Raw genomic sequence first — 224652 nt, forward strand, 5'->3', positions numbered from 1 at the left:
GGCCACCTCCTTCACCCAGGCGTCGAGCTCGGTGTGCGTGGTGCCCCGGTGGGCGGTGCTGTCCATGACTGTGTCGTCCCTTCTGGCGCCGGTGCCAGGTCGTCGTGGGGGTTCCCGGCAAACCTACTGGTTGTAGGAGTGGTCCATGGCGCTCCCCGGTGTTGCCTTGCTCACGTCCGGACGTGTGGGCCCTCGCTGGATTTCTCCACCGGGCTGGGGCTCCGGTATTGTGAGGCGCTGTTGCCACGCGGCAACACTGCGCCCGTAGCTCAACGGATAGAGCATCTGACTACGGATCAGAAGGTTAGGGGTTCGAATCCCTTCGGGCGCGCGCTGTGTTGAGACAGTCAGAGAACGCCCCCGGGTCTCCCCGGGGGCGTTCTCGGTTGACGGGCTCTCCTGGCCTCAGTCGGTGACCCAGACGGAGAAGTAGTACCCCACCCCGCCGGGGTGCTCCCAGCATCCACCGATGCGGATGCGTGGCTCGTCCGCGTTCTCCGCCGCCTCCGCGTCACGGACGCTCTGGCAGGTCGCCGCGGTGTCGAAGGGGCCCCTGTCCCACACCTTCGTGTCGGCGACGGCAGTCGTGGTGCTGGCGGCGAACAGCGCGCCAGCGAGAACAGTTCCGGTTGCAGCCTTTCGAATCTTGGACATGTCTCCTGGGTAACAGGTTCTGGGATGGCTTGCAAGACAAGCGCGTAGCCCAGCAGGGCTACTCGGCGAGCAGGAGGGACAACCCACGCCGGCAGGCGTCTGCGTCAAACGTCGTGCTCCGGCGCACCGTCAGCGTGTGCTGGACGAGCCCGTCCAGGAACGCCGCGACGAGGGGGGCCCGGGCGGCTCCGTCGTCGACCCCGCACTGCACCAGCGCCTCGCGGAGGGCCTCCAGCAGCCGCTGGTGGCCTCCGGCCAGATGGTCGGGCAGTTCCTGGGCCAGGGACAGCCGCGCCAGGGTCGCGTCCGCGTCTGCGCACAAGGCGGCGGCGAACGAGGTCAGACGATCGAGCAGTTCTTCGACGGATGCCGGCGAATCCGGCCAGCGCGCCACGTCGCGCTCCTCGAGCCGGGAAGCGACGCCGGCCACCAGCGCGGCCCGGGTGCGGAAGTGGTTGGACGTGGTGCCCTGTGGGGCGCCGGCGGCCGCATCGACCGCGCGGTGAGTCAACCCCCTGGCCCCCGCCCGGGCGACCACCGTGATGGCGGCGTCCAGCAGCGTGTCCCGGCGGTTCGGCATACGGTCCACGGTATCACTACAAAAGTAGTACTCTGGCCGTATGCAGGACCTCACCATCGTCGGCGGCGGGATCGCCGGGCTTGCCCTGGCTTCCGTCCTCGACCCCGACAGGTGGCGGGTGACCCTCGTGGAGGAGCGTCCCGACCGCACCGAGGCCGGGCACGTCCCTGGGAATGTTCCCCGACACCATGCGCGCGCTCGACACGATCGGTATCGGGGCTTCGGTCCGCGCGGGGGCCCCGCACCTGACGACCGGGCAGGTCCGCAACGCCAGGGGTGAGGTCATCGCCGGGCTGGGCGGCGCACGGGTGTGGCTGGTGCCTCGCCCGAGCCTCGTGGGTCTGCTGGACGCGGCGGTCCCGGACTCCGTATGTCGAGTCACCCGTAAGGTGACCTCGCTCGCCGACCTGGGTGGTCACCCGGCCGTGGTCGTCGGCGCGGACGGTGTGCACAGTGCACTGCGTCGCTCTGTCTGGGGTAGCGCGACCGCGGCCCGCAGGACCTCGTATGTCGTGGTGCGGGGTGTGATCGACGGGGAGACGGACCGGTTGGTCGAGCACTGGGGCCCGGGCCGGATGTTCGGCGCGACCCCGCACAGCCCGGGCAGGCTCAACTGGTTCGCTGCGTTCGGGGCCGGCGATGAGGTGCTCGTCGACGGGGTGGGCGGTGCGCTGGAGGCGGCGCGGGAGCGCTACGCCCGGTTCCCCGCGGAGGTGCGTGCCGTGCTCGCGGCAGCTTCACCGGAGGACTCCCTGGCGCAGCGGTTGTGGACGGCGCCCCCGTTGGGCCGCTACGTGCGGGGGCGGGTGGTGTTGATCGGGGACGCCGCACACGCGATGACGCCGAACCTGGGCCGCGGGGCCTGCACCTCGATCGAGGACGCCGTGACCCTGGGCGCGGCGCTGAACCGGCTGCCAGTGCGGCAGGCGCTCGCGCGCTACCAGCGGCGCCGGTGGGCGCCGACCCAGGTCACCAGGCTGGGCGCCTCGGCGGTGATGGGTCTGGCCACGCTGGACCGCCGCGGGAGTGGCCTGCGGGATGTCGCGCTGCGGCCCGTCCGGCCGCGGGCGACCCGGGGGTCGGTAGTCTCGCGGGGGTGAGCGAGACTCCCGCGGTCCTGGCCTTCGACACCTTCGGCACGGTCGTCGACTGGTTCACCGGGATCAGCACCGCTGTGGCGCCGGTCCTGCCCGACGTCGACGCCGGCGAGTTCGCAATGGCGTGGCGGGCGCGGTACGCCCCGGCCCTGGCTCGCGTCGAGGACGGAACCGAGCCGTGGACCGGCCTGGACGTGCTGCACCGCCGCAACCTGGTCGTCGAGCTCGAGGAGCGCGACCTGCACCTCGACGAGGACTCGATCGACGAGTTGACCATGGCCTGGCACCGGTTGCCGGCCTGGCCGGACGCGCCGGCTGCGCTGGCCCGGCTCAAGGAACGTTTCATCATCGCCCCGCTGAGCAACGGCTCGGTGGCGCTGCTCACGCATCTGGCCAAGCACGCGGGCCTGCCCTGGGACCTGATCGGGGGCAGTGACCTGTGGCAGCACTACAAGCCTGCCCCGGAGACCTACCTCGGGCTGGCCAGGATGCTGGAGGTCGAGCCCGGTGACGTGATGATGGTCGCCGCCCACTTCCACGACCTCGACGCCGCCAGGGCGCTGGGCCTGCGGACCGCCTTCATCGAACGGCCGCGGGAGAACGGCCCCTACGGTGCCGACACCACCCCACGCGATGAGCACCCGCTGCACTGCCGGGACCTCGACGACCTGGCCGACCGGCTGCTCGCCCCCTCATAGGATGAGGGGCATGGAGCCGCTCTCGCAGGACCAGACCGCCCGGGTCGTCGCCCTCGCGATGGACCTGGCCCGCCAGGGAGAGACGGCAGGTGTGCTGGAGTTCCTCGACCACGGCCTGCCGATCGACGCCCAGGACCCCGAGGGCAACACCGCCCTGATGCTGGCCGCCTACCACGGGCACGCCGCCACGGTGCGGGCCCTCGTCGAGCGGGGGGCCGACGTCGACCTGCGCAACGCGCGGGACCAGTCGCCGATCGCCGGTGCCCTCTTCAAGGGTGAGCAGGACGTGGTCGGTGTGCTGCGCGCGGCCGGCGCCGACCTGGACGCCGGCACCCCCAGTGCCCGGGCCGCCGCCGAGATGTTCGGCCGCACCGACCTGCTGGACTGACGCGGGCAGGCAGGGCCGACACACGGCATACGAGAAGTGCCCGGGCGACCACTGGTCACCCGGGCACTGCTGCGTGCGGAGGTCAGGCCGCGTCGTTCTCCGAGTTGGCGTCGGTGTCATCCAGCGTGCCGGCCTTGAGGGCCTCGATCGCGGCGCGGACACCCTCGCCGTAGGCCGGGTCGGCCTGCGTGCAGTTGCTGGATGTGCGCGCTCGACAGTGGCCTCCGAGGCACCGTCGATGGCTCGCGCCGTGTTGGCGAACAGCCGCTGCTGCTCCTCCGGGGTCATCAGCCGGAACAGGTCGCCGGGCTGCTCGAAGTAGTTGTCGTCCAGTCCTCGCGGAAGTTGAAGCGGTCCGCGCGTCGCCCTGCAGCGCCTGGCTCGGCTCGGCGTACTCCGGCTGGCCCTGGAAGCGCCCGTAGGCATTCGGGGTGTAGCCGGGCACGCTGCCCTGGTTGCCGTCCACCCGGCCCTGGCCGTCGCGGTGGTAGGTGTTGACGAAGCGGGCGCCGTGCGGGTAGTTCACCGGGATCTGGTGGTGGTTGACACCCAGGCGGTAGCGGGCCGCGTCACCGTAGGAGAACAGCCGGCCCTGCAGCATGCGGTCGGGGGAGAAGCCGATGCCCGGCACCACGTTGGCCGGGGTGAACGCGGCCTGCTCGACGTCGGCGAAGTAGTTCTCCGGGTTGCGGTTGAGCTCGAACTCGCCCACCTCGATCAGCGGGTAGTCCTTCTTGGACCAGACCTTGGTGAGGTCGAACGGGTGGAACCGGTAGCCCTCGGCCTCCGCCTCGGGCATCACCTGGACGTAGAAGCGTCCACTTCGGGTAGTCGCCGCGCTCGATGGCCTCGTAGAGGTCGCGCTGGGCTGGACTCGCGGTCCTCGGCGACGAGCGCGGCGGCCTCGGCGTCGGTGAGGTTCTTGATGCCCTGCTGGGTGCGGAAGTGGAACTTCACCCAGAAACGCTCGTTGTCGGCGTTGATCGAAGCGAGTAGGTGTGCGAGCCGAACCCGTGCATGTGCCGGTAGCCGTCCGGGATGCCGCGGTCGGACATCACGATGGTCACCTGGTGCAGCGCCTCGGGCAGGTTGGTCCAGAAGTCCCAGTTGTTCTCGGCCGACGCGCAGGTTGGTCCGCGGGTCGCGCTTCACCGCGCGGTTCAGGTCGGGGAACTTGTGCGGGTCGCGGAGGAAGAACACCGGGGTGTTGTTGCCGACCATGTCCCAGTTGCCCTCCTCGGTGTAGAACCGGAGGGCGAAGCCGCGGATGTCACGCTCGGCGTCGGCGGCGCCGCGCTCGCCGGCGACGGTGGAGAACCGGGCGAACATGTCGGTCTGCTTGCCGACCTCGGAGAAGATCGCGGCCTTGGTGTAGCTGCGTGATGTCCTGGGTGACGGTGAAGGTGCCGAAGGCGCCGGAGCCCTTGGCGTGCATCCGGCGCTCCGGGATGACCTCGCGGTCGAAGTGCGCGAGCTTCTCCAGGAACCACACGTCCTGCAGCAGCATCGGGCCGCGGGGCCCGGCGGTCATGGCGTTGTCGTTCTCGGCCACCGGGGCGCCGGCGGCGGTGGTCAGCGGCTGCTGGTTGTCCTGGAAGGTCATCATCTCTCCTGTCGTTGGCGACTGTCGGACTCGTGGGAAATCTGGGGGGACGCCGGCCTCCCGGGCCAGGCAGTCGGGGCAGGTGCCCCAGTAGATGACCTCGGCGCGCTCGATCGCGTAGCCGTGGTCGTCCGAGGCCTCCAGGCAGGGTGCGGCGCCCGTCGCGCAGGCGACGTCCGTCGACCTCGCCGCACTCCCGGCACACCAGGTGGTGGTGGTTGTCGCCGCGGAACAGCTCGTAGCGGGCCGGGGAACCCTCCGGCTCGAAGCGGCGCAGGATCCGGGCGTCGGTCAGCGCGTGCAGCACGCCGTAGACCGCCTGCGTGGACACGGTGCCGAGACGCTCGTGGACGGCCGCGCGGATCGTCTCGGCGGTCGCGTGCGGGTGGGCCTGCAACTCCGCGAGCACGGCCAGGCGCGGCGCCGTGACCCGCAGGTCGGCGGCGCGCAGCAGTGCTTCGTGCGGCGTGGCCATGCATCTCATCCTAGGTCGTTGTTTGGAATTACTCAAATCAGGTATGCAGTCAAGCGGGTGCCGCGGTGGTGTCGCCGTGGGTGAGGGCCCCGGGGCCGGGAACGTGACCGTGGACACACCGCACGGGAGGTATCAGGATGAACTCGTCGGCATCCTCAAGGTGTCAGGGCAGGAAGGCAGAGGTGGCACGCATGGGCAACGCGACTCCGCAGGACGCCGTCCCGGGTGCGGACGTGCCGGAGCTGGGACTGGTCGACCGCGCCGCGCTGGCGTTCACGGCATACAAGGACGGGGACCGGGCCCAGATGGGCGTGCTCGTCGACCTGCTGACCCCCCTGCTCTGGCACACCGCCAGGGGGCAGGGGCTGACGGGCCCGGCGGCCGAGGACGTCGTGCAGACGGCGTGGCTGCGCCTGGTCGAGCACGCCGCCCGGATCGAGAGCCCCCGCGCGGTGGTGGCCTGGCTGTTGACCACGGTGCGGCGGGAGTCCTGGCGCACCGGCAAGGCGTCCGGGCGCGAGGACGGTGACCTGGAGGCGGTGCCCGAGCCGCTCAGCGAGGAGCCGACCCCCGAGACGGCGACGCTGCTCAGCCAGCAGGAGCGGGTGCTGTGGCGCAACCTCGCCCGGCTCGGCGACCGCTGCCAGCACCTGCTGCGGGTGATCGCCTTCGCCGACCGCCCCGACTACGCCACGATCGCCGAGACCCTCGGCATGCCGGTCGGGTCGATCGGCCCCACCCGGGGCCGGTGCCTGCGCAACCTGCGCCGCTTCCTCACCGACGACCCCGAGTGGGATGGAGTGCTGACATGAGTGCCACCGACGACGAGTTCGCGGCCGCGGTGCTGCCCCGGATCAGGGCGACGTGGTCCCGGCTGGACCCCGTGCCCGCCGGGCTGACCGACGACATCAAGTTCGCGCTGACAGTGCGACTGCTCGAGGCCGAGGTGGCCGAGATCACCCAGGCCCCCGCCCTGGCCGCGCGCGGTGACACCGCCGAGCGCAGCCGGAGCATGACGTTCACCGGCAGCGTGGTCAGCCTCATGGTCAGCGTCACGGAGGAGGGCGACACCCTGCGGCTGGACTGTTGGGTCACCGGGGGCCCGGCCGAGGTCGAGGTGCGGCGGGGCGAGGAGGTCGTGCTCTCCCAGGAGTCCGACGACGTCGGTAGGCTGGTCTTCGACCAGGTGCCCCGGGGGCCCGTGCACTTCGTGGTGTGGCCCGGCGCCGACCACGGGGCACGCCCCCTGATCACGCCGGCCGTCGACCTGTGAGGTGACCCGCGAGCAACCTCGGGCCCACGCGCGCTCTCCTCGACGAGGGGATCGCCGAGAACACTGCCGGGAGGCCCACCCGGGCAGCCCGGGCGCTGCGCCGCGTCCTCCGCGCGGTCGGTGACGGGTCGGCCTCGCCCGAGCATGCCCGCCTGCTGGCGCGCGCAGCGATGGGCCTGGCCACGGCCGAGTTCGAGCGCGGCGGGCTGGACGTCGCCCTCCAGTGGCTCACCCGCGCGGAGCAGGCGGCCCGGGAGCTGGCCGACGGCGACCTGCGCACCCTGTGCCTGTCCCAGCGCGCCACCCTGCTGGGACGCAGCGGCCACATCGCCCAGGCCCGCGAGGCCATGGAGCAGGCACTGGCGGGGCTCGACACCCTCGAACGCCGGGACCAGAGCGTGCTGCTGCTCAACTCCGGGGTGATCCTGCTGATGGCCGGCGAGCTGGCGGAGGCCTGGGAGCGGTTCGACCGCAGCGCCGCCATCGCCGGGTCCGGGGACCACCCCCGGGAGGCGTTCATGAGTCGCTTCAACCAGGGCTACGTCGCCTACCTGCGGGGCGACCTGCCCCAGGCGCTGGGCGCCCTGCGCGAGGCCCAGAGCCTCGGCGTGGACGTCTCGGCCGCCGCCACGCTCCTGGACCGGGCCCGGGTGCTCCTGGAGGCCGGCCTGCTGCCCGAGGCCCACGAGGCGCTGGAGGAGGCGGCGGCGCTGGCGACCGGGGAGCCGCAGCGGCAGATCCTCGGCGAGATCGAGGTGGAGCTGGCCCGCACCTGCGTGCTGCTCGGCCGGTTCGTGGAGGGCCGCACCTGGGCCCAGCGGGCCCGCCGCCGGTTCAGCCGGCGGGCAGCGCCGGTGTGGGCGGCCCGGGCGGAGCTGATCCAGGGGCAGGCCAACCTGCTGGCGGGGCAGCGCACCCGTGCGGCCTGGCGCACCGCGGAGACCGTCAGCAGCCGGCTGGCCGGGGCCGACTGGACCCTCGACGCCGAGCACCGGTTGATCGCGGCGGACGCGGCCTGGCGGTGCGGGGAGGTGGACCGGGTGCGGGACCACCTGGCCGCCGTGGAGCGGATCCGGCTGCGGCTGCCGCTGCGGGCCCAGCTGCAGGCGGCCCACCTCAAGGCCCAGGTGGCCCGTGGCGACGGTCACCCGGCCCGGGCCCGGCGGATCCTCGACGACGCCGCCCGGCTCCTGGTCCGCGAGCAGGCCGGCAGCGCCAGCATCGACCTGCGGGCAGCGACCTCCATGTACACCGCGCCGCTGGCCCGGTTGCACCTGGACCTGGTCCCCGACCAGCCGAGGGCACTCTTCGAGTGCACCGAGCGGTGGCGCGCCTCCAGCCAGCGGCTGCAACCCGTCCGGCCACCGGCGGACCGGGTCCAGGCGGAGCTGCTCACCGCGCTGCGGGAGGTGCGGATGCAGCTGCGCACCGAGGACCTCGGCGCCGCCCGTGAGGAGCTGCTCCACCGGGAGTTCCAGCTGAGCCGGGAGGTCCGTGCCCAGTCGTGGGAGCACCGCGGCAGCGGCGCCGGCGCGGTCGCGGTCTCCTACTCGCGCGACGCGGGAGCGGCTGGCCGAGGCGGACGCGGACCTGCTCTCCCTGTTCGTCCGTGACGAACGGTTCTACGGCATCGTGCTGGGCAGGCCCCGGTCCCGCCTGGTCGAGCTGGGACCCGCCGAGACCGTGATCGACCTGGCCAAGCGGGTCCGGGCCGACCTGGAGGTCGCGGGCCGGTTCGAGCTGGGGGCCTTCCAGGCGGCGGTGTGGGACTCGCTGCAACGGTCCATCGCGACCCTCGATGAGTTGCTGATCGCGCCGTCCCGCTGCGGCGACCGACGGCTCGTGATCGTGCCGCACCGCCACCTCACGGCCCTGCCCTGGGCCATGGCGCCGTCGTTGCGGGGGACCCCGCTCGTGGTCGCGCCGTCGGCGACGGACTGGACCGCCCGCTCCGGCACGCCGCAGTCCAACGGGCACGCGCGGCCCGTGGTGCACGCCTTCGCCGGGCCCGGGCTCTCCCATGCCGACGCCGAGGCCAGGCAGGTCGCCGGCGCGTGGGCCGCGGGCAGCTTCGTCGACTCGGCGGAGAGCACGACCGGGGGGCTGCGGGACGCGCTGGCCGGCTCCGACCTGGTGCATGTCTCCGCGCACGGGAGGCACAACCCCCGCAACCCGATGTTCGCCTCCATCCAGGTGAGTGACGGGCCGCTGTTCGTCTACGACTTGGAGCACACCGGGGTGCGGGCCAAGCACGTGGTGCTGAGCGCCTGCGAGGTGGGGCAGTCGGCGGTCCAGCCGGGCGAGGAGCAGCTGGGGCTGGCCGCGGGCCTGCTGCGGCTCGGGGCGCGCAGCGTGCTCGCCGGGGTCGCGCCCGTGCCCGACCACGCGACGGCGGACTTCATGGCGGCCTACCACCGCAGGCTGGTCTCCGGCGAGCCCGCCGACGAGGCGCTGGCGGCGGTCACGGCGGCCGAGGGCGGGACTGGGCGGGGTGTTCTCCCTCTTCGGTGCGAGCTGGCAGAGCCGGCCCTGACTTCGGCCCTGGCGCTTGGGTCAGGCCCCTGTGCCCCGACCAGACCCTGGCTGGTGCCCGGGTCAGACCTTGTCGGCCTGCTGGGTCGCCGGGTCCCACTTGGTGATGCCGTCGGCCTGCCAGCCGCGGTCCTTCACCGTCTCCCGGGCCTCCCGCTTCCAGGGGCCGGTGAGGCGGTCGACATAGAGGTAGCCGTCCAGGTGGTCGGTCTCGTGCTGCAGGCACCGGGCCAGGTAGCCGTCCCCCTCCACCACGACCTCGTTGCCGTCCAGGTCGGTGCCGGTGACCCGCGCACGCGGGTGCCGGGCCAGCGGGAAGTACTCCCCGGGCACCGACAGGCAGCCCTCGCCGTCCTCGTCCTCGTTCAGCGGGCTGGGGGTGCCCAGGCGCTGCAGCACCGGGTTGATGACGACGCCGCGAGCGCGCTCGCCACCCTCGGTCGGGCAGTCGTAGACGAAGATGCGCAGCCGGACCCCGACCTGGTTGGCCGCCAGGCCGACCCCCTCGGCGGCCTCCATGGTGTCGTACATGTCGGCCACGAGGGTGCGGATCTCGTCGGTGACCTCCCGCACCTTCTTGGTCGGCTGGTGCAGGGCCTTGTGGCCGAGGACGGTGATGGGCCGGACTGCCACGGGGAGCTCCTAGGTGCGGGGGCTGAGGGTGCGCACGGCGGGACGCGCGGCACGATACTAGGTGACCTCCCGGCATACCCGGGAGCCCGGCTCCGCCCCGCTCAGCCGCGCGGCCGGGTCACCCGCGGGATGGGCCCCGTGATGTCCGGGTCCGCCGCGACGTCCCCGTCGGTCTCCCAGGCATCCGCCTCGACGTCGTCCCACACCGGCCGCCCGGCGTCGTCGGAGACCTCGGGCACCGCCTGCGACCGCTCGCGGCGCCGCGAGCGGCGGGGCTGGCTCCACGTGCTGATCGGCTCGTACCCGGTGGCGATGGGTTGGTATGCCGAGACCTCCTCCCGGGAGACCTCCCAGCCGCGGTCGGTCGGCTCCGGGAGGGCCTGCGCCCCGGGGGACGCTGCTGCGGGGGCCTCCTCCGTGGGGGGCCGGGGGGAGTCTGTCTCGTCGTGGTGCCGCTCGGGACGCACCCGCGGGGGCGCCGGGTGGAGGTCCTCGTCCGGGTCGTGGCCGCCGGTGCCAAAGAGGGTGTCGCACAGCTTGCGGTAGGTCTCGTCCGGGTCGACCACCCAATTGATCTCGCGCATCGCCTGGTCCTGACCCGCGGACTCCAGCAGGAACTGGCCGTAGCCCAGCACCCGGCTGATCGGCGACCGGGCATAGTTCATGTCCGTGACCTTGCGGATCGGCATCATGGCCACCCGGTGGGTGATCAGGCCGTAGGTCATCAGCAGCCGCTTGTCGGTCGCGACGAACCACTCGTTGCGCCACTCCAGGGCCTTCCACAGCATCCGCGCGACGAGGGCGAACCAGACCCACCACAGGGCAAGGGCGATCGGGCCGATCGCCGCCTCGGCCCGCGCCCCGACGAACGCGACGACGAGGAAGCCGAGCAGGACGGTGCCCACGGGCTCGATCATGCGGGCCCAGTGGTGCCGGTTGGCCACGACGATCCGCTCGTCCGCCAGGACGTAGCGCTCGAGGATCCGGCTGTTGATCCGGCTGCCCGCGGCCACGGCGGCCTAGTTGATCAGTGCCGAGAAGAACCGCCCGATGTTGCGGAAGCCCTGGGCGATGATGTCCCAGACGGCCTGCAGGATGTCCGCGGCCCGCTCTGGGCTGGTGATGACGGCGTAGACCAGGAACCCGAAGACGAGCCAGATCAGGATCACCTTGATCTTGCTGGGCATCGGCACTCCTTCGGCTGGTGGGTATGACGGTGGGCACAGGAGTCCACACTGCCGTTCAGTCTGGCAGCCGGGCCCTCCGTTGCCGGGAAGGCACGCCGAGTGCGGGCCACCCGGGGGACCGCGGGAGGACCAGGTCCGTTAGGGCCGGAGCAGGCCGGAGCGGTCCAACCGGTCGAGTGCCTCGTCGATCTCCTCGGTGCCGCCGGCGAAGCTGAGCCGGACCATCCGGCCGCCGTGGACGGTGTCGAAGTCCACGCCGGGGGTCAGCGCCACGCCCGTCTCCGCGAGGACCTGCGAGCACCAGCCCAGCGAGTCCTCGGTCAGGTGGCCGACGTCGCACCAGGCATAGAACGCGCCGTCCGGCGGGGCGAAGGACCCCAGCCCCACCTCCGGGAGGCGACGCAGCAGCAGGTCCCGGTTCACGGCATACCGGCGCACGTGCCCGTCCAGCTCCTCCCTGGCCTCGGCGGAGAAGGCGGCGACGGCGGCGTGTTGGGAGATCGCGGGAGGACAGATCGACAGGTTCTGCGTGAGCACCTCCATGGGCCGGCGCAGCGGTGCCGGCACCAAGGCCCACCCGAGTCGCCAACCTGTCATCGAGAAGTACTTGCTGACCGATCCCATCACCACCCCGGAGCGGGAGGTCTGCCAGGCGCTGGCGGCCGGCCGGCCGTAGCCGATGCCGTGGTAGATCTCGTCGCTGATCAGCAGGCAGCCCACCTCGTCGCACCAACGTGCGATGGCGGCCAGCTCGGCGGGGTCGATGATGGTGCCGGTGGGGTTCGACGGGCTGGCGACGACCAGCCCGCGCGGCGGCTCGGGCAGCGCCTCCAGCATCGCCACCGTCGGCTGGTAGCGGGCGTCCGGCCCGCAGTCCAGCTCCAGCACCCGGCAGCCCAGTGCGGCGAGGGTATTGCGGTAGGCGGGGTAGCCGGGTCGCGTCATAGCGACCGTGTCACCGACGTCGAACGCGGCCAGGAACAGGGTGGAGAACGCCCCGGAGGACCCCGTGAACACCACGACGTCGTCGGCCGTGACGTCGATGTCGTACCAGTCTCGGTGGTGCGCCGCGATCGCCTCGCGCAACGCCAGGATGCCGGTCGCTTCGGTGTATCCGAGCACCTCCCGGGTCAGCACCTCACCGGCCGCCCGCAGCACCGCGGCTGGCGCAGGCGTCGAGGGCTGACCGGCGCACAGGAAGATGGCGTCCCCGTGGGTGCGGGCACGTTCGGACGCGGCCCGCAGCACCTCCATCACGTGGAACGGCTCCACCCCGCTGCGGGCGGAGGGGCCGACCACGCTCACACCACCCCGTACAGCCGGTCCCCGGCGTCCCCCAGACCGGGCACGATGTAGCCGTGCTCGTTGAGCCGCTCGTCGATCGCCCCGGTCACCAGGGTCACCGGCGGGTCGATGTCGGCGACGTCCTGCTCCACCCGCTCGATCCCCTCCGGCGCGCTGAGCAGGGTGATCGCGGTGATGTCATCGGCGCCCAGCTCGACCAGGTAGTGGATCGCCGCGGCCAGGGTCCCGCCCGTGGCCAGCATCGGGTCGAGCAGGTAGCACTGCCGCTTGTCCAGGTCGTCCGGCAGCCGGTTGGCGTAGGTGTGCGCCTCCAGGGTCTCCTCGTTGCGCACCATGCCGAGGAACCCGACCTCGGCGGTCGGCAGCATCCGCATCATCCCGTCCAGCATCCCCAGCCCGGCACGCAGGATGGGCACCACCAACGGCTTGGGGGAGGACAGGTGGATGCCGGTGGTCGGTGCCACGGGGGTCTCGATGTCGAACGGGGTGACCCGGACGTCGCGGGTCGCCTCGTAGGCCAGCAGGGTCACCAGCTCGTCGGTCAGCCGACGGAAGGTCGGGGTGTCGGTCCGCTTGTCCCGCAAGTAGGTGAGCTTGTGGTTGATGAGCGGGTGGTCGGCAACATGCACGCGCATACTGCGAAACTTACCCGGTGAGCGATCCGAGCACACCCGGCCGGGAGCCCGGGACCCTCCCCGCGTGGTCCGCGCAGGGGTATGCGGACTGGATGGGGGCCGCCCTCGACGTCGCCGGGGAGGCGGGGTCCGGTGGTGACGTGCCGATCGGCGCCGTCGTCGTCGATGACTCCGGCCGCGTCCTGGGCCGCGGCCACAACGTCCGCGAGGCCGAGCACGACCCGACCGGCCACGCCGAGGTCGTCGCGCTGCGGGAGGCCGGCTCCGCGCGGGGCAGTTGGCGACTGGACGGCGCCAGCCTCGTCGTCACCCTCGAGCCGTGCGCGATGTGCGCCGGGGCGGCCGTGCTCGCCCGGGTCGACCGGATCGTCTACGGGGCGGCCGACCCCAAGGCCGGGGCCTGCGGCTCGGTGTGGGACCTGCCCCGGGACCGCCAGTCGCTGCACCGCCCCGAGGTGGTCGCCGGCGTGCGGGAGCAGGAGTGTGCCGCACTCCTGCTGGATTTCTTCGGCCCCCACCGCCTCGGGTAGCCTGCTGGGCGGTGGCGTGTCCGAGCGGCCTAAGGAGCACGCCTCGAAAGCGTGTGAGGGCGCAAGTCCTCCGTGGGTTCAAATCCCACCGCCACCGCCATGCGTCAAGGCCCTGAAACCCCAGGTCATCTGGGGTTTCAGGGCCTCTTGCGTCCCCGTTCCCGTGGCCTGCGGGCTCCCTCACCGCCAGCACCATTCCCCTGCGGCGGCTCACCTGCGACGATGGGAGCCCTACTCTCGCGAGACGGGAGGTCAACGGTGAGGTTGTGGGGACGAACGGCCGCCTGCGGCCTTCTCACGATCTCGGCCGCTGCCTGCGGAGGCGTGTCTGACGAGCTGGGTCAGCCCCCTGACAGTTCCCCCGCAGCCGCTCAGCCGGATCGCTCCACTGTGCCCGATCACCAGGCTCGGGGCGACCTGATGTGTGGATCGAGCGGATCGGGCGATGTGAATCCCGAGGATTTCCGCGGGACGGACCAGTTGTCCTCGACCCCAGAGGAGGCGGCGGGTCACTCTCTGGAGGCCAGGAGGGACTTCTATGAGAATGACCCGGAGGGGATCGCGCAGGTGGAAGCCGGGGAGCGGTGGATGACGAGCGTCGAGGAAGGCGCGCCACTCACCGCCGAGGAGTTGCAAGCCGGCGCAGGGGCCGAGCTCCAGGCGGCTGCAGCGTTGCGAGGTGCGCAAGCCCTCTCGCAGGCTCTGGAACGGGGGACGGTCGTCGTTGACGAACGTGAGGATGGCTCCCTGGTCCTCGCTACTCCGGATGAGTCGACCACCTTCGCCTCCCTGACCCTGGCCTTCGTGCCAGGCGACGACGGTGGATACATGGGCGTGGCGTTCGGCTATGAGCTGCCTGGCCTCGAGTGTGACCGCGGTCCCGCCTAGCAGCGCACCCGGGACCCTTGCCGACAGCGGCCCCTAGGTCGCGCTCACAGGAACGATCAGGGGTGCCTCAGGGGGCGATCAGGGGACTCACCGAGTGCCCCGGCACGACCCGCGGTGCCACACTCGAGTCAGCAGGGATCGCGCGAGTGCGGCTCACCGGAGCCGTCGGCGATGCCGGCAGGAGGAGCGGATCGTGACCCAGCACGAAGCAGACCAGACACCAGGCCCCGGGGGACCCGACGGGGGCGACAACAAGACGTGGTACGAGGAGTTCACGGTGACCGGCGGGCAGGCGCTGGACAAAGTCAAGGAACTCGTCGCCGAGGGGAACGTGCGGCGCCTGTTCATCAAGAACAGCGAGGGCAAGGTGCTGTTGGAGGTCCCGCTGACCGCGGGTGTCGCCGTCACGGCGGTCACCGCCGTGTTCGCCCCCGTCCTCGTGGCCGTGGGGGCGGTCGCCGCGGTGCTCACGCAGGTGACGATCGGCGTCGAGCGCCAGCGCCCCCGCCTCGATGACGGCGACGCCGGCGCAGGGTCAGCGGAGGACGGGACCGGCGCCGGGGACTGACCTCACTCGGTGACCGCGGGCGTGACCGGCGGATCGGCGGACCAGGGGAAGACGATCCAGTCGTCGGTGTGCCGCCACACGTAGTCGGGCGCCACGACGCTGGGCGGACTTGGCGTAGAGCACCGCGCTGCGGGTCTCGGCGCCGTGGGACTTCAGCAGGTCCAGGACCAGGGCGAGCGTGCGGCCGGAGTCGGCGACGTCGTCGACCACCAGCAGACGCTTGCCGCTGAGGGACTCGGTGTCCAGCATCGGGGCCAGCAGCACCGGGTCAGGCAGCGTCTCGTGCACGTCGGTGTAGAACTCGACGTTGATCGCGTCGGTGAGCTTGACCCCCAGGGCGTAGGACAGACCCCCGCCCGGCACCAGTCCGCCCCGGGCGACCGCGATCAGGATCTCGGGCTCGAAGCCGGAGTCGGCGATCTGCTGCGCGAGCTCGCGGCAGGCCGTCCCCGAATCGCTCCCAGGTGAGTACTTCCTTGTCGGTGAGCTCGGAGGAGTCCGCGTGGTAGGCCATCACCCGGCGAGCCTACCGGCCCCTCCCCGGCCCGTCCTCAGAAGGAGGCCAGGTTCGCCCGGAGGGCGCCCGCATACTCCGTGCGCAGGATGCCGCGGCGACGCAGCACCGGCACGAGCTCGTCCAGCGTCCGGTGCACGGTGACCGGGTGGAGGTCGCCCCACAGCAGGATCCCGTCGTTGTCCGCGGTCTCTCCCAGCTCCTCGATGACGTCGGCGAACTCCTCGGCGGTGCCGACGAAACCGCTGCGGTCCGCGAGCCTGCCCAGGCGGGCCTGCGCGGCGAGCAGGGTGCGCAGCGGGGTCGACTCCACGTCGTGCGTCCCGACCAGGCGCCGGATGCTGCCGTGGGACACGTGGTCGCCGAACACGGCCGGGTCCAGGGGCCGGTCCAGGTCGAGCACGGTCAGGTCGGTCTCCAGGTCGCTGGACTGCCGCTCGGCGATACGGAGTAGGTCCGCCTCCCCGGGGTGGGCAGAGGCGGCCACCAGCCGGTCGGCCTCCTCCGCGCTCGCGGTGAGCACCGGCTGGACCGCGAAGAGCACCTTGACCGAGGACGGGGAGCGGCCCCGCTCACGGGCGGCGGCGTGGATCTTGGCCCGGTAGGCCCGGATGCTCTCGGGGTCCAGCGGGGCGAGCGCGAGCTGCACCTCGGAGTTGGCCCCCGCGAAGGCCAGTCCCCGACCGGAGCCGCCGGGGGAGACGACGACCGGCTCGCCGTCGGTGAAGGGGACGGCGTTCAGCGGTCCGTCGAAGGAGAAGTGCTCCCCGCGGTGCCGCACGGGACGCAACCGGTCCCCGTCGGCATACCGTCCCCGCGCCGGGTCGTCGACCAGGGCACCGTCGTCCCAACTGCGCCACAGCTCCCGGATCCCGTCCAGCCACTCCTCCGCGCGGTCGTATGCCGCGTCGTGCCCCAGCGGGGCCGCATCGCCGAAGTGCCGGGCGCTGCCGGTGTCGGTGACCACGTTCAGACCGAGCCGGTGACCGCTGAGGTGCTGCAGGGTGGCGAACTGGCGGGCGGCGGGGTAGGGCAGGTAGGCGGCCGGGTTGACGGTGGGCACCACGCCCAGGTGCTGGGTCGCCTGGAACAGGTAGGGCGCCAGCAGCAACGGGTCCAGCTTGGGCCCCCCGAATGCCTGCCGCACCCGCAGGTCCAGGGTCTCGGGCGACCCCAGCGATGGGGAGTCCTCGATGATGAGCAGGTCGAATCCCGCCTGCTCCAGCTCCCGGGCGGACTGCTGGTAGAGCTCCGGTCGGGTCCACCGGTAGTTCCAGTCCAGGTAGGGGTGGCCCCAGCCGTGCGGCCCGAAGCCACGGGCCAGGAACCAGCCGAAGTGCTGCAACCGGCTCATGGCGCTTCCCCCACCGCGCCCGCCGCCGCCAGACCGCGGGCCAAGTCGCGGATCAGGTCCGCCGGGTCCTCGATGCCCACGGACAGCCGCAGCGTCCCCGGGAGGATGCCGGAGGCGACCTGTTCCTCGACGGTCCGCAGCACGTGGCTCGTGCTGGCCGGGTGCAACACGAGGGTGCGGACGTCACCCAGGTGGGTCATGTGGGTGACCAGCTCCAGCGACTCGATGAAGCGCCGGGCCGCCTCCTCCCCACCGTCCAGGGTGAAGGCGAAGACGGACCCCTGCCCGTCCGGCAGGTACCGCTGGGCCAGCGGGTGCCATGGGCTGGAGGGCAGCCCGGAGTAGTCGACGGAGGCCACCCCGGGCTGGGCCTCCAGCCAGGTGGCGACCTCCAGGGCGACGGCGCTGTGCCGGGCGACCCGCAACGACAGCGTCTCGACCCCCTGGGCGATGAGGAAGGCGTGCAGCGGCGAGGGGGTCGGGCCTAGTCGGGGCGCGACCGACTCGCGCAGGTAGGTGATTCGCGCCAGACCGCCCCACCGCTCGGTCAGGCTCGGCCCGCCGGTGCGCGGGGCGGCGACCAGGTGGGGGAACAGGTCACCGGACCGCGCGGGGTCGAAGGCCCCGTTGTCGACGATGACCCCGCCCAGCACCGAGCCGTGGCCGGCCAGGAACTTGCTGGCGGAGTGCACCACCAGGTCGGCGCCGTGCTCGAGGGGACGCAGCAGGTATGGCGTGGCGAGGGTGTTGTCGACGACGAGCGGGAGGCCGTGGGCGTGGGCGATGTCGGCCACGGCGGCGATGTCGGCCAGGTCGTTGCGCGGGTTGGGGATGGACTCCAGGAAGAGGGCGCGGGTCTCCGGTCGGATCGCCCGCTCCCACTGGCCGAGGTCACCGGCGTCGGCCACGAAGTCCGTCTCGATCCCCAACCGCGACAGGTTGTCCAGGAAGAGGCCGCGGGTCCCCTCGTAGAGACTCGCGGCGGACAGCACCCGCTGGCCGGCGGACGCCAGCCCGAGCAGGGCGACCGTGACTGCGGCCTGCCCACTGGCCACCAACAACCCCTGCGCCCCGCCCTCGAGCGCCGCGATCTTGCGCTCGGCCGCGTCGCTGCTCGGATTGCCGGTGCGGGTGTAGCCGTACCCCTCGCCGGCCCCGAAGTGGGCGGCGGCCTCGTCGAAGTCCGCGAACCGGAAGCCCGCCGTCAGGTAGATCGGTGTCGCCCGGGGGGTCAGCGGCACCGCTGGCCTCCGGGGTCCCGGCGTGGACCTGCCGGGTCGTGAACCCCGGGACTGGCGGTGTCTCGTCGGGCGGCACTGCACTGGTCATGACGGCACATTACTGGTCGCCATGGAGCCCCTTATGGATTGGGGGAGCTCCTCGCACCGTCAGGACTGGGCCCTCCAGCGCCGCGCCAGGTGCGCTCAGGCCTGGCGGGAGAGCATCTCCAGCAGCTCGTCACGCACGTTCTGCGGCCGCGTCCGGAGCTCCTCGCGGAGCTGCTGCTCCTGGCGGCGCTCCCGCCAGGTCGGGCGGGTGCTCGCTCCAGAGGTCGTGGGGCGGAGACGGGGCAGGGTGAGACGGGGTCCCATGGGTTCTTCCTCGGTGCGGTGGTGCGGGCGGGCTGGACACACAAATGCGCCGGTCACCGGCTCCGGTGCTCGACGCACTCATGTCAACGCCCCGACCGCGGCGAACCTTCCGGAATGTCACGCACCTCACACCCGGCCGGGTGCGCCGCCCCGGGCCGGAGAGACCCGGGGCGGCAGCCTCCTCACTGCGCGTAGTTGAGGGCCTCCAGGTCAGTGAGCACGGTGTCGGCGACCACGCCGGGGCCGCCCAGCACGACCAGCTGCGGTGCGGCGAGCCGGACCAGCTCGGTCGCGGTGACGGGCGGGACGGTCTCGGGACGGACCAGCAGCATCGGCTCACCCAGCGACGCGGCGCGGGCCGCTCCGGCGAGGGCGTCCGGGAAGTTCTGGCCGGTGGCCAGCAGCACCGACTCCGCGTCGGGGTAGCGCTGCGCGATCACGGCGGCCGTGCCGTAGCGGTCGTCGCCGAAGACGCGCTCGACCTCGCCGAACTCTCCCAGCGCGGTGACCACGTCGTCCTCGATCGCCCCGGGGCCACCGAGCACGGTGATCCGCTCCGGCGCGAGGGAGTCCAGGGCGGTCGCGGTCGCCGCGGGCAGTCCGTCGGGCCGGACCAGGAGCACCGGGGCGTCCACGAAGCCGGCGTAGGACGCTCCCGTCAGGGCGTCGGCGTACTCCTCCCCGGTCGCGACGAAGACCTCGGTGACCTCGCCGAACTCGGCGGCGACGGCGGCGGCGGTGCCGTACCGGTTGCTGCCCTCCAGCCGCTCGACGTCACCGGCGGTGAACTCGCCGAGGGCGGTGACCACGTCGTCGGAGACGGCGGACTTGCCGCCCAGCACGGCGATCGAGCCCGGCTCCAATCGGGTCAGCTCCTCGGCGGTGGCCACCGGGATCCGGTCGGGGCGCACCAGCAGCACCGGCACGTCCTGGCTCCCGGCCAGGGCGGACCCGGCGAGCGCATCGGCATACTCCTCCCCGGTCGCCACGTAGACGACCGGCGCGCCCGGCGCGGTCCCGGCCGACAACTCGGCCGCGGTCGCGTACCGGTTGAGGCCGTAGATCCGGTCCACGGAGTCCGGCCCGAGGATGAGCTCGACCTGGTCCTCCCCGCCCTCGCCGACCGACAGGTAGCTCTCGCCGGTGAAGACGAGCATCCCCTGGACCGTGGCCCGCAGGTCCGAGCTGTCCCCGTCCAGGACGTTGGGAAGGCCGCCGTCGGGCAGCTGCTGGCCGGCCATCCAGGTGACCGACAGCTCGATGTCGTCGCCGACAGACCCCAGCGCCGGGGCGACCAGGCCCGTCGTGTTCACCGGGGAGAAGTTCTCCCAATAGCCCTCGTCGGTCCGGGCCTCGCGCAGGTAGTTGCGGACCTGCACCGCGGACTCGGTCACCCCGTCCTGCTCGACCACGGCGGCCAGGGCGCTCAGCCCCAGCCCGCTGGCGTCGTTGTCCGGCACGAAGGTGTCACCGGCGAAGTAGCCCAGGGCTCCGGTCTCGGCGTCCTGGTAGGTGAACATGTGGGTCACCGCCGCGGCGGGCACTTCCGCGCCCGCGCGGTCCAGGCCGAGGATGCACAGGGCCTGGCCGAAGGCATAGCCCCAGCTGCCGCAGGTGCCGTCGTCGGCGATGGAGTCCTCCACCGCCGCGACCAGGTCGACGCCGCCGAAGTCGGTGGCGTCCCGCCCGGTGGCGGCGGCGACGAGGGCGACCTTGCCGGCTGCCGGGCCGCCGGCGCCGGCATAGTCCTCGGCCTGGGTCTCCAGCCAGTCGGTGAGCGCCTCGACCTCGGCGTCGTAGCCGTCGACGGCCAGCAGGGCGAGGATGCCGTCGGCGGTGGCGCCGGGGTCGCCCAGGTTGTCGTCGGTGATCTGGGAGACGACGTAGTCGGCGGCGGCGACGGCCGCCTCCTCGTCGGCGCCGGGCGCCGGGGAGGCATGCGCGACGGGCAGGGGTGCCAGGAGCAGGCAGGCCGCGGTGGCGAGCCCGAGCAGGCGGGGGGTGCGGGACATCGGGGGGACCTTTCGGAGGGTGGCTCGCGACACTCACCCTCGGCGGGGAAGGGGGAAGCCCCGCGTCCGGCTCGTCCCGCAGACCACGGCGGTTCAACACGAGCCCAAGGGCCGGCAGGCATTCCGGCTCCACGCGGGGCGTGTCACGGTTGCGGGTCAGCGCCGGATTCGCACCGGCTTCCCCTACCTGTCCTTCGGTAGCCGCACTCTAGCGCTACCGGTCGCCCGGTGCGCCGTCCGGCTGGAACGTGGGGCGGGCGCCGAACGAGGCACGCCGCGCGGCGCGTCGGAAGGTCGCCAGGAGGGCCGGGCCGAGCAGCACGATCGCCACGGCGTTGGTGATCGCCCGACCGGTGTCCCACCCGGCGGTGGAGGTGAGCAGGGTGAAGACCAGGAACCGGTGCAGGTTCTCCAGGACGGGGGCGCCGGGCACGTAGGAGATGGACCCGTCGTAGTAGTCCAGGCTGGCCCCGGCGATGAACGGCCAGAACCACATGTTCATCAGCATCCCGAAGCCGTAGGCGACGACGACCCCGTAGCCCACGAGCATCGCGATCTCCGCCTTGCCCCGGCACCCGCTGCGGCAGCAGCCCGGCGCCCAGCCCGATCCAGGCGAGCACAGAGCATCTGGAACGGCAGCCACGGCCCGACCCCCGCGGTGAGCAGCGCCGAGGCGAACAGCGAGGTGCACCCCAGCACGAACCCGAAGCCGGGGCCGAAGACCCGTCCGGCGAGCACGAGGACGAAGAACACCATCTCGATGCCGGCCGTGCCGGCCCCGAGGGGGCGCAGCGCGGCGTTGACCGCCGACAGCACCCCCAGCATGGCCAGCGCCTTGGAGTCCATCCCGCCCTCGCCGATCTGGGCGAGGACCACCAGGACCAGGACCGGGAGCACCGCCATGAAGATGAACGGGGCGTCCGTCCCGTGCTGCATCGGGGACGGCTCGACGGTGGTGAACAGCGGCCACAGGAACATCGCCAGCCCGGCGACCGAGGCCAGGGCCAGGACGACCGCCGAGCGGGGACCGAGCCGGACGGCCCGGGGCGCTCGGCCGACGCGCGGCGTCCGCCCGCGGTGTCACGACCCAGTCCCCCTGCGACGCCCAGCGCCGCGTCGACGTCGCCGACGGTGAGCCAGGGGTGGCCCAGCACCTTGGCCACCTGCGGCGCGAAGATCGGGGAGGCGGCGATGACGTCGGCGGCGGGCCCGTCGGCGACCACCTCACCCTCGGCCAGCACCACGACGCGGTCGGCGACGGTGGCCACGAACTCGACGTCGTGGGTGGCCACCACGACCGCGGTGCCCTCGGCCACCAGCGCGGCGAGGATCTCGGCCAGCTGCGCCTTCGCCCCGTAGTCCAGGCCGCGGGTCGGCTCGTCGAGCAGCATCACGCCCGGGGACGCGGTGAGCTGCACCGCCAGCACCAGCGAGAGCCGTTGGCCCTCGGACAGGTCGCGCGGGTGGCGGGCGCCGTCGATGTCCGGCGCGATCCGGTCGAGCAACTGCCGGCAGGTGCCCGGGGCGGAGCCGGACTCCTCGTCGGCGGCCCGGCACTCCGCGTCGACCGTCTCCAGGTAGAGCAGGTCCGCCGCGCTCTGCGGGACCAGCCCGACCAGCTGCCGGGCGTCCCTGGCGGACAGCTTGGCGGTGTCCTGGCCCTGCACCGACACCGTCCCCGAGTGCCGGCGTCCCGACCCCTGGACCGCCCAGAGCAGGGAGGACTTGCCCGACCCGTTGCGGCCCATCAGGGCGGTCACCTCCCCGGGGCGCACGGCCAGGTCGACCCCCCGGACGGCGACGACGTCGCCGTACCGGACGACCACCTGGTGGGCGGTCAGCGCCGGCGGTGCCTCCGCGTCGGGGGCGTGTCGGGAGGGCTGCGGCAGCCTCTCCTCGGGCACGGCCGCCAACTGCTCGCGCAGCGCCGGGGCACGGCGGCGGGCGTCCCGCACCGACAGCGGCAACGGGTCCCACCCGGCCAGTCGCCCGAGCTGGACCACCGGGGGAGCGACCGGTGCGGTGCGCAACTGGTCCTCGCGGGGGACCGTCGCTCACCCCGCCCCCACGCCGGCCCTCCGGCGGGGTCACGACCAGGAGACGATCGGCATACTGCACCACCCGTTCCATCCGGTGCTCGGCCATCAGCACGGTGACCCCCAGGTCGTGCACCAGGCGGGTGATCGCCGACAGAGCCTCCTCCGCGGCCGTGGGGTCCAGCGCCGAGGTCGGCTCGTCCAGCACCAGCACGCGGGGATTCATGGTGAGCACCGAGCCGATGGCCACCCGCTGCTGCTGACCCCCGGAGAGGGTGCGCAGCGGGCGCCGCCGCAGCTCGGCGATCCCGAGCAGGTCGAGGGTCTCCTCGACGCGCTTGCGCATCACGTCCGGTGCGATCGCGAGCTGCTCCATGCCGTAGGCGAGCTCCTCCTCGACGGTGTCGGTGACGAAGCCGGCCAGCGGGTCCTGCCCGACCATGCCCACCAGGTGGGCGAACTCGCGCGGCGGGTGGTCCCGGGTGTCCACGCCGTCGACGGTGACCCGGCCGGACAGGTGCCCGCCGGTGAAGTGCGGCACCAGGCCGTTGACGGCGCGCAGCAGGGTGGACTTGCCGGCGCCGGTGCGCCCGACGACCAGGGCCAGCTCGCCCTCGGGGATCCGCAGGTCGACGCCCTCCAGCACCGGGCCGTCCGCCCCGTCGTAGCTGATCGTGACGTCCTCGAACCGGATCATGCGGGAGCCTCCTCGTGGTCGTCGGCTGGGCGCGGGGCGGAGTCGGATCCGGTATGCCGATCGGTGGCCTCGCGCAGCTCGTCCAGGGTGAGCGGTGCCGGCGGGGTGGCAAAGGCGGGGACCGCTCCCACCAGCGCGGCCAGCACCAGGGCCCCGGACACCTGCGGCCATTGCAGCGGGCTGAGGCTGGGGTTGATGTTGCCGGGGTCGACCTGGAGCGAGAGGTAGACCGCGACACCCGTGGCGAGCCCGCTGCCCCCGGCCACGAACTCGGCCAGGCCCCATCGGTCGGGGCGGTAGCGGGAGCGTTGCACCCGTCGGCCGGTGATCACGAAGCCCACGGCGGCCAGGGCCACGCCGAGTGCCAGCATCGGCATGCCCAGGTAGCGCGGCGCGGTCCCGTCGAGCACGCCGTAGACCCCGACGCAGACCCCGATGAGTCCCACGATGGTGCAGCCACCCGAGAGCAGCCGGGCCGGGGCGGGGACGTGCGCGGAGCGGCCGTAGCCGCGGGAGTCCATGGCGGCGGCCAGCAGCAGCGACCGGTCCAGCGCGTCCTCCAGGACCGGGATGATGATGCCCTTGAGGGCGTGCATGCCCTTGCCGGCCCCGCCACGCAGCTTGCGGGCGCGCCGGACCCGCAGCACGGACTCGGCCAGTTGGGGGAAGACGGACAGGGCGACGACGACGGCCGTGCCGACCTCGTAGAGCGCGCTGGGCACCGACTTGAGCAGCCGCTTGGGGTTGGCCAGGGCGTTGGCGGCGCCGATGCACACGATCATGGTGGCGAGCCGCAGGCCGTCGTAGAAGCCGCCCAGCACCGACTCGGCAGTGACCGGGTCCGAGCAGCCGGATCCCGGCGGCCCAGGCCGGCAGCGGGATCTCCGGCAGGGTGAACAGGACGGTGAGGCCCTCGCCGCCCCCGAAGATGATCCGGAAGAGCACCCGCATCACCACGACGAACGCGGCGACCAGGCAGTAGAGCCGGAACGCCAGCGCCCACGGGGCATCGCCGCGCCGGGCGATGACGACGGTGCTGGCGACGGCGATGATCAGGCCGAGCAGCAGCGGGTTGGTGGTGCGGCTCGCCGCGGTCGCCAGGCCCAGGGCCCACACCCACCACGCGAACGGGTGGAGGGCCCGGGGCAGCCAGTAGACGTGCCAGCGGTCGACCACGGTGGTTGACACTAGGCGGTGCGCCCCGAGCGGCGCCGCGCGGCCGTCGCGGCGAGGGTGAGCAGGACCAGGGCGGCCAGGACGGTCCACCACACCCCGGACGGTATGCCGAGCCAGCCATCCGTGCCGCCCGCGTCGGCCTCCCGGTCGGCGGCCAGATGCTCCCCACCGCTCCAGGGGACCTCCCCGGTGGCGTCGGCGGCGGCGTCGGGTGTGGGCGCGCCCGCCCTCTCCCCGTCCGCGTCATCCGCTGTGTCCTCGTCCCCGTCCCGTGCCTGACGGGGTAGCGGGGCGGGCGCGGCAGCCTCATCCCCGCTGTCGCCCGTCGCGGCCCCGGCGCTCCTGTCGCCGGAGCCGGCGTCGCTCCTGCCGGAGTCACCGTCTGACCCGGCACCAGCACCACTGTCGCCGGACCCGGAGCTGTCCTCATCACCGCCCGCACCGCTTCCTGAGCCGCCGCCCCCCGCACCGTCCCCGGGGCCCCCGCCGGTGGGAGCGGGAGACCCGGTGCCTGGTCCGGTGGTCGGCGCCGGCTGGCCGGGGCCGGTCCCGTCGTCCTCCCGCACCGGGCTGAAGCGGGGCGCCGGGTTGGAGTCCGCCGTCGCGTTGAGCGAGAACGACCACCCCTCGAACCCGCCCGGGATCGGGCTACGGTTCTTCACCCCCCACTGGGAGTACTCCCAGCTCCCGCCGTTCGCGGCGTGCCAGTAGGACCAGTAGGCCGTGGCAGGAGGGGTGTCGATGCAGGCCTCGGTGTAGTTCTCGTCGCCGCGCACCGGCAGCGTCTCCCCGGCGGCCGGGGTGGCCTCGATCCGGCAGATGAAGGAGTCGCCCCAGCGGCGCACCCCCTCCACCTGGAACCCTGCGCCCCGCAGCGCGTCCAGCCCGGTCCCCTCCGCGGAGGGGGAGCACCGGACGATGACCTCCCGGGAGCCGACCTGCTGGAAGTCGACCACGACGGTCACGCCGGTGTCGTCCGGACAGGGGCCGGGGGTGCCGCGCGACGGGTCGATGGCCAGGGCGGGTGAGGGCCCGACACCGGGCAGGATGCTCGTGGGCACCCCGACGGACGTCAGGGCGAGCAGCAACACCGCAGCCAGGCCGGACGCTGCGAAGCGGCGCCCGGTGGCGAAGAAGGCGGCCGTCACGGGGTCACCTCGTCCGTGGTGCCCGGGCCGGTCCGGCCGCTCCGCGCGGTGGTGCTGAAGCGCCCCAGCGCGAAGGCGGCAGCGGCGACGAGCAGCCCACCCACGGCCAGCAGCCAGCCGGACGGGCCGGCTGTCGCGGGCCCACCGGCGGCGGGGGCGGCGGCTGTGGTCGGTGCGGTCGTGGCCGAGGTGTCGTCGGCGGTGCCCGCCGGTGCCAGGGTCAGTGCCTGGGTGAGCACCCCGCCTGGCGCGGTGAGGTAGGAGGACCCGGCCAGCGCGGGCAGCGCCGCGACAGTGGCGTCCCGGTCCGGGTCCCCTCCCGGTGCGCTGGGCAGGGCGCCGTCCTCGTCCTGTTGGGCCTCCAGCCAGGCCGTGCTGGCCCCGCTGTCTATCCCGACGGCGGTGAGTCCGGATGCACCCCACCCGGTGGCCGCGACCACGGGCAGGTCGTCGGCGGCGAAGTCGCCCTCCTCGGCGCGGGACTGCTCCAGCCCCTCCGCCGCGGCCGAGAGGACGTCCTCGTCGGGCGCGGCGGAAGCGTTGAGTGCCTGGACCACCAGGCCCGTGGCGGATCCGGACCCCTCGGCGCACGACCCGGGTCCGGGCTCGGCCGGGAACAGCCCGTCCTCGCACTGCAGGGCGGCCAGCGACTCAGCCCCCGAGACGGCCGCCTCCTGCTCCCCGGCAGCGGTCAGGGCGAGGACCGCCAGGGCCTGGCTGCGGGTGTCGGACTGGTCCCCGAGGTCGGTGGTGTCCGCGAACCAGCCGGTGTCGTCCTGCTGGTCCACCAGCTCCTCGACCAGATCGTCGGCGGGCTGTCCGGAGAGCTCACCGAGGAGCACCAGTTCGGCCATCGGTGCGACGTAGCGGGCCTGCGCGTCGTCGTAGGGCTGCCCGTGGGCGTAGGCGGCGACCTCGTCCGGCTCGAGCAGGAACTGGGTGACCCCGGAGAGGTCCTCGACCGGGACGCCGGCAGCCTGGAGGGCCAGCCAGGCCCGGGCCGTCGCCCCGTGGTCGACGTAGGTGGTCCCGTCGACCTCGGTGCGCAGGTGGGTGCCGTCGACGAGTTGTGCACCCAGGTAGCCCACGGCGGCCTCGACCGCCGCGCTGCCGGGCGGGCTGACCCTCAGTCCGCTGGAGGGGTGGGCCGTCGAGGAGGCCGTGTCGCCGCCGTCCAGGGCATCCGCCGGCGCCGGCACGCCGGTGGACCCGCGCGGGACCGGGGCCCGGTCGGTCGCAGACTGCTCGGGCGAGGCGCTCCCGGAGCCCGGGGCGTCACCGTCCCGGTCGTCCGGTGGGGTCGTGGCACCCGGACCCGTCGGCGCCGGTGAGCCCGTCCCCGGGCTGGTCGCCGCGGGCGGCGTCGGGGTGGGGGTTGGGGTGGGCGTCGGCGAGGGGCTCGGCGTAGGGGTCGGAGTCGGGGTCGGAGTCGGCGGGTTGGGCAGCAGGGGGTCGTTCCCGATCTGCCCGAACGGGACGGGGGAGAGGGCAAGCACCGCCTGCGGCGTCGCCCGGCGCCACTGGTCCCGGGCCGTCCCGATCCCGGAGTCGGCCGCGATGTCCCAGGCGGCCTGGTCGTAGGCGATCGCCCCGATCTCACCGTCCAGGGCCGTCCCGGCGGCACTGTCCGGATCCAGGTGCAGGGAGGCGACGTAGTCCCGGGCCCGCTCCGCGGCCTGCGTGCGGCCCCCCGCGGCCAGTGTCTGCGCGGCGAGTCCGGTGGAGTTGGTGTTGGAGCCGCTGGTCGAGACGCCACCGCCGAACGAGCCGTCCGCCCGCTGGGCGCTGACCAGCCAGTCCAGCCCGGCGTCGATGTCGTCCTGCAGGCCTGCCACCCCGGAGTCGCGGGCGGCCATCATCGCCTGCACTCCCATGGCCGTGCCGTCCACGTCGGGTGCGGACATCCCCGCGGCCTTGCCGCCGTCGCAGGTCAGGTCGGGGTTGCTCTCCGCGTCGTTGCTGTACATCCGGAAGTAGCCCTCGGAGCACTGGTGCTTGTCCAGGAACTCCACCGCCGAGCCCGGGAGGCCGCCGGACCGGGCCAGCCCCAGCACCGCCAGGGACTGGGCGAAGACGTTGCTGTCGTCCCGGTTGGGGGAGGAGATGATCCGGTCCTTGATCCGGCCGTGCTCCGGGTCGCCCGGGTCGTCCACGATCAGCTCCAGCGTCTCCCCGTGCAGATCCCGGCCGCCGAAGGAGTGCACGTCGGCGCCCCCCACCACGGCGGCCAGGAGCGTCTTGGCGGTCGGCCCGGCGATCCGGGTCTGCGGGTCGGGATACCAGGCTGGCCCGGCATAGTCGGCCACGTGCGCCGCCAGCTGTGCGGTGAGCTCCGCTGCGGCGTCCTGGCCGTGCCCGGTCGCGTGCAGCGCGAACAGCACGTCGGCGCTCAGGCCCCAGTCGGCGGTGCCGCCGGGGCCCGGGACTGCCCCCGTGCCGGGGTCGACCTCCCCGATCAGCCAGCCGGCGGTCTGGGCCGACCGTTCCTCATCGGTGCTGTGCGGGGTCGCATCTGCCGCGGCCCGATCCAGCACGCCGGTGCCGGTCGGCGCCGACGCGACACCACCGGTGAGGAGGAGGGCCAAGCCCAGCCCCACGGCATACCTGCGCCGGCTCCCGCTCAGGGTCACGGCGCCACCGCATACTGCGCCAACTGGTCCAGCACCGTCTTGCTGACCGTCCCCTCACCGCCGAGGACGATGATGGCCTGGGGCCGGAGACGCGAGAGCTCGGTCATGGTGGGGGCGGGCAGGGTGTCCTTGCGGGTGAGCAGCACCGGTCCCTCCGTCCGGCCCGCGAGGGCGGAGCCGGCGAGGGCATCCGGGAAGTTGTCGCCCGTGGCGACGTACGCGACGTCGACACCGGGGCCGAACCCGGTCCGGGAGACCTCGGCGGCCGTCGCGTAGCGGTTGGCCCCCTCCACCCGGGTGACCGAGTCGGCATACCCGCTCAGCGTGGTGAGCACCGGCGTGCCGATGACCGTCTCGCCGCCGATGACCACGATCTCCTGCAGGTCCAGGCGCTCCAGGGCCTCGACGGTCTCGCTCGGCACTCGGTCCTGTCGGGTGAGCAGCACGGGGACGCCCTGCGCGCCGGCTCGCGCTGCTGCGGACAGGGCGTCGGGGAAGTTGTCGCCGGTGGCGATGTAGACCCGGTCCACGGACGCCACCGGGAACTGGCGGGAGACCTGCTCGGCCGTGCCGTAGCGGTTCAGCCCCCGCAGGCGGGTCACCGTCCCGGACGTGTAGCCCTTGAGCTCGGTCAGGACGGGGTCGGCGACGACACCCTCGCCGCCCAGCACCACGATGCGCTGCGGTGCGAGCTGCTCCAGGGCAGCCGCGGTGGCAGCCGGCACCCGGTCCGGCTCGGTCAGCAGGACCGGCACGTCGCCCCGCCCGGCCAGCGCCGACCCGGCGAGCGCGTCCGGGAAGCCCTGCCCGGTCGCGACGTAGGCGACGGCCACCCCCTTCTGGTACTTGCCGGCGACCTCCGCGGCCGTCGCGTAGCGGTTGCTGCCGGCCAGCCGGTAGGCGGGCGGGCGCGTGGCGTCCAGGCTGGGCGGCGGGTTCGTCGTGGGGGTGCGGTTCAGGGAGAAGGACCACCCCTCGAAGCCCCCGGGGATGGCGTCGCGGTTCTCCAGGCCCAGGGCGCTGTAGGTCCAGTCCGCCCCGTTGGGGGCGTGCCAGTAGGACCAGTAGGCGTTGGCGGGCGGGGTGTCACCGCAGTCCTCGCGGTAGGTCGGGTCGCCGTTCCGGGCGATCGGCTCGTCGGCGGCGGGGCGGCCGTCGAGGCGGCAGGCGAAGGCGGTGCCCCAACGCTCGGTGCCGGTCAGATCGATCCCGGCGGCGGCCAGCGCCTCCAGGCCGGTGCCGGAGAAGTCCGTCCCGGCGGAGGGTCCCGGCGCGCACCGGATCAGGTCCTGCCCGTCGTGCGTCTTCCACGGACCCAGCTCCTGGAAGTCGACGATGACGGTGACCCCGTGGTCGTCCAGGCAGTAGCCGGCGTACCCCAGGTCGGACAGTTGCTGCGGCGGTGCCTGCGGAGCGGCCTCGTCGGGGGCGGCGGTGCTGCCCGGGGCCGTCGGGACGACGGTGGCGGCGAGCAGGCCGAGTGCGGCGATCGTGGCGCGGCGGACGGACTTCATGGCGGGTAGACCTCGTTCCCCTGTGTCGGCCGAGGTCCCGGTCGCCGGGGGTCGCTGCCCGCCGGTCTCCTCCCGCGTGCCTCGACGGGTGTGGTGGAGCTGGCCACTCCCGGGCATTCGGGCTCGTCGACGGCCTGAGGCCGCCGACCTACCGTTGCGGGTCAGCGCCGGACTTCGACCGGCTTCCCCCGTGGGTGGCGTGGTCCGGTCAGTCTAGCCGAGCGCTCAGGAAGTGCCGGACCGCTCGGCGGCGGCCGCGATGTCGGCGAGGTCGGTCTCCAGGGCCTTGCGAGTGGCCTTCAGCCCCAGGGTGCCGAAGGCCTTCCAGAGCAGCTTGTGCACACCCGTCGGCTCCGGACCGTGCGCGCCGAACTCCATGGTCAGCTCGGTGGCCCCGTCGACGGGTGTCAGGGTGAAGACCGTGCGGTAGTCGGTGCCGCCGGAGGAGGCGGCCACCTCGGTGCGCCGGTGCGGGTCGCTGTCGACGACCCACATCTCCTCGGTCGCCTTGCGACCCATCACGGTGCGGGTCTCCCGCCACCGGGTCCCCACGGCATACGGACCGTCGGTCAGCACGTCCAGCGACACCACGTTGCTGAGCACGTCGGGGGCGTGCGCGAGGTCGGTGAGCACCTGCCAGACCCGGTCCGGCGCGGCCTCGATCCGGCGGCTCACCGTCATCTCGTGACCGACGCCCCCGGTGGGCTCCGGATCGGTCATCGGTCCTCCTCCGTGGAGGCCGGATCGGACTCCTCGCCCTCCTCGCCCTCGACCTCGGGCAGCTCGGCGAAGTCGGGCCCGAGCACCAGGTCGATGGTGTCGCTCTCCCGCTCGTCCTCGAGCAGCTCGGCGTCGGGGACCAGCTCGTGGAGCGCCTCGGCCGCCTCCGCCCCGGCCGGACCGAACCGGATGTGCGCGGCTCCCTCGACGGTCGACTGCTCGGGGTCGTTGGCGTAGCCCTGGACGTCGTAGCCGCGCGCCGTCAGCGCGTCCGCCGTCTGACTGGCCAAACCGGACCGCTGCGTGGCGTTGTAGACGTTGACCTTGATCTCCTCCGGCGGCAGGGCCGTGGCGGGGGCCGTCGCGGTCACCTGGTCGCGGTCCTCGTCCGACCCGTCGTCGGAGGACAACCACCCCTGGTAGTAGGCGGCGGCGTAGGCGAACACGGCGAGCAGCAGGATGAGCAGGCCGGTGAGCACCAGGGCGGTCCGGCGTCGGCGTCGGCGGGCCGCGGTGGACATCCCGGCGGTCCGTACGTACCCCATCCGGCCTCTCCTTCCTTTGGCGCCCGTGTGGCTGCTGCCGGGGCGTTGCTCCCGGCGGGCACCGACACGTCCTGCTACGGCACGGTACCCAGGGCGGTTCAGTCAATCACCAGGACACGCCCGTGCACGAACGGCCGTTGTGCCAGGGCCGCCCGGAGTGCCCGGTGCAGGCCGTCCTCCAGGTACAGCTCGCCGCGGTACTGCACGATGTGGCAGAAGATGTCGCCGTAGAAGGTGGAGTCCGGGGACAGCAACAACTGGAGGTCGAGGGTGGACTTGGTGGTGGTCAGCTCGTCCAGTCGGATCATCCGGGGCGGCAGATGGGACCAGTCCCGAGGGTCCTCCAGACCGTGCGGGGGGTAGGGGCGATCGTCCCCCACGGCCTTGAAGATCATCCGGCCAGTGTAGGGAGTCACTAGAGTCTGGCCTGTGAGCGACGACGCGACGAGCCCCCAGATCGAGGCCATCACGGCCGGATACGCCTTCGACGGTCCGTCCATCACCCTCGGCGCGGCGCTGGACGACACCGGGACAGCGGTCCCGGAGGCCACGGTCCGGCTCCCGCTCGGGTCGATGAACCGGCACGGCCTGGTGGCCGGCGCCACCGGGACCGGGAAGACAGTGACCCTGCAGGTGATCGCCGAGCAGCTGTCGGCCCAGGGGGTGCCGGTGTTCCTGGCCGACATCAAGGGCGACCTGTCCGGCCTGGCGACCGCCGGCAGTGGGAACGAGAAGATCTCCTCCCGGATGGAGTCGATGGGGCAGGACTGGGAGGGCACGGCATACCCCGTGGAGTTCCTCAGCCTCGGCGGTCACGGGACCGGCGTGCCGGTCCGGGCCACGGTCAGCGGGTTCGGGCCGCTGCTGCTGGCCAAGGTGCTCGGTCTCAACGCGACCCAGGAGTCCAGCCTCGGCCTGGTGTTCCACTACGCCGACAAGAACGGGCTGGCACTGCTCGACCTCAAGGACCTGCAGGCCGTGATCAAGCACCTGCTCTCCGACGAGGGCAAGGCGGACCTGAAGGACCTGGGCGGGCTGTCGTCCTCCACCGCCGGCGTCATCCTGCGCCAGCTGATCGCCTTCGCCGACCAGGGGGCCGAGGACTTCTTCGGGGAGCCGGAGTTCGACACCGACGACCTCATCCGGGTCCGCGACGACGGCACCGGGGTGATCACCTGCCTGGAGCTGCCGGGGGTGCGGGACAAGCCGGTCGTCTTCTCCACCTTCCTGATGTGGCTGCTGGCCGAGCTGTTCCAGGACCTACCGGAGGTCGGCGACCCGGAGAAGCCGAAGCTGGTCTTCTTCTTCGACGAGGCGCACCTGCTGTTTAACGACGCGTCCAAGGCGTTCCTGGCCTCGGTCGAGCAGGCCGTGCGCCTCATCAGGTCCAAGGGCGTCGGGGTGTTCTTCGTGACGCAGACCCCGAAGGACGTGCCGGACGGCATCCTCGGTCAGCTGGGCAACCGGGTGCAGCACGCCCTGCGGGCCTTCACGCCCGACGACGCCAAGGCACTGCGGGCCACCGTGCGCACCTTCCCGAACAGCGAGTACGACCTTGAGGAGGTGCTGACCCAGCTGGGCACCGGCGAGGCAGTGATCACCGTGCTCTCCGAGAAGGGGGCCCCGACGCCGGTGGCACGGACGCTGCTGCGGGCGCCGCAGGGCCAGATCGGGCCCTCGGACGAGGCGTTGGTCCAGCAGGTGGTCGCCGGCTCGTCGCTGGCGCCCAAGTATGCCGAGGCGCTGGACCGCGAATCGGCCTACGAGATGCTGACGGCCCGGCTGGAGGCCGGTGCCGCGGGAGCCGGGGCCCCGGAGGTGTCGGCCGACGCCGACCTGGAGCGGGAGCTGGAGCAGGCCGGCAAGGACGGGTCGTGGGACGGCGAGGGTGCAGGCCCCGCCGCCCCACCGCGCAAGCCGGAGCCGCAGCAGGAGTCGGTGCTGGAGCGGGTGGTGGAGTCCTCGGCGTTCCGCTCCATGTTGCGCTCGGCGGGGACCGTCATCGGCCGCGAGGTGACCCGGAGCATCTTTGGGACGGCCAAGCGCCGCCGCTGACGGGCGGGAGCCCGGGAAGCACACGAGCCCCCGGACCGGCTAGGTCCGGGGGCTCGGCGATGTCCTGCGACATCCGCTGGCGGAGGATGGGGGATTTGAACCCCCGAGGGTTTTATCCCAACACGATTTCCAATCGTGCGCACTAGGCCGCTATGCGAATCCTCCGCCGGAGAGGTTACCTGACTCGCGGCCCGGAACGTGAACCGGCGGCCTCCAGCGACCTGGGCACACCCCGGTCAACGGTGGTGTCGCTAGGAGGTCCGGAGCGAGCGGGCGACGGTGGAGGGGAGCCGGGAGGTCCCGGTCAGCCGTAGGCCCACGCCGTGGACTGGTTGCCCGATGCGGGGACCGCCGGCGTCGGCGATCTTGCGGCGCAGCCTGCTCAGGTGGGGCGCGATGTCGGCGGAGTGGGTGCGCAGGCCGATCTGCTGGGCCAGCTCGCCGCGGGTCTGGATGTGCAGCGGCTTGGACATCAGCGCCGCCAGCAGGTCGAACTCGGTGCGGGTCAGTGCCAGGGGGCTCCCGGCCACCCAGGCTGCGCGGTCGTCCAGGTCGACCACGATGGAGTCGTACTGTGAGTCGGCGGGTCGCCGGCCCCGGGATGCCCGGGGAGTGCCCCGCCCGGGCCGGAGCAGGCGCAGCGTCGCCACGGCGAGTGTCGGTTGGGTGCGCCCCGAGTAGGCGAGCAGGTCCCGCGGGGTCGTGACCTCCGCGACCTCGATGCCGCTGTCATGGAGGGTGTGGCGGACCGTTTGTCCGACCATCCCGTCGTCGGCCAGGAGGGCAATCAGGGGCATCCTGCGCTCCGTTCCGAGGGGATTGGCCCGATCGTTATGAAACGTAAATCGAAACGCAAACAACTCGCAAGTACTTATGGGAATGGTAAGCATCGAGTCATGGGCCTCATCTACGAGTGACAAGTAGTACGCAAGCGGGGGAGCCGGGCTCACGCCCCGGATATGCCCATCCAACGAAGGATTCGCTGTGTCTGCTCTGCCTGCTGGTCGCGGCCCTGCCCGCGACCGGGTCCACCGGTCCCGCACCTCTGTCGCCGTCCTGGCGACCATGGCCCTGCTGCTGTCCCTGTTCGGCACCGCCGGCGCGGTCGCCGACGAGGAGGCGCCCGCCGAGGAGGTGCTCGGCAGCGCCACGCTGCTCAGCGTCGACGCGCCGGTGCCGCCGTCGCAGGCGCCACCTTCGAGCTGACCGACGCGGCCACCGGTGCCTCCCGCGCCGTCACCGACGGCAGCGACGAGGACGGCGACCCGGCCGACGGCACCGTGCTGGTGCACGACCTCGCCGTCGGGTCCTATGTCGCGACCCTGGCCGAGGCACCCGAGGGATACCAGGTTCCCGAGGCCCCGCAGACGGTCGTGGTCACGGGCACCCAGGCCGACGCCATGCTGGAGACCACCTTCGTGGCGCTGCCCCTGGCCAACGCCCCGCCCGCCGACGAGGCGGAGCAGGACGAGGCGGTCCAGGACGAGGGTGAGCAGGACCGAGAGGGGCGGCAGGAGGAGCCCGCGACGGAGGTCGTGGACGAGGCCGTCGAGGGCGAGGCGGCCAGCGAGGGTGCTCGTGAGGACGAGCAGGCGGCCACCGAGGAGGAGGCGGCAGGGGACGAGGAGTCCGAGGTCGACGGTGAGCAGGAGTCGGAGTCCGCGGACGCAGGCTTCGCCGTGCAGGCCATCCCCGCCGGGAAACCCGGGCACCAACCAGGCCAAGCTGATCGTGCGCAAGGGTGGGGACCGGGTCGGCGACAGCACCACCGTGACCGGACTGACCGGGGCCACGTTCCAGTTCTACAGCGTGGGCGGTGCGAACACCCTGAACGGGGGGACCCTTGTCGGCTCGTGCACGACGGAGGCCGGCGACAACGGCTAGTGCGGCGTCATCGTCGAACTGTCGACCGGCAACAACTACTTCTACGTCGCCGAGACCTCCGCACCGGCCGGCTGGACCGCCCCGACCTGGGGCTCCGGCTCCGACCACGTGCGCTACAACACCGGCGCCATCACCCGAGACGGTACGGTCACGAGCCGCACCGTGACCCTCCCCACGGGAAACAACGACAACTCCAACCGCACCTTCCCGGACGTGCGGGACAACCCGCCCATCGTGGAGAAGTGCGGCCTGGACATCGCGCTGGTCTTCGACCTGTCCTACTCGGTCAGCGGCAACGCCACCTACTTCCCGCAATACAAGGCCGCGGGCAAGGGCTTCGTCAGCGCACTGGAGGGCACTCCCTCACAGATCGCGCTCTACACCTTCGCCACCGACGCCCCGGCGAACGGCACGGCCAACAGCACCATGCCGTTGACCTCGGTCGCCGGCGGCGGCGGCGCCCAGGCGCTGCGCAACAAGATCGACGGGTACACCGCCCCCACCGGCAACCGCTACTACACCAACTGGGACCGCGGCCTGTCGCAGATCCCGTTGGAGACCTACGACGCGGTCATCTTCCTCACCGACGGTGACCCCACCGTGGCACGGAATCAGAACACCGGTGGCGCGAACTCCAGCCTCTTCCACGTCGAGGAGGCGGTCCACTCCGCCAACCGGGTCAAGGCCGACACCCACCTCATCGTGGTCGGCATCGGCGGCTCGGTCAGCACGACGGCCGGCCAGAAGCGGCTGAGCATGGTCTCCTCCGACTACCACACGGCCGGCTTCGACGAGGTCGGTGCGCTGCTCCGCGAGATCGCGCTCGAGCCCTGCCTGGGCAGCCTGACCGTCGTCAAGCAGGTCCGCGGTCTCGACGGCCAGCTGAGCGCCGGCGCCAACTGGACCTTCTCGACGCCGACGGACGAGGTGACCCCGGAGCAGGGGCAGACCGACCAGAACGGCGCCCTCAACTTCGAGGTCGAGGGCTACACCGACACGATCGTGTCCCGGGACGTGGCCGTCACCGAGACGCAGCAGACCGGATACCTCCTGGAGCAGCAGAACGGCCGCAACGCCACCTGCACCAACACCGCGACGGGCCAGCCGGTGACACCGGTGAACGACGGTGACCTCGGCCGACGGTGTTCGACTACACGATCACCGTGGACGCACCGGAGTCAGGCTGCGCGACGGTCGACAACACGGCGACCATCGTGGAGACCGGGCAGGACGACTCCGCCAGCGTCGAGGTCTGTGCGGAGGAGCCGCCCGTCGACCCGGTGGACCCGGTCGACCCGGTGGACCCGGTCGACCCGGTGGACCCGGTCGACCCGGTGGACCCGGTCGACCCGGTGGACCCGGTGAAGCCGGTGGACCCGGTGAAGCCGGAGATCCCGACGGGTGCGCCGGAGACCGGTGGCCCCAACGGCGGGCTGATCGCGGCCGGTGTCGCGCTGGTGACCCTGGCGCTGCTGCTGGCCGGGGCCTACGGGCTGCGCCGCCGCAGCAACGGGAGCCTCAGCGGGAGCTGAGGCCGGGCTCCGATCACGGACGGTGGGGGTGACCCGCGGAACAGACCGCGGCTCACCCCCACCCCCGTGACAGAGGCAGGGAGACACAGTGAACATCCGAACGGTCGTCGTCGCGGTGCTGGTGCTCGCGCTGCTCGGCGCCGGCGGCCTGCTGATCCGGCAGGGCCTGGCCGAGCAGCCTCCCGAGGCGACGCCGACCCCCGAGGCCGAGTTCGAGATCAGTGACGAGGAGGCCAGGGAGCTCGCCCTGACGCCAGAGTCGGCCGTGGATGAGCCCATCGAGTTCCCCGACGAGGACCTCGGTCCGTTCGTGCGGACCGATCCCGTCCCGGTGCCGGACCGCGGGGTCGTCGCCGGGTCGGGTGGACAGTGGGCCAACCGGCTGCAGATCCCGATGATCAGGGTCGACGCGGGGATCGTGGACCAGGGCGTCACCCCACAGAACACGATGTCCCTGCCCGAGGACCTGTCCCGGGTGGGGCGGTTGGACACCACCCGACCGCTGACGGCGGGGGAGGGCGTCACCCTCCTCGCGGGACACGTCACCTGGCAGGGCGACCACGGGGCGTTGTACTACCTGGGCTCGGTCCGCCCGGGGGCCACCGTGGACACCTGGGACGCAGACGGCCAGCGCACGACCTGGGCCGTGACCTCGGTGCGGCTCTACAACAAGCAGGCCCTGCCGGACAGCCTCTTCGAGGCGGACGGGCAACGACGTTTGGTCATCGTGACCTGCGGCGGCCCGATCATCCAGCTGCCCGACGGGCGGTGGACGCACGAGGACAACATCGTGGTGACGGCCGTCCCGGTCGATGTCGGCGTATCGGCCGCGGTCCCTTAGACTGAGGGCAGACCCCCCGCGTGGTGGTACCTCACTGAACTCCCCCAGGGCAGGAATGCAGCAAGGGCAGGTGAGCTCTTCCAGGTACGCGGGGGGTCCTTCACGTTCGTGACCGGACCGTGACCCCACGGTCGGAACCACACGGCATACGGTCACCGTCGCACCTTCATGAACAAGCGAATCATGGCAGCGTTGCTGGCAGTGGGGCTCGGAGCCACGGCCTGCTCAGGGGACTCCGAGCGACCGGTGGACAGGGACACCGGATCGGTTGACGCGGACAGCCCGCGGGACTTGTACGAGGACTACGACGCCGACAGCGGGGAAGGTGCCGTCGCCCCCTCCGGGGCGGGTGCCGCCGACGCGGCGCAGGAAGTGTCGGAGCCCTACCCCGTGCCGCCGGGACCCGAGCCCGGCCCGTTCGACGACAACACGTTCGACGACGTCGGGGACGCGCCGTGGGTGGAGGTCGCGGAGGCCAGGGAATCCACCTTCGGACTGGACGTCGACACCGGCTCCTACTCCGTGGCGCAGGCCTACCTCGAGCGGGGAGCACGGCCGGATCCGGACTCCATCCGGGTCGAGGAGTGGGTCAACGCCTTCGGCTACGGCGACGCGGCCCCCACCGACGGACCCCTCGGCCTCACCGTCGAGAGCGGCGCGGCACCGCGCGCCGACGACGGGACCGCCCTGGTGCGGGTTGGGGTCAGCACCCGGGAGCTCAGCGACGAGGAACGTCCGCCGGCCAACATCACCTTCGTCATCGACACCTCCGGCTCGATGGACATGCAGGACCGGCTCGGCCTGGTCAAGGCCTCCCTGGGTCTGCTGGTGGAGAACCTGCGGGAGGACGACACGATCTCCATCGTCATCTACGGCGACTCCGCCGAGCCGGTGCTGCAGCCGACCCCGGTGTCGGAGGCCGACACGATCCTGGAGGCGATCGAGCGGCTGCGCCCGGGCGGCAGCACCAACATGGAGGCCGGCCTGCGGATGGGATACGAGCAGGCACGGGAAGGCCTGCGTGAGGACGGGCTCAACGTCGTCGTGCTGGCCTCCGACGGCGTCGCCAACGTCGGGCTCACCGACCCGGAGGGCCTGACCGAGGAGATCACCCGGGCCAGCGACGAGGGGATCCACCTGGTCACCGTGGGCTACGGGATGGGCAACTACAACGACACGCTGATGGAGCAGCTGGCCAACCGGGGTGACGGGTTCTACAGCTACATCGACACCTTCGAGGAGGCCGAGCGCCTCTTCGTGGAGGAGCTGACCCCGACGTTGACCGTGGTCGCGGCCGACAGCAAGGCGCAGGTCGTCTTCGACGCGGACCAGGTGGCGCGCTACCGGCTGCTCGGCTACCAGAACCGTGCCCTGGAGACCGAGGACTTCCTGGACGACACGGTGGACGCCGGTGAGCTGGGCGCCGGGCACCAGGTGAGCGCGCTGTATGAGGTGGTGCCGGTGACCGAGGTCGATCCCGGCACCGCACTGGGCACCGTGAGCCTGCGCTGGCGGGCCCCGGACAGCGGGGTGAACGAGCAGCTGGACGCACAGATCCTGTGGCCGGAGGACGGTGCCGCGCAGGCCAGCGACTCGTTGCTGCTGGCCGGTGTCGTCGCCGAGACCGCCGAGCTGCTCAAGGGCAACTCGGTCGTCACCGACCGGGGGCTGACGCTGGAGGACCTCGAGGAGCAGGCGCAGCAGTTGGCCGAGCGTGACGTCGCGGGCGCGCAGGAGATCCTGCAGGTGATCCAGCGGGCGCAGGCGCTCCCGCTGGTCACGGAGGAGGACGGGCACGGCTGGGAGGACTGAGCACGGGCCGTCGGACGTCGTCCCCGGGATGGTCAGGAACCTCCCGGGGACGATCCTTGCCCATCCAGCACCTGCCGCAGCCCCGGGACGAACGGCGCACCCGAGCCCAGGAAGCTGGTGACGGTCTCCTCGGGGAGGGATTCATGGTGGGCGAGGACCGTGGTGAGCGCGGTCATCCAGCTCTGCACGTCGAAGCCGTCGACCTGGCCGCGGCCCACCACCAGCGACACCACCTGGTCGAGGTAGTCCGGATCGACCAGGGTGTCCAGGTCGGGGGCGATGCTCGCCGACGTGGCGGCCAGGGCCTCCAGCAGGGAGTGCGCCGACTCGCCGGAACGGTCCGCCCAGTCGCCGGCCGCGGCCACCACGCCGGAGGGGCCGGCGGTGTGTAGCACCCGCACCAGCGCGGCCCGGGACTGCGCCGAGCAGTGCCAGAGCGGCTCGGGTGCCAGCCCGGGGCCCACGATGCCGCTCAGCACGGGGCCGAGACCGGCCAGCTGTGCCTCCACCGGGCAGACGTCACGGACCGCTTCGACGGTCAGGAACGAGGTCATCGCCTCCGCGACGATGCGGCGCAGGGAGTCCTGCCCGTCGGGGTTGGACGCAGCCCCCAGGCCGGCCGCCAGCACCCGGAACGGCTCACGTCCCCAGGCCACACCGAAGCCCATCGCGAGGGCGTGGGCAGCCTCCGCGAGGTCGGAGACCTGCTGGGCGCGGCCCACGGCCCGGGAGGCCGCGGCCGCGATCGCGGCGGGATGGGTCAGCGAGGAGACCGCGCGGACGTGCAGCACGGGGAAGGAGATCCCGAGCCAGGTGTCGACGTCGGCGGACCAGAGCTGGGCCGCCCGTGCGAGCACGAGGGGAGTCCTCGGACCGAAACGTTGCTCGTGCGACCAGTCCGGGGCGGCCGGGAGCTCCCACCCGGCGGGGGCCGGCACGGAGTCGTCCAGGGTCGCCACGAGGTCCCGGAGTTGGTCGGTGGCCTCCTGTTCCTGGGAGGCCGTCATCGGACCCGCGGGGCGCACGGGCGGCCGCTCGAGGGACCACCGCACCGGGAGCACCGGGACCTCACCGGCCTGGTGCGCCTCCAGCGCCTCCGCCGGCTCGGCGGGGTCGATCCGGAAGGTGACGGTCGCCATCCCCGCGTCGTAGGTCTGCTGCCAGGTGGTCCCCACGGCGAGGTCGCCGGCGAGCAGTCGCTGGCCGAGCCGGTTCAGGATCGCGGCGGTGTCCTGCAGGCTGAACTTCCAGTCCGCGCCCGGGTCCTCGCCCGAGGTGGGTCGGCCCCACAGGTGCAGCTCGGGGTGGCCCAGTGCGGCCAGCCCCACCGTGTAGCCGAAGTCGGCCCCCTGGCCGTGCGGGTCGAACACCCCGACCACCTGCCACGGCGGTGAGTGCTGCTCGGTCGGTGTTGCCTCTGTCGTCATCATGACCCCCTTGTCGATGTGTCCCGATCGGGACGTTCCCGACGCTATCGCCGGGCACCGACAGAGCGGGCTGACATCGACCTCAGGGCTGCAGCAGCACCTTGATCGCGCGGCGCTCGTCCATCGCGGTGTAGGCGTCAGGCACCTGGTCCAGTGGGAGCGTCAGGTCGAAGACGCGGCCCGGGTCGATGCCCCCGGCGAGCACCCCGTCCCGCAACTGCTCCAGGTAGGCCCGGACGGGCGCCACGCCACCGGCCAGGCCGATGTTGCGGCGGAACATCGTCGCGATGGGCGGCTCGGCACCGTGCGGCACGCCCACGAACCCGACCGTCGACCCGGGGCGGGCGCAGCCGAAGGCCTGCTCCATCGCCGGCCCGGTGCCCACGCACTCCAGGACCGCGTCGGCCCCGGTGCCCCCGGTCAGCTCCAGGACCGCGGCGATGCCTTCCTCACCGCGCTCGGCGACGATGTCGGTCGCCCCGAACTCCCGGGCCAGCGCCTGGCGGCTCTCGTGCCGGGACATCGCGACCACCCGCTCGGCCCCCATCCGGGAGGCGGCGAGCACGCCGCACAGGCCGACTGCGCCGTCGCCGACGACCACGACCGTGTGGCCCGGCTGGACCCCGGCCTTCACCGCCGCGTGCCAGCCGGTGCCCATCACGTCGGAGCACGCCAGCAGCGAGGCAACCATCTCCTCGTCGGGCACCTCGGGCGTGGCCACCAGGGTGCCGTCGGCCAGCGGGACCCGCACGTACTCGCCCTGCCCGCCGTCGACCGGGTGACCGTCCTGGTCCGGCCCACCCCAGCCGCCGCCGTGGGCGCACGCGGACTGCATACCGGCCCGGCAGTGCACGCAGGTGTTGTCGGAGTAGAGGAAGGGGGCGATCACGAACTGCCCCGGGCGCAGCGAGGTGACCTCGCCGCCGACCTCCTCCACGATGCCCACGAACTCGTGGCCGATCCGCCGCGGCCGCCGCACCGGGCTCTCTCCCCGGTAGGGCCACAGGTCGGACCCGCAGACGCAGCTGGCGGTCACCCGGACGAGGGCGTCGGTCGGGGTGAGGACCGTCGGGTCCGGGACCTGCTCGAGGCGGATGTCGCCGGGGGCGTGGATCAGTGTGGCTCGCATGCCCCCATTGTGCCGGGCAGTGGTGTCCGTCAGGGGCCCGGCGGTGGCAGGATGGGCCCACGCACCGCAGAGAGGACCGACATGACCTTCCACGTGGGCTCCGAGGTGGGCCGGCTTCGCCAGGTGATCGTGCACCGTCCGGGCCTGGAGATGCACCGGCTGACCCCGGAGAACAAGGAGCGGTACCTCTACGACGAGATCCTCTGGGTGGAACGGGCGCAGGAGGAGCACGACGAGTTCGTCGAGGTGCTGGAGGGCCGGGGGGTGACGGTCCACCACTTCGACCGCCTCCTGGAGGATGTCCTGGCGATCCCCGAGGCACGGGCCCGGGTGCTGGAGCAGTCGCTGGACGAGCGGCACGTCGGGCCCCTGGCCGCCGAGCAGCTGCGCGCCATGTTCGACGGGATGGACGACCACGAACTGGCTGCCCACCTGATCGGCGGCATCACCAAGGCGGAGGTGCTGGAGCGGATCCCGGCGCCCAACTCCGTGGTCATCGACCAGCTGGCCGACCACGACTCGCTGCTCGCGCCACTGCCGAACCACCTGTTCACGCGGGACACCTCGGCCTGGCTGTACTCCGGGGTGGCGGTGAACTCCATGCACAAGAAGGCCCGTCGCCGGGAGACGGTGCACTACGAGGCCATCTACCGCCACCACCCCATGTTCGCCGGAAAGGACTTCTCCTGGTGGGCCGAGGGAACCGAGGACGGGCCAGCCACCGCCGAGGGCGGCGACATCCTGGTGCCGGGCAACGGGACCGTCCTGGTCGGGATGAGCGAGCGCACCACCTCCCAGGGGGTGGAGCGATTGGCGCGGAGGCTGCTCGGCAGCGGTCAGGCCGAACGCGTGGTCGCCCTCGACATGCCCAAGGCGCGTGCGTTGATGCACCTGGACACCGTGATGACGATGGTCGACACCGGGACGTTCACCCGCTACCTGGGGCTGCCGGACCTGCCGTCGTGGACCATCACCGCTGCCGACGCCGGTGCCGACGGGGGGGAGGCAGGGCCGGAGCTGCGGATCACGGCCCACCCGGCTGAGCAGATGGAGCAGGTCATCGCCGACGCCATCGGGGTGGACTCGCTGACCATCCTGGCTGCCGACCAGGACCCGCGGGGCGCGGCCCGGGAGCAGTGGGACGACGGCTGCAACCTGCTCGCGATCGAGCCCAACGTGGTGATCGCCTACCAGCGCAACACCCTCACCAACAACTACCTGCGCGACCAGGGCCTGGAGGTGCTGGAGATCTCCGGCAGCGAGCTGGGCAGGGGCCGCGGAGGCCCGCGGTGCATGTCCTGCCCGATCGAGCGCGACCCGCTCGGCGCCTGACCTGCCGTGCCACCCCGTCGTCGGGTGCCCGTGCCCTCCGGGGAACAGGCACTGACCGTATGGCGACAGTCGGCCGGGCAGACCCCTCGCCCTGACCTGGCGACGGCCGTGCGCTACCTGCTGGAGGAGTTGTCCGTGCGCTCGCCCGGCCGGTCGGTCGAGGTGCGGGTGCCGCCGTTCGGCGCCGTCCAGTGCATCGAGGGCCCCCGGCACACCCGCGGCACCCCCTCCAACGTGGTGGAGACCGACCCGCAGACCTGGCTCGACCTCGCGACCGGCGCCACCACCTGGGCCGACGCGGTGGCGGCCGGGGCGGTCCGGGCCAGTGGCGGCCGGGCCGACCTCTCGGCATACCTCCCGCTCACCGACTGACGTCCCGCGCCGGTTCAGCGACTGACGTCGTAGTCCCCGCTCACTGACCGGCGTCGTCGCGGGCGAGGGGGAAGATGTCGAGGTAGAGGCGCACCCGCCGCTCGTCGTCCTGCAGCCGACCCTCCCGACCCTCGGCCTCCCTGCGGGCCCTGGCAGCCTCGGTGTGCTCATGGATGAGGGTCATCAGTGCCTCGGTCAGGGCGGCGGTCTCGGCGAGGTTCAGCGTGGCGGTCGCTTTGTTGTCGGTGGACGACCTCACCCAGGCGGGGTCCTCGGACTCCGAGCGCAGGTACCACGCCCTCAGTGCGTCGGCGCGCTGCTGCACCTGGGCGCGCAACATCGTCTCGACCGCCGGCCTGGTCGCGGAGTCCTTGGCCAACTCCGTGCCCTCCATGCTGAAGCCCACGGCCGCCCACCACCGCTCGCGCCCGCTGCCCCGGCCCACGTCCTCGGCCACGAAGCCGTGCCGCTGGAGCTGGCGCAGGTGGTAGCTGGTCTGTCCGGTGCTCTCGCCGGTGTGCCGGGCCAGCATCGTGGCCGTCGCCGACCCGTGGTCGCTCAGGTAGTCATACATCGCCATGCGCAACGGGTGGGCGAAGGCCTTCATCGCCGTCGCGTCGATGCGGCGCGCCAGGTAGGCGGGGAGCTCCTCCGACGCGTCGTGGGAGGAGGGGTTGCGGTCCGACATATGCAGAGGTACCTTTGCAGAGATAGTTTTGCAGATGTTTTTCTGGATCTAGCCTAGCGGGAGCCACGCGATGACCACGAGCAGCACGCCGGACACGACGGTGCCGACGCCCGCGAACCCCGGGAGACCCGACCGGCTCGGCCGGCCCTTCGGCATCCACCTCGGCGGCGTGGCGCTGGCCAACCTGGCCGACGGCATCGTGCTGGGCGGGGTGCCGCTCATCGCGGTCACCCTCACCCGGTCGCCGGGCGAGATCTCGCTGCTCCAGGTCGCCTTCTGGCTGCCCTGGCTGCTGCTCGGCCTGGTGGCCGGGGTCGTGGTCGACCGGACCGACCGGCGACACGTCCAACTGGCTGGCGCGCTGGTGCGGCTGCTGCTGCTCGCCGGCCTGACCCTGCTGGCGGTGACCGACCGGCTCACCCTGCCGCTGCTCGTCGTCGCGGTGGGCCTGTATGGCGTCACCCAGGTGTTCGTGGACCTCGCCGGCTCCTCGATCGTGCCCTCGCTGGCACCGCGCTCGCGGTTGTCCGCCGCCAACGGCCGGGTGATGGGCATGGAGCAGGTGTGCACCACTTTCGTCGGAGCGCCGGTCGGCGGGTTCCTCCTGGTGCTCGGCAGCGGCTGGGTCTTCGGCGTGCCGGTCGCGCTGGGACTGGCGTTCCTGCTGCTCATCGGCCTGGGGCTGCGGGGGGACTACCGGGCCGATCGGTCCGGGGAGCCCGCGGGCACCAGGCTCCAGGAAGTGGTGGAGGGGATGCGCTTCCAGCTGCGGCACCCGGTGCTGCGACCACTGCTGATCACCAGCTCGCTGATGAACTTCGCCAACACCGGCTACTTCGCGGTGTTCGTGCTGTGGATGGTGGGCCCCGGGTCGCGGGTGGGGCTGGAGCCCCAGCAGTACCCGCTCGTGCTGGCGGTCCTCGCCGTGGGCGCGGTCACCGGATCGGTGGTCGCGGAGCGCCTGGTGCGGCTCGTGCCGGAGGTGCCGCTCCTGCTCGGCTGCTGGGCGCTCAACTCCTTGCTCCTGCTGGTCCCGGTGCTGTGGCCCTCGTCCGTCGCGATCGCCGCCGCCTTCTTCGTGATCGGCCTGACCAACATGACCGGCAACGTCATCGGGCGCACCATGCGCCAGCGGCTGGTGCCCGCGGCCAAGCTGGGCCGGGTCGGCGGGGCCGGGGGGATGGTCAATTACGGCCTGATGCCGCTCGGGGCCCTGCTCGGGGGACTGGTGGGCGAGGTGTGGGGGCTGCCGACGGTGTTCGTCGGGACCGTCGTGGTGTGCCTGGTCGGAGTCGGTTACGTCGCGACGCAGGTCAGCACCGCCCTGGTGCGCGAGCACGAGATCGATCCTGTGGCCCCGGTCAGCTGAGGACCCACCGCCCGGGGAACCTCCCAGGGTGCGGGGGTACCGTGGGAGGGTGAGCGAGCAGCAGGAGCGGGCGATCGGCATACCTGCCGACGAGGTGCCGCGCAGCGCCGTCCCCCGCGGAGCCCGGATCGAGCACCAGCACCGCCGGCGCCCCAGGCTCCTGCCGTTCCTGGGCACGGGGGCGCTGCTCGGGTCGTTCCTGGGGCTGCTGCTGGTCGTCTTCGGCCCGGAGGTCGACGACGTGGGCATCGCCCGCGAGACCATCCTGATCGGCACCGTGGGCGCACTGCTGGGCGGGTTGCTCGGGGCTATCGTCTACCTCCTCGTGGAACGGTTCACGACCCGCTGACCCGCTGTGGGAGAATCGCCGCGTGGCACGCGGTGACGGACGGCTCTCCCACGACCTGCTCCCCGGCGAGAAGGGGCCGCAGGACGCCTGTGGCGTCTTCGGGGTCTGGGCCCCGGGGGAGGAGGTCGCCAAGCTGGCCTACTTCGGCCTCTACGCGCTGCAGCACCGCGGCCAGGAGGCCGCGGGGATCGCGGCCAGCGACGGGCACTCGCTGCTCGTCTACAAGGACGTCGGGCTGGTGTCCCAGGTCTTCGACGAGTCCAGCCTCGCCTCGCTGCGCGGGCACCTGGCCGTCGGCCACTGCCGCTACTCCACCACGGGCCGCAACTCCTGGGAGAACGCCCAGCCCACGCTCGGCGGCACCTCCCACGGCACCGTGGCGCTGGCGCACAACGGCAACCTGACCAACTCCGCCGAGCTGCGCGACGAGCTGGCCCGGGCTCACGGCGGTGACCTGCGGATGGCCTCGGGGGAGGTGCGCCGCGGCAACACCACGGACACCGCGCTCATCACCGGGCTGTTGTCGGCCGAGGAGGACCTGTCGCTGGAGGCCGCGGCCCTCAAGGTGCTGCCGACCCTGCGGGGCGCGTTCTCCCTGGTCTTCTGCGACGAGCAGACGCTGTATGCCGCGCGTGACCCGCAGGGGGTGCGCCCCCTCGTGCTGGGCCGGCTGGAGCGGGGGTGGGTGGTCGCCTCCGAGACGGCGGCGCTGGACATCGTCGGCGCCAGCATGGTGCGCGAGATCGAGCCGGGTGAGCTGGTGGCGATCGACGAGGACGGGCTGCGGACCCAGCCGTTCGCCGAGCCGGCCCGCAAGGGCTGCGTCTTCGAGTACGTCTACCTGGCCCGACCGGACACCACCCTCAATGGCCGGGAGGTCTACGCCTCCCGGGTCGAGATGGGGCGGCAACTGGCCCGCGAGCACCCGGTCGAGGCCGACATGGTGATGCCGACCCCGGAGTCCGGCACGCCCGCCGCCATCGGCTACGCCGAGGAATCCGGCATCCCCTACGGCCAGGGCCTGGTGAAGAACGCCTACGTGGGACGCACCTTCATCGCCCCCAGCCAGACGATCCGCCAGCTCGGGATCCGGCTCAAGCTCAATCCCCTGCGCGACATCATCAAGGGCAAGCGCCTGGTCGTGGTCGACGACTCGATCGTGCGCGGCAACACCCAGCGGGCCCTGGTCCGGATGTTGCGCGAGGCCGGCGCCGCGGAGGTGCACGTCCGGATTTCCTCCCCGCCGGTGCGCTGGCCCTGCTTCTACGGCATCGACTTCGCCAGCCGCGCCGAGCTCATCGCGACCGGGCTGGACGTCGCCGACATCACCACTTCGATCGGGGCCGACAGCCTGGGCTACATCAGCGAGGAGGGCATGGTCGCCGCGACCGAGCAGCCGCGCGACTCGCTGTGCACCGCCTGCTTCTCCGGGGTCTACCCGATTGAGCTGCCCGCCGAGGACAAACTGGGCAAGGACGTCCTCGAACTCGAGTTCTCCGCGGGCACGTGACCCCCCATTTTCGTAGCGGGTTTGCCGACCCTTCAGCCATTTTCGTAGCGTTTTTGCCCGCGGAGGAGACCGGATGACGGACCAGCCGATCACGTATGCCGGGGCGGGGGTGGACGTCGCGGCCGGCGACCGGGCCGTCGACCTGATGAAGTCCGCGGTGTCGCGGGCCCAGCGCCCCGAGGTCCTCGGTGGGCTCGGCGGCTTCGCCGGCCTGTTTGACGCCTCCGCGCTCACCGACATGCGCCGACCGGTCCTGGCCACCAGCACCGACGGGGTGGGCACCAAGCTGGCGATCGCCCGCGCCCTCGACGTCCACGACACGGTCGGCATCGACCTGGTCGGGATGGTCGTCGACGACATCGTCGTGTGCGGGGCCGAGCCACTGTTCATGACCGACTACATCGCCTGCGGGAAGGTGGTGCCGGAGCGCATCGCCGCCGTCGTCAAAGGCATCGCGCGCGGGTGCGAGCTGGCGGGCGTGGCCCTGGTCGGTGGGGAGACGGCGGAGCACCCGGGCCTGATGGACCCCGACGAGTACGACATCGCCGGCGCGGCCACGGGCGTCGTGGAGCACGACCGGATCCTGGGGCCGGAGCGGGTGCGGGACGGCGACGTGGTCCTGGCCCTGCCCTCCTCCGGGCTGCACTCCAACGGCTACTCCCTGGTGCGCCGGGTCGTCGCGGCCTCCGGCTGGGACTGGGAGCGGCACGTGCCCGAGCTCGGTCGGACCCTCGGCGAGGAACTCCTGGAGCCGACCCGCATCTACACCCGCCTCCTGCTCGAACTGATCGGGCCGGACGTTGCCGACGAGCGGGTGCACGCCCTCTCGCACGTGACGGGAGGCGGTCTTGCCGCCAACCTCGCCCGCGTGCTGCCGGAGGGCCTGACCGCCACCGTCGACCGCTCCACCTGGACCCCGCCCCCCGTGTTCTCCCTGATCGGCGCCCTCGGGTCGGTGCCGAGGGAGGACCTGGAGGGCACCCTGAACATGGGGGTCGGCTTCGTCGCGGTCGTGCCGGCGCACGAGGCGGAGCCCGCCCTGGCCGTATGCCGTGCCGCCCACCTCCCCGGGTGGGTGCTCGGCGAGGTCAGGGCCGAGGACGCTGCGGAGGGCCCGGGTGTCGTCCGCGGCGCCAAGGGCGTGACGGGCGGCAGCGTGCGGATGGTCGGGGAGCACCCGGCCAGCTGACGCTCCTCGACGTCAGTCCTCCGGGTCGGCGACCGGCCCGAAGAGCAGCAGGAACCGGGTGCCGCCCTCGGGGCGGAACGGCCCGGTGAACGTGGTGTTGGGGCGGTCCCCGTTCAACTCACCGGTGACCCGCGGGGCCGCGTCGTTGGAGTGGCCCTGGAGGATGGTCTGCCGGGGCTCCGCGGTGACGACGCGGTAGCCCAGCTCGATCGACTCGAACGGCACTCGCTCGACGACCACCCTGCTGCCGTTGTGGGAGGTCGTCTCCAGATCGCCGGACTGGAACATCACGGTGACCTCGGCGTCCACCTCGCCCCGGGTGCACCCGGCCCGCAGATAGGCGTTCCACGGCAGGTCCGGCTCGATCGGCTCCGAGCAGACCCAGGTGTCGATGGTGATCGTCTCGATCGGCACCTTCGTGCGGGAGTCGTAGTAGGACCAGGCGAAGATCAGGCCCGCGAGGAGGAGCAACGTCGTCCAGGCCGGGGGCATCCACTTCGGTCGCCAGCGACCGGGCTGTGCCGGGCGGTACTCCCGCTCGGCCTGCTGGCCCGTCGTCCCGAGGTCCGTCATCTGCCCTCTCCCACTCCTTCGTGGCGCACCCCACGCCATACCTGTCTGCGTTGCTACGCGGTGACCAGCATAGCCCTGGAGTTGCTCCCTCAGCCCTCGACCGCGGCGCCGGTCTGGACCGCCCACAGGTCGGCGTAGCTGCCGCCGCGAGCGACCAGCTCGTCGTGGGTGCCGGCCTCGATCACCCGGCCGGCGTCCAGCACCCAGATCCGGTCGGCGTGCCGCACCGTGGAGAGCCGGTGCGCCACCAGGACGGTCGTCCGACCCACGGTGACCTCCGCCAGGGAGCGCTGGATCGCGGCCTCGGTCTCGTTGTCCACCGCCGAGGTGGCCTCGTCCAGGATCAACACGGCCGGGTCGCGCAGGATGGCGCGGGCGAGGGCGAGCCGTTGGCGCTGGCCGCCGGACAGGGTGACGCCGCGCTCGCCGACGTGGGTGTCGTAGCCCTCGGGCATCCCGGTGATGAACTCGTCGGCGGCGGCCTGCTGGGCCGCCTTGACGATCTCATCGCGGGAGGCACCGGGGGCGCCGTAGGCGATGTTGTCCGCGACGGACCCCTCGAAGAGGAACACGTCCTGCGCCACGTAGCCGATCCGGCCCCTCAGCGTCTCCCACTCCAGCTCCCGCAGGTCGACACCGTCCAGCCGGACCGACCCCTCCCGCGGGTCGGCGAAGCGCAGCAGCATCCGGAGCACCGTGGACTTGCCGGCACCGGTGGCGCCGACGATGGCGTGCACCTCACCCGCCGGGATGTGCAGGTCGAGGTCGCGCAGCACGTCGGGGCCCTCGCCGTAGCCGGCGCGCACCCCGGACAGGTCCAGCTCCCCCCGCACCACGGGCAGGGAGGTCTCACCGGGCACGGTGAGGGGCCGCTCGTCCAGCAGGTGCAGGATGCGGCGCACCGAGGCCATCGCGCGCTGGTACAGGTCCAGCACCTCCCCGATGGAGGTCAGCGGCCACAGCAGGCGCTGGGTCATGAAGACCAGCACGGAGTAGAGCCCCACCTCGAGCCGACCGTCGAGGGCATAGAAGCCGCCGAGCAGCAGCGTGGTGGTGAAGCCGGTGAGGATCGCCATCCGGATCAGCGGCACGAAGGCCGAGGAGGCCCGGATGGCGTCGGCGTTGGCCTGCCGGTAGTCATCGGAGGCCGCGCGGACCCGCTCCAGCTCGCGCTCCTCGGCGGTGAAGGTCTTGATCGTGGACATCCCGCCCAGGTTGGCGCCGACCAGCCCGGAGATGGTGGCCACGGCCGCGCGGACCCGGGCGTACCGGTGCTGCAGCCGCCGCTGGAACCACATCGAGCCGAGCACGATGACCGGGATCGGCAGGAACGCCAGCACGGTCAGGGTCACCGAGGTGAAGGCGAACACGGCGCCGACCAGGAGGATGTTCAACGCCACCTGGTAGAGCTTGTCGACCCCGGAGTCCAGGAAGCGTTCGAGCTGGTTGATGTCGTCGTTCAGGATGGCCAGGGTCGTGCCGGTGGGGCGTGACTCGTGCCAGGCCATGTCCAGTCCCTGGACGTGGCCGTAGGTCTCCAGCCGCAGGTCGTGCTCGACCTGCTGGGCCAGGTTGCGCCAGGCCAGGGAGCCCAGGTAGTCGGACGTGGACTCCAGGATCCACACGACGGCGTTGATCACCGCGAGCCAGATCAACTGCTCGTGACGGCTCTCCACCCCGAGCAGTCCGGCGACGAAGGAGTCCGCGCCGCGGACGACCACGTCGATGGCGGCACCGATGAGCAGCTCGGGCACCACGTCCATGATCTTGCGGATCGTGGACAGCAGAAACGCCAGGACCACGCGGCGGCGGTACTGGCGATATCTACCCCACAGCTGGAGCAGTGGGTGCCCGGGGACCTGCTCGGTGCTCCCGGTGGTCAACGCTGGTTCGGAGCCCAGGCGTCGTAGTCGTCGCCCTCGTCCGAGTCCTCGACGTCGGCGGCGTCATCGGCACCGCCGTGTCCGTTCGTCTCTGAACGCAACTCTCGTTCGAGTGCTGTCAGGTCGGTGTCCGGAGAGTAGTACTTCAGTCTCCGGGCGACCTTGGTCTGCTTGGCTTTGGCCCGGCCGCGCCCCATGGCGTGACCCCCTCGTGCGTCTGCCGGGGCGACATCGCATCCAGGTCGGCACAGATGTGCCGATCCAGACCGCGCAGTCGGCCCGGGAATCGTGTGTTCTCGTACCCCCACGGTACATCAGGCGGGCCCCGAAAGTGCAGCCAGTCCCGACGCTCCGTGCTCACGGCTCGCGGCAGGCCGCCTCAGAATCAGCGGGCGTTGCGCACGACCCGGGCGACGACACCGGCCAGCAGGACGAGGGCCAACACGATGACCACCCAGGTCCAGACCGGCATACCGCTCTCCTCCGCCGGGTCCCCCGTGCCCGGTGCGGTGGCGTCCTGGCCTGCGTCATCAGAGGTCGGGGCCACCGTGTCGTCCCCGGCGTCCTCGGTCGTCGCCGCGGCGTCGTCCTCACCGGGAGAGGGCGCGGGGGCCGTCGCACCGGCGGAGTCGTCCCCGGTCTCCTCCTCGGTCTCCTCGACGGTGAAGCCGAACTCCCCGGAGATCGGGTGCCCGTCCGAGGACGTGACACGCCACACCACCTGGTAGTCGCCGGCGGGCAGGTCCGCCGCGAGGGGCTGGGTGACCTCGACGCCCTCGACCGCCGGTTCACCCTCGGAGACCGTCCCGTCCGGGCCGGTCACCTCGACGGCGGCTCCGACCGGGGCGATCTCCCCGCTATAGGTCAGCGTCACCTCCGTCGGGGGCGGGCCGCTGTCGCCGTCTCCGGGTGAGGAGTCGGTCAGGGTGTCGTGCGCCAGGCCGGGGAGGGCACTCAGCAGCACGAGCAGGACGGCCACCAGGAGCGACAGCGCCCCCAACCGCATCGGCCGGACAGCGGGAGCAGAGATGGTCACCACCCCACTGTAGGCAGGCCACCCGTAGGCTGCTGCGGTGCCCCTCACCCGCTACCCGACCGTCGCCGCGCCGGTGGTGGCCTCCATCGAGGATCGCCGGTCGGTCTTCGAGTGCTGGCTGCGCCGAGTCGGCGACGAGGCCGCCGCCCGGGAGGTCGTCGAGGAGGCCCGCCGGACGCACTGGGACGCCCGGCACCACTGCTCGGCCTTCCTGATCGGCCCGGCCGGTGAGGTGGCCCGCTCCAGCGACGACGGTGAGCCCTCCGGGACGGCGGGTATGCCGATGCTCGAGGTGCTCCGGCACAGTGGCCTGGGTGACGTGGTCGCGGTGGTCACCCGCTGGTTCGGCGGCACCCTGCTGGGGACCGGTGGGCTGGTGCGGGCCTACTCCGAGGCGGTGCGCGTGGCGGTGGCCGAGGCCGACACCCTGGAGCGGGAGCTGCGCAGGATCGCGCTCCTGGGGGTCGATCACGCCGAGGCAGGGCGTCTGGAGCACGACCTCCGGGCCCAGGGGGTGGTGGTGCGCGATGTCCGGTATGCCGCACGCGTCACCCTCGAGCTCGCGGTGTCGGTGGGTCGGGAGGACGAGTTGGACGAGGTGGTGGCCCGCCACACCGCTGGGCAGGGCGCCGTGCGGTGGGGTGACACCGGCTGGGTCGACCTGACCGGCCCGTAGCGACCCCGACCGACGGGCGGCTCAGAACCCGGTGTCGGTGGGGTGCCAGTAGTAGGTGCGGTACTTCTTCACGTAGTTGGCCATGGCGACCAGGCGGTAGCCCTCCCGCCACAGCGAGTCCCGGTACTTCAGTGGGTGGAAGACACCCTTCTGCACGACCCGCTGGAACAACTCCAGCTCCTTGCCGGAGAGGTAGCGCTTCAGCAACCTGGTCGGCAGGACCGAGTAGAGGATCTCGTTGCGCACCACGACCTGCTCGTGCGGGGCGTTCTCGATGAGGTCGGTGGTGATGAACTCGGCCACGTTGGCGCCCGCCGCGGTGACGTAGTAGTTGTTGCGCCCGATCCGCGGGTTGACCTCGAAGAACTTCATCACCCCGTCGCGCGGGTCCAGCTTGACGTCGAAGTTGGCGAACCCGCGGTAGCCCACGTGCTTCAGCAGCCGCTGGGCGTGCTCCATCAGCTCCGGGAACGGGGTGGTCACCATCGCCGCAGGGTTGCCCAGGGCCAGCGGCGTGTGCTCCTGCAGCAACACCTGGGCGGTCGCCAGCAGGGTCGCCTCGCCGGACTGGTCGATGTAGGCGGTGATGGAGTGCATCGCGGTGTCATCACCGGGGATGAGCTCCTGGACGACGAACCGGTCGCGGAACCCGGCGTCGCGGACCCGCCCGAAGATGGTCCGGAGCTCCTCCGGGCTGTCCACCTTGTAGATCTTCTTCTTGCCCTCGAAGGTGAGCCCCTCGTAGGCGGCCCCGATCGCGGGCTTGGCCACCACCGGGTAGGTCAGGTCCACCTCCTGCGGCTGCCACCCGGCGTCGTCCGCGTCGGAGAAGTCCTGCACCAGGGTGCGGGGGGTGGGGATGTCGAGCTCCTCGCACACCCGGGCGAACTCGATCTTGTCGGCGATGGTGTCGAGCACCTCCCCGTCGACCGCGGACACGACATACCACTGGCGCAGCCAGTCGGCCTGCTCGCTGAACATCCGGCTGAAGGTGTCGGCGTTGCTGAGCAGCAGCGTGGTGCGGCCCTTCGCCTTCTGCTCTGTGCCGAACCGCTCCAGGGCGGCCAGGTTCTCGGCGCGGCCGCTCGCCTCACCCAGGTCGATGACGTCCAGGATCTTGGAGTTGCGGATCGCGCCACCCACCACCCGGCTGATCACGGTGCTCCGGATCCCGTAGCGCTCGTGGAAGGCGCGGGCGAGGCCATACACCCCGATGTCGGTGCCGAGCAGGACGACGTCGAAGTCGGGGTCGGCGGACGGCAGGCTCATGGTGCTCCTGGGGGTGGGGGGAGGTGCGTTCTCAACGCAGCAGCCTACCGACCCCGGGCGCCTATCATGTGCTCATGATGCACGCGGGGGGTCTCAGAGGCAGGACGTTCCCTCTGGTCGCGACCCTCGTGGCGGGACTGCTGGCGGCGTCCGGGTGCACGGCCGCGGCCCCGCCGACGGTGACGCCGGCCCGACCCGCCGCCACCGCACCGGCCGGTCAGGAATCGGTCGCGGGGTCCCTGACCGGGCCCGCGCCGACCCCGCTGATCCCGGCCGGGGAACGGATCACTGACGCCGAGCTGCGTGACTTCGGGACCCGCCTGACCGCGGCCCTCACCTCCGGGGACGTGGAGCACTGGCTGTCCTACTTCGAGCTCGACGAGGAGGGGACGCAGCAGCAGCGCGGCTGGTTCGCAGCGGTGCAGGCGGTCCCGATGGACCTGCGGGAGATGCACCCGACCTACCGGTACGACGGGGAGGATGGCGAGGCGGGGGAGTCCGGGGCCGGGGTGACGGTGGAGTTCGGCTTCCGGCACCAGGTCAGCGGGGCGGACCCCGTGCCGTCGGTGCAGTTCTACGAGGTCGTGCTGCGCCCCTCCGAGCGGGACGGCGGGCTGCGGATCACCGGGGTCGACGGCGTGAGCGACTACGAGGACTACCCACAACTGTGGGACGTATCCCCGGTCACGGTGGTCGAGAGCCAGCACGTCGTGGCGCTGACAGAGCCGGACCACGCCGACCTGGTGCGCGAGCTGCTCCCCGCCCTCGAGACGGCTGCCGCGACCACGCTGGAGGCCGTGCCCGTCGAGGGAGTCGGCCGGATGGTGGTCACCGTGGTGTCCCCCGAGCGCCTCGCCACGCTCTACGGTGAGTCCGAGCCCGACGAGTTCGCCGGGTTCGCGATCCCGGTCGGCGGGGCCCCGGAGGTGGGGGAGTACCAGGGGCTGGCGGACCTGGAGACCACAGAGCACGTGACGGTGCGGCTCGTGCTGGACGTGGAGTACACCGCGGATGAGCTGGACCGCTTCGGGGAGGACGTCGCGGGGGGCTCCCCACTCCTGCGGCACGAAGGGCTGCACCTGGCCATGATCCTGCGGCACCTGGACGGCTCGGCCCCGATGTGGGTCTCGGAGGGGATGGCGGGCTGGTTCGAGGTCGCGGCCGCGCAGGAGGCGGCCGAGGACCTGCACTGGTGGTACGGCGTCCTGCTCCGGGATGGCGGGCTGCCGACGGCGCTGCCCCCGTCGCTCTGGATGACCTTCCAGGGGGAGGGGCCGGAGGACGTGGACCGCAACTATGCCGAGTCGGCCATGGTGTTCCGGTATGTCGAAGAGGTCTACGGCTACGACGCCACCCTCGCGCTGGGGAACCAGTGGCATGCGATCGGGATGTGGGAGAGCGAGGAGGAACTGGTCGACGCGGCGCTGCAGGAGCACCTCGGGGTGGGCAGGGAGCAGTTCGTGACCGACTGGGTCGGTTGGGTGGCTGAGCAGTACCCCGACGCGGGGTCGGGGGACTGACCCGGTGCGGTAGCGGACCCACGAGGGATCGGAGCCTGGAGCGGCCCAACTGGTCGTGCCCTACTGGTCGTGCCCTACTGGTCGTCGGGTCCCGGGGCGGGGTCGGGTGTGGTCGACGCCTCCGGAGCGGGCTCGGTTGCCGGCTCGGTGGCCGGAGGTGCCGGCTCTGCCCGTCCGCCCTGACGTCCGGGTGCGGCACCGCCGCGGCGGGAGGTGCGGGTCGACTCGGCGGCCTCCCGGCTGGCGCCGGCCGCCTCCTCGCGGGCCCGGCGCAGCGCCTCGCCGGGGTCCTCCAGGTCGACCGAGCCCAACCCGTCGCCCGAGCTCTCGGCGCCCTGCTGCATCGACCCGGCCGCGGCGTCGAGGTGCTCGTGGCCCGGGCTGCCGGGGGCGCCGAGGGCAGAGCCGATGCCCTGCAGCGCCTGCGTCAGCTCGGTGGGCACGACCCACAGGGTGTTGGACTCGCCCTGGGCGATCTGGGGCAGCATCTGCAGGTACTGGTAGGCCAGCAGCTTGCTGTCCGGGTTGCCCTTGTGGATGGCGTCGAAGACCTGCAGGATCGCGCGCGCCTCACCCTGGGCCTCCAGGATCGCCGACTGCGCGGCACCCTCGGCGCGCAGGATCGCGGCCTGCTTCTCACCCTCGGCCGTGAGGATCTGGGACTGCTTGACACCCTCGGCGTTCAGGATGGTGGCGCGGCGGTCGCGCTCGGCCCGCATCTGCTTCTCCATCGAGTCCTGCACGCTGGCCGGCGGGTCGATGGCCTTGAGCTCCACCCGGTTGACGCGGATCCCCCAGCGGCCCGTGGCGTCGTCGAGCACGCCGCGCAGCTGGCCGTTGATCTGGTCGCGGCTCGTGAGCGTCTGCTCCAGGTCCAGGGAGCCCACCACGTTGCGCAGCGTCGTCACGGTCAGTTGCTCGACGCCCTGGATGTAGTTGGCGATCTCGTAGGTCGCCGCCTTGGGGTCCGTGGGCTGGAAGTAGATCACCGTGTCGATGCTGACCACCAGGTTGTCGCTGGTGATCACGGGCTGCGGCGGGAAGGAGACGACCTGCTCGCGCAGGTCCACGTTGGCGCGGACCCGGTCCATGAACGGGATCAGGAACGCCAGGCCCGGGTCGAGCGTGCGGTGGTAGCGGCCGAGGCGCTCCACGATCAGTGCGGTGGCCTGTGGGACGATCTTGACGGCACGGGCGATGGCCGTGGCGATGAAGATCACCAGCAGTATGAGCACCGCATAGGTGGCGATGTCTGTCGGGCTGGGCATGCTGGTGACCTCCTGGTGTGGTGGGACTAGGGCGAGGGGTCCGCGGGGATCTCGTCGACGACCGCGGTGGCCCCCTCGATGCGCACGACGGTGACCCTGGCCCCACTGGGGAAGGAGGCGGTGCCGACGCTGCGGGCGCTCCACTCCTCACCGGCCAGTTTGACCAGCCCCGTGGCGTCGGTGACCTCGTGCAGCACGATCGCGGTGCGGCCGACGTGCGCAGCGGTGTTGGTGCGCTGCCCCTCGGTCGCGGGCTTGAGCTTGCGCAGGGCGAGGGGGCGCAGCAGGGCGAGGAGCAGCAGCGCGGTGATGACGAAGACGAAGACCTGGCCGGCGAATCCGAGACCGAAGTAGGCGGCGACGGCCGAGGCCACCGCTGCGAGCGCCAGCATGCTGAAGACGAGGTCCAGCGAGGCGATCTCGATCAGTCCGAGGGCCAGGGCCGCCCCGACCCACCAGAGCCACTGGGTCTCGCGCAACCACTCCATCGTGCACCTCCGCCCTTTGCCCCATCGTAGGGGAAGGTGCTCGCGACCCCTATCAGAGGCCGGTCCCGCTGAACTGCAGCTCGTGTGGGGCGACCGCGGGGCGTGCCCGGCCCAGGCGTCCCCCGTCGGCAGGCGCCTGCTCGGGGGGCGCGCCGTCCCGCGTCGCGGACTGTGCCGGTGCCGAGGCACCGATTGGTCGGTCCGCGAGGGCGTCGGCGATGATCGCGAAGACCTGCTCGGTCTCGACCAGGAACCCGTCGTGCCCGTAGGGCGAGGCGATGGTGACCAGGCCCCGACAACTGGGCGCGGTGGCGATGACGGCGCCGTCCTCGGGGGTGAACAGCCGGTCGCTGTCGACCACGGCCACGGTCAGGTCGGCGGTGATGCGGCGCAGGGCGGCCGTGACCCCGCCGCGGTCCCGGCCGATGTCGTGGCCGTTCATCACCTCGGTCAGCACCAGGTAGGTGTTGGCGTCGAAGCGGCGGACCAGCTTGCGCCCGTGGTGCTCCAGGTAGGACTGCACGGCATACCGCCCGCCGTGCGACGGATCCTCGCCCTGCTGGGGGGAGGCCCCGAACCGTTCGCCCAGCTCACCCGCGCTGCGGTATGTGGCGTGGGCGATCTGGCGGGCCACCTCCAGACCGGCGCGCGGACCGGGCCCTGGGTAGTAGTCGCCGCCGACGTAGCCGGGGTCGGACCGGATCGCGTACAGCTGCGGCGTGGCCCACGCGATCTGGTCGGCCGTGGCGGCAGCGGATGTCGCGATCGGCAGGCAGCGGCGCACCCGCCCGGGGAACGTGACCGCCCACTCCAGCGCCCGCATACCGCCCATCGACCCACCGATCACGGCGGCAAAGGATCGGATCCCGAGCCGGTCGGCCAGGGCCGCCTCGGCGCGCACCTGGTCCCGGACGGTCAGCCGGGGGAAGAGCGAACCCCACGGCCGACCGTCCTGTCCCGGGGAGGAGGGCCCGGTGCTGCCTCGGCAGCCGCCGAGGACGTTCGGTGCGATCACGAAGTAGCGGTCGGTGTCGAGGGGGCGACCCGGCCCGATGAGGCCGGGCCACCACCCCGCGGTCGGGCTGTCCGGTCCGGTCTCACCCTCGACGTGGGAGTCCCCGGTGAGTGCGTGCAGCACCAGCACCGCGTTGTCGCCCGCCTCGTTCAGACGTCCCCACGACTCGTACGCGAGGCGGGCGCCCGGCAGTATCTGCCCGGACTCCAGGGTGAGGTCACCGACGACGCGGGAGCGTCGTCCGGATCCGGCGGACAGCCCGACCGGCATCAGGCCCCCTTGGCCGCCACGAAGCCGACCTCAAGGTCGGCCAGGATGTCGTCGACGTGCTCGATCCCGACGGCCAGCCGCACCAGTCCCGGGGTGACCCCGGCTGCGCGCTGGGCCTCCTCGGTGAGCTGGCGGTGGGTGGTCGAGGCGGGGTGGATCACCAGCGACCGGACATCGCCGATGTTGGCGACGTTGGAGTGCAGCTCCAGGGCGGAGACGAAGCGCTTGCCGGCCTCCAGTCCCCCCTCGATCTCGAAGGCGAGGACCGCGCCGGCGCCGCCGGGGAGGTACTTCTGGGCCAGCTCGTAGGACGGGTGGCCCGGCAGCCCGGCGTAGGACACTGACTGCACCTGCTCGTGGTCCAGCAGCCAGTTGGCCACCTGCTTGGCGTTGGCGACGTGCCGCTCGACGCGCAGCGACAGGGTCTCCAGGCCCTGGGCGATGAGGAAGGCGTTGAACGGCGAGATCGCCGGGCCGATGTCACGCAGCAGCTGTACGCGGGCCTTCAGGATGTAGGCCAGGTTGGCCCCGAGCGGGCTGCCCACGCCGAGGTCCCGGGCAAAGACCAGCCCGTGGTAGCTCTCGTCGGGGGTGTTGAATCCGGGGAACCGCTCCGGGTACTGCGCGTAGTCGAAGTTGCCGCTGTCGACGATCACGCCGCCGATGGACGTGCCGTGGCCGCCGAGGTACTTGGTGGCGGAGTGGACGACGATGTCGGCGCCATGCTCGATCGGGCGGTGCAGGAACGGGGTCGGGATGGTGTTGTCCACGATGAGCGGGACACCGACCTCGTGGGCGACCGTCGAGACGGCGACGGTGTCGAGCACCTCGCTGCTCGGGTTGGCCAGGGACTCCGCGTAGAAGGCCTTGGTGTTGTCCTGGGCTGCGGCACGCCACGACTCGGGGTCGGTCGGGTCCTCGACGAAGGTGACCTCGATGCCCAGCTTGGGCAGCGTGTGGGCGAACAGGTTCTGGGTGCCGCCGTAGAGGCTGGGCGAGGCGACCAGGTGGTCGCCGGCGGAGGCCACGTTGAGGATGGCCAGGGTGCTGGCGGCCTGCCCGGAGGCGAGCAGCAGGGCGCCGACCCCGCCCTCGAGGTCGGCAATCCGGTTCTCCACCACCTCGGAGGTCGGGTTGCCGATGCGCGTGTAGACCGGACCGAGGTCCTCGAGGTTGAAGCGGGCGGCGGCGACGTCGGCGTCGTCGAAGACGAACGAGGTCGTCTGGTAGATGGGCAGGGCCCGCGCGCCGGTGACGGCATCGGGGGTCTGCCCGGCGTGGATCTGGCGGGTGGCGAAGGACCAACTCATGGTGGGGATCTCCTGTATGTCGTGGGGAGGGTTCTGCGGGTGTGGTGCGGATGTCGCGCGAGGGCCCTGCGGGCAGGACCCCGGCGCAGGTGGGCTTCACGGGGGACGCGCGCGCCCGCCTACGGCAGGCGGCAGTGTCCGGGTGTCAGTGGCGACACATTCGACAGGTCACAGCGGCGCTCCTTCTACGGCGTCTGCTGGGCCTCTCGGGTGAGTGGCCCGCGCTTGCGGGAACGTCGTGTGACGTCCCGCCAGGTCATCACCCGGGGCACCCCACCGCGAGTGGAGGGTTGCCGCCCAGCAAGCCGGGGCTTGGTGCTGGGACTCATGACCTGTCAGAGATCTAACAGCACGCTGTGACCGAAGTCAATGCGGCTACGACCAATGCGCGGGAGGCTCTCATGAAGAATCTGCGGACATCCGCGACCTTGTGTTGTAGTACTTCGGCATAAGCCGGGCTACTAGTGTCGTTCCATGCAGCCCAGCACCGGCCGCGCCGCAGTCCTGGCCGTCGTCGTGGTCTCGCTCACAGCCTGCGCCGGGACGGACGACGACACCGCCGACGCGACCGACCCGACCTCGACCGCGGAGGCTGGGGCGACCCCGGTGGCTGGGGCGACCGCGGCGCCGCCGGGGGACGACACGTCCGGAGCCACGGACTCGGGGACGTCCCCCGGGGGCACTCCGGCGGGGGCGGGGCTGTTCCTGGTGCCGGAGGACGTCACGCACGTCACGATCACCGACTTCGACGCGATCAGGGCGCGGCTGGGCGTCCCCGACATGACCTCGGACTGGTTGATGACGGACCGGGTCGAGTTCTGGGAGCAGGTCCCGGCCAGCACCGTGCTCCTGACGGACGGGGCGCTGCGGGAGGACAACTCACTCTTCATGCTCGAGTACGGCTTCACGCAGGACGACGTCGACTGGGAGGCACGGTGGGCGGGCGAGGCGCCGGGGATGGCGCTCGGGCTGCGCCCCGACCTCGGCGTGGCGGGGGTGGAACGGGCGCTGACCGACGAGGTGGACGCGGTCGCCGGTGCCGAGCTGGTCCTGCCGGAGCGGGTGGTGGTCAGGGGTGCCGTAGGCCCGGAGGCCCTGCCCCTCGCCACCGACCCTGCCATCGGGCGGTTGGCGGATGTGGACGCCGAGTCTCTCTACCTCCGGCGGGGGTGCATCCCGTTCCATGACGCGCTCGGGGTCGACGCGACCATCGAGCACCAGGACGAGGTCACCGCGGCCCACGACGTCGAGGCACTCCTGCCGGTCGAGGCAGTGGCGGTCGCCTTCACCGGCCGGACGGCCACGTTCCGGCTCGCCTATCCCGCCGGGACGGGCGAAGAGGAGGCCAGGGCCGACCTGGCGGCCCGGTCCGCACTGGCTGCCGACTGGCCCCTCGTCGAGTCGATCACCTTCGCCGACGGCTTCGACGTGGCCCAGCCCTCCCCGGCCCGGTTCGCCGACGGGGTCGGCGAGCTGGACTACCCGGTCACGGCGCCCGGCGGCGCAGCGCACCTGTCGCTGACCGAGGTGCTGCCGGTGGGAGTCTGCAACGAGGTGCCGCCGATGCCCGAGCCGACGGGCCTGTAGGCACCCGACCTGCCGGGTCCGACCCCGTCAGTCCCGCTGGCGCCGACTGGTGAGCCCGACCAGCCCGACGAGGACGAGCAGAGCGCCCAACCCCGCGAAGGCGACGGGCACGGCATACCGCCAGTCGACCGTCACGTCGAAGAGTTGGAGGGTCAGGGCACCCCCGGCCACGGCCAGGCACACCACCCCGAAGGCCACGGTGCCCCACGCTGGCCCACCGGGGGCGGGCAGCCGCTCCGCCGCGGCGGCGCCCGGAGTGCCCGAGTCCGGCGAGGTGGGGTGCTGCTCCACCGGCGGCCCTCCGGCGGAGGTACCGGTGCCGCTGCCCGGGGCGCTGTGCTCGGGGTGGTCCATCCGTGTCGTCGTGTCGGCCGCGAGCGCGCGGGTGGTGTCCTCCTCCGGGGGCACCTGGCGCCACTCGGGCAACTCGGTGCGCTCCACGGGGAAGTCGGGGGCGCCTGAGTGCGGCCGGAGCTGGTTGTCGTCGGTCATGTCAGTTCCTCTCCACAGAGACCTGGCCGATACCCACCTGGGCGTCGATCACGAGGTCCACCGGACCGTCGCCGAGGACCAGGTCCTCCGTCACATTGAGACCACCGAAGATGGCGGCCCCGTCGTCGGCGCTCGGGTCGAAGTTGTTCAGGTTGACGGTGCCGATCCCGCTGCCCGCTTCCACGCGGATGGTCAGGTCATCCGGCACCAGGATCCGCAGGTGCCCGATGTTGACGTCCGCGCTGATGGTCTGCCCGTCAAGGTCCGCGGGGTCCAGGCGGCGCAAGTCCAGGATCCCCTCCCCGGCGCCCAGCGCGAACGTGGAGCCCTCCTCCAGGTTCGTCGGGCGCCAGGTGTCCTGCCCGACCCGGGTCGAGACGCCGTAGTCGTCGGGCAGCGGCGCCACGACCACGGTCGTGATGAGCAGCACCGTGGCGAGGAAGCCGGGCCAGCCGCTGTGCCGACCCGCGGCGCCCAGGAACAGGACGACCAGCCCGAGGACGGCCAGAGCGGCGGCGAGCGCCACGACCAGGTCGTTGCCGGGCAGGTCGAACTCGGTGCCGGACCAGAGCAGCCCACCGAAGGCGAGCATCGCCAGCCCGGTCGCGATCAGGGCGACCAGGGGGCCGCCGGTCTTCCTGCGCTCGCGCACGGGGCGAGGCGGCTTCGGGGGCCGGGGCGTGGCGTGCTGCGGCGTGCCCTGCGGAGACGCGCTGGGCTGGGGTGAGACTTGCTGTGCCGTGCCCTGCGGAGACGTGCTGGGCTGGGGTGAGACCTGCTGTGTCGTGCCCTGCTGTCCTGTGGGCCGGCCCTCAAACGAGGACCGCAGGAGGTAGACGACGCCCACGACCACCCCGACCGTGATGGCGAGTGAGGCCACCCACCAGCCGGCGTTCCAGAAGCCGCCCGGGCCGCCCCACCACGGGAAGACACCGATGGTGACGAGGACGGCCGCCACCAGGAGCAGGATCGACTCCCCGCGACCATCGCGCAGGCCCTGCTCCAGGTGGGTGCGCTCGTCCCGGTCCGGGATCAGCAGCCAGGCCCACAGGTACAGGGCGAGGCCGAAGCCGAAGAATGCGGTCGCCACGATGAAGCCGACCCTGATTACCAGCGGGTCGAGCCCGATCCGCTCGGCGATCCCGGAGCAGACCCCGCCCACCCACCTGCCGGAGCCCCGGCGCAGGTCAATCCGCCGCAGGGAGTCGAAGAAGGAGTCGGTGCCGGGGTGTTGGCCCTGGCCGCCTGGTGCGTTCGTCATGCCTCCACGGTCCCCGACCGGGGCCCTGCCCGCTATGGGGGGCGACCCTGAGCCGACCCTGGGGGCGCCCTGAGATCGGGGCGTTTCGGTGGGCGGGGAGCCTCCCGTGGGTCAGGATGGAGGGGTGCAGGAGACCGACCGGACCCGACCCCCGTTGCGCCGCCCGGCGTCGGGACGCGAACTCGCGGGTGTCTGCGCGGGTCTGGCCCGGCACCTGGGCCTGCACCCGAACGCCCTGCGGGTCGGCTTCGTCCTGCTCGCGTTCGTCGGTGGGGCCGGGTTCCTGATCTACGGGGTGCTGTGGGCGACCGTGGAGGAGGAGCGGTCCGACGGCCCGGCGACCGGGGAGGGGGCGGTGCAGCGGCTCACCGGCCAGCGGCTCACCGTGTCGGACTCGGCGCTGGGGGTGTTGTTTCTCGGAGTCGGGCTCATCGTCACCGGAGCCATCCTGGGCCTGCAGTTCCTGGGGGTGGACCTGCGCCTGGACATCACGATCCCGATCCTCGTGGTGGCACTTGGGGCGGTGTTTGCCTGGTCCCAGCTGGACGAGACCACCCGCCGGCGGTGGGTGCCCGGGGACGGTCCGCAGCGCAACCAGGCGGTGACCCGGCTGGCCATCGGCGTGGCGATCGCGGTGGTCGGGCTGATCATGGTGGTCAGCCGCGACCAGGGGCTGGACCAGCTGTGGGACATGGCGGTCTCGGTGTTCGTCGTGCTGGTGGGCGTCTCCCTGATTGCCGCGCCCTACGTGATGCGCCTGTGGCGCGACCTCCGGGCCGAGCAGGCCGAGCGGATCCGCGCGACCGAACGCGCCGACATCGCGGCGCACCTGCACGACTCCGTGCTCCAGACGCTGGCCCTGATCCAGCGTCGCTCGGACGACCCGGTGCAGGTCAGCCGCCTGGCACGGGCCCAGGAACGGGAACTGCGCAACTGGCTGTATGCCGGACCGCCGGGGGCCGCCTCCACCCTCGCCTCGGCGATCGCCGCGGTCGGGCACGAGGTCGAGGACCTGCACGGGATCGCGATCGAGACCGTCGTGACGGGGGATCGTCACCTCGACGACGCCGGGAACGCCCTGGTCAGCGCTCTGCGGGAGGCGATGACGAACGCGGTGCGGCATGGCGCCCCACCGGTGTCGACCTATGCCGAGGTAGGAGCGGACGGGGTCGAGGCCTTCGTGCGCGACCACGGCCCGGGATTCGACCTCGACGCGGTCCCCGTCGACCGGTTGGGAGTCCGGGAGTCGATCCTGGGCCGGATGGTGCGTCACGGCGGCACGGCCCGCATCCGCAGACTGGAGCACGGCACCGAGGTCGCGTTAACGCTGCCGGCGAGCACCCCGCAGCCGGATGCCACGTCGCAGTCGGCGAGCACACGGCATACGACCACACCGGACACCGCCACACCGGACACGGCCACCACCGACGAAGGAGCACCCTCGTGACCGCACCGATCCGACTCGTCCTGGTCGACGACCACCACATGTTCCGGTCCGGGGTGAAGGCCGAGCTGGCAGAGGCGGCCAGGCAGGGCGGCGGCCGGCCGCTGGAGGTCGCGGGGGAGGCCGGCACGGTGGACGCCGCCGTGGCGGTGATCCGCGAGCAGCGACCCGACGTGGTGCTGCTCGACGTGCACCTGCCGGGTGGCAACGGGAAGGGCGGCAGCGACGTGATCACCGGGTGCGCGGGGGTGGAGACCGCCGCGGGCGGGCCGGTGCGGTTCCTGGCGCTGTCGGTGTCGGACGCGGCCGAGGACGTGATCGCGGTGATCCGGGCGGGGGCCCGGGGCTACGTGACGAAGACGATCAGCGGCACGGAGCTCGCGGGGGCGATCGTCCGGGTGGCCGACGGGGACGCCGTGTTCAGCCCCCGGCTGGCCGGGTTCGTCCTCGACGCCTTCGGTGTGGCCGCCGGAGAGATCGCCGAGGTCGACGAGGAGCTGGACCGGCTCAGCGCCCGGGAGCGGGAAGTGATGCGGCTGATCGCGCGGGGCTACCAGTACAAGGAGGTCGCCAAGGAGCTGTTCATCTCGGTGAAGACCGTCGAGACGCACGTGTCCTCCGTGCTGCGCAAGTTGCAGCTGTCCTCCCGGCACGAGTTGACCGCCTGGGCGATGGGGCGCCGCCTGCTGTGAGGTGGCGCCGGGCATCGGCGCTCACCACGTCGTGAGGCGTCCCCCCTCGAGGGTGGCGAGGTCGAACCGGGACAGGCCCTCGTAGTCCAGCGTGAAGAGGTCGTCGCCGACCACGAGCACCCGGGAGGGTCCTTCGCCCCATGGTTCGGTGGCCGTGGCCGCCCGGGGCCCCTCCTCAAGGGTGTCGTCCTCGACCGTGACGGTGAGCACGCCGCCGAAGTTCTCCTTCTCGTCCTCGGCCCAGGAGTTGGCCGGCAGGAAGATCTGGCCGGTCTGCCCCCAGTGGAGGAACGCGCGGTGGTCCCACTCGATCGGGGAGTAGGTGTCCTTCCAGGTCAGCTGGCTGATCCGTTGGGGGTCGGTCGGGTCCGAGATGTCGAACAGGGAGGCCTGGAGGCCCTCGGTCCACCCGTTCTCCTCGTTGGCGTCCTGGCCGATCCCCAGCAGCAGACCGTCGTCGAGCGGGTGCAGGTATGCCGAGTAGCCGGGGATCTTGAGCTCGCCCGCGAGGTGGGGTGCCGCGGGGTCGGTGGTGTCGATGAGGTAGAGCGGGTCGGTCTGCCGGAACGTGACGACGGCGGCGAGCCCGGGGGACAGGTAGCGCACGGAGTAGATCTCCTCGGTCTGGCCCAGGCCACCGACCCGACCGGTCTCCACCAGCGTGCCGTCGTCCTCGCGGAGCACGATCAGGGCCGACTCGGAGTCCGCGCCGCCGCCCCACATCTCACCGGTGGTGGTGGCGACCCGGATGACACCGTCCTGCTCGTCGAGGCTGAACTGGTTGAGCAGGCGCCCGTCGACCGTCCCGGACGCCAGGTACTCGGTGCGCAGCGGGTCGGTGACGTCGAAGGTGTGCAGGTCCGTTCCCACGTCCTCGGTGTCGACCCGTTGCGCGTCCCAGCCCAGGGACCACAGGTCCCACGGGCTGGTGGCCACGATGAGCCGGTCGGTGGAGGAGTAGACCGTGAGCCCCGAGGCCACCAGCCCGGTCGAGTCTGCGGGCTCGGTCGCCTCCCCGGACAGGTCGAACGTGAGCACCGACAGGGTGGACAGCCCGCCGAACTCCTGCGGCCGGGAGATGTCCGCGCAGTCCAGCAACGCCTGCGTCCCCTGCACCTGACCGGTCGCGTCGAGCACCTGCAGGTGCGGCACCCAGTCCTCGATCGTGCTGTCCGCCAAGATCTGTCGGTTGGTGGCCTCGGCCTGGGCCTCCTCGGTCATCGACCCGGTCCGGGGGTAGGTGAAGGCCAGCCCCTGCGGTTCGGTCACCATCACGAGGCGCACCGAGTCCCCGATCATGCGGGCGGAGCGGTAGCTGCCCTCCAGTCGTATCGTGCCGAGCACCTGCGGGTCGGCCGGGTCCGACAGGTCAACCCGGGTGACCAGGGTCCGCGAGGCCTGGAACGCCGGCATCGTGGCGCTGCTGTCGCTGTCGCTGCCTGCATAGCCGTGGTAGGAGGGCCACTCGGAGGAGAGCACCAGGAGTTGGTCACCCTCCAGCAGGAGCTCGGTGGGGTGGCTGTCCCGACCGGGGACCGAGACCGTGGCGAGCTGCTCCCCGTCGGTGACGTCGAGCACCCGCACCGTGCCGTCCATCGTGGTCACGATGACCGTGCCGTCGGTCTTCACCGAGTCCGCTTCGTCGACCCCGACCTCCTGGTTGTTCGTTCCGGAGTAGTCGAGGCCCGAGCCGCCGGCGTCGGCGTCCGATGAGGCCGTGGCTCCACCCTCGGCCAGGGAGGCTTCGTCGCTGTCCTCGATGCCTCCGGCGTACCACCCGCCGCCCGTGAGTCCGTAGGGGCCGACGAGGTCGGCGGCGTTGTCCTGGAAGTAGTCGAGCAGGTCCGCGCAGTCGTCGAACGGCGCGAGCCGGGAGGCGAGCACCGTCGTGGTCAACTGCGGGGTGGCGCTGCAGGCCGTCACCAGGAGGGGGACAGCGGCGAGTGTGGCGAGGGCTGGGCGAAGGCGCATGGCGTGCTCCACGGTGAGTGCCGGTGCTGACTCAGGTGTGACGTGTCCCACACGGGCCCGGTTCCCTCGGTGCTGTGGCTCTTTTACGCGGTGTCGGTGGGCGGCCCTGCCGGTGCCTTCCTCAGGGTCCGTGTGGCTCGGCGACCGGTGAACGGTGGTGGTGCACCAGCGCCAGCACCGCCCCGAGCGCGAGCACGGCCCCGGAGAGCAGCAGCCCGGTGCCGAGGTCGTCGGTGCGGTCCGAGACCCAGCCGGTGAGGGAGGGCCCGGCGGCCTGCGCCAGCCCGAAGACCACGGTGGCGAACCCCAGGCCCGCGGTCCAGTGGGGTTGGGGCAGCGCTTCGCGCACGCCGACACTCATCGCGGTGACGCAGGCCAGGAACGTGCCCCCGACCAGGACTGCCGACAGGTAGGCGGCTGCGGCGCCGGGGACGACGACGGGCAGCACCGTCCCGGCCGCCAGGACCGACATCACCAGGGCGAGCCCGCGGCCCCCGCCGATCCGGCCGTGGACCGGCCCCCAGGCAGGGGACAACCAGGCGGCCAGCCCGAGCAGGACCCAGAAGCCGGCGATCCAGGGACCGCTCATCCCGGCCTCGTCCAGGAACGCGGTCATGAAGGTGAGGTAGCAGATGTAGCCCATGCCGAAGGCGGTGTAGGCGGCGACGAGCCAGCCGATGGAGCGACGGTCCCAGTGGGCGGCCTGCTCATCCGCCGGTGCCGGGTCTGTGACGCGGCGGGCGCTCAGCACCGCCACGAGGGTGGCGGCCAGCGAGAGCGACGCCAGCACCAGCCACCCTTGGCGCCAGCCGGTCCCGCCGGTGGCCTCCAGCGTCCAGGGCACGAGCAGGGCTGCCAGGACGATGCCGAGTCCGACGCCGCCGTAGTAGACACCGAGCATCAGTGCGGCGCGTCCGCGGGAGGCCCGATGACTTGCCTCTGCGACGAGCCCGCCCCCGATGACGAAGGCCAGCCCACCGCCGACGCCGGCGGCCAGGCGCATCGCCAGCAGCACGGCATACGCGTCGCTGGCGGCGGTGAGCGCCACGGTGACAGTCGTCGCCCCGACGCCCCAGAGGAAGACGCGGCGCGAGCCGAGCCTGCGGGCCAATGGCGCGGCGAGGACCGCGCCGAGCAGGTAGCCGGCGGCGTTCGCGGTGTTCATGGCGCCGGCGGCGGTGTAGCCCCACCCGAGGTCCTCGCGCATGGCGGGCAGGAGCATCGCGTAGGCGAAGCGGGCCAGGCCCAGGGCGATCAGCGGACCGGCGGACAGCCCGAGGGCGACCAGCACCCGGCCGTGCCCCTCCTGGTCCGCCGCGGTCGCCATCCGGGGCGGCTCAGACGGCGGGGGTCGAGAAGTAGGTGCGGCGCTCGCGCGCCCTGCCCTCGTCGTCGTACTCGATGAAGTCGGCGAACCCGACCGAGGTCTGCGACCCGTCCTTGAGTCGCCCGGAGAAGGTCCCGCGGACCGCGACGCTGGAGCCGTCGACGAGGACCTGATCCAGGGTGTGTGCACCGGACTCGATGACCCGTGCGCCGCCGTAGAACGCGGCGAGGGACTCCCGCCCCCGCATCGGCTCGTACCCCGGCCGGTGGTAGACGGCGTCGTCGGCGAACCAGGCCAGGACCCCGTCGACGTCGCCGGCGTCGACAGTCGCGTAGTAGTGGCGGGTGCGTGCTGCGAGGTCCATCAGGACTCCTTCCGTGCTGCCGCGAGGTGGCGGGCTGCGCGGTCCCGTGCCGCCTGCTCCGGGGTGACGTCACGCTCGTCGGCCTCCCCGAGGATGTCGGTGACCCGGTCCCCGATCCGCTCCAGGGCCAGCGCCAGTTCGTCGGGCGACCAGCCGGCGACCCCGGCGTGGACCTGGATCACGCCGCCGGCGTTGGCGACGAAGTCGGGGACCACCGTGATGCCCGCGCTGCGGAGCGCCGAGCCTGCGTCGGGGGAGTCGAGCGTGTCGTTGGCCGCGCCGGCGACGACCCGGGCGCGCACCAGTCCGGCGTTGCCGGTCGTGAGCACCCGGGCGATCGCGCATGGGGCAAAGACGTCGCAGTCGCTGAAGGGCGCGTCGGCCGGGTCGATGACAGTGGCGCCGGAGCCGAGTTCCTGGGCCAAGGCCTCGGCGCGTGACCCGTCGATGTCCGCGACCGAGATGACCGCGCCGTCGGCGGCGGCCTGCCGGGCGAGGCTGGCGCCGACGTGCCCTGCGCCCTGCACGGCCACCCGGACACCCGCCATGTCACGACCCAGCGTGTGGCGCACCCCGGCCCGCATCGCCGCATAGACACCGCGGGCCGTGTAGGGACCCGGGTCGACCTCGTCGCAGAACGCCCGGGCTCCGCGGGTCTCGATGGTGCGCATGTCCTCCGGGGTCGTGCCCATGTCCACGCCGGGGATGTAGCTGCCCGCCGTCCGGGCGACGAAGTCACCGAACCGGGCGAGGAGCGCGTCCCGCTCGTCACCCACGAGTGGCTGGGCCGAGTCAGCCAGGATGACCGACTTGGCGCCGCCGTAGGGCAGGTCCGCGAGGGCGTGCTTAAGGGTCATCGCGGCGGCCAGCCGCTGCGCCTCGACGACGGCCGCTCCCGGGGAGGGGTAGGGCCGCCACCGGGTGCCCCCGAACCCGGGGCCGAGCGTGGTGTTGTCGATCGCGATGACGGCGCGCAGACCCACCGTGTCGTCGCGGCAGGTGATGACCTGCTCGGACGCGAAGAAGTCTGGTGCGGTGTCTTCGTGCGTCGTGCTGCTTGATGTCGTATTGCTCGACGTCGTGCTGCCCCTGCTCATGCTGCCCATACGGGCATCCCATCACACGACCGAAGCGTCGACCGGCCGGGTGGCACGGTGAGCGGTGCCCCTCCCGGGTCGGGTCAGTCCGGCTCGGCGTCCCACGGGTAGCCGTGCTCAAGGAACGCGCGGCGGACCACGTCCTTGCCTCCCTCGACGTCACCCTTGAACAGGGTTCTACCCTGCTCGGTCTCCATCACGATGGAGCTGCCGTCGCGGAAGACTGTGGCTACCTGCTCCCGGCGGATAGTGCGCTGCTGCCCCCTCCGCTCCACCCGGATCTGCTCCGGCTCAAGATGCAGGACCGGGGAGTCGTGAATGACGTAGAGCCCGAACACTAGGCCGAGGGCCGCTCCGGTGAGCGGCGCAGCCCAGGCCGCTCAGGGTTGATCCGCCGAGGCGATGAGCTCCAGCGGCCGCTGGAAAGGGACCCACGGCAGGTCTGCGGCCCAGCCGGCCACGGGTCTGACGACGACGCCGAGCAGCAGGCCGACGGCGGCAAATCCTCCGGCCACCAGGGCACGGGCCGGTCCGTCGAAGCCGAGGCGGGTGGGTGTGGTCGCCATCTGGTCATTGCACCACGCGGAGGAACTGCTGTGGAGCGAATTTCGCGTGTGCGGCTGAGCGCCTTCTGGAGGCGCAGGCGGTCAGAAGGGTGGGGGTTCGTCGTTGGGGTCAGTGGGGGGCGGGGTGGGTGGTGTGGGGGTGGGTCGGGTGGTGAGGAGGTCGGTGTAGGTGGGGTGGTCGGGTGGGGTGCCGCGTCGGGTGTGGGGGCCGTGTTTGTGGGCGGTTTCGGCGGGGAGGGCCCAGGGGGCTTGGGTGTGTTCGGCGTCGTAGGCGGCGGGTTCGTGTTCGGTGAGGGCGGCGTAGAGGAGTTGGGCGAGGTCGATCGTCGTCGGGCGGCGGTCGGGTCCGGAGCCGCGAGCCTGGTCGGTCGCTGACTGTTCGGGAGCGTCCGGGGGCAGGGTGATGGTGGGGTGGCCGTTGTGGTCGCGGGTCAGGGTGGTCAGGGCTTGGCCGGTGATGCGGGCGAGGTGGTAGTCGTAGGTCATCCGGGTGAATCCTGCGGCGCGGAGCATGACGTGGCGTGTCCGGTCTGCCTGGTCGTGCCGTGCCCGGTCTGCCTGGTCGTGCCGTGCCCGGTCGTGACGTTCCTGGTGGTCTCGGGCTTGATACGGCTGGTCGTGTCGGGGGTGGTGGTGTGGGGGTAGGTGGGGTCGGTAGTCGTGGGGGTGGGTGGTGTAGCAGCGGCCGAAGAGGGTGGTCCAGGTGATTTTGCGGGTGAGGGCGTCTAGTGCGGTGTGCCAGAGGCGTTGTGTTTTGAGCCAGTGCGCGGTGCCGTCTTTGTAGTCCAGGTTGGTTTCGGCGGTGGGTCCGCCTTCGTCGTAGGGGTGTTCGTGGTCGGGTTGGCAGCGCCACCAGGGGGTGGTGCAGCCGGGTTCGCGGCAGGTGGCGTCGGTGGCGCGGAGTTGGGCGAGCATGGGGGTGTCGGGTCGGTAGGCGGTGGTGGAGCGTTCGATGCACCGGCCGTCGAGGGGGTCGGTGATCAGGCGGTGGATGGTGCTGTGTTCGGTGATGAGGTCGCGGGCGTGTTCGCCGGTGATGTAGCCGTAGCCGCGGACGTGGCCGATGGTGTCGGGGCCGCCGGTGAGGACGTCCAGGCCGATGACGAGCTCGATGTGGGCTTCGGGGACCCCGGCCAGGACGCGGGTCATCCGGGCCAGGCGCTCGGGGTCGGTGGTGTCTTTGCCGGTGCCGTCCGGGCCGAGGAGTCGCCCGGTGACCGGGTCGGCGGTCCCGGTGTGGCCCACGGGCGGGTCGGCAGCACCGATCGGCAGGCCCTGATCTTCCCCGGACCCCCTACCCCCGGACCTACTACCCCCGGGCGTGCTGTCCCCGGGTGTGGTGTCCCCGGGCGTGGTGTCCCCGGGTGGGTCGGGTAGGTGGGGGAGTTGGCCGAAGCCGAGCAGGGCGAGGGCGGTGTCGGCGCGTAGTTGGGCCAGGGTGCGTTGGTCGCCGGCTTTGCGTAGGCGGCGGGCGGTGGTGTCGAGGCGGGCTGCGGCGGCGGCCAGGGCGGGTCCGTCGCCGGTGAGGGTGAGGTGGGCGGTGCCGTGCTCGAACAGGGTGGTGGTGACGTCGCGGCGTTGTAGGTCGCTGGTGCGGCGGGCGCGGGCGGCGGGGTCGGGTCCGCCGTGGGCGCGGACGACCTCGCGGTCCAGGACGTCCTGGAACTGTTTCCAGGACAGGGTCGTGGTGGTGGTGTGTCCGGTGTCGGGGTCGGTGTGGTCGGCGGCGTTGCCCATCGCGGTGGCCGGGTCCATGCAGGTGGCGGCGATGGCGCCGGCGGTGTGTGGGGGCAGGTCGTGGGTGCGGCGTTGCCAGGTGGCCAGGTGGGCCCAGGTCACCTGACCTGTGGCGAGTTGGGTCATCGCCACGCCGGTCGCGGCCTCGGGTGCGGTGGCCAACGCGACCCTGTCGTGGGCCTGACGGCGGGTGCACCCGGTCGCGGCGGCGACCTCGGCCGCGGCCACGGACCGGGACTGTCGGGCCCACCGGTCCCGCCTGGTGGGGGAGGTGAACTCTTCCAGGGTGGCCACCTCGGCTCGGGCCAACAGTTCGGCCCCGGCCCGCGCGGCCAGGGTCCGGGTCGCGAGCAGGGACAGGTGCTCGGACCAGCCCTGCACGGCCTGTGCGGCGGACAGGGTGTCGACCACGGCCCGGTCCGGCCACGCCGCTTCCGGGGGCACGGTCCCGGCCCGTCCGGTCCCGCCGCGCACCGGCAACACGGCCTGCACCGCCGCACTGGCCTCATCGTCCAGGTGCGCGGCCGCTCCGGCGACCAACACGTGCAACGCGTCCACGATCCTCGGATCGATCCCACCGGCCGCGATCACCGCCTCCAACGCCACCCCCAGCCCCGTCCCCGAGCTCTCCGTGCTGGTGCCCCCTGCGCCCGGGTCCGCTGCACGAGTGCCCCTGGAACGAGTGCCTTCCGGTGAGGACTTCATCCTCATCCCCCCTCTCCTGAACTACCCCCAACATAGCACGCCTGTACGACATACGGAAGAGTGTCCACAACATTGGTTCCAGGAGGGCGACCCGCCACACAGCAGAGGAGGGCGACCCCGCACCGCAGGGTCGCCCTCCTCGCCACCGGGCCGATCAGGCCGGTGGGTGGGTCGTAAGTCAGAGGTTGATCATGTGCCCCGCGATGCCGTGCAGGGCCTCCTTGACCGCCTCGCCCAGGGTCGGGTGCGCGAAGACCACCCGGGACAGCTCGTCAGCGGTCAGGTCCCACGTCTGCGCAGCGTTGAGCACCGGCAGCAGCTCGGTGACGTCCGGCCCGATCAGGTGCGCGCCGAGGATCTCGTTGTGCTCGGCGTCGGCGACGATCTTGACGAAGCCGACCGCCTCGCCCAGACCCATCGCCTTGCCGTTCGCCGTGAACGGGAACTTCGCAGTCTTGACCTGGAAGCCCTTCTCCTTGGCCTGCTCCTCGCTGTACCCCATCGAGGCCACCTGCGGGTGGCAGTAGGTGGCGCGCGGGATGAAGTCGAAGTCGATCTCCTGGGTGTCGGCGTCCGCGATGGTCTCGGCGGCGACGATGCCCATGGCCTCCGCGGTGTGCGCCAGCATCAGCTTGCCCGTGACATCGCCGATGGCGTAGACGCCGTCGACATTCGTCCGGCCGCGGCCGTCGACCTGGATGGCGCCACGATCGGTGAGCTCGACCCCGATCGCGTCCAGGCCGTAACCCTCGACGCGGGGGGCGAACCCGATCGCGGACAGGAGCCGGTCGGCCTCCAACACCTCGGAGTCCCCACCCTTGGCGGGGCTGACGGTGACCTTGACGCCACTGCCGGTGTCCTCGACCGACTCCACCTTGGTCGACAGCTTCACCGTGACACCGAGCTTCTTGTAGTGGCGCAGCAGCTCCTTGGACACCTCGGCGTCCTCGGTGGGCACCATCCGGTCCAGGAACTCCACGATGGTCACGTTCACCCCGAAGTTGGCCAGCACGTACGCGAACTCCACGCCGATCGCCCCCGAGCCGGCGATCACGATCGAGTCCGGCAGCTCCGGGTCGAGGATCTGCTCCTCGTAGGTGACGACGTTGTCGCTGACCTCCACTCCCGGGATCATCCGGGTGGTGGCTCCGGCCGCGATGATCAGGTTGTCGAAGGTCAGCTCGGTGCTGCCCTTGTCGCCCTCGACGGTCATCGACGTCGCGCTGGTGATGGTGCCCCACCCGTCGACCTCGGTGATCTTGTTTTTCTTCATCAGGAAGTGGACGCCCTTGACAATGCCCGCGGACACGTCCCGGCTGCGCTTGTGGGTGGGGCCGTAGGCCATGGTGGCCTCGCCCTCGATGCCGAACTTGGCCTTCTCGTGCTGCAGGGTGTGCGCCAGCGCGGCGTTCTTCAGCAGCGCCTTGGAGGGGATGCACCCGACGTTCAGGCAGACCCCTCCCCAGTACTGCTTCTCCACGACTGCGACCTTCTTGCCCAGCTGGGCGGCGCGGATCGCCGCGACATACCCGCCGGGACCGGCTCCGAGGACAACGACGTCATAGTGATCGGCCATGGCGACAGTATGCCGTCCGCCGGCCCGCGCGGTCAGGTGAGGGCCCGACGGTGGTGCCGGTGGGGGTGCCGGTGGCGGCGGCCTGTCGCGACGGAGGGGCGTGTTCGGGTTCGTTCGGGATGGTTCCGGCCGGTCCGCCGCCGCGTGGAGTCTGGCAGCACGGGCACCGCCCGTCACAGAGATCCAGACACGGAGGTCGAGACATGATGAAGAAGGTCAGCCGGATCGCCGGCTCGATGGGACTGGCCGCGGCGCTGCTGCTGGGCGGCGGGGCCGCCGCGTCGGCAGCGGACCAGGTCCAGACCTGGACGCTGACGGCCTGCACCTACCAGAGCAACGGGCACACGTCCTACACCTACACCGCCGCCTCGGGGGACCAGATCACCTCGGCTGCCTACATCGGGGACAGCTTCACGGGCAACGAGTGGGACTTCGGGGCGGCCGTCGCGGAGGCCTGGAGTGAGATGGTCGAGTGATCCAGGACCCGGTGGGGTAGTGCCCGGGTGTTCCCGGCCCGGGCCTACCCCCCCGGGGTCCGCCGGGCGGTCCCCTATGCTGCTGGCTGGAGCATCCAGCACACAGATGGTGGGGAAGCATGACGGCGTCGGCACCGGCGGTCCAGGACAGCCCGCCGGTCCCGCAGGCCCCGGACACCATCGACGACCTCGTCGCCTCCCTGCGGGAGCTGCGCGGGTGGGCCGGGAACCCGTCCTACACCACGCTCGCCAAGCGGGTCGCCCGGCTGCGCCAGGCGCGAGGCGTCCCCGCGTCGGAGGCCACGCCGGGGAGGGTGACCGTCTACGACTGCTTCCGTGAGGGCCGACGCCGGCTCGACGCCGATCTCGTGGTCAGCCTGGTGGCCGCACTCGGGGCCGACCGGGAGGCGCAGACTGTCTGGCGCCGCTCGATCCGCAGAGTCATGATGCCCGGGGCCGGCCCGGTACAGGCAGAGGCGGTCTTCCGCCCGGCACCACCGGCGGGATTCGTGGGGCGTCAGGCCGAGCTCGACGAGGTGCTCACCGCCGCCGCCACGGGGTCGGTGGTCCTCGAGGGGATGCCGGGGGTGGGGAAGACCGCCCTGGCCGTCCACGCGGCCCACGTGCTGGGGGAACGCCTCGGGTCGGCGGACCCGGTGTTGGTGAACCTGCGTGGCTTCACGTCCACGGACAGCCAGCCGGTGGATCCGGAGTCGGTCGCCGATGCCCTGTTGGGCGCCCTGGACCCGGGCGTGGCGCAGCCTGCGGGGCGACGGTTCGAGGCGCTGCAGGCGGTGCTCGCCCGCGGTGCTGTGGTGCTTGTGCTGGACAACGCAGCCTCGGCGGAGCAGGTCGAGCTCCTGGTGCCGCCGGCAGACTCGCCGAGTCGGGCCCTGGTGACCACGCGCCGCCAATTGACCGAGGTCGAGGGCGCGCACCGGGTCCGGCTGGGCCCTCTCGACCGCGCCGCGGCGGAGGAGGCGCTCGAGACGGCCGCAGGACGGCCGCTGCCCGACCGCGCGGCGGTCAGGGGGCTGAGTGACCTGGCGGGACGACTGCCGTTGGCGCTCTCGCTGATGGGGCGGCGGGTGGCGGCCCGGCCGGATTGGCCCCTGACGGACCACCTCGCCGCCTACCGTGAACGGTTGGACCGGCTGCACCTGGACGAGGGGGTGGCGGTGGCCCTGGGTGTGTCGTATGCGGAGCTGGCCCCCGAGGACCAGCAGGTGCTGCGTGCCCTCGCCTGGCACCCGGGGCAGACTTTCGGGACCGATGCGGTGGTCGCGCTGGCCGGTATCGACCACGGCGCGGGGAGTGGGGCGCCTGACTCCGGCGACGTCGGGGCGACCCTGGAACGGCTGGTCGAGGCCAATCTGGTCAGGGCTGTCGACGGGCGCTGGGAACTGCACGACCTCGTGCGGACCTTCGCCGCAGCCCGCTCGGTCGAGGCGGACCCGCCGTCGGCCCGGGACCTCGCCGTCCGGCGACTCGCCGAGCGGTATGTCGAGCAGGCGGCGGCCGCGGTCGGCGCGCTGCACCCCCAGGCAATCCAGGACTGGACCTGGGTGGACCGGGCGGAGTTGGCCCAGCCCGGCGAGGAGGACGCCCGGGACTGGTTGGACGCCGAACGGGTCAACCTCCTGGCCTGCGCCGGGTGGGCCTCCCAGCACGGGGAGCACGAGCAGGCGATCCGGCTGGCGGCCGTGCTCGCCCACGACCTGTGGCAGCGCGGCGACGTGGACACCACGCTGGAGATGCACCGGGCGGCGGTCGGCGCGGCGGTCGCGCTCGACGACCCCTGCGGGGAGGCCCTCGCCCAGCGCAACCTGGGCAACACCCTGCTGCGGGTGGGGCGGTACGAAGCCGGGCGCCCGCACCTGGACCAGGCCGTCCGGCTCTTTCGAGCGGCGGGCCACAGCCAGGGCGAGCTGTCCTCGCTCTCCTCGCTGGCGATCCTGGCCAGTGCCACCGGCGACCAGGCGGCCGCCATCGAGACCTTCAGCCAGATAGTCGAGCAGTTCCGCGCGGCGGACGAGCCCGACGAACGGCTGGCGCTGACGATGAGCAACCTGGCCGTGGCCCTGATCCGGGACGGTCGATCCGGCGAGGCCCGGGAACTGTTGGAGGAGTCGGCCGACCTGGCGGCCGAGCACGGGTGGTCCGAGCGGGAGCGCAACGCGCTGACCAACGTCGCCCACCTGCTGGTCGACGACGGGCGCCCCGAAGAGGCCCTCCGTGCCGTCGAGCGTGCCCTGGTCCTGTCCGAGGAGGCCGACGACCCCGTCACCGTCGGCTACGCGCGGAGCAACCTCGGGGTGGTGCTCGACACCCTGGGCCGCGGGGCCGAGGCCGACGAGCACTGGCGGGCAGCACTCGCCGCTGGCCGCGACCTGGAGGTGCCCGAACTGGCCGCCTCGGTGCTCAACCACATCGGCGATGCCCACCTCGGGCGCGGGGACCACGAAGCCGCGCGGACGGCATACGAGGAGGCATTGGCCGTGGCCGACGAGATCTCCGAGGCGACCGAGACGGCCCGCGCCCGGGACGGTTTGGGGCGGCTGGCGGGGGAGGGCTGAGCAGCGCCCGCCACGCCGTGTGACCGGGGTCACGGTTGACAGATCCGGTCGGGAGCGTCATCGTTGGGCCTATGCGTTTCAGCTTCGTACTTATTACCTCAGGGCGCGTCAGCCGGTAGCCAGATACCGAGACGCGTCCTCCCTCCGTTTGCCCGCCGGGCCGGAGGGTTTTTTGTTGCCCAGACAGTCGCCACGCCCCACCGCAGACGAGGAAGAACCGATGACCGCACAGACCGCCGTCGCCCAGGCGACCGGGGCCCAGACCCTGGTCTCGACCCTGCAGCGCGTCGGGGTAGAGCACATCTTCGGGCTGCCCGGAGGGGCGGTGCTCCCGCTCTACGACGCGCTCTACCAAGCGCCCGGGCTGCGCCACATCCTGGTGCGCCACGAGCAGGGCGCCGGTCATGCGGCCCAGGGTTATGCGATGGCGACGGGCCGCGTCGGGGTCTGCATGGCCACCAGCGGCCCCGGCGCCACCAACCTGGTCACCCCGCTGGCCGACGCCAACATGGACTCCGTCCCGATGGTGGCGATCACCGGCAACGTGCCGAGCGGCGCGATCGGCTCCGACGCCTTCCAGGAGGCCGACATCCGCAGCATCGCGATGCCGGTCACCAAGCACTCCTTCCTGGTGACCGACCCCGACCAGATCGCCGGCACCATCGAGGCGGCCTTCCACCTGGCCTCCAGTGGTCGCCCCGGACCGGTCCTGGTCGACGTCGCCAAGGACGCCTTCACCGCCCTCACCAGCGGTGCCGACGCTCCGCTGGAGATGACGGGCTACCGCCCGGAGCTGCGGCCGGCGCCGGAGGCGGTGCGGGACGCGGCGGCGCTGATGCGCGAGGCGCGCAGGCCGGTGCTCTACGTCGGCGGGGGCACCCTGAAGGCGAACGCCCACGCCGAGCTGCGGGCCCTGGCCGACCTGACCGGGATGCCCGTCGTGACGACGCTGATGGCCCGCGGGGTCTTCCCGGACAGCCACCCGAAGCACATGGGGATGCCCGGGATGCACGGGTCGGTCTCCGCCGTGGCGGCCCTGCAGAAGTCGGACCTGATCGTCAGCCTGGGCGCCCGGTTCGACGACCGGGTCACCGGGGCGCGGGACTCCTTCGCCCCGCACGCCAAGGTGGTGCACGCCGACATCGACCCCTCCGAGATCAACAAGGTGCGGCACGCCGATGTGGCCCTGGTCGGCGACTGCAAGGAGACCATCACCGCCCTGACGCAGGAGTTGATCGCCGGCGAGGGCGGGGCCGACTACGCCGAGTGGGTGGCCTTCCTGTCCCGGGTCCGGATGCGCTACCCGCTGGGCTACGACACCCCCGCCGACGGGTCCGTCTCCCCCCAGCACGTCATCGAGCGGCTGGGTCACATCGCCGGCCCGGACGCGGTCTACGCCTCCGGCGTCGGGCAGCACCAGATGTGGGCGGCGCACTTCCTGGGATTCGAGAAGCCGCGCACCTGGTTGAACTCCGGCGGGCTGGGCACGATGGGCTACGCCGTGCCCGCCGCGATGGGGGCCAAGCTGGGCCGCCCGGACGCCACCGTGTGGGCGATCGACGGCGACGGCTGCTTCCAGATGACCAACCAGGAGCTGACCACCTGCGCGGTGGAGGGCATCCCGATCAAGGTGGCCATCATCAACAACGCGGCCCTCGGCATGGTCCGGCAGTGGCAGACGCTGTTCTACGACCAGCGCTACAGCCACTCCACGCTGCACTCCACGCAGGTGCCCGACTTCGTCGGCCTGTCCCGGGCGCTGGGCTGCGTCGGCCTGCTGTGCGACCGGCCCGAGGACGTCGACGCCACCATCCACCGGGCCATGGAGGTCGACGACCAGCCGGTCGTCGTGGACTTCCGGGTCAGCCAGGACGCGCAGGTCTGGCCGATGGTCGCCTCCGGGATGAGCAACGACGCCATCCAGTACGCCAAGGACATGGCCCCGAGCTTTGAGGACGACGAATGATGACCACCCTGACCACCCGCCCCACCGACAGCAGCACCCACCCCGACCCCCGCACCACCCCACGAGAGGCAACCACCATGAGCCGTCACGCACTGTCCGTCCTGGTCGAGAACAACCCGGGGGTCCTGGCCCGGGTCTCCGTCCTGTTCGCCCGCCGCAGCTTCAACATCGACCACCTGGTGGTCGGCCCCACCCAGGACCCGAAGGTCTCCCGGATGACCATCGTCGTCAACGTCGGCGCCGAGCAGCTGCACAAGGTCACCAGCCAGCTGGACAAGCTGATCGAGGTCATCCACATCGAGGAGCTGGAGGACGCCGGCGCGATCCGCGACCAGCTGTGGGAGATCAACGACAACGGCCCGCGCCCCGTCGGCGCCATGGCCGCGGCCTGGGGCTGACCAATATTCGTAGCGGGTTTGTCGCCCCACCCCGCATTTTCGTAGCGGGTCTGCCGGCCCCCAGCGCCGCTTCGTAGGGTTGGGTCGTCCCACCCGCCGAGCCCGACACCCCCTGACACCCCTGAAGGAGCACCACCGCAATGGCGAAGATGTACTACGACGAGGACGCCGACCTCGGCCTCATCCAGGACCGCGCCGTGGCCGTCATCGGCTACGGCAGCCAGGGTCACGCGCACGCCCTCTCGCTGCGTGACTCCGGCGTCGACGTTCGCGTCGGGCTGCCCGAGACCTCCCGGTCCCGCGCCAAGGCCGAGGCCGAGGGGCTGCGGGTGGTGACGCCCGAGCAGGCCGCCCAGGAGGCCGACCTGATCATGGTCCTCACCCCGGACCACACCCAGCGCACCCTCTACGCCGAGTCCATCGAGCCGCACCTGAACGAGGGCGACGCCCTGTTCTTCAGCCACGGCTTCAACATCCGGTTCGGCTACATCACCCCGCCGGCCGGCGTGGACGTGTGCATGGTGGCCCCCAAGGGTCCCGGTCACCTGGTGCGCCGGGAGTATGTCGACGGTCGCGGTGTGCCGGTCCTGGTCGCCGTCGAGCAGGACTCCAGTGGGCACGGGTGGGACCTCGCGCTGTCCTACGCGGCCGCGATCGGCGGGCTCCGGGCCGGGGGGATCAAGACCACGTTCACCGAGGAGACGGAGACCGACCTGTTCGGCGAGCAGGCGGTGCTGTGCGGCGGCGTCTCCCAGCTGATCATGAAGGGCTTCGAGACCCTGACCGAGGCGGGGTACCAGCCGGAGGTCGCCTACTTCGAGTGCCTGCACGAGCTCAAGCTCATCGTGGACCTGATGTACGAGGGTGGCATCGCCAAGCAGCGCTGGTCGGTCTCCGACACCGCCGAGTACGGCGACTACGTGTCGGGCCCGCGGGTCATCGACGACAAGGTCAAGGAGAACATGCAGGCGGTGCTGGAGGACGTGCGCAACGGCGCCTTCGCGCAGCGGTTCATCGATGACCAGGACGCCGGCGCCCCCGACTTCGCCAGGCTGCGCGGCGAGGGTGAGACCCACCCGATCGAGAAGGTCGGCCGTGACCTGCGCGAGATGATGGCCTGGGTGAAGTCGCACGACTCCGACTACGTCGAGGGGACCGCAGCGCGGTGAGCACCCCCACCGAGGTGAACCAGACCGACATCGACCCCAAGCCCCGCTCGCGCGACGTCACCGACGGCCTGGAGCGGGCGGCCGCCCGCGGCATGCTCCGCGCCGTCGGGATGGGCGACGACGACTTTGCCAAGCCACAGGTTGGCGTGGGCAGCTCGTGGAACGAGATCACCCCGTGCAACCTGTCCCTGGACCGGCTGGCGAAGGCGGTCAAGGACGGGGTGCACGCGGCCGGCGGCTACCCGCTGGAGTTCGGCACCATCTCGGTCTCCGACGGCATCTCGATGGGTCACGAGGGGATGCACTACTCCCTGGTGTCCCGCGAGGTCATCGCCGACTCCGTGGAGACGGTGATGAGTGCGGAGCGGCTGGACGCCTCGGTGCTGCTGGCCGGGTGCGACAAGTCGCTGCCGGCGATGCTGATGGCGGCGGCGCGGCTGGACCTGGCCTCGGTGTTCCTCTACGCCGGGTCGATCCTGCCGGGCATCGCCAAGTTGTCCGACGGTAGCGAGCGCGAGGTCACCATCATCGACGCGTTCGAGGCCGTCGGGGCCTGTGCCCGCGGGCTGATGTCCCGGGACGACGTCGATGCGATCGAGCGCGCGATCTGCCCGGGCGAGGGTGCCTGCGGCGGCTTCTACACCGCCAACACCATGGCCGCGGTCTCCGAGGCCCTGGGTATGTCGTTGCCCGGGTCCGCGGCACCGCCCGCCACCGACCGGCGGCGGGATGGCTTCGCCCGCAAGTCCGGCGAGGCGGTCGTCGGGATGCTGCGCCAGGGCATCACCGCCCGGCAGATCCTGACGAAGGAGGCGTTCGAGAACGCGATCGCCGTCGTGATGGCCTTCGGCGGCTCCACCAACGCGGTGCTGCACCTGCTGGCGATCGCGCACGAGGCCGAAGTCGACCTCACCCTCGAGGACTTCCGCAGGATCGGGGCCAAGGTCCCGCACCTGGCCGACGTCAAGCCGTTCGGCCAGCACGTCATGGTCGACGTCGACCGCGTGGGTGGCATCCCCGTCGTGATGAAGGCGCTGCTGGACGCCGGGCTGGTCCACGGCGAGTGCCTCACCGTGACCGGTCGCACGGTCGCCGAGAACCTGGCGGACATCGCCCCTCCGGACCTGGACGGCAATGTGCTGCGGGCGCTGGACAACCCGATCCACAAGACGGGTGGGCTGACCATCCTGCAGGGCACCCTGGCGCCCGGTGGTGCGGTCGTGAAGTCGGCCGGCTTCGACTCCGACGTCTTCCGCGGGACGGCCCGTGTCTTCGACCGGGAGCGCCCCGCCATGGACGCGCTCGAGGACGGCACGATCACCGCCGGCGACGTCGTCGTCATCCGCAACGAGGGGCCGCAGGGCGGGCCCGGGATGCGGGAGATGCTGGCGATCACCGGTGCCATCAAGGGCGCCGGCCTGGGCAAGGACGTGCTCCTGATCACCGACGGCCGGTTCTCCGGCGGCACGACGGGTCTGTGCGTCGGGCACATCGCGCCCGAGGCGACCGAGTGCGGTCCGATCGCGTTGGTCGAGGACGGCGACATCATCGAGCTCGATGTGGCCAACGGCACCCTGGACCTGCACGTCGACGAGGCGACGCTGGAGCAGCGGCGCGGGGCCTGGGTGGCGCCCGAGCCGCCCGAGCGGGCGCGGCGAGGCGTCCTCGCGAAGTACAGCCGGCTCGTCGGCTCCGCGTCCTACGGGGCGGTCTGCGACTGACCGGTTCAGGGTCCTGCGGGGCATGATGGAGGTATGACGAGGGGTGCGTGGGACACGTCGGAGCTCGACCTGGACGCCTACCTCGCGCGGGTGGGCGGGAAAGCGGAGCCGCCCTCGCGTGCGGCCCTCGCCCGGTTGCAGGCCGCCCACGTGCGCACCTTTCCGTTCGAGAACATCGACGTGCTCCTGGAACAGCACCCGGGTGTCTCCCTCGCAGTCGTGCAGCAGAAGTTCGTGCACGGAGGGCGCGGTGGGTACTGCTTCGAGCACGCCACCCTGTTCCACGCCGTGCTTGACCATCTCGGCTACGACGTCACGCCCCGGTTGGCCCGGGTCGGAGACCCCCAGCAGGCTCCTCGCACGCACCTCGGTGTGGTCGTGCGCCTCGACGGTCGTCGATACCTGATTGACCCCGGCATCGGCGTTCCGCCGCTCGGACCGATCGAGCTGCGGGACGGCGCCGAGTTGGGCCCGGGCATGTGGCCGCACCGGATCCGGAAGGCCGAGACCGAGCATCCCGGCGGTCCGGCCTGGGAATTGTGGCGGCGGCGCACCGACCACGGCGACTGGGAGCTGATGCACAGCACCGACGAACTGCCCGTTCGGTGGGTCGACGTGGAGATGGGACACCACTGGACGAGCACGGCACCCACGTCGCACTTCCGCAGCGTCCTGACGGTCAACCGGCACGGACTGGACGAGGACGGCGTACCGACCCTGATGACCGTGACCCACGAGACCGTGACCCATGGCCGGCGGGGGGAGGCACCGCGGGCGCGGGGTTACGACCTCGACGAACTTCCCGCCCTGTTGGAGCAGGGCGGGGTGCGTCTCGATAGCCCCGAGCTCGCGCAGCTCACCTCCCGCGTGGCCGAGTTGCGCGAGGCCTGACAGTGCCCGCGGTCAGCGGCTGATCCGGCTCAGCCGCTCGACCCTTGCCGGAATCCCTTGCGGCCCACCCGGGCATCTGGTTGAGTTCGCAGACAGCCCTCGGAGTCCACGGGTGAGAGGACGGCGATGAAGCATCCATTCCGGATGAGTGCCGCGGCGGCCGCCCTCCTGGTCGGTGTGGCGGAGGTGGGCCGGGGGACGTCACGATCATCCGGGTCTCCCTCAACCAGACCGAGACCCACCCCTCCTACATCGCCCTAGACAACTACAGCGACCGGCTGGAGGAGCGGAGCGGAGGTCGGCTGCGCCTCGACATCTTCCCCAACGAGACGCTCGGCGCGCAGGCCGAGGTGCTGCAGCTGGTGAGCGACGGCATCATCGGCATGGGGATCATCTCCGGCTCCCAGATGGAGAACCTGAACCGCGACTTCCGGGTGCTCGGGATGCCGGGTGTCTTCGAGTCCGTGGAGCACCAGATGCCGGTCGTGCACGACCCGGACGTCGTGGGCGACCTCTACACCTCACTGGAGGACAGCAACCAGCTCACCGTCCTCGGCGGGTTCACCCAGGGGTCCCGACACATCTACGCCAAGGAGCCGGTCGAGAGCCTGGACGACCTCGCCGGCATGAAGATCCGGGTCCAGGAGAGCGAGCTCAACCTGGCGATGATCCGGGCCCTGGGCGGCTCGCCGACCCCGATGGCCTTCGGTGAGGTCTACACCGCCCTCCAGTCCGGCGTCCTGGACGGTGCGGAGAACAACGAGGTGTCCTATTACACGCAGAAGCACTTCGAGGTCGCGCCCTACCTCACCACGTCCAACCACCTGGTCGGGCTGGACTTCATGGTGGTCAGCACCCAGTTGCTGGAGGAGCTCCCCGAGGAGGACCGCACTCTGCTCGAGGAGGAGTGGCAGAACACCTGGCAGGACCACACCGAGCTGTGGGTGCAGGCCACCGACGACGCCATTGCGCAGACCGAGGCCGGCGGCGCGACCTACCTGGAGATCGACCAGGACGAGGTGCGGGCCGCACTGGAGCCCCTGGCCGACCAGTTCGTGACGACTCCCGAGCAACGGGACCTCTACGACAAGATCCGTGCCGCGGCCGGGGACGAGGAGGGCTGACGTGGAAACCGTCAAGAAGGGCCTGGACCAGGTGCTGAAGGGAGCCTCCATCGTCCTGTTCGGCCTGCTCGTGCTCGTGGTGGTCTGGCAGGTCTTCACCCGGCAGGTGCTCAACTCGCCGAGCGCCTGGACTGAGGAGCTCGCCCGCTTCACCTTCGTCTGGGTGGGCCTGTTCGCCACCGCCCTCGTCTTCTCCGAGCGGGGACACATCGCGGTCGACTTCGTGGTCACGAAGTTCTCCGGGAGGACCCAGAAGGCTGTGGCGGTGATCGTCCAGCTCTCGATCATCCTGTTCGCCCTCGCGGTCCTGGTCTACGGCGGCATTCGCGCCTCCCGCGGGGCCTGGGGCCAGGCGCTCAGCGCGCTGCCCACCCAGATCGGCGTGATGTACCTGGTCATGCCGATCACGGGGGCGCTGATCACGTTCTACGCGGTCTATCACCTCCAGGCGATCCTCCGGGACACCGAGGAAGCGATCGAGACCGACGAGAACCCCCAGGTGGTGTGAGCCATGGACCCCATCGCGCTCGCCGCCATCGTCCTGGTCGCCACGATCGCGATCGGCATCCTGCTGTCGGTGCCGATCGCCGTCACCATCGGCCTGGCCTCGTTCTTCGCGGCGGTCGTCCTGCTGGACTTCGAGAAGGCCGCGCTGGTGTCCAGCCAGCGACTGTTCACCGGGATCAACTCCTTCACCCTCCTGGCGATCCCGTTCTTCGTGCTCGCCGGCGTCCTGATGAATACCGGCGGTATCGCCGGGCGGCTCATCGATGCCGCGAAGGTGATGGTCGGCCGGACCCCGGCCAGCCTGGCCAACACCAACGTCGTGGCCAACGCCATGTTCGGAGCGGTGAGCGGGGCCGCGGTCGCCGCCGCCGCTGCGGTCGGCACCGTGATGACGCCGCGGATGGAGCAGGACGGATACAAGAAGCCCTGGTCGGCGGCCGTGAACGTCGCGTCCGCCCCGGCCGGCATGCTGATCCCGCCGAGCAACACCTTCATCGTCTACGCCCTGGTGAGCGGGTCCTCGATCAGTGCCCTGTTCATCGCCGGGGTGGTACCGGGCCTGATCTGGGCTGGTGCCTGCATCGCCGTGGTGCTGCTGACCTACCGCAGGCACAGCACGCCGGGGGCCGCCTCGACGGTGACCCTCGCGGAGGGACTGCGGGTGCTGTGGCGTGCCGTCCCGTCCCTGTTGATGATCATCATCGTCATCGGCGGCATCGTCGGTGGCTTCTTCACCGCCACTGAGTCCTCGGCGATTGCCGTCGTCTACTGCCTGATCCTCGGGTTCGCCTACCGCACCATCAAGGTTTCCGACCTGCCGCGCTGCCTGCTCGACGCGGCACGCACCACCGCCATCATCATGCTCCTGGTCGGGTCTCCACGGCCCTCTCCTTCGTGATGTCCTTCTCGCACATCCCGGAGGCGGTCTCCGACCTGCTGCTCGGCATCTCCGAAACGCCGCAGGTGATCCTCTTCCTGATGGTGGTCATCCTGCTGGCGGTCGGCTGCTTCATGGACCCCACGCCGGCCATCCTGATCTTCACCCCGATCTTCCTGCCGATCGTCACGACGTTCGGGATGGACCCGGTCCACTTCGGCACGGTGATCGTCTATGCGCTCTCGATCGGGGTGATCACGCCGCCGGTCGGCAACGTGCTGTTCGTCGGTGCCCGCGTGGCCGGCCTGGGCATTGAGCCGGTCGTCGCCAGGCTCATCTGGTTCCTGCTGGCCCTGGCCGTCGGGTTGCTGCTCGTCGTCTACATCGACGTGCTCTCGTTGTGGCTGCCCGAGCAGTTCGGCCTGCTGTCGACCGAGTAGGCGACCCCAGCCGGCGTTGCGCAGCTCGGTCCCTGGTCAGCGGGGCGCGGTGATCTGTGCCGCGAGGTGCCCGGCGCCGTACCCGTTGTCGATGTTGACCACGGAGACCCCGGGCGCGCAGGCGTTCAGCATCGACAGCAGCGGAGACAGCCCGTCGAAGGCCGCGCCGTAGCCGACGGAGGTCGGCACCCCGACGACCGGAGCGGACGTGAGCCCGGCGACCACGCTGGCCAGCGCCCCGTCCATCCCGGCCACGACGACGATCGCCCCTGCCTGCTGGATCGCGGGGACGCGGGCGAGGACCCGGTGCAGGCCGGCGACGCCGATGTCGACAACCAGTTCGGCCGGCCGCCCGAGGTAGCGGGCCGTCAGCCAGGCCTCCCGGGCCACCGGGATGTCGGCGGTCCCGGCGCACAGGACTAGGACCTGCTCCCCGGTGGGCTCGGGGACGGCGCCCGGCCAGGTCACCATCCGCGCGAGCGGGTCGTGCGCGGCGTCGGGCAACTCACGGCATACGGCCTGGGCCGGCTCCGGGTCGATGCGGGTGAACAGGATGGCGCCCAGCGGGTGACTGTCGGCGGCGGACTCTCCGGCAGGGGCGGCCGCCTGCCGCTCCCGGAGCGCCGAGGCGATCGCGACGAGCTGGTCCAGCGACTTCCCCTCGCTGAGGACCGCCTCGGGGTAACCCCTGCGGGCGGCCCGGCCGAAGTCGAACTCGGCGATCCCGGCCAGCGGGTCGGTGCTCTCCCGCGCCCCGTCAGCCATGCCGCACGGCGACCAGGGGCAGGGTGAACGCGCCGGACTGGATGCCCATGAGGTCGAGCGCGACGAACCGGAAGCCGGCGTCACGCACCCCGCGGACGAGGTCCTCCCGGGTGCCCGGCTGCACGGCCCGGACCAGCTCCTCGGGGGTCAGTTCGAGCCGGGCGATGTCGCCGTGGTGGCGGACCCGGCAGTCGGTGAAACCCAGCGCCCGGACGGCGGCCTCGGCCCGGTCGATCTGGGCCAGCTTCTCCGGGGTGACCTCCTCGTGGTGCGGGATGCGGGAGGCGAGGCAGGGCGCCGCCGGCTTGTCGGCGTTCGGCAGGCCCAGGGCGGCCGCGACCGCGCGGACGTCGGCCTTGGTCAGGCCCGCGTCGGCGAGCGGGCGCAGCACGCGGTGCTCGGTCGCCGCACGCCCACCGGGGCGGTCCGGGCGGAGGGCGTCGTCGGCGTTCTCCCCGTACGCGACCGCGGTGAGGCCGTGCTCGGCCACCACCTCGTCGTCGATCCGGGTGAACAGCTCGTCCTTGCAGTGGAAGCATCGGTCGGGCCCGTTGGCCCGGTATGCCGACACCTCCCCCTCGTGTGTCCTCACCTCGACGACGGGGGCACCGATCAGTCGGGCGACGTCGTGGGCGGCCGACCGTTCGTCGCGGGCCAGGCTCGGGGAGATCCCGAGGACCGCGACGACACGGTCCGGTCCGAGCAGGCGCACGGCCACGGCCAGGAGGGTGGTGGAGTCCACGCCGCCGGAGTAGGCGACGCCGAGCCGCTCCGGCTCGCCCAGGTGTGGACGGACCGTCTCGATCAGGGTGGCGACCCGGTTGTCCACGGTCGCGGCGACGTCGACTCGCGGCTCAGCCATCGCTGAGGTCGACCTCCGACCGGTCGGCGGACCAGAGGGTGTGGAACGTCCCCTCCCGGTCGGTCCGCTGGTAGGTGTGGGCGCCGAAGAAGTCGCGCAGTCCCTGCACCAGGGACGCCGGCAGGCGCTCGGCCCGCACCGTGTCGTAGTAGGCGAGGGCGGCGCTGAACCCCGGGACGGGCACGCCCGCGGTGGTCGCCACCGCGACGACCTCGCGCCAGGCGTCCTGGCTCTCGCCCAGCTCGGCGGCCACGCTCGGGGCGGCCAGCAGGGTGGGCAGGTCCGCCCCGGCGAACTCCTCCCGGATCCGGTGCAGCAGACGGGCGCGGATGATGCAGCCGCCGCGCCAGATCCGGGCGACCTCGGAGAGGTTCACGTCCCAGCCGTAGGTGTCGGCCGCGGTGCTGATTTGGTCCAGCCCCTGGGCGTAGGCGACGACCTTGGCCGACCAGAGGGCCGCCCGGACGTGGTCGATGAAGGCGGCGCGGTCCTGGACCGTGATGGTGCGGTCCGGCCCGGTGAGTGCGGCCCGGCCGGCCTGGCGCAGGGCGGCGTGGCCCGAGGTGGAGCGGGCGAAGACCGACTCCGCGATGGTGTTGACCGGCACGCCCAGCTCCAGCGCCGACTGCACGGTCCAGCGGCCGGTGCCCTTCTGCTCGGCCTCGTCGCGGATCAGTTCGACCAGGGGGGTGCCGGTGGCGGCGTCGACCTGGTCCAGCACTTCGGAGGTGATCTCGATCAGGTAGGAGTCCAGGTCGCCGGCGTTCCACTCGCGGAAGACGTCGGAGATCTCCGCGGCGCTCAGCCCGGCCGCGGTCAACAGGTCGTAGGCCTCGGCGATGAACTGCATGTCGGCATACTCGATGCCGTTGTGCACCATCTTCACGAAGTGCCCGGCGCCGTCGGTGCCCATGTAGGCACAGCACGGCTCGCCATCGACCTTGGCCGAGATGTCCTCCAGCAGGGGGCCGAGCGCGTCGTAGGACTCCGGGCTCCCGCCGGGCATGATGCTCGGGCCGCGCAGCGCACCCTCCTCGCCACCGGAGATCCCGGCGCCGACGAAGTGCAGCCCCGCGCCCCGCAGCGCCGCCTCCCGGCGGCGGGTGTCCTCGTAGTGGGCGTTGCCGCCGTCCACGATGATGTCGCCCTCCTCGAGCAGCGGCCGCAACTGCTCGATGACCGCGTCGGTGCCCTTGCCAGCCTGCACCATGATGATGACCTTGCGCGGCCGCTCCAGGGCCTCGACGAACTCCTCCAGGGTCGGGGCCGCGACGAACGTGCCGTCGGCGCCGAAGTCAGCGCTGAACGCCTCGGTCTTGGAGACCGTGCGGTTGTAGACCGCGACGGTGTGGCCGTGAGAGGCGAAGTTGCGGGCCAGGTTGGAGCCCATCACCGCCAGGCCGATCACCCCCACCTGGGCGAGCGGGGTGCTGGATGCGGCCATCGGATGCCTCCTGGGGTCGGGGACAGTGCTGCGGGGAAGTGGTCCCACCGGCGACGACAATCGGTGGAGGGACCTCGGCTGCGACGCTACGCTGCGAGCCGGTGGGGTGGCAACGGGTTGCCACGGTTTGCCGGAGGGTCTGGCCGGACTCCGCTCTATCCGCTTGTATGGGGGACATGTCGCCCACCGGACTGCACTCTGACCGACTGCTCCCGGCCGATCCGGCCGTCCGCGACATCGCCCGGGGGATCTACGCCTCCGTCTCGGACCGGCCGATCATCAGCCCGCACGGTCACGTGCCGCCGCAGTGGCTGGCGCAGGACACGTCCCGTTCCGCGACCCGACCGTCGCTGCTGATCACCCCGGACCACTACGTCATCCGGATGCTGCACGCCGCACGGTGTCCCGCTGGCCGAGCTGGGTGTCGGCCGGGGCCGAGCTCGACGAGGCCGGCGCTCGCGCCGCGGCCTGTGCCGCACCTGTGCGCGCCACTGGGACGCTCTACCGCGGCACGCCCGGTGCGGTACTGGCTGGAGGACGAGCTCGTCGGCATCTTCGGCGTCACCGAGCCGCTCGGCGCGCAGGCGACCGCCGACGCCATCTACGACCACGATCGCCGACGGTGATCGCGCAGCCGGACTTCCGCCCGCGGGCGCTGATGGACCGCTTCGGCATCGCGGTGCTCGCCACCACCGACGACCCGTGCGACGACCTGTCCCACCACGCCGCGCTCGCCGCGGACGAGACCTTCGCGCCGCCGGGTGGTGCCCGACCTTCCGTCCGGACCAGCTACCTCGAGCCCGGGCGGGCCGACTTGGAACGAGCGCTAGTCGACCGGCTGGGCGAGGTCTCGCGGGAGCGACATCGGCGACTACGCCGGCTACCTCGCGGCGCTGGAGGACGCGCCGCCGCGTACTTCGTCGAGCACGGCGCGGTGTCCAGCCGACCACAGCCACATCGACGCTGGTGACGCTCGACGCCTCGACGACGCCGAGGCCAGCCGCATCTACGCCGCCGCGCGTCGCCGGCACCGCCACCGCGGACGAGGCCGACGGCCCTGCGCCGGCACATGCTCGAGCGAGATGGCGCGGATGGCGACCGAGGACGGCCTGGTGATGACGCTGCACCCGGGCGTCGCTACCGCAACCACCACGGGCCGACCTTCGACGAGCACGGCGCCGGACGTCGGTGCACGACATCCCGATCTCGGTCGAGTTCACCCGGGGCCTGCCGCCGCTGCTGGGCCGCTACGGCACCCGCCGACGGCTTCCAACCTGGTGCTGTTCACCCTCGACGAGACCGTGTTCAGCCGGGAGATCGCGCCGCTCGCCGGGTTCTACCCGTCAGCGTGTACGCCGGGGTGCCCTGGTGGTTCCTCGACGCGCCCGAGGCGATCCGCCGCTACCGCGTCGGCGGTCACCGAGACCGATCGGGCTTCTACCGCACCTCGGGCTTCATCGACGACACCCGGGCGTTCTGCTCCATCCCGGCCCGGCACGACATGTCGCGCCGGCTCGACGCCGGCTACCTCGCCGGGCTCGTCGCCGAGCACCAGCTCGGCGAGGACGAGGCCCTCGCAGTCGATCCACGACCTGGTCGCCACCAATCCCGGAGAGGTGCTTCAAGCTGTGAGCACGCCTGCGCCCCGCTCGCCTGCCCGGCGACGCCCGCGCCGCCGCCCCGGTCCGGATGGTCCACCTCGGGGTGGGCAACTTCTTCCGCGCCCACCAGGCCTGGTACACCGAGCACGCCCCGGACGCCGACGGAGTGGGGGTATCGCCGCATTCACCGGCCGGTCGGCCGGCGATCGCCGAGGCATCTGGCACCGCAGGAGGGCCTCTACACCCTGTTGGTCCGAGAGGCCGGAGGGTGACCGACCCGAGGTGATCGGCTCCCTCGTCCGCCGTGCACGCCGGCGACGACGCTCGCGGCGCTGCGCGACTACTTCGCCGACCCCGAGCTGTCGCCGTCGTCACCAGCACGGTGACCGAGGCCGGCTACCGCCGGGACCCCGACGGCGGCGCTGGACCTCGGCGACCCCGACGTCGCCGGCCGACATCGCGGCGCTTGCGGGAGGACCCGTCGAGCCGACTCGGTCCGCGACCACGCCCGGCCGAGCTCGTCGCCGGCCTGCTCGCCCGGCGCGACGGCCGGCGCCGGCCCGATCGCGCTGGTGCCCTGCGACAACGTGCCGGACAACGGGGCGATGGTCGGCGCGGGTCGTGCCGAGACGTCTGCCGCCCAGGTGGACGAGACGCTGGTGCGCCTGGATCGAGGATCAACGTCGGGCTTCGTCACCACGATGGTCGACCGGATCACGCCCCGGCCACCGAGCGAGGAGCGCGTGACGGTCGCGCGAGGCGCTCGGCGTCGACGACCCGCAGACGGTCGTCACCGAGCCCTTCTCCGAGTGGGTGCTCGCCGGGGAGTTCCCCGCGGGCCGCCCGGCAGTGGGAGCACGCCGGGGCGCACGTTCGTGGACGACGTGCGAGCCGCACGAGCAGCCGCAAGCTGTGGCTGCTCAACGGCTCCCACTCGCTGATGGCCTACGCCGCCCCGATCCGCGGGCACGAGACGGTCGGCGCAGGCCATCGACGACCCGGTCGTCCGCGGCTGGGTCGAGGAGTGGTGGGACGTGGCGGCGCGGCACCTGCAGCTCGACGCTCGCGGACGATCACCGACTACCGCGCACGCGCTGATCGAGCGGTTCGCCAACCACCGCATCCGGCACCTGCTGGCACAGATCGCCGCCGACGGCTCGCAGAAGGTCCCGATCCGGTTCGGCCCCGCCCTGGGCGCCGAGGTATCCGCCGGGCGTGCGTGCCGGAGGCGGGCGACCCGCCCGGTCGCCGCCTGGCTGCGCCCACCTGCACGGGCACGGGGCACCGGTGCACGGACGCCCAGGAGGCCGTCGTGCGGGAGCTCGCCGCAGCCGCCCCGGCCGACGCCGCGCGCACCATGCTGGACTGGATGGGCATCGAGCCGGACCAGGAGCTGGTCGACCTGGTCGTGGCCCAGACCGCCGAGTTCGAGGAGGGCCGATGGGCAGCACGCACCACGTCGTCGTGATCGGGGTCTCCGGATCCGGCAAGAGCACCATCGCCGCGGAGCTCGCGGGGCGGCTCAACCTGCGCTTCGCCGACGCCGACGACTTCCACCCCGCCGCCAACGTCGCCAAGATGTCGGCGGGCACGCCGCTGACCGACGAGGACCGGTACCCCTGGCTGCAGGCGCTCGCGACCTGGATGGGGGAGCGGGCCGGGCAGGGCGAGTCGACGGTGCTCGCCTGCTCGGCGCTCAAGCGCTCCTACCGTGACGTGCTGCGGCAGGGCGCCCCGCGGGTGACTTTCCTGCACCTGGACGGTCCGGCCGAGACGATCCAGCAGCGGATGTCCTCCCGCGACCACTTCATGCCCCCGAGCCTGCTGGAGTCCCAGATCGCCACGCTGCAACCGCTGGAGCCGGACGAGCACGGCACGGCGTTGGACCTCACCCAGAGTCGCGAGGAGATCGTGGACCGGGCCGAGGAATGGCTCGTCGGCCCCGGAGGACTGCCCCACGCCCCTGACCGACCCCCACGAGGAGGAGCACCGCGATGACCTGGTTCAGCCACGAAGGGGACGCCATCCCGCGCAGCACGATGGAGGACCTGGTGCGAGCGCACCCTGGTGGAGGCGAAGGAACGCCTCGGCGTCACGGCATACGAGCGGGTGTTGTTGCTGCCCCCGGACATCACCCGCGCGCACGCGGGCGTCGGGTGGATCACCGAGTACTTCTACACCCTGCTCACCGAGGAGGGTGCCGACGTGCACCTCATCCCGACGCTGGGGCAGCACGTGCCGCACACGCCGGAGGACAACCGGTGGATGTTCGGGTCCGTCCCCGAGGAGCGGATCCACGTGCACGACTGGAAGGACGGGGTGACCAACGTGGGCACCGTCCCGGCGGAGGTGGTCCGCGAGCTTCACCGGCGGCGCGGTCGACTGGGAGATGCCGATCGACCTGAACACGATGACGGTCACGCAGAACTGGGACCTGATCATCAACATCGGCCACGTCGTGCCGCACGAGGTGCTGGGGTTCGCCAACCACAACAAGAACTACTTCATCGGGCTCGGTGGCAAGCGGCTGCTGGGCTCCTCCCACATGGCCTCCGCCGTCTATGGGATCGAGAACAACCTGGGCAACCTGCTCACGCCCGTGCGGCGCTGCTTCAACTGGGCCGAGGAGCAGTTCCTGGGGGACCTGCCCGACCTCTACTTCCAGGTGGTCATGGACTACGCCGAGGACTCGAGTCTGGTGCACACCGGCGTCTACGTCGGCGACGACCTGCAGACCTACCTGGACGCCGCGCAGGCCAGCAAGGAGCAGAACATCACCGTCTTCGACGAGCCGGTGGACAAGATCGTCGCGGTGATGCAGGCCGACGAGTTCCGGGCAACGTGGGTGGCGAACAAGGCCGTCTATCGGACCCGGATGGCGGTCGCCGACGACGGCGAACTGCTGGTGATCGCGCCGGGCGTCGACCCGGTTCGGGGAGCAACCCGAGGTGGACGCGCTGATCCGCCGGTACGGCTACCTGAGTCAGGCGGAGGTGCTGGAGCTGTACGGCACGCAGGAGGACATGCAGGACATCCCCCACGGCACCGCCCACCTCGTGCACGGGTCGGCGGAGGGCCGCTTCACCATCACCTACGCACCCGGCGGCCTGACCCGGGAGGAGATCGAGTCCGTCGGCTACGGCTACCTCGACGTCGAGGAGGCGCTCCGGCGCTACGACCCGGCCGTGATGCAGGACGGGTGGAACACCATGCCGGACGGCGAGCGGGTGTTCTACATCTCCACCCCGTCGGCCGGCCTCTGGGCCACCCGCGACAAGCTCGAGGGGCGCGGGACGGGCTGACCTCTCCCGCGGGCGGGGTCAGCTGCCCGGGCGGACCAGGCTGACCAGCGGCACGGGCGGGAGAGCGGCCGCAGGTGACGTGGGCGTCGCGGGGGGCGCCGCAGCCTCCTGCAGCGCCCGCTCCAGCACCTCGGCCGGCAACGCGCTGGCGGACCGTGCCAGCACCCGCGGGTGCAGGTCCCGGGCCTGCCTCGGGTCGACCCCCACGCGGTCGTGCACCCGCACCAGGGCAACGGGGCGGCCGAGCAGGAACTCCAGCCAGGAGCACACCGCCTGCGCCTCGTCGGGGAACAGCCCCGGCACCACGACGCCGTCCACGGGGCCGGGTGTCAGCGCCCGCTCGGCGACCGGGCCGGCGAGCTCGCAGAACCTCCCGGTCCGCCGCCCCCGGGGTGTGTCCAGCGACCGGAGCGCGGCCCTGACCAGCGAGAGGGTCTGCCAGGCGTTGAGCGTGAACTGGATGCGGGCGGCGCCGTCCCACCGGTCCCCGGGCGGCAGCACCAGGGCCCCCAGCAGCCGGGCCATCAGCCCCGGACGGTGATCCTCCAGCCGTTCCCCCAGGCCGAGAAGGACGCTGGCCACGGCATCGTCCACCACGACGGTCTCCGGGCCGCCGGACGGGGGAGGCAGGAAGGTCGCGAGCCGGTCGGCCACCTCGCCGGTCGTGCGGAGGGGCAGCGGTGCGCTGGCCGCCTGCCATCCCCCGAGGGGCGTCGGTTCGGTGCGCATTGCGGCCTCCGTCACGGTCAGCGGGACGTGGGGTCGGCGTCCCACGAACGACGCTAGGCATGCCAGATGAAGCCCTCCTGTGGGGGAGATGAATGTTTTCTCAACAAGCGGCCGGGACCGGGTGGACCCGGCCGCCCGCCACGGGTGGGAGGATCTGCCCCATGCACCCCGTCCTCGACCAGATCCTCCGCACGCCCGCCGACCAGGCCTGGGCGCTGCTGTGGCGCGAGGGCCAGGACACGGTCGAGGTGTTGCGGGGGGACGTCGCCGACGTCGCCCAGCTGGCCGACATCCCGTATGCCGAGCACGGCCACCCGGTCCTGGCGATGGTGCCCTTCCGGCAGATCGCCGAACGCGGCTTCGCCGCCCACGACGACGGCACCCCGCTGCGCGTCCTGACGGGCACGGCATACGAGCGGGTCCCGCTGGACACGGTGGTGCAGGCCCTTCCCGCGGGCGAGGTCGCGGTGACCGACGAGCGGTTCAGCGTGTCCGACGAGGACTACGCGGGCATCGTCTCCCGGGTGATCGAGGAGGAGATCGGCAACGGTGAGGGCGCCAACTTCGTGATCCGCCGGGACGTCCTGGCCCGCACCGCGACGGAGCCGGCCGTGGCGGCCCTGACCTGGCTGCGCCGGCTGCTCACGGACGAGCGGGGTGCGTACTGGACCTTCGCGGTGCACACCCCCGGGCACACCCTGGTGGGCGCGACTCCCGAGCGGCACGTCAGCGTGCAGGACGGCCGGGTGCGGATGAACCCGATCTCGGGGACGTTCCGCCACCCCGTGGAGGAGGCGGAGCTCGAGCCTGCCTTCCGTGCCTTCGTCACCGACACCAAGGAGACCGAGGAGCTCTTCATGGTGGTCGACGAGGAGATGAAGATGATGTCTCAGATCTGCACGGACGGGGGGCGGATCACCGGGCCCTACCTGAAGCAGATGGCGCACCTGACCCACACCGAGTACCTGCTCGACGGGCGCTCCGACGCCGACCCCCGGGACGTGCTCCGGCTGACCATGTTCGCCCCCACCGTGACCGGGTCCCCGATGGAGAACGCGTGCACCGTCATCACCCGGCACGAGCCGCACGGTCGGGGCTACTACTCCGGGGTGCTGGCGCTGCTGGAGCGGGACGCCGACGGTGCCGAGCACCTCGACGCGCCGATCCTGATCCGCACCGCCCACCTGGACGGGGAGGGCGCCGTCTCGGTCAGTGCCGGGGCGACGCTGGTGCGCCACTCCGACCCGCACTCGGAGGTCGCCGAGACCACGGCCAAGGCCAGCGGCATGTTGGCGGCACTGGGGTTGCGGCCGCGGCGGGAGGCCTCGTATGCCGTGGCGCTGGCCGAGCTGCCGGGGGTGGCCGAGGCGCTGGAGGCCCGGAACGAGTCGCTGTCGCCGTTCTGGCTGTCGCCGCAGGCGACCCGCCCGGACCCCGAGCTGCTGGGGCGCCGGGTCCTGGTCGTCGACGCGGCCGACACCTGGACCCAGATGCTGGCCCACCAGGTGCGGCACTTCGGGATGACGGCCCAGGTCCGCCGCTGGGACCACGTCCAGGAGGGGGACCTGGAGGCCCACGACCTGGTGCTCTTCGGACCCGGGCCGGGCGACCCCGACGACCCGGACGACCCCCGGTTGGTGCGCCTGCGCCAGCTCGTCGCCGCCCGGCTGGAGACGGGGGCGCCGCTCCTGGCCGTGTGCCTGAGCCACCAGGTGCTGGCCCGGCTGGCGGGGCTGGAGGTCACCAAGCTGGACCGTCCCAACCAGGGGGTGCAGCTCGCGGTCGACCTGTGGGGGAAGCCGGCCCGGATCGGGTTCTACAACACGTTCGTGGCCCGTCCCGGCCGGGCGGTGGTGCGGCGCGCCGGCGCCGAGACGGAGCTGTCCGTGGCCACGGACCTCGCGCACGGCGCGGTCGTCGGACTGCGCGGGCCACACGTCGCCTCCATCCAGGGGCACGCCGAGTCGGTGCTGTCCCGGGACGGGCTCGTGGTGCTGCACGGACTGATCCGACACGCCCTGGGTCACGACGGTGGTGGGACGTAGCCCGGCCCCGGATGACGGAGGATCGCCACCGTGTCGGAGAACTGTCGGAAATCCGACGTGGATTCGGGGGAGTAGAGGTTGCCGCCGATCTTCGGACTGTGCTGAGGTATGCCTGTCCTAAGTAAGTGTGACCTTCCCCGAGGGAGTGGCTCGACCGTGAAGACCCATCGCACCGGACGCTCCCGCGTCCTGGCCCTGTCCCTTCCGCTGTTCCTCGTGGCCGGCCTGGCCGCCTGCGGCTCCGACGACCCGGAGGACACCGACGCGGACGCCGCCGCGGAGCAGGACGCCGGCGCGGAGGACGAGACGGCCGACGACGCCGGCGACGACGACGCCGCCGACGACGGTGACGACGCGACCGAGGAGGAGACGACGGAGGAGGAGGCAGCCGGGGACTCTGACGGCGTCCTGACCGTGTACAGCGGCCGGGGTGAGGACCTGGTGCAACCGGTCATCGACCTCTTCGAGCAGGAGTCCGGGATCGAGGTGGAGGTGCGCTACGCCGGCACGGCGGAGTTGGCCGCCCAGCTGCTGGAGGAGGGCGACAACAGCCCCGCCCAGGCGTTCCTGGCCCAGGACGCCGGAGCCCTGGGGGCGTTGTCCGCCGGGGGAATGCTGGAGTCCCTGCCCCAGGAGACGCTGGACCTGGTCCCCGAGGCCTACCGCTCCAGCGCGGGGGACTGGGTCGGTGTCACCGGGCGGTCCCGCGTGCTGGTCTACCACGAGGAGAGCGTGTCGTCCGAGGAGCTGCCCGCCTCGGTGTTCGACCTGACCGGTCCGGACTGGACCGGACGGGTCGGCGTGGCCCCGACGAACGCCTCCTTCCAGGCCTTCGTCACCGCACTCCGGGTCGAGCACGGTGAGGACGAGGCGGCGGCCTGGCTGGCCGACCTGGCTGCCAACGACCCGGAGATCTACGACGGCAACGGCGCGATCCTGGCAGACGTGGAGTCCGGTGCCCTCGACGCCGGACTGATCAACCACTACTACCTCTTCGCCACCGCGGCCGAGGCCGGTGTGGCGCCGGAGGACCTCACGGCGACGTTGCACTTCTTCCCCGACGGGGACACCGGGGCGCTGGTGAACATCTCGGGCGCGGCCCTGATCGGTGCGCAGCCGGACGGTGACGCGCAGGCCTTCGTCGACTTCCTGCTCAGCGACCAGGGCCAGGAGTACTTCCGGGACCAGACCTTTGAGTACCCGATGGTCGACGGCATCGAGGCCCCCGAGGGTCTGCAGCCGCTGGAGGAGCTGCAGGTGCCCGACGTCGACCTCAACGACCTGGCCGACCTGGAGACGACCGTGGCCATGATCGCCGAGGCGGGTCTGGCCTGAGCCGCCGCAGCACCGCCCACCCGACGCTGACCGCCGGGGCCCTCGTGGCCTCGGCGGTCGCGCTGATCCCGCTCGCCTACCTGCTCGTCCGCACCCGCGACTTCGGGGCCGCGGCCTGGTGGGGCCAGGTGGCCACCGAGCGGGTTGTCGGGCTGGCCTCGCGCAGCCTGCTGCTCGCCGCCGTCGTCGCCGCGGGCTGTCTGGTGCTGGGGGTCGGTCTGGCCTACCTGGTGACCCGGACCGACCTGCCCTGGCGACGCGGGTTCGCCGTGCTGGCGGCCCTGCCACTGGCGGTGCCCAGCTATGTCGCCGCGTTCAGCTGGGTGAGCGTGGCCGACCTGTGGTCCTCGACCGCCCAGTTCACGGGCTTCTGGGCGGCGGCCACGGTGCTGACCCTCTATACCTACCCCTACGTCTACCTCCCGGTCGCCGCCGCCCTGGTCGGTGCCGACCAAGCGCAGGAGGAGGTGGCGCGCTCCCTGGGCCGGGGGCCGGGCAGCGTGCTGTTCCGGGTGACCCTGCCGCAGGTGCGCCCGGCGATCGTGGGTGGGGGACTGCTGGCCTCGTTCTACGTGCTGTCCGACTTCGGGGCGGTCTCCATCCTGCGCCTGGACACCTTCACGCGGGCGATCTTCACCGCCTTCAGCGCCGGGTTCAACCGCCTCGGCGCCGTCTCCCTGGCGACGGTCCTGCTGCTGATGACCACGGTCATCCTGCTCCTGGAGGCGCGCACCCGCAGGAGAGGGGCGCGCTACTCCAGGACGGGCACGGGAGCCCACGCCGCCCCGCGGGCCGCGCGGCTCGGACCGGGACGGTGGGTCGCCTTCGCGGGCACCTGTGCCGTCCTGCTCCTGGCGCTGGGTGTCCCCGCGACGGCGATGGTGCGCTGGTTCCGGGCCGGGGTGTCCCGCCCGGACTCGGTGGCCGACGTCGTGGCGGCCGCCAGCGGCTCGCTCACCGTCTCGCTCGCCGGGGCCGCCGTCACGGTGCTGCTGGCGCTGCCGCTCGGGATCCTGGTGGCCCGCCACCCCGGCCGGTTGTCCCGGTTGCTGGAAGGGGCGGCCTACCTGGCCTACTCCCTACCCGGCGTCGTGGTCGGCCTCTCCCTGGTCTTCTTCGGGATCAACGTCGTCCGACCCCTCTACCAGACGACCTGGCTGCTCGCGTTCGCCTACGCCACGCTCTTCCTGCCGCTGGCGGTGGCGGCGGTGGCCGGCGCGGCCGCACAGGCCCCGCCGTCGCTGGAGGAGGTGGGTCGGTCCCTGGGCAGCCGGCCGCTGCGGGTGTTCACCCGGATCACCCTGCCGCTCACCCTTCCCGGCATCGGTGCCGGCGCGGCGATGGTCTTCCTGACCTGCATGAAGGAACTCCCGGCCACCCTCCTGCTCCGACCGACGGGGCTGGACACCCTCGCCACCGAGCTATGGACCGCCACCGCCGCCGGACGCTACGCCGAGGCCGCCCCGTATGCCGTGTTGCTCGTCGTCCTCGCCGCCATCCCCACGTGGGTGCTCGCCACCCGCAGCGGGGTGCTGGCGGCCGCGGATCCGGTGCCGGTGCGGGTGGTCACGCCCGAGCGTCCGCCTGCGACAGTGGACGCATGAGTGGGATGACGCGGACATGAGCACGGTGGAGGTCAGCGGGGCCACCAAGCGGTTCGGGCACACCACCGCCCTGGCCGGCGTGGACCTCGCCCTGCCCTCGGGCCAGCTGATGGCCGTGCTGGGGCCTTCCGGCTGCGGCAAGACGACGCTGTTGCGCACCATCGCCGGCTTCGAGAGGCTGGACGGCGGCACCATCACCCTGGGGGACCGGGTGGTCGCCTCCCCGGCGGTGCACCTGCCGCCCCACCGGCGCCATGTGGCCGTGGTGCCGCAGGACGGTGCCCTTTTCCCGCACCTCGACGTCACGGCGAACGTCGGCTTCGGCCTCCCCCGGGACGCCGCCCGGCGTGGACGGGTCAGCGAGTGCCTGGAGCTCGTGGGCCTGTCCGGTCTGGGGGATCGGATGCCGCACGAACTGTCCGGCGGGCAGCAGCAGCGGGTGGCCGTGGCCCGGGCCCTGGCACCGAGACCGCCCCTGGTGCTGCTGGACGAGCCGTTCAGCGCCCTGGACGCCTCACTCCGGGCCGGGCTGCGAAGGGATGTGCGCGCGGCGCTGCGGGAGGACGGCGCCACGGCGCTCCTGGTGACCCACGACCAGTCGGAGGCCCTCTCCACGGCCGACCTGGTCGCGGTGATGCGGGACGGGACGATCCTGCAGACCGGGTCCCCGGGGGAGGTCTACCGGGAGCCTGTGGACACCTGGGTCGGCCGGTTCGTCGGGGAGGCGGTGGTGCTCCCGGTGCGGCGCGGGCCCGAGGGTGTCGGTGAGTGCGCGCTGGGCTCGGTCACCCTGGCCGCAACGCCGACGTCGCCTGCTGACCCGGAGGTGGTGCTGATCCGACCGGAGCAGGTCCGGCTCTCGGGCACCGCCTCGGGAGCCCCCGCGGTGGTGCGCGAGGTCGGCTACCACGGGCACGACGCCCTGGTCGGTCTCGACCTGGCCAGCGGTGACCGGGCCCTGATGAGGGTCACCGACGATGTCGTGGCCGGCGTGGTGGCCGGCACCGCGGTGCACGTCGAGGTGGTCGGCCCGGTCCGCGCCTTCGCCGCCCGGTGAACGGCGCCTGAACGCACCCTGAGAGAAGTCTCACCGCGGTCTCACCGCCGCTTCACGCACCGCTCCTACGGTGAGCCCTGAGCCCGGGAGACGACCCGGGTCGAGCCGGAGGCGGCCCCCCGCCTCCCCGCGAAAGGACAACTCTCGTGAAGCGCATGCTCAGCTCCGCGGCCGCCGGCCTCGTGCTGGTGGCCAGCCTCGGCCTGGCCGCCCCCGCAGCCCACGCCGGTGACCGCATCTGCACCGGCAAGATCGGTGCCGTCACGGTGGACGACAACATCAGGGTCCCCGCCGGGAAGACCTGCACCCTCGCCGGCACGAAGGTCAAGGGCAACATCGAGGTGAAGGGCAACGCGACCCTGAACGCCTCAAAGATCCGGGTGGACGGCAACATCCAGTCCCAGGGCCACAAGAAGGTCTCCGTGGTCGACGCCCGCGTCGAGGGCAACATCCAGCTCAAGAGCGGTGGGCAGGTCAACCTGCGCCGCAACACCGTCGACGGCGACATCCAGCTGTTCAGCAACAGGAAGTCGGGCAGCAAGTACGTCTTCAAGAACGTCGTCGACGGCAACCTGCAGTGCAAGTCCAACACCCCCGCGCCGACCGGCGGGCAGAATCGGGTGGACGGCAACAAGGAGAACCAGTGCAAGAAGCTGTGAGGCAGGCCGCCTGAGCCTGTGCCTGGTGTCTGACGCCGCGAGCGCAACCCACGGCACATGACGACGGCCCGGGACCGAGTTGCCGGTCCCGGGCCGTCGTGCGACTGGAGGTGGCCAGGGGCGGGGTCGAACCGCCGACCTTCCGATTTTCAGTCGGACGCTCGTACCAACTGAGCTACCTGGCCGGGCCTGCGCCGTCAGATCCACCTTCTCCGGCGATCTGACCTGCGCAAACAGGACGCCGGATCGCTCCGGCGCGGGTTCACTATACCTGATCCGAGCGAGTGGGCCGGCATCGTGGGCGCACCACCGACATCGGTCAGCCGGGCTCCCCGAAGGCCGTCTCCACCGCGCGGGCGAAGGCGAGGAGGGAGGGGTACTCCGCGTCCGGTGTGACCGCGGTGCCGGGATCCGGGGTGGCGCCCCAGCCCGGTCGGTCGTGACGGCGGTTGATCCACACCCCGGGGAGACCGAACTGCTGCGCAGGGGCGTGGTCGTGGAACAGAGACTGTGCCACGTGCAGCAGGCGACCGGTGAGGCCGCGCTCCGCGGCGCGGGCCACCAGCGCCTCGAAGTTGGCCGGGTCGGGCTTGTAGGACCCGATCTCCTCCGCGGTGAGGACGTCGTCGAAGGACACCCCGAGCCGCTGGTTGGATGCGGCGAACCCGGCTCGGTCGATGTTGGACAGGATGATGAGCCGGTAGTGCCGCTGCAGGATCTGCAGTGCCTCGGTGGAGTCCTCGAACGCCGGCCAGTCGGCGACCGAGGTCCCCAGGGCGTCAGCCTCCTCCTCGGAGACGGGGAGCCCCAACAACCGTCCCGTGCGGCGGAAGGCCTCGCGCAACGCGTCGGGGTAGTCGATGGTCGGGGTCTCCCGCAGGACGGCCGCCTCGCTCCCCGCGTAGGCCACGAGCAGGTCCTCGTCGGTCAGCTGCGGGTCGTGGGAGCGCGCCCACGGGCCGAGGACCGCGGCGATCCCGGCCTCCCAGTCGATGAGCGTTCCGTAGCAGTCGAAACTGAGCGCCTCGTAGTCGGTGAGATCAAGGGTCATAGCGTGCCTCCACGCGGATCGATCGGTCACCGGAGAACGCAAAGGGCCGCTGCTCTCGGCTGAGAGCAGCGGCCCCTCGGCTCTGCGACCTCGACGGGACTCGAACCCGCGACCTCCGCCGTGACAGGGCGGCGCGCTAACCAACTGCGCCACGAGGCCTGGTGTAGGCCGGTGTGCCTCCAGTGTCCCACGGAGGGACACCGCATCCCCAACGGGATTCGAACCCGTGTTACCGCCGTGAAAGGGCGGGGTCCTAGGCCGCTAGACGATGGGGACCTTGTCCTAACGATCCCTCGCCGCCAAGCGGAGCCCGGTTCCGTCGAGGACGTCGGGAAGCATACGTGAGCCGGGGCCCAAACTCCAAAGCGAGTGCTCGGTCAGGGTCACGACCCGCGATCAACGGCCGCGGCCGGTGAGCCGGGCCCAGAACCCGCGGCGTTGCGGAGGGGGCTGCGTGCTCTGGGCCGGAGGCGGGGCGCCCTCCGCCGGACGGGGCGCGACCGGCGGCTCGGAGGCGGCGCCCCCGGGCGGTAGCAACGGCTGGGCCGGGGACTCCAGCCACTCCTGACCCAGGCCGGTGCGGGCCTCGAGCAGGCCGAACAGCGAGTCCTCGTCCAGCCACTCCACCCCGCCTTCCTCGGGGAGCGCGTCGCCGTGGTCGACGGTGATGTCCTCGACGGAGCGGCCCCACTCCCGGCGCAGCCCCTCGGGGCCGTCGACCCGCCACCAGTAGCCGTCGGAGACCCCGGCGAACAGGGCCGTGACGACCTCCGTGCCCAGGGCACGGGCCAGGTCGGGTGCCACGTCGACCGCCGCCATCGAGGCGTCGATCAGGAGCACCCCCGCCGGCATCTCCACGGCAGCGATGCCCTCCAGGGGTGTCGTCGCCGCCTCGTCACCGGTCGTCGCGGTGCCGGTGGGCTGCCAGCCCTGCCCGGCCAGGTCCGCGATCGAGCGGTCGCGCACCACGATCAACAGCGTGTTCCAACTCATGACTCATTGCATCACGCCCGGGCTGGGTTCGCCCACGCGAGGAGTTCCGGTAGCGGCCAGGTGTTCACGACCCGGTCGAGGGGCACCCCGAGCCGTTGGGCGCGCTCGCAGCCGTAGGCCTGGAAGTCCAGTTGCCCGGGGGCATGGGCATCGGTGTCGATGGCGAACAGGCAATCGGTCTCGATCGCCAGCGTGAGTAGGTCGTCCGGCGGGTCGGTGCGTTCGGGACGGGAGTTGATCTCGACCGCCGTGCCCGACTCGGCACACGCCTCGAAGACGGCGCGGGCATCGAAGCTGCTCTGGGCTCGCGTGCCCCGGCCCCCCTCGACCAGTCGCCCGGTGCAGTGGCCCAGGATGTTGGTATGCCGATCGCCAACCGCCGCGATCATCCGCCGGGTCATCGCGGAGGACTCCATCTTCAGCTTGGAGTGGACGGAGGCGACGCGGACGTCCAGCTGGTCCAGCATCTCGCGGGTCTGGTCCAGCGAACCGTCGTCGAGGATGTCCACCTCGATCGCCTTCAGGAGCGTGAAGGACGGCCCGAGATGACGGTTGATGGCGTCGACGCGCGTGAGCTGCTTGGCCAACCGTGCCGCCGTCAGCCCATTGGCCACGGTCAGCCGGGGGGAGTGGTCGGTCAGGGCAAGGTACTCGTGGCCCAGCTCCATCGCGGAGGCGACCATCTCCTCGATGGGGCTGCCGCCGTCCGACCAGTCGGAGTGGCTGTGCAGGTCGCCCCGCAGGGCCGCGCGGACCTCCTCGCCTCCCTCCACGAGCGGACCGGCGGCCTCGGCCTCCAGCTCGGCCAGCTTGTCCGGGATCTCCCCGGCGACGGCCTGCTCGATGACCGTGGCGGTGGACGGGCCGATCCCGGGCAGGTCCTTGAGGGTGCCGTTGCGGACCCGGGCACGGACGTCGTCCTCGGGCAGGCCGAGCAGGGTCGAGGCGGCCTCCCGGTAGGCCTTGACGCGGTACGTCGACTGACGGCTGCGCTCGAGCAGGAACCCGATCCTGCGCAGGGCGTCCACCGGTTCGATGCTCATGGTGAGACGGTACGCGGCACCCGGCCCTCGTCATACCCTGTCCGGTGTGACCGAGCCCATCGTGCGGACCTCCCGCTTCGCCGACCTCACTCCCGCCGAGCTGTACGCGCTCCTGAGGCTGCGCGTGGACGTCTTCGTCGTCGAGCAGGAGTGTCCCTACCCCGAGCTGGACGGGCGCGACGACGAGGCCGGCACGGAGCACCTGTGGGTGGAGGTCGACGGCGCGGTCGCGGCGACCGTGCGCGTCCTCACCGACCCTGACTGCATGATCATCGGCCGGGTCGCCACCGCCGCGGGGCACCGTGGCCACGGCTACGCCGCGGTGCTGGTCCGCGAGGCGATCGACCGGATCGGTCCCCAGGAGATCCGGATCGGCGCCCAGGCCCACCTGGAGGGTTGGTACGGCCGGTTCGGCTTCGAGCGCAGTGGCCCCGACTACGTGGAGGACGGGATCCCGCACCTCCCGATGGTGCGCCGCGCCTGTGGATGAGCGCTCCGCGGTAGCCCCACCGCATGCCAGGCTGGGACCGGCCCGGGGGCCCGGGACAGCAGGTCCCGGCGCGGGCCGGGTGAGGGGGCACGATGACACAGGGGCACGGACGATCCAGGACCGGAGAGGCCAGGGCGCTGGTCCAGCTGTCGCGGGAGCTGATCGGGCGGGCATGGCGCCACGGCTGGCAACCGGCTGACCTGCACCGGTACCTGACCCGCACGCTCGGGGCCGCGCCGTTGGCGGTCCTGCCGGACGCGATGGCGGACGAGGTGCGCGGCTACCCGTCGGACTCGGTGGACCCGCGGTGGGACGCCCAGCTCCGGGAGCTCGGCGCGCGGGTCTGGTGGGGCAGGGAGACCGACTTCCCGTCCGCCCGGTGGGCCCGGGAGGGCGGCGAGTGGGCGACGGTCTACCGGGCGACCCGGGAGTTGCTGGTGGCGCTGTCGCGCCTGCCGGAGCTGGAGCGGATCGGGCCGCTGCCCGGCGAGGCCACCGCGACCGCACGGGCCGCCGCGGAGCGTGCCAGGGCCGCGGACGAGAGGATCCTGGGACGGGTCCGCGCGCTGCTGGCCAAGGCGGAGTCCACCACCTTCGAGGCGGAGGCCGAGACCTTCACGGCCGGGGCGCAGGCGCTGATGTCGCGGCACAGCATCGACGCCGCCATGCTCGATGCGGCCGACCCCGACGACACCGCCCCGGACGCCGTCCGGCTGGGCGTCGACCGTCCCTACGAGCAGGCCAAGGCGCTCCTGCTGTCGGTCGTCGCCGAGGCCAACCGGTGTCACGCCGTGTGGGCCCAGCAGTTCGGCTTCAGCACCGTGGTCGGGTTTGCCCCCGACCTGCGCGCGGTCGAGTTGCTGTTCACCTCCCTGCTGGTCCAGGCCAGCGCCGCCGTGCAGCGCGAGGGTCCGCGGGCCGAGCTGGGGGGCCGGTCCCGCACGCGTGCCTTCCGACACGCCTTCCTCACCTCCTTCGCCCAGCGGATCGGCGAGCGGCTCCGGGAGGTCGCCGCCGCCGAGGTGGACCTGGCGACCGGTGGCGGGGCCGACGGCACCGGCCCCGACGCCGGTGCGGCCGTGCGGGGCGCGCTCCAGGAGGGCACGGACCTGCCCCGAGGACGAGCGGGGGCGGACGTCCTCCCCGTGCTCGCGTCCCGCTCCGTCGCGGTGGAGCGGGCGACCCACGCGTTGTTTCCCCTCGTGAGACGCTCCACGAGCCGGGTGAGTGACCCGGAGGGCTGGCACCGGGGCCGGGCAGCGGCAGACCGGGCCGACCTGGCCCGTGGCGAGGCCCTGGGCAGGGGCAGCGCCTGATCAGTTCCGGGACACCGTGATGTCGCCGATCGAAGTCTGCAGGTCCAGCACCCGCTCCGATGCCGGGTCGTCGCCGACGGCGCTCCGGGTCTCCCCGATGGAGGTGCTGCTCTGCAGCCGGTAGGTGGCGTCGCCGGGGACCGTGACCCGCACGTCACCCGTGCTGGTCCGGACGCTGACCGCCTCGGGGACGACCACCTGGGTCATGTCGACATCGCCCACCGAACTGCGCAGGTCCACCGTGGCGCTGCCCGACTGCGCCACGGTGATGTCGCCGACGCTGGTGTGGGCGGTCAGGTTGCCCGCGACCCCGGTGACCGCGACGTCCCCGACGGCGGTCCGGACGTCCACGTCGGCCCCGGCGGGCACCACGATGTCCCAGGCGACCTCGCAGCGCTCCACCCAGTTCAGCCCCGTGCACCGGGCGTGCAGGGTGGCCCTGTCGCCGTCCGTCCGGACCTCGACGCGGGGCTCGCGGAAGCTGGAGCGGGCCACCGCGACCGCCCGGGGGGCCTCGTCGGGTCCGGCCGCCCGGATGGTCAGGCTGCCCACGTCGGAGTCGACGGTCACCCGGGTGGCCTCCGGGGGCAGGGTGTGCTGGGACTCCACCGTGTGCTCCAGCATCCGGGCGACGGCGGGCACCGCCAGCCCGAGGACGATGGCGACGGCGACGAGGGCCCCGAGGACGCGGAGCGCACGGCTGGTCGAGCGGGTCATGTCGGCTCCCCGGGGCTGTCCTGACCCAGCCACCGCAGGACGGCCAGCACCCTGCGGTGGTCCTGGTCGGTCGGCGGGAGGTCGAGTTTGCCGAAGATCGAGGAGACGTTCTTCTCCACCGCGCCGGCCCCGATGAAGAGGCGCTCGGCGATCGCGGCGTTGGTGCGTCCCTGCGCCATCAGGGCCAGCACCTCACGCTCCCGCGGCGTGAGCCGGGCCAGCGGATCGGTGTGGCGGGCCCGGGACAGCAGCTGGAGGACGACCTCGGGGTCCAGGACGGTCCCGCCCCTGGCGACCTCCCCGAGGGCGGCGATGAACTCCTTGGTGTCGGCGACCCGGTCCTTGAGCAGGTAGCCCACCCCCTTGGGTCGGCTGGCCACGAGCTCGGTGGCGTACTGCTCCTCGACGTACTGACTGAGCACCAGCACGGCGGTCTCGGGGTAGCGCTCGCGCACCTCCAGGGCGGCCCGGATCCCCTCCGAGGTGAAGGTCGGCGGCATCCGGACGTCGACCACGACGAGACCGGGACGGTGCTGCTCGACGGCGGTCAGGAAGGTCTCGGCGTCCGGGCAGGCGGCCACGACCTCGAAGCCGCCCTCGGTGATGAGGCGGACCAGGCCGTCGCGGAGCAGGACCGAGTCCTCGGCGAGGACCACGGGGACGGGGGTAGGCATCGGTGGCTCCTCAGAGTGGTCGGGCGGGTCGTTGGGGCAGGGTGATGAGGACGCGGGTGGGACCGCCTGGTGGGGAGGTGACCTGCATCGTGCCGTCGACGGCGGTGACCCGCTGCCGCAGCCCGAGGAGGCCGGTGCCGTGGCGGGGGTCGGCACCACCGACGCCGTCGTCCTCGACGTCGACCACGAGCACCGGCGGGTCCAGGTCGGACTCCAGGGAGAGCCGGACGACGGCCCGCTCCGCCCGGGCGTGCTTGGCGACGTTGGTGAGTAGCTCGGAGACGCAGAAGTAGGCGATCGCCTCGGTGGTCGGGTCGAGCCGGCCGACGCCGCCGGCCTCGATCCGGACCGGGACGGGGGAGCGGGCGGCGAGCGCGGAGACGGCCGAGTCCAGCCCCCGGTCGGCCAGGATCGGCGGGGTGATCCCACGCGCGACCTGACGCATCTCCACGATCGCCTCCTTGGACGCCAGGTGGGCCTTGTCGAGCAGCTCCGCCGCGCCGCCGGGGTCCTCGGCCAGACGCTCCCGGGCCATGCCCAGGTCCATCGCGATCGCCACGAGACGTTGCTGGGGCCCGTCGTGCAGGTCGCGCTCGATCCGCCGCCGCTCGGACTCGACGGAGTCGACGGTCTCGGCGCGTGACTGGGACAGGGTCTGCACCCGCTCGGACAGCCGGGCGATCTCGACGTCCGGGTCCACCCCCAGCAGCGACCGGGCAAGGAGGGTGTCGACCACCGTCAGGTGGCGGGAGAGCACCGGGAGCAGCAGCAGGGTGCCCAGCGCCACCAGCCACGTCACCACGCGCTCGCCGGTGGTGCTGACGTTGATCAGCCACAGCACCGTCATCCCCTCCTGGGGGATCCGGGTCGCGTAGAGCGGCATGGCCAGCAGTGCCAGGGCCGTGGCCGCGAGTCCGGCGACGAACGTCCCGGTCAGCACCCCCCAGAGTGCGTGCAGCGCGGTGAAGGCCGCCGACCGGCGGTGCACCCGGGTCAGGCCCAACACCTGGACCCACCCCGGCTCCGGTCGGTGGTTGTCCGGGCGGATCCTGGTGCCGGTGAACACCTCGATCCGCGCCAGCTCCTCGCGGGCGAAGAGCCGGGCCAGCCAGAGGGCGGGGACCAGGAGCACCAGGCCGGCCCCGGCCGCGGCGAGCAGGAGCGTCCCCACCAGGAGGCACAGGGCGATCGTGAGGGCCAGGAGGCCGGTCACCAGGTTGAGGACGAGGAAGACCACGTGCTGCCAACCCTCGGCCCACAGACGGCGCTGCGGGGTGCGGGTCGGAGCGGGTGCCATGCCTCAACAGTAGGGACGGGGCAGGCCGGGGGGCACCCGAGCAGCCCCCGTGCCGGGGTGGGGGTAACCCCCCGGTGGATCCGGGCGCCGGCGCCAGTGTGCCGGCGCAGCGGCGTCGCCAGTCTGGATCCATGACCCCGAACCAGGACCCCAGCACGGTGCTCGTGGACGTCGCGGACGTCCCACCAGCGCAGGACTACGACCAGACGAGGCGCACCCCGGACGTGGCGCCCGGCGCCCACCGACCCGAGCGCCCCGACCCTCCCCGCAGCGCGCTGACCCTGTGGTCGGTGCGGCACCGCTGGCTGGTGCTCCTTGGCTCCCTGCTCGTCGTGGTGGCCGGCGTGGCTGTCACCGTCGGCGTGGGCATCGAGACCCAGGAGCACGGCGGACAGCTGGTCGGGGACTCGGCGGTGGCCGCGGAGGTCGTCGACGGTGCCGACTTCGGCGAGGTCCCGACCGAGTTCGTCATCGTCACCGACCCGGAGGGGCCCCTGGCCCCCGGGGAGGCGGCCGACCTCGCGCGCGAGCTCTCCACGGCATACGAGGGTGTGCCGGGGGTCGTCGACGCCGGCGAGCCCTTCCCGGGGGTCGACGGCAGCCTGGTCCTCCCGCTGGAGATGGTGGCCGATGGGGACGGGGTTGCGGCCGAGCTCGATCCTGCGCTGGCCGTCACCCAGGACCTGGCCGCCGCCCACCCCGGGCTCGAGGTCGGACAGTTCGGGCAGGGTTCGCTGGATGCCGAGGTCAACCAGACCATCGGTGAGGACTTCGTCAGGGCGGAGATCTTCTCCGTGCCGGTCACCCTGTTCATCCTGCTGGTGGCCTTCGGGGCGGTCGTGGCAGCCGGGGTGCCGCTCGTGCTGGGGTTGGGGAGCGTGGCCGTGGCGCTGGGGCTCACGGCGCTGGTCTCCACCGGGGTGGTGGCCGTCGACCCGAACAGCCAGAGCCTCGTGCTGCTCATCGGGCTCGCCGTCGGGGTCGACTATGCGCTCTTCGTGCTGCGCCGCGCCCGGGAGGAACGGCTCGCGGGTGCGAGCGTGCAGGACTCGATCGTCATCGCCGGGGGCACCGCCGGTCGCGCCGTGGCCATCTCGGGGTTGACCGTGGTGATCGCGATGTCCGGCATGCTCGTCGCCGGCGGCATGTTCACCTCCCTCGGGCTTGGCGCCATGCTCGTGGTCGGCGTCGCGGTGCTGGCCGCCACGATCACCCTCCCGGCGGTCCTTGCCGTCCTGGGGGACAAGGTGGAGGGGCTGCGTCTGCCCTTCACCCGGCGCCGGGAGGCGCGGCGCGGCTCCGTGCACAGCTTCTGGGGCAGACTCGCCGGGCGCGTTACCCGTCGCCCGCTCGCCTGGGCCGCTGTCGTCGGCACCGTGCTCGTCGCGCTGACCGTCCCGGCGTTCGGGATGCGCACCGCCCTCGGTGGGGTGGAGACGCTGCCGCAGGACCTGGCGTCGGTGCGCGCCTACCACCAGTTCCAGCAGGCCGTGCCGGCCGACTCCGACGCCGTCCAGGTCGTGGTCCGCGCACCCGCCGACGCTGCGGCGGACGTCGAGGAGGCGCTGCTCGCGGCCGGTGAGACCGCCGGGTCCCTGGACCTGGTGAGCGCGGCCGACGACCACGTCCAGACCTCGGCCGACGGCACGGTCAGCCTGTGGAACATCGGCCTGTCGGTCAACGGCAGCGACGACCGGCTGCCGGAGCTCGTCGAGCAGGTGCGCGCCGAGGTGGTGCCCGAGGTGCGGTCCGCCCTGGACGGGGTCCCCGACGTCGAGATCCACCTGGGTGGGCAGGCCGCGGTCACCGACCTCACCGGCTGGATGGACGACCGGTTGCCCTGGGTGGTCGGGTTCGTGCTCGCGCTCACGCTGGTCGTGATGACCGTCTCGTTCGGGTCACCGGCCCTGGCCGTGGTCACGGTGGCCCTCAATGCCCTGTCGGTCGGCGCCGCGTACGGGGTCATGACGCTCGTCTTCGGAGGGACGTGGGCCGAGGGGCTGCTCGACTTCACCTCCACCGGCTCCATCGCCGCGTGGCTGCCGCTCATGCTGTTCGTGCTGCTCTTCGGTCTGTCGATGGACTACCACATCTTCGTGACCAGTCGGGTGCGGGAGGCCCGCGATGCCGGTGCCTCGCCCCGGGACGCGATCCGGCTCGGGCTGGCCCGCTCCGCGGGCGTGGTGACCAGCGCCGCGGCGGTGATGGTCGGGGTGTTCTCGATCTTCGGGACCCTGTCGATCCTGGACATGAAGCAGCTGGGCGTCGGCCTGGCCGTGGCGATCCTGCTCGACGCCACGATCGTGCGCGGCATCATGCTCCCGGCGCTGCTCGGGCTGTTGGGCGACCGGGCGCACACCGGTCCGTCCTGGCTCCCGAGGTGGCACCACTGAACTCTCGCGGTGGCGTCCCTGCCAGGTGGGCACGGCAGAATGGCTGTCATGCCCACCTGGCGCCCCCTGACCCCCGACGACGTGCCGGCCCTGACGGTGCTGTTCAACACGGTCGCCGAGGCCGATGACACGGGGGACTCGGCCCCCGAGGAGGTGGTCGCGGAGGTCTTCACGATGCCTCGCTTCGACCCGGCCGCGGACACCGTCTCTGCATGGGACGGGCAGGACCTGGTGGGTGCCGGCTTCGTCGTGGTCCGGGACGACCTGGTCGAGGGCCGGGCGATGGCCTCCCTCCAGGGTGCCATCCACCCCAGCCGTCGGGGGGAGGGGCTGGGCGCGGCGCTGCTGTCCCGCCTGGAGCGGCGCGGCACCGCGCTGGCCCGAGAGCGTCTGCCCGGGGCGTCGGTCCGGCTCCGCACCTCGGGTGGGCTGGCGGACTCCACGGCCCAGCGGCTGCTGGAGCAGCAGGGCTACGTCCCCGACAACTACTTCCAGACGATGGAGGCGGACCTGGCGTCGTGGGCCGATCCCGGGCTGCCCACGACGGCGGTGGTGCCTCGCGACGAGCACTGGGAGGCGGTCCGCCTGGCGCACAACGACGCCTTCCGGGACCACCGCAACTCCAGCCCCATCGCTGCGGATCAATGGGCGCACTGGGGCGCGTCGGTGGCCTACCGGGAGGAGCTCAGCCGGATCGTGCTGCACGGTGACCGGGTCGTGGCCTACGCCGTGGCCAGCGAGTACGTGCCCGGCACCGTCCACATCGACCTGGTCGGCACCCGCCGCGAGGCGCGGGGTCGGGGCCTGGGCAAGGACGTGCTCCTGGCCGCGCTCCGGGCCGCCCGGGAGGCGGGGAAGCAGACCAGCGAGCTCGAGGTGGACAGCACCAGTCCGACCGGGGCGGACCGGCTCTACACCTCCGTCGGGTACCGGACCGTGCGGGTGATCTCCCGGTACCAGCGGGACGTCGCGGAGGCGTGAGCCCGCGGTGGGTCCGGGCTCATCCCACCCCGCACTGCCGATCGGCAAGGACCCGCAGTAGGTTCGTCGGAGACGACCGGTTTCCCCCACCCGCACAGGAGGCCCCACGATGGTCCAGCGTCAGGCGCCCAAGCCCGAGGAGATCTTTGAGCTGCTGAAGTTCAAGAAGGTCGAGCTCAACGGCAAGAAACGACGGCTCCAGTCCGCCCTGACCATCGAGGACCTCCGGCGGATCGCGAAGCGACGCACCCCCGCCGCCGCGTTCGACTACACCGACGGTGCCGCGGAGGGCGAGTTCTCCCTCACCCGCGCCGTCGAGGCGTTCGAGGACGTCGAGTTCCATCCCGCGATCCTCAACGACGTCTCCCAGGTCAACACCTCGACCACGATCCTGGGCGGACACCTCCGCGCTGCCCTTCGGCATCGCGCCGACCGGATTCACCCGCCTCATGCAGACCGAGGGCGAGATCGCCGGTGCCGGTGCGGCGGGGGCTGCCGGCATCCCGTTCACCCTGTCCACCCTGGGGACAACCTCGATCGAGGACGTGAAGGCGGCCAACCCGCACGGACGCAACTGGTTCCAGCTCTATGTGATGCGCCAGCGGGAGATCTCCTACGGGCTGGTCGAGCGCGCCGCCCGGCGCCGGCTTCGACACCCTGTTCTTCACCGTCGACACCCCCGTCGCCGGTGCCCGCCTGCAGGGACGCCCGCAACGGCTTCTCCATCCCGCCGCAGCTCAGCCTGAAGACGGTGGCCAACGCGCTCCGTCGCGCCCCTGGTGGTGGTACGACTTCCTCACCACCCCGAAGCTGGAGTTCGCCTCCCTCTCCGAGACGGGGGGCACCGTCGGCGAGCTGCTCAACTCGGCGATGGACCCGACGATCAACTTCGAGGACCTCGGCCGATGATCCGGGCCATGTGGCCCGGCAAGCTCGGTCATCAAGGGGGTGCAGACTCTCGAGGACGCGAAGAAGCTCACCGACCTGGGGGTCGACGGCGATCCTGCTTTCCAACCACGGCGGTCGTCAGCTGGACCGGGCTCCCGTGCCGTTCCACCTGCTGCCCGAGGTGGCGCGCGAGGTCGGCCAGGACGTCGAGGTCGATGTTGGACACCGGCATCATGCAACGGCGCCGACGTGGTGGCCTCGCTGGCCCTCGGCGCCAAGTTCACCCTCATCGGCCGGGCCTACCTCTACGGCCTGATGGCCGGCGGGCGCGAGGGTGTCGACCGTGCCATCCAGATCCTCGCCGACCAGGTGCGGCGCACCATGCAGTTGCTGCAGGTCTCCACGGTGGAGGAGCTCAACCCCTCCCACGTCACGCAGCTGACCCGGTTCAACCGGGTGGACTACCGGGGCGGCGTCACCGAGTCGCGCTGATCCGGCCCGGCCTGGTCCCCGGTCCGGGCGGCCTGGCTGCGTCGCAGGGTCCGGGCACCGGCGAGCGAGAGCAGCATGGCGGCGAACGTCGCGCCGAGCGCCACGGCGAACGCGGGCTGGTGGCCGCCCCGGTCGGCGAGCTGTCCGGCGAGGCTGGACCCGAGGGCGTAGCCCAGGCCGGTGGTCGCCGCCAGCACGGTCATCGCCGCACCCAGTCGCTGGGCCGGGGTGATCCGCTCGGCGAGGGTGAAGGTCGTGATCATGGACGGGGCGATGGCCACCCCCAGCACGAGGAGGGCGATGGCCAACCCGCCGAGCCCGGTGACGGCCAGCAGCGGCAGCGCGAGCACCGGCAGGGCGGTGGTGAAGACGCGCAGCCGGCTCTCGTAGCGGAAGGTGTCGGGCACGGCCACGACCGCCAGCCCGGCAGCGACGCTGCCGACCCCGAGGAGGGCGTGGAACAGTCCGGTCAGACCCGGCTCCCCGGCGTCCGTCGCCAGCACGGAGGTGCCGGTCTGGACCGAGCCGAAGATCATCCCGATGGACAGCTGCACGAGGGCGAGGACGGTCAGACCGGCGATGGGGACGCGAGCCCCCGCCTGCACCGAGGACCGCGCCGCCCGGCTGACCAGGCGGGCTGTCGGGTGCACCGCGAACCAGGTGCCGAAAGCGCCGAGGAGGGCCGCGGCGGTGAGGATGGCTGCTCCCGGATTCAGGAGCGCGGCAACGGCTCCGACCAGGGCGGGGCCCAGCACGAAGGAGGCCTCGTCGGCCGCGCCCTCGTAGGAGAACGCGGCGTCGACGACGTCGCGGCGCTCGGCGTTGCGGTCCCGGCTGATGGGCCGCCAACGGACCCGCGCCATGGTCCCGACCTGGGGGGTGAAGGCCCCGGCCACGGCAGCCACCGCGGCCAGTGGCCACCAAGGGTCGCCGGGCGCGTACTGCGCCGTGAGGAGGACGAGCACCGCCATGCCGGTGGCGCCGACCACGGACTGGACGATGAGGACCGGCCGCTGGCCGAGACGATCGGTCAGTGCTCCGGCGATGGGGGAGCAGATCGCGTTGGCGACCGCGAGGGCTCCGGCGGCCGCGCCCCCCGCTCCGTAGGATCCGGTGACACCGCTGACCAGCAGCAGGGTGCCCAACTGGGACATCGCCAACGGGAGGCGTCCGAGGAAGGCGACCGCGACATACAATGGTCCGGTGAGGGCGAAGAGGCGGCGGTAGGTCGCCACGGGTGACAAGGCTTCTCCTGGGGTGCGGCTGGTCCGCACCATCCCGCCCCTGGTGCCAAAACCCTGTGCTTGGCCCCCATCCTACCGCGCACGTGCGGGCGGGTGCACCTCAACGCAGTGGCACCAGACCGGTGCGGTAGGCCATGACCACCGCCTGGGTCCGGTCCCGGGCGCCGAGTTTGGCCAGCAGCCGGGACATGTGGGTGCGCACGGTCTCGACGCCGAGGAAGAGCTCCGCGGCGATCTCGGGGTTGGACATCCCCCCGGCCACCAGCGTGAGCACCTCCAGCTCGCGCTCGGTCAGCTCCGGGCCCTGGTATGCCGTGGGGCGGGTCACGTGGGTCAGCGCCAGGGACCGCAGGGCCTCGGGGAAGACGAGGTGCTCGCCCGCGGCGACGGTGCGCACCGCGGTGACGATCGCCTCGGCGGAGGACCTCTTGAGCAGGAACCCGGACGCCCCGGCCTGCAGCGCCGCGAAGACGTAGTCGTCACTCTCGAAGGTGGTGACGACCAGCACCCGTGGCGGGTGGTCCGCGGACATCAGCCGCTCGGTCGCCCGGATCCCGTCGACGCCCGGCATCCGGACGTCCATGCACACCACGTCCGGTCGGAGCCGGCGGGCGGCGCTAACAGCCTCGGCGCCGTCCTCGGCCTCCCCGACCACCTCAAGGTCGGGCTCGAACTCCAGGATGGTGCGCAGCCCCTGACGGACCAGGGGTTCGTCGTCGGCGAGGAGCACGGAGACCCGGCGGTCAGCCACGGCGGACTCCCCTCGGCAGGCTGGCGTGCACGGTCCAGGTCGAGGCTACCGGGCCGGCATCCAGCCGGCCTCCGACCAGCTCGACCGCCTCGCGCAGTCCCGACAGCCCCCTGCCGACCCGGGGCGGGTCAGTGCCGCTCCCGGCCGGCGGGCGGGGGCTCCGGACGGTCACCTCCAGCTCGTCGCCACGGTCGGCGACCTCGAGGTGGACTGTGCCGTCGCCGGCGTGCTTGGCCGCGTTGGTCAACGCCTCCGCGCAGACCCGGTATGCCGTGCGGCTGGGGACCCCGGGCAGGTCACCGGGGTCGGCGTCCACCCGGACAACCAGGTCCATGCCGCGGGCGCGGTGCTCATCCACCAGGTCAGGGAGCCCGGTAAGGTCCGCCCCTGCGACCGTCCGCACCGGCCGGCGGTCGGCGGCGGGGTCGTCGTGCGGGTCCCGCCGCGCTTGGGGCTCGGCCGGGTCCTCCCGCAGCACCGCCAGCGCGTGGTCCAGCTCCTCGACCGCACGGTCGGCCAGCTCCGCGATGGTCCGCAGCGCTTCCGGCGCGTTCGTCGTCGTGCCGGAGTGATCCCCGGCGGCAGCCCGCTCCAGGACCCGGCGGGCCGCGGCTGCCTGCAGCGAGATGGCGCTCAGCGAGTGGCCCACGCCGTCGTGCAGGTCCCGCGACACCCGACGGTAGCCGCGCTCCCGGGCCAGTCGCTGCTCGGCCAGCGCGAGGCGGTCCTCCCCGAGCGGCCCCAGCAGCAGGGGCGCCGACCACGCGGCACCCACTCCGCCCGCGACGATCAGGCCGATCGACCCGGCAGTGATCGCGGCCGCGGCCGACACCAGCCCGACCCAGCCGAGCAGCGTCCCCGGCCGGTCGATCGTCAGGCCCGGCGCCTGCAGGCTGCCGGCGCCGACCACGATCATCAGGAGGGTCACCACGGTGAGCGCGCACAGCACGAGGAGCAGCCCTGCCAGGACGCCGATCACCTGGTGCAGGAACGTCCACAGTGCGGTCCGGACGCGGTGGGGCGCTCGCATCGGCTCGGGGACCATGACCCCGTCGACCCCGAGGAGGGACTGGGCTCCGGCGACCTGGATCTCCCGCACCCCGGGGAGCAGGCCCACTAGGGCCATCGGCACCAGGGTCATCACCAGGAACAGCCAGGTGATCACGTCGGTGGCCTGGGGCTGGAGCGGTGCGTAGATCGCGCTGGCCAGGATGAGGAAGGCGCCGGCGACCGCACCGCCGAGGAGCAGGAACACGGTGCGGCGCACCAGGGGGCGGGCCTGGGCGGTGCGGGATCCCTCCGTGGCCGAGGCTCCGCCGTCAGGGCGCACCGGTTGGCTCCTCCTCGTCGCCGACCGGCACCACCGGCTCCCCGGCGGTCCGGCCCGGGTCCCGGTGGAGCGCCCGGAGCGCGCGGCACAGGCCGAGCAGGGCGAGGTTGATCAGCACCGGCAGGAAGCCGATGAACTGGGCGTCGAGCAACTGGAAGAACTGCACCACCAGGAGCTGCACGAGCAGGCTCGCCTCGAAGACGGTCAGCGCGGGCCCGACTCGGTCGCGCAGCCAGAGCCATAGGCCCAGCAGCGCCCCCACCACCGACAGGAGGGCGAAAGCGAGGTAGACGGTGTTGCGCACCGTGACGTCCTGCGCGAACTGCCAGACCGGGGCGATGAGGGAGAGCAGGGCGAAGCCGGTGAACAGGAACACCGCGGCCTGGCGCACCAGGTCGATGCGGGGCAGAGCGACGATGGCCGATCGCAGCGCGGTGTAGCCCCGCACCAGCAGGGAGCGGCTCTCCGGTTGGGCGGGCAGCGTCTCCAGGGTCCGCAGCAGGGCGGCGGCCATCGGGTCGCCCGGCCCGACCTCCCGCAGGAGGCTCACGGCGCGGGCCCGTTCGGTCTCGTCCAGATCGTGTGCGGCCGACTCCTTGAGCAGCTCGACGGCGTTGACCACCCGTTCCCGGTCGGTCAGCGGTCGGCGTTGCACGACGAAGTCGACGATCAGGTACATCCCCACGAACGTGCCGTAGATGATGGCGGCCACCGGCTCGTAGAAGTAATTGTTGTCCCCGGTGACGAACTTGCCCACCTCGTCGATGAAGAGGCCGAAACCGACACCGCCGACCAGCGCCGCCACGTTGCGCATCGTCCGACTGAGGAAGAGGAAGCACAGCAGCAGCCCGATGAGCATCCCCAGCCCGCCCCAGAGCAGATGCGCCAGGTGCAGGGTGCCCCCGCCGATCTGGGGGTAGTTGGTCAACTCCAGGTAGATGCGTGTGGCCGCGATCGAGGCCACGGCGCTGACCAGGAAGATCTCGAACCGGTCACCGCCCTCGGCATCCCGGACTGGCAGGGGGGAGTGGGCGCCCCGGTCGTGCGGCCTGTCGGGCTGGTCGGTCATCGACTCAGGGTATGCCGGGGGCGGACCGGGGAGGTATGCCGAGGGCCGCCCGGGTCTGGCCCGGGCGGCCCTCGTGTGGTGCTGACCGCAGGTGCGTCAGGCGGTCACTGCTGCTGCTGGCGCTGACCGCGCGCCGCCTGGGTCGCCTGCTGGGCGACCTGGGCGGCCTGCTGCACGACCTGCTCCTTGGCCTCGCCGGACTGCGCGGGGCGCAGCGCCTTGCGGGACCGGGTGGACTCGGCCTGGATCTGCGGCAGCAACTGGGCCATCAGCAGCGTGGACAGCGCCGAGTTGTCACCACCCTCCTGGTCGGTGTGCACGATGACCGGCCGCGGGGCGGCCTCGGCCAACTGGGCGCCGACGTCGAGACGACGGCGCGCCAGCTCGTACTCCAGCACGGCCCGGTTGTCGCGGTAGGCCGTGGCGAGCTGCTCCTGGGCCTTGGCCTCACCCTGGGCGGCCACCAGGTTGGTCCGCGCTCCGGTCTCGATCTCGTACCGAATCTTCTGGGCCTCGGTCTCACGCTCCTCCAACATCTGGGCGACGTCCTTGCGGGCCTTGTTCAGCGCCGCGCTGACCTCGACGATCTTGGCGTCGCGGACCTTCTTGGACCGCTCGATCTCCATGAGCAGGGTGTCGATCCGGCGTTTGCGCGCCAGCTCCCACTCCTTCTCGTAGGCGACGAGTTCCTTGGAGACGCGCTCCCGGGTCGACAGGTGCTCGCGGTACTGGTCCGGCAGCTGCACGTCCGGGATGTTGCAGCCCATGATCTGCACGCCGTAGCGGGTCAACTGCCGGTTCAGCAGCTCCTGCATGTCCTTCACGTCACTGCCGCGCAGGTCGTAGGCCCGCTCGGTGTGCACCTGACGGCTGCGCTGCCGGATGGCGTCCTGCACCGAGTTGGACAGCACCAGGTCGAAGTTGCCCGCCCCGATCGTCTGCACGAAGCGGAGCGCGTCGATGATCCGGAACCGCAGGAAGAACTCGATGGACTTCAGCGGCACGTTCTCGTGCGTCGGGCTGGACAGGACGGGTGCGGCATACGGGATCTCGGTGGTGACGTCGACCACGTAGGCGACGCGGGCCCACGGGTGCCACAGGTAGTGACGTCCGGGGGACAGGCCGGGGCCGGAGATGGCGCCGAACTTGGTGAGCACCCCGACGGTGCCCTCCTCGATCTCCACGATCGAGGAACGCCACCACCACAGGGCCGACAGCAGGATGGCGATGACCGCGACGGCGATCGCCGTCCCGCCGAGCCCGCCGTGGTCGGTGGCGATGAGCATGATCCCGCTGAACAGGGCCCAGAGGGCGAACCAGACCAGGGTCACCCACTTCAGCCCCCGCGAGTCCTTGGGAATGACGACGGGCACCACGGCACCCTGCTCGCCGCCGCGCAGCAACCGCGCGACGTCTCCCCACCCGGCCAGGGCCTCCTTGATGGAGGACATCCCCTGGCCACGGGCCATCTGCTGTGCTTGTGCGGCTCCGCCGCCTGGGATCTCAGCCACGGTCACCCTCCTCCGGGTTGGTCACGCCGCGCATCTGCTGCCGGCTTCGCTCGATGAACTGCTGGGCCCGGCTCTGGCCCTGGGCGGGCGGCTGGCCCTGACCCTGCTGGCCCTGGGCGGGCGGCTGGCCCTGACCCTGGGGAGCGCCCCACTGCGGGGGCTGACCCGGCTGGGGCTGTCCCTGCGGCCCGTTCCACTGTTGGGGGCCACCCTGGGGCGGACCCTGGCGCTGGCCACCCTGGGGCTGGCCACCCTGGGGCGCGCCCTGCTGGGGGCGGGCCGGACCGCTGGGCGGTGCCTGCGCGGGGCGCTGCGGCTCGCGGGCCGCTTCCGGCTGGCGGGCCGTCTCCGGCTCGGGCGCTGCCGCCGGCTGGGCGGGCTCCGGCGGTGCCGCGGGCGTCTCAGGGGTCTCTTCGGCCCCGGAGACGGAGCGGCGGATCTCCTCCATCCGCTCCTCGCCGGGCACGTGGTCGTCGGAGGTCTCCGAGACGATCTCGACGGTGGTCTCCTCCGGCGGCTCGAGCAGGTGCTCGATCTCCTTGGACCGCCCCTCGATCCGCTGGGCGATCTCGTCGGTGCGCTTCTGGAGCGCCTCCATGTCCTCCAGGGAGAACAGGTTGGCGTCGGAGCCACCGACCAGGCCACGGGCGATCCCGAGGAAGTCCACGCCCTCGCTGTCGCCACCGACGCGCACGATCTGGGGCAGGGAGTCGGCCAGCGACTCCAACTTGTCCAGCACGTCCCGCTGGTAGCGGTAGTCCAGGATCTCCGGGGCCAGGGCGGCGCTCCGCGCGCGGATGTCCAGGGCCTGGGCCTCCAGCAGCGCCGCGTTGGCGTGTGCCGTCGACTCCGCCTCGACGAAGCGCTGGCGTGCCGTCGCGTCGGCCCGGTTGGTCTCCCGCTCCAGGGCGGTGTCCATCTGGGCCTGGTAGCGGGCCACGTCCGCCTGGATGGCCGAGAGCGTCTCGTTCAGCGAGGCGAGGTCCTTGTTGAGGTCACCCTCGTTCTGCTCCTTGCGCAGGTTCAGCTCGTACTCGTAGGTGTAGGCCTCCTTGGCCACCCGGACCATCTCCGGGGCCGCCAGGTCCATCCGGTACTCCTGCGCCGACGGCTCTGCGTGGGTGATGTTGGCGGTGGTCAGTTCCACGGCCGGGGCGAACTGGGAGTTCAGCTGCTCCAGGAGGCGGGTCGTGCTCTCGCCCACCAGGTCGTAGATGCCGGAGGCCTCCTGCTCATAGATCAGGGACCGCGTGGTCTCGGAGATGGCGTTGTTCAGCTTGTCCTGGAAGCCGTTGACCGCACCGAGGACGAAGACGAACTCGCGGGCGCTGACGATCCGGAACTGTAGGAACAGGTCGACCGAGGCCTGCACACCGGACTTGGTCGGGGCCTGCCGGATCGGGGCGTTGAAGGGGTACTCCCGCGTCGTGTTCACGATGTAGGAGACCCGCTTCCACGGGTTCCACAGGGTGACCCGGCCGGGGCCCACCTCGGCCTCCACCTTGCCGAACCGGGAGATCAGCGCGGTGCAGCCCTCGGGAACCATGACCATGCCCTGGCGCCACCACATGAACGCGGCGATCAGCAGCACGATGATCCAGTAGTGCACCCCGAAGAGAGCGCCGCTCATGTCGTCGGTCGGCAGCAGGATGACGTAGCCGATGATGCCGACGATGATGAGCAGGATCACCGGCATGAGTGCGCGCAGCTTGCGGCCGCGGGGCATCACCATCGGGGTGATCACGTGCACAGGCCCGTTCGGGCCCATCTCGTAGTGGCTGCGGGAGAGCTTCTCCGAGGCGTCGTCCAGGGAGCAGGACTCGGCCTGGATCCGGGTGCCGGCGGACGCGCCGTTCTCCCGGGCGGTCGGGAAGTCGCCCGGCGACAACCCGAAGCCGTCGTCTCCCACGGCCTGCTGGGCGACGTTCTGGACGGTCTGTCCCACGACGTCGCGTACGTCCGCGCCGCCCGCTACCTGCCGGGCGGCGTCGATGAACTGTTGGGCCCTACTCACGGTGCATCCCCTCTATCCTTCCGGTCCACGGCGCATCGGGGCGCCGGTCGTGCAGAGTCTGTCACAGCACAGACGGCAGGCCCCCGTCCACGGTTCCGTCGCTCCGGCCACCCGTGAGGTCTTGCCACCTCCGCCGGATCGCGTACCGTTCGGAGTGCCTGCCCACCAGACGCCGCTGATCGCGCATCCCACGTGGGGTGCCGGTGCGGTCCCGAGGAGCGGAGGACGCCATGAGCAACGTCGAAGCCGACCCGGTCGAGGTGGCATGCGGCGCGGACCGTCCGGAGGCCGCGGTCGAGCTGATCGTGCCGCGCGAGGTCCCGCTCGGGGGCCCTCGGGCGATGCAGGTCAGGCGCACCCTGCCGAGCCGGGGCCGCACCATGGTGGGCGCGTGGTGCTTCGCCGACCACTACGGCCCGGACCGGGTGGCCGAGACCGGCGGCATGGTGGTCCCACCCCACCCGCACACCGGCCTGCAGACGGTCTCCTGGTTGTTCACCGGCGAGGTCGAGCACCGGGACAGTCTGGGGACCGTCGCGCCGGTCCGGCCGGGCGAGCTCAACCTGATGACCGCCGGTCGCGGCATCTCCCACTCCGAGGTCTCGACCGAGGCCACCGAGGTGCTGCACGGCGTGCAGCTGTGGGTGGCCCTTCCCGACGGGGCCAGGGCGATGGCGCCGAAGTTCGACACCTACGTCCCCCAGCCGTATGCCGATGGGTCGGCCCGTCTCGCGGTGTTCGTCGGCGCGCTGGGGCTGGCCGACGGGACCCGGCTGGAGTCCCCCGTGCGGGTGCACACCCCGCTCCTGGGTGCCGAGGTGACCCTGCTCCCCGGCGCCGAGGTCACGCTCACCGTGGACACCGCATACGAGCACGGAGTCCTGGTGGATGGCGGTCAGGTGGAGTTGCAGGGCACGGTCGTCCCGCAGGCGACCCTCGGCTACGTCGCGCCCGGTCCCGGCGAGCTGCGGCTGCGCGCGGGTGAGCACGGCGCCCGGGTCGTGCTGCTCGGGGGCGTGCCGTTCGGGGAGCAGGTCGTCATGTGGTGGAACTTCATCGGCCGCAGCCACGAGGAGGTGGTGGCGTTCCGGGAGCAGTGGCAGGCCGAGGTGGGCGGCGCCGAGGCCGAGCAGTTCGGGCGGTTCGCCTACGACGGTGACCCCCTCCCGGCGCCGGGGCTGCCCGCCGTGCGGTTGCGGGCCCGTGGCTGAGATGCGCATCGTCCGCACCGTCGCCGGGGTGCGGGACACGGTGGCGCGGGCCCGGCAGGAGGGCCGCCGGGTCGGGTTGGTGCCCACGATGGGGGCCCTGCACGAGGGACACCTCTCGCTCGTGCGGGCGGCGCGCGCGGACTGCGGACTGGTGGTCGTCTCGCTGTTCGTCAACCCGGCGCAGTTCACCGAGCAGTCCGACCTGGCGGCCTACCCGCGGACCGAGGAACGCGACACCGAGCTGGCCGCCGCGGCCGGGGCCGACGTCCTCTTCGTCCCCGACGTCGCGGAGGTCTACCCGGACGGTTTTGCCACCACCGTACGGGTGACTGGCGTCAGCGAGCCGTGGGAGGGCGCCCACCGCGGCGCGGCCCACTTCGACGGCGTCGCCACCGTGGTGGCCAAACTGTTCGCGATGGTCGGGCCGGATGCCGCCTACTTCGGCCAGAAGGACGCCCAACAGGTCGCCGTCGTCCGGCGCATGGTCACCGACCTGAACCTGCCCGTGGAGGTCCACGTCGGGCCCACCGTGCGGGAGCCGGACGGCCTGGCGATGTCCAGCCGCAACGTCCGGCTGTCGCCGCAGGATCGGGAGCGGGCGCTGGCGCTGCGGGCCGGGTTGGACGCGGTGGTCGCGGCTGCCGGTGGCCCCCGGGGGAAGGACGCTGAGGCGGCTGTTGCCGCGGGGGTGGCCGCGATGCGGGCGCGTGGGGTGGAGCCGGAGTACCTCGCCGTGGTGGACCCCGCCGACTTCTCCCCGGTCACCGACCTGAGCCGTCCCGCCCTGGCCGTCGTGGCCGCCCGGGTGGGGGACGTGCGGCTCATCGACAACGCGCCGATCAGCACGGACCCCGCCGACCCCGAGGAGCCCTGACGTGTCGACCAGACCCGCACCCAGCGACCCCGCCGCCGAGCCGCGCAAGCCCGTCACCCTGCCCGCGCTCGCGGCGCTCAAGCAGGACGGCGTGCCGATCGTGATGGTCACCGCCTACGACTTTCCCAGCGCGCGGACGGCCGAGGCCGCGGGGGTCGACATGGTGCTCGTCGGCGACTCCGGCGGGATGACCGTGCTGGGCTACCCCGACACCGTGCCGGTCCAGGTGGAGGAACTCCTCGTGCTGGCCAGGGCGGTGCGCCGCGGCCTGGATACGCCGTTCCTGGTGGGGGACCTGCCGTTCGGGTCCTACGAGGTGTCCGACGAGCAGGCGGTCGGCACCGCGTTCCGCTTCGTCAAGGAGGCCGGCTGCGACGCGGTGAAGCTCGAGGGTGGCGGCGAGACCTCCGTGGCGCGGGCCCGGGCGATCGTCAACGCCGGGATCCCCGTGATGGGGCACGTCGGGCTCACCCCGCAGACCGCGACCGCGCTGGGCGGCTACAAGGCCCAGGGGCGCACCACCGAGGCGGCCCTCAAGGTCGCCCGGGAGGCGCGGGCACTGCAGGACGCCGGGTGCTTCTCCCTGGTCTTCGAGGCAATCCCCGCGGCCCTGGCGGAGGACCTGATGGGTGACCTGGACGCGATCGTGATCGGGATCGGCGCCGGCCCGGCCACCGACGGCCAGGTGCTCGTCTTCCACGACCTGCTCGGCATCGGCGCGGGTGTCGGCGCCCGCTTCGTCAAGCAGTATGCCGAGGTGCAGGCAGCCATGGACGCCGGGCTGGGCGCCTATGCCGCCGAGGTCCGGTCGCGGGAGTTCCCCGCGGCGGAGCACTGTTACGGGATGGATGAGGAGCAGTTGCGCGCGTTCCGGGAACAGCGCCACCGCTGAGCCGCCTGGCGCGCGGCCGGCGCCGGGAGCTCCTGCTCAGTGCCGGTCGAGCACCGCCGCCTGGTCCGTCCCGGGAGGCAGCTGTCCGTAGAGCAACCCCGACGCGCCCAGCCGCGCCCCGACGAACGCCTCCGCTACGGCGACCGGCGCGGTGCGCACCAGGAGCGAGGCCTGCAGGGCCAGGGCGAGCGCCCCGACGAGGGGCCGTGCGGACGCCGCGGCCCGCGCCGAGCCCGGATCACTGGCCACGTCACGGGCCAGCACCCGGGTGCGCTCGAGGTGCTCGTCCAGCAGCGGGTGGACCCCGGCAGCGGTCGCGACCTCGGCCTCGAAGGCCTCCAGTGCAGCCGGCTCGCGCGCCAGCACCCGCAACACGTCGAGGGCGATCACGTTGCCCGAGCCCTCCCAGATGGCCAGGAGGGGCTGCTCCCGGTAGCGCATCGCCAGTGGGAAGTCCTCGGTGTACCCGTTGCCGCCCAGGCACTCCAGCGCCTCGTAGGCGTGGCCGGGGCCGCGCTTGCACACCCAGTACTTCGCGACGGGGGTGGCCAGCCGGCGGAACGCCTGCTCCGCGTCGTCGGCGTCCTCGTCGTGGGCGTGCGCCAGGCGCAGGGCAGTGGCCGTGGCGGCCTCGGACTCCAGCGCCAGGTCGGCCAGCACGGTCGTCATCGCCGGCTGGTCCACCAGCAGGGCGCCGAAGGCGCTGCGGTGCCGGGTGTGCCACAGCGCCTCGGCGACGGACTGGCGCATCCCGGCGGCGCTGCCGAGCACACAGTCCAGCCGGGTGCGGCTCACCATCTCGATGATGGTGGGCACGCCGCGTCCCTCCTCGCCGACCAACCACCCCACGGTGTCGCAGAACTCCACCTCCGAGGAGGCGTTCGAGCGGTTGCCCAGCTTGTCCTTCAACCGCTGGATCCGGAACGTGTTGCGGGTCCCGTCCGGGAGCACCCGGGGCACCAGGAAGCAGCTCAGGCCCCCGGGCGCCTGCGCCAGCACCAGGAAGGCGTCCGACATCGGGGCGCTGCAGAACCACTTGTGGCCGGTCAGCAGATGGCTGCCGTCGCCGGCCGGGACCGCCCGCGTGGTGCCCGCCCGCACGTCCGAGCCGCCCTGCTTCTCGGTCATCGCCATCCCCACCAGCGCCGACGCCTTGCCCGGCGCCAACTCCGGGTCGTAGTCCCGGCTGAGCAGCCGCGGCAGCCACTCGTCGGCCAGCCCGGGCGCCAGGCGCAGGCTCGCCACGGCAGCGTGGGTCATCGACACCGGGCAGGCATGTCCCGGCTCGATCTGTGCGAAGAGCATGAACGTCGCGGCCCGAGCCACCTGCGCCCCAGGTCGGGGGTCGGCCCAGGCGGCCGTGTGCGCGCCCGCGGCGACGGCCTCCCCGATGACGCGGTGGTAGGCCGGGTGGTAGGTGACCTCGTCGATGCGCCGACCCCATCGGTCGTGGGTGTGCAGCACCGGTGCGTGGCGGTGCGCCGCGGCAGCGTCGTCCTGGAAGTCGGCGGTCCCCACGAGGGCACCGATCCGGTGCAGTTCCTCGCTCGCCCAGCCCGCGGCATACCGCTCCACGCCCTCGACGAGCGGCACGTGGGTGGCGTACTCGTCCAGCCCCTCCCGGCGTGGCGCCTGGTTCGTCACCTCGTGCGTCTCCATGAGGTGACGGTAGCCCGGTGAGTCAGCCCGCTGCCGGTATGCCGTCGCGCGCCGGCGGCAGGTCCGTGACCCGTTGGCGGGTCCGGAGCGAGGCGAGATCCCGCAGCACCTGACCGGCCCGCCGCCGGGACGGCATGAAGCGCAGGAAGAAGACCAGCCGCAGGGTCCAGGCGAGCACCCCGGTGAACTCAACCCCGTAGAGCGTCGCCACCGACTTGCCGAGGCCGAAGGAGGCGGCCTGCCCCAGCCCGCGGTAGCGGAACGGCCGGGTCGGCCGCCCGCACAACGTGCGGGCGGCGTTGCGACCCACCTGGGCGCCGCCCTTGATCGCCCAGAGCGCGTTCGCGGGGACCGGTGCCCCGGTGCCCGGGTGCAGCACCCGCGCCACGTCGCCCGCGGCCCAGATCCCGTCGGTGACCGACAGGTCGGGGCGGGTGGCGAGCCGCCCCCGGGCGTCGTGCACCAGCCCGCCCAGTCCCGGAAGCTGCACCGGGCGCTGACCGATGGTGGCCAGCACCGTGCCCGCGGGGTGGACCCGCGTGGTGGGCCCGGCCCCGTCGTGCCCACTCGCCGTCGAGGTCGCTGTAGGCGCCGTCGGCGCGAGATGGCGAGGCCCCTCCAGGACGACACCGTGCGGGGTGACCGCGGTCAGCCGGGTCCGCGGCCGCACCCGAACGCCGGCCCGGCGCAGCTCCCGTTCGGCGCGGTCGGCGAGCCGCGGGTGCCTGTGGCGCAGCTCCGGGGCCAGCTGTTCACCGGGGTGGACGAGCAGGACGTCGAGTGCGCCGCGGCCGAAGTCGGCGATTGCCGCGGCCAGCTCGACGCCGGCCAGGCCCCCGCCCGCCACCACGACAGAGCGCGCCGCCGCTGGGTCCTGCGCGCAGCTGCCGCGCAGGTGTCGCTGCAGCGCCCGGAGGTCGCCGGGGGCACGCAGCGTGAAGCCGTGCTCGGCCAGGCCGGGGACCGCACCGGCCGGCTCCCGGCCCCCGGTGCCGACCACGAGCTGGTCATAGCGCAGCCGCTCCTCGCCCGCGGCGCCCGCCGCGGAGCCGGCCACCGCGCGCCGGTAGCGCACCGTCCGGGTGGCGGGGTCGACGTGCGTCACGGTGGCATGGAGCACCCGGGCGAGCGGGCAGGCCTCGGCCAGCGGGGTGCGCGTCCGGTCCAGCGGCAGCAGCCCAGCGAGCACCTCACCGGTGAAGCCGTGGAAGTTGTGGCAGTCGTCCGCGCTGATCACGACGATCTCCACCGAGCCTGTCCGCACCTGTGGCCGCAGCCGCCGGACGAGCTGTCGGTAGGCGTGCAGTGTCACGTAGCCGCCACCGACCAGGACGACGCGCCTCATGCCGGCACCGCCGTCCGGTCGGACGTCGGCAGCGGACGGCCGAACGAGGTCGGTGCCCCGGGGGTGAAACCGAGGTGGGACAACGAGGCCGCCAGCGCCCGGGTGTGATCCACCTGCTCCAGGGTCGGCACCCCGAGCGCGAAGTGACCGCGGTGCCCGGACAGTGCCAGCAGGGCCGTCTCGGCGAAGCAGGCGTAGGCCCGGCCGTCGGGCAGCCCGATGTCGCCGCCGACCAGTCGCAGCGACGGGATGTCGAGCACGCCACCGTCGACGACGGTCACGTCGGGCCGGGCGGTCAGCAGGGACGGGTCGGTGTTGCGCGGCTGCGTGGCGTCCAGCACCACGGCGCCGGGTGCGAGGTGCTCCGGGCCGAGCACGGCGTCGGCCGAGGCGGTGAGCAGCACGACCAGGTCGGCCCTGGCGACCGAGGCCAGGTCGTTGCTCATCGTGGTGTGCACCCGGTCACCCAACCGGGCGGCGAGCGCCCCGAGCTTGGGCAGGGACCGGCCGACCAGCGTGAGCCGGTCGACCGCACGGTCCCTGGCGAGCAGAGCGGCGACGGCACCTCCGACGCTCCCGGTGGCGCCCACCACGGCCACGTGCCGGCCGCCGGACGGGTCGACGTGGGTGGCCAACAGCTCCCGGGCCTGGGTGTCGACGGTCGCCGCGGTGAAGGCGTTGCCGTTGGTGACGCCGATGTCCGCCCGGTCCCGCAGCGAGACCCCGCCCGCCGTGACGGTCGCGGTCAGGGCGCCGAGCCCGACCACGGAGGCACCCAGGCCCACGGCCCGGTCCACCGCGCGGGAGACCCGCTGCCGCCCCTGCCCGGGGTGCTCGAGGAGGTGGCGGGCGCCGAACGGCACCAACACGACGTGCCCGACGGCACGGCCCCCGATCTCGACCGTGGCCATCGTCACCGGCGGCAGCGGCAGCCGCCGCAGCCCGAAGGCGTAGAGGCCGTCCGGTGCGGCCCCCAGGGGCCGCCAGACCCGGGCCAGGTCCGCACTCAGCTCGTTGCGCGGGTGGACGAGGAAGGCGAAGCTGCCGTGCGGCGTCGGGACGGACGGGCCGGCGGCCCCGAGCGAACGGGGCAGGGCGGAACTGGGCATGACGGGTCCTCTGCTGGGCGATCACGGGGGCGGCACCCGGGCGCTGCAGGCGGACCCGGGTGCCGCTGGGGTCGACCCGCTGGTCAGGTCGGCCCCCACGGAGTAGGAGAGTCGGCCGGCCCTGTCCTGATACGTCTCGCGGGCAGCCCGGCGCCGGCCCCGCTGCCCCAGTAGGGTCGCCTTCGTGGAGCCAGGGCGAGTGCTGCTGATCGACAACGTCGACAGCTTCACCTTCAACGTCGCCGACCTGCTGCACCGGGTGCTGGGTCGGGCGCCCGTCGTGTGGGGCCACGACCATCCGGCCTCGCCCGGGGACCTGCGGGAGTTCGCGGCCATCGTCGTCGGCCCCGGCCCGGGGCGACCCCAGCACCCGGCGGACATGGGTCTGAGCGACCTGGCCCTGCGCCAACGGGAAGTGCCCGTGCTCGGCGTCTGCCTGGGGCACCAGGGGATGGCGCACCTGGCCGGGGACGAGGTCGTGGAGCTCGCCCATCCGGTCCACGGCCAGGTGGGGACGGTGGACCACGATGGCACCGGACTGTTCGAAGGGGTGCCCTCCCCGTTCCGGGTCGTCCGCTACCACTCCCTGGAGGTCCGGCCCCGCCCCGGCTCCTCCCTGCAGGTCACCGCCCGCGCCCGGGAGGACGGGTGCGTGATGGGGTTGGCCGACCCGGGGGAGCGCCGGTGGGGGGTGCAGTTCCACCCCGAGTCGGTGCTGTCCGAGCACGGGGACCGGGTGATCGGCAACTTCCTCCGCCTGGCCGGGGTGCCGGTCGGGGACGCGTCGCCGGGCGGTGCGGTGGCCGTCGGCGATGTCCTCGAAACGAGGACATCGCAGGTCAGCGGCGCTCGCCAGGTCTCCCTCGGGGTGCGCCGACTCACCGCCGGGGTCGACCCGTGGGTGGCGCACGAGGCCCTGCTGGGGTCGGCAGAGACCTCGTTCTGGCTCGACTCCTCGGCCGGCGCCGCCCAGGGCCCCGCGGCCGCGGCAGCCGCCCGCTTCTCGGTGCTCGGCGACGCGTCCGGCCCGCTCTCCTACGAGGTCACCCACCGGGTCGGCGAGGGCAGCCTGGTCCGGACGGCCGGCGCACCCGAGCGCACCATGCCCGGTCGCCTGCTGGACAACCTGGCCACCCTGATGGCCCAGTGGGAGCTGGTGACGCCTCCCGGTGCCGGGCAGCCCGGGGAGCAGCTGCCGTTCGGGTTCCGCCCCGGCTTCGTGGGCTACCTCGGCTACGAGCTCAAGGCCGAGACCGACGGCTCGGCCGCGCACCGCTCCCCGCACCCGGACGCCTGGTTGCTGCTGGCCGATCGGGCCGTGCTCCTGGACCACCATGCGGGCGAGGTGTATGTCGTCTACCTGCACGACCCGGAGACCCGGTCGGCGCAGGAGACCTGGGCCGAGGCAGTGTGCGAGCGGGTGTCCTCGCTCCGGGGACAGCCCCCGGGGCCGGTGCCCCCCGGTGGGCACCGTGCTGGCGCGACGGACCCGGCCGCCACCATGGGTACGGCCGACGTGGTGGCCGGGCTACGGCATACCGAGTCCGCCTATCTCGACCTCATCGCCCGGTCCCAGGAGCAGATCCGGGCGGGGGAGTCCTACGAGATCTGCCTGACCAACACGGTGACCTGGCCGCGCCCGGTGGATCCGGCGACGGCCTACCGGGAGCTGCGGCAGGTGAGCCCGGTGCCGTTCGGCGCGTGGCTGCGGCGCCCCGGGCTGGACGTGATCGGGGCCTCCCCCGAGCGGTTCCTGTCACTCGACGCCGCGGGCCACGTCGAGGCTCGGCCGATCAAGGGGACCCGGCCGCGGGATCCCGACCCGGGCCGGGACGCGGCGCTGGCCGACGACCTGGCGACCGCGGTGAAGGACCGCGCGGAGAACCTGATGATCGTGGACCTGCTGCGCAACGACCTGCACCGGGTGTGCCGGTCCGGCAGCGTGCACGTCCCCGATCTGTTCAGCGTGGAGAGCTATGCGACGGTGCACCAGCTCGTGTCAACGATCCGGGGCCGCCTGGCCGAGGGCATGGACGCCCTGGACCTGCTCGCCGCCTGCTTCCCCGGTGGCTCGATGACGGGGGCGCCCAAGGTGCGCACCATGGAGCTGCTCGACCAGTTCGAGGGCGGCCCGCGTGGCGTCTACTCCGGGGTGCTCGGCTGGCTCGGGTTGGACGGGGCGATGGACCTGTCTATCGTGATCCGCACCGCCACGGTGGTGGAGGGCACGGCCGAGTTCGGCATCGGAGGGGCGATCACGGCGCTGTCCAACCCCGCCGAGGAGTTCGCCGAGACGTTGCACAAGGCACGTGCCCTGGCGACGGCCCTCGCCGCCGCGGATGTGACCCAGACGACGGAATAGGCGCGGCCGCATCGGTGTAGACCACACCATGAGCTCTTCCGTCCCGACCATCGAACTCAACAACGGCGTGCAGATCCCCCAGGTGGGCTTCGGCGTCTTCCAGGTGCCCGACACGCAGACCCAGCAGGCCGTCGAGGCAGCACTGGAGGCCGGCTACCGGCACATCGACACCGCCGCCGCCTATTACAACGAGGCCGGGGTCGGCGCCGCGATCAGGGCCAGCGGCCTGCCGCGGGACGAGGTCTTCGTCACCACCAAGCTGCGCAACGGGGACCAGGGGGCGCAGTCCGCGCTCACCGCGTTCGAGAACAGCCGCCAGGCCCTGGGCCTGGACGTCGTGGACCTGTACCTCATCCACTGGCCCTACCCGAGCGCCGGGCTGTTCGTCGAGACCTGGGCGTCCTTCGAGAAGCTGTATGCCGAGGGCGCGGTCCGCGCGATCGGCGTCTCCAACTTCCTGCCCGACCACCTGCAGACCCTGCTGGCGGAGGCCGAGGTCGTCCCGGCGGTCAACCAGATCGAGGTGCACCCCTCCTTCCAGCAACCGGCCACCCAGCAGGCCTCCCGCGACGCCGGGATCGCCGTCGAGGCCTACTCCCCGCTGGGCCAGGGCGTCGACCTGGACGCCGCCGCCGTCACCTCGGTGGCCCAGCGGCTGGGTGTCACCCCCGGGCAGGTCGTGCTGCGCTGGCACGTCCAGGAGGGGCGCATCGTCATCCCCAAGTCGGTCACCCCGGAGCGGATCACCGGGAACATCGACCTGTTCACGTTCGAGCTGACCGACGAGGACGTCGCGGCAATCACCGGGTTGGACAGTGAGGAGCGGATCGGCGCCGACCCGGCGACCGCCGCCTTCACCCAGGTCCGCTGAGCGGGCCACAACCCGGCCGCGCGGGGGCGCAGGAGGACCACCCCGCCTCGCCGATCGCCCGCCTCACCTCCCTGCCGGCCCTGGCGTTCCTCTTCGGGGTCGTCACGCTCCTGGCGATGGGTCCCCTCCAGGGGCTCGACGTGGCGTTGAACCGCGACTACCCGGACCCGCCGATCCCCGGCTGGGGCTTCTTCTCCGACGACCTGCTGGACCGGGTGGCGGGGCAGGCGGTCGCCGTGCCGGTCCTCGCCGCGGTGGCCGGCGCCCTGGCCTGGCGGATCCGGTCCTGGCAGCCGCTGGCCGTCGCGCTGCTCGCCGAGGTGTGCGTGATGGGGCTGGTGGGCGTGACGAAGCTGGCCACCGCCCGGCGGATCCCCCACTCGGGGCAAGAGGACTTCTTCGCCGGCGGCTTCCCGGACTACGGGCGGCACGGGATCAGCTTCCCCTCCGGGCACGCCGCCGAGGCCATCGGCCTCTACGGCGCCGTGGTGCTGCTGCTCTGCTGGTACGCCAGCCCCTCCCGCGAGACAGTGCGCCGCCTGTGGCTCGGTGTCGGGGTCATCACCGTCGCCACGGCGGTGAACTCCCTGCACCTGGGATACCACTGGGCCACGGACCTGATCGGCGGTGTCGTGGCGGGGGCCCTGGCGCTGCGGATCGCCCAGCAGGTGGCGCTCCGGTGGTTCGCCGTCCCCGCGTCGCCCCCGGTCACGGAGGCCCCGGTCACGGAGGCCCCGGTCGCGGAGACCCCGGACACCGTGGTCCCGCTGCCGCCGGTGCCGGCCCCGGCGGGCTCCGGGCAGGGACGGGAGCCGGTGCCGGTCTGAGTGGCCAGGCTCCTACTCGGCCTGGTCCAGGCCGATCACGCTCAGGTCGATCCCGCCTCCGGACCAGCTGAAGCGCACCGTCGTGCTGGAGGGGTCGGAGTGCCAGGACTCCAGTGAGACCCCCTCGTGGTACATCCGGACGGCCAGGGCGAAGATCTCGCCCGGACGGTCGGCGCGCGCGATGAGCACCGTCCCGTTGCCGAAGACCAGTCGGGCGGTGTTCTTCCCCGGGGCGCGGCGGATCGCTCGGAGCGGGACGCCGCGGGAGGCCAGCACCCGCAGCCGCGCGGCCAGCAGGGTCTGCACCGTGCTGCCGACCTCCTGCTCGACCCGGGCGAACCCCTGCTCCAACTCGGCGACTTCCGAGGGACTGAGCTCCGGCAGCACCATCGGGGAGGGTCGTCGACGGCGCCGTGCGACCAGCCACCCGACGGCGGCCAGCAGCGCGAGCGCGACCCACTCCATACCCCAGTGTCACCCCGCCGCCCCCGCGGTGCCACGACGAGTCGCGGGCCGATCAGGGGCGGAGCGGCGTCCCTGCCGACCCGTGGCTCAGCACCGCGACCAGGAAGTCGGAGTCGTCCCGGAGCGGGCGCAGGTCCCAGGTGGACAACAGCACGTCTGGGACGAGCCCGGCGTCGGCGGCGTGGTCGAGGAACTCCGGGAACGGGTATCCGCGGCCGGCGCCGAACCCGATGACGGCGCGGCCCTCCGGGGCCAGGTGTGCCGCCAGGCGGCGCAGCACCTCCTGGCGGGTGCTCGGCGCGAGGAAGGTCATCACGTTGCCGGCCGACACGATGACGTCGAACGGCTCCGGTATGCCGAGGGCCGGCAGGTCCAGCTCGGCCAGGTCGGCGACCATCCAGCGGGGACCCGGATGGTCCTCCTCGGCCGCGGCGATCAGGGTCGGGTCGACATCGACACCGACGACGCTGTGGCCAGCCCGGTGCAGGTAGCCCCCGAGTCGCCCCGGACCGCACCCGGCGTCGAGGATTCTGGCGCCGCGCCCGACCATGGCGTCGACCAGTCGTGCCTCACCGGCCAGGTCATCTCCGGCGGCCGCCATCGCGCGGAACCGCTCGACATACCAGCTCGAGTGGCCAGGATCGGCGGCCACCTTCTGCATCCACGCGCTCTGCTCGACCATGGCCCCAGCCTAGAAGTCGGCGCAGTGGCCGCGGCGTCACCGGTCCGGATCAGTGGGCGGCCGCGTCCTTGCGGCGGGGGATGAGGTGCATGACAGCGACGACCAGGGCCCCGACGAGCAGGCCGATCACCGCGGAGAAGAGGGTGTTGACCAGCCAGGCCAGGAACCCGCCGATCGCTGGCACCAGCCCTGCGACGGCCTCCTCGGCGTGGTGCACCACGTCATACAGCGCGTGCCAGCCGAGGTCGTCCACCCCGACCAGCAGGATGTGACCGCCGACCCACAGCATCGCCACGACGCCGACCACGGTCAGCCCGGTGAGCAGCTTGGGCATGCCCTTGACCAGGGCGTTGCCCACGGTCTGGGAGAACGAGGACTCGCGTTGGGCCAGGTTCATGCCGATGTCGTCCATCTTCACGATGAGTGCGACCGCGCCGTAGACGACGGCCGTGATGAGGATCGCCACCACGACCAGGATGACGGCCCGGGTCAGCAGGGGCTCGTCCGCGACCTCGTTCAACGAGATCACCATGATCTCCGCGGACAGGATGAAGTCCGTGCGGATCGCCCCGCTGACCATCGTCTGCTCCCGCTCCGGGCCCTGCTCGACGGCGGGGGCCTCCTTGGCGGGGTCGTGGTGGCCGAAGAACTTCTCGTAGATCTTCTCGGCGCCCTCGTAGCACAGGTAGGTCCCGCCGAGCATCAGGATCGGGGTCAATAACCACGGCACGAACTGGCTCAGCAGCAGGATCGCCGGGAGGATGAAGACGAGCTTGTTGCGGATCGAGCCGATCGCGATCCGCTTGATCATCGGCAGCTCACGCGAGGGGTCGAAGCCCTGGACGTAACGCGGGGTGACCGCGGCATCGTCCACCACCACGCCAGCCGCCTTCGCGCTCGCCCTCCCCGCCGCCGCCGCGACGTCATCGACCGACGCCGCGGCCATCCGGGCCAGCGCGGCGATGTCGTCCAGCAGGGCGACCAGGCCGCCGCTCATCGGGTTCCCCAGCCCGTCCGGGCAGATGTCATCACGGGACGCAAGCGTAGACGGTGTGGCGCCGGGCGCCACGCACGAGCGAGGCACGCCCCTGGCCAGCGACAATTTCACGGGTGGGCCCCGTGGGATTCGAACCCACAACCTACGGATTAAAAGTCCGCAGCTCTAACCGTTGAGCTAGAGGCCCCGGGTGGCACGGCGTGCCTGCTGCAGGATACGCGGTCGCCGCCCCGCAGCCGGCAGCGGCGGAGTCGGGCGGGGACCCGCTCAGCGGACCCGGCGGACGGGGCCTCCGGTGAGGTGCACCAGCTCGGCGAAGGTGAGGGCCAGCATGGTGTGCTCGTCGCCGCCGCCCGCCCAGACCCGGTCGTATGCCGAGAGCTCGGTGTCCACGACGGCGCGCAGCAGTCGGGGGTGACCCGTGGGAGCGACCCCGCCGACCCGCTGACCGGTGTGCTGCAGGACGAACTCGGGGCTGGCCCGGCGCAGCCGGGGGAGCCCCAGGTCGTCGGCCACCAGCGCCGGGTCCACCCGGGCTGCCCCGCTGGCCATGATCAGGAAGGGCTCCCCGCCGGCGTCGAAGACCAGCGAGTTGGCGATGGCGCCGACCTCACACCCCAACTCGGCCGCAGCTGCCGCGGCCGTCGGCACGGGGCTGGTCATCGGGGTGAGTCGGGGCTCGACGCCGGCGGCCTCCAGGGCATTGCGCACCGCGGCGACGGGGTCAGGGGCGGTCACCCGGTCACCTCCGGTGCGGCAGCATCAGGTCGACCCAGACCAGCCGGTGGTCGCTGGAGGGGAAGGGGTAGACACCGGTGAGGCGGGAGAGCGGGTCGTCGCTGGTGGGCCAGAACACCCCGGAGTCCAGGATCCGCATGCGCTTGCCCGGCAGCACGTAATCCACCCGGATGTTGCCGGGCGGCTCGGCGAAGTCGGCCGTGTCCTGGGCGGGGTCACCCAGGTGCTCCAGGTTGATGCCACCCTGCAGCCCGCTCGCCTCGACCCCACCGGCGCTCGTCCGGCGCGGAGCCGGAGTTGATGCCGGGGTGGTCCAGCAACGCGTTGATCGCCCCGTCGTAGGAGTCGCCGTCGAGCGGGTCGGCGTTCTGGTCGCCCGCGATGACGAAGTCGTCCCGGGTGCCCAACCCACCGGTCCCACCCTGGTCGTCGTAGATGTAGTCGGCAGCCTGCCCGCCGCTGACGTAGTCCGCCCAGAACCGGATCTCGTCGTGGTTGCGGCGCCCGTTTCGGTCCTCCTCGCCGTCGAAGGTGGGCGGCGTGGGGTGGCTGACCAGGAAGTGCACCGTCGCGCGGGCCGATGGTGATGGGGACGTCCCAGTGCGACTTGCTGGACAGGCGCAGCACCTGCTCGGCCTCGGGGGTGTAGAAGTCCGGTCGGGATCAGGTTGCCCGGCATGTCGATCCAGCGGAACAGCTGGAAGGTGCGGATCTCCTCGGTGTTGATCGGGTACCGGGAGTAGACGACCATCCCGTACTGGCCCTCGAACTCGCCGAAGCCGAACGCGTCGTCCGGCCCGCCGATCACGCCGTCGCCGTTCAGGTCGTGCCCGCTGGGGATCCCGGTGTTGGAGGGTGCCACGTAGTAGTAGGGGTACTCGACCGGGTCGGCGCCGTGCTGGGGGACCTCCAGGTAGTTGCTGCGGAACAGCTCGGCCGCGGTCCCGTCCGCGACGAAGTCGAACTCGTTGACCAGGAGCACGTCCGGCTGGGTGCGCTGGATGATCTCGGCCACCGCCTGGGCCTGCTCGTTGTCGGAGGTGGACAAGTCGCTGACCAACTGCCCCTCCTGCGACCTGTTCAGCGAGGCGTTGAAGGTGGCGAAGCGCACATCCCGGTCGGGCACACCCACCTCCTCCGAAGCGTGTTGCGGACGGTCACCTGCGGACGGTGCACCGGCAGCGGCGACCGTGGACAGCGCGAGTCCAGACAGCAGTGTGGCAGCGGAGAGGCCGGCGAGCAGGCGGCGGGCGGCGCGGGTGGGGTGCGGCATGCCCCCACGCTAGGTCGACGGGTATGCCGTGTCGCCCGTCCGCGGGTGAATCCTGTCCCAATTCCCGGTCACCGCAGGAGCCCAGGGTCAGCGTCCGGTCAGAGTTTGCCCAACGCGGGGCCAGCATTCGCAGGCAACTCTTGTCCCAGAAGTCACAACTCCACCATGCTGGCGGCGCCCGTACCGACTGGAGGCCCCCCGTGCGCCGCACCCTCGTCACTGCCCTTGCCGCACTGTCCCTGGCGATCGCCCCGGTGGCGGTGGGTGCGCCCGAGAGCCCCGCCGGCGACGAGCCCGCACCGGAGACGGTGTACGAGGGCGTCACCCCGGACCGCGCCGGGAGCGAGCCGGAGCCGGAGACCACGCCCAACGACGAGGGCCTGGTCGAGGACCAGCGGTACGGCCTGCTGGAGCCGGACGCCGAGTCGCTGGGCCACCTGCCGGAGACCGTCGTCGACCCGGACGCCACGAGCCTGCCGGCCCCGCAGCCGGGTGCCGAGGTGTTCAACCGCCCCTCCGACGGGATCTTCGACGTCGTCGGCGGCGGGTTCGGACACGGCATCGGAATGTCCCAGTACGGCGCGGACGGGGCGGGCAAGCAGGGGTTGACCTACCAGCAGATCCTCGGCTTCTACTACCCGGGGACGACCATGGAGACCCGCTCCACCGGGACGATCCGGATCGGCATCACGATCGACAACGACGGTGTCACCAGGGTCGCCCACCGCAGCGGGCTGCAGGTGTCCAACGGACCGACCGGGACGAAGTACACCCTCCCGTCGGGGCGCACCCAGTGGCGCGTCCAGGCCACCGGCAGCTCGGCGAGCAGCTGCCAACTGCAGGGCCGGGACAGCAACGGCAACTGGACCGCATACTGGCCCGCCGGGATGACCCAGGCCTGCCCGGTGAGCTTCAGCAGCCCCACAGAGAGCACCGTCGACCTCTACCTGCCCAGCGGGCAGTTGCGCGTCTACCGCGGCGCGCTGACGGCCACGCACATCGGCTCAGCGTCCCTGGCCACCGTCAACGCCCTGCCGATGCAGCACTACCTGCGCTCGGTGGTCTTCAACGAGATGCCGAGCTACTTCCACGCCCAGGCGCTGCGGGTGCAGGCGGTCGCCGCCCGCACCTACGCACTCCGGGGCAGTGGTGGCACCTCCTACTACGACACCTGCGACACCACCTACTGCCAGGCCTACTCCGGCCGGGGGGTGCGCAACAGTGACGGCTCCATCACCTCCCACGAGCACAGCAACACCACGGCCGCCGTGGACGCCACCAACGGGCGGGTGCTGACCTACACGTTCTCCGACGGGGTGACCCGCCTGGCCACCACCATGTACTCCTCATCCACCGGGGGCTGGACGACGCCGGGCGGCGCAGGGCACGGCTACCTGGTCGCGCAGGAGGACCCCTACGACGCCGTGGCCGGCAACCCCCGGAACTCCTGGAACGCCGAGCTGACCGCGACCTCGCTGCAGTCGCGCTACAGCATCCACCGGGTCGAGCGGATCCAGATCCTGACCCGTGACGGGCACGGCAAGTGGGGCGGCCGGGTCCTCACGGCCCGGGTCGAGGGCTTCACCTCCGGCGGGCAGTACACCTACGCCAACGCCAGCGGTGACGGTCTGATGCTGGCCCGGCCCTGGCCCACCTGGAACACCGGGCTGTCGTCGAACTACTTCACCATCACCAGCGGCGGCCAGCCGCCGGGCACCGAGCCCGTGCGGCTCGCCGGGCAGAACCGCTACGGCACGGCCGCGGAGATCGCCAAGGCGTGGAGCAGCGGGGTGAGCGTGGTGTATGTCGTGTCCGGGGACAACTACCCGGACGCCCTGGCTGCGGCCGCCCGGGCGGGGGTGTACAACGCCCCGGTGCTCCTGGTCCGCAAGGGTGAGATCCCGACGGAGACCAAGTCCGCCCTGACCCGGCTCTCCCCGGGGCGGATCGTGGTGCTCGGCGGCACCGGTGCCGTCTCGGGCACCGTCGCGACCCAGCTCAAGGGTTACGCCACCAGCGGGACCGTGGAGCGGGTCTCCGGCGCGACCCGGTACGACACAGCCGCCGCCCTCGCCTCCTACTACCCCTCGGGCGGGAGCCGGGTCTACCTGGCCAGCGGGGAGAACTATCCCGACGCGCTGGCCGCCGCGGCCCTCGCCGGCCACGAGCAGGCGCCGTTGCTGCTGACCCGGCCTGACGCGTTGGACTCCAGCACGGTGGCCCAGTTGAAGCGCCTCAACGCCGGCGAGGTGATCGTCCTCGGTGGCACCTCGGTGATCTCGAAGAAGGTCGCGGAGCAGGCGGCCACCCACACCCGCAGCAAGGGCTACACCCGGGTCTCGGGGACCGACCGCTACGAGACGGCCAGGGCCGTCGCCGCCCGCTTCCCCTCCGGGGCCTCGCCCGCGCACGTCGCGTCGGGGCAGGAGTTCCCCGACGCCCTCGTCGGGGCAGCCCTCGCCGGACGGCGCAGCACCCCGCTGCTGCTGACCCGGCCGGACCGGGTGCCGGCGGCGACGGGGTCGGCGCTGGAGCGCCAGAACCCCTCGCAGATGTACGTGTTGGGCGGTTCCTCCGTGGTGCACAACAGCACGCTGGACGAGCTCGGCACCTACCTGCAGTGACGGCGGTGGACTGACGGTTGCGGCGCGCAGTTCCCGGCCGCCGCAGCGTCGCTGTGGGAGCATTCGCCCATGACTGACACCATCCCGGCCGGGACCGGGGCCCTGCCGGAGCGGGAGCGCGTCCTCGTCGAGACCAACGGGATCGACATCATCGCCGAGTCGGAGCGGACGGCGAAGCCGTCGGACCTGTTCTGGCCGTGGTTCGCCGCCAACGTCTCGGTCTTCGGGATGAGCTATGCGGCGTTCGTCTACGGGTTCGGCGTCTCCTTCGCCCAGGCCCTGCTGGTCACCGTCGTCGGCGTGACGCTCTCGTTCCTCTTCTGCGGGATCATCGCGATCGCCGGCAAGCGGGGCTCGGCGCCGACCATGGTGCTCTCCCGGGCGGCGTTCGGGGTGAACGGGCAGAAGGTGCCCGGGGTGTTCTCCTGGATGATCTCCATCGGCTGGGAGACCTTCCTGGCGATCATGGCCACGCTGGCCACCGCGACAGTCTTCGGAGAGCTCGGCTGGAGCAGCGGCACGACCACCAAGGTGATCGCCTGCGTGGTCATCGCCACGCTCATCGTGCTGGCCTCGGTGGCCGGCTACCACACCATCATCCGGATGCAGTCGGTGCTGACCTGGCTCACCGGGGCGATCACGATCCTCTACATCGTCCTCACCTTCGGCGAGATCGACATGTCGGTGGTCACCGCGCTGCCGGGCGGGTCCACCCAGGCAGTGATCGGCGCCCTGGTGATGGTGATGACCGGCTTCGGGCTCGGGTGGATCAACATCGCGGCCGACTGGTCCCGCTACCAGCGGCGGGACGCCTCCGGCGGCAAGATCGTCTTCTGGAACACCTTCGGCGGGGCCCTGGCCCCGACCCTGCTGGTCTGCTACGGCCTGGCGCTGGCGGGCACCCAGCCGGGTCTCATCGACGGGATCGCCAACGACCCGATCGGCACCCTGGCGACGATCCTGCCCAACTGGTTCCTCGTACCCTTCCTGATCGCGGCGGTCCTGGCCCTGGTCAGCGGCGCGGTGCTGGGCATCTACTCCTCCGGCCTGACGCTGCTCAGCCTGGGCGTGAACATCCCGCGACCCGCCGCTGCCGGGCTGGACGGGCTGATCCTGACCGTGGGCACGATCTACGTCGTGTTCTTCGCCGAGAACTTCCTGGCGCCGTTCCAGAGCTTCCTGATCACCCTCGGGGTGCCGATCGCCACCTGGGCCGGGATCCTGATGGCCGACGTGATGCTGCGCCGGCGCGACTACGACGAGCACGCGCTGTTCCACGGCACCGGTCGCTACGGCAACTGGAACTGGACGTCCGTGGCGCTGATGGCCGTGGGGTCCGTGGTCGGGTGGGGCCTGGTCATCAACGCCTTCGCCGAGGACGCCGGGTGGAACAACTGGCAGGGCTACCTGCTCGGACCGCTCGGCCTCGGCGGCCGGGACGGCGACTGGGCGTGGGCCAACCTGGGCGTGCTCGTGGCCCTGCTCATCGGGTTCGTGGGGTATGCCGTGCTGCAGGCGGGTGCGATCCGTCGCCAGGAGGCCGGTGCCCCGGTGGCACCGGGGTCGCCCGCCGACGGGGCCGGTGAGGACCGGGTGCAGGCGTGAGACCGGAGGAGGCCTGGCTGGTCGTCATCGACCCGCAGGTAATCTTCGCCGACCCCTCCTCGGACTGGGCGGCGCCGCGGTTCGCCGAGATCGTCGAGCCGGTGCACCGCCTCGCCGGCCAGTTCGGTGACCGGGTGGTCCTCACGCGGTGGTTGCCCCCGGCCGCCAAGCGCGGGTCCTGGGTGCCGTACTTCCAGGAGTGGGCCTTCGCCGACAAGCCGGCGGACGACCCGCTGTTCGCCCTGGTGCCCGACGTCGCAGGACTCAGCACCCGGCATACGGTCGACGAGCCGACGTTCGGCAAGTGGGGGACCCAGCTGGAGGCCCTGACCGGGCCGGTCCCGCACCTGGTGCTGACCGGAGTGGCTACCGACTGCTGTGTGCTGTCCACGGCGCTGCCAGCCATCGACGCCGGGGCCACCGTGACCGTGGTGTCCGACGCGTGCGCCGGCTCCGACGACGCCAACCACCAGCGGGCGCTGGACGCGATGGCGCTCTATGGCCCGCAACTGCAGGTGCGCACCGCGGCGGAGGTGCTCGGCAGCTGAGCGCTCGGCACCGGGCGTAGAGCTACCCGGCGGCGGAGGCGCTGTTGCGCAGCGCCCGGGGCGTTTCCTTCACGATGACGGCGTGCAGCCACGGGCTGGTGAGGTTGCGTGGCAACGAGCGGGCCCACAGCCACGGGTCGTCGTAGAAGCTGATCGCCCGGGGGCCGGGGAAGGACAGCATCGACTCGCCCAGGTCGAGCGCGCTGCGACTGCCGGTGATCTTGTGGGTCCCGTCGTCGCGGACCTCCAGGGTGGCCACGACCTCGGTCCACCGGTGGTGGGTGGTCCGGAGCTCAACGGTGATCATGGGCCATCCTCACCGGGCGGCATGCTCCCGCGCCCGTGTCACTGCGTGTCACCCTGACTCCCTCCGCCGGCGCAACGCCCACGAGTCTAGGCAGGGTGTGTCGCTCTTGTGTCGCCACTTCGCGGGCGGGTCCCGTGCTGTCACAAGAAGACTCTGGTCCTGACGTGGCGACTCTGCTACCGAGATGGTCACTAGGCGTCTGTCCGGACCGACGCCTAGTGACCATCGCAGTAGCACAGTGGGTGCCCCGACGGTCGGCCCGTGGGATGCTCGGAGAGTGACCGACGACCTGCCCGCGGGCACCGGGCCCGGCCGCGACCTCGACGGCGAGGCGAAGGCCACCCTGCACCGCTACCTGCAACTGGCCCGCGACGCGCTGCTCTGGAAGCTCGAGGGCCTGTCCGAGTACGACGTCCGACGGCCGATGACGGCCACCGGCACCAATCTGCTGGGTCTGGTGAAGCACACGGCCAGCGTGGAGCTGGGCTACCTGGGCGACACGTTCGGCAGGCCGTCGGGGATCGCGCTGCCGTGGTTCGCCGACGGCGCCGAGGACAACGCCGACATGTGGGCGACCGCCGAGGAGACCCGGGCTGACATCGTCGGGCTCTACCACGCGGTCTGGGCGCACACCGACGAGACGATCCGGCTGCTGCCGCTGCACGCCGCCGGCCGGGTGCCGTGGTGGTCACCGGAGAAGGCGGACGTCACCCTGCACCAGATCCTGGTCCACGTCGTTACCGAGACCGACCGGCACGCCGGTCAGGCCGACATCGTGCGCGAGATGATCGACGGGCAGGTCGGCCTCCTGCCCGGCCGGGAGAACCTCCCCGGCGGCGACGCGCAGTGGTGGGCCGACTACGTCGCACGCCTCGAGCAGGCGGCCCGCGACGCCGGGCGGCAGGAGGAGGCCGGTGGCGGGACCGGGTAGGACCCGGCGTCCGCGCCGGCCGGCTCAGCCGACGAGGGCGGGGTCCGGGGTGCGCTCCGCCGACGCCTCGGCATACGGCTCCTGTGCCTCCAGTTCCCGCACCAGCGGGATCACCTGCTCCCCGAATCGCTCGACGTCCTCGCGCACGTGCAGGAAGCCCAACAGCACCAGGTCGACCCCGGCACGCTTGTAGTCCACGATCCGCCGGGCCACCTGTGCGGGAGTGCCGATCAGACCGGTGCGGAAGCCGTCGTTGTACTGCACCAGGTCCTTGAACTCACTGTCGGCCCACATCCCCTTCTTGTCCGAGGTGGCCGCGCCGGCCTGCTTCACCGCGTTGCCGAAGTCGTTGACCTTGTCGACGTCGGCCTTGGCGATGACCTCCTCGACGACGCCGCGGGCCTCGTCCTCGGTGTCCCGCACGACGGCGAAGCCGTTGATGCCAAAGCGCACCCTGCGACCGTGCGCGGCGGCCTGGCCACCGACGTCCTCGATCTGCTCGGCGGCTCCCTCGACAGTGTTGCCGTTCATGAAGTACCAGTCGGACAGGCGGCCGGCCATGGCCCGAGCCGAGGTGGAGTTGCCGCCCTGGAACACCTCCGGCTGCAGTCGCGGCTGGGGCCGGAAGGTGACGTCGCGGGTCCGGTAGAAGTCGCCGCGGTAGGTGAAGTCGTCCTCGGCCCACAGCCCGCGCAGCACCTCGATGAACTCCTCGGCGCGACGGTAGCGCTCCTCGTGGTCCAGCCAGGGCAGGCCCAGGTCCGTGTACTCCTTCTTGAACCACCCGGAGACGACGTTGAGGCAGAACCTGTTGTCGTGCAGGTCCTGTGCGGTGGCACCGAGCTTGGCCAGCACGGTCGGCGGCCACTGTCCCGGGTGGACCGCGGCGATGACCTTGAGACGTTCGGTGGCGGACAGCAGCCCCAGGGAGAAGGAGACCGACTCGTGCTGGGCGTCGGCCCCGTAGGAGGCCAGGTACCGCACCTGGGTCAGGGCGTAGTCGAAGCCGACCCGTTCGGCGGCGCGGGCCACATCGAGGTTGTAGTCCGGCGTGTGGTTGGTCCGCTGGTCGATGGTCGAGACCACCAGGCCACCCGAGACGTTGGGGACCCAGTAGGCGAAGGCGAGCGGGTCGGACCCCGGCTGGCCCGTGGTGGGGGCTGTCGCGGCGGGGGCTGCCGTGCTCGGGCGGTCGGTCGTGTCGTCGGTCATGTCAGGCTCCGATCGTGGTGGGCAACGGGGTGAACCGGCCGGCGTGGTGCACCAGGGGATTGCCGGCCGAGGAGACGGCGTGCTCGACCCGGGCGATCGCGACGAAACTGTCGCCGGCGTCGACCAGGTCGTGGATCCGGGTGATGAGTCGTGCGGTGCTCCCGTGGACCGCTGGCAGCCCGTGGTCGTCGTAGGACCATGCGCCGTCGTCGACGAAGCGCTTGCTGCGGTCGCGGGCGAAGCGGTCGGCCAGCTGCTGCTGGTCCTCGCCGAGCAGGTGCAGGGCTGCGCGCTGGGTCTGCGCGATGGTCACGAGGGAGGAGGAGGTCTTGGCGACGTTGAACGACACGAGCGGCGGGGACAGCGACACCGACACGACGGAGATCGCGGTGAAGCCGACGGGGCCCCGGGAGCCGGAGCCGGTGACGACCCATGCGCTGGCGGCGGCCCGCGCGAAGGTGCCCCGTAGGTCCACCACCGGTGGGGTGGGCTCCGCTGGTGGCGCGGCGTGGGGTCGGGCAAGGGTGGGGGACAGGCTGATGGTCATGGCGTACTCCTGGAATCAGGTGCGTGCAGGGGGCCCGGGTCGGGCCAGGCGAGAGGGTGATGCGGTGCGTGGCGAAGCTGCGAACGGCGGTCTGGCGCGTCAGGGACGACAGGCGCTGACCGCCCGGCGCATCAGGTCGACGGTGCGACGCAGGTGCGGGGCGTGGGCCGCGCGAGGGCGCTGATGGTGCTGCACGATTCCTCCATCGATCCTGGCGTGAGCACCTGCCCCGCCGGGGGTGGTTGCTGCGGCGTCAACGAGCCAGGTCTCTCGGCCGCTCTGGATGGGTGACGCCAGTCGATCACAGGATCTTCGGTCCTGTCAATCGAGAGATCTGGTCGGCCGCAGGATCAGCGGGCTTGGCGTGGTGGTTCGGCGGCACCGGAGTCGAGTGCAGCGCGTCAGCGTGCTGCGACGTCATCATGCATTGACGTCAGCCTGCCGGCACGCGCAGGTGGACGGCGCGGAGCAGGGTGAACGGTCCCGGCAGCGGGAGCCGGATGCCGGTGAGGGCCTCGGCCGCGGTCAGGCCGACCGCCAGGTCGGGGTCCGGGTCCGGGCCCAGGATCTCCGCGCTCCGCCGCGACGCTCGCCGCCCGCAGGGCGCCGAGCAGAGGGGCTGCGGCGGGTGGTGCGTCGGCGGGTGACGCGTGGGTGCGTGCGGCGTCGGCGGGTGCGGTGTCGGCGGGTGCGGTCTGGGCGGGCAGGTCGTGCTCCTCTGCGGTCTCCCCGTCCACGGCCGAAGTGACGGTGACCCCCCGCGTCGGGTCCCACCGCACGACGACAGCCACCCCGCCCAGCGAGAGCGGGTCGGCCAGGAGCGCGATGTCGGTGCCGACCGGCTCCAGCACGACGGCGCCGCCCAGGGCCGGGATGAGCCCCGTCACGGGGTCGGATCCCTCGGTGCTGTTGCGCCGGACGATGCTGGCCAGGCGGGTCCGGGAGGGCGTCGCCCGACGCAGGTGCACGACCTCGCCGACCCGGTAGTGGTCCCGCCCCCGCACCCAGATCGCGCAGCCGGAGGTGCGCAGTGGCGCGGCCCAGCGGTGCACCAGCGACCGGTAGTGGGCGAGGGCTTCGTCCATCTCGCCGGTCATGGTCACACCGTAGTGCCCCGCCCGACCCTCCTTCTCCCGGACGAGGGCCCCGCCATGGGGCAGGATGGGGGCGATGCGAGGTGACCAGGACGGCCCGGCCCTGGCGACGCGACTGGTCGCCGTGGCTCGTGGTGACCAGGCGGCCTTCGCCGACCTCTATGACTCGACGGCGCCCCGGGTTTACGGACTGGTGCTGCGCGTCCTGCGGGACCGGTCCCAGGCCGAGGAAGTCACCCAGGAGGTGTTCCTACAGGTGTGGCGGACGGCGAGCTCCTTCGACCCCGACCGGGGCAGCGCGATCTCCTGGCTGCTGACGCTGGCGCACCGCCGCGCGGTCGACCGGGTGCGCTCCGTCGTGGCCCAATCCGCGAGGGACGACGCCTACGAATCACAGCGGACCACGCCCCCGTTCGACGTCACCGCGGAGGCGGTCGAGGAACGAATGGAGGCGACTCGGGTGCGTGACGCGCTCGGGGAACTCACCCCGGCCCAGCGGGCGGCCATCGAACTCGCGTACTTCGAGGGCCTCACCCACCGGGAGGTCGCGGAGCGCCTCGACGTGCCGTTGGGCACGGCGAAGACCCGGATCAGGGACGGGTTGGGCAAGATGCGGGACACGATGGGAGGTGGACAGTGAGCGACCAGGAGCACCGGGGCGCAGACCCCGGCGGGACCCGGGACGGCGATGCCGACCCGGCAGAGCCGACGGTGCACGACCTCGTGGGCGCCTATGTGCTGGATGCCGTCGACGACCGGGAACGCGCCGAGTTCGAGGAGCACCTGGCCTCCTGCCCCGACTGCCGGCGGGAGGTCGCCGAGCTCGCCGACCCCGTGGTCGACCTGAGCGTCGGGCTGGAGGAGGAGCCCCCGGCGGGACTGCGCGCGCGGCTGCTGGAGCAGATCGCGCAGGAGCCTCCGGCCGTGGTCCCGCTGCGGGGCCGGGAGGACGACGCTGACGGTGAGCTCGGCAGCGCCGAGGACTCGGATGCCACCACGGGAGAAGCGGCCGCGGCGGCCGAGCGACGCGCCTGGTGGGTGGGCATCGCGGCGGCGGCAGCCGTCATTGTCGGCGCGGTGGCGGTGACGCAGTGGGTGACCAACGACGTCCCCGCGCCGGTGGTCGTGGCCGAGGACGTGTTGGAAGCCCCGGACGCGGTGCGGCACACCGAGACGCTCGGGGATGTGACCGTCACGGTGGTGACGGCCGCCTCGTTGGACTCGACCGTCTTCGTTGCCGAGGGCATGGAGGAGGCCCCGGAGGGTCAGGACTACCAGCTGTGGTTCGTCCACGAGGACGGCACTGCCGTCTCCGCCGGGCTGATGCCGCGCACTGGCGCCGACACCACCGAGATGGTCCTGGAGGGGGAGTCCGGCGGTGCCGTGGCGGTGGGGGTGACCCTCGAGCCGGCCGGCGGCTCCGAGCAGCCGACGAGCGACCCCCTGGTGGCCGTGCCGATCGAGGGCTGACCGGTCGGCTCAGGCCCCGGGCACCCACCGGGCGAAGACCACGATGTTGTCGACGTGGGCCCCGCGGTCCGGGTCGTACAGGCCCCCGCAGGTGATCAGGCGCAGCTCTGGGCCCTCGGTGTTGCCGTAGACCGTGACCTTGGGGAAGGCGTCCTTGGGGAAGCTCTCGGTCCCGTATACCTCGAAGGTCACCGTGCGCCCGTCCTCCCGGTCCACCTCGACGAGGTCGCCAGGACGTAGTGCCCCCAGGTCGTAGAAGATGCTGGGCACCGATCCCTGGCTGGTGACGTGCCCCTCGATCACGGTGGGTCCGACCTCGCCCGGGGTGGGTGACCCCTCATACCAGGCGGCCTCGTCGTAGCGCTCGCCGCTCGGCACCAGGAGAGTGCCGTCGTCGTCGAGGCCGAGCGGGTGCAACGGGCTAGCCACGTCGATCGAGGGGATCCGGACCGCAACGGGGTCGGACGGCGGCAACGCCGACGACTCCGGCGCCGCGGTCGACGACTCTGGTGGCACGGTCGACGGTGTCCCTGGGGTGGTCGAGGGGGCGGGGGCGTCCTGGGTCGCGGGCCCGTCAGTCGGCCCGGCGGAGCCCGTCGTGGCGACCGGCGGCCGGGAGGCGTCAGCCTCGGGAGCAGGCGGATCGTCGACCTGGCTCAGGACGACCCAGAGCAGGACGACGATCCCGGCGACGAGCAGCAGCCCGGAGGCCACGGACAGCAGGGTGCGTCCGCGGCCTCCGGGCCGGCTCGTGGCCACCAGCGGTCAGACCTCGTGGCGGGCGCTGTCCCGCCGACGGGACGCTGCCAGGCCCAGCCCCCCGGCCGCCAGCGTCAGCGCGCCCATCGCCAGCAGACCGGCGTGCTCCATCCCGGTGGTGCCGCCGCCACCGGTGGCGACGCCGTCCTCCGGCATGCTCATCTGGGCGACGTTGAACTCGCCGCACAGAGCGGGGTCGGTCGCCTCGGAGGGGAGCTCCGGGTCCAGGTCGGACACGATGTCACCGTCGTAGGCGCCGCTGCCGTCGTGGTCCACACCGTGGATCACGATGACCCCGTCGCCGGCGGCGACCGACGCGGCCGTCGCCTCGTCCAGCTCGATGGTGCGCTCGTAGGTGTAGGCACCGGTGGACGGGAAGTTCTCGACGTCGAGGGCGTGCTCGCCACCGGTCATGCCGGGCTCGATGGTCAGGCTCAGCGCGACGTCGCCGTAGGAGTCGATGGCGTCGGACACCTGCAGGGCGCCCTCGAACCCGTTGCCCTGCTGGCTCGGGTCCGGGCAGGTGTTCTGCCCACCGATGTGGATGTGCTGGGCGTGCGGTGCGCCGTCCAGCAGGCCGGTGGTCTCGATCTTGATGTGCAGGTCGTGGCCCTCGAGCATGCCCCAGGCGGTGCCGGAGGCGCCGGAGCGGTTGAGCTCGGTCAGTGTGCCGGACAGCTCGGTCCCCTCGTGCTCGTGGGCCGCGGCAGGGACGGCCGCCGCCAGGGGCAGACCGACGATCGCCGCGACGGCGAGCGGGGCGAGGCGGGTGCGGGTGGTGCGCATGACAACTCCTTGGTGTCGGGATCCGCTGCGACATCGGTCGCCAGCGGCTCGTGGCATCCAGGGATTCGGAGCCGTCGTCGCTCCGGATGGGTCAGACTCGGTGGTGTGGAGGCCACACGCGTCGTCGTGCGTCGCGGGGACCGGGAGGTGACCGGTGCCTGCCGGCCCGGGGAGCCGTGGGCGGCGGCGGCCTCCCGGGTCGCGGAGGGGCTCGGCGACGTCGGTGGGACCGTCGCGCACGACCTCTCCGGACCCACCAAACTGTTCGAAGCAGACCCCGAGCTGCGGGTGGCGACTCGTCCGATGACCGCCGGGGACCTGTCGGACCTCCGGCGCTGGCTGATGGTCGAGCACGTCCGGCGGTGGTGGCACACGGGCAAGGAGACCCCCGAGTCGGTGCGCGCGACCTACCTGCCCCGCATCGAGGGGAGGGAAGCCGTCCGGATGTGGGTCGTCGAGGCCAACGGCCGTTCTGTGGGCTTCGGCCAGGACTACCGGATCGCCGACCACCCGCAGTTCGCGCTGCTGGCCCCCGACTCCTCGGCGATCGGGGTCGACTACGCGCTCGGGGAGTCGGCCTGGCTGGGACGCGGCGTCGGGGTGCGCCTCCTGTGGGCCTGGCTGACCGGTGTGCGTGACCACTACCCGGGCACGACCGCGTGCTTCGCGGCACCGGACCACCGCAACGCCGCCTCGCTCCGGACCCTGGAGAGGGTCGGGTTCGAGCGGGGCACCTGGTTCGACGAGCCAGTGCGGGGCGGCGGCGTCAGCACGGTGGTAGGTTGCACCGTGGACGTATGCCGGGTGCTGGGGTGAGCATGCTGGTGCCTCAGCGTCCGGGGTCGGGCGGGAGGTACTCGACGCGGCAGTGACCGGCTGCGGCTCGGGAGAGCGGGTGGTCGGTGGTGACCAGGGTGATGTCGTGGATCTGCGCCAGGGCGACGTAGGCCGCGTCATAGCCGCTGACGTTGTGCCGCAGGCTCCACATCGTCGGGAGCAACGGATCCAGGGCCTCGGTCCGGACGGTCAGGCGCGGTAGCTGGTGCAGTGCCCACTCCGCTTCGGAGGTCCCGAGGTGCCCGCCCAGATGCAGCCCGCGCAGGGACGAGAACACCTCGGCCTTCCAATGCTGCGGCGCGATCCAGTCAGGATCTGCCGTGAGCACCTTCCGAACTCGGCGCCCCTGGCGGTCGAGCCGGACGATGTAGTCGGTGAGGACAGCAGCGTCCGGCACGATCATTCGGCGCTGCGTTCCTCGCGTGCGGCCCGGAGCACCTCGGAGGTCTGCGGTGCAGACCGGTCGATCCCGTGGCCCTGTCGAGCACGTTGCTCGACCTTGGCAGCGATCTCCAGGTTGCGTTGGAGGCCAGCCTGCTGTTCCAGGACCGCGAGCAGATAGGACTGCAGGGATTTGCCCTCGTGGCGGGCCCTGTTGGCCAGGGCCTGACGAGTCTCGTCGGGGACGTCGCGGATCGTGATCGTCACCATGCCTCCAGTATGCCTGCATTTCGCCTGCACTCGCTCGAACTGCCCGTATCCTCGCGGAGGCCGGCACCTGGGTGACGGCGTCGTCCACAGGCGAGCGGACGGCATACGTGATGATGGTCGCGATGACCGACTCGCTGACCGACCTGCTGCCCCCGGAGGGGACCCCTGCCGACCCCGACGAGCTGTATGACGCGTTCGGGCGGTGGGCGCAGGCGAAGGGCACGCCCCTCTATCCGCACCAGGAGGAGGCGATTATCGAGCTGCTCGGCGGGGCGAACGTCATCCTGGCGACCCCGACCGGGTCCGGGAAGTCGCTGGTCGCCGCGGCGGCCCACTTCCAGGCGCTCGCCGAGGACCGGGTCTCGTTCTACACCGCACCCATCAAGGCCCTGGTCAGCGAGAAGTTCTTCGCCCTGTGCCAGCTGTTCGGCGCCGACAACGTCGGCATGGTCACCGGGGACGCCTCGGTCAACGCCGACGCCCCCATCATCTGCTGCACCGCCGAGATCCTGGCCAACATCGCGCTGCGCGAGGGCGACCGGGCGGACATCGGCATGGTGATCATGGACGAGTTCCACTTCTATGCCGAGCCGGACCGCGGGTGGGCCTGGCAGGTGCCGCTGCTGGAGTTGCCGCAGGCGCAGTTCCTGCTGATGTCGGCGACGCTGGGCGACGTCACCCGCTTCGAGGAGGACATCACGCTGCGCACCGGTCGGCCGACCGCCGTCGTCGCCGGCACCGAGCGGCCGGTGCCGCTGAGTTTCTCCTGGGCGATGACGCCCCTGCACGAGTCGATCGGCGAGCTGCTGGAGACCCACCAGGCGCCGGTCTACATCGTGCACTTCACCCAGAAGGACGCCCTTGAGCGGGCGCAGTCGCTGCTGTCGCTGAAGATCGCGACCCGCGAGGAGAAGGACGCGATCGCCGAGCGGATCGGGGCGTTCCGGTTCACCGCTGGCTTCGGCAAGGTGCTGTCCAAGCTGGTGCGCGCCGGCATCGGGGTGCACCACGCGGGGATGCTGCCGCGCTACCGCCGGCTCGTCGAGCAGCTGGCGCAGGACGGGCTGCTCAAGGTCATCTGCGGCACCGACACCCTGGGCGTGGGGATCAACGTGCCGATCCGCACGGTGCTGTTCACCGGGCTCACCAAGTTCGACGGCACCCGGCAGCGGGTGCTGCGCTCCCGGGAGTTCCACCAGATCGCCGGCCGCGCGGGGCGGGCGGGGTTCGACACCAGCGGGTATGTCGTGGTGCAGGCGCCGGAGCACACGATCGAGAACGCGCGTGCGCTGGCCAAGGCGGGGGACGACCCGAAGAAGCAGCGCAAGGTGCAGCGCAAGAAGCCGCCGGAGGGGTTCATCAACTGGACCGAGGAGACCTTCGACAAGCTGGTCGCCTCGGAGCCGGAGCCCCTGGTGTCGCGGATGCGGGTGGACCACTCGATGATCCTCAACGTGGTGGCCCGGCAGGGTGACCCGTTCGCCAACCTGCGGCGCCTGCTGCGCGACAACCACGAGGAGCCGCGCAACCAGGTGCGGCTGTCCCGCCGGGCGATCACGCTGGCTCGCAGCATGCTGGAGACCGGGGTGTTGCAGCGGCTGCCGGAGCCGGAGGCCTCCGGCCGTCAGGTGGTGCTCTCCGGTGAGGTGCAGGAGAACTTCGCGCTCAACCAACCGCTGGCCCCGTTCGCCCTCGCGGCCCTGGAGGTGCTCGACGAGGAGGCGACGACCTACGCCCTTGACGTCGTCTCGGTGATCGAGGCGGTGCTGGAGGATCCGCGCCCGGTGCTGTGGGCCCAGCAGTCCAAGGCCAAGGGCGAGGCCGTGGCGGAGATGAAGGCCGACGGCATCGAGTACGAGCAGCGGATGGAGCTGCTGGAGGACGTCACCTGGCCGCAGCCGCTGGCCGAGCTCCTCGAGGCGACGTTGGCGATCTTCCGGCAGACCCACCCGTGGGTGAGCGAGGACGCGCTGAGCCCGAAGTCGGTCGTGCGTGACATGTACGAGCGGGCGATGAGCTTCACCGAGTTCGTCGGGTTCTACCAGCTGGCCCGGTCCGAGGGCGTCGTGCTGCGCTACCTGACCGACGCCTATCGCACGCTGCGGCAGACGGTGCCGGAGGCTTACCGATCCCAGGAGCTGGAGGACCTGATCCACTGGCTCGGCGAGACGATCCGGCAGACGGACTCCTCGCTGCTCGATGAGTGGGAGGCGCTGACCGACCCCGATCTAGTCGCGGCCGCTGCCGCTCGCGCGGCCGAGGGGGTGCCGCTGGCGCCGACCCGGCCGATCACCGGCAACGAGCGGGCGTTCCGGGTGATGGTGCGCAACGCGATGTTCCGGCGGGTGGAGCTGGTGTCCCGCGACGAGGTCGAGGCGCTGGGCGTCCTGGAGGCCGCCGTCGCCCAGCTGACCGAGCCCGCCCGCGAGCCGTTGCTGTCGGCCGACGACTGGGACGAGGCGCTGGAGGCGTACTACGACGAGCACGGCTCGGTCGGGACCGACGCCGACGCGCGCGGCCCGGCGATGCTGGCGATCACTCCGGAGCGCGGGCCCCAGCCCGGCGTCCGGGAGGTGCCGGGCGTCGCGTCCAGCGGGCCGGCCGAGGTGCGGCTGTGGCAGGTGCGGCAGACCATCGCCGACCCCGAGGGTCACCACGACTGGGTGATCGAGGCGACCTGTGACCTGGACGCCTCCGACGAGGTCGGGGAGCCGGTGTTGCTGGCGAACTCGATGCGGCGGTTGTGAGCGAGAGCCACATGTCGGCGCTGCATGAGCCTGCTGCAATGGCCAGCCCGCGGCACAGCAGATTGGCGCCTGAGTTTCCCCCTTGAACCATGAGGCTCTCCGTGGTCTACTCACGGTATCGACCGCAAAGGCGCGGCCGCGACCGGCCGGGGAGGCTGTGGCATGAGGGGACGACGGATTCTGGCAGCACTGCGGTGGCAATGATGCTTGTGGGGTCTGCACCGGTGGCCATGGCCGCTCCGAGAACTAAGACGGGACACGTTTGGCGGTCGGACTGTCCGGCGCTTTCGCCGAACCCGTGGGTGAATGCTGACACGCAAGGAACGACGAACGTTATTGCGCCGGGGAGTTCATACACCCACGTTTACTACAACTCAGTTCGCCGGGACCGGCAGTTCAAGGGGACTTATACCGGCGGCAAGTACACTGTGTCCACGACAGGGAACATCTACTTGAGTGGGACCTACGGGTACTGTGACGTGTGATGCCCGTCCTGTCGAAGCAGTCCTTTAAGGCTGAAGATTCAAGCGAGAGACATTCTGTTTGTAGATGTCACTTTGTCGATCTGCAAGACCTCTTGGATCATGCGGAGGGGCAATGGCTCTAGTGCGGCGGGGCCGTGGCTAAGCCAATGCGGTGCCTCAGTTCCATACTGGCGATCGCGAGCCTCCTGCTCCTCGCGGCTTGCCAGAGTGAGGAACCCGAGGCCGACGCGGCGAATGCTGCTGTGCGGGGCAACCCTGACCGTGCCGACAGCGAACGACTCCAGAAGGAGTGGTTCACGCGCATGGGAGGTTGCCTTACCGAGGCGGGATTCCCCTCAAAGATGGAGGGTGACGTCCTCACCTCGGCCGGGACGGTCGGCAGGCAGGACGATTTCGACGCCGCCTGGGCGACGTGCGAGGAGAGCCTGGGTGAGATTCCGGCATCGGACCCACTCACGCCCGCAGAGCTTGGCACGCTCTATGACCTCTACCTGGAGGCGGACGAGTGTCTGCGTGAGAACGGACTTCCCGTCACCGCACAGATGCCAAGCAAGGACACGTGGGTGGCGCAGGAGATCCACGCGATGACCGACTCGCAGGCCGATCCTCCTCCGCTCCCCTTCGACGGGCTGCTGCAGCATCCGTACGAGGACGTCTGCCCGTGGCCTTCCGGCGAAGACGTCTTCGATCGGATGAACGGTGGGTAACCGTCGTGAGAGCATGCCGGGATGAGCACGGAAGCAGTGCCGCGCTGCGCGTGGGCGTGGGGTGGGTGTGGTGCTCCTGGTGGTCCTGCTGATTGCGGGGGCGGCGGGTGCTGGGTGGTGGGCTGGGCGGGCTGCGTTGGAGCCGCGGGTGGCGGTGGAGGGTCCGGGCGCTGGGCCTGAGGTCGTGTGGGGCGTGGTGTCGGAGTCGTCGGTGGGGCGGTCGTTGCCGTTGTCGACGACGTTGCGGCAGCCGGCGGTGATGGTGGCGGGGAACGGCTTGTCGGGGGTGGTGACGCGGGTCTCGCCTGGTGAGGTGGACGTGGGGGATGTGGTGTATGTGGTGGCTGGTGTCCCGGTGCGTGCGGTGGAGGGGGCGGTGCCGTTCTGGCGGGACCTGGAGCCGTGAGGTTGAGGGAGAGGACGTGGTCCAGTTGCAGGGGGCGCTGATTGAGTTGGGGTTCCTGGAGGGTGTGGCTGATGGGGAGTTCGGGGCGGGGACGGAGCGGGCGGTGAAGGCCTGGCAGAAGGATCTCGGCCTGGAGGAGACCGGGACGGTGGCGTTGGGTGAGGTGGTCGCGGTGCCGGAGTTGCCCACGACCGTGCAGGTGGGGGAGTCGATCGTGGTGGGCGGCACGGTCAGCGGGGGTGAGGAGGCCGTGCTTGCCCCGACGGGGGAGCAGGAGTTCGTGTTGGTGGTGACGCAGGAGCAGGCGCGGTTGATCCCGGCGGAGGCGACGGTGCGGGTGACCTGGCAGGAGACGGTGTGGGAGGCGGTGATCGCCGGGTCGAGCCAGGACGAGTACGGCTCGACCGAGTTCGAGCTGACGGGTCCGGACGGAGGGCCGGTGTGCGGGGGTGAGTGCGGGACCTTGCCGGGGGATGCGCAGGTGACGTTGCGTTCGGAGGTGGTGGTGGTGCCGGAGGTGTCGGGCCCGGCGGTCCCGGCGGCGGCGGTGCAGACCAGGGCCGACGGCACGGCATACGTGGTCACCGAGGAGGGTGAGGTTGAGGTGACGGTGCGGGGGTCTGGTGGTGGGGTGGCGATCGTGGACGGGGTGGCGGAAGGGACTCGGGTGCAGGTGCTGGGCGACGGCGGGGTGGGGCAGCAACCGGTGCCCGCCCCGGTCCCAGGAGATGCCCCAGCGCAGGATGACAGTGCGGTCACCAGCGGGGGCGGGTGAGGCTTGGTGTTGGCGGTGCAGGGGTTGTCGTTTGCGTACCGGCGGGGTGGGGAGGAATTGTTCGGCGGGTTGTCGCACGAGTTCGTCCCGGGGCGGGTGACCGCGGTGACCGGTCCGTCGGGGCGGGGGAAGTCGACGTTGTTGTATGTGTTGGGGTTGATGCTGACGCCGTCCTCGGGGGATGTGCTGTTGGGTGGGCGGCCGGTGGGGTCGGCGTCGGATCCGGTGCGGGCCAGGGTGCGGGCGCACCGGATTGGGTTCGTCTTCCAGGACGCGGTGCTGGACCCTTCCCGGGTGGTGCTGGACTCGGTGGTCGAGCCGGCCTTGTATGCGGGGTGGTCGCGTCGGGCGGCACGGGCCAGGGGTCGGGCGTTGTTGGACCAGGTGGGGGTGGGAGCGAGGGCGGATCACCGGCCGGGTGAGATCTCTGGTGGGCAGGCACAGCGCGTCGCGGTGTGTCGTGCCCTGGTGACCGGTCCGAGCGTGATCCTGGCCGATGAGCCGACCGGCAACCTGGACCGGGAGAACGCGCAAGGCGTGTTGGCGGCGCTGTCAGCCGCGGCCGGGGACACGACTCCGGCAGAGGGTGCGGACGATGTCGGGCGGGGCCCGGGGAAGTTGGGGCGGACGGTGGTGATCGCGACGCACGACCCGTTCGTGTTGGAGCACGCCGATGAGGTGCTCGCGCTGTGAGGGGTGTGGTTGCGGTGGCGGGCCGGTCGCGATGAGGCCGTGGGCGGTGGTCCGGGAGGGGCTGGCGACGGCGTGGGCGAACAAGGTCCCCTCGGTGCTCGCAATGCTCCTAGTCGCGGTGATGTGCGGGACGACGCTCGCCACAGTCGGGCGGACCGCTGCCGCGGAGGAGCAGGTGGCCGACCGGTTGGACGCGGCCGGGTCACGGGTGCTGGTGGTCAACGACGCCCAGGGGCAGGACCTGATCCCCCGAGCCGTGGTCGAGCAGGCGGCCGGGTTGTCGGTCGCGGAGCGGGCGGTCGGGGTGGTGATCCCGGTGGACGTGACGAACAGTGTCGTCGGTGCGGGGGGAACCAGGGTGCCGGCGTGGGCGGTCGTGGGAGACCTGGCCGACGTGGCGACGTTGGAGCGGGGCCGGTGGCCCGGCCCGGGGGAGGCGTTGGTCGCCGCTCAGGGACAGCTGGCTTTGGGGATGGATGACCCGGTCGGGTCGGTGACGCTGGCCTCGACCACGGAGGTGATGGACTACAGCGTGGTCGGGTCGTTCACCCCGCGAGAACCGTTCACCGACTACGCCGCCGGGGTGCTGATCGCCGCGCCGGAGGGGGTGGTGGCCGACTCGCTGCACGTCGTGGTCACCGACTCCCAGGCTGCAGCGACCGCACAGCAGGCGGTGCTCGGGTTGATTGCCCCGCCGACCTTCGAGGCGGTGACCGTGCAATCCCCGGTCAGTCTGGCGCAACTGCAGGAGCAGGTCGCCGGAGACCTCACCACCTTCGGTCGTGCCCTGCTCCTGGGCGTCCTCGGCGCAGGCGCGCTGTTGGTCGCGATCGTCGTGCTCGCCGACGTGCTCATCCGCCGCACTGACCTCGGCCGACGGCGGGCCCTCGGGGCGACCCGGTCGGTGATCATCGCCCTGGTCCTGGGCCGCACCCTGGCCCCCGCCCTGCTCGGCGCGGCCTTCGGGACCGCCGTCGGGCTCTGGGTCGCCGCACGCTACGCCGCGGCCCCGCCACTCGAGTTCACCGTTGCCACCGCGACCCTGGCTCTACTCGCCGCACTCGCGAGCGCCGTCCCGCCAGCATTGTTCGCCGCCACCCGGGACCCGGTCCGCGTCCTGCGCACACCATGAGTCGTCGTACTTCGTTGCGCTCGCGCTACATTCATTGACGGTCATGAGGCGCACTGGTACGTTCGCTCTGGTTGTTTCAGCGCGGAGGAGCGGACATGAAACGCAAAGTAGCCAGCGGGGTGCTGGCGTTTGGGTTCTTGATTAGTGCTTCGCCAGCGGTCCACGCTGCAGGCTCCGAATCGGGCTACATCTACGACACGGATTGTCCGCAACCATCCGACCCATGGGTGGTTGGGCGTACAACAGGATCCACCGACCTTCTAGGTCCTGGGAAGTCTTCCTACGTCAACTATTTCAATGGCTCCACGATGCAGGACCGTTACGTAGCAGGAACTCTGGCCGGTGGCTACTGGCACGTGACAACCACTGGGACACTGAATAACCCTGGCACGTACGGTTACTGTCGGAACGTCTAGTGGAGCCGGGGTGCGGTCCCGATTTGCTGGAGGTTCGGCCCCACTGTTCGTGGTGGTGCTGCTCGTGACTGCCTGCACGGACGACTCGGCACGGCCCGGGCAGCACCATCCGACGGTCCAGTCGCAAGACGCTACGGAGTTGTCTGGCGGGACGGTCGATGCGCCAGGAGAAGCCAGCCAGGCGGTCGTCGATCGCAGCGATGATGACGCGCTGGCGCGGCAGTGGATCGATGCCAAGGTCGAGTGTCACACGAGGGCGGGCTTCCCCGCGCGAGTTGTGGGTGGCGACGGAATCGAGACAGACGTTGCGCCAGGCCAGCAGGCGGCCTACCTGGCCATGAGTGAGCAGTGCGATACCGAGATTACGGAGCGACTCGGCGGGCGACCAGGGTCGATTCCCTACACCCGGGAGGAGTTGGGAGCACTGTACGACCTCATGCTGGAGGGCCGGGAGTGCCTGAGCAGTGAGGGGTACGCCATCTCTGAGCCGAGTTCGCGGGAAGCTTTCATCAGTGCGTCCGAAGCCGTCGCGGCTGGTACGCCGGCGGACCCTTGGGATCCGTGGCACGATGCTGGTGACCCGGACGCCTACGTCTCCTGTCAATTCCCGACAGGGCAAGACGTGTGGGAGTACCTCCACGGGTCGTAGCGTCGCCGAAGCTGATCTGCTGCGCACCTGCAAAGCCCGAGCCTGAGGCTGTGCCGGTCGGTGGGACCGCGGCTGCGGCGCATACCGTGATGCGAGAACGTGATTATCAGAAGTGACATACTCGGGCATGGTCGCACGCTCCGCTCCCGGAGGAAGTGCTTCGATCTGCTGTCGCGCCTGCAGGAGCTGGTACCTGAGGCTGTGCTGGTCGGTGGGACCGCGGCCGCTGGCGCATGCCGGACACCGCTCTGTCGTTCGATCATGATCACGTCTTGATCGACCTGGCGGAGCGGTATGGCGCTGTGCTGGAGGCGGTCGAGGCGTCGGAAGGCTGGGCCACGAGTGTGCGCGCCAGCTCGCCTCCGCTGACCCTCCTCGGCTCGTTGGACGGGAGTGGAGGCAGGGCCTGCGGCAACTACGGCGGAGCCGGCCGCTGGAGGTGGAGCGGTTGGACCTGCCGGGCGGCGAGTCGGTGGTGGTGCCCACCCTGCCCGAGATGCTCAGGGTCAAGGCGTACCTGGTCGTGCAGCGCAACGCGACGCGGGACTATCTCGACACTGCGGCACTGACAGAGCGACTAGGCCCAATCGACGCGGTGGCTGTCCTGAGCCAGATCGACGACTACTACTCGGACCGGAGCAATACCGACGGATCGGTGCTGACCGCCTTGGTCCAGCGGCTCGCCGACCCCGCACCCAGGGATCCGCGCGTGACCACCGAACTTTCGGCATACAAGGGTTTGGATCCGCGATGGCACGACTGGGCGAGCGTCCTCGACGCCTGCCACGCCCTGGCGGACAGCCTGCTTCGCGCGGTGGAGGGCGAGCTCGAATGACGGTGTCCTTCCGGAACGTCGACGTGCCGTCCGATGCCCCACCGGGCTCGTGGCCCTACGAAGCGATCGTGACGACCATCGAGCGGGGTCTCATCGGGGACTGGGCGGTCCTCACCCGGGCGATCCGGCGCGAGCCCTGGGGTCCCGTGGCCCGCCGGGTGGAGGAGTACCTCTCCCGGGAACACCCGCCCGGGGTCGGGCCGTTGCTGGAGCGCGCCATCTCCGGTGCGCGGGCCGAGGCCGAGGCGGCCGAGCGCGCCGAGGTGGCACACGAGGTGGACGACCTGGTGCGCCGGTCCGGACTGACCTCCCGGGAGTTCGCCGAGCGGATCGGCACCTCCGGCTCGCGGTTGTCGACCTACCGGTCCGGGAAGGTGATGCCCTCCGCGGCGCTGCTGGTGCGGATGCGGCGGGTAGGACGGCACACCTGACGTCACTCGCGCGCCACCGCGCGGTACTCGCGCGGACTGACGCCACGGGCTGACTTGAAGACCGTGCTGAGCGTCGAGCCGTCGCTGTACCCCACGCGCCGGGCGATGGAGTCCAGCGTGAGGTCGGGGTCCAGCAGTAGGTCTGCGGCGCGGGCGAGCCGCCACTCCCTGAGATAGGTCATCGGCGGGACACCGAGTCGCTCGGCGAAGCGGCGGGCGAGGGCGGAGCGGGACACACCCGACCCGGTGGCCAGGCTCGCCAGCGTCCACGGGTGCTCGGGCCGCTCCTGGAGCAGCCGGAGCGCCCGGCCGACGACCGGGTCCTGGTGTGCGGTGTACCAGTCCGGCACGTGGGCTCCCGGCTGGCGGAACCAGGCCCTGACAGCCGAGACGAGCAACAGGTCGAACAACCGGTCCAGGATCGCCCGTTGGCCGGGCTCGTCGGTGCCGATCTCGGCGTCGAGCAAGGCGACGAGCGCTGAGCCCCACGTGTCGAAGTCCAGGACCAGGACCGCCGGGAGCGCGTCGAGCACCCGCCGACTGATCTCGCCGCGGAGCTGGTAGCACCCCATCAGGAGCCGGGTGGAGCCGTCAGGGTCGTTGCCCCAGATCCGTACGCCGAGACTCATGGCCGCCGAGACATCCGCACCGTCGGGGGTGGTCCGGCGACCGCCGGGGCCGCACACGACCTGGGGTGGTGTCTCGGGGTCTCCGGCGAGGGTGACGGGCGCAGATCCCCTGACCACGGCGACCGTCCCGGCACCCAGGTGATGTGCGGCGGTGCTGGTGGGACGTGGGCACTCGGGGTCGGGGATCAGCCACGCGCTCCCGCGGACCACCGCGATCAGCCCGACCGGTGCCTCGTCCGCCATCCGGATGGACCACGGGGGCTCCATGATCGTGCGGAGTAGGAAGGCGTCGCGACTACGGGGGCCGTCGAGCAGGCTCGCCAGAGCGTCCACCGTGTCAGCGTAGGACGAACGGACACCTCAGCGGGACGGACCACCATGTCCTCGGAGGGCGCTGGTCCTGTGGGCTGGAACCATGGACACCATCGTCATGACGGGCGGCACCTCGGGCTTGGGCGCGGTGGCCGCCGAGCGGATGCGTCGCGCCGGGAGAGTCCACCTCCTGCTGGGTGCGCGCCGCGAAGGGAGTGGCGCTCTCCCGTTGGACCTCGCCGACCTGGGCTCGGTGCGCGCGTTCGCCGCCGACGTGCGGGAACGCGCGTCCGGCGGGGGGATCGATGCGCTCGTCCTCAATGCCGGGGTGATCCTTCGCCGATGCCGACCACCGGACGGGCGCCGGCTTCGAGACGACCTTCGCCGTCAACCACCTGGCGCACTACCTGCTCATCCGGCTGCTGCTGCCCTCCCTCGCTGCCGGCTGCCGCATCGTGCTGACCACGAGCGGCGCACATGATCCGCATACGAAATCCGGACTGGTCCCGCCACGCCATGCACGGGCGGACCTGCTGGCCCACCCGGAGTTGGACGTCGGTCTCGACGTGAGTCCTCGGCGGGCAGGACAGCACGCCTACACCGCCGCCAAGCTGTGTGCCCTGCTCACCGTGCGGACCCTGGCCGCGGCCGCCGAAGGTGCAGCGACCGCGGGCTGACCGTGGTGGCCTACTGCCCCGGCCAGGTCTTCGGCACCGGCCTGGCGCAGCACCTGTCGCTGCCCCGGCGGGTCGCCTGGTCGGTGCTGGGCTCACCACTCGGGTGGCTCCCCCGTCGGCTGTCCGGCACGCACAACAGCAGGGGAGCCGCCGGGGCGGCGCTGGCCGATCTGGCGCTCGGGCGGACGGCAGCTCCCCAGGGTGGGGAGTATGCCGCACTGCGGGGCGGCCGGTTGACGTGGCCAACGCCGTCGGAACTCGCGCGCGACGAGCGGGTGGTCTCCGCCCTCTGGTGGGACAGCGCCCGGTTGGTCGGTGTCACGGGTGGCGCCGGCTCTTGCGAGCCTTGCGCCAGCCGTCGAAGGCGTCCCACCCCGACACGGCCACGATGCCCACGGCCGTGATGATCGCCAGGGTGCGTCCCACGTCGCCGGGCACGTCGTCGCGGCCGAGGGTCAGGTCCAGGAACTCGGGGTTGAGGAGCTCGCCCGCCTGCAGCAGGTAGAGCGCACCCACGGTGAATCCGACCGCGAGCAGCGTGTTGCCTGCGGCGAACCCCGAGGTCCACCCGCGGTTGCGGTAGACGGCGATCGCGAGCGCGGCCTCGGCCGCGATCAGGACGAACATGCCGCCGATCCACCAGGGCCAGAGCTCGGGGTTCAGGACCGGGACCGCCCTGGTCTGCTCGCCCAGGCCGACGCCGACGTCCACGGCGCCGTCCCTGAAGAAGGCGAACCCGACGAACCGGTCCCACAGCAGGGCTGCCGTGGCCAGCCCGAGGAACACCAGCGACCCGATCAGGTCGCCCCGGCCGACGCCGGTGGTCTGCGGCTCGGGGAGTTGGTCGGGCGTCCAGGTCGATCCGGTGTCGGCGCCGGTGCGTTCCAGCACGGCGAAGACGAGCGTGGTCCAGAAGGCGATGTGCACGAAGGCCCCGATGCCGGCCGAGACGACCGAGCCGATGAGTTCGCCGACCGGCACGTCGGCGATGAGGTTCCCGACGGTCGCCCCCAGGACGGCGATCGGCACGACGATCATCCAGAGCAACTTCAGCAGGCGCCACCAGGTGAGGTAGTGCTTCGGGCCGATGAGCTGCAGCGGTCGGTCGGCGTAGCCGGCTGCGAGCCGGTCTGGGTCGCCGAGCTCGGTGATCACCGCGTGCTCAGCCTCTGCTGGTGCCTCGCCCTGCTCGACGCGGGCCTCGACGTCGTCGGCGATGGCGGCGGACAACTCGGCCCGCACGTCCTCCTGCGCGTCGATGGGCAGGCTGCGCACCGTCGCCGCGATGTAGCGCTCGGTGAGGGTCGAAGGCATGTCAGATCTCCTGTGAGGTGAGGGACGCGATGGCTTCGGTGAGCGCGGCCCATTCGGTCGTGAGCGTGTCGGCGAGGCGGACTCCCTCGTCGGACGTGCGGTAGAACTTGCGCGGGCGCGTGTCCTCGGTGTTCCACTCGCTGGTCAGGTAGCCCTGCTTCTCCAGGCGACGGAGCAGGGGGTAGAGCGTGTTGGTGTCGCAGACGAATCCGTGCCGCCCCAGGTCCTCCAGCAAGCCGTAGCCGTAGCCCGCGTTGCGGAGCAGTTGCAGGCACGCCAGCACGATGGTGCCGCGTCGGATCTCCTGCAGGTGCGGGTCGAAGTCCGCTGTGTCGCTCATAGCCACACGATAGTGTGTGACGCACAGTATCGTCAACGGCACTTTATTGAGGTCCAGCTCCTGCGAGTGACCACGCACGTGGCGTGGGGGATGGGTAGAGTGGTGTCTTGAATAGGTAGAAGGGTGCCGACCATGGGTTTGAACATCAAAAACCAGCGCGTGCACGATCTGGCTCGCGAGGCTGCCCGCCGCACGGGGACCACGCAGACGTCCGCGATCGAAGCAGCGCTGGACCAGTACCTCGCGGGTCTCGACGCGCCCGCGGCACGGGAGGAGCGCATGGCGAGGGTCGAGGCTTTGCTGCGTGACATCGACGTGCGACTGAGCGACGACGACCGCGCGGCCATGCGGCAGGATCTCGCAGACCTCTATGACGAGCGGGGCTTGCCCACGTGATCCTGGAGACATCGGCGCTGATCGCGGTCCTCACCGGAGAGCCGGAGCGGGCCGAGCTGCTGAGCCGGATGCAGGAAGCTCCGTCGTTGCGTCTGTCGACCGGCTCCTATCTCGAGTGCGCGATCGTGGTCGACGGTCGGCGCGACCCCGTCCTGAGTCGTCAGCTGGACGCGTTGCTCGACGCACTGGGCGTCGAACTCGTCCCCGTGGACGCACGACAGGCACACATTGCGCGACGTGCCTACGCCGACTTCGGCCGTGGCTCCGGGCACGCGGCCAGGCTGAACTTCGGAGACTGTTTCGGCTATGCCCTCGCGGCCGCAACGGGCGAACCCTTGCTCTTCAAGGGCAGTGACTTCACCCAGACCGACGTGCGGCGGGACGGCGACTGACGTCAGATCGAGTGCCGCACCGCCCGGACGCCGATGGTCAGGCCGATCGCGGCGAGGACCACGGAGGCGAGCCCGCCCTGCCAGACCGCGGGGTCGGAGAGGGCCCCGTTGACCAGCGCGCGTTGGGCCTCGACCAGGTAGGTGAGCGGGTTGAACTGGGACAGGATCTGCATCCAGCGAGGCCCGACGTCCAGCGGCAGGAGCATCCCGGACAGGATCATCAGCGGGAAGAGCAGCGCCTGCTGGACGGTCCAGAACATCCAGTCGCGTTCCTTGGACGCGATCGCCAGGGCGTAACTCAGGGCACCGACGCCCAGGCCGAACACCGCGAGCAGGACCAGGCCCATCGCCATACCGGGGATCGACGGACGGAACCCGAAGATCGCGGCGACACCCGTGATGACCAGGGCCTGGATCACCAGCGGGACCATCTCCTTGCAGGCCCGGCCGACGAGTAGCGCCGGACGCGACACCGGGGCGACCAGCATGCGTTCGTGCGCGCCGGACTGGATCTCGAAGAGCAGGTTGGAGCCGGTCATCGTGGTGCCGAACAGGGTGATCATCACGATGATGCCGGGGACGAACCACTGGAACGCCTCGGCCAGCGGCAGGCCGGTCATCCCCCCGAGCAGGGGGCCGAAGAAGGCCAGGAAGACCAGCGGTTGCAGCAGCGAGAAGACCAGGCTGAACGGGTCGCGCAGCATCGGGCGCAACTCGCGGACGAAGACATTGCGGATGCTGCGTCCCAGGCCGACGGGCTGCGCGTCTGTGGTGGGCGCGGTGGTGTCGTCGGGCACGGCGGTGGTGAGGGTCGTCATCGTGCGGCTCCTGTCAGGGCGGGGTCGGTCGTGGTCTCGGCTTCCTCCCGCAGGCTGCGCCCGGTGAGGCTGAGGAAGACGTCGTCGAGGGTGGGTCGGGCGGCGTCCGCGCGCAGCACGGTGTGCCCGTGCGCCTCCAGATCGCGCAGCAGGGCAGGGAGTATGCGGTCGGCCCCGTTCACGCGGACGGTCACCTCGGTGCCTCCCGCGGGATCCGTCGGATCGGCCGGTCGGGTGCTCGCCTCCGGGTCGCGTGCCCCGGAGGCGGTGGCGGCCCGGGTGGCGAGGACGGTGATGTCGGCGGCGCTGCCGGTGGCGGTGACGGTGATGCGGTCGCCCGCGAGGTTCGCCTTCAGCCCGGTGGCGGTGTCGTCCGCGATCACCTCGCCGTGGTCCACGACGAGCACCCGCTCGGCGAAGTTGTCGGCCTCGTCGAGGTAGTGGGTGGTCAGCAGGAGGGTCATCCCGTAGCGCTCGCGCAGCCGGAGCACCAGCTCCCAGAGGTGGGCGCGGGACTGCGGGTCGAGGCCGGTGGACGGCTCGTCGAGGAAGAGCAGGCGCGGGCCGGGGATGAGTCCGAGGGCGATGTCGACCCGGCGGCGCTGGCCACCGGAGAGCTTCATGGTCGGCTGGTCCACGACCTCGCCCAGGCCCAGGACGTCGACCAGCTCGGTCACCCGCTCCCTGGTCTGACGCCCCGTGAGGCCGTAGAGCGAGCCCTGGATGTCGAGCTCGTCGCGCACGCGCTGGTAGAGGCCCGCGCCGTTCTTCTGGCCGATGTAGCCGATCCGGGCGCGGACCTGGGCCGGCTCCCGGGTGATGTCGAAGCCGCAGACGGTCGCGTTGCCGGAGGTGGGGGCGAGGAGGGTGGTGAGCATCCGCAGCGACGTCGACTTGCCCGCCCCGTTGGGCCCCAGGAACGCGGTCAGCGATCCCTCCTCGACGTCCATCGTGAGGTCCTTGACTGCGGTGATGGTGGTGCCGTTCTTGCCGGTGAACTGCTTGTGCAGCCCGCTGGTGCTGATGATCGGTGAGGTCATGTCTGGCAGGCTAGGAGCCATTGCGGTCAGATAGTGGCCGCGTTGACTCCTAGGCTGTGGGGCATGTCAGATCCGACCTCACGCGCCCTCCGACTGCTCTCCCTGCTGCAGACGCACCGGTTCTGGGCCGGGCCCGAGCTCGCCGGGCGGCTCGGTGTCTCCGAGCGCACCCTGCGCCGGGACGTGGACCGGCTCCGCGAGCTCGGCTACCGGGTCGGCGCCCACCCCGGGGTTTCGGGCGGCTACCAGCTGGAGAGCGGCAGCACCGTCCCGCCGCTGCTGCTGAACGACGACGAGGCGGTCACCATCGCCGTCGGGCTGCGCACCGCGGCCCTGTCGGGTGTGGGCGACGGCGACCAGACGTCCCTGTCGGCGCTCGCCAAGATCGAGCAGGTGCTCCCGCGGAACCTGCGCCGCAGGGTCAGCGCCCTGCAGGAGCACACCGTCCCCGCCAACCGGCCCGGCATCCAGATCGACGCCGAGGTGCTGGCCCAACTGGCCCTGGCCTGCCGGGACCACGAACGGCTGCGCTTTCGGTACACCGACCGGACAGGTCGGGTGTCGGGGCGGCACGTGGAGCCGCACTCCCTGGTGCCGCGAGGGCGCTACTGGTACTTCCTGGCCTGGGACGTCGACCGCGCCGACTGGCGGACCTTCCGGATCGACCGGCTCGCGCGGGTGCTGGCGACCGGGGTGCGGGTCCCGGCGCGGGAGCTGCCGGCCAAGGACGCCGCCGAGTTCGTGCAGCAGGCGCACGGCGGGGGAGCGCAGCACCGGGTCGAGGCCGTGGTGCGGATGCGGGCGTCGCTGGAGCAGGTGCGTGCCCACTTCGGCCCGTGGGCCAGCAAGGCGACGGAGGGCCCTGCGGGGACGGTCGACTGGCCGATCTGGGGCTCGACCGTCACCGAGGTGGTGGCCGCCCTGGTGTGGGTCCCGGCCGAGATCGAGTGGGAACTTCGTGGGGCCCGAGGAGGTGACGGAGGCCGCCCGGGCCTTCGCCGAGCGGGTCCGGGTCGCGGTCACGCCTCCCGGCTGAGGGCGAGGGCGTGGAGGACCTCGGCCCAGCCGGACTCGAGGTTGCTGGTGTCGCTCAGGGGGGCGGCGAAGGTGTGGGTGAGCGTCACCAGGGTCCCCGGTCGGGAGTCCTCACCCGGCGGGGCCAGGTCGGTGAAGTCCACCGTCACGACGTCCTCCGGTGAGCTGTCGGCCCCGGTCTCCCAGGTCCACGACATGACGATCCGCTCCGGCTCATTCAACTCGCGGTAGCGGCCCGACGCGCCGACACCGGCGCTCTCCGAGCGGATCCGGAAGGTGCCGCCCGGTCGGGGATCCACCTCGTAGGTGGTGTCCGGCAACCCGACCCACCACCAGGTGGCCAGGCGCTCGGGAGCCAGCCATGCGGCATACACCTGCGCCCGCGGAGCGGGCACCTCCTGGGTGAGGGTCACCGCCGGGACACCCCGCTGGGCGAGGTTGCCCAGGACGTACTCCCAGCCCTGGCGGTAGGCCTCGACGTCGCCGTCGGGCGCGACCGTGTGGGTCACCGTGACGAGCGTGCCGTCGCCGGAGGGCTCGAAATCGATGCGGACGTGCTCCTCGGGGCCGGGACGGTCCTGGTCCAGCCACACCCAGGTCATCTCGATCGACCGGTGCGGCTCCAGCCCGAGGAAGCGCCCCTGCACGCCGATCCCGGCCGACGACGAGACGATCCGGTAGGTGCCGTCGACCCTCCCGTCGACCTGGTAGGTGGTGTCGCCCATGCCGACCCACCACCAGGTGGCGAGGGCCTCGGCGCTCAGCCATGCGGCATACGCGCGGTCGGGTGTTGTCGGGACCTGCTGGGTGACGACGAGTGTCTGGGTCATCCCTGCTCCTCGGGGGTGAACGAGTCGGCGAGGTTGCCGAGCTGGTGGGTCCAGAACGTGCGGTTGCGGCGCAGCCAGGCCTCGGCGCCCTCCAGAGACTGGGGGCGCAACGAGACGGTGACGGTGCGGCCGGACTTGCTGCGGCTCACCACACCGGCCCGCTCGAGCACGCCCAGGTGTTTCAGGGTGCCGGGCAGGCTGATGGGCAGTTGGGCAGCGAGCGCCGAGACGCTGCTGTCGCCCGCCGCCAGCAGGCCGACGAGCTGCTGCCGGGTCGGGTCGCCGAGTGCCGCGAAGACCGCGGCCGTGTCGGCGGGGCTTTGGTTAACCATTTGGTTAACTGTATGCCGTGTGCTGGCCTGGCACAAGGGCCTCGCGGGAGGGATGACCGGCCAGTAGGTTGGGGCCATGTCGAACCTGTCACAGTTGCTGGAGCAGTCCGCCGAGCGCTACCCGACGCGGGACGCGATCGTCCTCGGGGACACCCGCCTGACCTACGCCCAGGTGAACGGCGCCGCGAACCAGGTGGCCAACCTGCTCGCCTCGCGGGGGATCGGGCCCGGGGACAGGGTGGCGCTGAGCTGCCCGAACCTGCCGTATTTCTCGATCGTCTACTACGGCATCCTCAAGACCGGGGCCACGGTGGTGCCGCTCAACGTGCTGCTGAAGGCGCGGGAGATCGCCTACCACCTGGAGGACTCGGAGGCGACGGCATACTTCTGCTTTGAGGGCACGCCCGAGCTGCCGATGGGCCAGGAGGGGCGCGCGGCGTTCGAGCAAGTGGAGGGCTGTGAGCACTTCTTCCTGATCACCGCCGACCCGGCCGCGCCGTCCCCGATCGAAGGGGCCGACACGCTGGGGCAGGGGATGGCCGACCAGCCGCCGACGTTCGAGTCCCGCGCGACCGCGGACGACGACACTGCGGTAATCCTCTACACCTCCGGCACGACGGGGCAGCCCAAGGGTGCGGAGCTGATGCACTCCAACATGCTCTCGAACGCGCTGGTCTCCGACCGACTCTTCGGTGCGGATGCCGAGCGGCCGGACACCTTCCTGTGTGTGCTGCCGCTGTTCCACTCCTTCGGGCAGACGGTGATCCAGAACGCCGGGTTCGCCTACGGCGGCACGGTCGTGATGCTGCCGCGGTTCGAGGCGAAGGCGGCGCTGGGCCTCATGCAGCGTGAGGCCGTGACCTTCTTCGCCGGGGTGCCGACCATGTACTGGGGGCTGCTGGGGGCGCTGGACGACACCGTCGACGTGGCCGCGCTGGCCGCGAACCTGCGGGTCGCCGCCGCGGGGGGATCCGCGCTGCCGGTCGAGGTGCACAAGGCGTTCCAGGAGCGGTTCGGGGTGACGATCCTGGAGGGCTACGGCCTGTCCGAGACCTCGCCGGTGGCCTCCTTCTCGGTCTTCGGTGAGGATCCGCGGGTGGGGTCGATCGGGGTGCCGATCCCGGAGGTGGAGATGAAGTTGATCCAGGCCGACTGGTCCGATGTCGACCGGGCCGCGGATCCCGACGCGGTCGGTGAGATCGCGATCAAGGGCCCGAACATCATGAAGGGCTACTACAACCGCCCCGACGCCACCGACGAGGCGATCAGGGACGGGTGGTTCCGCTCCGGAGACCTGGGCCGCCAGGACGCCGACGGCTTCTACTACATCGTCGACCGCGCCAAGGACATGATCCTGCGGGGTGGCTTCAACGTGTATCCCCGCGAGATCGAGGAGGTCCTGATGACCCACCCGGCGGTCTCGCTGGCCGCCGTGATCGGCGTGCCGCACGAGAGCCTGGGCGAGGAGATCAAGGCCTATGTCATCCCCGAGCAGGGCGCCGAGGTCACGTCCGAGGAACTCGTGGCGTGGGGCAAGGAGCAGTTCGCGGCGTACAAGTACCCGCGCACCGTCGAGATCGTCGGCAACCTGCCGATGACCGCCACGGGCAAGATCCTCAAGCGCGAGCTCGGCTGACGGCGGCTGAGTCGGAGCCCGTCGTCCGCGCGGCGCCGAGTGGCCCTGATTTTCGCGCTTTCCGGCCGGATCGTGGCAATTTCTGGTGCAGTCGACGGATTCCGGCGGCGCCGCGCCTCGGCGGCCTCCTAGGGTGGAGGCATGCATCGCAGTCGGATCGGCGTCGTGCTCATCGACCACCCGGAGGAGACCTCCGCGGCGGCCACCACCTTCTGGGCGGGGGCGGTCGGCGCTCCGGCACCGCCGGCCGAGGGGCCTACGGGTGAGGACCCCTACCTGGCCGTGACGAGCCTTCCCGGCGGGGTCAGCCTGGAGGTGCAGCGGACCGGGGCCGGCACCCCGGCGCGGGTGCACCTGGACATCGAGACCGACGACGTGGCCGCCGAAGTGGCCCGGGTGGTCGCGCTCGGGGCCGAGGTGGCTGAGGAGCGGGAGGGATATGCCATCCTGCGCGACCCAGGCGGTCTGCTGTTCTGCGTCGTGCCGGTGCAGCGCCAGGCCGAGTTCGAGGAGCACGCGACCACCTGGGAGTGAGCAGCGCCGCCCCGCGACGACCGCGCGGGTCAGCAGTGCAAGCCCGCTACGAAAATGCGGGGTGGGCGGGCAAACCCGCTACGAAAATTGGTCAGGCGGGGGTGTAGCCGAGGTTCGGGCCGAGCCACTTCTCGGCCTCGGCGAGCGTCCAGCCCTTGCGGGCCGCGTAGTCCTTCACCTGGTCCTCGGTGAGCTTGCCCACGGCGAAGTAGCGGCTGTCGGGGTGGGCGAAGATGATCCCGGAGACGGCCGAGTTGGGGGTCATCGCGCAGGACTCGGTGAGCTCCATCCCGACCTCGCCGGCGTCCAACAGCTCGAAGAGCGTGAACTTCTCGGTGTGGTCCGGCTGTGCCGGGTAGCCGGGGGCGGGGCGGATCCCCTGGTAGCGCTCGCGGATCAACTCCATCAGCGCCAGGTCCTCGTCGGGGGCGTAGCCCCACATGTCGCGGCGGACATGCAGGTGCAGCCACTCGGCGAACGCCTCGGCCAGCCGGTCGGCCAGCGACTGCACCATGATCGCGGTGTAGTCGTCGTTGTTCTCCCGGAACTGCGCGGCGAGCTCCTCGGCGCCGTGGATGGACACCGCGAAGCCGCCCAGGTGGTCCTCCTCGTAGGCGACGAAGTCGGCCAGCGCCAGGTAGCCGTTCTCCCGCTTGCGCTGCTGCCGGAGCGTATGCAGTGTGGCCAGCGGGGGAGCGGTCGCCGGGTCGTCCGCGTCCGCGTCGAGCACGACGATGTCGTCACCAGACCGCTGGGCCGGCCACAACGCCACCACGCCGCGGGCCCGGAGCAGCTTCTCCTCCACGATCCGGTCCAGGAGGGCGCGGGCCTCGGCATACAGCGCGGTGGCGGCCTCGCCCTGCCGGGGGTCGTCCAGGATCTTGGGGAAGGTGCCGCGCATCTCCCAGGCGGTGAAGAACGGGGTCCAGTCGATGATGTCGACCAGGTCGGAGAGCTCCGGCTCCAGGACCTCCCGGCCGAGGCGGGCCGGGGCAGGCACGGAGGAGCGGCTCACCGGGCGGGACTGCTCCCGGGCCGTGGCCAGGTCGACCAGCGCGACCTGCTTGTCGCCGTGTCGCTCCCGCAGCCGGGAGTACTCACCCGCGACCCGGTCGGCGATGTCGGTCTCCCGGTTGATCACCTCCGAGGTGACGCCGACCGCCCGGCTGGCGTCGACGACGTGCACCACGGTGCCGTCGTAGGCGGGGTCGATCTTCACCGCGGTGTGCGCCGCGCTGGTCGTGGCGCCGCCGATGAGCAGCGGCGTCCTCAGCCCGCGGCGCCGCATCTCGGTGGCGACCCCGACCATCTCGTCCAGGCTCGGGGTGATCAGGCCCGAGACGCCGATCACGTCCGCGCCCAGGTCGGCGGCCGTGTCCAGCAACTTCTCGGCGGGGACCATGACGCCTAGGTCCGTGACGTCGTAACCGTTGCAGGCCAGCACCACCCCGACAATGTTCTTGCCGATGTCGTGGACATCGCCCTTCACGGTGGCGAGCACCACCTTGCCCTTGCTGTGGCCACCGGTGTCCACGGCCGCGGCCTCCAGGTAGGGGGTCAGGTGGGCCACCGCCTTCTTCATCACCCGCGCCGACTTCACCACCTGGGGCAGGAACATCTTGCCCGCGCCGAACAGGTCGCCGACGACATCCATGCCGTCCATCAACGGCCCCTCGATCACCTCCAGGGCCGAGCCCAGCTCCTGGTAGGCCTCCTCGGCGTCCTCGACGGCGAAGTCGCTGATCCCGTGCACCAGGGCGTGTCGCATCCGCTCGACGACCGGTGCGTCCCGCCAGGCCAGGGCGGCGCTGGCGGACACCTCCTTGGTCTGTCCCTTGTAGGACTCGGCCAGCTCGATCAGCCGGTCCGTGGCCTCCTCGTTGCGGGCCAGGACAACGTCCTCGACCGCCTCGCGCAGCACCGGCTCGATCTCCTCGTAGACGCCGAGCATGCCGGCGTTGACGATGCCCATGTCGAGCCCGGCCTCGATCGCGTGGTAGAGGAACACGGCGTGCATCGCCTCGCGCACCGTGTTGTTGCCACGGAAGGAGAACGACACGTTGGAGATGCCGCCGCTGACCAGGGCCCCGGGCAGGTTCTCCTTGATCCAGCGGGTGGCCTCGATGAAGTCCAGGGCATACCGGTCGTGCTCCGACATCCCGGTCGCCACGGTGAGCACGTTGGGGTCGAAGATGATGTCGTGCGGGTCGAACCCGACCTGCTCGGTGAGCAGCCGGTAGGCGCGACCGCAGATCTGGGTACGCCGCTCGAGGGTGTCGCCCTGCCCCTGCTCGTCAAAGGCCATCACGACCGCGGCGGCACCGTGGTCCTTGACCCGCGCGGCGCGACGCAGGAACTCCTCCTCCCCGTCCTTGAGCGAGATGCTGTTGACGACGCCGCGGCCCTGGAGGCACTCCAGCCCGGCCTCGAGCACCTCCCAGCGGGAGGAGTCGACCATGACCGGCACCCGGGAGATGTCGGGCTCGCCGGCCAGCAGGTTCAGGAAGTGGGTCATCGCCTCGACCCCGTCGAGCATCCCCTCGTCCAGGTTGACGTCGATGATCTGCGCCCCGGCGTCGACCTGTTGCCGGGCGATCTGCACGGCGGCGTCCCAGTCGCCCTCCAGGACGGCCTTCTTGAACCTGGGGGAGCCGGTGATGTTGGTCCGCTCGCCGACGTTGACGAAGTTGACCTCGGGCGTGAGGGTGAACGGCTCGAGACCGGACAACCGCAGGTATGCCGACAGTGGCCGGGGGGTGCGCGGGCTCGCCGCCCGCACGGCCTCGGCGATCGCGGTGATGTGCTCGGGGGTGGTGCCGCAACAGCCGCCGACGATGTTGACCAGGCCCTCCCGGGCGAAGTCGCCGATCACCTCGGCCATCTGCTCGGGGGTCTCGTCGTAGCCGCCGAAGGCGTTGGGCAGGCCGGCGTTGGGGTGGACGGACACCAGGGCCTGCGTGGAGGCCGCGATCTCCCGCAGGTGCGGGCGCAGCGCCTCCGGCCCCAACGCGCAGTTCAGGCCCAGTGCGAGCAGGTCGGCGTGCTGGGTGGAGACGGCGAACGCCTCGGGCGTCTGGCCGGAGAGGGTCCGGCCGGAGGCGTCGGTGATGGTGCCTGACACCATGACGGGCACCCGGCGGTCCAGCTCGGCGAGCACCGTCTCGATCCCGGCCAGGGCCGCCTTGGCGTTGAGCGTGTCGAACACGGTCTCGACGAGGAGGATGTCGACCCCGCCCTCGAGCAGCCCGCGGACCTGCTCGGCATAGGCGTCGTGCAGCTGGCGGTAGGTGATCGCGCGGTACTCCGGCCGTTCCACGTCCGGGGACAAGGAGGCGGTGCGGTTGGTCGGGCCGAGCGCGCCGGCCACCCAGCGGGGCCGTCCGTCCTGAGCCTCCACCTCGTCGGCGGTCTCCCGGGCGATGCGGGCGGCTGCGGCGTTCAGCTCGCGGACCAGGTGCTCGGTGCCGTAGTCGGCCTGCGCGATCGCGGTCGAGGTGAAGGTGTTGGTCGTGGTGATGTCGGCCCCGGCCTGGAGGTAGCGGCGGTGCACCTGGGCCAGGACGTCCGGGCGGGTCAGTTGCAGCAGGTCGAAGTTCCCGGAGTAGGTGCGCTCCGGGTCCGCCCCGTCGAACTGGAAGTCCTCCTCGGTGAGGTCGAACTGCTGCAACAGGGTGCCCCAGCCGCCGTCCAGGACGAGGATGCGGTCACGGGAGGCCGAGCGGAGGTCGGACCTGCTCGGGTCGGGAGTCATCTGCTCACCTCGTCTGCCACGGCTGTGGGCTTGGGGAACTGCACTCCCGGCAGGATAGCCCCTGGTGCAACGCACTCCGGGGTCCACGGCGTCTTAGGGTTGTGGACTTGAGGAGCAGGCGATGAGGTTGTTCGGCCGGAGCGCCGAGCAGGCAGAGGTCGAGGCGTATGTCGTCTCGGCCATGCCGCGACTCGTCGGGCTCGCTCACGCCATGACGGGGAACAAGGCGGACGCCGAGGACCTCGTCCAGGACACGCTGGCCACGGTGATCACGAAGTGGGCCAGGGTCTCGGACGCCGCGAACATCGACGCCTATGTCCGCCGGACCATGGTCAACACCCTGATCAGCAAGAAGCGTCGACGGTGGAACACCGAGGTCATCTCGCACGAGGTGGTCACCGCGGACCGACCACCGACGGGCAGTCCTGAGCTGGGGGACGACGTGTCCAAGGGGGTCGCGAACCGCGATGCGGTGCTGGGGATGCTGCGGCAGCTTCCCGAGCGCCAGCGCGCGGTCATCGCACTGCGGTACTACGAGGACCTGCCCGACGCCGAGATCGCGCGGGCGCTGGACTGCTCGGAGCAGGCCGTCCGCAGTGCCGCGCACAACGCTATGAAGTCGCTGCGCCGGTTGTTGCCGGCCGAGGCGGGGCAGGGGGCCACACCATGAACGAGCAGAAGCGAAGTCCGCGCAAGGGTCTGGAGGAGACCCTGCGCGAGGCGCTGCACACCGAGGCGGAGGGCTACGACTACGAGGCGCTGATCTCCGGGGTCCACGAGCGTGCCGGTCGGATCCGGCGCCGTCGCACCGTCGGGACCCTGGCCGCCGCGGCCGTCCTGGTCCCGGGTCTGATCGGCGGCGGCGTGCTGGTGAACAACCTGCTGGAGGACCAGGCGGTGCAGCCGGTGCCGGCCGGCCCCACGGACGGGTCGGCACCGACGCAGGACGACGAGGACGGGTCTGCCGACGACGCAGCACCGACCACCGACGACGCGGCGCGCACCACCGAGCAGCCCGAGTCGCCGCCGTGGCAGGAGGACGACCTGGTCGAGGCGCCCTCGGACGACACCGACGGCGACTCGGACAACGAGTGGGAGATACCCGACCCGAGGCCCACCGGCGTCGAGTTCCTCGAGGCGTTCGGGGCCCCGCAGCAGTACCTCGAGAATCCGGCCATGGCCCCGGTGATGGGGGCCATGGTGTGCAACCAGCCGGATCGCGAGGACTGGACCAGTCCGGTGGCCGGAGCCAACTGGGGGTTCTTCCAGGAGGAGGGTGACAACAGCTCCCTCGACCTCGTGGTGACGGGCTGGGAGGACGGCAGCGAGGCGATGGAGGCGCTGCGCAACGACGAATTGTCCTGCGCCTGGGACGTGGCCGACGAGGGCTCGTCGGTGCAGGCCGAGATCGACTGGCCGGGGCACGAGGGCGAGGAGGACCGCTACCTCAACGAGGCCTACCCCGCCTACGGGTACCTCTCGGACTACTCCGAGAGCGTGGCCGTCGTGCGCACCGGCGACTACCTGGTGGCGGTGCGCGCCAGGGACCTGGACCCCGAGGTCGCACAGGAGGCCTCGATGGAGATCGCGGAGAAGACGGCCGAGAACCTCGCAGCCCTGGATCCGGAGCATGGGGGTGAGCGGTGATGAGGACGTCGGAGGCCCCGCGGACACCGGATCCCGAGCTGGAGGCGATGCTCCGGGCCGCCCTGTCGTCGGTGGGGGACGGGTTCGACACGGAGGGCCTGCTCAGCGTCACCCACGAACGGGTCACCCGGCGCCGGCGCCGGCACGCGTTGGTCACGGTGGCCGCGACGGGTGTCACTGCCGTGGCCGTGGTGACCGCCTGGCACGCCGTGGCGCCGTCGGCCGGCACCCCCGAGCAACTCCAGGTGGCCTCCGAGGCCAGCCGGGACATGCAGTCACAGCAGGGTAGCGCCGGTCAGGACGACGCGGAGCAGGTGCAGACCGAGGACGCCCAGGAGGTGCCGTGGCAGCCCGAGGCCCCGCCGCTGACCCAGGAGGAGCAGGATCTCGGCACGACCGACGGTGAGGTCGACCCCTCCGACGGTGCGTGGCAGATCCCGGACCCCCGGCCGACGGGCGTGGCCTTCCTGGACGACCTGGGCGCCCCGTACGCGCACCACCCCGGCCGGGACATCCCCGTCGACGGCATGGTCGGCAACGATCAGGCCCGGGAGGGCGGGCTGGCCCCGGTCGCGGGCGAGAGCTGGTCCTACGCCGAGGAGGACCCGGAGCGCCCCGGTGAGATCACGAACAAGATCGGCGCCCGAGCGGTCTACCTGCACGTCACCGGCTGGGAGGACGGCCAGGCGGCGATGGAGGGGCTCCGGGACGACGAGCTCCGCTATATCTGGGGCGAGGACTTCGTGCTCGGCACCTGGCAGGGGCGGGCCGATGACCCGGACCGGCTGGCGTTCGAGCCCTACGAGTGGGTCGAGCACAACCTGGACACCGGGGAACGGACGCCGGTGGGGACCTACAGCTCCACGGCGGTGCTGCGGACCGGTGACTACCTGGTCGCCGTGACGGTGACCGCCGACTCCGCGGGGGACGCCGACGCGCTGGCGCGGGAGATCTCGGAGAAGACAGCCGAGAACCTCGCGGTGCTCGACCCGGAGCATGCCACCGACTGACCGGTGCGCGGCGCCGACTGATCGGGTCAGCGAGGGGGGCCACCTGACAGACTGGTCCCGATGAGCCCTGGCACCCCGTGGACCGCGACCTACCGGCTGCAACTGCACGCCGGATTCACCTTCGACGACGCCGCCGGGATCGTGCCCTACCTGGCCGACCTGGGGGTGTCGCACGTCTACCTGTCCCCGGTGCTGGCCGCCGTGCCCGGGTCGACGCACTGCTACGACGTGCTGGACCACCACCGGATCAACCCCGAGCTGGGCGGCCGCGAGGGACTGGAGCGCCTCGGCGCCGCGTGCCGTGCCGCAGGCCTGGGCCTCGTCGTGGACGTGGTCCCCAACCACATGGCCCTGGTGGCGCCAGAGTGGGCCAACCGGCCGCTGTGGGAGGTGCTGCGCGGCGGGCGGAGGGCCTCCACCGCGCACTGGTTCGACGTCGACTGGGACGTGTTGGGCGGCAGGTTCGGTCTGCCGCTGCTCGGTGAGCCGCTGGAGGACGTCCTGGCAGCGGGCCAGCTGACCCTCGACACCGGTGGGGAGGACGAGGGGCCGGCGGCGGGGCAGCCGGTCATCCGCTACTACGAGCACACCTTCCCGGTGGCGCCCAGCACCCTCCGCGACGGCGACGACGTGGCGGCGGTGCTGGCCCGCCAGCACTACTTGCTCGCGTCCTGGCGGGAGGCTGACACGGTGTTGAACTACCGCCGGTTCTTCGAGGTTGACGGGCTGGTCGGGGTGCGGGTGGAGGAGTCCGACGTCTTCGAGCGGACCCACCGGCTGTTGCTCGACCTGCACCACGCCGGGGTGATCGACGGGTTCCGGATCGACCACCCGGATGGCCTGGCCGATCCGGAGGGCTACCTGGCCATGCTCCGGCGCAACTGCCGGCCCGACACCCCGATCTGGGTGGAGAAGATCCTCGAGGGGGCCGAGGAGCTGCCCCGCGACTGGGCCTGCAGCGGCACCACCGGCTACGACGCCAACGCCGTCCTCCAGGCCGCGCTCGTGGACCCGGGGACCAGCGGGGACCTGGACGGGGCGTGGCGACGGATGGACGGCCCGGACTCCCTGGCCCAGGTGATCGAGGGCACCAAGCGGGCGGCCGTCGCCGACCTCCTCGGCCCCGAGACCGGGCGGCTGCACCGTCTGGCCGTGCGAGTGCTCCCGCACGCCGATCCCGACGCGTTGCGCGAGGCGCTGGGCGAACTCCTGGTCGCGGTCGACCGCTACCGGATCTACATCCGACCGGGACACAGCGGCCCCGGCTCCCAGGAGCCGCTGCTGCGGGAGGCGGTGGCCCGCGCGGTCGCCGCCCGACCGGACCTGCGTGACACGCTCGCCGCGCTGGGCCAGGTGCTGGCGGCCCCCGAGACCTACGGTCACGACCCGGTCGCGGGGCGGGACCTCGCGGTGCGCTTCCAGCAGACGAGCGGGCCCGTCATGGCCAAGGGCATCGAGGACACCGCGTTCTACCGCTGGCACCGCCTCGTCGCGCTCAACGAGGTGGGCGCCGACCCGGCGGCCCCCGCAGCCCCGGCCACACTGCATACCTGGGCGCAGCGGCAGGCCGCCCACTGGCCCCTGGGCCTGACCACCCTGTCGACCCACGACACCAAGCGCAGCGAGGACGTGCGGGCCCGCTTGCTCGCGCTCGCCGGCGACGCGGCAGGGTGGCAGCGCTGCACCGAGGCGTTCGCGGCGGCGGCCACCGACCTCGGGGTGGACCTGCCCACGGCGCACCTGGTCTGGCAGACCCTGGCCGGCGCCGGCGGCGCGGAGCTGGGGGCGGAGCGGTTGGGCGCCTACCTCGTCAAGGCCATGCGGGAGGCGAAGGAACACACCACCTGGGTGGACGTGGACGAGGCGTATGAGGAGCGGGTGCTGACCCTGGCCCGCGCCGCGACCGACAAGGGTCCCCTGCTCGCGACCGTGCAGGACGTGCTGGCCGACAACGAGGCAGCGATCCGGGCGACGGTGCTCGGCCAGAAGCTGCTGCAGCTGGTGCTCCCCGGCGTCCCGGACACCTACCAGGGCTGCGAGACGGTCGACCTGTCCCTGGTCGACCCGGACAACCGTCGACCCGTGGATCACGCAGGGCTGCGCACGACCCTCGCGACGCTCGACGAGGGGGCGAGGCCGACGGACCTGGCGGCGGAGAAGTTGTGGGTCACCTCGCGGACGTTGCGCCTTCGGGCCCGGCTGCCGGAGGCCTTCGGCACCGGCGCGGAGTACGCCCCCCTGGACGGCGGCCCACACCTGCTCGGGGTGCTGCGGGGTGACCGGGTGGCCGCCCTGGCCACCCGGGCCCCACGCGCGCTCGCGGATGCAGGCGGATGGGGCGGGACGACGGTCGCCCTGCCGGCGGGCCACTGGCGCGACGAGCTGTCCGGCCAGGAGCACGAGGTGTCGGCCGAGCAGAGCCTGAGCCTGGCAACGGTCCTGGACCGGCTCCCGGTGGCGCTGCTCGTCCGGACCGACCCTCCTTCGTGATACCTCGTTATACTCACCGCGGGTCTGTCGGACCGCCGCGAGACGCTGGTGCGCGAGGGGAGACCCGAGGACGTCCGAGCCCACGCGAGAAGGGAGGAACCGTGCTGCCGAACCCCTACGCACCCGGTGAGGTACCGCGCGTGCTCGTGGGCCGCGACCGGGAGCTGGCCCGGATCGGGACCGCGCTGGACCGGGTGAGCCGGACCGGCGAGATGGCCGGCGCACCGATGGTGTTCACCGCGCCCCGCGGCATCGGCAAGACCTCGCTGCTGCGCACCGCTGCCGACCGGGCCCGGCCGGAGGGGTTCGCCGTGGCCTGGGTGGCCTGTGTCAAGGGCGCCCGGGTGCTGCCCGACCTGGGTGGCAGTGTGGCGCGGGCGCTGGCCGACGTCGGGCTGGGGCAGGAGAAGGCCTGGCTGGGCCGGCTCGAGTCATTCCGCCTGGAGGTCGGCGTCCCGGGGGTCAAGGCCTCGGCGAACTTCGAGCGCCCCGAGCCGGCGCGGACCGGCCCCGGCGGGGAGGTCACCGCGGTGGAGGACCTGCTCCGCTCGGCGGCACGCGCGGTCCGGGACCGGGGCGGCGCCGGGTTGGTGTTGTTCCTGGACGAGCTGCATGCCCCTTCGGTCGCCGACACCGGCGTCCTGCTGAACGCGCTGCAGGACCTGGCCGGCGAGCGGCAGGACATCCCGCTCGCGGTGATCTGCGCCGGGCTGCCCTCCACGCCCGGGCACCTGACCCGGGCCGCGACCTTCGGCGAACGGTCCCGGTTCGTGGTCGTGCCGGGCCTGGACGAGGCCTCCGCGGGGAAGGCGCTCGCCGGTCCGGCCGCGGAGCTGGACGTGACCTGGGCACCGGACGCGCTCAGCATGGCGGGCACCGCTGCCGACGGGTATCCCTACTTCATCCAGCTGCTCGGGTCGACGACCTGGGACGCCGCACAACCCCGCGGGGGGAGCGCGATCACCGTGCACGACGTCCACCAGGGACTGGCCGACGCGACCTCGCAGGTCCTGGCGATGTTCCAGGCCCGCTGGGAGGCCGCGACCGAGCACGAGCAGGACTTCATCGTGGCGATGGCCGCCCAGGGCGAGGGGCCGGTCGCCCGCGGCGAGGTGGCCCGTCGGCTGGGCCGCTCCACCCGCGCCATCAGCGTGCCGCGGGACCGGCTGATCGACAAGGGGATCATCGCCCCGGCCGGCCACGGGAAGCTGCAGTTCACCATCCCGGGATTCGCCGGCTACGTGCGGGTGCACACCGGCGAGGGGGACCCCGGTGACGCACCGGGAGACAGCACCGGCCCCGGGGGCGGATGGCCCCTGGCGCTGCCGCAGGCGGCCGCTGCCCTGGGCGAGCCGGACACGAGGAGGTCACCAGATGAGTAGCCAGCTGCTGCGGGTGTGGGCTCCCGACGCGACCACCGTCGAGGCGGTGCTGGGCGTGGACGGCGCCGACCGGGTCGCCATGGACCGCGAGGACGGCGGTTGGTGGTCGACCCGCGCGGACGCCGTGCCGGACGGCCGGTACGCCTTCTCCCTCGACGGTGGTGATCCACGGCCCGACCCCCGGTCGCTCAGCCAGCCCGAGGGGGTCCACGCGCCCTCGCGCCTCGTGGACCTCTCCGCATACGGCTGGGGCGACGGGCACTGGGCGGGGCAGGGCCTGGAGGGCTCCGTCGTCTACGAGCTGCACGTCGGCACCTTCACCCCCGAGGGGACCCTCGAGGCGGCGGCGGAGCGACTGGACCACTTGGTCGAGCTCGGCGTGACGACGGTCGAGTTGATGCCGGTCGCCGCCTTCCCCGGGGTCCACGGCTGGGGGTACGACGGGGTCGCGCTGTATGCCGTGCACGAGCCCTACGGCGGCGCCGTCGCCCTGCAGCGGTTCGTGGACGCGGCACACGGCAAGGGGCTGGCGGTGTGGCTGGACGTCGTCTACAACCACCTCGGGCCCAGCGGCAACTACCTGGGCCAGTTCGGCCCCTACTTCACCGACCGCTACCCCACGCCGTGGGGCCAGGCGGTCAACCTGGACGGCCCCGGCAGCGACGGGGTGCGGGCCTTCCTGCTGGACAACGCGCGGATGTGGCTGACCGACTTCCACCTCGACGGGCTCCGGCTGGACGCCGTGCACGAGCTGCACGACGCGCGGGCGCGGACACTCCTGGAGGAGCTCGCCGCCCTCGCCGACGACGTCGCCGCCGAGACGGGGGTGCCCCGGACCCTGGTGGCCGAGTCCGACCGCAACGACCCGGCGACCGTGACCGCGCGTGGGAGCGCCGGCTCCGGCGGGCTGGGCCTTGCCGGGCAGTGGGCCGACGACGTGCACCACGCGCTGCACGTCGCCCTCACCGGCGAGACGTCCGGCTACTACGCCGACTTCGCCGACCCCGCGGCGTTGCCGAAGGTGCTGGGCCGGACACCGTTCTTCCACGACGGGACCGTCTCCACCTTCCGCGGCAGGGTCCACGGCCGCCCCGTCGACCCCGCGGTGACCCCGTCCTGGCGGTTCGTCGCCGCACTGCAGACCCACGACCAGGTCGGCAACCGGGCTGTCGGGGACAGGCTCGTCCACCTGGCCGGGACGGGGCTGGCCGGGGTCGGGGCGGCCCTGCTGCTCACCGCGCCGTACACCCCGATGCTGTTCATGGGCGAGGAGTGGGGGGCCGGCACGCCCTGGCAGTTTTTCACCGACCACGGCGAGCCGGAGCTGGCGGAGGCGATCCGGGCCGGTCGGCGGCGGGAGTTTGCTGCCCACGGCTGGGACGGGGAGGTGCCCGACCCGCAGGACCCGGCCACCGTGGCGGCCTCGCGGCTCGACTGGACCGAGCCGGAGCGGCCGGGGCACGCCGAGCTGCTGGCGTGGCACCGCACCCTGCTGCGGCTGCGACGGGAGCATCCGGGCCTGGTCGCCCACGCCACGGTGGCCTACACCCCCGAGACCGGGGTGCTGCGCCTCGAGCGAGGTCGCTACGCCGTCCTGGCCAATCTCGCGGACACCGCGCGGCAGGAGGACCTGCCCTCCCGGGACGGCTCCGACGGTGACTGGACGACGTTGGCCACGTGGGGCCAGGTCGACCGGCGCGACGGGCGGGTGCTCCTCGGGCCGACGTCCGTGGAGGTGCTCCACCTGGCGCCGACGGGCCACTGACGCCGCGACCCCGGGCCGACGAGGAGTCGGACCCGGGGCCGCGGGTGGAGGCCAAGGCCTCCGCGCCCTGCGCCAGGGCGGGCGGGGGACTCAGCCGCCGTCAGGCAGGTTGCTGTCCAGCTCGACCTGGGGGGAGGTCGGTGCCGCGGCGCCGCCGAACAGGCCCAGCAACTGGTCGTAGACGTCCGAGGACAGCGCGGTCTCTCCGCCCACGATCGTGACGAGCGGGAAGGAGAAGCCCTGCGTGAGCCGCTCGATCTCGGTCATCACGCTCGCGGGGACCTCGTCGGTCCGGGACAGCGCGATCCCAGCGCCGGTGCGACCCGCGACGGGCACCGCGGTCAGGGCGTCGGGGAACTTCTCACCGGTGGCCACCATCACCTTGCCCTCGGCGGGGAACTGCCCCAGCACCTCGGCAGCGGTCTCATAGCGGTCGGTGCCGGAGAAGCGGGTGCTGGTGGCGCTGCCCAGTCCGGCAGCCTCCGCCAGCACGGCGTCGCTGATGACCGCCTCGCCGCCGGCGGCGTAGAGGCTGTCGTAGGCGGCGGTGGCGAGGAAGTCGGCCGTGGCGGACGGCAGCGTGTCCTGACGCGTCAGCACCAGCGGGGCGCTCTCCCGGGCGGCGAGGGCGCTGAGCACCAGCGCATCCGGGAAGTCCTCACCCGTCGCCAGGAACATCTGGGGGGTGCTGTCCTGGGTGATCTGCGCGGCGATCTCGGTGGCGGTCTCATACCGCGTCGCGCCGCCGATCCGCTCGACGGTGCTGGTGGGCAGGAGTGCCTCGATCTGCGTCAGCACCGTGTCGGTGACCGCCCCGGTGCCGCCGACCACCACGACGTGACCGGGCTGCAGTCGGGTGAGCTCCGTGGCGGTCGCTGCCGGCAGGGCGCCAGGCCGGGTCAACAGCAGGGGACCGGCCAGCTGGTCGGCCAGGGGGGCTGCCGTGAGCGCGTCCGGGAAGGTCACGGACGTGGCGATGACGACAGTGTCGGCCTTGACGAAGCGCTCGGAGAGCAGCGCGGCGGTCTCGATCCGGTCCGCCCCGCCGATCCGCTCGACGTCGAAGTCGCACGGGCCCTCCTGGTCCTCCGGGAAGTAGGGGTCGATGTAGTCCAGGAACGACAGGGGATCCCCGGCGGCGTCGGCGTCCCGGATCACGATGCCCACCCCGGGTGCCCCGGACAGGTAGGTGCCGACGAAGCTGAGGAAGGAGGTGGTGGCCACGGTTGACCCGACCGGCACCTCGAGGACGCGGTAGTCCTTCAGCTCGCCGTCGTCCCACACCTCGGTGCGGACCTTGTCGAAGCCGCCGACGTCGTCGGTGGTGCCGGTGAAGGTGGCGTCGACGACATACTCGTTGCGGGAGCAGTCGGCGTTGACGAACTGGATCCCAGTGACCTCCCAGCCGTCCTCGAGGGTGGCGGCGGAGGCGGGGGTGACGGCGGTGACCGTGAGCAACGCAGCTGCTCCGACGGTCCCCAGGACCGGCCGCCAGGGGGTGCGGCGAGGTCGATCGTGCATGGATGTGCTCCCTTCGGGCCCGGGCACCGTGGCCCGGAGTGCGGCCGGGCAGCGGGCGCCGTCCGTGTTCCGCACGAGAGAGGATCGACGGGCGCCCGGGTTGATACACCCGCCGTGGAAGGGGCAGGCGTACCGTGAGTCCCGTGAGATTCCACAAGCCGCTGCCGGTGCCCCCGGCCGAGTTGGACGGGACCCCGGGAGGGGCGGACCCGGTCGACGTGGCCGAGGCAGCCCACCGCACCGCCGCCGTCGTGGTCGGCCGCGGTCGCGCCAGCGCCGACCCGGAGGTCACCGCCCGCCTGGTCGACCTGGTGCGCGAGCTCGGGCTGTCCACGGTCGCGCAGATGTGGGCCGACCGGCCGGCGCGCTCGCTGCCCGGGGCCCTGTGGCGGCTCTACCTGCTCCACGAGTGGGTGCAGCGCCAGCCGGACGAGGTCGGCAGGGCGTTCTCAGAGGGGTCGGGGCACGCCGAGGTCTACCGGGTCATCGCCGGCGTCGCCGAGCCCCCAAGCCCGGACACGCTGCAGGACCTCACCGGCTCGGTGCTGACCGGCGTGTTCGACGGCGACCTGGCCACCGCGCTGGACCGGGCGGCGGCCTTCTGCCACGTGGTCGCGGTCGGGTTGTCCGGCCCCGACGGCGCGGACGTCCCGGAGGACCAGGTGCGCCGCGCGGCGCGACTCCAGGGCACGGCCCGCGATCTGCAGGCCTGTGCCGGGCTCTGGCGCCGGGACGAGCTGGCCTGATCGCAGGGAACAATCAGGCAGGTCCCGGGGTTAGGCTGTCCGGAAGTGCCGGGCCGCGGCAGCCCCGGGTCCCACAACACGCCGCTACGAGCGGCCGCGCGCCGTGAGGCGCTCCCGGCCCGGCACTTCTGACTCCTCAACATTCACTCGGGCTGTTAACTTGCTGGTCGCCTGGACGAAGTTGGGGATTCACCTGCTGGACCCCTAGCATTGCGTCCCGTGCGCTTTCGCATCACGCCTCAGAACACCTCGTTCTACGAGCACTTTGCCGCCCTCGCCGGCCATGTGGTCGAGGGTGCCTACGCCATGCGGGACATCCTGGGGCTGCCCCAGGACGAGCGTGCCGCGGCGTCCGGCCGCCTCAAGGACATCGAGCACCACGGCGACGAGGCGACGCACACGATCATGAACGAGGCGAACTCCTCGTTCATCACTCCCTTCGACCGTGACGACATCTACGCCCTCGCCTCCCGGCTGGACGACTGCCTGGACCACCTCGAGGCGGCCGTGGACATCGTCGTGCTCTACGGCATCGACGAGCTCCCGGACGGGGTCGACGACCAGGTGGACATTCTGGTCCGGATGGCCGAGCTCACGGTCGAGGCGATGCCCCGGCTGCGCTCCATGCGGGACCTGCAGGACTACTGGATCGAGATCAACCGCCTGGAGAACTCCGCGGACCAGCGCTACCGCCAGATGACCGCGGCCCTGTTCCGGGAGCAGCAGGACGCCGTGCAGATCATCAAGCTCAAGGCGGTCATCGACGAGCTCGAAGCCGCCGCCGACAGCTTCGAGACGGTCGCCAACACGGTCGAGAGCATCGCGGTCAAGGAATCCTGACTCGTGGACTGGCTCCCGGTCACCCTCGTCATCCTCCTGGCGATGGGCTTCAACTACACCAACGGTTTCCACGACGCCGCCAACGCCATCGCCACCTCGGTGTCCACCCGGGCGTTGACACCCCGGATCGCCCTGGCCATGGCCGCCGTGTTCAACCTGATCGGGGCGTTCCTCGGGGAGGGCGTGGCCAAGACCGTCGGGTCGGGCATCATCAACCCCCCGTCGGGGATGACCGGCCTGGCGATCGTGGCAGCCGCCCTGGTCGGGGCGATCGGGTGGAACATGATCACCTGGTGGTACGGCCTCCCGTCCTCCTCCTCCCACGCCCTCATCGGCGGCATGGCGGGCGCCTCCCTGGCAGCGGGGACCAGCGTGCTGTGGGACGGGATCCTCAGCAGCATCATCATCCCGATGCTCATCTCCCCGGTCGCCGGCGTGGTGCTGGGCTACCTGGTGATGACCGCGATCCTGTGGACCTTCCGCAACGGCCACCCCGGCCGGCTCGGGCGTGACTTCCGGATCGCGCAGACCGCCTCGGCCGCTGCCATGGCGCTCGGACACGGGCTGCAGGACGCGGCGAAGACGATGGGCATCGTGGTGCTCGCCCTGGTCGTCGGTGGCTACCACGAGGGGTCCCACATCCCGCTGTGGGTGACCGTCACCTCGGCATTGGTCATCTCGGCCGGCACGTATGCCGGGGGCTGGCGGATCATGCGCACGCTGGGACGCAAGATCATCGACCTGGACCCGCCACAGGGGTTCGCGGCGGAATCCGTCGCCGCGAGCGTGCTCTACGTGGCCGGCCTGGCATTCCACGCGCCGATCTCCACCACGCACACCATCACCTCGGCGATCATGGGCGTGGGTGCGACCAAGCGCCTGTCGGCCGTGCGCTGGGGGGTGGCCAAGAACATCGTCGGCGCCTGGGTGCTCACCTTCCCGGGGGCGGGCCTGGTGGCCGCCCTGACCTACTGGTTCATCGCGATCTTCTGAGCCGCCGCACGGAGCAGGAACGGCGGGAAACTCGTCGCACATTCAAGCGTCGTTCACGTCTCGTTCACCACCGACCACCACTCGGGACACGTGGCGTCCCTACGGTCATCACGGTTGGCGAGGACGCCAGCTCGCCGGCGGACACCCTGACCCGGCGTGCGAACACGAATACTGCCCAGAGAGGTACCCACCGTGAAGCTTCACCGCTTTGGCCCGACCGTCGCCCTCGCGATGGCGGCAACGCTGACCCTGGCCGCGTGCGGCGACGACAACCCCACCGTCGACGAGGAGACCGCTGCCGACGAGGGCGCCGACGAGGGTGCCGACGAGAACGAGGAGGACGCCGGGGAGGAGTCGGGGGAGGACTCGGACGACGAGACCGGCGGCGACGACGCCGCAGGGGGCGGCGGCGACCTCTCCGGCAACTACAGCTTCTCCGGCGCCAGCGCCCAGGAGTCCGCCGTGACCGCCTGGATCGCCGGCTACCAGTCCACGCAGCCGAACGTCACCATCAATTACGACGCCATCGGCTCCGGCGGCGGACGCGGCAACCTCATCTCCGGCGCCTCGCCGCTGATCGGCTCGGACGCCTACCTCGACGAGGAGGAGCGGGAGCAGGTCAAGGAGACCTGTGGCGACGGCGGTGCGCTGCACTTCCCCGTCTACATCTCGCCGGTCGCGATCCCCTACAACCTGCCCGGGGTCGACACCCTCAACCTGTCCCCGGACGTCCTGGCCCAGATCTTCGACCAGCAGATCGAGAGTTGGAACGACCCGGCCATCGCCGAGGACAACCCCGACGCGGACCTTCCGGACACCGAGATCACCGTGGTCAACCGCTCCGACGACTCGGGCACCACCGAGAACTTCATGGAGTACCTGACCGCGGCGGCGCCGGACAGCTGGAGCTACGAGGCCGACTCCGCGTGGCCGGTGTCCGGTGGCGAGGCTGCCGCGCAGACCACGGGTGTCATCTCCGTCGTGGGCAGCACCGAGGGCGCGATCGGCTACGCCGACGCCTCGGCCGTCGGCACGCTGACCACCGCCTCGATCGGGGTGGGCGAGGACTTCGTGGCCTTCTCCCCGGAGGCCGCGGCCGCCGTGGTGGACGCCTCGGAGCCGGCGGACACCGGGGTGGAGGGTGACCTGGCCCTGGAGTTGGCGCGCGATACCACCGAGGCGGGGAGCTACCCGATCGTGCTGGTCTCCTACCACATCGTGTGCACCAACTACACGGACGAGGCGACCGGTGAGCTGGTCAAGGACTTCCTGACCTACGTGATCAGCGAGGAGGGGCAGAACGCGGCCGCCGAGGCAGCCGGCTCGGCCCCGATCTCCGAGGACGTTCGTAGCGCCGCCACGGACGCCATCGCCAGCATCACGACCGGAAACTGAGCATCCCGCTGAGCACACACCACGGCGCCGGGGTCACCGTTCAATGCGGGGACCCCGGCCGCCGTGCCGTCTCGCCCCACACTCGCAATCGAGGACTGAGATGAGCACCCCTGCACCCCCTGTCGGCGAGGAACGCACCTCCGCCACTGCGACACGGGCCGTCAAACGGCCCGGTGACGTGATCTTCCAGGGGACGTCCTTCGGCTCGGCCATGATCATCCTGCTGGTGCTGGCCGGCGTCGCTGCCTTCCTCGTGATGGAGGCACTGCCGATCTTCGGCGCAGATGACGCGCAGACCAGCGGGGGCGAAGGGTTCTTCGCCTACGTCTGGCCCTTGGTGGCCGGCACGCTGATCGCCTCCTTCATCGCCATGCTGCTCGCCACGCCCGTCGCGGTGGGGATCGCCCTGTTCGTCTCCCACTACGCCGAGCGCCGGGTCGGCACGACCGTAGGCTTCGTCATCGACCTGCTTGCCGCCGTCCCCTCGGTGGTCTTCGGCATGTGGGGCTGGCAGGTGCTGGCGCCCCGACTCGTGCCGGTCTACGGCTGGCTCGAGGACAACCTCGGCTTCATCCCGTTCTTCGCCGACGGATCCAACACCGGCCGCACCCTGATGACGGCCTCGATCGTGCTCGCGGTGATGATCCTGCCGATCATCACCTCGGTCTCCCGCGAGGTCTTCCTGCAGACCCCCAAGCTGCACGAGGAGGCGGCCCTGGCCCTGGGCGCCACGAAGTGGGAGATGATCCGCACCGCGGTATTGCCGTTCGGCACACCCGGCGTCATCGGCGGCACCATGCTCGGCCTCGGCCGGGCGCTGGGCGAGACCATGGCGGTCGCCATCATCCTGTCGACCGGTGGGTTCACCTGGAACCTCATCGGCACGGGCAACTCGACCATTCCGTCCGAGATCGCGCTGAACTTCCCCGAGGCCTCCGGCCTGCGGCTCAGCGAGCTCATCGCGACCGGTCTGGTCCTCTTCGTCATCACGCTCGCGGTGAACCTCGTGGCGAGGTACATCGTGGAGAAGCGGTCCGAGTTCTCTGGAGCCAACTGATGAGCACCCCGACCCAAGAGTCCGAGAACGTCGACGAGTCGGCGGTCAGCGAGCACGCGCTGGACCACGTCAAGGGGGTCGTGCCGTCCCCGGTCCGACCCGCACCCCGGCGGCTCGGCCCGGCCATCCTGGTCGGCGCCGCGGTGGTCGCCCTCCTGCTGTGGCTGGTCCTGGACGTGCACGTCGCACTGGCCGTCGTCGGCGGCTACCTGGCCTACCTGGTCGCGGTCTACGTCGCCTTCCGCCAGGTTGCCGGAGCCCGGGTGGCGCTGGACCGGCTGATGCGGGGCCTGATGTACGGCGCCTTCGCGCTGGCCTTGCTGCCGCTGCTGTCGGTCATGTGGACCGTCGTCGGCGAGGGAGCCGGTCGGGCGTTCCACCCGGACTTCCTCAACCAGACCATGAACGGCGTCACCGGGGTCCACGACCAGGCCTACGCCGAGGACCGGGGGCAGTTCACCGGCGGCGCCTACCACGCCGTCATCGGCACCCTGGTCATCACCGGGATCGCCACCCTCATCTCGGTGCCGATCGGGCTGTTCACCGCGATCTACCTGGTGGAGTACAGCGCCGGCAACCGCATCTCACACGCCATCCGGTTCCTGGTCGACGTGATGACCGGGATCCCCTCCATCGTCGCGGGACTGTTCGCCTTCGCGCTCTGGGCCAGCCTCTTCGGCATCGGCACCAAGAACGCCCTCGCGGGCGCCGTCGCCCTGGCGGTCTTGATGATTCCCACGGTGGTCCGCAACAGTGAGGAGATGTTGCGGATTGTGCCCAACGAGTTGCGGGAGGCCGCGCTCGCCCTCGGGGTGCCCAAGTGGCGGGTCATCGCCAAGGTGGTGCTGCCGACCGCGGCCTCCGGCCTTGCCTCGGGTATTACCCTGGCTATCGCGCGGGTCATCGGCGAGACGGCGCCGGTGCTGGTGGCCGTCGGCTTCACCCACGCGCTGAACACCAACCCGACGTCGGGTCCGATGAACACGCTGGCGCTGTACGCCTACCAGATGTTCACCCGGCCGCTGGCCCCCGGCGTGCGCGAGCCCAGCCTGGAGAGGGCCTGGGCCGCCGCACTCCTGCTGGTCCTCATCGTCGTCGCCCTCAACCTCACTGCCCGCCTGATCGCCAAGATGTTCGCGCCGAAGACCGGCCGCTGACCCCCTGGAGCACCTGACATGTCCAAGCGTATTGACGTCAACAACCTCGACATCTACTACGGCGCCTTCCACGCCGTCCAGTCGGTCAGCATGGTGGTGGAGCCGAAGTCCGTGACCGCCTTCATCGGCCCGTCCGGCTGCGGCAAGTCCACGTTCCTGCGGACTCTGAACCGGATGCACGAGGTGATCCCCGGAGGCCGGGTCGAGGGGGAGGTCCTGATCGACGGCAAGAACCTCTACGGCCGCGGCGTCGACCCGGTCGACGTCCGGCGTGAGGTCGGCATGGTGTTCCAGCGGCCCAACCCGTTCCCGACGATGTCCATCAAGGACAACGTGCTCGCCGGGGTGCGGCTGAACAGCAAGCGGATCAGTTCCTCGGCCGCGAACGAGCTGTGCGAGCGGTCGTTGCGGGGTGCGAACCTGTGGAACGAGGTCAAGGACCGGCTGGACAAGCCCGGATCGGGGCTCTCGGGTGGCCAGCAGCAGCGCCTGTGCATCGCCCGTGCCATCGCGGTGCAGCCCGAGGTCATCCTGATGGACGAGCCGTGCTCGGCGCTGGACCCCATCTCCACCCTGGCCATCGAGGACCTGATCAACGAGTTGAAGACCGACTACACGGTCGTCATCGTGACGCACAACATGCAGCAGGCCGCCCGCGTCTCCGACCGCACGGGCTTCTTCAACCTCGAGGCGACCGGCAAGCCGGGTCAGCTGATCGAGATGGACGACACGAGCAAGATCTTCAACAACCCCAGCCAGCAGGCGACCGAGGACTACATCTCCGGCCGTTTCGGCTGATCCCCGGGCCCGCGCCCGCGGGCTCAGGACGGCGGCCGGTGCCGGGTGACTGCCAGGACGGTGGCCTCCGCGCCGGCACCCACCATGGTGCAGGCCAGCACCTCGCCCTTGTCCATCCCGACCCGGGCCAACCGGTGCAGCGTGTCGGACTCCGAACGGCGCACCGTGAGCGTCGCCAGCCGCTCCAGCAACTCGGGCAGCAGGGGCCGGTGGCTGCACAGCGCTGCCGGCTCCGCGCGGTCCAGCAACCGCCCCAGGTGCCGGGGGGCGCGTGCCGGGCGCTCGGCATACCCCTCCTCGGACAGCCCTGCCTTGCCGGTGAGGTCCACCCCGGCCGCCCGGGCGAACGGGGCGACCGTGTCGCGGCAGCGTGCCGACGGTGAGGTGAGCATCCGGGTCGGCGCGTAGGCCTGCAGCAGCGGGACCAACCGCTTGGCGCGGCGGCTGCCGACGGCGTCGAGCGGGCGGTCCGGGTCCGGTCCGGACCACCGGCCCCGCGACACCGCCTCCGCATGCCGCACCACCAGCAGCGGCCAGGTCTCCAGCCGCAGGGTGAGCTCCGCGCCGGCCAGCGCCGCGAGCTGCTCCCGGTCACGCGGGTAGGTCAGGCGGTCCCGGGCCTTCTCCAGCGTCAGCCAGCGCACTTCGTCGACCTCGTGCTCGAGGGCGCCGTCCCCGCCGATGACGGTGCCCGCCCAGTACCGCACGTGCTTGACGACGGGGCGCCCGTTGCCCTTGGCCAGCGGGTACTCCGACGTGGGAAGCGGCGGGCCGAGACGGACCCGCAGCCCGGTCTCCTCCAGCGTCTCCCGTGCCGCTGCTGTCGCGAAGTCCTCGCCCGGGTCCAGCTTGCCCTTGGCCCAGGACCAGTCGTCGTAGGCGGGACGGTGCACCAGGGCGACCTCGAGGCAGCCGTCCTTGCGCCGGCGCCAGGGGACGACACCGGCCGCGCGCACGATCTTGGGCCGAGGGTGCGCCGAACCGCCGAGTGCCATGTGGTCTCAGCGGCGCCGGCCGGGTCGGCGCCGGGCGGCGTAGGAGGTGATCAGCTCACTCTGCAGGTCCGGCAGTGGCTGCCCCTCGTCGTCGAGGTGATGGCGGGTCCACTGGCCGTCGGCGTCCAGGTGCCAACTGGCGATCTCGTCCGACATCGCCCGGTCCAGCAGTTTCGCCAGGGTCTTGACGTGCGCGCGGTCGGTGACCGGCACGAGCGCCTCCACCCGACGGTCCAGGTTGCGGTGCATCATGTCGGCCGAGCCGATGTAGGTCTGCGGGCTGGTGCCCTTGCCGAAGGCGAACACCCGGGAGTGCTCCAGGAACCGTCCCAGCGTGGAACGGACCCGAATGTTCTCCGAGAGACCCTCCACCCCGGGCCGGAGGGCGCAGATGCCCCGGACCCAGATGTCGACCCGGCACCCGGCCCCGGAGGCGCGGTACAGCGCGTCCAGCAGCGCCTCGTCCACGATCGAGTTGACCTTCATCCGGACCAGTCCGTCGGTGCCCTTGGCCGCCTCTGCGTCGACCAGCTCGACCAGCCCGCTGCGCACCGACCGCGGGGCCACGAGCAGCCGCTTGAACTTGGCCCGGGGCGCCATGCCCGAGAGCTGGTTGAACAGCCGGGTGAGGTCCTCGCCGATCGCCTCGTCGCAGGTGAGCAGGCCGAGGTCCTCATACAGGCGCGCGGTCTTGGGGTTGTAGTTGCCGGTGCCCACGTGGCAGTAGCGGCGCAACCCCCCGCCCGACTCCTCCCGGACCACCAGGGCCAGCTTCGCGTGTGTCTTCAGCCCGACCATGCCGTAGACGACGTGCACGCCCGCGTGCTCCAGCTTGCGGGCCCAGGTGATGTTGTTCTCCTCGTCGAACCGTGCCTTGATCTCGACCACGGCCAGCACCTGCTTGCCCGCCGCGGCGGCGTCGATCAGGGCGTCCACGATGGGGCTGTCACCGCTGGTGCGGTAGAGGGTCTGCTTGATCGCCAGCACGGCCGGGTCGGCGGCGGCCTGCTCGATGAAGGCCTGCACCGAGGTGGAGAAGGAGTCGTAGGGGTGGTGCAGCAGGATGTCTTTCTCCCGCATCGCCTCCAGGATGTCGCTCGGCGCCGCCCGCTCCACCGGCGCCAGGTCGGGGTGGGTCTTGGGGACGAAGTTGGGGTAGGCCAGCTCCGTGCGGTCCAGGTCGGCGATGGTGTGCAGCGCGGTCAGGTCCAGCGGCGACGGCAGCCGGTAGACCTCGCTGGGGTGCACCCGCAGTTCCCGGGTGAGCAGGTCCAGCACGTGGTCGTCCATGTCCTCGACGACCTCCAGGCGCACCGGGGGGCCGAACCGCCGGCGGGTCAGCTCGCGCTCCAGGGCGGTGAGGAGGTTCTCGGCGTCGTCCTCCTCCACCTCCAGGTCCTCGTTGCGGGTGACCCGGAAGGTGAAGGTCTCGTGCACCTCCATGCCCGGGAACAACTGGTCCAGGTGTGCCGCGATGAGCTGCTCCAGCAGCACGAACCGGTCCCGGTAGAGGTGGTCGGGGCCGGAGTCGATCCGGATGAAGCGGGGCAGCAGCGGGGGGACCTTGACCCGGGCGAAGTGCTCGCGCTTGGTCTGCGGGTGGATCAGGATGACGGCCAGGTTCAGCGACAGCCCGCTGATGTAGGGGAATGGGTGTGCCGGGTCGACGGCCAGGGGCGTGAGGACCGGGTAGACGGTGCTCCGGAACATCTCGCCCAGCTCGGCCTGCTCGTCCTCGGTGAGCTCGTCCCAGCGGGCGATCGTGATGCCTTCCCCGGACAGCAGGGGGGCCACCTGGTGGGCGTACAGGGCGGCGTGGCGCGCGCTCAGCTCGTGCGCCCCGACGGAGATCTCGTCGAGGACCTCGCGCGGCTCCAGGCCGGAGGCGGAGCGGGTCGCGATGCCGGTGGCGATGCGGCGCTTCAGACCAGCCACCCGCACCATGAAGAACTCGTCCAGGTTGCTGGCGAAGATGGCCAGGAACCTGGCTCGCTCCAGCAGGGGGGTGCTGGGGTCGGTCGCCAGCTGGAGCACCCGCTCGTTGAACTGCAGCCAACTCACCTCACGGTCCAGGAACCGGTCGGCGCGCAGTGCGTCGGGCTCCTCGGCCCCCTCGCCCGTGCCGGAGACGGACCTGATGAACCTGCCGTTGGCCGCGCGGGGACGTGCGGCCCGGATCGTCGGCAGGGGCACGACGGAGGCGGACTCGACGATGTCCGGGGCGGCCGGATCGGTGGTCGTCATGGGCTTATCCTGCCACCGGCCGCGGTGGTGCGTCAGCACGGTCCCGTATGCCGTCAGTCGCCCTCCGCGGCATACATCACGTCGACGGTGGACCGCTCGAAGCCGAGGCGGTGGTAGGTCGCCAGGGCGGGCGAGTTGTCCCCGTCGACATACAGCGTGGCGGTGTCCAGTCCGCAGGCGCGCAGGTGGCGCAGCCCCAGGAGGGTGACCGCCTTGCCCAGGCCCCGGCCCTGGTAGTCGGGGTCCACGCCCACGACATACACCTCCCCGCTGGAGGCGGTGGAGCCGGACGGCTCGACCTTGGTCCAGTGGAACCCGGCGAGCCGGGGCGGTCCGTCACCGGTGCGGTCCTCCACGAGGAGGAAGCCGTGCGGGTCGAACCACGGCTCGGCGATGCGGTCCGACAGGTCGGTGAGTGTCATCCGGCCCTGCTCGGCGTGGGCGGCGAAGGACCGTGCGTTGACGGCGAGCCAGGCCTGCTCGTCCTGGCCGACCTGGAACGGGCGGACGTGGAAGCCCTCCGGAAGGTTGGCCTCGGGCAACTCGGACCACTCGCCGGAGAGCGGGCGGGCCATCTGCCACAGGTCGCGCACCGGGTGCAGCCCGAGCGAGGAGGCCAGGCTGCGGGCCGGCATCAGGTCGCCGTGCGCCCAGACCCGGACCCCGGGGAAGTCGGCCAGCAGTTGGCGCAGCAGGGCACCCCCCAGCCCTCGGCGCCGGTGCTCCGGGTCCACGACGACCTCGGCGGCGGGGGGCTCGGACTGCTCGACGTGGGCGTAGGCGAGGACCCGGGCGTCGATCTCGCCCGGCCGGTCCTCCACGACCAGGTGCTGCCCGGGGGTGCCCTCGGCCGGGGGAGGGTCGTCGGGCAGCCGCCGCACGTCCAGCACCGTCTGCTCGGACAGCGGGCGGACCCCGTCGTGCTGGGTCGCCCGCACCACGAGGGCCGAGACCTCAGCAGACTGGCGCGGCTGGAGGCGGTCGGTGGCCGGGTGGGTCGACATCCGCCTATTCCACCATGTCGCCGAGGTGGCCGTCGCGGGGACCGGCGAAGCGGTAGCCCACGTTGCGGATGGTGCCGATCAGGGACTCCCGCTCGGGGCCGAGCTTGGCGCGCAGCCGACGGATGTGGACGTCAACGGTCCGGGTGCCGCCGTAGTAGTCCATCCCCCAGACCTCCTGGAGCAGCAGCTCCCTGGTGACGACCCGGCCCGGATGGTGCACGAGGTACTTCAGCAGCTCGAACTCCTTGTAGGTCAGGTCGAGGGGGCGGCCGCCCGCCCGGACCGTCCACCCCGCCTCGTCCACGATCACGTCGGCCACCTTCACCGGCGCGGTGGAGTCCGGCGGCGGCTCGGCCGAGTGGGCGGCCCGCTGGCGTCCCAGGACGAGCCGGAGCCGGGCCTGGCACTCGGCGGGCCCGGCCGCGGTGAGCAGGATGTCGTCGACCGGCCACTGGTCGTCCAGCGCGGCCAGCCCGCCCTCGGTGAAGATCGCCACGATCGGCAGCGCCAGGCCCATGGTGGCGATCGTCCGGATGGTGGACCGGGCCTGAACCAGGTTGTCGGTGGCGTCGACCAGCACCAGGGCGCACTCCTCGTGCAGCAGCACGGAGGGGTCCAGCGGCAGCACGATGGTGCGGTGGGTGAGCAGCTCCAGCGCGGGGAGCGCGCCAGAGACGGCCGTGGCGGGAGCGCCGGCCGTCAACAGCGCCAGGGTGGACACCGGGACAGGATATGTGGCCGTCCGGCCCGGCCGTCACCGCGCACCCCGTGGGTGATGACACCATGTGACCCGTGCAGCAGCGCAATCCGGTCCTGACCCCGGTGGTCCACGTCGCCCTGGCGACGGTGACGCTGGGCGCCCTCATGACCCTGGTGGCGCAGGCCGGGCCGCGCCCGGTGGCAGCCGGCGTGCTCCTGCTGGGCCTGCTGGTCGCCTGGGGGTGGGCAGGGACCCTGGGGCTGCCCAGCCCGCGGGGCACCACGGCCGTCGTGGCCGTGAGCAGCCTCGTGCTCGTCGCGGGTGCCCTGCCGGGGGCGTCTCCGGGGGACGAGGGCGCGGTGCTGGCGTGGCTGCCGATCGCCATGGGCGGGGCCTTCCTCCTCGCGTTCGCCCACCAGTTGCTGCGGCGTGACGGACGCCCGCGGGTGGTGGAGTCGGTGAGCGCCGTCGTCCTGGCCCAGGGGCTGGTGGCCGGCGGGACGCTGCTGGTGCCCCTCTCCGCCGACCCGGTCGGCGCCGACCTGGTGGTGGCCGGCGTCGCGGCGGCCGTGGTCTCGGCGGTGGGCGACGGCGCCGGGCGCTGGCTCTCGGCACGGGCCTGGCTGGCCCCGTTGTCGATGGTGGCGGGCGGGGCCGGGGCCCTGGGGGCTGCCGTCGCCGTCGGGGCCGACGTGGCCTGGACCACGTGTCTGCTGCTCGGCGTCGCCGTCGGCGCCACCAGCCAGGCGGTCCGGGCGGTGCTGGCGGTGCTCCCGTCGATGGCCGGGGGCCGTCCTCGGCTCGTCGCCGCGGCCGCCTCCCTGCTCGTCGTCGGCCCGCTGGCGTATGCCGTCACCCGGGTGCTGGTGCCCGGGGTGCTGGCTGGCTGAGCGTTCCGGCCCGACGCGCGCCCCGACATACGATGGGGCCGTGCCTTTCGAACTCGACCCGACCATGCACCCGGACCTCGCGCCCCTGGCCTGGCTGATCGGCCGGTGGGAGGGCGCGGGCGTCGTGGGCTACCCCACCATCGACTCCCACAACTTCGGGCAGGAGGTGACCGTCACCCACGACGGGCGCCCGTTCCTGAGGTGGGAGTCGCAGTCCTGGCTGCTCGACGACGACGGCACCAAGATCAAGCCGTCGGGCACGGAGCTGGGCTTCTGGAGGCCGCTCCCGGACAACGAGGTGGAGCTGCTGCTGGTCCACCCGACCGGCGTGGTCGAGATGTATGCGGGCACCACCAGTCCGGCGAAGATCGAGCTGCGGACCGACGGGGTGATGCGCAGCCCCCACGCCAAGGAGTACAACGCCGGGCACCGGTTGTACGGCTACGTGAACTCCAACCTGATGTGGGCGATGGACATGGCGGCGATGGGGCAGCCGATCACCAGCCACCTCTCGGCGGAGCTGCGCCGGGTCGGCTGACGGCAGCCCACCCCCGCGGCGCCCGGCTCAGCCGAAGCCGGAGCGGGGGGAGACCTCGTCGACGTAGTCGTCCATCGAGTCGGTCTGGAGGTGCTCGGCCAGCAGCTCGAACTGCTCCTCGGACGGCAGGACGATCGAGCCGGCGTAGGCGTCGTTGCCGATGCCGGTCCAGGGCGCGGTGACGAAGTGGATGTCGCCACCGCGGACCCCGCGCATCGCAAACGCGAGGTTGCGCATGTCGCCGACCTCCAGCTCGTCGTCGACGACCAGGTTGGTCGTGGCGGCGTCGATGAAGTTGGCCAGGCGGGCGGGGTTGGTCAGGGTGGAGCGGGACAGTGCCTTGAGCATGATCGACTTGATGAACTCCTGCTGGCGCTCCCCGCGGGAGATGTCGCCCTGGCTGAGGTCGTAGCGCTCCCGCACGAACTCGAGGCCGGTCGCCCCGTCCATGTGCATGGTCCCCTCCGGGAACCCGGGGCTGGCCTCGGACACCCGGACGTCGACCCCGCCGATCGCGTCGGTCATGTCCTGGAAGCTGTCGAAGTCGACGATCGCGACGTGGTCGATGGGGACGTCGATGAGTGTCTGCACCGTCTCCACGAGCAGCGGCGACCCGCCGAAGGCGTAGGAGGCGTTGATCTTGTTCTTCTGGGAGTACCCCGGGATCTTCACGAACAGGTCGCGGGGGAAGTGGACCAGGTGCACCGAGTCCCGAGCATCGTTGACGTGCACCAGCATGATGACGTCGGAGCGTCCTCGCTCGCCACCAGGGTCCCGGGTGTCCGTGCCGATCACCAGGAAGTTCAGGGCGTCGCCGGCCTCCTCCGGCCGGTCCGGCGCCGAGGGGGTGACCATCTCCCCGTCCTCGCCCTCGATCAGGTCGTCGGGCAGCAGCCGGTCGTGGGTGATGTTGGAGGAGACCGTGTGGTTCAGGAAGGCCAGGTAGGCCGCGACGGTGCCGATCCCCAACAGCACCAGCGTGACGAAGCCGACCAGGAGGATCCGGGTGCCGCGCCTGCGGCGGCGGGGCGGGGGCGCCCCGGCCCCCCAGTCCCTGTCGTCCTCGTAGCCCCGGTCGTCGTACTCCTGGTCCTCGTATCCCTGGTCGTCGTAGCGGCTGTCGTCGTACTGGTCGTGGCTGTCGTCGGCCGGGTCGCGGCCCGGGTCGTCGGCCCCAGCCCGCTCGCGGTCGTTGCTCCCCGGTCCTGGCATGGGCCGAAGTCTACGGCCAGCGAGGCGGGGAATCTTCCGTCGACGTCCCGCCTTGACGCAGATGTGACTGCCGAATCCGACCAGCACACCGCCCGCGACTCCGCCCCGGTGGGCCCGAGCCCGTTGTTGGGACGGCCCGGTGCCGTGGAGGGTGCCGGGCCCGATACCGGCGTCGCGGCCCACTACGGCGACCCGCACCGGGAGCAGCGACTGCTGGCCGAGGGGCTGGCCTGCGTCGACCTCTCGCACCGGGGCGTGGTGACCGTGACGGGTCCCGACCGACTGTCCTGGCTCCACTCACTGACCAGCCAGCAGCTGACCGACCTCGCGCCGCGCCGGTCCACCGAAACGCTGATTCTGAGCCCGAAGGGGCACATCGAGCACGCGCTCCACGTCGTCGACGACGGCGAGACCACGTGGCTGGGAACCGAGCCCGGGGCGGCTCCGGCGGTCGCGGCCTGGCTGGACTCCATGCGCTTCATGCTGCGGGTGGAGGTGGCGGACCGGACGGCCGAGTTCGCGACCGTCGGGGAGCCGGTCCGGGCCGAGTCCGCCGAGGGCGAGCCGATCGCGTGGGTCGATCCCTGGCCCGGCCCGGTGGGGGACACCGCCCTCTACGGGCCCGAGCAGGACCACCCGGGACAGGACCGGCCCTGGCGGGAGATCCTGGTGCCGCGGGCGGACCTGGAGAGCTTCGTGGGCGACCGCCCCCTGGCGGGCACCTGGGCCGCGGAGGCGCTCCGGATCGCCGCCTGGCGTCCCCGCGACGGCGTCGACACCGACCACCGGACCATCGCCCACGAGCTGGACTGGCTGCGCACGGCCGTCCACCTGCACAAGGGGTGCTACCGCGGCCAGGAGACGATCGCCCGGGTGCACAACCTGGGTCGTCCGCCGCGGCGCATCGTGTTCCTGCACCTGGACGGCTCGGGCCACGTGCTGCCCGAGGCGGGCGACGACCTGGCGGTGGCCGCGGGCGAGCGCCCGCTCGGCCGGATCACGTCCGTGGCCCGGCACTACGAGGACGGGCCCATCGCGCTCGCGGTGCTCAAGCGCACCACCGATCCCGCGGCCGTCCTGGTGTCCGGGGCCACCAGCGCCGCCCAGACCACGGTCGTCACGCCCTGACTGCTAGCCCCGGCTAGCAGTGAAAACCAGTGCAGCGCAGCGTGTTCACCGCGATGTGAGCGGGTTCACACGCTGAATGCTAGCCAGAATTTGCATGCTGCTAGCAGTTGCAAGCACAATGGAGGGCATGAAGCAGATTCCGGTCCCCGACCTGGGCGGCTACCTGCGCGAGCAGCGTGAGGCGGCCCAGCTCTCACTGCGCCAGGCGGCCAAGGCCGCCGGGATCTCCAACCCCTACCTGTCGCAGATCGAGCGTGGTCTGCGCCGGCCCAGCGCCGAGATTCTCCAGCAGTTGGCCAAGGGGCTGCGGATCTCCGCCGAGCAGCTCTACGTGCGGGCCGGGATCCTGGACGATGCCGCCTCGGGTGTCCCGGAGGCCGCCGATGTCACCGTCGCGATCCTGGCCGACCCGCGGCTCAACGACCGGCAGCGCCGCGCGCTGCTGGACGTCTACCACTCCTTCGTGGGGGATCCCGCCGAGGAGCCCGCTGAAGAGAACGCCCCCCAGACGGTCGACGCCGACTAGGCACACGCCGACGAGGACCACCACGGAGGGCAGCGCCGCCGTTCCGCAGTCAGCACCACAGATCACCCGCACCACAGACCTACCGACACCACAGACCACCTGCAACGAAGGGAGCCACCATGGCCACCAACTTCAAGACCATCCGCACCGAGGCCGAGAAGCGCGCCGAGGCCCTCACCACCGAGGTCGCCGGCCGTGCGCAGTCGCTGACCGCCGAGGCCGGCAAGCGCGCCTCGGACCTCACCCCCGTGTATGCCGTCGTCGGCCTGACCGACGCCGTCGTCGAGCGGGTCCGCGAGGCCGGCGAGGCCGTCGTGCACCTGGGCAAGTCGCTCTCCCCGCAGGCCGTGACCAGCCAGGTCACCAAGGCCGCCGGCGACGTCACCGACCGCGTCTCCAAGTCCGCGGGAGAGGTGACCAGCAAGGTCACCAAGTCCGCCGGTGAGGTCAGCGCCGACGTGCAGAAGGCGCCGGCCGCGGCGGCCACCGAGGTCACCGAGCGCCTCGGCAAGGCCCAGGAGGGCTACCAGGGTCTGGCGACGCGCGGTGAGGCCTTCGTGGGTCGGGTCCGCAAGCAGCAGGCCACCCAGGACCTGCTCGCCCAGGTCGACACGGCCGTCAAGCAGGGCCGCGCCCTGCTGACGACCGCCCGCCGCGGCGCCACCGACACCCAGACCGCCGCCAAGGCGACCGTCACCGCCGGCCGCAAGCAGGCCGCGCAGGTGGTCGCTGGTGAGTCGGCCGCGAAGCCGGCCGCCAAGAAGGCCCCGGCCCGCAAGCCGGCCGCCCGCAAGAGCACGGGCGCCACGACGACCCGCAAGGCTGCTCCGAAGACCACCGCGAAGACCACGGCGAAGTCCAGCACCGCGGCCAAGCCGGCGGCGAAGAGTACCGCCAAGTCCAGCACCTCGAAGACCACCGCGACCAAGCCGGCCGCGAAGTCCACCGCGACCAAGTCCGCGGCGAAGTCCACGGCCAAGAGCACCACGGCCAAGAGCACCACCGCCGCCAAGCCGGCTGCCAAGAAGGCCCCGGCCCGCAAGCCGGCCGCCAGCGCCACCAAGGCCAGCACCACCAAGGCCAGCACCACCAAGGCCAGTGGCAGCACCCGGACCGCGGCGGACAACACCGAGGCCTCGGCCAAGCGCACCGTGACCACGGCCAGCAACCGCGCCGCGGAGACCGCCACCGCGGCCCGCGCCGCCACCACCTCCGCGACCAAGGTCGCCGAGAAGGCCGTCGACGCCGTCGAGGCCACGGCCAGCAAGGTCGGCAACTGAACCTGCTGACACCGGTGCGCTGAGCACCGACCGCGCCACACGGGGCGCCGCACAGTCCGGGAAACCGGGCCGGGCGGCGCCCCGTTAGGCTTGCTCACCGTGATCAGCCCCCTCGACACAGCCCCCGTCCTCGCCCACGTCATCCGGTCCGGATTCGTGGAATCGGTGCACCACGGCGTGGTCGCCGGGACCGCGGCCGACGGCACGGTCGAACTCGGCCTCGGGCCGGTGGACGTCCCCATCTTCCCGCGGTCCTCCAACAAGCCGATGCAGGCCGTCGGCATGCTCCGCAGCGGCCTCGACCTGGACGGCGAGCTCCTGGCGCTCGCCGCCGCCAGCCACTCGGGGGAGCCGTTCCACCGCGAGGGCGCCCGGCGGATCCTGGCCGGAGCGGGCCTGACCGAGGACGCGCTGCAGAACACCCCCGACCGGCCGATCGACGAGGCCGAGCGGGAGCGCTGGATCGCCGGCGGCGAGCCCGCCACCTCCCTGGCCCAGAACTGCTCCGGCAAGCACGCGGCCATGCTGGCCACCTGTGTCGCCGCCGGCTGGGACACCACGACCTACCGGACCCCGGACCACCCGCTGCAGCGAGCCATCGCCGAGGCGTTGTCCGACCTGGCGGGCGAGGAGGTCGGCGCGACCGGGGTCGACGGCTGCGGCGCACCCGTCATGGCCCTCAGCACGGCGGGCCTGGCCCGCGCGTTCGGACGCCTGGCCTCCGCCGACCCGGCCACCCCCGAGGGGCGCGTCGCCTCCGCCATCCGCGAGCACCCCGAGTGGCTCGGCGGCACGGGCCGGGACGTCACCGGGCTGATCCGAGGCCTTCCCGGGTTGATCGCCAAGGACGGCGCGGAGTCTGTCTATGCCGTGGGGCTCCCCGACGGCCGGGGCCTGGCCGTCAAGATCACCGACGGCACCCAGCGGGCGCGCACCGTGGTCACCGCCGCCGCCCTGCGCGCGCTCGGGCTGGCGGACCACGAGGACGTCCTCACCGCGTTGGAGGCCTCGCCCGTGCTGGGGCACGGTGAGCCGGTCGGCGCCGTCGTCGCCACCGGGTTCTGACCGTGCGGGCGGTGCTGCAACGGGCCACCCGGGCCCGCGTCACGGTCGCCGAGGAGGTCGTCGGCGAGATCACCCGTCCCGGGCTGGTCGCCCTGGTCGCCGCCACCCACGACGACACCCCCGCCGATGTCGCGGCGATGGCCCGCAAGATCGCTGACCTGCGGATCCTGCACGACGAGGCCTCGGTCGCGGACACCGGGGCCGCGGTGCTCGTGGTCAGCCAATTCACGCTCTACGGCTCCACCCGCAAGGGCCGGCGTCCGTCCTGGGGTGCCGCCGCCCCCGGACCCGTCGCCGAGCCGCTCGTGGACGCGGTCGTCGCCGACCTGCGGGGCCGGGGCATCGAGGTCGCGACGGGTCGGTTCGGGGCGATGATGCAGGTCGAGCTGGTCAACGATGGGCCGTTCACGGTCATCGTCGACACCCGCGAAAGTTAGGCTGGTCCCATGTCGACGATCTTCGAGGTCCAGAGCTGGATCCAGCTGGTGCTGGGGGTGGCCGCACTGGCCATCCAGGTGTGGGCCCTGGTCGACGCCGCGATGACCCGGGCGGACGCCTTCGTCGCCACCGGCAAGCGCACCAAGCCGTTCTGGTTGCTGGTGACGGGGGTCGCGGCCCTCATCGGCTTCGTGTTCTTCGCCAACCCGTTCAACATCTTCAGCCTGGTCGCCATCATCGCCGCAGCGATCTACCTGACCGACGTCCGCCCCGCTGTCGCCCAGATCCGAGGCGGGCGGAGCGGCGGGGGCCAGGCGGGCCCGTACGGCCCCTGGTGAGCGCGCCCCACACGCGGCTGCTCCCCGGGCCGACGGGGGACCTGGAGGTCCTCACGGCGGGACGCGGCACCCCGCACACCCTCTTCGCCCACGGGCTCGCCGGCTCGATCCCGACCACCCGGCCGTATGCCGCGAAGGTGCCCGGGACGCGGTCGTTCCTGCACTTCCGCGGCCACGGCGGCTCGCCGGCCCCACCGCGCGGCGGGCCGTGGCGGTATGCCGAACTCGCGGCCGAGCTGGGCGCCGTCGCCGACGCCGTGGGGGCCACCCAGGCGCTGGGCATCAGCATGGGGGCGGGAGCCCTGTGCGCCGGCCTGGCCGAAACGCCGGACCGGTTCGACCGGGTCGCGCTCGTGCTGCCGGCCGTGATCGACCGGCCGCGTCCCGACGCCTCGATGTCCCGCTTCGCCGTGCTTGCCGATCTGGTCGAGGCGGGCGACGCGGGGCCGGTCGCCGACCACCTGCTGCAGGAGCAGCCGCCCGGGGTGCAGGACGACACGGCGGTTCGTGCCTGGTGCCGGGACCAGGCGGAACGGCTGGTGGGCACCGGCGTGGTGGAGGGGTTGCGCTCCCTGCCGCACCAGGTCGCCGTGGCCGAGCGGGGGGCGCTGCGGCGGGTTGCGGTGCCGGTGTTGATCCTGGCCCAGGAGGATGACCCCGCCCATCCGGCCGCGGTCGGCGAGGAGCTGGCCGGGATCTTCCCGGCCGCTGACCTGCACGTCTTCGGCCCCGGCGGGATCATGTGGGCGCACCGCACCCGGGTCAGGGACCTGGTCGGGGAATTCTTCAGCCCGTAGTGTGTCGGCCCCCGGCCGGGGCCACCGCCTCCCACGCGACCGTGAGCTCGCCCAACCGCCACCGCCGCGGTCCGTCCAGCACCGGCCACCCCTGCTCCCGGAGGGCCCGGGCCACCACCTGGAACCGTTGCCGCGAGCCGAACGCCGCGTGCGGTGCGGCCACCTCCCAGGCCCGGTCCAGCGCCTGCATCAGGGCGTGGACCGGCTCACCCGGCACATTGCGGTGGATCAGCACCTTGGGTAGTCGCTCGGCGACGACCGACGGGCGGTCCAGCCCGGTGAGCCGCCAGGACAGGCTCAGGCTCCGCGGGCGTGGAGCGCCGTCGTCCCCCCGCCGCACGTCCACCCAGGTGCTGAGCCGGCCGATCTCGTCGCAGGTGCCCTCGACCAGCACGCCGCCGGGTGCCAGCGCCCCGACCACGCGCTCCCAGGCGTCGGCGACCGCCTCCTCCTCGTACTGGCGGAGCACGTTGAAGGCTCGCACCAGGACGGGCGGGCGGCCCTGCGGGACCGGCACCTCGAACCCGCCGTGGGCGAACTGCACGGCCGGCGGATCGGCATACGGCATCGCGGCGGCCACGCGCTCCGGGTCGATCTCCACCCCCACGACCTGCACATCGGGTCGCACCTGCGCCAGTCGCCGGTGCAGCTCCAGCACCGTGACAGCCGACGCGCCGTAGCCCAGGTCGACGACCACCGGAGGCTCGGTCGGGGCGCGGAGGACGGGGGCCAGGGCGTGCACCATCCAGCGGTCCACCCTGCGCAGCCGGTTCGGATTCGTGGTGCCCCGGGTGACCGACCCCACCGGGTGGTCCGCCCCGGTGCCACGACGCCCACTCACCCGCCCCAGCCTAGTGACGGCGTGCGAGGATGTCGGGAGTGATGGCGCAGTTCCGACCCGATCCCTTCCGCGGCCCGCAGGGCGGCCGCGGACCGCTGCGTCGCGTCGCGATGATCAGCGTGCACACCTCGCCGCTGGAGCGCCCCGGCACGGGCGACGCCGGCGGGTTGAACGTGTATGTCGTGGAGACGGCGCGGCGTCTGGCCGCCCGCGGCACGGAGGTCGAGATCTTCACCCGTGCGACCGACGGCTCGCTGCCGGAGACGGTGCGGATGGCCGACGGTGTGCTGGTGCACCACGTGCCCGCCGGGCCGTTCGAGGGGCTGGGCAAGGAGGACCTCCCCGGCCAGTTGTGCGCCTTCGCCGCCGGGATGATGCGCACGGCGGCGTCCCGTCCCGAGGGTTGGTACGACCTCGTGCACAGCCACTACTGGCTGTCCGGCCAGGTGGGGTGGCTGTGCGCGGACCGGTGGAACGCTCCGCTGGTGCACACCATGCACACCATGGCGCGGGTGAAGAACGCCGGACTGGCCGAGGGGGACGCGCCGGAGCCGATGGGGCGTGAGATCGGCGAGGCCCAGGTGGTGCAGGCCGCGAACGTCCTGGTGGCCAACACCCTCGAGGAGGCGCGCCAGCTCGTCGACCTCTACGACGCCGACCCCGCGAAGGTCCAGGTGGTCTCCCCTGGCGTGGACCTGGCGACGTTCACACCCGGGGACCGGGCCGCGGCCCGGCGCCGGGTCGGGCTCCCGGAGGACGCCCTCGTGGTGCAGTTCGTGGGGCGGATCCAGCCGTTGAAGGCCCCCGACGTGCTGTTGCGCGCCGCCGCCGAGCTGGTGCGCCGGGACCCGGACCTGGCCCAGCGCCTCATCGTCCCCGTCCTCGGTGGGCCGTCCGGCAGCGGGCTGGCCCACCCCGAGGCGCTGCAGGATCTGGCCACCGAGCTGGGGCTGGCCGACCGGGTCCGCTTCGTCCCGCCGGTGAGCCGCAGTGAGCTGGCCGACTGGTACCGCGCGGCCGACCTGGTCGCGGTGCCCTCCCACAACGAGTCCTTCGGCCTGGTGGCGGTGGAGTCCCTGGCCAGCGGCACCCCCGTCGTCGCGGCCCGGGTGGGTGGGCTCCCCGTGGCGGTCGGTGACGCCGGCGTCCTCGTCGACGGCCACGACCCCGGCCGGTGGGCCGACGCGCTGGGTCGGTTGTTGGCCGACCCCGGGCAGCGGGAGCAGCTCGCCGCACGTGCGGTCGTGCACGCCAAGGCGTTCGGGTGGGAGCAGACCGTGGACCGGTTGGCGGAGGTCTACGACCTGGCGCGGCGGGGTGGCGAGCCCTCCTCGATCGACGGAGTCCCGGCGCTGCACGGCATACCGTCGGCCGTCGTGCCGTGAGCGGCGCGAGCGCCACCGGGGGCGAGGCACCGGACGCCGGGTCGGCCCCCGTGCTGGACACCATCCGCTCCTACGCCGCCACCTGCGGGCTGGAGTGCGAGGACGGCACCCGCGAGGGGGAGCTGGTGCTCACCCTGCCCGGCGAACGCAAGCTGAAGACGGTGTGCTCCCTGGTGGTAGGGCAGGAGCGTCTCACCCTCCGGGCCTTCGTGATCCGCAATCCCGACGAGAACCACACCGAGGTCTACCGCTACCTGTTGCGCCGCAACCTGCGGCTGCCCGGCCTGGCCTATGCCATCGACCGCTCCGGGGACGTGTTCCTCACCGGCCAGGTGCCGGTGACCGGCGTCGACGAGGCCTACCTGGACCAGCTGCTCGGCGCCGTGCTGACCGCCTGCGACGAGCCGTTCAACGAGCTGTTGGCGCTCGGCTTCCTGACCTCGATGCGCCGCGAGTGGGCCTGGCGCATCGACCGCGGCGAGTCCACCGCCAACCTCGAGGCGTTCCGCCACCTCCTCGAGGACGGCCCCACCGCCCCCTGACCGGGGGACGTCAGCCTGCGGGCTGCACCAGGCTGGGGCGGTAGTCCCCGGGTGCCTGTAGGCCCAGGAGGGTCAGCAGGGTCGCCGCCAGGTTGCCCAGACCGGGGGAGTCCACGCCCTCGGCGACCTGCCAGGACTGGCCGGAGTAGTCGACGACGTGCAGCGGCACCAGGTTGGTCGAGTGCGCCGTCTTCCACAGCGGCCGACCGCCCTCGCCGGTGCGCGGCTCGCCGGCCTTGTCCCGCTCCACCATGTCCTCGCTGTTGCCGTGGTCGGCCGTGACGACCAGGCAGCCGCCGGCCGCCTCCACCTGGCGGGCGATCCGGCCGATGGCCAGGTCGACGGCCTCGACCGCGATCACGGTGGACTCGAAGTTGCCGGTGTGGCCGACCATGTCGCCGCCCGCCAGGTTTGAGCGCAGGAAGGTGTAGCCGCCCTCCCGCAGCGCCTCGATCACGTAGTCGGCGGTCTCGGCCGACTTCATCCACGGGCGCTGGTCGAACTCGACCTGGTCGGAGGGGATGTCGATGTAGGTCTCGGTGTCCGGGTCGAAGGGGTCGGACCGGTTGCCGTTCCAGAAGTAGGTCATGTGGCCGTACTTCTGGGTCTCCGAGGCCGCCAGCTGGCGCAGCCCCGCCCGGGCGATGATCTCGCTGACGGTGTCCTCGATCAGCGGGGGCTGGACCAACCGGACCGGCGGCATGTTGGTGTCGCCGTCGTAGAGGGTCATCCCGGCGAACAGCACGTCCGGCCGCGCACCCCGGTCGAAGCCGGTGAAGCCGTCGCCCTCGACGAAGGCCCTGGTCAGCTCGATCGCCCGGTCGCCGCGGAAGTTGAAGACCACGACGGCGTCGCCGTCGCGGACGGGGCCGACGGGCGCGCCGTCCGCGTCGACCACGGTGAAGGCCCCGAGCAACTGGTCGCTGATCCCCGCCTGCTCCGAGCGCATCGTGCTGATCGCCTCGTCTGCTGAGGGGAAGGGTCGCGCGCTGCCCTGCACGTGGGCCTTCCACCCCTGCTCGACCACGCCCCAGTTCGCCTCGTACCGGTCCATCGTCGTCACCATCCGGCCGCCGCCGGACGCGATCGCCCAGTCCAGGTCAGTGCCGTCGGTGAGCTCGTCCAGTCGGGCCTGCAGGTCCGCGACGTAGCGGTGCGCGGTGCGGTCCTCCACATCCCGCCCATCGAACAGGCCGTGCACCCGCAGCCGGGTGACACCGTCGGCCTTGGCGTGCTCCAGCAGCAGCCCCAGGTGCTCCCAGGACGAGTGCACGTTGCCATCGCTGAGCAAGCCGATGAGGTGCAGCGCCGCCCCGTCCTGGGTCGCCTGCGCCACGACGTCGCGCCAGGCGCCCTCCCAGATCTCCCCGTCGTGCACGGCGTCGTCGACGCGCTTGGCGCCCTGGGGGATGATCCGCCCGGCCCCCATCGTGTTGTGCCCCACCTCGGAGTTGCCCATGTCGCCGTCGCTGGACAGCCCGACGTGGGTGCCCGCGGCGAAGATCTCCTGGTAGACGCCCGCCTCACGCAGCCCGTCCAGGTTCGGCGTCCGCGCGGTGCTCACGGCGTCGTACTCGTCGCCGGTGCCGACGCCCACCCCGTCCATCACCACCAGCACCACCGGCCGGCCGGGGTTTGTCTGCGTCTGCGTCACCGTGGTCCTCCGTCGGTCAGGGGGTCTCGAACTTGTAGCCCAGGCCGCGCACCGTGACGATATGGGTCGGGTTGGCCGGGTCCTGCTCGATCTTGGACCGCAGCCGCTTGACGTGCACGTCGAGGGTCTTGGTGTCGCCGACGTAGTCGCTGCCCCACACACGGTCGATCAGCTGGCCCCGGGTGAGCACCCGCCCGGAGTTGCGCAGGAGCATCTCCAGCAGCTCGAACTCCTTGAGCGGCAGCGCGAGGTTCTCGCCGTTCACGGTGACCGTATGCCGTTCCACGTCCATGCGGACCGGTCCGGCCTCGACGGTGGTCGGCAGCAGTTCCTCGGGCTCACTTAGCCGCCGCAGCACGGCCTTGATCCGGGCCAGCAGCTCCCGGCCCGAGTACGGCTTGGTGACGTAGTCGTCGGCGCCGATCTCCAGCCCGACCACCTTGTCCACCTCGCTGTCCTTGGCGGTCAGCATGATCACGGGCACGCTGGAGCGCTGCCGCAGCGCACGGCATACATCCACCCCCGACAATCCCGGGAGCATCAGGTCCAGGAGCACCAGGTCCGCGCCGGAGCGGTCGAACTCTGCCAGCGCCTCGGGCCCGGTCGCGGCGACCGCGACCTCGAAGCCCTCCTTGCCCAGCATGTACGACAACGGGTCGGAGAACGACTCCTCGTCCTCCACGACCAGGATGCGGGTCATCGAATTGCCTCTCGTCCGGTGCGGGCCGACTCGGACCCTACCGGGCCGGGGTCGGCGATGGGTGGGGGGCTGGGCGGCTGGGCCTCGGCGTGGGGGGCGAGCCTGTCCGTGCCGGCGTCGCCGATCGTGGGCAGGACGGGACGCTCGGCCGGCGCCGCGGCGCCCGCGGGTCGGTAGTCCTCCACGGCGGGCAACCTGATGGTGAAGGTGGAGCCGTGGCCCTCCTTGCTCCACACCACGACGTCCCCGCCGTGGTTGGCACAGATGTGCTTGACGATCGACAGGCCCAGGCCGGTGCCGCCGGTGGCGCGGGAGCGGGCGGCGTCGACCCGGTAGAACCGCTCGAAGATGCGCTCCTGGTCCTCGCGGGAGATGCCGGTGCCCTGGTCACTGACGCCGATCTCCACGCTCCCCTCGGTCGCGCGGCGGACCACCACGGTCACGCGGGTGCGGTCGTCGGAGTAGCTGATCGCGTTGGTCACCAGGTTGCGGATCGCCGTGATCAGCAGCTCCTTGTCGCCGTAGACCCGCAGCAGCTCCGCCTCGTCGGTCGCGGTCATCGTGATCGTCCGGTTCTGGGCCACTAGACGGGTCTGCTCGACGGCGAGGCGGGCGCACTCGGGGACGTCCACGACGACGAGCTCCCGGGACTCGTCCGGAGCCTGCAACCGGGACAGCTCGACGATCTCGCCGACCAGGTTGGTCAGCCGGGTGGTCTCGGCCTTCATCCGACCGGAGAACCGGGTCACCGCGTCGGGGTCGTCGGCGGCCCCCTCGATTGCCTCCGCCAGGAGCGCCAGGCCGCCCACCGGGGTCTTCAACTCGTGGCTGACGTTGACCACGAAGTCCCGGCGGACCTCCTCGACCCGCCGCGCCTGGGTGCGGTCGTCGACCAGGACGAGCAACAGGTCCCCGGTGAGCGGAGCCACCCTGATGCCCACGACCAGCCGTCCGTGTCCGAGCGGTCCGCGGGGCAGCTCCAGCTCGGCCTCCCGGATGACCCCGTCCGCGAACACCTCACGCACGAGGTCTCGCAGGGTCTGGTGGTGCAGGTCGTCCCGCCGGACCAGGCCCAGCGAGACCGCCGACGAGCTGGCCCGGAGCACCCGGCCCGAGGGGCCATCGACCACGACGGCACCAGAACGCAGCACGGCCAGCACCGAGGTGAGGCCGGGAGGCAGTGGCGGCAACTCCGCGACCTGCACCTCGTCCCGTGCGCGGTTGCGCTCGGACACCCGCACCAGGACCAGCGCCAGGGCACCCATCAGGAGCCCGGCGGTCATGCCGAGCACGGCTGCGGTGAAGGGCGTCACCCTCCCAGAGTACGGTGGGGTCGGGAGGACCGGTGGCGCGCAACCCCCGTCTTCGCGGGGCCGGGCGGCACTGTTCACCTGGCGTATTCATCTCGTTCACCGGTCCCTGCCAGCCTGCTCGCTGGACCCCCGTGGAGAGGAAACACCATGCGCAAGGCCTTCGACGAGGAGCTGCAGTTCATCTCCGACCAACTGGTGGAGATGACACGGCTGGCCTCGTCCGCGCTCACCCGAGCCACCCAGGCGCTGATGGACGCCGACCTGGAGCTCGCCGAGAGCGTCATCACGGCCGACGAGCACATCGACCAGGTGCGGCGCGAGCTGGACCTGCGGGCCGTCGACTCGCTCGCCCGCCAGCAGCCGGTCGCGACCGACCTGCGGATCCTGGTGACGGCGATGCGGATGAGCTCGGACCTGGAGCGGATGGGCGACCTGGCCCGGCACGTGGCCAAGCTGACCCGGCTGCGCTACCCGAACTCGGTCGTCCCGCCGGCACTGCGGGCGACCTTCACGGAGATGTCGCAGGTCGCCGTCCGGATGACCACGAAGACGGGACAGATCCTGGCCACCTCCAGCGTCGAGGGTGCCGCGGAGCTGCACCGGGACGACGACACCATCGACGAACTGCACCGGCAGGTGTTCGCCGCGCTGCTGTCCGAGGAGTGGGAGTACGGCGTGGAATCGGCCATCGACGCCACCCTGCTCAGCCGCTACTACGAGCGGTTCGCCGACCACGCGGTGTCGATCGCCGAGCGCGTGGTCTACCTCGCCACCGGCGAGTACGACGGTGAGGACGCCCTCGACGACAGGCTCGACGAGCGGACGGCCCACAGCGCCAGCACGACGGCACCCGTGCGGGTGCCGCAGGACGGCGAGGTCGCCACCTCCTGAGCCCGAAGGGGTCCGCTGGGGAGGGGCACCGCGCGGGAGATCAGCGGCCGGTGACCTCGTCCTGGTCGGCCGTGCTCCCCATCTGGTCGTAGGGCGGGTCCGGGGTCAGCACCGGCACCGCCGCGGACTCCGAGCCGCCGCCGGCCACGGACACGCGCAGGTCCAGGTAAGCACCCGGTTCGCTGGGGACCGAGGCGATGGTCATCGCCTCGCCGGGCTCGGCCTGCCCCAGCGCCGTGCCGTCGAGGCGGACCGCGCCCCCGGCGGGGATCTCCAGGGTCGGCATCAGCGCGGCGTCGCCCAGCACCACGGTGACCGAGGCCGGCTCGCTGCCGCGATTGGCCGCGAGCCCGGTCACCCGGCCCTCGGAGCCGGCCGCCTCGGACACCACGATGAGGTCCCGCACCACGACGTCATCCACATAGACGGAGACGCCATCGGCAGGTTCGTAGTCCAGGTCGGTCGTCAGCGGGGAGGCCATCTGGCACCCGGCCAGCGCGGCCCCTGCCACCAGGCCCAGTGCGGCGGCCACGGTGCGTCCGGTGCCGGTGCTCAGCAGTCCACGTCGAGTCGTCACGAGGGTCAGCCTACCGTCCGTCCCCGCCCCCGTCCGGTGGCACTCCGACGATCCGGTCCGGTGCCTCTCATGGGCGCGCGAGAGGCCGCGACGGACGCGTGCGACATACTCCTCACACGTTGGTCTGTCAAGCCCCTGCTAGTGCCCTGACCAGCGCAAATGCCAGTCATGTCATTTAGTGATCCATGCCACGCGTGGTATCCTAGAGTTCCGCGAAAGGGGCTCACTGAAGATGACGTTCAAGGTCGGCGAGACTGTTGTGTACCCACACCACGGGGCCGCACTTATCGAAGAAATGAAGACGCGCACCATCAAGGGTGAGGAGAAGCTCTACCTCAAGCTCAAGGTAGCCCAGGGGGACCTCACCATCGAGGTTCCGGCCGAGAACTGCGACCTCGTCGGTGTCCGTGACGTCGTCGGCAAGGAAGGTCTGGACAAGGTGTTCGAGGTGCTGCGCGCCGAGCACACCGAGGAGCCGACCAACTGGTCCCGCCGCTACAAGGCGAACCTGGAGAAGCTGGCTTCCGGCGATGTTGTGAAGGTGGCCGAGGTCGTGCGCGACCTGTGGCGCCGCGACAAGGACCGCGGGCTCTCCACCGGTGAGAAGCGGTTGCTCAACAAGGCCCGCCAGATCCTGGTGTCCGAGCTGGCGCTGGCGGAGAAGACCAACGAGGACAAGGCCGAGGCGACGCTCGACGAGGTCCTGGCCTCCTGAACGTCGGGGTCATCCTGGTCGCAGCAGGCCAGGGCACCCGGCTCGGGGCCGACCGTCCCAAGGGACTGGTCGCCCTGCACGGCACCCCGCTCGTGACGCACGCGTTGCGCGGGGTGCTGTCCTGTCCCGACGTGACCGAGGTCGTCGTCGTGGCGCCAAGCGAGGCGATGACCGAATTCCGGGACGCCCTCGACCTGGCACCGGACCCTCCCACCCCCCTCCGGGTCACCCTGGTGGCCGGTGGCGCGGAGCGCAGCGACTCGGTGGCGGCCGGCCTGGCCGCGCTCACCGACGAGGTCGGGATCGTGCTGGTCCACGACGCCGCCCGTGCACTGACTCCTGTCGGGGTGTTCGACCGCGTGGTCGGGGCCGTGCGGTCCGGTCACGCGGCCGTGGTCCCCGGGCTCCCCGTCGCCGACACGATCAAGACAGTCGACGCCGAAGGGCGGGTGCTCGGCACCCTCGAACGTGGCGGGCTCCGGGCCGTCCAGACCCCGCAGGGTTTCCTGCGCGAGACCCTGGTGCGGGCCCATGAGCAGGCCGGCCCGGGCCCGGTCACCGACGACGCCGGCCTGGTCGAGCGCCTCGGCCCTGCCGTGCACGTCGTCGCCGGGGACCCGCGGGCCCTGAAGGTGACCACGTCCGCCGACCTGCGGGTCGTGGAAGGGTGGTTGTCCCAGGGCGGTGACACCCGGCGCAGGCCGGTACTCCTGGTCTTGGCTGGGTTGCCCGGGGCGGGCAAGACGACCACGGCGCGGGCCTGGGCGGCACGGCACGGGGCGGCGCACGTGCGGGTCGACACCCTGGAGCAGGCGCTGGTCCGGGCCGGTGCCTACTCGGACGTGGGGGTGCTGGGGTACGCCGCGGCCTACGAGCTCGCCGCCGACCAGCTGCGGCTGGGCCTGTCGGTCGTCGCCGACTCCGTCAACCCGGTGCCGCAGACGCGCGCCGCGTGGGCGCGGGTGGCCGAGGCAACCGGGGCCCGCCTGGTCCAGGTGGAGCTGGTCTGCCGCGACACGGCAGAGCACCGGCGCCGCGTGGAGGAGCGCCCTGCCGACATCGTGGGCCACCAGACGCCCAACTGGGGAGAGGTCCGCGACCGGGACTACCGCGATTGGCCGCAGGACCCCGTGACGATCGACACCGGCGTGCACGACGTGGCCGCGGTCCTCGCCCTGATCGAGGAGGCCGTGGGATGAACGGTCGTGACCCGTCCGTGCCGCGGGTGGGGACCGGGGTGGACGTCCACCGGTATGCCGAGGACGACCGGCCGCTCCATCTCGCCTGCCTGGAGTGGCCGGGTGAGCAGGGGATCGAGGGACACTCCGACGGTGACGTCGCCGCGCACGCGGCCTGCGACGCCCTGTTGTCGGCCGCGGGACTGGGCGACCTCGGGTCGGTTTTCGGCACCGACCGGCCCGAGATGGCGGGGGCCTCGGGGACCCAGATGCTCGCCGAGGTGCTGCGGCTCCTGCAGGCGGCCGGCTGGACGGTCGGCAACGTGGCCGTCCAGGTGATCGGAAACCGGCCCAAGGTGGGCCCCCGTCGGGCTGAGGCCGGGGCGGCGATGTCGGCCGCCCTCGCCGGGGCCCCGGTGTCGGTGTCGGCCACCACCACCGACGGGCTGGGCCTGACAGGGCGGGGGGAAGGGGTCGCGGCGATCGCCACGGCCCTCGTCGTGCCCGGGGCCTGACACGCCCCACGCGAGCTGACACCCCCCTCGCCGCCGGGACGGACACGGCATACATTGAGGCCAGACCCACTGAGCAAGCGCAGGAGGAACCGTGCCCAGCACCGTGAAGGGCGTCATCGCCCGCAGCAAGGGAGCCGACGTCGAGGTCGTGGACGTCATCGTGCCCGACCCCGGCCCGGGCGAGGCGGTGGTCCGGGTCGAGGCGTGCGGCGTCTGTCACACCGACCTGCACTACCGGGAGGGCGGGATCAACGACGAGTTCCCGTTCCTGCTCGGCCACGAGGCCGCCGGGACCGTGGAGGCGGTCGGGGAGGGCGTCACCGACGTCGCACCGGGGGACTTCGTGATCCTGAACTGGCGGGCCGTGTGCGGCCAGTGCCGGGCCTGCGCCAAGGGTGAGGCCTGGTACTGCTTCAACACCGCCAACGCCACCCAGAAGATGACCCTCACCGACGGCACCGAGCTGTCCCCCGCGCTGGGCATCGGGGCCTTCATCGAGAAGACCCTGGTGGCCGCGGGGCAGTGCACCAAGGTCGACCGGGAGGCCTCCGCCGCGGCAGCCGGGCTGCTCGGGTGCGGTGTGATGGCCGGCTTCGGCGCGGCCGTGAACACCGGCGGGGTGACCCGCGGTGACTCCGTGGCGGTCATCGGCTGCGGCGGGGTCGGGGATGCCGCCATCGCCGGCGCCGTCCTGGCCGGTGCCACCACCGTGATCGCGGTGGACGTGGACGACCGCAAGCTGGAGGGCGCCCGCGGCTTCGGCGCCACGCACACGGTGAACAGCAAGGACACCGACCCGGTCGAGGCGATCCGGGAGCTGACCGGCGGGTTCGGCGCCGACGTCGTGATCGACGCGGTGGGCCGCCCGGAGACCTACGAGCAGGCGTTCTACGCCCGCGACCTCGCCGGGACCGTCGTGCTCGTCGGGGTCCCGACCCCGGACATGAGGATCGAGCTGCCGCTGCTGGAGGTGTTTGGCCGCGGTGGCGCGCTGAAGTCCAGCTGGTACGGCGACTGCCTGCCGTCCCGGGACTTCCCGATGCTGGTGGACCTCTACCGGCAGGGACGGTTCGACCTCGACGCGTTCGTCACCGAGAAGATCGGGCTGGACCAGGTCGAGGGCGCCTTCGAGAAGATGCACGCCGGTGGCGTGCTGCGCTCGGTGGTGGAGCTGTGAGCGGGCAACTGCGGGTCGACCACACGATCACCTCGGGCACGTTCAGCCTGGACGGTGGCACGTGGGACGTCGACAACAACGTGTGGGTGCTCGGTGACGACGACGAGTGCGTGGTGATCGACGCCCCGCACGACGCCGCCGCGATCCGGGACCTGGTGGGAGAGCGCACTGTGCTGGCCGTCCTGTGCACGCACGCCCACGACGACCACATCGACGCCCTGGCCGACCTGGCGGCGGCAACCGGCGCCCCGGCATACCTGCATCCCGGCGACCGCGAGCTGTGGGACCGGGTGCACGCGCAGGCCCCCGACGCGGAGCTGTCCGACGGCCAGGTGATCACCCTGGCCGGCGCGGACGTGACGGTGCTGCACACTCCTGGGCACAGCCCCGGGGCCGTGTGCTTCCACGTCCCCTCCCTGGGCGTGGTCTTCACCGGGGACACCCTGTTCCAGGGCGGCCCCGGCGCGACCGGTCGTTCGTTCAGCGACTTCCCGACGATCATCGACTCCATCCGGGACCGGCTGCTGACGCTGCCACCGGAGACCGTCGTCCACACCGGGCACGGGGACTCCACCACCGTCGGGGACGAGGCGCCCCACCTGCAGGAGTGGATCGACCGGGGCCACTGAGCGCCGCGACCCCGTAGAATCGGGGTCGTGAGCATGGTGGTGGAGCGGGCCTACGTGCGGTCGTTGGTGGCCGTGCTGCTCGGCGTCCTCCTCGGCTCGCTCCTGGTGTGGACCGGCGACCCGGCCAGCCTGGTGCTCGGCGTGGGCGTGATGCTCCTCGCCGGGATCGGCCGGCGCGCCGGGAAAGCGCCCGTCGGGCCCGCGGGCCTGGTGCGCAGCGACGGTTTCGGCTGCCGGCACCGCGCCTGGAGCCGGATCCCCCTGCCGCTGCGGGACCCCGGTCTGCCCGGGCGGCCGCAGCCGAGGGCACCAGGGCGAGTCCCCACGGGGGCACCCGCCTGACCCTGCGCCGGCACTGCTGAGCCCGCGCGGAGCACCCGTCGTCGACCGAGGTCGCCGACGCCCCGGGAGGGACCCCCAGACGCGTCCCGCACTCGCGCCACCCCGGAGGTTCCCCCATGTTCGCCTTTCTCGACCCCGTCCTGCTGCCCGTCCACGACCTCATCGAGGCGATGTCCCAGTGGCTGCCGATGCCGGTGTGCATCGTGCTGCTCACCGTGATCGTCCGCCTGGCCCTGCACCCGCTGAACCGGGCCACCTACCGCGCCGGCCTGCACCGGCGGCGCCTGTCCCCGCAGATCCGGGAACTGCAGGAGCGGCACAAGAAGAACCCCGAGAGGCTGCGCACCGAGCTGATGGAGCTGCATACCCGTGAGGGCGTCTCGCCCGTCGCGGGATGCCTGCCGGCACTGCTCCAGCTGCCGGTGTTCGGCGTGGTCTACCGGTTGTGCAGCGCCCCGCAGATCGCCGGCCACGCGAACGCGCTGCTGCACCACACGTTCGCGGGGGTGCCGTTGACGGCGCACGTGGTCACCGCCGGCAGCGGGGTCTGGGTGTTCGCCGTCCTGGTGGTGGTCGCCCTGGTCGTGGCCTGGTTGATCATGCGGCAGACCAGGACGGTCCTGGCCGAGGCCGGCCCGGCGACCGGCACCGACCCCCGTCAGATGGAGGTCGCGGCGACGATGAACCGCATCCTGCCGGTGATGTCCTTCGGCACGGTCCTGGCTGTCGTGGCGCTGCCGTTGGGCACCGGGCTCTACCTGGTGACGAGCGCCTTCTGGACCCTGTGCGAGCGGGCCCAGGTGCGTCGCACGATCACCGTATGACGTCACCCGGCACACCGGGGGCCGCGCCGGAAGGCCGGGATCGGGCCGCCCCCTCCGTCGCGGCCCGATCCCCGGTCCCTGGCAGACTCCGGGGTCTCTCCTCCGGACGCTCTGGAGGGGCTGGGGTGTTGCAGGGGGCGGTTCCGGCCGGCCACCGGTCGCCGGGCCGCGACAGACGCGCGACGGTCTCCTGCCAGGTTCGTCCGCACACCGTGGTCCGTGGACCGCCGAGGAGTCGCTGGAGGACCAGTCGTTCGTCAGCCTCCAGGCAGCCGGCCAGTGGATCGTCGATCACAAGTGTGACCGTATGGGCGCGCAGCAGGGTGCCTACGGGGTCTCGATGGAGGGGCTCCCGATCCAGATGACCTTCGCCTGCGACAACGGGGAGAAGTTCGACGTCCGGCAGATGACGAACGGGTACTTCCGGGCGCAGTCGGTGACCGAGTAGCCGGTCGCCGCGAGCCGCGATTGCCGGGCATCGGGCCCGCCGTCACCGGTTCGCCTCCGGGGAAACCGGGTGCCGCCCGACCGTGCCCTGTGTGATCCTCGTGCCGTGACGACCCTCGCCGACCTCTGCCCGGTGCTCGACCTGCGCATCAGCGCCGGCCCCCTCGAGCTGCGCGGAATCACCGACGAGGACCTCGTGGACGTCTGCGACCTGGTGCTGCAGGGGATCCACCCGCCGGAGACCATGCCGTTCTACTTCCCGTGGACCGACGCCCCGCCCGAGGAACTGGTGCGCAACACTGCCGCCTACCACTGGCGGGCCCGCGCCGACTTCCGTCCCGCGGAGTGGAGCCTGCAGTTGGGCGTGTGGCACGAGGGCGTGCTGGTCGGTTGCCAGGGGCTGGAGGCCAGCAACTACCTGGTGACCCGGACCGCCGAGACCGGGTCCTGGCTGGGGCTGGCCCACCACGGCCGCGGGATCGGCACGGCGATGCGCCAGGTGATGTGTGCCTTCGCGTTCGACCACCTGGACGCGGCGGAGGTCACCTCCGGGGCGTTCCTGGACAACCCCGCCTCTCTCGCGGTGAGCCGCAAGGTGGGCTACCGGGCCGGCGGGGTGCGCCGGCTGCAGCGCCGCGAGGGCGAGCTGGCCCTGAACCAGACCCTGCTGCTCACCCCGGACGACTTCGTGCCCGGCGCCCACCCGCTCCAGGTGGAGGGGCTGGCGCCGGTGCGGAGGGCCATGGGGTTGGACCCCTGAGCACCGGCCCGACCGCCGTCTCCGCCCCACCGGTCCTCGACTGCCCTCCCGCGCTTGTAACCTAGCCAGCGTGAGCCTGCGCCTGTACGACACCGCCACCCGTGAACTGCGGGACTTCCGACCCCTCCACCCGGGGAAGGTCGGCATCTACATCTGCGGGCTTACCACGCAGGGCGACCCCCACATCGGCCACGTCCGGTTCGCGGTCGCCTTCGACGTGCTGCGCCGCTGGTTGGGGCGCGGCCACGGCTACGACGTCACGCTGGTGCGCAACGTCACCGACATCGACGACAAGATCCTGCGCAAGTCCGCCGAGCACGACACCCCCTGGTGGGCGTGGAGCTACACCCACGAACGGGCCACGACCCAGGCGCTGGAGACCCTCGGGGTGCTGCCGCCCACCTACGAGCCCAGGGCCACCGGTCACATCACGGAGATGATCGAGCTCATCGACCTCCTCGTCGAACGCGGCCACGCCTACCCCGCGGACGACGGCAGCGGCGACGTCTACTTCGACGTGCGCTCCTTCCCCGCCTACGGCGAGCTGACCCGGCAGAAGATCGAGGACATGGAGCCCGCGGCCGACGCCGACCCCCGGGGCAAGCGCGACCCGCGTGACTTCGCGCTGTGGAAGGGGGCCAAGCCTGAGGAGCCGGACACGGCCAGCTGGCCCACGGCATACGGGCGGGGCCGTCCCGGCTGGCACCTGGAGTGCTCGGCGATGGCGCGCAAGTATCTCGGCGACTCCTTCGACATCCACGGCGGCGGGGTCGACCTGCGCTTCCCGCACCACGAGAACGAGCAGGCGCAGTCCCGGGCCGCCGGGCTGGGCTTCGCGCAGTTCTGGCTGCACAACGCCTGGGTCACCATCAGCGGCGAGAAGATGAGCAAGTCGCTGGGCAACTCGCTCGTGGTGTCCGAGCTGACCAAGCAGGTGCGGCCCCTGGTGCTGCGCTACTACCTGACCGCGGTGCACTACCGGTCCACCATCGAGTTCGGCGAGGACTCCCTCGCCGAGGCACAGGCCGCCGTGGAACGGATCGAGTCGTTCCTGCAGCGTGCGGTGGAGGCCGTCGGGGAGCCGGAGGTCCTGCTGGCCGACGTCGCGTTGCACCAGGACTTTGCCGCCGCGCTCGACGACGACCTGAACGTCTCGGAGGCCCTCGCGGTGCTCTTCGGCCAGGTGCGGGAGGGCAACCGCGCGCTCGAGGCGGGCACCCGGGACGAGGCGACCGTGCGGCATACCCTCGAGCAGGTCCTCGCCATGAGCGAGGTGCTCGGGGTCAACCCCCGGTCGGCGCAGTGGACGCAGGGCCCCGACCGGGGCTCGGAGGTGCTGGACGCCCTGGTGCAGGCGCGGCTGGAGGCCCGCGCGGCGGCCCGCGCGGACAAGGACTTCGCCGCCGCCGACGCGATCCGGGACGAGCTCACGGGGCTCGGGATCGCCATCGAGGACACCCCGGCCGGCGCCCGCTGGTCCGTGGGTGGCTGAGTCACGAGAGAGGTATGCCGAATGGCCGGCAATTCCCGTCGCCGCGGTGCGGTGCGCAAGAGCTCCAAGAAGGGCCCCACCGTGGGCAGTGGCGGGCAGCGCCGGCGCGGCCTGGAGGGCAAGGGACCCACGCCCAAGGCTGCCGACCGACGGCCCAACCACCCGGCGGCACGAGCCGCCCGGCGCGCCGAGAAGGCCGCTGAGACCCGGGGAGGAGGCCGCGACGGACGGTCTCGGGACGGGCGCCGGTCCGCGAAGGGGTCGACCGAGGTCGTCGCGGGCCGCAACCCGGTGCTCGAGGCCCTGCGCACCCACGTGCCCGCGAGCACCCTCTACGTCGCGTCCCGGATCGACTCCGACGACCGGGTGCGCGAGGCGATCACCCTGGCCACCGAGCGGGACATCCCGGTGCTGGAGACCCCGCGCGGGGAGCTGGACCGGTTGACCGACGGCGCGGTCCACCAGGGACTGGCCATCCAGGTGCCGCCGTATGACTATCTCCACCCCGAGGACCTGCTGCACGTGGAGCTGCCGGGACAGCCCCTGATCGTGGCCCTCGACGGGATCACCGACCCCCGCAACCTGGGGGCCATCATCCGCTCCGCCGGTGCCTTCGGCGGGCACGGTGTGGTGGTGCCGGAGCGACGCTCGGCCGGGATGACGGCCGCCGCGTGGAAGACCTCCGCGGGCGCGGCGGCGCGCATCCCGGTCGCGCTGGCGACCAACCTGACGCGCACCCTGGAGGCCTACCGCAAGGCCGGGTGCTTCGTCGTCGGGCTCGACGCCGACGGCGACGTGGACCTGCCCGGGCTGGCGCTCGCGGACCAGCCGCTGGTGGTCGTGGTCGGATCCGAGGGCAAGGGCCTGTCCCGGCTCGTCCGGGAGACCTGCGACCAGGTCGTGTCCATCCCCATGAGCGGGGTCACCGAGTCGCTGAACGCCGGGATCGCGACGGGTGTGACGCTCTACGAGATCGCACGGCAGCGCTCCGGCGCGGTCTGAGGGCGCTCAGCCGGTGTAGCCGCGCTCGGCCCGGATCGGGATGGCCTGGGTGTCGATGCCGAGCACGGCGACCTCGTCCGGCTTGGACGGCAGCACGGTGTTGGCGTAGTCCCGCACGGTCGCCTCCAGGGACACGTCGTGTCCGGCCTGCTCCGAGAGGTACCACCGGTGCTCCAGCAGCTCGTGGAAGAGCTCTGCAGGCTCCAGCTTGTAGCGCAGTTCGCGCGGCACCGACCGGGTGATGGGCTCGTAGATGCTGGTGAGCCAGTCGTGCGCCACCAGCTCCTCGTCGTCGTTCTGCCGGTTCAGCGCGGCCCGGAAGGCGTCCAGGTCGTTCAGCAGCCGTCGGGCCTGGTTCTCCTCCACGTCGAGGCCGGTGAGGCGCAGCAGTCGGCGGGCGTGGTGCCCGGCATCGACGATCTTGGGCTCGATCTGGATGTGCGTGCCGTCCAGGTCGGTGCTGATGGCCAGCTCCCCGACGTCGAAGCCGAGGTTGTTGAGGCGGCGGATCCGGTCGTCGACGCGCCAGCGGTCCCCGGTCTCGAACCGCTCCGGCGCGGTCAGCTCGGACCACAGAAGCCGGTATCGGTGCATGATCAGGTCGGCGATCTCCAGGGGGTCGACCGGCTCGTCGAAGAAGCCACCGGCCTCGAGGTCCATCAGCTCACCGGCGATGTTGCCGTGGGCGATGAACAGGTCGTGCTCCCGCTGGCCGTCGCTGAGTCGGCTGTGCAGCTCCGCGGTCTCCGCGTCGACCAGGTAGGCGGAGAACTCCCCGGCGTCGCGGCGGAACAGGGTGTTGGACAGCGAGACGTCACCCCAGAAGCAGCCGGCCAGGTGCAGCCGGACGAGGAGCACGGCGAGGGCGTCCAGCACCCGCCGGGCGGTGTCCGGGCGCAGCCGCTGGCTGAAGAGCGCGCGGTAGGGCAGGGAGAACTTCAGGTGGCGGGTGAGCAGGCAGGCGTCCAACTCGTTGCCGTCGGCGTCGGTGCGCCCGCTGATGACACCGAGGGGTTCGACGGCCGGCTGGTTGAGGCGGCGGAGCACCTGCAGCGTGGTGTACTCGCGGCGGGCCAGGTCGGCCTTGATCTCCTTGACCGCGATCACCCGGCCACTGAGCTTGACGAACCGGACCACGTGCCGGGAGATGCCGCGGGGCAGCGCAGCCAGGTGGTCCTCCGGCCAGTCCTCCAGCGGGATCGACCAGGGAAGGTCCAGCAGTGCCGGGTCCGGGCGGGCAGCCGTGATGTCGAGCGGCATGGACAAACCCTAGTCCTGTTTCCCTGGGTCCGCGCGGACCGTCCGGATCTGCCCCGCACCGGACGGGCCGCCGCCCCGAGGGGACGGCGGCCCGGTGCGGGACCGTGCAGAACCGCTACGAAAAGCCGGGTCCGCGCGACAAACTCGCTATGAAAATGGTCAGGCCCCGAGCCGCTCGCCGGAGTCGCTGTTGAAGACGTGGACGTGGTCGGCCTTCGGGGTGAAGTGGACGACGTCGCCCTTCATCGGAGGCGTGCGGCCGTCGACCCGGGCGATGAACGGCTTGGCGTCCGGGGCGGCGCCGGGCTGACGACCGTAGATGTAGGCGTCGGCGCCGAGCTCCTCGACGACGTCCACCTCGATGGCCAGGCCGGAGCCGTCGCTGTTGACCGTGAGGTCCTCGGGGCGCACCCCGACGACGACGTGGCTGCCGGCGTCACCGAGGGTGTCGCGCTCCACCGCGTGGACGGTGTCACCGAACTTGATGCCGCCGTCGGCGACGGGGACGTCCATCAGGTTCATCGAGGGGGAGCCGATGAAGCCGGCGACGAACACGTTGTTGGGGTGGTCGTACATCCGCCGCGGCGTGTCGCACTGCTGCAGGACGCCGTCCTTGAGGACCGCGACCCGGTCGCCCATCGTCATCGCCTCGACCTGGTCGTGGGTGACGTAGACGGTGGTGACGCCGAGCCGACGCTGCAGGGAGGCGATCTGGGTGCGGGTCTGCACGCGCAGTTTGGCGTCCAGGTTGGACAGCGGCTCGTCCATCAGGAACACCTGGGGCTGGCGGACGATCGCCCGACCCATGGCCACCCGCTGACGCTGGCCACCGGACAGCGCCTTCGGCTTGCGCTCCAGGAACGGCTCCAGGTCCAGGATCTTGGCGGCCTCCTCGACCCGCTGGCGGATCTCGGCCTTGGACTTGCCGGCGATCTTCAGGGCGAAGCCCATGTTGTCGGCGACGGTCATGTGGGGGTAGAGCGCGTAGTTCTGGAACACCATCGCCACGTCGCGGTCCTTGGGTGGCATCGCGGTGACGTCACGGTCGCCGATCAGGATCCGGCCGGAGGTCACCTCCTCCAGTCCTGCCAGCATCCGCAGGCTGGTGGACTTGCCGCAGCCAGAGGGGCCGACCAGGACGAGGAACTCCCCGTCGGCGATCTCGATGTTGAGGCGGTCCACCGCCGGGGTCTCGCTGCCCGGGTAGACCCGTGAAGCGTCGTCGTACGTCACTGTTGCCATGAGCTCATGCCTTCCTTCACCGGCAGGAACGTGCCGGACGGTCCGTTGTAAAGGAACCCCTCGGGACGGGTGCCCCGCGAGGTAGCCCCGGCGGTGGCGCCCGGGCCGGCTGGCAACAGCCGATCACGTGCGACGCTGCCGTGACTGTCTGTTACCGTACTGCAACCTGCAAGATCTTGCAGCATGGTGTGACCTAAGTCATGCTGTTCTTTGCCCCAGAAGCCCGGCGACCCTCGCTGTGGCCCGTGCCCGCCTCCCGGCGGGTTGAACGTTGTTCGAAGGAGAACATATGAAGCGCACCACCGGTGCCGTCGCGATGGTCGGCATCGCGGCCCTGCTGCTCAGTGCCTGCGGTGGCGACACCGAGGACCCCGCTGACGACACCACCGCGGCCGCCGACGGTGACACCGACGAGGGTGACACCGACGGCGAAGAGTCCGGTGACACCGAGGAGGAGACCGGCGACGAGGGCGCCGAGGGTGGCGAGGGCGAAGAGGAGGAAGAGGAGGCCCCCGTCCGGGACCAGAGCGCCGAGCTGGTGATCTGGGCCGACGACGTGCGCGCCCCCATCCTGACCGAGTTCGCCGACCAGTTCGGCGAGGAGTTCGGCATCACCGTGCAGGTGCAGGTGGCCACCGACGTGCGCGAGCAGTTCAAGAACGCCACGAACGTCGACCAGGGCCCGGACGTCATCGTGGGCGCCCACGACTGGCTGGGTGAGCTGGTCCAGAACGGCACCGTCTCCCCGATCCAGATGTCGGAGGACGTGCAGGCCTCGTTCGTGCCGGAGGCACTGGAGGCCACCAAGTTCGACGGCCAG

The 224652-nt window shown here is 72.0% G+C and carries 216 protein-coding genes, 7 tRNA genes, 1 other RNA gene, 12 pseudogenes and 3 riboswitches (2 of these 239 cut by a window edge); of the genes and pseudogenes, 127 read left to right on the top strand and 109 right to left on the bottom strand.

Features of this window, described 5'->3' with window-relative positions; translation table 11 throughout:
• Positions 1-66: the 5' end (the start) of a phosphoenolpyruvate carboxykinase (GTP) gene (locus AC1QRC_RS04385; protein WP_484205596.1), read on the bottom strand. The gene continues 1746 nt to the left of window position 1, outside the view; the window shows 66 of its 1812 coding nt (coding positions 1-66); its start codon is at positions 64-66; the stop codon falls past the left edge of the window.
• 192 nt (positions 67-258) lie between these two features.
• On the opposite strand from AC1QRC_RS04385, the gene AC1QRC_RS04390 reads away from it, so the two are divergent.
• Positions 259-331 (top strand) — tRNA-Arg (locus AC1QRC_RS04390).
• A gap of 74 nt (positions 332-405) precedes the next feature.
• Here the strand turns inward: AC1QRC_RS04390 and AC1QRC_RS04395 are convergent.
• Both AC1QRC_RS04395 and AC1QRC_RS04400 read right to left on the bottom strand, forming a co-directional pair.
• Positions 406-654 (bottom strand): hypothetical protein, encoded by a 249-nt coding sequence (locus AC1QRC_RS04395; protein WP_484205597.1) that lies wholly within the window; start codon positions 652-654, stop codon positions 406-408.
• Positions 655-712: 58 nt separating this feature from the next.
• The gene (locus AC1QRC_RS04400; protein WP_484205598.1) at positions 713-1234 is read right to left on the bottom strand and encodes a TetR/AcrR family transcriptional regulator; all 522 of its coding nucleotides are present in this window, start codon (positions 1232-1234) and stop codon (positions 713-715) included.
• 40 nt (positions 1235-1274) lie between these two features.
• On the opposite strand from AC1QRC_RS04400, the gene AC1QRC_RS04405 reads away from it, so the two are divergent.
• From AC1QRC_RS04405 to AC1QRC_RS04420, 4 genes are read left to right on the top strand one after another with little or no spacing between them, the layout of a single operon-like run.
• Positions 1275-1514 carry an NAD(P)-binding protein gene (locus AC1QRC_RS04405; protein WP_484205599.1) on the top strand — a complete coding sequence of 80 codons (240 nt, stop codon included), beginning with the start codon at positions 1275-1277 and terminating at the stop codon, positions 1512-1514.
• Positions 1408-2334, top strand: coding sequence for an FAD-dependent monooxygenase (locus AC1QRC_RS04410; protein ID WP_484205600.1), 927 nt, complete (start codon positions 1408-1410; stop codon positions 2332-2334). Before AC1QRC_RS04405 ends, AC1QRC_RS04410 begins: the two co-directional genes overlap by 107 nt.
• Positions 2331-3029 (top strand): haloacid dehalogenase type II, encoded by a 699-nt coding sequence (locus AC1QRC_RS04415; RefSeq protein WP_484205601.1) that lies wholly within the window; start codon positions 2331-2333, stop codon positions 3027-3029. The genes AC1QRC_RS04410 and AC1QRC_RS04415 overlap by 4 nt, the downstream gene beginning before the upstream one ends.
• A gap of 10 nt (positions 3030-3039) precedes the next feature.
• Positions 3040-3417 (top strand): ankyrin repeat domain-containing protein, encoded by a 378-nt coding sequence (locus AC1QRC_RS04420; protein WP_484205602.1) that lies wholly within the window; start codon positions 3040-3042, stop codon positions 3415-3417.
• Between the two features lie 261 nt (positions 3418-3678).
• Here the strand turns inward: AC1QRC_RS04420 and AC1QRC_RS04425 are convergent.
• The 5 genes and pseudogenes from AC1QRC_RS04425 to AC1QRC_RS04445 form a co-directional block, all read right to left on the bottom strand.
• Positions 3679-3843 (bottom strand): annotated as a pseudogene (locus tag AC1QRC_RS04425) (hypothetical protein); the annotation flags it as partial.
• A gap of 52 nt (positions 3844-3895) precedes the next feature.
• A pseudogene (locus AC1QRC_RS04430) lies at positions 3896-4216 on the bottom strand (catalase); the annotation flags it as partial.
• Positions 4216-4746, bottom strand: coding sequence for a catalase (locus AC1QRC_RS04435; protein WP_484205603.1), 531 nt, complete (start codon positions 4744-4746; stop codon positions 4216-4218). The pseudogene AC1QRC_RS04430 and the gene AC1QRC_RS04435, both read right to left, overlap by 1 nt.
• The gene (locus AC1QRC_RS04440; protein ID WP_484205604.1) at positions 4688-5023 is read right to left on the bottom strand and encodes a catalase; all 336 of its coding nucleotides are present in this window, start codon (positions 5021-5023) and stop codon (positions 4688-4690) included. Before AC1QRC_RS04440 ends, AC1QRC_RS04435 begins: the two co-directional genes overlap by 59 nt.
• A gap of 235 nt (positions 5024-5258) precedes the next feature.
• Positions 5259-5504, bottom strand: a pseudogene (locus AC1QRC_RS04445) (Fur family transcriptional regulator); the annotation flags it as partial.
• 182 nt (positions 5505-5686) lie between these two features.
• Here AC1QRC_RS04445 and AC1QRC_RS04450 point away from each other — a divergent pair.
• From AC1QRC_RS04450 to AC1QRC_RS04465, 4 genes and pseudogenes are all read left to right on the top strand, one after another.
• A complete protein-coding gene (locus AC1QRC_RS04450; protein WP_484205605.1) occupies positions 5687-6307 on the top strand; it encodes an RNA polymerase sigma factor in 621 nt (206 codons plus the stop codon).
• The gene (locus AC1QRC_RS04455; protein ID WP_484205606.1) at positions 6304-6768 is read left to right on the top strand and encodes a hypothetical protein; all 465 of its coding nucleotides are present in this window, start codon (positions 6304-6306) and stop codon (positions 6766-6768) included. The genes AC1QRC_RS04450 and AC1QRC_RS04455 overlap by 4 nt, the downstream gene beginning before the upstream one ends.
• 170 nt (positions 6769-6938) lie before the next feature.
• A complete protein-coding gene (locus tag AC1QRC_RS04460) occupies positions 6939-8381 on the top strand; it encodes an ATP-binding protein (protein ID WP_484205607.1) in 1443 nt (480 codons plus the stop codon).
• Between the two features lie 148 nt (positions 8382-8529).
• Positions 8530-9216, top strand: a pseudogene (locus AC1QRC_RS04465) (CHAT domain-containing protein); the annotation flags it as partial.
• Positions 9217-9363: 147 nt separating this feature from the next.
• Here AC1QRC_RS04465 and def read toward each other — a convergent pair.
• The 5 genes from def to upp form a co-directional block, all read right to left on the bottom strand.
• Positions 9364-9933, bottom strand: coding sequence for a peptide deformylase (def, locus tag AC1QRC_RS04470; RefSeq protein ID WP_484205608.1), 570 nt, complete (start codon positions 9931-9933; stop codon positions 9364-9366).
• Positions 9934-10034: 101 nt separating this feature from the next.
• Positions 10035-10946 carry a PH domain-containing protein gene (locus AC1QRC_RS04475; protein WP_484205609.1) on the bottom strand — a complete coding sequence of 304 codons (912 nt, stop codon included), beginning with the start codon at positions 10944-10946 and terminating at the stop codon, positions 10035-10037.
• A gap of 6 nt (positions 10947-10952) precedes the next feature.
• Positions 10953-11120, bottom strand: coding sequence for a hypothetical protein (locus tag AC1QRC_RS04480; RefSeq protein WP_484205610.1), 168 nt, complete (start codon positions 11118-11120; stop codon positions 10953-10955).
• Between the two features lie 138 nt (positions 11121-11258).
• The gene (locus AC1QRC_RS04485; RefSeq protein WP_484205611.1) at positions 11259-12419 is read right to left on the bottom strand and encodes an aminotransferase class I/II-fold pyridoxal phosphate-dependent enzyme; all 1161 of its coding nucleotides are present in this window, start codon (positions 12417-12419) and stop codon (positions 11259-11261) included.
• Positions 12420-12421: 2 nt separating this feature from the next.
• Positions 12422-13060, bottom strand: coding sequence for a uracil phosphoribosyltransferase (gene upp, locus AC1QRC_RS04490; RefSeq protein ID WP_484205612.1), 639 nt, complete (start codon positions 13058-13060; stop codon positions 12422-12424).
• 92 nt (positions 13061-13152) lie between these two features.
• Between upp and AC1QRC_RS04495 the strand changes: the two genes are divergently transcribed.
• The 4 genes from AC1QRC_RS04495 to AC1QRC_RS04510 all read left to right on the top strand — a co-directional run bounded on the left by AC1QRC_RS04495 (position 13153) and on the right by AC1QRC_RS04510 (position 15046).
• Positions 13153-13590: a nucleoside deaminase gene (locus AC1QRC_RS04495; protein ID WP_484206573.1), complete on the top strand. Its 438-nt coding sequence runs from the start codon at positions 13153-13155 to the stop codon at positions 13588-13590.
• Positions 13591-13600: 10 nt separating this feature from the next.
• Positions 13601-13690 (top strand) — tRNA-Ser (locus AC1QRC_RS04500).
• Between the two features lie 290 nt (positions 13691-13980).
• On the top strand, positions 13981-14478 hold the full coding sequence (locus AC1QRC_RS04505; RefSeq protein ID WP_484205613.1) for a hypothetical protein: 498 nt from the start codon (positions 13981-13983) through the stop codon (positions 14476-14478).
• Between the two features lie 193 nt (positions 14479-14671).
• A complete protein-coding gene (locus tag AC1QRC_RS04510; protein WP_484205614.1) occupies positions 14672-15046 on the top strand; it encodes a DUF4342 domain-containing protein in 375 nt (124 codons plus the stop codon).
• Positions 15047-15048: 2 nt separating this feature from the next.
• Here the strand turns inward: AC1QRC_RS04510 and AC1QRC_RS04515 are convergent.
• The 16 genes and pseudogenes from AC1QRC_RS04515 to AC1QRC_RS04590 form a co-directional block, all read right to left on the bottom strand.
• Positions 15049-15560: pseudogene (locus AC1QRC_RS04515) on the bottom strand (phosphoribosyltransferase).
• Positions 15561-15597: 37 nt separating this feature from the next.
• Positions 15598-16914 carry an NtaA/DmoA family FMN-dependent monooxygenase gene (locus AC1QRC_RS04520; protein WP_484205615.1) on the bottom strand — a complete coding sequence of 439 codons (1317 nt, stop codon included), beginning with the start codon at positions 16912-16914 and terminating at the stop codon, positions 15598-15600.
• Complete coding sequence (locus tag AC1QRC_RS04525) at positions 16911-18155, bottom strand: O-acetylhomoserine aminocarboxypropyltransferase/cysteine synthase family protein (RefSeq protein WP_484205616.1); 1245 nt, start codon at positions 18153-18155, stop codon at positions 16911-16913. Before AC1QRC_RS04525 ends, AC1QRC_RS04520 begins: the two co-directional genes overlap by 4 nt.
• Before the next feature lie 183 nt (positions 18156-18338).
• A complete protein-coding gene (locus tag AC1QRC_RS04530; protein ID WP_484205617.1) occupies positions 18339-18506 on the bottom strand; it encodes a hypothetical protein in 168 nt (55 codons plus the stop codon).
• Between the two features lie 182 nt (positions 18507-18688).
• A complete protein-coding gene (locus AC1QRC_RS04535; protein WP_484205618.1) occupies positions 18689-20518 on the bottom strand; it encodes a cell wall-binding repeat-containing protein in 1830 nt (609 codons plus the stop codon).
• Positions 20519-20614: 96 nt separating this feature from the next.
• Positions 20615-20724: riboswitch (cobalamin riboswitch) on the bottom strand.
• Positions 20725-20732: 8 nt separating this feature from the next.
• Positions 20733-21068 carry a hypothetical protein gene (locus tag AC1QRC_RS04540; RefSeq protein WP_484205619.1) on the bottom strand — a complete coding sequence of 112 codons (336 nt, stop codon included), beginning with the start codon at positions 21066-21068 and terminating at the stop codon, positions 20733-20735.
• Positions 21020-21496 (bottom strand): hypothetical protein, encoded by a 477-nt coding sequence (locus AC1QRC_RS04545; protein ID WP_484205620.1) that lies wholly within the window; start codon positions 21494-21496, stop codon positions 21020-21022. Before AC1QRC_RS04545 ends, AC1QRC_RS04540 begins: the two co-directional genes overlap by 49 nt.
• Positions 21497-21843: 347 nt before the next feature.
• Positions 21844-22266 (bottom strand): annotated as a pseudogene (locus tag AC1QRC_RS04550) (ATP-binding cassette domain-containing protein); the annotation flags it as partial.
• Positions 22267-22801: 535 nt separating this feature from the next.
• Positions 22802-23251: pseudogene (locus tag AC1QRC_RS04555) on the bottom strand (ABC transporter ATP-binding protein); the annotation flags it as partial.
• Positions 23248-24072: a CbiQ family ECF transporter T component gene (locus AC1QRC_RS04560; RefSeq protein WP_484205621.1), complete on the bottom strand. Its 825-nt coding sequence runs from the start codon at positions 24070-24072 to the stop codon at positions 23248-23250. The gene AC1QRC_RS04560 and the pseudogene AC1QRC_RS04555, both read right to left, overlap by 4 nt.
• Positions 24073-24438: 366 nt before the next feature.
• On the bottom strand, positions 24439-25575 hold the full coding sequence (locus tag AC1QRC_RS04565; protein WP_484205622.1) for a hypothetical protein: 1137 nt from the start codon (positions 25573-25575) through the stop codon (positions 24439-24441).
• Positions 25572-28205, bottom strand: coding sequence for a hypothetical protein (locus AC1QRC_RS04570; protein WP_484205623.1), 2634 nt, complete (start codon positions 28203-28205; stop codon positions 25572-25574). The genes AC1QRC_RS04565 and AC1QRC_RS04570 overlap by 4 nt, the downstream gene beginning before the upstream one ends.
• On the bottom strand, positions 28202-29719 hold the full coding sequence (locus AC1QRC_RS04575) for a cell wall-binding repeat-containing protein (RefSeq protein WP_484205624.1): 1518 nt from the start codon (positions 29717-29719) through the stop codon (positions 28202-28204). The genes AC1QRC_RS04570 and AC1QRC_RS04575 overlap by 4 nt, the downstream gene beginning before the upstream one ends.
• Before the next feature lie 225 nt (positions 29720-29944).
• Positions 29945-30439 carry an SRPBCC family protein gene (locus AC1QRC_RS04580; protein WP_484205625.1) on the bottom strand — a complete coding sequence of 165 codons (495 nt, stop codon included), beginning with the start codon at positions 30437-30439 and terminating at the stop codon, positions 29945-29947.
• Positions 30436-30984 carry a LytR C-terminal domain-containing protein gene (locus AC1QRC_RS04585; RefSeq protein WP_484205626.1) on the bottom strand — a complete coding sequence of 183 codons (549 nt, stop codon included), beginning with the start codon at positions 30982-30984 and terminating at the stop codon, positions 30436-30438. Before AC1QRC_RS04585 ends, AC1QRC_RS04580 begins: the two co-directional genes overlap by 4 nt.
• A 98-nt stretch (positions 30985-31082) precedes the next feature.
• Positions 31083-31379 (bottom strand): type II toxin-antitoxin system VapB family antitoxin, encoded by a 297-nt coding sequence (locus tag AC1QRC_RS04590; RefSeq protein ID WP_484205627.1) that lies wholly within the window; start codon positions 31377-31379, stop codon positions 31083-31085.
• 34 nt (positions 31380-31413) lie between these two features.
• Between AC1QRC_RS04590 and AC1QRC_RS04595 the strand changes: the two genes are divergently transcribed.
• A complete protein-coding gene (locus tag AC1QRC_RS04595) occupies positions 31414-33039 on the top strand; it encodes a helicase HerA-like domain-containing protein (RefSeq protein WP_484205628.1) in 1626 nt (541 codons plus the stop codon).
• Between the two features lie 77 nt (positions 33040-33116).
• Here AC1QRC_RS04595 and AC1QRC_RS04600 read toward each other — a convergent pair.
• Both AC1QRC_RS04600 and AC1QRC_RS04605 read right to left on the bottom strand, forming a co-directional pair.
• Positions 33117-33204 (bottom strand) — tRNA-Ser (locus tag AC1QRC_RS04600).
• 86 nt (positions 33205-33290) lie between these two features.
• Positions 33291-33836, bottom strand: coding sequence for a winged helix-turn-helix domain-containing protein (locus AC1QRC_RS04605; RefSeq protein WP_484205629.1), 546 nt, complete (start codon positions 33834-33836; stop codon positions 33291-33293).
• 187 nt (positions 33837-34023) lie between these two features.
• Between AC1QRC_RS04605 and AC1QRC_RS04610 the strand changes: the two genes are divergently transcribed.
• The 8 genes and pseudogenes from AC1QRC_RS04610 to AC1QRC_RS04645 all read left to right on the top strand — a co-directional run bounded on the left by AC1QRC_RS04610 (position 34024) and on the right by AC1QRC_RS04645 (position 39108).
• Positions 34024-34245: a hypothetical protein gene (locus AC1QRC_RS04610; RefSeq protein WP_484205630.1), complete on the top strand. Its 222-nt coding sequence runs from the start codon at positions 34024-34026 to the stop codon at positions 34243-34245.
• Positions 34242-34370 (top strand): annotated as a pseudogene (locus AC1QRC_RS04615) (hypothetical protein); the annotation flags it as partial. The gene AC1QRC_RS04610 and the pseudogene AC1QRC_RS04615, both read left to right, overlap by 4 nt.
• 400 nt (positions 34371-34770) lie before the next feature.
• The gene (locus AC1QRC_RS04620; RefSeq protein ID WP_484205631.1) at positions 34771-34923 is read left to right on the top strand and encodes a hypothetical protein; all 153 of its coding nucleotides are present in this window, start codon (positions 34771-34773) and stop codon (positions 34921-34923) included.
• A 162-nt stretch (positions 34924-35085) separates the two neighbouring features.
• Positions 35086-36288, top strand: coding sequence for a vWA domain-containing protein (locus tag AC1QRC_RS04625; protein WP_484205632.1), 1203 nt, complete (start codon positions 35086-35088; stop codon positions 36286-36288).
• Positions 36276-36455 carry a hypothetical protein gene (locus AC1QRC_RS04630; protein ID WP_484205633.1) on the top strand — a complete coding sequence of 60 codons (180 nt, stop codon included), beginning with the start codon at positions 36276-36278 and terminating at the stop codon, positions 36453-36455. The genes AC1QRC_RS04625 and AC1QRC_RS04630 overlap by 13 nt, the downstream gene beginning before the upstream one ends.
• Before the next feature lie 88 nt (positions 36456-36543).
• Positions 36544-37296: a class F sortase gene (locus tag AC1QRC_RS04635; RefSeq protein ID WP_484205634.1), complete on the top strand. Its 753-nt coding sequence runs from the start codon at positions 36544-36546 to the stop codon at positions 37294-37296.
• 7 nt (positions 37297-37303) lie between these two features.
• Positions 37304-37400: signal recognition particle sRNA small type (gene ffs / locus AC1QRC_RS04640), an RNA gene on the top strand.
• Positions 37401-37464: 64 nt separating this feature from the next.
• The gene (locus tag AC1QRC_RS04645) at positions 37465-39108 is read left to right on the top strand and encodes a vWA domain-containing protein (protein ID WP_484205635.1); all 1644 of its coding nucleotides are present in this window, start codon (positions 37465-37467) and stop codon (positions 39106-39108) included.
• Between the two features lie 32 nt (positions 39109-39140).
• Here AC1QRC_RS04645 and AC1QRC_RS04650 read toward each other — a convergent pair whose 3' ends face one another.
• Together AC1QRC_RS04650 and AC1QRC_RS04655 are read right to left on the bottom strand one after the other, a co-directional pair.
• Entirely contained in the window at positions 39141-40538 is a 1398-nt protein-coding gene (locus AC1QRC_RS04650; protein WP_484205636.1) for a hypothetical protein, read from the bottom strand.
• A gap of 79 nt (positions 40539-40617) precedes the next feature.
• Positions 40618-41664 carry a zinc-dependent alcohol dehydrogenase family protein gene (locus AC1QRC_RS04655; protein ID WP_484205637.1) on the bottom strand — a complete coding sequence of 349 codons (1047 nt, stop codon included), beginning with the start codon at positions 41662-41664 and terminating at the stop codon, positions 40618-40620.
• Positions 41665-41745: 81 nt separating this feature from the next.
• Here AC1QRC_RS04655 and AC1QRC_RS04660 point away from each other — a divergent pair, with 81 nt between their 5' ends.
• Both AC1QRC_RS04660 and AC1QRC_RS04665 read left to right on the top strand, forming a co-directional pair.
• Complete coding sequence (locus tag AC1QRC_RS04660; protein ID WP_484205638.1) at positions 41746-42996, top strand: arginine deiminase; 1251 nt, start codon at positions 41746-41748, stop codon at positions 42994-42996.
• A gap of 6 nt (positions 42997-43002) precedes the next feature.
• The gene (locus AC1QRC_RS04665) at positions 43003-43368 is read left to right on the top strand and encodes a sterol carrier family protein (protein WP_484205639.1); all 366 of its coding nucleotides are present in this window, start codon (positions 43003-43005) and stop codon (positions 43366-43368) included.
• 40 nt (positions 43369-43408) lie between these two features.
• Here the strand turns inward: AC1QRC_RS04665 and AC1QRC_RS04670 are convergent, their stop codons facing one another.
• Positions 43409-44056 (bottom strand): winged helix-turn-helix domain-containing protein, encoded by a 648-nt coding sequence (locus tag AC1QRC_RS04670; protein WP_484205640.1) that lies wholly within the window; start codon positions 44054-44056, stop codon positions 43409-43411.
• A 70-nt stretch (positions 44057-44126) separates the two neighbouring features.
• On the opposite strand from AC1QRC_RS04670, the gene AC1QRC_RS04675 reads away from it, so the two are divergent.
• From AC1QRC_RS04675 to purM, 4 genes are all read left to right on the top strand, one after another.
• Positions 44127-45425: an MFS transporter gene (locus tag AC1QRC_RS04675; protein WP_484205641.1), complete on the top strand. Its 1299-nt coding sequence runs from the start codon at positions 44127-44129 to the stop codon at positions 45423-45425.
• Positions 45426-45474: 49 nt separating this feature from the next.
• On the top strand, positions 45475-45774 hold the full coding sequence (locus tag AC1QRC_RS04680; RefSeq protein WP_484205642.1) for a hypothetical protein: 300 nt from the start codon (positions 45475-45477) through the stop codon (positions 45772-45774).
• Positions 45775-45796: 22 nt separating this feature from the next.
• A complete protein-coding gene (purF, locus tag AC1QRC_RS04685) occupies positions 45797-47284 on the top strand; it encodes an amidophosphoribosyltransferase (protein ID WP_484205643.1) in 1488 nt (495 codons plus the stop codon).
• 73 nt (positions 47285-47357) lie between these two features.
• Positions 47358-48473: a phosphoribosylformylglycinamidine cyclo-ligase gene (gene purM, locus AC1QRC_RS04690; protein ID WP_484205644.1), complete on the top strand. Its 1116-nt coding sequence runs from the start codon at positions 47358-47360 to the stop codon at positions 48471-48473.
• 12 nt (positions 48474-48485) lie between these two features.
• On the opposite strand, the gene AC1QRC_RS04695 is transcribed toward purM, so the two are convergent.
• The 4 genes from AC1QRC_RS04695 to AC1QRC_RS04710 all read right to left on the bottom strand — a co-directional run bounded on the left by AC1QRC_RS04695 (position 48486) and on the right by AC1QRC_RS04710 (position 51965).
• Positions 48486-49046: a hypothetical protein gene (locus AC1QRC_RS04695; protein ID WP_484205645.1), complete on the bottom strand. Its 561-nt coding sequence runs from the start codon at positions 49044-49046 to the stop codon at positions 48486-48488.
• An 89-nt stretch (positions 49047-49135) separates the two neighbouring features.
• A complete protein-coding gene (locus tag AC1QRC_RS04700; RefSeq protein ID WP_484205646.1) occupies positions 49136-50848 on the bottom strand; it encodes an ABC transporter ATP-binding protein in 1713 nt (570 codons plus the stop codon).
• 77 nt (positions 50849-50925) lie between these two features.
• A complete protein-coding gene (locus tag AC1QRC_RS04705) occupies positions 50926-51126 on the bottom strand; it encodes a DUF3073 domain-containing protein (RefSeq protein ID WP_484205647.1) in 201 nt (66 codons plus the stop codon).
• A 188-nt stretch (positions 51127-51314) separates the two neighbouring features.
• Positions 51315-51965, bottom strand: a complete 651-nt coding sequence (locus AC1QRC_RS04710; protein WP_484205648.1) for a copper resistance CopC family protein — start codon at positions 51963-51965, stop codon at positions 51315-51317.
• 37 nt (positions 51966-52002) lie between these two features.
• Here AC1QRC_RS04710 and AC1QRC_RS04715 point away from each other — a divergent pair, with 37 nt between their 5' ends.
• The gene (locus AC1QRC_RS04715; protein ID WP_484205649.1) at positions 52003-52641 is read left to right on the top strand and encodes an IMPACT family protein; all 639 of its coding nucleotides are present in this window, start codon (positions 52003-52005) and stop codon (positions 52639-52641) included.
• A 21-nt stretch (positions 52642-52662) separates the two neighbouring features.
• Here the strand turns inward: AC1QRC_RS04715 and AC1QRC_RS04720 are convergent, their stop codons facing one another.
• Complete coding sequence (locus AC1QRC_RS04720; RefSeq protein WP_484205650.1) at positions 52663-53910, bottom strand: carboxylate--amine ligase; 1248 nt, start codon at positions 53908-53910, stop codon at positions 52663-52665.
• Between the two features lie 74 nt (positions 53911-53984).
• Here AC1QRC_RS04720 and AC1QRC_RS04725 point away from each other — a divergent pair, with 74 nt between their 5' ends.
• Positions 53985-55430 (top strand): hypothetical protein, encoded by a 1446-nt coding sequence (locus AC1QRC_RS04725; protein WP_484205651.1) that lies wholly within the window; start codon positions 53985-53987, stop codon positions 55428-55430.
• Positions 55431-55504: 74 nt separating this feature from the next.
• On the opposite strand, the gene AC1QRC_RS04730 is transcribed toward AC1QRC_RS04725, so the two are convergent.
• Genes AC1QRC_RS04730 through AC1QRC_RS04745 form a run of 4 tightly spaced genes read right to left on the bottom strand, consistent with a single transcriptional unit; the run spans position 55505 to position 59781 of the window.
• Positions 55505-56698 (bottom strand): SPFH domain-containing protein, encoded by a 1194-nt coding sequence (locus AC1QRC_RS04730; RefSeq protein ID WP_484205652.1) that lies wholly within the window; start codon positions 56696-56698, stop codon positions 55505-55507.
• Positions 56699-56724: 26 nt separating this feature from the next.
• Entirely contained in the window at positions 56725-57186 is a 462-nt protein-coding gene (locus AC1QRC_RS04735) for an NfeD family protein (RefSeq protein ID WP_484205653.1), read from the bottom strand.
• A 52-nt stretch (positions 57187-57238) separates the two neighbouring features.
• Entirely contained in the window at positions 57239-58471 is a 1233-nt protein-coding gene (gene metX, locus AC1QRC_RS04740) for a homoserine O-acetyltransferase MetX (protein WP_484205654.1), read from the bottom strand.
• Positions 58471-59781, bottom strand: a complete 1311-nt coding sequence (locus tag AC1QRC_RS04745) for a bifunctional o-acetylhomoserine/o-acetylserine sulfhydrylase (protein ID WP_484205655.1) — start codon at positions 59779-59781, stop codon at positions 58471-58473. Before AC1QRC_RS04745 ends, metX begins: the two co-directional genes overlap by 1 nt.
• 216 nt (positions 59782-59997) lie before the next feature.
• A riboswitch (SAM riboswitch) is annotated at positions 59998-60114 on the bottom strand.
• Positions 60115-60255: 141 nt separating this feature from the next.
• On the opposite strand from AC1QRC_RS04745, the gene AC1QRC_RS04750 reads away from it, so the two are divergent.
• Complete coding sequence (locus AC1QRC_RS04750; protein ID WP_484205656.1) at positions 60256-61368, top strand: hypothetical protein; 1113 nt, start codon at positions 60256-60258, stop codon at positions 61366-61368.
• Between the two features lie 27 nt (positions 61369-61395).
• Here AC1QRC_RS04750 and AC1QRC_RS04755 read toward each other — a convergent pair whose 3' ends face one another.
• Positions 61396-61860: a hypothetical protein gene (locus AC1QRC_RS04755; protein ID WP_484205657.1), complete on the bottom strand. Its 465-nt coding sequence runs from the start codon at positions 61858-61860 to the stop codon at positions 61396-61398.
• A gap of 1 nt (position 61861) precedes the next feature.
• Positions 61862-63121, bottom strand: coding sequence for a PspC domain-containing protein (locus AC1QRC_RS04760; protein WP_484205658.1), 1260 nt, complete (start codon positions 63119-63121; stop codon positions 61862-61864).
• 106 nt (positions 63122-63227) lie between these two features.
• On the opposite strand from AC1QRC_RS04760, the gene AC1QRC_RS04765 reads away from it, so the two are divergent.
• Positions 63228-64568 (top strand): ATP-binding protein, encoded by a 1341-nt coding sequence (locus AC1QRC_RS04765; RefSeq protein WP_484205659.1) that lies wholly within the window; start codon positions 63228-63230, stop codon positions 64566-64568.
• Entirely contained in the window at positions 64565-65257 is a 693-nt protein-coding gene (locus AC1QRC_RS04770) for a LuxR C-terminal-related transcriptional regulator (protein ID WP_484205660.1), read from the top strand. Before AC1QRC_RS04765 ends, AC1QRC_RS04770 begins: the two co-directional genes overlap by 4 nt.
• Positions 65258-65278: 21 nt before the next feature.
• Here AC1QRC_RS04770 and AC1QRC_RS04775 read toward each other — a convergent pair whose 3' ends face one another.
• The 7 genes and pseudogenes from AC1QRC_RS04775 to lpdA all read right to left on the bottom strand — a co-directional run bounded on the left by AC1QRC_RS04775 (position 65279) and on the right by lpdA (position 74600).
• Positions 65279-67228: a beta-propeller domain-containing protein gene (locus AC1QRC_RS04775; RefSeq protein ID WP_484205661.1), complete on the bottom strand. Its 1950-nt coding sequence runs from the start codon at positions 67226-67228 to the stop codon at positions 65279-65281.
• A gap of 121 nt (positions 67229-67349) precedes the next feature.
• Positions 67350-68555, bottom strand: a complete 1206-nt coding sequence (locus AC1QRC_RS04780) for a YbfB/YjiJ family MFS transporter (RefSeq protein ID WP_484205662.1) — start codon at positions 68553-68555, stop codon at positions 67350-67352.
• Between the two features lie 10 nt (positions 68556-68565).
• The gene (locus AC1QRC_RS04785) at positions 68566-68919 is read right to left on the bottom strand and encodes a nuclear transport factor 2 family protein (RefSeq protein ID WP_484205663.1); all 354 of its coding nucleotides are present in this window, start codon (positions 68917-68919) and stop codon (positions 68566-68568) included.
• Positions 68919-70016, bottom strand: coding sequence for a Glu/Leu/Phe/Val dehydrogenase dimerization domain-containing protein (locus tag AC1QRC_RS04790; protein WP_484205664.1), 1098 nt, complete (start codon positions 70014-70016; stop codon positions 68919-68921). The genes AC1QRC_RS04785 and AC1QRC_RS04790 overlap by 1 nt, the downstream gene beginning before the upstream one ends.
• An 83-nt stretch (positions 70017-70099) precedes the next feature.
• Positions 70100-70582: pseudogene (locus tag AC1QRC_RS04795) on the bottom strand (YqeB family protein).
• An 81-nt stretch (positions 70583-70663) separates the two neighbouring features.
• Positions 70664-72925 (bottom strand): hypothetical protein, encoded by a 2262-nt coding sequence (locus AC1QRC_RS04800; protein WP_484205665.1) that lies wholly within the window; start codon positions 72923-72925, stop codon positions 70664-70666.
• A gap of 277 nt (positions 72926-73202) precedes the next feature.
• Positions 73203-74600 (bottom strand): dihydrolipoyl dehydrogenase, encoded by a 1398-nt coding sequence (lpdA, locus tag AC1QRC_RS04805; RefSeq protein ID WP_484205666.1) that lies wholly within the window; start codon positions 74598-74600, stop codon positions 73203-73205.
• Between the two features lie 203 nt (positions 74601-74803).
• Here lpdA and AC1QRC_RS04810 point away from each other — a divergent pair, with 203 nt between their 5' ends.
• The 11 genes from AC1QRC_RS04810 to AC1QRC_RS04860 all read left to right on the top strand — a co-directional run bounded on the left by AC1QRC_RS04810 (position 74804) and on the right by AC1QRC_RS04860 (position 86745).
• Positions 74804-75076: a hypothetical protein gene (locus tag AC1QRC_RS04810; RefSeq protein WP_484205667.1), complete on the top strand. Its 273-nt coding sequence runs from the start codon at positions 74804-74806 to the stop codon at positions 75074-75076.
• Between the two features lie 119 nt (positions 75077-75195).
• Positions 75196-77652, top strand: coding sequence for an ATP-binding protein (locus AC1QRC_RS04815; protein ID WP_484205668.1), 2457 nt, complete (start codon positions 75196-75198; stop codon positions 77650-77652).
• Positions 77653-77872: 220 nt separating this feature from the next.
• Positions 77873-79618 carry an acetolactate synthase large subunit gene (locus AC1QRC_RS04820; protein ID WP_484205669.1) on the top strand — a complete coding sequence of 582 codons (1746 nt, stop codon included), beginning with the start codon at positions 77873-77875 and terminating at the stop codon, positions 79616-79618.
• Positions 79615-80016 (top strand): acetolactate synthase small subunit, encoded by a 402-nt coding sequence (gene ilvN / locus AC1QRC_RS04825; protein WP_484205670.1) that lies wholly within the window; start codon positions 79615-79617, stop codon positions 80014-80016. The genes AC1QRC_RS04820 and ilvN overlap by 4 nt, the downstream gene beginning before the upstream one ends.
• Positions 80017-80156: 140 nt before the next feature.
• Entirely contained in the window at positions 80157-81185 is a 1029-nt protein-coding gene (gene ilvC / locus AC1QRC_RS04830; RefSeq protein ID WP_484205671.1) for a ketol-acid reductoisomerase, read from the top strand.
• Positions 81182-82906: a dihydroxy-acid dehydratase gene (gene ilvD / locus AC1QRC_RS04835; RefSeq protein WP_484205672.1), complete on the top strand. Its 1725-nt coding sequence runs from the start codon at positions 81182-81184 to the stop codon at positions 82904-82906. The genes ilvC and ilvD overlap by 4 nt, the downstream gene beginning before the upstream one ends.
• A 33-nt stretch (positions 82907-82939) precedes the next feature.
• Positions 82940-83797, top strand: a complete 858-nt coding sequence (locus AC1QRC_RS04840) for an arylamine N-acetyltransferase family protein (protein ID WP_484205673.1) — start codon at positions 82940-82942, stop codon at positions 83795-83797.
• Positions 83798-84006: 209 nt separating this feature from the next.
• On the top strand, positions 84007-84921 hold the full coding sequence (locus AC1QRC_RS04845) for a TRAP transporter substrate-binding protein (RefSeq protein WP_484206574.1): 915 nt from the start codon (positions 84007-84009) through the stop codon (positions 84919-84921).
• Position 84922: 1 nt separating this feature from the next.
• Positions 84923-85429, top strand: coding sequence for a TRAP transporter small permease (locus AC1QRC_RS04850; protein ID WP_484205674.1), 507 nt, complete (start codon positions 84923-84925; stop codon positions 85427-85429).
• Positions 85430-85432: 3 nt separating this feature from the next.
• Positions 85433-86326: a TRAP transporter large permease gene (locus AC1QRC_RS04855; RefSeq protein ID WP_484205675.1), complete on the top strand. Its 894-nt coding sequence runs from the start codon at positions 85433-85435 to the stop codon at positions 86324-86326.
• The gene (locus tag AC1QRC_RS04860) at positions 86326-86745 is read left to right on the top strand and encodes a TRAP transporter large permease subunit (protein WP_484205676.1); all 420 of its coding nucleotides are present in this window, start codon (positions 86326-86328) and stop codon (positions 86743-86745) included. The genes AC1QRC_RS04855 and AC1QRC_RS04860 overlap by 1 nt, the downstream gene beginning before the upstream one ends.
• A gap of 36 nt (positions 86746-86781) precedes the next feature.
• Here AC1QRC_RS04860 and larB read toward each other — a convergent pair whose 3' ends face one another.
• Genes larB through gndA form a run of 3 tightly spaced genes read right to left on the bottom strand, consistent with a single transcriptional unit; the run spans position 86782 to position 89816 of the window.
• The gene (larB, locus tag AC1QRC_RS04865) at positions 86782-87510 is read right to left on the bottom strand and encodes a nickel pincer cofactor biosynthesis protein LarB (protein WP_484205677.1); all 729 of its coding nucleotides are present in this window, start codon (positions 87508-87510) and stop codon (positions 86782-86784) included.
• The gene (gene larE, locus AC1QRC_RS04870) at positions 87503-88372 is read right to left on the bottom strand and encodes an ATP-dependent sacrificial sulfur transferase LarE (protein ID WP_484205678.1); all 870 of its coding nucleotides are present in this window, start codon (positions 88370-88372) and stop codon (positions 87503-87505) included. The genes larB and larE overlap by 8 nt, the downstream gene beginning before the upstream one ends.
• Positions 88365-89816 (bottom strand): NADP-dependent phosphogluconate dehydrogenase, encoded by a 1452-nt coding sequence (gene gndA / locus AC1QRC_RS04875; RefSeq protein ID WP_484205679.1) that lies wholly within the window; start codon positions 89814-89816, stop codon positions 88365-88367. The genes larE and gndA overlap by 8 nt, the downstream gene beginning before the upstream one ends.
• Before the next feature lie 176 nt (positions 89817-89992).
• Here gndA and AC1QRC_RS04880 point away from each other — a divergent pair, with 176 nt between their 5' ends.
• From AC1QRC_RS04880 to AC1QRC_RS04900, 5 genes are all read left to right on the top strand, one after another.
• The gene (locus AC1QRC_RS04880; RefSeq protein WP_484205680.1) at positions 89993-90442 is read left to right on the top strand and encodes a hypothetical protein; all 450 of its coding nucleotides are present in this window, start codon (positions 89993-89995) and stop codon (positions 90440-90442) included.
• On the top strand, positions 90439-90786 hold the full coding sequence (locus tag AC1QRC_RS04885) for a glucuronate isomerase (RefSeq protein WP_484205681.1): 348 nt from the start codon (positions 90439-90441) through the stop codon (positions 90784-90786). The genes AC1QRC_RS04880 and AC1QRC_RS04885 overlap by 4 nt, the downstream gene beginning before the upstream one ends.
• A 1943-nt stretch (positions 90787-92729) precedes the next feature.
• Positions 92730-92885: a hypothetical protein gene (locus AC1QRC_RS04890; protein WP_484205682.1), complete on the top strand. Its 156-nt coding sequence runs from the start codon at positions 92730-92732 to the stop codon at positions 92883-92885.
• The gene (locus tag AC1QRC_RS04895; RefSeq protein WP_484205683.1) at positions 92858-93415 is read left to right on the top strand and encodes a gluconokinase; all 558 of its coding nucleotides are present in this window, start codon (positions 92858-92860) and stop codon (positions 93413-93415) included. Before AC1QRC_RS04890 ends, AC1QRC_RS04895 begins: the two co-directional genes overlap by 28 nt.
• Positions 93416-94365: 950 nt before the next feature.
• Complete coding sequence (locus AC1QRC_RS04900; protein ID WP_484205684.1) at positions 94366-94719, top strand: hypothetical protein; 354 nt, start codon at positions 94366-94368, stop codon at positions 94717-94719.
• A gap of 18 nt (positions 94720-94737) precedes the next feature.
• Here the strand turns inward: AC1QRC_RS04900 and AC1QRC_RS04905 are convergent, their stop codons facing one another.
• Positions 94738-95448 (bottom strand): hypothetical protein, encoded by a 711-nt coding sequence (locus AC1QRC_RS04905; protein ID WP_484205686.1) that lies wholly within the window; start codon positions 95446-95448, stop codon positions 94738-94740.
• 161 nt (positions 95449-95609) lie between these two features.
• Here AC1QRC_RS04905 and AC1QRC_RS04910 point away from each other — a divergent pair, with 161 nt between their 5' ends.
• From AC1QRC_RS04910 to AC1QRC_RS04930, 5 genes are all read left to right on the top strand, one after another.
• A complete protein-coding gene (locus AC1QRC_RS04910) occupies positions 95610-97493 on the top strand; it encodes a chorismate-binding protein (protein ID WP_484205687.1) in 1884 nt (627 codons plus the stop codon).
• Positions 97494-97649: 156 nt separating this feature from the next.
• Positions 97650-98828 (top strand): iron ABC transporter substrate-binding protein, encoded by a 1179-nt coding sequence (locus tag AC1QRC_RS04915; RefSeq protein ID WP_484205688.1) that lies wholly within the window; start codon positions 97650-97652, stop codon positions 98826-98828.
• A gap of 44 nt (positions 98829-98872) precedes the next feature.
• The gene (locus AC1QRC_RS04920) at positions 98873-100432 is read left to right on the top strand and encodes an ABC transporter permease (protein WP_484205689.1); all 1560 of its coding nucleotides are present in this window, start codon (positions 98873-98875) and stop codon (positions 100430-100432) included.
• Positions 100433-100448: 16 nt separating this feature from the next.
• Complete coding sequence (locus AC1QRC_RS04925; protein WP_484205690.1) at positions 100449-101489, top strand: ABC transporter ATP-binding protein; 1041 nt, start codon at positions 100449-100451, stop codon at positions 101487-101489.
• A gap of 155 nt (positions 101490-101644) precedes the next feature.
• On the top strand, positions 101645-102148 hold the full coding sequence (locus tag AC1QRC_RS04930) for a hypothetical protein (protein ID WP_484206575.1): 504 nt from the start codon (positions 101645-101647) through the stop codon (positions 102146-102148).
• A 111-nt stretch (positions 102149-102259) separates the two neighbouring features.
• Here AC1QRC_RS04930 and AC1QRC_RS04935 read toward each other — a convergent pair.
• The 6 genes from AC1QRC_RS04935 to AC1QRC_RS04960 all read right to left on the bottom strand — a co-directional run bounded on the left by AC1QRC_RS04935 (position 102260) and on the right by AC1QRC_RS04960 (position 105235).
• A tRNA-Phe gene (locus tag AC1QRC_RS04935) sits at positions 102260-102333 on the bottom strand.
• 134 nt (positions 102334-102467) lie between these two features.
• A complete protein-coding gene (locus tag AC1QRC_RS04940; RefSeq protein WP_484205691.1) occupies positions 102468-103199 on the bottom strand; it encodes a haloacid dehalogenase type II in 732 nt (243 codons plus the stop codon).
• Positions 103200-103284: 85 nt separating this feature from the next.
• A tRNA-Asp gene (locus tag AC1QRC_RS04945) sits at positions 103285-103358 on the bottom strand.
• 44 nt (positions 103359-103402) lie between these two features.
• Positions 103403-103475, bottom strand: a tRNA-Glu gene (locus AC1QRC_RS04950).
• Between the two features lie 120 nt (positions 103476-103595).
• Positions 103596-104192 (bottom strand): hypothetical protein, encoded by a 597-nt coding sequence (locus AC1QRC_RS04955; protein ID WP_484205692.1) that lies wholly within the window; start codon positions 104190-104192, stop codon positions 103596-103598.
• 11 nt (positions 104193-104203) lie between these two features.
• Positions 104204-105235, bottom strand: a complete 1032-nt coding sequence (locus AC1QRC_RS04960; RefSeq protein ID WP_484205693.1) for a PHP domain-containing protein — start codon at positions 105233-105235, stop codon at positions 104204-104206.
• Positions 105236-105281: 46 nt separating this feature from the next.
• Between AC1QRC_RS04960 and AC1QRC_RS04965 the strand changes: the two genes are divergently transcribed.
• Together AC1QRC_RS04965 and AC1QRC_RS04970 are read left to right on the top strand one after the other, a co-directional pair.
• The gene (locus tag AC1QRC_RS04965; protein WP_484205694.1) at positions 105282-105725 is read left to right on the top strand and encodes a GNAT family N-acetyltransferase; all 444 of its coding nucleotides are present in this window, start codon (positions 105282-105284) and stop codon (positions 105723-105725) included.
• A 92-nt stretch (positions 105726-105817) separates the two neighbouring features.
• Positions 105818-107041 carry a DUF2786 domain-containing protein gene (locus AC1QRC_RS04970; RefSeq protein WP_484205695.1) on the top strand — a complete coding sequence of 408 codons (1224 nt, stop codon included), beginning with the start codon at positions 105818-105820 and terminating at the stop codon, positions 107039-107041.
• Here AC1QRC_RS04970 and AC1QRC_RS04975 read toward each other — a convergent pair whose 3' ends face one another.
• From AC1QRC_RS04975 to AC1QRC_RS04985, 3 genes are read right to left on the bottom strand one after another with little or no spacing between them, the layout of a single operon-like run.
• The gene (locus AC1QRC_RS04975; protein ID WP_484205696.1) at positions 107042-107758 is read right to left on the bottom strand and encodes a DUF4097 family beta strand repeat-containing protein; all 717 of its coding nucleotides are present in this window, start codon (positions 107756-107758) and stop codon (positions 107042-107044) included.
• Entirely contained in the window at positions 107755-108432 is a 678-nt protein-coding gene (locus AC1QRC_RS04980; RefSeq protein ID WP_484205697.1) for a response regulator transcription factor, read from the bottom strand. Before AC1QRC_RS04980 ends, AC1QRC_RS04975 begins: the two co-directional genes overlap by 4 nt.
• 10 nt (positions 108433-108442) lie before the next feature.
• Positions 108443-109729 carry a sensor histidine kinase gene (locus AC1QRC_RS04985; protein ID WP_484205698.1) on the bottom strand — a complete coding sequence of 429 codons (1287 nt, stop codon included), beginning with the start codon at positions 109727-109729 and terminating at the stop codon, positions 108443-108445.
• A gap of 131 nt (positions 109730-109860) precedes the next feature.
• On the opposite strand from AC1QRC_RS04985, the gene AC1QRC_RS04990 reads away from it, so the two are divergent.
• The 6 genes and pseudogenes from AC1QRC_RS04990 (at position 109861) to AC1QRC_RS05015 (ending at position 114483) form a co-directional block, all read left to right on the top strand.
• Positions 109861-112122, top strand: a complete 2262-nt coding sequence (locus AC1QRC_RS04990) for an MMPL family transporter (protein WP_484205699.1) — start codon at positions 109861-109863, stop codon at positions 112120-112122.
• A gap of 48 nt (positions 112123-112170) precedes the next feature.
• Entirely contained in the window at positions 112171-113103 is a 933-nt protein-coding gene (locus AC1QRC_RS04995) for a GNAT family N-acetyltransferase (RefSeq protein ID WP_484205700.1), read from the top strand.
• A 109-nt stretch (positions 113104-113212) separates the two neighbouring features.
• A pseudogene (locus AC1QRC_RS05000) lies at positions 113213-113443 on the top strand (alpha-hydroxy-acid oxidizing enzyme); the annotation flags it as partial.
• Between the two features lie 109 nt (positions 113444-113552).
• The gene (locus AC1QRC_RS05005; RefSeq protein ID WP_484205701.1) at positions 113553-113849 is read left to right on the top strand and encodes an alpha-hydroxy-acid oxidizing protein; all 297 of its coding nucleotides are present in this window, start codon (positions 113553-113555) and stop codon (positions 113847-113849) included.
• Between the two features lie 14 nt (positions 113850-113863).
• A pseudogene (locus AC1QRC_RS05010) lies at positions 113864-114307 on the top strand (alpha-hydroxy-acid oxidizing protein); the annotation flags it as partial.
• The gene (locus AC1QRC_RS05015; protein ID WP_484205702.1) at positions 114241-114483 is read left to right on the top strand and encodes an alpha-hydroxy-acid oxidizing protein; all 243 of its coding nucleotides are present in this window, start codon (positions 114241-114243) and stop codon (positions 114481-114483) included. The pseudogene AC1QRC_RS05010 and the gene AC1QRC_RS05015, both read left to right, overlap by 67 nt.
• On the opposite strand, the gene AC1QRC_RS05020 is transcribed toward AC1QRC_RS05015, so the two are convergent.
• From AC1QRC_RS05020 to AC1QRC_RS05045, 6 genes are all read right to left on the bottom strand, one after another.
• Positions 114453-115718, bottom strand: a complete 1266-nt coding sequence (locus AC1QRC_RS05020; protein WP_484205703.1) for an MFS transporter — start codon at positions 115716-115718, stop codon at positions 114453-114455. The two genes, AC1QRC_RS05015 and AC1QRC_RS05020, sit on opposite strands and share 31 nt — an antisense overlap.
• A gap of 109 nt (positions 115719-115827) precedes the next feature.
• Positions 115828-116478, bottom strand: coding sequence for a response regulator transcription factor (locus AC1QRC_RS05025; RefSeq protein WP_484205704.1), 651 nt, complete (start codon positions 116476-116478; stop codon positions 115828-115830).
• Positions 116471-117808 (bottom strand): sensor histidine kinase, encoded by a 1338-nt coding sequence (locus AC1QRC_RS05030; RefSeq protein WP_484205705.1) that lies wholly within the window; start codon positions 117806-117808, stop codon positions 116471-116473. The genes AC1QRC_RS05025 and AC1QRC_RS05030 overlap by 8 nt, the downstream gene beginning before the upstream one ends.
• Positions 117798-118877: a hypothetical protein gene (locus tag AC1QRC_RS05035; RefSeq protein ID WP_484205706.1), complete on the bottom strand. Its 1080-nt coding sequence runs from the start codon at positions 118875-118877 to the stop codon at positions 117798-117800. Before AC1QRC_RS05035 ends, AC1QRC_RS05030 begins: the two co-directional genes overlap by 11 nt.
• A 104-nt stretch (positions 118878-118981) precedes the next feature.
• The gene (locus AC1QRC_RS05040; RefSeq protein WP_484205707.1) at positions 118982-120388 is read right to left on the bottom strand and encodes an SPFH domain-containing protein; all 1407 of its coding nucleotides are present in this window, start codon (positions 120386-120388) and stop codon (positions 118982-118984) included.
• Complete coding sequence (locus AC1QRC_RS05045; protein WP_484205708.1) at positions 120381-122402, bottom strand: SPFH domain-containing protein; 2022 nt, start codon at positions 122400-122402, stop codon at positions 120381-120383. The genes AC1QRC_RS05040 and AC1QRC_RS05045 overlap by 8 nt, the downstream gene beginning before the upstream one ends.
• A 230-nt stretch (positions 122403-122632) precedes the next feature.
• On the opposite strand from AC1QRC_RS05045, the gene AC1QRC_RS05050 reads away from it, so the two are divergent.
• Genes AC1QRC_RS05050 through panB form a run of 3 tightly spaced genes read left to right on the top strand, consistent with a single transcriptional unit; the run spans position 122633 to position 125379 of the window.
• Entirely contained in the window at positions 122633-123613 is a 981-nt protein-coding gene (locus tag AC1QRC_RS05050) for a pirin family protein (protein WP_484205709.1), read from the top strand.
• Position 123614: 1 nt separating this feature from the next.
• The gene (gene panC, locus AC1QRC_RS05055; RefSeq protein ID WP_484206576.1) at positions 123615-124487 is read left to right on the top strand and encodes a pantoate--beta-alanine ligase; all 873 of its coding nucleotides are present in this window, start codon (positions 123615-123617) and stop codon (positions 124485-124487) included.
• Position 124488: 1 nt separating this feature from the next.
• Entirely contained in the window at positions 124489-125379 is an 891-nt protein-coding gene (panB, locus tag AC1QRC_RS05060; RefSeq protein WP_484205710.1) for a 3-methyl-2-oxobutanoate hydroxymethyltransferase, read from the top strand.
• Positions 125380-125415: 36 nt separating this feature from the next.
• Here panB and AC1QRC_RS05065 read toward each other — a convergent pair whose 3' ends face one another.
• The 3 genes from AC1QRC_RS05065 to AC1QRC_RS05075 are packed head-to-tail and all read right to left on the bottom strand — an operon-like array spanning position 125416 to position 129492.
• Positions 125416-127038 (bottom strand): acyl-CoA dehydrogenase family protein, encoded by a 1623-nt coding sequence (locus AC1QRC_RS05065; protein ID WP_484205711.1) that lies wholly within the window; start codon positions 127036-127038, stop codon positions 125416-125418.
• Positions 127039-127060: 22 nt separating this feature from the next.
• Positions 127061-128383, bottom strand: a complete 1323-nt coding sequence (locus tag AC1QRC_RS05070; RefSeq protein ID WP_484205712.1) for an NAD(P)/FAD-dependent oxidoreductase — start codon at positions 128381-128383, stop codon at positions 127061-127063.
• Positions 128380-129492, bottom strand: coding sequence for a saccharopine dehydrogenase NADP-binding domain-containing protein (locus AC1QRC_RS05075; protein WP_484205713.1), 1113 nt, complete (start codon positions 129490-129492; stop codon positions 128380-128382). The genes AC1QRC_RS05070 and AC1QRC_RS05075 overlap by 4 nt, the downstream gene beginning before the upstream one ends.
• Before the next feature lie 184 nt (positions 129493-129676).
• On the opposite strand from AC1QRC_RS05075, the gene pabB reads away from it, so the two are divergent.
• The 3 genes from pabB to AC1QRC_RS05090 all read left to right on the top strand — a co-directional run bounded on the left by pabB (position 129677) and on the right by AC1QRC_RS05090 (position 133552).
• Positions 129677-131854, top strand: a complete 2178-nt coding sequence (gene pabB / locus AC1QRC_RS05080) for an aminodeoxychorismate synthase component I (RefSeq protein WP_484205714.1) — start codon at positions 129677-129679, stop codon at positions 131852-131854.
• A gap of 28 nt (positions 131855-131882) precedes the next feature.
• The gene (locus AC1QRC_RS05085; RefSeq protein ID WP_484205715.1) at positions 131883-132725 is read left to right on the top strand and encodes an aldo/keto reductase; all 843 of its coding nucleotides are present in this window, start codon (positions 131883-131885) and stop codon (positions 132723-132725) included.
• A gap of 116 nt (positions 132726-132841) precedes the next feature.
• Positions 132842-133552: a phosphatase PAP2 family protein gene (locus AC1QRC_RS05090; protein WP_484205716.1), complete on the top strand. Its 711-nt coding sequence runs from the start codon at positions 132842-132844 to the stop codon at positions 133550-133552.
• A 12-nt stretch (positions 133553-133564) separates the two neighbouring features.
• Here AC1QRC_RS05090 and AC1QRC_RS05095 read toward each other — a convergent pair whose 3' ends face one another.
• The 6 genes from AC1QRC_RS05095 to AC1QRC_RS05120 form a co-directional block, all read right to left on the bottom strand.
• On the bottom strand, positions 133565-134017 hold the full coding sequence (locus AC1QRC_RS05095; RefSeq protein ID WP_484205717.1) for a hypothetical protein: 453 nt from the start codon (positions 134015-134017) through the stop codon (positions 133565-133567).
• Between the two features lie 52 nt (positions 134018-134069).
• On the bottom strand, positions 134070-134699 hold the full coding sequence (locus tag AC1QRC_RS05100) for a class I SAM-dependent methyltransferase (protein ID WP_484205718.1): 630 nt from the start codon (positions 134697-134699) through the stop codon (positions 134070-134072).
• A gap of 49 nt (positions 134700-134748) precedes the next feature.
• Positions 134749-135696, bottom strand: coding sequence for a DUF808 domain-containing protein (locus AC1QRC_RS05105; RefSeq protein ID WP_484205719.1), 948 nt, complete (start codon positions 135694-135696; stop codon positions 134749-134751).
• Positions 135697-135810: 114 nt separating this feature from the next.
• Positions 135811-135883, bottom strand: a tRNA-Lys gene (locus AC1QRC_RS05110).
• A gap of 80 nt (positions 135884-135963) precedes the next feature.
• Positions 135964-136434 (bottom strand): YbaK/EbsC family protein, encoded by a 471-nt coding sequence (locus tag AC1QRC_RS05115; protein WP_484205720.1) that lies wholly within the window; start codon positions 136432-136434, stop codon positions 135964-135966.
• Between the two features lie 4 nt (positions 136435-136438).
• Positions 136439-137707: an endonuclease/exonuclease/phosphatase family protein gene (locus AC1QRC_RS05120; RefSeq protein ID WP_484205721.1), complete on the bottom strand. Its 1269-nt coding sequence runs from the start codon at positions 137705-137707 to the stop codon at positions 136439-136441.
• A gap of 200 nt (positions 137708-137907) precedes the next feature.
• Here AC1QRC_RS05120 and AC1QRC_RS05125 point away from each other — a divergent pair, with 200 nt between their 5' ends.
• From AC1QRC_RS05125 to AC1QRC_RS05135, 3 genes are all read left to right on the top strand, one after another.
• A complete protein-coding gene (locus AC1QRC_RS05125; protein WP_484205722.1) occupies positions 137908-140331 on the top strand; it encodes a cell wall-binding repeat-containing protein in 2424 nt (807 codons plus the stop codon).
• 69 nt (positions 140332-140400) lie between these two features.
• Positions 140401-141936: a purine-cytosine permease family protein gene (locus AC1QRC_RS05130; RefSeq protein WP_484205723.1), complete on the top strand. Its 1536-nt coding sequence runs from the start codon at positions 140401-140403 to the stop codon at positions 141934-141936.
• Positions 141933-142484 carry a cysteine hydrolase family protein gene (locus AC1QRC_RS05135; RefSeq protein ID WP_484205724.1) on the top strand — a complete coding sequence of 184 codons (552 nt, stop codon included), beginning with the start codon at positions 141933-141935 and terminating at the stop codon, positions 142482-142484. The genes AC1QRC_RS05130 and AC1QRC_RS05135 overlap by 4 nt, the downstream gene beginning before the upstream one ends.
• Before the next feature lie 22 nt (positions 142485-142506).
• On the opposite strand, the gene AC1QRC_RS05140 is transcribed toward AC1QRC_RS05135, so the two are convergent.
• A complete protein-coding gene (locus AC1QRC_RS05140) occupies positions 142507-142791 on the bottom strand; it encodes a hypothetical protein (protein ID WP_484205725.1) in 285 nt (94 codons plus the stop codon).
• 277 nt (positions 142792-143068) lie between these two features.
• Between AC1QRC_RS05140 and AC1QRC_RS05145 the strand changes: the two genes are divergently transcribed.
• Positions 143069-143722, top strand: a complete 654-nt coding sequence (locus AC1QRC_RS05145) for a DinB family protein (protein WP_484205726.1) — start codon at positions 143069-143071, stop codon at positions 143720-143722.
• Between the two features lie 24 nt (positions 143723-143746).
• Here AC1QRC_RS05145 and sfnG read toward each other — a convergent pair whose 3' ends face one another.
• The 3 genes from sfnG to AC1QRC_RS05160 all read right to left on the bottom strand — a co-directional run bounded on the left by sfnG (position 143747) and on the right by AC1QRC_RS05160 (position 146578).
• The gene (gene sfnG, locus AC1QRC_RS05150; protein ID WP_484205727.1) at positions 143747-144934 is read right to left on the bottom strand and encodes a dimethylsulfone monooxygenase SfnG; all 1188 of its coding nucleotides are present in this window, start codon (positions 144932-144934) and stop codon (positions 143747-143749) included.
• A gap of 1 nt (position 144935) precedes the next feature.
• Positions 144936-145481, bottom strand: coding sequence for a flavin reductase family protein (locus AC1QRC_RS05155; protein ID WP_484205728.1), 546 nt, complete (start codon positions 145479-145481; stop codon positions 144936-144938).
• Between the two features lie 199 nt (positions 145482-145680).
• Positions 145681-145771, bottom strand: a riboswitch (SAM riboswitch).
• Between the two features lie 111 nt (positions 145772-145882).
• A complete protein-coding gene (locus tag AC1QRC_RS05160; RefSeq protein WP_484205729.1) occupies positions 145883-146578 on the bottom strand; it encodes a hypothetical protein in 696 nt (231 codons plus the stop codon).
• A 73-nt stretch (positions 146579-146651) separates the two neighbouring features.
• On the opposite strand from AC1QRC_RS05160, the gene sigK reads away from it, so the two are divergent.
• Positions 146652-147215 carry an ECF RNA polymerase sigma factor SigK gene (gene sigK, locus AC1QRC_RS05165; RefSeq protein WP_484205730.1) on the top strand — a complete coding sequence of 188 codons (564 nt, stop codon included), beginning with the start codon at positions 146652-146654 and terminating at the stop codon, positions 147213-147215.
• Complete coding sequence (locus AC1QRC_RS05170) at positions 147212-148045, top strand: anti-sigma factor (RefSeq protein WP_484205731.1); 834 nt, start codon at positions 147212-147214, stop codon at positions 148043-148045. Before sigK ends, AC1QRC_RS05170 begins: the two co-directional genes overlap by 4 nt.
• Before the next feature lie 9 nt (positions 148046-148054).
• On the opposite strand, the gene AC1QRC_RS05175 is transcribed toward AC1QRC_RS05170, so the two are convergent.
• Both AC1QRC_RS05175 and AC1QRC_RS05180 read right to left on the bottom strand, forming a co-directional pair.
• The gene (locus AC1QRC_RS05175; RefSeq protein WP_484205732.1) at positions 148055-148804 is read right to left on the bottom strand and encodes a class F sortase; all 750 of its coding nucleotides are present in this window, start codon (positions 148802-148804) and stop codon (positions 148055-148057) included.
• A 6-nt stretch (positions 148805-148810) separates the two neighbouring features.
• On the bottom strand, positions 148811-149590 hold the full coding sequence (locus AC1QRC_RS05180) for a hypothetical protein (protein ID WP_484205733.1): 780 nt from the start codon (positions 149588-149590) through the stop codon (positions 148811-148813).
• A 105-nt stretch (positions 149591-149695) separates the two neighbouring features.
• On the opposite strand from AC1QRC_RS05180, the gene AC1QRC_RS05185 reads away from it, so the two are divergent.
• Positions 149696-150406: a GNAT family N-acetyltransferase gene (locus AC1QRC_RS05185; RefSeq protein ID WP_484205734.1), complete on the top strand. Its 711-nt coding sequence runs from the start codon at positions 149696-149698 to the stop codon at positions 150404-150406.
• Positions 150407-150419: 13 nt separating this feature from the next.
• Here AC1QRC_RS05185 and AC1QRC_RS05190 read toward each other — a convergent pair whose 3' ends face one another.
• Together AC1QRC_RS05190 and AC1QRC_RS05195 are read right to left on the bottom strand one after the other, a co-directional pair.
• Positions 150420-150830 (bottom strand): type II toxin-antitoxin system VapC family toxin, encoded by a 411-nt coding sequence (locus tag AC1QRC_RS05190; protein ID WP_484205735.1) that lies wholly within the window; start codon positions 150828-150830, stop codon positions 150420-150422.
• A complete protein-coding gene (locus tag AC1QRC_RS05195) occupies positions 150827-151078 on the bottom strand; it encodes a FitA-like ribbon-helix-helix domain-containing protein (protein ID WP_484205736.1) in 252 nt (83 codons plus the stop codon). Before AC1QRC_RS05195 ends, AC1QRC_RS05190 begins: the two co-directional genes overlap by 4 nt.
• Positions 151079-151191: 113 nt before the next feature.
• Here AC1QRC_RS05195 and AC1QRC_RS05200 point away from each other — a divergent pair, with 113 nt between their 5' ends.
• The 9 genes from AC1QRC_RS05200 (at position 151192) to AC1QRC_RS05240 (ending at position 160354) form a co-directional block, all read left to right on the top strand.
• The gene (locus AC1QRC_RS05200; RefSeq protein WP_484206577.1) at positions 151192-153825 is read left to right on the top strand and encodes a DEAD/DEAH box helicase; all 2634 of its coding nucleotides are present in this window, start codon (positions 151192-151194) and stop codon (positions 153823-153825) included.
• A gap of 619 nt (positions 153826-154444) precedes the next feature.
• A complete protein-coding gene (locus AC1QRC_RS05205; RefSeq protein ID WP_484205737.1) occupies positions 154445-155017 on the top strand; it encodes a hypothetical protein in 573 nt (190 codons plus the stop codon).
• Between the two features lie 70 nt (positions 155018-155087).
• Positions 155088-155423, top strand: a complete 336-nt coding sequence (locus AC1QRC_RS05210; RefSeq protein WP_484205738.1) for a hypothetical protein — start codon at positions 155088-155090, stop codon at positions 155421-155423.
• A gap of 16 nt (positions 155424-155439) precedes the next feature.
• A complete protein-coding gene (locus tag AC1QRC_RS05215; RefSeq protein WP_484205739.1) occupies positions 155440-156198 on the top strand; it encodes a peptidoglycan-binding domain-containing protein in 759 nt (252 codons plus the stop codon).
• 24 nt (positions 156199-156222) lie between these two features.
• The gene (locus AC1QRC_RS05220; RefSeq protein WP_484205740.1) at positions 156223-156891 is read left to right on the top strand and encodes an ABC transporter ATP-binding protein; all 669 of its coding nucleotides are present in this window, start codon (positions 156223-156225) and stop codon (positions 156889-156891) included.
• Positions 156892-156994: 103 nt separating this feature from the next.
• A complete protein-coding gene (locus AC1QRC_RS05225; protein WP_484206578.1) occupies positions 156995-158023 on the top strand; it encodes an ABC transporter permease in 1029 nt (342 codons plus the stop codon).
• Between the two features lie 468 nt (positions 158024-158491).
• A complete protein-coding gene (locus AC1QRC_RS05230; protein WP_484205741.1) occupies positions 158492-159088 on the top strand; it encodes a hypothetical protein in 597 nt (198 codons plus the stop codon).
• Positions 159089-159536: 448 nt separating this feature from the next.
• On the top strand, positions 159537-159923 hold the full coding sequence (locus AC1QRC_RS05235; protein WP_484205742.1) for a hypothetical protein: 387 nt from the start codon (positions 159537-159539) through the stop codon (positions 159921-159923).
• 68 nt (positions 159924-159991) lie between these two features.
• Positions 159992-160354, top strand: a complete 363-nt coding sequence (locus AC1QRC_RS05240; protein WP_484205743.1) for a helix-turn-helix domain-containing protein — start codon at positions 159992-159994, stop codon at positions 160352-160354.
• A 2-nt stretch (positions 160355-160356) separates the two neighbouring features.
• Here the strand turns inward: AC1QRC_RS05240 and AC1QRC_RS05245 are convergent, their stop codons facing one another.
• A complete protein-coding gene (locus AC1QRC_RS05245; RefSeq protein WP_484205744.1) occupies positions 160357-161316 on the bottom strand; it encodes an AraC family transcriptional regulator in 960 nt (319 codons plus the stop codon).
• Positions 161317-161750: 434 nt separating this feature from the next.
• On the opposite strand from AC1QRC_RS05245, the gene AC1QRC_RS05250 reads away from it, so the two are divergent.
• Complete coding sequence (locus AC1QRC_RS05250) at positions 161751-161972, top strand: hypothetical protein (protein WP_484205745.1); 222 nt, start codon at positions 161751-161753, stop codon at positions 161970-161972.
• A 318-nt stretch (positions 161973-162290) separates the two neighbouring features.
• Here AC1QRC_RS05250 and AC1QRC_RS05255 read toward each other — a convergent pair whose 3' ends face one another.
• On the bottom strand, positions 162291-163286 hold the full coding sequence (locus tag AC1QRC_RS05255; protein WP_484205746.1) for a permease prefix domain 1-containing protein: 996 nt from the start codon (positions 163284-163286) through the stop codon (positions 162291-162293).
• Position 163287: 1 nt separating this feature from the next.
• The gene (locus AC1QRC_RS05260) at positions 163288-163626 is read right to left on the bottom strand and encodes a PadR family transcriptional regulator (RefSeq protein WP_484205747.1); all 339 of its coding nucleotides are present in this window, start codon (positions 163624-163626) and stop codon (positions 163288-163290) included.
• Positions 163627-163758: 132 nt separating this feature from the next.
• On the opposite strand from AC1QRC_RS05260, the gene AC1QRC_RS05265 reads away from it, so the two are divergent.
• Both AC1QRC_RS05265 and AC1QRC_RS05270 read left to right on the top strand, forming a co-directional pair.
• Positions 163759-164022, top strand: a complete 264-nt coding sequence (locus AC1QRC_RS05265; RefSeq protein ID WP_484205748.1) for a type II toxin-antitoxin system VapB family antitoxin — start codon at positions 163759-163761, stop codon at positions 164020-164022.
• Positions 164019-164414 carry a type II toxin-antitoxin system VapC family toxin gene (locus AC1QRC_RS05270; RefSeq protein WP_484205749.1) on the top strand — a complete coding sequence of 132 codons (396 nt, stop codon included), beginning with the start codon at positions 164019-164021 and terminating at the stop codon, positions 164412-164414. The genes AC1QRC_RS05265 and AC1QRC_RS05270 overlap by 4 nt, the downstream gene beginning before the upstream one ends.
• A 2-nt stretch (positions 164415-164416) precedes the next feature.
• Here AC1QRC_RS05270 and AC1QRC_RS05275 read toward each other — a convergent pair whose 3' ends face one another.
• Both AC1QRC_RS05275 and AC1QRC_RS05280 read right to left on the bottom strand, forming a co-directional pair.
• Positions 164417-165232 carry an ABC transporter permease gene (locus AC1QRC_RS05275; protein WP_484205750.1) on the bottom strand — a complete coding sequence of 272 codons (816 nt, stop codon included), beginning with the start codon at positions 165230-165232 and terminating at the stop codon, positions 164417-164419.
• On the bottom strand, positions 165229-166272 hold the full coding sequence (locus AC1QRC_RS05280) for an ABC transporter ATP-binding protein (protein ID WP_484205751.1): 1044 nt from the start codon (positions 166270-166272) through the stop codon (positions 165229-165231). The genes AC1QRC_RS05275 and AC1QRC_RS05280 overlap by 4 nt, the downstream gene beginning before the upstream one ends.
• Positions 166273-166335: 63 nt before the next feature.
• On the opposite strand from AC1QRC_RS05280, the pseudogene AC1QRC_RS05285 reads away from it, so the two are divergent.
• Positions 166336-166941: pseudogene (locus AC1QRC_RS05285) on the top strand (helix-turn-helix transcriptional regulator); the annotation flags it as partial.
• A gap of 350 nt (positions 166942-167291) precedes the next feature.
• On the opposite strand, the gene AC1QRC_RS05290 reads toward AC1QRC_RS05285, so the two are convergent.
• Positions 167292-168137 (bottom strand): SRPBCC family protein, encoded by an 846-nt coding sequence (locus AC1QRC_RS05290; protein ID WP_484205752.1) that lies wholly within the window; start codon positions 168135-168137, stop codon positions 167292-167294.
• On the bottom strand, positions 168134-168469 hold the full coding sequence (locus AC1QRC_RS05295; protein ID WP_484205753.1) for an ArsR/SmtB family transcription factor: 336 nt from the start codon (positions 168467-168469) through the stop codon (positions 168134-168136). Before AC1QRC_RS05295 ends, AC1QRC_RS05290 begins: the two co-directional genes overlap by 4 nt.
• Before the next feature lie 76 nt (positions 168470-168545).
• Here AC1QRC_RS05295 and AC1QRC_RS05300 point away from each other — a divergent pair, with 76 nt between their 5' ends.
• Positions 168546-170105, top strand: a complete 1560-nt coding sequence (locus AC1QRC_RS05300) for a long-chain-fatty-acid--CoA ligase (RefSeq protein WP_484205754.1) — start codon at positions 168546-168548, stop codon at positions 170103-170105.
• Positions 170106-170246: 141 nt separating this feature from the next.
• Positions 170247-170639 (top strand): VOC family protein, encoded by a 393-nt coding sequence (locus AC1QRC_RS05305; protein WP_484205755.1) that lies wholly within the window; start codon positions 170247-170249, stop codon positions 170637-170639.
• Positions 170640-170730: 91 nt separating this feature from the next.
• Here AC1QRC_RS05305 and metH read toward each other — a convergent pair whose 3' ends face one another.
• Positions 170731-174390 (bottom strand): methionine synthase, encoded by a 3660-nt coding sequence (gene metH, locus AC1QRC_RS05310; RefSeq protein ID WP_484205756.1) that lies wholly within the window; start codon positions 174388-174390, stop codon positions 170731-170733.
• Positions 174391-174511: 121 nt separating this feature from the next.
• On the opposite strand from metH, the gene AC1QRC_RS05315 reads away from it, so the two are divergent.
• The 6 genes from AC1QRC_RS05315 (at position 174512) to treZ (ending at position 182684) form a co-directional block, all read left to right on the top strand.
• Entirely contained in the window at positions 174512-175060 is a 549-nt protein-coding gene (locus AC1QRC_RS05315) for a SigE family RNA polymerase sigma factor (protein ID WP_484205757.1), read from the top strand.
• Positions 175057-176037, top strand: coding sequence for a hypothetical protein (locus tag AC1QRC_RS05320; protein WP_484205758.1), 981 nt, complete (start codon positions 175057-175059; stop codon positions 176035-176037). The genes AC1QRC_RS05315 and AC1QRC_RS05320 overlap by 4 nt, the downstream gene beginning before the upstream one ends.
• Positions 176037-177047, top strand: coding sequence for a hypothetical protein (locus tag AC1QRC_RS05325; protein WP_484205759.1), 1011 nt, complete (start codon positions 176037-176039; stop codon positions 177045-177047). Before AC1QRC_RS05320 ends, AC1QRC_RS05325 begins: the two co-directional genes overlap by 1 nt.
• A 60-nt stretch (positions 177048-177107) precedes the next feature.
• Positions 177108-179537: a malto-oligosyltrehalose synthase gene (gene treY / locus AC1QRC_RS05330; protein ID WP_484205760.1), complete on the top strand. Its 2430-nt coding sequence runs from the start codon at positions 177108-177110 to the stop codon at positions 179535-179537.
• A gap of 101 nt (positions 179538-179638) precedes the next feature.
• The gene (locus AC1QRC_RS05335; RefSeq protein WP_484205761.1) at positions 179639-180919 is read left to right on the top strand and encodes an ATP-binding protein; all 1281 of its coding nucleotides are present in this window, start codon (positions 179639-179641) and stop codon (positions 180917-180919) included.
• Complete coding sequence (treZ, locus tag AC1QRC_RS05340) at positions 180912-182684, top strand: malto-oligosyltrehalose trehalohydrolase (protein WP_484205762.1); 1773 nt, start codon at positions 180912-180914, stop codon at positions 182682-182684. Before AC1QRC_RS05335 ends, treZ begins: the two co-directional genes overlap by 8 nt.
• Before the next feature lie 90 nt (positions 182685-182774).
• On the opposite strand, the gene AC1QRC_RS05345 is transcribed toward treZ, so the two are convergent.
• Entirely contained in the window at positions 182775-184205 is a 1431-nt protein-coding gene (locus AC1QRC_RS05345) for a cell wall-binding repeat-containing protein (RefSeq protein ID WP_484205763.1), read from the bottom strand.
• Positions 184206-184348: 143 nt separating this feature from the next.
• Here AC1QRC_RS05345 and AC1QRC_RS05350 point away from each other — a divergent pair, with 143 nt between their 5' ends.
• The 7 genes from AC1QRC_RS05350 (at position 184349) to pstB (ending at position 191191) form a co-directional block, all read left to right on the top strand.
• The gene (locus AC1QRC_RS05350) at positions 184349-184951 is read left to right on the top strand and encodes a hypothetical protein (RefSeq protein ID WP_484205764.1); all 603 of its coding nucleotides are present in this window, start codon (positions 184349-184351) and stop codon (positions 184949-184951) included.
• Between the two features lie 219 nt (positions 184952-185170).
• A complete protein-coding gene (locus AC1QRC_RS05355) occupies positions 185171-185791 on the top strand; it encodes a DUF47 domain-containing protein (RefSeq protein ID WP_484205765.1) in 621 nt (206 codons plus the stop codon).
• 3 nt (positions 185792-185794) lie between these two features.
• Complete coding sequence (locus tag AC1QRC_RS05360; RefSeq protein ID WP_484205766.1) at positions 185795-186784, top strand: anion permease; 990 nt, start codon at positions 185795-185797, stop codon at positions 186782-186784.
• Positions 186785-186976: 192 nt separating this feature from the next.
• The gene (gene pstS, locus AC1QRC_RS05365; RefSeq protein WP_484205767.1) at positions 186977-188179 is read left to right on the top strand and encodes a phosphate ABC transporter substrate-binding protein PstS; all 1203 of its coding nucleotides are present in this window, start codon (positions 186977-186979) and stop codon (positions 188177-188179) included.
• Between the two features lie 100 nt (positions 188180-188279).
• Entirely contained in the window at positions 188280-189236 is a 957-nt protein-coding gene (gene pstC, locus AC1QRC_RS05370; protein WP_484205768.1) for a phosphate ABC transporter permease subunit PstC, read from the top strand.
• The gene (gene pstA / locus AC1QRC_RS05375) at positions 189236-190393 is read left to right on the top strand and encodes a phosphate ABC transporter permease PstA (protein ID WP_484205769.1); all 1158 of its coding nucleotides are present in this window, start codon (positions 189236-189238) and stop codon (positions 190391-190393) included. The genes pstC and pstA overlap by 1 nt, the downstream gene beginning before the upstream one ends.
• Positions 190394-190411: 18 nt before the next feature.
• A complete protein-coding gene (gene pstB, locus AC1QRC_RS05380; protein ID WP_484205770.1) occupies positions 190412-191191 on the top strand; it encodes a phosphate ABC transporter ATP-binding protein PstB in 780 nt (259 codons plus the stop codon).
• 23 nt (positions 191192-191214) lie between these two features.
• On the opposite strand, the gene AC1QRC_RS05385 is transcribed toward pstB, so the two are convergent.
• The 4 genes from AC1QRC_RS05385 to AC1QRC_RS05400 are packed head-to-tail and all read right to left on the bottom strand — an operon-like array spanning position 191215 to position 196155.
• On the bottom strand, positions 191215-192186 hold the full coding sequence (locus AC1QRC_RS05385; RefSeq protein ID WP_484205771.1) for an NUDIX hydrolase: 972 nt from the start codon (positions 192184-192186) through the stop codon (positions 191215-191217).
• Between the two features lie 6 nt (positions 192187-192192).
• The gene (locus AC1QRC_RS05390; protein WP_484205772.1) at positions 192193-194430 is read right to left on the bottom strand and encodes an RNA degradosome polyphosphate kinase; all 2238 of its coding nucleotides are present in this window, start codon (positions 194428-194430) and stop codon (positions 192193-192195) included.
• Between the two features lie 53 nt (positions 194431-194483).
• On the bottom strand, positions 194484-195434 hold the full coding sequence (gene mshD / locus AC1QRC_RS05395; protein ID WP_484205773.1) for a mycothiol synthase: 951 nt from the start codon (positions 195432-195434) through the stop codon (positions 194484-194486).
• A 4-nt stretch (positions 195435-195438) separates the two neighbouring features.
• A complete protein-coding gene (locus AC1QRC_RS05400) occupies positions 195439-196155 on the bottom strand; it encodes a winged helix-turn-helix transcriptional regulator (protein WP_484205774.1) in 717 nt (238 codons plus the stop codon).
• 71 nt (positions 196156-196226) lie between these two features.
• On the opposite strand from AC1QRC_RS05400, the gene AC1QRC_RS05405 reads away from it, so the two are divergent.
• Both AC1QRC_RS05405 and AC1QRC_RS05410 read left to right on the top strand, forming a co-directional pair.
• A complete protein-coding gene (locus AC1QRC_RS05405; RefSeq protein WP_484205775.1) occupies positions 196227-197024 on the top strand; it encodes a hypothetical protein in 798 nt (265 codons plus the stop codon).
• 40 nt (positions 197025-197064) lie between these two features.
• Positions 197065-197562, top strand: a complete 498-nt coding sequence (locus AC1QRC_RS05410) for a heme-binding beta-barrel domain-containing protein (protein ID WP_484205776.1) — start codon at positions 197065-197067, stop codon at positions 197560-197562.
• A gap of 27 nt (positions 197563-197589) precedes the next feature.
• Here the strand turns inward: AC1QRC_RS05410 and AC1QRC_RS05415 are convergent, their stop codons facing one another.
• The gene (locus tag AC1QRC_RS05415; protein ID WP_484205777.1) at positions 197590-198774 is read right to left on the bottom strand and encodes an LCP family protein; all 1185 of its coding nucleotides are present in this window, start codon (positions 198772-198774) and stop codon (positions 197590-197592) included.
• 63 nt (positions 198775-198837) lie between these two features.
• On the opposite strand from AC1QRC_RS05415, the gene ygfZ reads away from it, so the two are divergent.
• The 7 genes from ygfZ to AC1QRC_RS05450 all read left to right on the top strand — a co-directional run bounded on the left by ygfZ (position 198838) and on the right by AC1QRC_RS05450 (position 204346).
• Positions 198838-199902, top strand: coding sequence for a CAF17-like 4Fe-4S cluster assembly/insertion protein YgfZ (gene ygfZ, locus AC1QRC_RS05420; RefSeq protein WP_484205778.1), 1065 nt, complete (start codon positions 198838-198840; stop codon positions 199900-199902).
• A 127-nt stretch (positions 199903-200029) separates the two neighbouring features.
• The gene (locus AC1QRC_RS05425; RefSeq protein WP_484205779.1) at positions 200030-200428 is read left to right on the top strand and encodes a helix-turn-helix domain-containing protein; all 399 of its coding nucleotides are present in this window, start codon (positions 200030-200032) and stop codon (positions 200426-200428) included.
• Positions 200429-200547: 119 nt separating this feature from the next.
• Positions 200548-201708: a hypothetical protein gene (locus AC1QRC_RS05430; RefSeq protein ID WP_484205780.1), complete on the top strand. Its 1161-nt coding sequence runs from the start codon at positions 200548-200550 to the stop codon at positions 201706-201708.
• Between the two features lie 90 nt (positions 201709-201798).
• A complete protein-coding gene (locus tag AC1QRC_RS05435; protein ID WP_484205781.1) occupies positions 201799-202773 on the top strand; it encodes an asparaginase in 975 nt (324 codons plus the stop codon).
• Between the two features lie 2 nt (positions 202774-202775).
• Positions 202776-203210 (top strand): D-aminoacyl-tRNA deacylase, encoded by a 435-nt coding sequence (gene dtd, locus AC1QRC_RS05440; RefSeq protein ID WP_484205782.1) that lies wholly within the window; start codon positions 202776-202778, stop codon positions 203208-203210.
• A gap of 9 nt (positions 203211-203219) precedes the next feature.
• A complete protein-coding gene (locus AC1QRC_RS05445) occupies positions 203220-203549 on the top strand; it encodes a DUF2516 family protein (RefSeq protein WP_484205783.1) in 330 nt (109 codons plus the stop codon).
• Positions 203546-204346, top strand: coding sequence for an alpha/beta fold hydrolase (locus AC1QRC_RS05450; protein ID WP_484205784.1), 801 nt, complete (start codon positions 203546-203548; stop codon positions 204344-204346). Before AC1QRC_RS05445 ends, AC1QRC_RS05450 begins: the two co-directional genes overlap by 4 nt.
• On the opposite strand, the gene AC1QRC_RS05455 is transcribed toward AC1QRC_RS05450, so the two are convergent.
• Positions 204336-205187 (bottom strand): class I SAM-dependent methyltransferase, encoded by an 852-nt coding sequence (locus AC1QRC_RS05455; protein WP_484205785.1) that lies wholly within the window; start codon positions 205185-205187, stop codon positions 204336-204338. The genes AC1QRC_RS05450 and AC1QRC_RS05455 overlap by 11 nt on opposite strands.
• A 41-nt stretch (positions 205188-205228) precedes the next feature.
• Between AC1QRC_RS05455 and mshA the strand changes: the two genes are divergently transcribed.
• Entirely contained in the window at positions 205229-206572 is a 1344-nt protein-coding gene (mshA, locus tag AC1QRC_RS05460; RefSeq protein WP_484205786.1) for a D-inositol-3-phosphate glycosyltransferase, read from the top strand.
• Positions 206569-207114, top strand: coding sequence for a YbjN domain-containing protein (locus AC1QRC_RS05465; RefSeq protein ID WP_484205787.1), 546 nt, complete (start codon positions 206569-206571; stop codon positions 207112-207114). The genes mshA and AC1QRC_RS05465 overlap by 4 nt, the downstream gene beginning before the upstream one ends.
• A 10-nt stretch (positions 207115-207124) precedes the next feature.
• Here AC1QRC_RS05465 and gpmI read toward each other — a convergent pair whose 3' ends face one another.
• From gpmI to AC1QRC_RS05480, 3 genes are read right to left on the bottom strand one after another with little or no spacing between them, the layout of a single operon-like run.
• The gene (gpmI, locus tag AC1QRC_RS05470) at positions 207125-208768 is read right to left on the bottom strand and encodes a 2,3-bisphosphoglycerate-independent phosphoglycerate mutase (protein WP_484205788.1); all 1644 of its coding nucleotides are present in this window, start codon (positions 208766-208768) and stop codon (positions 207125-207127) included.
• Between the two features lie 16 nt (positions 208769-208784).
• Entirely contained in the window at positions 208785-209468 is a 684-nt protein-coding gene (locus AC1QRC_RS05475; protein ID WP_484205789.1) for a winged helix-turn-helix domain-containing protein, read from the bottom strand.
• On the bottom strand, positions 209465-210781 hold the full coding sequence (locus tag AC1QRC_RS05480) for a sensor histidine kinase (RefSeq protein WP_484205790.1): 1317 nt from the start codon (positions 210779-210781) through the stop codon (positions 209465-209467). Before AC1QRC_RS05480 ends, AC1QRC_RS05475 begins: the two co-directional genes overlap by 4 nt.
• Before the next feature lie 147 nt (positions 210782-210928).
• Between AC1QRC_RS05480 and phoU the strand changes: the two genes are divergently transcribed.
• Complete coding sequence (gene phoU / locus AC1QRC_RS05485; protein WP_484205791.1) at positions 210929-211672, top strand: phosphate signaling complex protein PhoU; 744 nt, start codon at positions 210929-210931, stop codon at positions 211670-211672.
• Between the two features lie 40 nt (positions 211673-211712).
• Here phoU and AC1QRC_RS05490 read toward each other — a convergent pair whose 3' ends face one another.
• Positions 211713-212249 (bottom strand): hypothetical protein, encoded by a 537-nt coding sequence (locus AC1QRC_RS05490; protein ID WP_484205792.1) that lies wholly within the window; start codon positions 212247-212249, stop codon positions 211713-211715.
• A 232-nt stretch (positions 212250-212481) separates the two neighbouring features.
• Here AC1QRC_RS05490 and AC1QRC_RS05495 point away from each other — a divergent pair, with 232 nt between their 5' ends.
• The 11 genes from AC1QRC_RS05495 (at position 212482) to rlmB (ending at position 221330) form a co-directional block, all read left to right on the top strand.
• Entirely contained in the window at positions 212482-212964 is a 483-nt protein-coding gene (locus tag AC1QRC_RS05495) for a CarD family transcriptional regulator (RefSeq protein ID WP_141784051.1), read from the top strand.
• Positions 212965-212978: 14 nt separating this feature from the next.
• Positions 212979-214163: a 2-C-methyl-D-erythritol 4-phosphate cytidylyltransferase gene (gene ispD, locus AC1QRC_RS05500; protein WP_484206579.1), complete on the top strand. Its 1185-nt coding sequence runs from the start codon at positions 212979-212981 to the stop codon at positions 214161-214163.
• On the top strand, positions 214160-214657 hold the full coding sequence (gene ispF, locus AC1QRC_RS05505) for a 2-C-methyl-D-erythritol 2,4-cyclodiphosphate synthase (protein WP_484205793.1): 498 nt from the start codon (positions 214160-214162) through the stop codon (positions 214655-214657). The genes ispD and ispF overlap by 4 nt, the downstream gene beginning before the upstream one ends.
• A 91-nt stretch (positions 214658-214748) precedes the next feature.
• The gene (locus AC1QRC_RS05510) at positions 214749-215834 is read left to right on the top strand and encodes an S-(hydroxymethyl)mycothiol dehydrogenase (RefSeq protein ID WP_484205794.1); all 1086 of its coding nucleotides are present in this window, start codon (positions 214749-214751) and stop codon (positions 215832-215834) included.
• Positions 215831-216463 carry an MBL fold metallo-hydrolase gene (locus tag AC1QRC_RS05515; RefSeq protein ID WP_484205795.1) on the top strand — a complete coding sequence of 211 codons (633 nt, stop codon included), beginning with the start codon at positions 215831-215833 and terminating at the stop codon, positions 216461-216463. Before AC1QRC_RS05510 ends, AC1QRC_RS05515 begins: the two co-directional genes overlap by 4 nt.
• Positions 216464-216496: 33 nt before the next feature.
• Positions 216497-216805, top strand: coding sequence for a DUF6412 domain-containing protein (locus tag AC1QRC_RS05520; protein WP_484206580.1), 309 nt, complete (start codon positions 216497-216499; stop codon positions 216803-216805).
• A 116-nt stretch (positions 216806-216921) separates the two neighbouring features.
• Positions 216922-217629: a YidC/Oxa1 family membrane protein insertase gene (locus tag AC1QRC_RS05525; protein ID WP_484205796.1), complete on the top strand. Its 708-nt coding sequence runs from the start codon at positions 216922-216924 to the stop codon at positions 217627-217629.
• Positions 217630-217936: 307 nt separating this feature from the next.
• Positions 217937-218077, top strand: a complete 141-nt coding sequence (locus AC1QRC_RS05530; RefSeq protein ID WP_484205797.1) for a hypothetical protein — start codon at positions 217937-217939, stop codon at positions 218075-218077.
• Positions 218078-218182: 105 nt separating this feature from the next.
• Entirely contained in the window at positions 218183-218836 is a 654-nt protein-coding gene (locus AC1QRC_RS05535; protein WP_484205798.1) for a GNAT family N-acetyltransferase, read from the top strand.
• A gap of 70 nt (positions 218837-218906) precedes the next feature.
• Entirely contained in the window at positions 218907-220328 is a 1422-nt protein-coding gene (gene cysS / locus AC1QRC_RS05540; protein ID WP_484205799.1) for a cysteine--tRNA ligase, read from the top strand.
• 21 nt (positions 220329-220349) lie between these two features.
• Positions 220350-221330, top strand: a complete 981-nt coding sequence (gene rlmB / locus AC1QRC_RS05545; protein WP_484205800.1) for a 23S rRNA (guanosine(2251)-2'-O)-methyltransferase RlmB — start codon at positions 220350-220352, stop codon at positions 221328-221330.
• 6 nt (positions 221331-221336) lie between these two features.
• On the opposite strand, the gene AC1QRC_RS05550 is transcribed toward rlmB, so the two are convergent.
• Complete coding sequence (locus AC1QRC_RS05550) at positions 221337-222590, bottom strand: DUF4032 domain-containing protein (protein ID WP_484205801.1); 1254 nt, start codon at positions 222588-222590, stop codon at positions 221337-221339.
• 159 nt (positions 222591-222749) lie between these two features.
• Entirely contained in the window at positions 222750-223832 is a 1083-nt protein-coding gene (locus AC1QRC_RS05555) for an ABC transporter ATP-binding protein (protein ID WP_484205802.1), read from the bottom strand.
• A gap of 289 nt (positions 223833-224121) precedes the next feature.
• Between AC1QRC_RS05555 and AC1QRC_RS05560 the strand changes: the two genes are divergently transcribed.
• On the top strand, positions 224122-224652 hold the start of the coding sequence (locus AC1QRC_RS05560) for a sugar ABC transporter substrate-binding protein (RefSeq protein WP_484205803.1). It continues 834 nt past the right edge of the window; the window shows 531 of its 1365 coding nt (coding positions 1-531); the start codon lies at positions 224122-224124; the stop codon falls past the right edge of the window.

This window comes from Ornithinicoccus sp. (assembly GCF_057176825.1).

Bases quoted from the DNA above. Each gene is read 5' to 3' on its own strand.
- AC1QRC_RS04395 (WP_484205597.1), bottom strand. From the start codon at position 654: ATGTCCAAGATTCGAAAGGCTGCAACCGGAACTGTTCTCGCTGGCGCG.
- AC1QRC_RS04400 (WP_484205598.1), bottom strand. From the start codon at position 1,234: ATGCCGAACCGCCGGGACACGCTGCTGGACGCCGCCATCACGGTGGTC.
- AC1QRC_RS04405 (WP_484205599.1), top strand. From the start codon at position 1,275: ATGCAGGACCTCACCATCGTCGGCGGCGGGATCGCCGGGCTTGCCCTG.
- AC1QRC_RS04410 (WP_484205600.1), top strand. From the start codon at position 1,408: ATGTTCCCCGACACCATGCGCGCGCTCGACACGATCGGTATCGGGGCT.
- AC1QRC_RS04420 (WP_484205602.1), top strand. From the start codon at position 3,040: ATGGAGCCGCTCTCGCAGGACCAGACCGCCCGGGTCGTCGCCCTCGCG.
- AC1QRC_RS04435 (WP_484205603.1), bottom strand. From the start codon at position 4,746: ATGTTCGCCCGGTTCTCCACCGTCGCCGGCGAGCGCGGCGCCGCCGAC.
- AC1QRC_RS04440 (WP_484205604.1), bottom strand. From the start codon at position 5,023: ATGATGACCTTCCAGGACAACCAGCAGCCGCTGACCACCGCCGCCGGC.
- AC1QRC_RS04450 (WP_484205605.1), top strand. From the start codon at position 5,687: ATGGGCAACGCGACTCCGCAGGACGCCGTCCCGGGTGCGGACGTGCCG.
- AC1QRC_RS04455 (WP_484205606.1), top strand. From the start codon at position 6,304: ATGAGTGCCACCGACGACGAGTTCGCGGCCGCGGTGCTGCCCCGGATC.
- AC1QRC_RS04460 (WP_484205607.1), top strand. From the start codon at position 6,939: ATGGGCCTGGCCACGGCCGAGTTCGAGCGCGGCGGGCTGGACGTCGCC.
- AC1QRC_RS04480 (WP_484205610.1), bottom strand. From the start codon at position 11,120: ATGCCCAGCAAGATCAAGGTGATCCTGATCTGGCTCGTCTTCGGGTTC.
- upp (WP_484205612.1), bottom strand. From the start codon at position 13,060: ATGCGCGTGCATGTTGCCGACCACCCGCTCATCAACCACAAGCTCACC.
- AC1QRC_RS04495 (WP_484206573.1), top strand. From the start codon at position 13,153: ATGGGGGCCGCCCTCGACGTCGCCGGGGAGGCGGGGTCCGGTGGTGAC.
- AC1QRC_RS04520 (WP_484205615.1), bottom strand. From the start codon at position 16,914: ATGAGCCGGTTGCAGCACTTCGGCTGGTTCCTGGCCCGTGGCTTCGGG.
- AC1QRC_RS04530 (WP_484205617.1), bottom strand. From the start codon at position 18,506: ATGGGACCCCGTCTCACCCTGCCCCGTCTCCGCCCCACGACCTCTGGA.
- AC1QRC_RS04535 (WP_484205618.1), bottom strand. From the start codon at position 20,518: ATGTCCCGCACCCCCCGCCTGCTCGGGCTCGCCACCGCGGCCTGCCTG.
- AC1QRC_RS04540 (WP_484205619.1), bottom strand. From the start codon at position 21,068: ATGCTCGTGGGCTACGGGGTCGTCGTCGCCTACGGCTTCGGGATGCTG.
- AC1QRC_RS04545 (WP_484205620.1), bottom strand. From the start codon at position 21,496: ATGTTCCTGTGGCCGCTGTTCACCACCGTCGAGCCGTCCCCGATGCAG.
- AC1QRC_RS04575 (WP_484205624.1), bottom strand. From the start codon at position 29,719: ATGAAGTCCGTCCGCCGCGCCACGATCGCCGCACTCGGCCTGCTCGCC.
- AC1QRC_RS04580 (WP_484205625.1), bottom strand. From the start codon at position 30,439: ATGACCGATCCGGAGCCCACCGGGGGCGTCGGTCACGAGATGACGGTG.
- AC1QRC_RS04585 (WP_484205626.1), bottom strand. From the start codon at position 30,984: ATGGGGTACGTACGGACCGCCGGGATGTCCACCGCGGCCCGCCGACGC.
- AC1QRC_RS04590 (WP_484205627.1), bottom strand. From the start codon at position 31,379: ATGATCTTCAAGGCCGTGGGGGACGATCGCCCCTACCCCCCGCACGGT.
- AC1QRC_RS04605 (WP_484205629.1), bottom strand. From the start codon at position 33,836: ATGCCCCTGATTGCCCTCCTGGCCGACGACGGGATGGTCGGACAAACG.
- AC1QRC_RS04645 (WP_484205635.1), top strand. From the start codon at position 37,465: ATGAACAAGCGAATCATGGCAGCGTTGCTGGCAGTGGGGCTCGGAGCC.
- AC1QRC_RS04650 (WP_484205636.1), bottom strand. From the start codon at position 40,538: ATGATGACGACAGAGGCAACACCGACCGAGCAGCACTCACCGCCGTGG.
- AC1QRC_RS04655 (WP_484205637.1), bottom strand. From the start codon at position 41,664: ATGCGAGCCACACTGATCCACGCCCCCGGCGACATCCGCCTCGAGCAG.
- AC1QRC_RS04660 (WP_484205638.1), top strand. From the start codon at position 41,746: ATGACCTTCCACGTGGGCTCCGAGGTGGGCCGGCTTCGCCAGGTGATC.
- AC1QRC_RS04670 (WP_484205640.1), bottom strand. From the start codon at position 44,056: ATGTCGGACCGCAACCCCTCCTCCCACGACGCGTCGGAGGAGCTCCCC.
- AC1QRC_RS04675 (WP_484205641.1), top strand. From the start codon at position 44,127: ATGACCACGAGCAGCACGCCGGACACGACGGTGCCGACGCCCGCGAAC.
- purM (WP_484205644.1), top strand. From the start codon at position 47,358: ATGACGGACCAGCCGATCACGTATGCCGGGGCGGGGGTGGACGTCGCG.
- AC1QRC_RS04695 (WP_484205645.1), bottom strand. From the start codon at position 49,046: ATGACGGACCTCGGGACGACGGGCCAGCAGGCCGAGCGGGAGTACCGC.
- AC1QRC_RS04705 (WP_484205647.1), bottom strand. From the start codon at position 51,126: ATGGGGCGCGGCCGGGCCAAAGCCAAGCAGACCAAGGTCGCCCGGAGA.
- AC1QRC_RS04720 (WP_484205650.1), bottom strand. From the start codon at position 53,910: ATGAGCCTGCCGTCCGCCGACCCCGACTTCGACGTCGTCCTGCTCGGC.
- AC1QRC_RS04725 (WP_484205651.1), top strand. From the start codon at position 53,985: ATGATGCACGCGGGGGGTCTCAGAGGCAGGACGTTCCCTCTGGTCGCG.
- AC1QRC_RS04730 (WP_484205652.1), bottom strand. From the start codon at position 56,698: ATGCCCAGCCCGACAGACATCGCCACCTATGCGGTGCTCATACTGCTG.
- AC1QRC_RS04735 (WP_484205653.1), bottom strand. From the start codon at position 57,186: ATGGAGTGGTTGCGCGAGACCCAGTGGCTCTGGTGGGTCGGGGCGGCC.
- metX (WP_484205654.1), bottom strand. From the start codon at position 58,471: ATGCCGGTCGGGCTGTCCGCCGGATCCGGACGACGCTCCCGCGTCGTC.
- AC1QRC_RS04745 (WP_484205655.1), bottom strand. From the start codon at position 59,781: ATGAGTTGGTCCTTCGCCACCCGCCAGATCCACGCCGGGCAGACCCCC.
- AC1QRC_RS04750 (WP_484205656.1), top strand. From the start codon at position 60,256: ATGCAGCCCAGCACCGGCCGCGCCGCAGTCCTGGCCGTCGTCGTGGTC.
- AC1QRC_RS04755 (WP_484205657.1), bottom strand. From the start codon at position 61,860: ATGACCGACGACAACCAGCTCCGGCCGCACTCAGGCGCCCCCGACTTC.
- AC1QRC_RS04760 (WP_484205658.1), bottom strand. From the start codon at position 63,121: ATGACGAACGCACCAGGCGGCCAGGGCCAACACCCCGGCACCGACTCC.
- AC1QRC_RS04775 (WP_484205661.1), bottom strand. From the start codon at position 67,228: ATGCGCCTTCGCCCAGCCCTCGCCACACTCGCCGCTGTCCCCCTCCTG.
- AC1QRC_RS04780 (WP_484205662.1), bottom strand. From the start codon at position 68,555: ATGGCGACCGCGGCGGACCAGGAGGGGCACGGCCGGGTGCTGGTCGCC.
- AC1QRC_RS04785 (WP_484205663.1), bottom strand. From the start codon at position 68,919: ATGGACCTCGCAGCACGCACCCGCCACTACTACGCGACTGTCGACGCC.
- AC1QRC_RS04790 (WP_484205664.1), bottom strand. From the start codon at position 70,016: ATGAGCAGGGGCAGCACGACGTCGAGCAATACGACATCAAGCAGCACG.
- lpdA (WP_484205666.1), bottom strand. From the start codon at position 74,600: ATGGCCGATCACTATGACGTCGTTGTCCTCGGAGCCGGTCCCGGCGGG.
- AC1QRC_RS04810 (WP_484205667.1), top strand. From the start codon at position 74,804: ATGATGAAGAAGGTCAGCCGGATCGCCGGCTCGATGGGACTGGCCGCG.
- AC1QRC_RS04815 (WP_484205668.1), top strand. From the start codon at position 75,196: ATGACGGCGTCGGCACCGGCGGTCCAGGACAGCCCGCCGGTCCCGCAG.
- AC1QRC_RS04820 (WP_484205669.1), top strand. From the start codon at position 77,873: ATGACCGCACAGACCGCCGTCGCCCAGGCGACCGGGGCCCAGACCCTG.
- ilvN (WP_484205670.1), top strand. From the start codon at position 79,615: ATGATGACCACCCTGACCACCCGCCCCACCGACAGCAGCACCCACCCC.
- ilvC (WP_484205671.1), top strand. From the start codon at position 80,157: ATGGCGAAGATGTACTACGACGAGGACGCCGACCTCGGCCTCATCCAG.
- AC1QRC_RS04840 (WP_484205673.1), top strand. From the start codon at position 82,940: ATGACGAGGGGTGCGTGGGACACGTCGGAGCTCGACCTGGACGCCTAC.
- AC1QRC_RS04855 (WP_484205675.1), top strand. From the start codon at position 85,433: ATGGACCCCATCGCGCTCGCCGCCATCGTCCTGGTCGCCACGATCGCG.
- AC1QRC_RS04860 (WP_484205676.1), top strand. From the start codon at position 86,326: ATGTCCTTCTCGCACATCCCGGAGGCGGTCTCCGACCTGCTGCTCGGC.
- larB (WP_484205677.1), bottom strand. From the start codon at position 87,510: ATGGCTGACGGGGCGCGGGAGAGCACCGACCCGCTGGCCGGGATCGCC.
- larE (WP_484205678.1), bottom strand. From the start codon at position 88,372: ATGGCTGAGCCGCGAGTCGACGTCGCCGCGACCGTGGACAACCGGGTC.
- gndA (WP_484205679.1), bottom strand. From the start codon at position 89,816: ATGGCCGCATCCAGCACCCCGCTCGCCCAGGTGGGGGTGATCGGCCTG.
- AC1QRC_RS04880 (WP_484205680.1), top strand. From the start codon at position 89,993: ATGTCGCCCACCGGACTGCACTCTGACCGACTGCTCCCGGCCGATCCG.
- AC1QRC_RS04895 (WP_484205683.1), top strand. From the start codon at position 92,858: ATGGGCAGCACGCACCACGTCGTCGTGATCGGGGTCTCCGGATCCGGC.
- AC1QRC_RS04905 (WP_484205686.1), bottom strand. From the start codon at position 95,448: ATGCGCACCGAACCGACGCCCCTCGGGGGATGGCAGGCGGCCAGCGCA.
- AC1QRC_RS04910 (WP_484205687.1), top strand. From the start codon at position 95,610: ATGCACCCCGTCCTCGACCAGATCCTCCGCACGCCCGCCGACCAGGCC.
- AC1QRC_RS04925 (WP_484205690.1), top strand. From the start codon at position 100,449: ATGAGCACGGTGGAGGTCAGCGGGGCCACCAAGCGGTTCGGGCACACC.
- AC1QRC_RS04930 (WP_484206575.1), top strand. From the start codon at position 101,645: ATGCTCAGCTCCGCGGCCGCCGGCCTCGTGCTGGTGGCCAGCCTCGGC.
- AC1QRC_RS04940 (WP_484205691.1), bottom strand. From the start codon at position 103,199: ATGACCCTTGATCTCACCGACTACGAGGCGCTCAGTTTCGACTGCTAC.
- AC1QRC_RS04955 (WP_484205692.1), bottom strand. From the start codon at position 104,192: ATGAGTTGGAACACGCTGTTGATCGTGGTGCGCGACCGCTCGATCGCG.
- AC1QRC_RS04960 (WP_484205693.1), bottom strand. From the start codon at position 105,235: ATGAGCATCGAACCGGTGGACGCCCTGCGCAGGATCGGGTTCCTGCTC.
- AC1QRC_RS04970 (WP_484205695.1), top strand. From the start codon at position 105,818: ATGACACAGGGGCACGGACGATCCAGGACCGGAGAGGCCAGGGCGCTG.
- AC1QRC_RS04975 (WP_484205696.1), bottom strand. From the start codon at position 107,758: ATGACCCGCTCGACCAGCCGTGCGCTCCGCGTCCTCGGGGCCCTCGTC.
- AC1QRC_RS04980 (WP_484205697.1), bottom strand. From the start codon at position 108,432: ATGCCTACCCCCGTCCCCGTGGTCCTCGCCGAGGACTCGGTCCTGCTC.
- AC1QRC_RS04985 (WP_484205698.1), bottom strand. From the start codon at position 109,729: ATGGCACCCGCTCCGACCCGCACCCCGCAGCGCCGTCTGTGGGCCGAG.
- AC1QRC_RS04990 (WP_484205699.1), top strand. From the start codon at position 109,861: ATGACCCCGAACCAGGACCCCAGCACGGTGCTCGTGGACGTCGCGGAC.
- AC1QRC_RS04995 (WP_484205700.1), top strand. From the start codon at position 112,171: ATGCCCACCTGGCGCCCCCTGACCCCCGACGACGTGCCGGCCCTGACG.
- AC1QRC_RS05005 (WP_484205701.1), top strand. From the start codon at position 113,553: ATGCAGACCGAGGGCGAGATCGCCGGTGCCGGTGCGGCGGGGGCTGCC.
- AC1QRC_RS05035 (WP_484205706.1), bottom strand. From the start codon at position 118,877: ATGACCGACCAGCCCGACAGGCCGCACGACCGGGGCGCCCACTCCCCC.
- AC1QRC_RS05050 (WP_484205709.1), top strand. From the start codon at position 122,633: ATGAGCAACGTCGAAGCCGACCCGGTCGAGGTGGCATGCGGCGCGGAC.
- panC (WP_484206576.1), top strand. From the start codon at position 123,615: ATGCGCATCGTCCGCACCGTCGCCGGGGTGCGGGACACGGTGGCGCGG.
- AC1QRC_RS05065 (WP_484205711.1), bottom strand. From the start codon at position 127,038: ATGGAGACGCACGAGGTGACGAACCAGGCGCCACGCCGGGAGGGGCTG.
- AC1QRC_RS05070 (WP_484205712.1), bottom strand. From the start codon at position 128,383: ATGAGGCGCGTCGTCCTGGTCGGTGGCGGCTACGTGACACTGCACGCC.
- AC1QRC_RS05075 (WP_484205713.1), bottom strand. From the start codon at position 129,492: ATGCCCAGTTCCGCCCTGCCCCGTTCGCTCGGGGCCGCCGGCCCGTCC.
- AC1QRC_RS05085 (WP_484205715.1), top strand. From the start codon at position 131,883: ATGAGCTCTTCCGTCCCGACCATCGAACTCAACAACGGCGTGCAGATC.
- AC1QRC_RS05090 (WP_484205716.1), top strand. From the start codon at position 132,842: ATGGGTCCCCTCCAGGGGCTCGACGTGGCGTTGAACCGCGACTACCCG.
- AC1QRC_RS05095 (WP_484205717.1), bottom strand. From the start codon at position 134,017: ATGGAGTGGGTCGCGCTCGCGCTGCTGGCCGCCGTCGGGTGGCTGGTC.
- AC1QRC_RS05100 (WP_484205718.1), bottom strand. From the start codon at position 134,699: ATGGTCGAGCAGAGCGCGTGGATGCAGAAGGTGGCCGCCGATCCTGGC.
- AC1QRC_RS05105 (WP_484205719.1), bottom strand. From the start codon at position 135,696: ATGAGCGGCGGCCTGGTCGCCCTGCTGGACGACATCGCCGCGCTGGCC.
- AC1QRC_RS05120 (WP_484205721.1), bottom strand. From the start codon at position 137,707: ATGCCGCACCCCACCCGCGCCGCCCGCCGCCTGCTCGCCGGCCTCTCC.
- AC1QRC_RS05130 (WP_484205723.1), top strand. From the start codon at position 140,401: ATGACTGACACCATCCCGGCCGGGACCGGGGCCCTGCCGGAGCGGGAG.
- AC1QRC_RS05140 (WP_484205725.1), bottom strand. From the start codon at position 142,791: ATGATCACCGTTGAGCTCCGGACCACCCACCACCGGTGGACCGAGGTC.
- sfnG (WP_484205727.1), bottom strand. From the start codon at position 144,934: ATGACCGACGACACGACCGACCGCCCGAGCACGGCAGCCCCCGCCGCG.
- AC1QRC_RS05155 (WP_484205728.1), bottom strand. From the start codon at position 145,481: ATGACCATCAGCCTGTCCCCCACCCTTGCCCGACCCCACGCCGCGCCA.
- AC1QRC_RS05160 (WP_484205729.1), bottom strand. From the start codon at position 146,578: ATGACCGGCGAGATGGACGAAGCCCTCGCCCACTACCGGTCGCTGGTG.
- sigK (WP_484205730.1), top strand. From the start codon at position 146,652: ATGCGAGGTGACCAGGACGGCCCGGCCCTGGCGACGCGACTGGTCGCC.
- AC1QRC_RS05180 (WP_484205733.1), bottom strand. From the start codon at position 149,590: ATGCGCACCACCCGCACCCGCCTCGCCCCGCTCGCCGTCGCGGCGATC.
- AC1QRC_RS05190 (WP_484205735.1), bottom strand. From the start codon at position 150,830: ATGATCGTGCCGGACGCTGCTGTCCTCACCGACTACATCGTCCGGCTC.
- AC1QRC_RS05195 (WP_484205736.1), bottom strand. From the start codon at position 151,078: ATGGTGACGATCACGATCCGCGACGTCCCCGACGAGACTCGTCAGGCC.
- AC1QRC_RS05200 (WP_484206577.1), top strand. From the start codon at position 151,192: ATGGTCGCGATGACCGACTCGCTGACCGACCTGCTGCCCCCGGAGGGG.
- AC1QRC_RS05225 (WP_484206578.1), top strand. From the start codon at position 156,995: ATGCTCCTAGTCGCGGTGATGTGCGGGACGACGCTCGCCACAGTCGGG.
- AC1QRC_RS05255 (WP_484205746.1), bottom strand. From the start codon at position 163,286: ATGCCTTCGACCCTCACCGAGCGCTACATCGCGGCGACGGTGCGCAGC.
- AC1QRC_RS05260 (WP_484205747.1), bottom strand. From the start codon at position 163,626: ATGAGCGACACAGCGGACTTCGACCCGCACCTGCAGGAGATCCGACGC.
- AC1QRC_RS05265 (WP_484205748.1), top strand. From the start codon at position 163,759: ATGGGTTTGAACATCAAAAACCAGCGCGTGCACGATCTGGCTCGCGAG.
- AC1QRC_RS05275 (WP_484205750.1), bottom strand. From the start codon at position 165,232: ATGACGACCCTCACCACCGCCGTGCCCGACGACACCACCGCGCCCACC.
- AC1QRC_RS05280 (WP_484205751.1), bottom strand. From the start codon at position 166,272: ATGACCTCACCGATCATCAGCACCAGCGGGCTGCACAAGCAGTTCACC.
- AC1QRC_RS05290 (WP_484205752.1), bottom strand. From the start codon at position 168,137: ATGACCCAGACACTCGTCGTCACCCAGCAGGTCCCGACAACACCCGAC.
- AC1QRC_RS05295 (WP_484205753.1), bottom strand. From the start codon at position 168,469: ATGGTTAACCAAAGCCCCGCCGACACGGCCGCGGTCTTCGCGGCACTC.
- AC1QRC_RS05300 (WP_484205754.1), top strand. From the start codon at position 168,546: ATGTCGAACCTGTCACAGTTGCTGGAGCAGTCCGCCGAGCGCTACCCG.
- AC1QRC_RS05305 (WP_484205755.1), top strand. From the start codon at position 170,247: ATGCATCGCAGTCGGATCGGCGTCGTGCTCATCGACCACCCGGAGGAG.
- metH (WP_484205756.1), bottom strand. From the start codon at position 174,390: ATGACTCCCGACCCGAGCAGGTCCGACCTCCGCTCGGCCTCCCGTGAC.
- AC1QRC_RS05315 (WP_484205757.1), top strand. From the start codon at position 174,512: ATGAGGTTGTTCGGCCGGAGCGCCGAGCAGGCAGAGGTCGAGGCGTAT.
- AC1QRC_RS05320 (WP_484205758.1), top strand. From the start codon at position 175,057: ATGAACGAGCAGAAGCGAAGTCCGCGCAAGGGTCTGGAGGAGACCCTG.
- AC1QRC_RS05325 (WP_484205759.1), top strand. From the start codon at position 176,037: ATGAGGACGTCGGAGGCCCCGCGGACACCGGATCCCGAGCTGGAGGCG.
- treY (WP_484205760.1), top strand. From the start codon at position 177,108: ATGAGCCCTGGCACCCCGTGGACCGCGACCTACCGGCTGCAACTGCAC.
- treZ (WP_484205762.1), top strand. From the start codon at position 180,912: ATGAGTAGCCAGCTGCTGCGGGTGTGGGCTCCCGACGCGACCACCGTC.
- AC1QRC_RS05345 (WP_484205763.1), bottom strand. From the start codon at position 184,205: ATGCACGATCGACCTCGCCGCACCCCCTGGCGGCCGGTCCTGGGGACC.
- pstC (WP_484205768.1), top strand. From the start codon at position 188,280: ATGAGCACCCCTGCACCCCCTGTCGGCGAGGAACGCACCTCCGCCACT.
- pstA (WP_484205769.1), top strand. From the start codon at position 189,236: ATGAGCACCCCGACCCAAGAGTCCGAGAACGTCGACGAGTCGGCGGTC.
- pstB (WP_484205770.1), top strand. From the start codon at position 190,412: ATGTCCAAGCGTATTGACGTCAACAACCTCGACATCTACTACGGCGCC.
- AC1QRC_RS05385 (WP_484205771.1), bottom strand. From the start codon at position 192,186: ATGGCACTCGGCGGTTCGGCGCACCCTCGGCCCAAGATCGTGCGCGCG.
- AC1QRC_RS05390 (WP_484205772.1), bottom strand. From the start codon at position 194,430: ATGACGACCACCGATCCGGCCGCCCCGGACATCGTCGAGTCCGCCTCC.
- mshD (WP_484205773.1), bottom strand. From the start codon at position 195,434: ATGTCGACCCACCCGGCCACCGACCGCCTCCAGCCGCGCCAGTCTGCT.
- AC1QRC_RS05415 (WP_484205777.1), bottom strand. From the start codon at position 198,774: ATGCCAGGACCGGGGAGCAACGACCGCGAGCGGGCTGGGGCCGACGAC.
- AC1QRC_RS05425 (WP_484205779.1), top strand. From the start codon at position 200,030: ATGAAGCAGATTCCGGTCCCCGACCTGGGCGGCTACCTGCGCGAGCAG.
- AC1QRC_RS05430 (WP_484205780.1), top strand. From the start codon at position 200,548: ATGGCCACCAACTTCAAGACCATCCGCACCGAGGCCGAGAAGCGCGCC.
- AC1QRC_RS05445 (WP_484205783.1), top strand. From the start codon at position 203,220: ATGTCGACGATCTTCGAGGTCCAGAGCTGGATCCAGCTGGTGCTGGGG.
- mshA (WP_484205786.1), top strand. From the start codon at position 205,229: ATGGCGCAGTTCCGACCCGATCCCTTCCGCGGCCCGCAGGGCGGCCGC.
- AC1QRC_RS05475 (WP_484205789.1), bottom strand. From the start codon at position 209,468: ATGACCCGCATCCTGGTCGTGGAGGACGAGGAGTCGTTCTCCGACCCG.
- phoU (WP_484205791.1), top strand. From the start codon at position 210,929: ATGCGCAAGGCCTTCGACGAGGAGCTGCAGTTCATCTCCGACCAACTG.
- AC1QRC_RS05495 (WP_141784051.1), top strand. From the start codon at position 212,482: ATGACGTTCAAGGTCGGCGAGACTGTTGTGTACCCACACCACGGGGCC.
- ispF (WP_484205793.1), top strand. From the start codon at position 214,160: ATGAACGGTCGTGACCCGTCCGTGCCGCGGGTGGGGACCGGGGTGGAC.
- AC1QRC_RS05520 (WP_484206580.1), top strand. From the start codon at position 216,497: ATGGTGGTGGAGCGGGCCTACGTGCGGTCGTTGGTGGCCGTGCTGCTC.
- AC1QRC_RS05525 (WP_484205796.1), top strand. From the start codon at position 216,922: ATGTTCGCCTTTCTCGACCCCGTCCTGCTGCCCGTCCACGACCTCATC.
- AC1QRC_RS05530 (WP_484205797.1), top strand. From the start codon at position 217,937: ATGGGCGCGCAGCAGGGTGCCTACGGGGTCTCGATGGAGGGGCTCCCG.
- rlmB (WP_484205800.1), top strand. From the start codon at position 220,350: ATGGCCGGCAATTCCCGTCGCCGCGGTGCGGTGCGCAAGAGCTCCAAG.
- AC1QRC_RS05550 (WP_484205801.1), bottom strand. From the start codon at position 222,590: ATGCCGCTCGACATCACGGCTGCCCGCCCGGACCCGGCACTGCTGGAC.
- AC1QRC_RS05555 (WP_484205802.1), bottom strand. From the start codon at position 223,832: ATGGCAACAGTGACGTACGACGACGCTTCACGGGTCTACCCGGGCAGC.